The 230,686-nt window shown below is 62.6% G+C and carries 194 protein-coding genes, 2 tRNA genes and 2 pseudogenes (2 of these 198 cut by a window edge); 112 read left to right on the forward strand and 86 right to left on the reverse strand.

The annotated features are described in order from the left end of the window. On the forward strand, nt 1–217 hold the end of the coding sequence (locus QN085_RS16605) for a tyrosine-type recombinase/integrase (protein ID WP_285687406.1). It extends 851 nt beyond the left edge of the window; only the last 217 of its 1,068 coding nucleotides appear in the window; its start codon lies off the left edge, out of view; its stop codon occupies nt 215–217. A gap of 583 nt (nt 218–800) precedes the next feature. Here the strand turns inward: QN085_RS16605 and QN085_RS16610 are convergent. Beyond that, nucleotides 801–1,829, reverse strand: a complete 1,029-nt coding sequence (locus QN085_RS16610) for a hypothetical protein (RefSeq protein WP_285687408.1) — start codon at nt 1,827–1,829, stop codon at nt 801–803. A gap of 251 nt (nt 1,830–2,080) precedes the next feature. After that, a tRNA-Ser gene (locus tag QN085_RS16615) sits at nt 2,081–2,168 on the reverse strand. A 134-nt stretch (nt 2,169–2,302) separates the two neighbouring features. On the opposite strand from QN085_RS16615, the gene QN085_RS16620 reads away from it, so the two are divergent. The 8 genes from QN085_RS16620 (at nt 2,303) to QN085_RS16655 (ending at nt 8,255) form a co-directional block, all read left to right on the forward strand. After that, nucleotides 2,303–2,974, forward strand: a complete 672-nt coding sequence (locus tag QN085_RS16620) for a Bax inhibitor-1/YccA family protein (protein ID WP_003251184.1) — start codon at nt 2,303–2,305, stop codon at nt 2,972–2,974. 287 nt (nt 2,975–3,261) lie between these two features. Beyond that, nucleotides 3,262–4,641 (forward strand): nucleobase:cation symporter-2 family protein, encoded by a 1,380-nt coding sequence (locus tag QN085_RS16625; RefSeq protein ID WP_023661639.1) that lies wholly within the window; start codon nt 3,262–3,264, stop codon nt 4,639–4,641. A 179-nt stretch (nt 4,642–4,820) separates the two neighbouring features. Then, nucleotides 4,821–5,213 (forward strand): sulfurtransferase complex subunit TusD, encoded by a 393-nt coding sequence (gene tusD / locus QN085_RS16630; RefSeq protein WP_013973276.1) that lies wholly within the window; start codon nt 4,821–4,823, stop codon nt 5,211–5,213. A 1-nt stretch (nt 5,214) separates the two neighbouring features. Beyond that, the gene (gene tusC, locus QN085_RS16635) at nt 5,215–5,574 is read left to right on the forward strand and encodes a sulfurtransferase complex subunit TusC (protein ID WP_024087386.1); all 360 of its coding nucleotides are present in this window, start codon (nt 5,215–5,217) and stop codon (nt 5,572–5,574) included. Then, nucleotides 5,574–5,870 (forward strand): sulfurtransferase complex subunit TusB, encoded by a 297-nt coding sequence (gene tusB / locus QN085_RS16640; protein ID WP_013973278.1) that lies wholly within the window; start codon nt 5,574–5,576, stop codon nt 5,868–5,870. The genes tusC and tusB overlap by 1 nt, the downstream gene beginning before the upstream one ends. Next, a complete protein-coding gene (locus tag QN085_RS16645) occupies nt 5,867–6,202 on the forward strand; it encodes a TusE/DsrC/DsvC family sulfur relay protein (RefSeq protein WP_013973279.1) in 336 nt (111 codons plus the stop codon). Before tusB ends, QN085_RS16645 begins: the two co-directional genes overlap by 4 nt. Then, nucleotides 6,199–7,203: a glycosyl transferase family protein gene (locus tag QN085_RS16650; RefSeq protein WP_023661640.1), complete on the forward strand. Its 1,005-nt coding sequence runs from the start codon at nt 6,199–6,201 to the stop codon at nt 7,201–7,203. Before QN085_RS16645 ends, QN085_RS16650 begins: the two co-directional genes overlap by 4 nt. Nucleotides 7,204–7,295: 92 nt before the next feature. Continuing rightward, the gene (locus QN085_RS16655) at nt 7,296–8,255 is read left to right on the forward strand and encodes a glutathione S-transferase family protein (RefSeq protein ID WP_013973281.1); all 960 of its coding nucleotides are present in this window, start codon (nt 7,296–7,298) and stop codon (nt 8,253–8,255) included. A 116-nt stretch (nt 8,256–8,371) separates the two neighbouring features. Here QN085_RS16655 and cysG read toward each other — a convergent pair whose 3' ends face one another. The 7 genes from cysG to QN085_RS16690 all read right to left on the reverse strand — a co-directional run bounded on the left by cysG (nt 8,372) and on the right by QN085_RS16690 (nt 16,382). Next, nucleotides 8,372–9,763 (reverse strand): siroheme synthase CysG, encoded by a 1,392-nt coding sequence (gene cysG / locus QN085_RS16660; protein WP_041505785.1) that lies wholly within the window; start codon nt 9,761–9,763, stop codon nt 8,372–8,374. Next, nucleotides 9,764–11,044 (reverse strand): serine--tRNA ligase, encoded by a 1,281-nt coding sequence (gene serS, locus QN085_RS16665; protein ID WP_003258877.1) that lies wholly within the window; start codon nt 11,042–11,044, stop codon nt 9,764–9,766. Nucleotides 11,045–11,074: 30 nt separating this feature from the next. Next, nucleotides 11,075–11,449: a fluoride efflux transporter CrcB gene (crcB, locus tag QN085_RS16670; protein WP_013973283.1), complete on the reverse strand. Its 375-nt coding sequence runs from the start codon at nt 11,447–11,449 to the stop codon at nt 11,075–11,077. After that, entirely contained in the window at nt 11,446–12,771 is a 1,326-nt protein-coding gene (locus QN085_RS16675; RefSeq protein ID WP_013973284.1) for a replication-associated recombination protein A, read from the reverse strand. Before QN085_RS16675 ends, crcB begins: the two co-directional genes overlap by 4 nt. A 12-nt stretch (nt 12,772–12,783) precedes the next feature. Continuing rightward, on the reverse strand, nt 12,784–13,419 hold the full coding sequence (gene lolA, locus QN085_RS16680) for an outer membrane lipoprotein periplasmic chaperone LolA (protein WP_003258873.1): 636 nt from the start codon (nt 13,417–13,419) through the stop codon (nt 12,784–12,786). Between the two features lie 62 nt (nt 13,420–13,481). Next, complete coding sequence (locus tag QN085_RS16685) at nt 13,482–16,031, reverse strand: DNA translocase FtsK (protein WP_371034493.1); 2,550 nt, start codon at nt 16,029–16,031, stop codon at nt 13,482–13,484. A 78-nt stretch (nt 16,032–16,109) separates the two neighbouring features. Then, nucleotides 16,110–16,382, reverse strand: a complete 273-nt coding sequence (locus QN085_RS16690) for a hypothetical protein (protein WP_128637283.1) — start codon at nt 16,380–16,382, stop codon at nt 16,110–16,112. A 35-nt stretch (nt 16,383–16,417) separates the two neighbouring features. Here QN085_RS16690 and aat point away from each other — a divergent pair, with 35 nt between their 5' ends. From aat to infA, 3 genes are all read left to right on the forward strand, one after another. Beyond that, a complete protein-coding gene (gene aat / locus QN085_RS16695) occupies nt 16,418–17,098 on the forward strand; it encodes a leucyl/phenylalanyl-tRNA--protein transferase (protein WP_023662387.1) in 681 nt (226 codons plus the stop codon). A 56-nt stretch (nt 17,099–17,154) separates the two neighbouring features. Then, nucleotides 17,155–17,862, forward strand: a complete 708-nt coding sequence (locus QN085_RS16700) for an arginyltransferase (protein WP_013973288.1) — start codon at nt 17,155–17,157, stop codon at nt 17,860–17,862. A 102-nt stretch (nt 17,863–17,964) separates the two neighbouring features. After that, entirely contained in the window at nt 17,965–18,183 is a 219-nt protein-coding gene (gene infA / locus QN085_RS16705) for a translation initiation factor IF-1 (protein WP_002553999.1), read from the forward strand. Nucleotides 18,184–18,267: 84 nt separating this feature from the next. Here the strand turns inward: infA and clpA are convergent, their stop codons facing one another. Together clpA and clpS are read right to left on the reverse strand one after the other, a co-directional pair. After that, on the reverse strand, nt 18,268–20,538 hold the full coding sequence (gene clpA / locus QN085_RS16710; protein ID WP_013973289.1) for an ATP-dependent Clp protease ATP-binding subunit ClpA: 2,271 nt from the start codon (nt 20,536–20,538) through the stop codon (nt 18,268–18,270). A 30-nt stretch (nt 20,539–20,568) separates the two neighbouring features. Further along, a complete protein-coding gene (gene clpS, locus QN085_RS16715; protein ID WP_013973290.1) occupies nt 20,569–20,931 on the reverse strand; it encodes an ATP-dependent Clp protease adapter ClpS in 363 nt (120 codons plus the stop codon). 229 nt (nt 20,932–21,160) lie between these two features. Here clpS and cspD point away from each other — a divergent pair, with 229 nt between their 5' ends. Further along, nucleotides 21,161–21,421 carry a cold shock domain-containing protein CspD gene (gene cspD / locus QN085_RS16720; protein ID WP_013973291.1) on the forward strand — a complete coding sequence of 87 codons (261 nt, stop codon included), beginning with the start codon at nt 21,161–21,163 and terminating at the stop codon, nt 21,419–21,421. Nucleotides 21,422–21,494: 73 nt separating this feature from the next. Here cspD and icd read toward each other — a convergent pair whose 3' ends face one another. Next, nucleotides 21,495–22,751: an NADP-dependent isocitrate dehydrogenase gene (gene icd, locus QN085_RS16725; protein WP_013973292.1), complete on the reverse strand. Its 1,257-nt coding sequence runs from the start codon at nt 22,749–22,751 to the stop codon at nt 21,495–21,497. A gap of 427 nt (nt 22,752–23,178) precedes the next feature. Here icd and QN085_RS16730 point away from each other — a divergent pair, with 427 nt between their 5' ends. From QN085_RS16730 to QN085_RS16780, 11 genes are all read left to right on the forward strand, one after another. Next, on the forward strand, nt 23,179–25,404 hold the full coding sequence (locus tag QN085_RS16730; RefSeq protein WP_013973293.1) for an NADP-dependent isocitrate dehydrogenase: 2,226 nt from the start codon (nt 23,179–23,181) through the stop codon (nt 25,402–25,404). 191 nt (nt 25,405–25,595) lie between these two features. Further along, entirely contained in the window at nt 25,596–26,036 is a 441-nt protein-coding gene (locus QN085_RS16735) for an NUDIX hydrolase (RefSeq protein ID WP_023662388.1), read from the forward strand. 60 nt (nt 26,037–26,096) lie between these two features. Continuing rightward, nucleotides 26,097–27,221: a tRNA 2-thiouridine(34) synthase MnmA gene (gene mnmA, locus QN085_RS16740; RefSeq protein ID WP_023662389.1), complete on the forward strand. Its 1,125-nt coding sequence runs from the start codon at nt 26,097–26,099 to the stop codon at nt 27,219–27,221. Continuing rightward, nucleotides 27,218–27,844, forward strand: coding sequence for a high frequency lysogenization protein HflD (gene hflD, locus QN085_RS16745; protein ID WP_015270973.1), 627 nt, complete (start codon nt 27,218–27,220; stop codon nt 27,842–27,844). Before mnmA ends, hflD begins: the two co-directional genes overlap by 4 nt. A 237-nt stretch (nt 27,845–28,081) precedes the next feature. Further along, a complete protein-coding gene (purB, locus tag QN085_RS16750; protein ID WP_013973297.1) occupies nt 28,082–29,452 on the forward strand; it encodes an adenylosuccinate lyase in 1,371 nt (456 codons plus the stop codon). An 81-nt stretch (nt 29,453–29,533) separates the two neighbouring features. Further along, entirely contained in the window at nt 29,534–30,700 is a 1,167-nt protein-coding gene (locus QN085_RS16755) for a ribosomal protein uL16 3-hydroxylase (RefSeq protein ID WP_285687434.1), read from the forward strand. Beyond that, on the forward strand, nt 30,693–31,121 hold the full coding sequence (locus tag QN085_RS16760; RefSeq protein ID WP_003258855.1) for a GNAT family N-acetyltransferase: 429 nt from the start codon (nt 30,693–30,695) through the stop codon (nt 31,119–31,121). Before QN085_RS16755 ends, QN085_RS16760 begins: the two co-directional genes overlap by 8 nt. A gap of 200 nt (nt 31,122–31,321) precedes the next feature. After that, nucleotides 31,322–33,265, forward strand: coding sequence for a DNA topoisomerase III (locus QN085_RS16765; protein WP_038409959.1), 1,944 nt, complete (start codon nt 31,322–31,324; stop codon nt 33,263–33,265). A 233-nt stretch (nt 33,266–33,498) separates the two neighbouring features. After that, on the forward strand, nt 33,499–34,788 hold the full coding sequence (locus QN085_RS16770; RefSeq protein ID WP_013973301.1) for an NAD(P)/FAD-dependent oxidoreductase: 1,290 nt from the start codon (nt 33,499–33,501) through the stop codon (nt 34,786–34,788). Nucleotides 34,789–34,991: 203 nt separating this feature from the next. After that, nucleotides 34,992–35,822, forward strand: coding sequence for an alpha/beta fold hydrolase (locus tag QN085_RS16775; protein WP_023661251.1), 831 nt, complete (start codon nt 34,992–34,994; stop codon nt 35,820–35,822). 201 nt (nt 35,823–36,023) lie between these two features. Further along, nucleotides 36,024–36,803: a TSUP family transporter gene (locus tag QN085_RS16780; RefSeq protein ID WP_013973303.1), complete on the forward strand. Its 780-nt coding sequence runs from the start codon at nt 36,024–36,026 to the stop codon at nt 36,801–36,803. Between the two features lie 130 nt (nt 36,804–36,933). Here the strand turns inward: QN085_RS16780 and nudC are convergent, their stop codons facing one another. Both nudC and QN085_RS16790 read right to left on the reverse strand, forming a co-directional pair. Next, a complete protein-coding gene (gene nudC / locus QN085_RS16785) occupies nt 36,934–37,764 on the reverse strand; it encodes an NAD(+) diphosphatase (RefSeq protein WP_285687439.1) in 831 nt (276 codons plus the stop codon). A gap of 36 nt (nt 37,765–37,800) precedes the next feature. After that, nucleotides 37,801–38,613: a crotonase/enoyl-CoA hydratase family protein gene (locus QN085_RS16790; protein WP_013973305.1), complete on the reverse strand. Its 813-nt coding sequence runs from the start codon at nt 38,611–38,613 to the stop codon at nt 37,801–37,803. A 150-nt stretch (nt 38,614–38,763) separates the two neighbouring features. On the opposite strand from QN085_RS16790, the gene nhaB reads away from it, so the two are divergent. The 4 genes from nhaB (at nt 38,764) to QN085_RS16810 (ending at nt 42,845) form a co-directional block, all read left to right on the forward strand. Then, nucleotides 38,764–40,266 (forward strand): sodium/proton antiporter NhaB, encoded by a 1,503-nt coding sequence (gene nhaB / locus QN085_RS16795; RefSeq protein ID WP_013973306.1) that lies wholly within the window; start codon nt 38,764–38,766, stop codon nt 40,264–40,266. 201 nt (nt 40,267–40,467) lie between these two features. Then, nucleotides 40,468–41,082 carry a dihydrofolate reductase family protein gene (locus QN085_RS16800; protein ID WP_024087388.1) on the forward strand — a complete coding sequence of 205 codons (615 nt, stop codon included), beginning with the start codon at nt 40,468–40,470 and terminating at the stop codon, nt 41,080–41,082. 80 nt (nt 41,083–41,162) lie between these two features. Continuing rightward, nucleotides 41,163–41,708: a lipocalin family protein gene (locus tag QN085_RS16805; RefSeq protein ID WP_013973308.1), complete on the forward strand. Its 546-nt coding sequence runs from the start codon at nt 41,163–41,165 to the stop codon at nt 41,706–41,708. Nucleotides 41,709–41,885: 177 nt separating this feature from the next. After that, nucleotides 41,886–42,845: a ribonuclease Z gene (locus QN085_RS16810; RefSeq protein ID WP_013973309.1), complete on the forward strand. Its 960-nt coding sequence runs from the start codon at nt 41,886–41,888 to the stop codon at nt 42,843–42,845. Nucleotides 42,846–42,887: 42 nt separating this feature from the next. On the opposite strand, the gene QN085_RS16815 is transcribed toward QN085_RS16810, so the two are convergent. After that, on the reverse strand, nt 42,888–44,171 hold the full coding sequence (locus QN085_RS16815; RefSeq protein ID WP_024087389.1) for a Zn-dependent hydrolase: 1,284 nt from the start codon (nt 44,169–44,171) through the stop codon (nt 42,888–42,890). Between the two features lie 137 nt (nt 44,172–44,308). Beyond that, nucleotides 44,309–45,799: an NCS1 family nucleobase:cation symporter-1 gene (locus QN085_RS16820; RefSeq protein ID WP_013973311.1), complete on the reverse strand. Its 1,491-nt coding sequence runs from the start codon at nt 45,797–45,799 to the stop codon at nt 44,309–44,311. Nucleotides 45,800–46,140: 341 nt separating this feature from the next. On the opposite strand from QN085_RS16820, the gene hydA reads away from it, so the two are divergent. The 3 genes from hydA to preA all read left to right on the forward strand — a co-directional run bounded on the left by hydA (nt 46,141) and on the right by preA (nt 50,437). After that, on the forward strand, nt 46,141–47,580 hold the full coding sequence (hydA, locus tag QN085_RS16825) for a dihydropyrimidinase (RefSeq protein ID WP_023662371.1): 1,440 nt from the start codon (nt 46,141–46,143) through the stop codon (nt 47,578–47,580). A gap of 214 nt (nt 47,581–47,794) precedes the next feature. Further along, nucleotides 47,795–49,162: an NAD(P)-dependent oxidoreductase gene (locus QN085_RS16830; RefSeq protein ID WP_041505784.1), complete on the forward strand. Its 1,368-nt coding sequence runs from the start codon at nt 47,795–47,797 to the stop codon at nt 49,160–49,162. Further along, nucleotides 49,163–50,437: an NAD-dependent dihydropyrimidine dehydrogenase subunit PreA gene (gene preA / locus QN085_RS16835; protein ID WP_013973314.1), complete on the forward strand. Its 1,275-nt coding sequence runs from the start codon at nt 49,163–49,165 to the stop codon at nt 50,435–50,437. A 183-nt stretch (nt 50,438–50,620) separates the two neighbouring features. Here preA and QN085_RS16840 read toward each other — a convergent pair whose 3' ends face one another. The 5 genes from QN085_RS16840 to gnd form a co-directional block, all read right to left on the reverse strand. Next, entirely contained in the window at nt 50,621–51,241 is a 621-nt protein-coding gene (locus tag QN085_RS16840) for a TetR/AcrR family transcriptional regulator (RefSeq protein ID WP_015270992.1), read from the reverse strand. Next, nucleotides 51,241–51,597 (reverse strand): VOC family protein, encoded by a 357-nt coding sequence (locus QN085_RS16845; RefSeq protein ID WP_013973316.1) that lies wholly within the window; start codon nt 51,595–51,597, stop codon nt 51,241–51,243. The genes QN085_RS16840 and QN085_RS16845 overlap by 1 nt, the downstream gene beginning before the upstream one ends. A gap of 201 nt (nt 51,598–51,798) precedes the next feature. Continuing rightward, nucleotides 51,799–53,595, reverse strand: a complete 1,797-nt coding sequence (locus QN085_RS16850; protein WP_041505783.1) for a glycoside hydrolase family 15 protein — start codon at nt 53,593–53,595, stop codon at nt 51,799–51,801. 144 nt (nt 53,596–53,739) lie between these two features. Continuing rightward, entirely contained in the window at nt 53,740–55,245 is a 1,506-nt protein-coding gene (zwf, locus tag QN085_RS16855; protein WP_285687451.1) for a glucose-6-phosphate dehydrogenase, read from the reverse strand. Further along, nucleotides 55,242–56,225, reverse strand: a complete 984-nt coding sequence (gene gnd, locus QN085_RS16860) for a phosphogluconate dehydrogenase (NAD(+)-dependent, decarboxylating) (protein WP_013973319.1) — start codon at nt 56,223–56,225, stop codon at nt 55,242–55,244. The genes zwf and gnd overlap by 4 nt, the downstream gene beginning before the upstream one ends. A 203-nt stretch (nt 56,226–56,428) precedes the next feature. Here gnd and QN085_RS16865 point away from each other — a divergent pair, with 203 nt between their 5' ends. The 9 genes from QN085_RS16865 to QN085_RS16905 all read left to right on the forward strand — a co-directional run bounded on the left by QN085_RS16865 (nt 56,429) and on the right by QN085_RS16905 (nt 70,253). Further along, nucleotides 56,429–56,596 (forward strand): DUF6026 family protein, encoded by a 168-nt coding sequence (locus QN085_RS16865; protein WP_015270996.1) that lies wholly within the window; start codon nt 56,429–56,431, stop codon nt 56,594–56,596. A gap of 593 nt (nt 56,597–57,189) precedes the next feature. Beyond that, nucleotides 57,190–58,749, forward strand: a complete 1,560-nt coding sequence (glgA, locus tag QN085_RS16870) for a glycogen synthase GlgA (protein ID WP_013973326.1) — start codon at nt 57,190–57,192, stop codon at nt 58,747–58,749. A 14-nt stretch (nt 58,750–58,763) separates the two neighbouring features. Continuing rightward, nucleotides 58,764–60,506: a malto-oligosyltrehalose trehalohydrolase gene (treZ, locus tag QN085_RS16875; protein ID WP_041505781.1), complete on the forward strand. Its 1,743-nt coding sequence runs from the start codon at nt 58,764–58,766 to the stop codon at nt 60,504–60,506. After that, on the forward strand, nt 60,503–62,572 hold the full coding sequence (gene malQ, locus QN085_RS16880; RefSeq protein ID WP_041505780.1) for a 4-alpha-glucanotransferase: 2,070 nt from the start codon (nt 60,503–60,505) through the stop codon (nt 62,570–62,572). The genes treZ and malQ overlap by 4 nt, the downstream gene beginning before the upstream one ends. Next, a complete protein-coding gene (locus tag QN085_RS16885) occupies nt 62,569–65,343 on the forward strand; it encodes a malto-oligosyltrehalose synthase (protein WP_013973329.1) in 2,775 nt (924 codons plus the stop codon). Before malQ ends, QN085_RS16885 begins: the two co-directional genes overlap by 4 nt. A 14-nt stretch (nt 65,344–65,357) precedes the next feature. Further along, nucleotides 65,358–65,606, forward strand: coding sequence for a DUF2934 domain-containing protein (locus QN085_RS16890; RefSeq protein ID WP_013973330.1), 249 nt, complete (start codon nt 65,358–65,360; stop codon nt 65,604–65,606). A 153-nt stretch (nt 65,607–65,759) separates the two neighbouring features. Continuing rightward, nucleotides 65,760–67,913 carry a glycogen debranching protein GlgX gene (glgX, locus tag QN085_RS16895; RefSeq protein WP_013973331.1) on the forward strand — a complete coding sequence of 718 codons (2,154 nt, stop codon included), beginning with the start codon at nt 65,760–65,762 and terminating at the stop codon, nt 67,911–67,913. Between the two features lie 153 nt (nt 67,914–68,066). After that, nucleotides 68,067–68,876: an endonuclease/exonuclease/phosphatase family protein gene (locus QN085_RS16900; protein WP_015271002.1), complete on the forward strand. Its 810-nt coding sequence runs from the start codon at nt 68,067–68,069 to the stop codon at nt 68,874–68,876. Nucleotides 68,877–69,176: 300 nt separating this feature from the next. After that, entirely contained in the window at nt 69,177–70,253 is a 1,077-nt protein-coding gene (locus tag QN085_RS16905; protein ID WP_013973333.1) for an autotransporter domain-containing protein, read from the forward strand. 117 nt (nt 70,254–70,370) lie between these two features. On the opposite strand, the gene glgB is transcribed toward QN085_RS16905, so the two are convergent. The 3 genes from glgB to QN085_RS16920 form a co-directional block, all read right to left on the reverse strand. Next, nucleotides 70,371–72,581 (reverse strand): 1,4-alpha-glucan branching protein GlgB, encoded by a 2,211-nt coding sequence (glgB, locus tag QN085_RS16910; protein WP_038409972.1) that lies wholly within the window; start codon nt 72,579–72,581, stop codon nt 70,371–70,373. Further along, a complete protein-coding gene (treS, locus tag QN085_RS16915) occupies nt 72,582–75,899 on the reverse strand; it encodes a maltose alpha-D-glucosyltransferase (protein ID WP_038409973.1) in 3,318 nt (1,105 codons plus the stop codon). A gap of 139 nt (nt 75,900–76,038) precedes the next feature. Next, nucleotides 76,039–78,057, reverse strand: coding sequence for an alpha-1,4-glucan--maltose-1-phosphate maltosyltransferase (locus QN085_RS16920; RefSeq protein ID WP_023661333.1), 2,019 nt, complete (start codon nt 78,055–78,057; stop codon nt 76,039–76,041). 140 nt (nt 78,058–78,197) lie between these two features. Here QN085_RS16920 and QN085_RS16925 point away from each other — a divergent pair, with 140 nt between their 5' ends. Next, nucleotides 78,198–78,359, forward strand: a complete 162-nt coding sequence (locus tag QN085_RS16925) for a hypothetical protein (protein WP_003251307.1) — start codon at nt 78,198–78,200, stop codon at nt 78,357–78,359. 139 nt (nt 78,360–78,498) lie between these two features. On the opposite strand, the gene QN085_RS16930 is transcribed toward QN085_RS16925, so the two are convergent. Beyond that, entirely contained in the window at nt 78,499–80,181 is a 1,683-nt protein-coding gene (locus QN085_RS16930; RefSeq protein WP_038409974.1) for an AMP-binding protein, read from the reverse strand. Nucleotides 80,182–80,502: 321 nt separating this feature from the next. On the opposite strand from QN085_RS16930, the gene QN085_RS16935 reads away from it, so the two are divergent. From QN085_RS16935 to QN085_RS16950, 4 genes are read left to right on the forward strand one after another with little or no spacing between them, the layout of a single operon-like run. Continuing rightward, nucleotides 80,503–81,666 (forward strand): isovaleryl-CoA dehydrogenase, encoded by a 1,164-nt coding sequence (locus QN085_RS16935; protein WP_013973339.1) that lies wholly within the window; start codon nt 80,503–80,505, stop codon nt 81,664–81,666. 19 nt (nt 81,667–81,685) lie between these two features. After that, nucleotides 81,686–83,293, forward strand: a complete 1,608-nt coding sequence (locus QN085_RS16940; protein WP_013973340.1) for a carboxyl transferase domain-containing protein — start codon at nt 81,686–81,688, stop codon at nt 83,291–83,293. Between the two features lie 3 nt (nt 83,294–83,296). Next, complete coding sequence (locus QN085_RS16945; RefSeq protein ID WP_038409975.1) at nt 83,297–84,112, forward strand: gamma-carboxygeranoyl-CoA hydratase; 816 nt, start codon at nt 83,297–83,299, stop codon at nt 84,110–84,112. Then, the gene (locus tag QN085_RS16950; RefSeq protein WP_038409976.1) at nt 84,109–86,061 is read left to right on the forward strand and encodes an acetyl/propionyl/methylcrotonyl-CoA carboxylase subunit alpha; all 1,953 of its coding nucleotides are present in this window, start codon (nt 84,109–84,111) and stop codon (nt 86,059–86,061) included. Before QN085_RS16945 ends, QN085_RS16950 begins: the two co-directional genes overlap by 4 nt. Before the next feature lie 136 nt (nt 86,062–86,197). Here the strand turns inward: QN085_RS16950 and QN085_RS16955 are convergent, their stop codons facing one another. Both QN085_RS16955 and QN085_RS16960 read right to left on the reverse strand, forming a co-directional pair. Beyond that, nucleotides 86,198–86,812 carry a LexA family protein gene (locus QN085_RS16955; protein WP_031325183.1) on the reverse strand — a complete coding sequence of 205 codons (615 nt, stop codon included), beginning with the start codon at nt 86,810–86,812 and terminating at the stop codon, nt 86,198–86,200. 86 nt (nt 86,813–86,898) lie between these two features. Further along, nucleotides 86,899–87,564: a LexA family transcriptional regulator gene (locus QN085_RS16960; RefSeq protein WP_013973344.1), complete on the reverse strand. Its 666-nt coding sequence runs from the start codon at nt 87,562–87,564 to the stop codon at nt 86,899–86,901. A gap of 130 nt (nt 87,565–87,694) precedes the next feature. Between QN085_RS16960 and QN085_RS16965 the strand changes: the two genes are divergently transcribed. Beyond that, nucleotides 87,695–88,006, forward strand: coding sequence for a DUF6124 family protein (locus QN085_RS16965; RefSeq protein WP_025339827.1), 312 nt, complete (start codon nt 87,695–87,697; stop codon nt 88,004–88,006). Nucleotides 88,007–88,441: 435 nt separating this feature from the next. Continuing rightward, entirely contained in the window at nt 88,442–88,957 is a 516-nt protein-coding gene (locus tag QN085_RS16970; RefSeq protein ID WP_013973346.1) for a DUF4880 domain-containing protein, read from the forward strand. Between the two features lie 53 nt (nt 88,958–89,010). On the opposite strand, the gene QN085_RS16975 is transcribed toward QN085_RS16970, so the two are convergent. Both QN085_RS16975 and QN085_RS16980 read right to left on the reverse strand, forming a co-directional pair. Continuing rightward, nucleotides 89,011–90,201: a Bcr/CflA family efflux MFS transporter gene (locus QN085_RS16975; RefSeq protein WP_023662411.1), complete on the reverse strand. Its 1,191-nt coding sequence runs from the start codon at nt 90,199–90,201 to the stop codon at nt 89,011–89,013. A 239-nt stretch (nt 90,202–90,440) separates the two neighbouring features. Beyond that, nucleotides 90,441–91,361, reverse strand: coding sequence for a LysR substrate-binding domain-containing protein (locus tag QN085_RS16980; RefSeq protein ID WP_024087397.1), 921 nt, complete (start codon nt 91,359–91,361; stop codon nt 90,441–90,443). Between the two features lie 197 nt (nt 91,362–91,558). Here QN085_RS16980 and QN085_RS16985 point away from each other — a divergent pair, with 197 nt between their 5' ends. From QN085_RS16985 to QN085_RS17000, 4 genes are all read left to right on the forward strand, one after another. Continuing rightward, nucleotides 91,559–92,308 carry an SDR family NAD(P)-dependent oxidoreductase gene (locus tag QN085_RS16985; RefSeq protein ID WP_013973349.1) on the forward strand — a complete coding sequence of 250 codons (750 nt, stop codon included), beginning with the start codon at nt 91,559–91,561 and terminating at the stop codon, nt 92,306–92,308. Between the two features lie 75 nt (nt 92,309–92,383). Beyond that, the gene (locus QN085_RS16990; protein WP_013973350.1) at nt 92,384–93,682 is read left to right on the forward strand and encodes an MFS transporter; all 1,299 of its coding nucleotides are present in this window, start codon (nt 92,384–92,386) and stop codon (nt 93,680–93,682) included. A gap of 23 nt (nt 93,683–93,705) precedes the next feature. Further along, a complete protein-coding gene (locus QN085_RS16995) occupies nt 93,706–94,554 on the forward strand; it encodes a transketolase (protein ID WP_023662410.1) in 849 nt (282 codons plus the stop codon). Continuing rightward, nucleotides 94,551–95,549, forward strand: coding sequence for a transketolase family protein (locus tag QN085_RS17000; RefSeq protein ID WP_023662409.1), 999 nt, complete (start codon nt 94,551–94,553; stop codon nt 95,547–95,549). The genes QN085_RS16995 and QN085_RS17000 overlap by 4 nt, the downstream gene beginning before the upstream one ends. A gap of 165 nt (nt 95,550–95,714) precedes the next feature. Here QN085_RS17000 and QN085_RS17005 read toward each other — a convergent pair whose 3' ends face one another. From QN085_RS17005 to QN085_RS17020, 4 genes are read right to left on the reverse strand one after another with little or no spacing between them, the layout of a single operon-like run. Next, nucleotides 95,715–96,449 carry an amino acid ABC transporter ATP-binding protein gene (locus QN085_RS17005; protein WP_024087399.1) on the reverse strand — a complete coding sequence of 245 codons (735 nt, stop codon included), beginning with the start codon at nt 96,447–96,449 and terminating at the stop codon, nt 95,715–95,717. Continuing rightward, nucleotides 96,436–97,083 (reverse strand): amino acid ABC transporter permease, encoded by a 648-nt coding sequence (locus QN085_RS17010; protein WP_013973354.1) that lies wholly within the window; start codon nt 97,081–97,083, stop codon nt 96,436–96,438. The genes QN085_RS17005 and QN085_RS17010 overlap by 14 nt, the downstream gene beginning before the upstream one ends. After that, the gene (locus tag QN085_RS17015; protein ID WP_023662408.1) at nt 97,084–97,749 is read right to left on the reverse strand and encodes an amino acid ABC transporter permease; all 666 of its coding nucleotides are present in this window, start codon (nt 97,747–97,749) and stop codon (nt 97,084–97,086) included. A gap of 22 nt (nt 97,750–97,771) precedes the next feature. After that, on the reverse strand, nt 97,772–98,557 hold the full coding sequence (locus QN085_RS17020; RefSeq protein WP_023662407.1) for a transporter substrate-binding domain-containing protein: 786 nt from the start codon (nt 98,555–98,557) through the stop codon (nt 97,772–97,774). A gap of 262 nt (nt 98,558–98,819) precedes the next feature. Between QN085_RS17020 and QN085_RS17025 the strand changes: the two genes are divergently transcribed. From QN085_RS17025 to QN085_RS17040, 4 genes are all read left to right on the forward strand, one after another. Then, nucleotides 98,820–99,506, forward strand: coding sequence for a FadR/GntR family transcriptional regulator (locus QN085_RS17025; RefSeq protein ID WP_013973356.1), 687 nt, complete (start codon nt 98,820–98,822; stop codon nt 99,504–99,506). Between the two features lie 167 nt (nt 99,507–99,673). After that, nucleotides 99,674–99,985, forward strand: a complete 312-nt coding sequence (locus QN085_RS17030) for a hypothetical protein (RefSeq protein ID WP_013973357.1) — start codon at nt 99,674–99,676, stop codon at nt 99,983–99,985. Nucleotides 99,986–100,155: 170 nt separating this feature from the next. Further along, the gene (locus QN085_RS17035; RefSeq protein ID WP_013973358.1) at nt 100,156–102,402 is read left to right on the forward strand and encodes a putative bifunctional diguanylate cyclase/phosphodiesterase; all 2,247 of its coding nucleotides are present in this window, start codon (nt 100,156–100,158) and stop codon (nt 102,400–102,402) included. Continuing rightward, entirely contained in the window at nt 102,399–103,988 is a 1,590-nt protein-coding gene (locus tag QN085_RS17040) for a methyl-accepting chemotaxis protein (RefSeq protein ID WP_023662404.1), read from the forward strand. The genes QN085_RS17035 and QN085_RS17040 overlap by 4 nt, the downstream gene beginning before the upstream one ends. A 30-nt stretch (nt 103,989–104,018) precedes the next feature. Here QN085_RS17040 and tssM read toward each other — a convergent pair whose 3' ends face one another. From tssM to vasI, 3 genes are read right to left on the reverse strand one after another with little or no spacing between them, the layout of a single operon-like run. Further along, nucleotides 104,019–107,627 carry a type VI secretion system membrane subunit TssM gene (tssM, locus tag QN085_RS17045; RefSeq protein ID WP_023662403.1) on the reverse strand — a complete coding sequence of 1,203 codons (3,609 nt, stop codon included), beginning with the start codon at nt 107,625–107,627 and terminating at the stop codon, nt 104,019–104,021. Further along, nucleotides 107,602–109,092 (reverse strand): type VI secretion system protein TssA, encoded by a 1,491-nt coding sequence (tssA, locus tag QN085_RS17050; RefSeq protein WP_023662402.1) that lies wholly within the window; start codon nt 109,090–109,092, stop codon nt 107,602–107,604. Before tssA ends, tssM begins: the two co-directional genes overlap by 26 nt. Next, nucleotides 109,080–109,652, reverse strand: coding sequence for a type VI secretion system-associated protein VasI (gene vasI / locus QN085_RS17055; protein ID WP_230397097.1), 573 nt, complete (start codon nt 109,650–109,652; stop codon nt 109,080–109,082). The genes tssA and vasI overlap by 13 nt, the downstream gene beginning before the upstream one ends. A gap of 360 nt (nt 109,653–110,012) precedes the next feature. Here vasI and tssB point away from each other — a divergent pair, with 360 nt between their 5' ends. The 12 genes and pseudogenes from tssB (at nt 110,013) to QN085_RS17105 (ending at nt 122,946) form a co-directional block, all read left to right on the forward strand. Beyond that, a complete protein-coding gene (gene tssB, locus QN085_RS17060; protein WP_003258364.1) occupies nt 110,013–110,516 on the forward strand; it encodes a type VI secretion system contractile sheath small subunit in 504 nt (167 codons plus the stop codon). Between the two features lie 17 nt (nt 110,517–110,533). Next, nucleotides 110,534–111,055 (forward strand): annotated as a pseudogene (locus QN085_RS17065) (type VI secretion system contractile sheath domain-containing protein); the annotation flags it as partial. 119 nt (nt 111,056–111,174) lie between these two features. Then, nucleotides 111,175–112,962, forward strand: a complete 1,788-nt coding sequence (locus tag QN085_RS17070) for an RHS repeat domain-containing protein (protein ID WP_285687502.1) — start codon at nt 111,175–111,177, stop codon at nt 112,960–112,962. Continuing rightward, entirely contained in the window at nt 112,934–113,452 is a 519-nt protein-coding gene (locus QN085_RS17075) for an SMI1/KNR4 family protein (RefSeq protein ID WP_285687504.1), read from the forward strand. The genes QN085_RS17070 and QN085_RS17075 overlap by 29 nt, the downstream gene beginning before the upstream one ends. Nucleotides 113,453–113,499: 47 nt before the next feature. Beyond that, nucleotides 113,500–114,000, forward strand: coding sequence for a DcrB-related protein (locus tag QN085_RS17080; protein WP_285687506.1), 501 nt, complete (start codon nt 113,500–113,502; stop codon nt 113,998–114,000). A gap of 52 nt (nt 114,001–114,052) precedes the next feature. Further along, on the forward strand, nt 114,053–118,681 hold the full coding sequence (locus tag QN085_RS17085; protein WP_285687508.1) for an RHS repeat-associated core domain-containing protein: 4,629 nt from the start codon (nt 114,053–114,055) through the stop codon (nt 118,679–118,681). Between the two features lie 6 nt (nt 118,682–118,687). After that, nucleotides 118,688–119,293, forward strand: coding sequence for a DUF8467 domain-containing protein (locus QN085_RS17090; RefSeq protein ID WP_024087402.1), 606 nt, complete (start codon nt 118,688–118,690; stop codon nt 119,291–119,293). Nucleotides 119,294–120,235: 942 nt separating this feature from the next. Next, a complete protein-coding gene (locus QN085_RS26025; protein ID WP_268747305.1) occupies nt 120,236–120,622 on the forward strand; it encodes a hypothetical protein in 387 nt (128 codons plus the stop codon). 85 nt (nt 120,623–120,707) lie between these two features. Beyond that, nucleotides 120,708–121,145: an SMI1/KNR4 family protein gene (locus QN085_RS25870; protein WP_144084437.1), complete on the forward strand. Its 438-nt coding sequence runs from the start codon at nt 120,708–120,710 to the stop codon at nt 121,143–121,145. 197 nt (nt 121,146–121,342) lie between these two features. Then, complete coding sequence (locus QN085_RS17100) at nt 121,343–121,762, forward strand: Imm26 family immunity protein (protein ID WP_049866927.1); 420 nt, start codon at nt 121,343–121,345, stop codon at nt 121,760–121,762. A 177-nt stretch (nt 121,763–121,939) separates the two neighbouring features. Further along, nucleotides 121,940–122,128, forward strand: a pseudogene (locus tag QN085_RS26030) (hypothetical protein); the annotation flags it as partial. Nucleotides 122,129–122,436: 308 nt separating this feature from the next. Beyond that, on the forward strand, nt 122,437–122,946 hold the full coding sequence (locus QN085_RS17105; protein ID WP_013973363.1) for an autoinducer binding domain-containing protein: 510 nt from the start codon (nt 122,437–122,439) through the stop codon (nt 122,944–122,946). Nucleotides 122,947–123,249: 303 nt separating this feature from the next. Here the strand turns inward: QN085_RS17105 and QN085_RS17110 are convergent. The 7 genes from QN085_RS17110 to QN085_RS17140 all read right to left on the reverse strand — a co-directional run bounded on the left by QN085_RS17110 (nt 123,250) and on the right by QN085_RS17140 (nt 127,900). After that, nucleotides 123,250–123,325, reverse strand: a tRNA-Gly gene (locus QN085_RS17110). 64 nt (nt 123,326–123,389) lie between these two features. Then, nucleotides 123,390–123,950: a CDP-diacylglycerol--glycerol-3-phosphate 3-phosphatidyltransferase gene (pgsA, locus tag QN085_RS17115; RefSeq protein ID WP_013973364.1), complete on the reverse strand. Its 561-nt coding sequence runs from the start codon at nt 123,948–123,950 to the stop codon at nt 123,390–123,392. Nucleotides 123,951–123,982: 32 nt separating this feature from the next. Further along, on the reverse strand, nt 123,983–125,806 hold the full coding sequence (gene uvrC / locus QN085_RS17120) for an excinuclease ABC subunit UvrC (RefSeq protein ID WP_013973365.1): 1,824 nt from the start codon (nt 125,804–125,806) through the stop codon (nt 123,983–123,985). A gap of 6 nt (nt 125,807–125,812) precedes the next feature. Beyond that, nucleotides 125,813–126,451, reverse strand: a complete 639-nt coding sequence (gene gacA, locus QN085_RS17125) for a response regulator transcription factor GacA (RefSeq protein ID WP_015271036.1) — start codon at nt 126,449–126,451, stop codon at nt 125,813–125,815. Nucleotides 126,452–126,514: 63 nt separating this feature from the next. Next, entirely contained in the window at nt 126,515–126,904 is a 390-nt protein-coding gene (locus QN085_RS17130; RefSeq protein ID WP_023661749.1) for a helix-turn-helix domain-containing protein, read from the reverse strand. A gap of 114 nt (nt 126,905–127,018) precedes the next feature. Further along, nucleotides 127,019–127,453: a GNAT family N-acetyltransferase gene (locus tag QN085_RS17135; RefSeq protein ID WP_024087404.1), complete on the reverse strand. Its 435-nt coding sequence runs from the start codon at nt 127,451–127,453 to the stop codon at nt 127,019–127,021. A gap of 60 nt (nt 127,454–127,513) precedes the next feature. After that, the gene (locus QN085_RS17140) at nt 127,514–127,900 is read right to left on the reverse strand and encodes a DUF488 domain-containing protein (protein ID WP_013973369.1); all 387 of its coding nucleotides are present in this window, start codon (nt 127,898–127,900) and stop codon (nt 127,514–127,516) included. Nucleotides 127,901–128,028: 128 nt separating this feature from the next. Between QN085_RS17140 and QN085_RS17145 the strand changes: the two genes are divergently transcribed. Further along, on the forward strand, nt 128,029–129,645 hold the full coding sequence (locus tag QN085_RS17145) for an inorganic phosphate transporter (protein ID WP_013973370.1): 1,617 nt from the start codon (nt 128,029–128,031) through the stop codon (nt 129,643–129,645). Nucleotides 129,646–129,777: 132 nt separating this feature from the next. On the opposite strand, the gene QN085_RS17150 is transcribed toward QN085_RS17145, so the two are convergent. From QN085_RS17150 to QN085_RS17160, 3 genes are all read right to left on the reverse strand, one after another. Further along, nucleotides 129,778–130,473, reverse strand: a complete 696-nt coding sequence (locus QN085_RS17150; RefSeq protein WP_023661750.1) for a glutathione S-transferase N-terminal domain-containing protein — start codon at nt 130,471–130,473, stop codon at nt 129,778–129,780. Between the two features lie 87 nt (nt 130,474–130,560). Next, entirely contained in the window at nt 130,561–131,058 is a 498-nt protein-coding gene (locus QN085_RS17155) for a PaaI family thioesterase (RefSeq protein WP_023661751.1), read from the reverse strand. 60 nt (nt 131,059–131,118) lie between these two features. Then, nucleotides 131,119–132,498, reverse strand: coding sequence for an amino acid permease (locus tag QN085_RS17160; protein WP_013973373.1), 1,380 nt, complete (start codon nt 132,496–132,498; stop codon nt 131,119–131,121). A gap of 255 nt (nt 132,499–132,753) precedes the next feature. Here QN085_RS17160 and gcvA point away from each other — a divergent pair, with 255 nt between their 5' ends. After that, nucleotides 132,754–133,650, forward strand: coding sequence for a transcriptional regulator GcvA (gene gcvA / locus QN085_RS17165; RefSeq protein ID WP_013973374.1), 897 nt, complete (start codon nt 132,754–132,756; stop codon nt 133,648–133,650). Nucleotides 133,651–133,885: 235 nt separating this feature from the next. Then, entirely contained in the window at nt 133,886–135,139 is a 1,254-nt protein-coding gene (locus tag QN085_RS17170; RefSeq protein ID WP_013973375.1) for a 2-aminoadipate transaminase, read from the forward strand. 13 nt (nt 135,140–135,152) lie between these two features. Here QN085_RS17170 and QN085_RS17175 read toward each other — a convergent pair whose 3' ends face one another. Beyond that, nucleotides 135,153–135,455, reverse strand: a complete 303-nt coding sequence (locus tag QN085_RS17175; protein ID WP_013973376.1) for a hypothetical protein — start codon at nt 135,453–135,455, stop codon at nt 135,153–135,155. Between the two features lie 227 nt (nt 135,456–135,682). On the opposite strand from QN085_RS17175, the gene QN085_RS17180 reads away from it, so the two are divergent. Beyond that, complete coding sequence (locus QN085_RS17180; RefSeq protein WP_003260997.1) at nt 135,683–136,108, forward strand: hypothetical protein; 426 nt, start codon at nt 135,683–135,685, stop codon at nt 136,106–136,108. A gap of 73 nt (nt 136,109–136,181) precedes the next feature. Further along, entirely contained in the window at nt 136,182–138,293 is a 2,112-nt protein-coding gene (gene fusA / locus QN085_RS17185) for an elongation factor G (protein ID WP_013973378.1), read from the forward strand. Nucleotides 138,294–138,405: 112 nt separating this feature from the next. Here fusA and QN085_RS17190 read toward each other — a convergent pair whose 3' ends face one another. Continuing rightward, nucleotides 138,406–139,848 (reverse strand): SulP family inorganic anion transporter, encoded by a 1,443-nt coding sequence (locus tag QN085_RS17190; RefSeq protein WP_023660663.1) that lies wholly within the window; start codon nt 139,846–139,848, stop codon nt 138,406–138,408. 164 nt (nt 139,849–140,012) lie between these two features. On the opposite strand from QN085_RS17190, the gene QN085_RS17195 reads away from it, so the two are divergent. Further along, nucleotides 140,013–140,747, forward strand: coding sequence for a secretin N-terminal domain-containing protein (locus QN085_RS17195; RefSeq protein ID WP_024087406.1), 735 nt, complete (start codon nt 140,013–140,015; stop codon nt 140,745–140,747). Nucleotides 140,748–141,236: 489 nt separating this feature from the next. Continuing rightward, nucleotides 141,237–142,562: an isocitrate lyase gene (gene aceA, locus QN085_RS17200; protein WP_013973380.1), complete on the forward strand. Its 1,326-nt coding sequence runs from the start codon at nt 141,237–141,239 to the stop codon at nt 142,560–142,562. Nucleotides 142,563–142,808: 246 nt separating this feature from the next. Here the strand turns inward: aceA and QN085_RS17205 are convergent, their stop codons facing one another. Together QN085_RS17205 and QN085_RS17210 are read right to left on the reverse strand one after the other, a co-directional pair. Beyond that, nucleotides 142,809–143,072, reverse strand: a complete 264-nt coding sequence (locus QN085_RS17205) for a DUF3077 domain-containing protein (RefSeq protein WP_023660664.1) — start codon at nt 143,070–143,072, stop codon at nt 142,809–142,811. 155 nt (nt 143,073–143,227) lie between these two features. Beyond that, nucleotides 143,228–143,470 carry a hypothetical protein gene (locus QN085_RS17210; protein WP_023660665.1) on the reverse strand — a complete coding sequence of 81 codons (243 nt, stop codon included), beginning with the start codon at nt 143,468–143,470 and terminating at the stop codon, nt 143,228–143,230. Nucleotides 143,471–143,945: 475 nt separating this feature from the next. On the opposite strand from QN085_RS17210, the gene QN085_RS17215 reads away from it, so the two are divergent. The 14 genes from QN085_RS17215 to nuoN all read left to right on the forward strand — a co-directional run bounded on the left by QN085_RS17215 (nt 143,946) and on the right by nuoN (nt 159,957). Next, complete coding sequence (locus QN085_RS17215) at nt 143,946–144,608, forward strand: lysoplasmalogenase (protein ID WP_031324253.1); 663 nt, start codon at nt 143,946–143,948, stop codon at nt 144,606–144,608. A gap of 383 nt (nt 144,609–144,991) precedes the next feature. After that, nucleotides 144,992–145,405, forward strand: a complete 414-nt coding sequence (locus QN085_RS17220; RefSeq protein ID WP_003251427.1) for an NADH-quinone oxidoreductase subunit A — start codon at nt 144,992–144,994, stop codon at nt 145,403–145,405. Between the two features lie 9 nt (nt 145,406–145,414). After that, entirely contained in the window at nt 145,415–146,092 is a 678-nt protein-coding gene (locus tag QN085_RS17225; protein ID WP_003251429.1) for a NuoB/complex I 20 kDa subunit family protein, read from the forward strand. A gap of 78 nt (nt 146,093–146,170) precedes the next feature. Next, nucleotides 146,171–147,952, forward strand: coding sequence for an NADH-quinone oxidoreductase subunit C/D (gene nuoC / locus QN085_RS17230; protein WP_013973384.1), 1,782 nt, complete (start codon nt 146,171–146,173; stop codon nt 147,950–147,952). A gap of 2 nt (nt 147,953–147,954) precedes the next feature. Beyond that, complete coding sequence (gene nuoE, locus QN085_RS17235; protein WP_013973385.1) at nt 147,955–148,452, forward strand: NADH-quinone oxidoreductase subunit NuoE; 498 nt, start codon at nt 147,955–147,957, stop codon at nt 148,450–148,452. Continuing rightward, complete coding sequence (gene nuoF, locus QN085_RS17240; protein WP_013973386.1) at nt 148,449–149,813, forward strand: NADH-quinone oxidoreductase subunit NuoF; 1,365 nt, start codon at nt 148,449–148,451, stop codon at nt 149,811–149,813. Before nuoE ends, nuoF begins: the two co-directional genes overlap by 4 nt. A 133-nt stretch (nt 149,814–149,946) precedes the next feature. Then, on the forward strand, nt 149,947–152,661 hold the full coding sequence (gene nuoG / locus QN085_RS17245; RefSeq protein WP_013973387.1) for an NADH-quinone oxidoreductase subunit NuoG: 2,715 nt from the start codon (nt 149,947–149,949) through the stop codon (nt 152,659–152,661). Beyond that, on the forward strand, nt 152,658–153,665 hold the full coding sequence (gene nuoH, locus QN085_RS17250) for an NADH-quinone oxidoreductase subunit NuoH (RefSeq protein WP_003251440.1): 1,008 nt from the start codon (nt 152,658–152,660) through the stop codon (nt 153,663–153,665). The genes nuoG and nuoH overlap by 4 nt, the downstream gene beginning before the upstream one ends. Nucleotides 153,666–153,676: 11 nt before the next feature. Beyond that, the gene (nuoI, locus tag QN085_RS17255) at nt 153,677–154,225 is read left to right on the forward strand and encodes an NADH-quinone oxidoreductase subunit NuoI (protein WP_003251442.1); all 549 of its coding nucleotides are present in this window, start codon (nt 153,677–153,679) and stop codon (nt 154,223–154,225) included. Nucleotides 154,226–154,235: 10 nt separating this feature from the next. Next, a complete protein-coding gene (gene nuoJ, locus QN085_RS17260; RefSeq protein ID WP_003261007.1) occupies nt 154,236–154,736 on the forward strand; it encodes an NADH-quinone oxidoreductase subunit J in 501 nt (166 codons plus the stop codon). A gap of 3 nt (nt 154,737–154,739) precedes the next feature. Beyond that, a complete protein-coding gene (gene nuoK / locus QN085_RS17265) occupies nt 154,740–155,048 on the forward strand; it encodes an NADH-quinone oxidoreductase subunit NuoK (protein WP_003251446.1) in 309 nt (102 codons plus the stop codon). Continuing rightward, nucleotides 155,045–156,898 carry an NADH-quinone oxidoreductase subunit L gene (gene nuoL, locus QN085_RS17270; protein WP_013973388.1) on the forward strand — a complete coding sequence of 618 codons (1,854 nt, stop codon included), beginning with the start codon at nt 155,045–155,047 and terminating at the stop codon, nt 156,896–156,898. Before nuoK ends, nuoL begins: the two co-directional genes overlap by 4 nt. A 49-nt stretch (nt 156,899–156,947) precedes the next feature. After that, nucleotides 156,948–158,480: an NADH-quinone oxidoreductase subunit M gene (nuoM, locus tag QN085_RS17275; RefSeq protein WP_015271056.1), complete on the forward strand. Its 1,533-nt coding sequence runs from the start codon at nt 156,948–156,950 to the stop codon at nt 158,478–158,480. 7 nt (nt 158,481–158,487) lie between these two features. Continuing rightward, nucleotides 158,488–159,957 carry an NADH-quinone oxidoreductase subunit NuoN gene (gene nuoN / locus QN085_RS17280; RefSeq protein WP_013973390.1) on the forward strand — a complete coding sequence of 490 codons (1,470 nt, stop codon included), beginning with the start codon at nt 158,488–158,490 and terminating at the stop codon, nt 159,955–159,957. Nucleotides 159,958–160,035: 78 nt separating this feature from the next. Here the strand turns inward: nuoN and QN085_RS17285 are convergent, their stop codons facing one another. Next, nucleotides 160,036–160,299 (reverse strand): Ogr/Delta-like zinc finger protein, encoded by a 264-nt coding sequence (locus QN085_RS17285; RefSeq protein WP_023662582.1) that lies wholly within the window; start codon nt 160,297–160,299, stop codon nt 160,036–160,038. 200 nt (nt 160,300–160,499) lie between these two features. On the opposite strand from QN085_RS17285, the gene QN085_RS17290 reads away from it, so the two are divergent. Continuing rightward, on the forward strand, nt 160,500–160,892 hold the full coding sequence (locus QN085_RS17290) for a helix-turn-helix domain-containing protein (RefSeq protein WP_003261013.1): 393 nt from the start codon (nt 160,500–160,502) through the stop codon (nt 160,890–160,892). On the opposite strand, the gene QN085_RS17295 is transcribed toward QN085_RS17290, so the two are convergent. The 3 genes from QN085_RS17295 to QN085_RS17305 are packed head-to-tail and all read right to left on the reverse strand — an operon-like array spanning nt 160,889 to nt 161,851. Beyond that, nucleotides 160,889–161,251 carry a hypothetical protein gene (locus tag QN085_RS17295; RefSeq protein WP_023662583.1) on the reverse strand — a complete coding sequence of 121 codons (363 nt, stop codon included), beginning with the start codon at nt 161,249–161,251 and terminating at the stop codon, nt 160,889–160,891. The genes QN085_RS17290 and QN085_RS17295 overlap by 4 nt on opposite strands. Beyond that, nucleotides 161,244–161,591, reverse strand: a complete 348-nt coding sequence (locus QN085_RS17300; protein ID WP_023662584.1) for a head completion/stabilization protein — start codon at nt 161,589–161,591, stop codon at nt 161,244–161,246. The genes QN085_RS17295 and QN085_RS17300 overlap by 8 nt, the downstream gene beginning before the upstream one ends. A gap of 11 nt (nt 161,592–161,602) precedes the next feature. Then, nucleotides 161,603–161,851 carry a helix-turn-helix domain-containing protein gene (locus tag QN085_RS17305; protein WP_003261017.1) on the reverse strand — a complete coding sequence of 83 codons (249 nt, stop codon included), beginning with the start codon at nt 161,849–161,851 and terminating at the stop codon, nt 161,603–161,605. Between the two features lie 220 nt (nt 161,852–162,071). Here QN085_RS17305 and QN085_RS17310 point away from each other — a divergent pair, with 220 nt between their 5' ends. After that, nucleotides 162,072–164,144, forward strand: a complete 2,073-nt coding sequence (locus QN085_RS17310) for a TonB-dependent receptor family protein (protein ID WP_023662585.1) — start codon at nt 162,072–162,074, stop codon at nt 164,142–164,144. 171 nt (nt 164,145–164,315) lie between these two features. Here QN085_RS17310 and chrR read toward each other — a convergent pair whose 3' ends face one another. Beyond that, nucleotides 164,316–164,876, reverse strand: coding sequence for a class I chromate reductase ChrR (gene chrR / locus QN085_RS17315; protein ID WP_003261018.1), 561 nt, complete (start codon nt 164,874–164,876; stop codon nt 164,316–164,318). A gap of 156 nt (nt 164,877–165,032) precedes the next feature. Between chrR and QN085_RS17320 the strand changes: the two genes are divergently transcribed. Next, entirely contained in the window at nt 165,033–165,251 is a 219-nt protein-coding gene (locus tag QN085_RS17320) for a hypothetical protein (RefSeq protein ID WP_003261019.1), read from the forward strand. On the opposite strand, the gene QN085_RS17325 is transcribed toward QN085_RS17320, so the two are convergent. The 4 genes from QN085_RS17325 to QN085_RS17340 form a co-directional block, all read right to left on the reverse strand. Beyond that, nucleotides 165,235–167,484 carry an Orn/Lys/Arg family decarboxylase gene (locus tag QN085_RS17325; protein WP_024087408.1) on the reverse strand — a complete coding sequence of 750 codons (2,250 nt, stop codon included), beginning with the start codon at nt 167,482–167,484 and terminating at the stop codon, nt 165,235–165,237. The two genes, QN085_RS17320 and QN085_RS17325, sit on opposite strands and share 17 nt — an antisense overlap. A gap of 139 nt (nt 167,485–167,623) precedes the next feature. Continuing rightward, the gene (dnaQ, locus tag QN085_RS17330; protein WP_013973398.1) at nt 167,624–168,382 is read right to left on the reverse strand and encodes a DNA polymerase III subunit epsilon; all 759 of its coding nucleotides are present in this window, start codon (nt 168,380–168,382) and stop codon (nt 167,624–167,626) included. A 51-nt stretch (nt 168,383–168,433) separates the two neighbouring features. Then, nucleotides 168,434–168,880, reverse strand: a complete 447-nt coding sequence (gene rnhA, locus QN085_RS17335; RefSeq protein ID WP_003261021.1) for a ribonuclease HI — start codon at nt 168,878–168,880, stop codon at nt 168,434–168,436. Nucleotides 168,881–168,893: 13 nt separating this feature from the next. Then, nucleotides 168,894–169,667: a class I SAM-dependent methyltransferase gene (locus QN085_RS17340; RefSeq protein ID WP_013973399.1), complete on the reverse strand. Its 774-nt coding sequence runs from the start codon at nt 169,665–169,667 to the stop codon at nt 168,894–168,896. Between the two features lie 85 nt (nt 169,668–169,752). Here QN085_RS17340 and gloB point away from each other — a divergent pair, with 85 nt between their 5' ends. The 9 genes from gloB (at nt 169,753) to QN085_RS17385 (ending at nt 180,775) form a co-directional block, all read left to right on the forward strand. Further along, on the forward strand, nt 169,753–170,532 hold the full coding sequence (gene gloB / locus QN085_RS17345; protein ID WP_023662560.1) for a hydroxyacylglutathione hydrolase: 780 nt from the start codon (nt 169,753–169,755) through the stop codon (nt 170,530–170,532). Between the two features lie 100 nt (nt 170,533–170,632). After that, nucleotides 170,633–172,063 (forward strand): lytic transglycosylase domain-containing protein, encoded by a 1,431-nt coding sequence (locus QN085_RS17350; protein WP_013973401.1) that lies wholly within the window; start codon nt 170,633–170,635, stop codon nt 172,061–172,063. Between the two features lie 279 nt (nt 172,064–172,342). Next, nucleotides 172,343–174,172 (forward strand): extracellular solute-binding protein, encoded by a 1,830-nt coding sequence (locus QN085_RS17355; RefSeq protein WP_024087409.1) that lies wholly within the window; start codon nt 172,343–172,345, stop codon nt 174,170–174,172. Further along, nucleotides 174,169–176,004 (forward strand): extracellular solute-binding protein, encoded by a 1,836-nt coding sequence (locus QN085_RS17360; protein WP_024087410.1) that lies wholly within the window; start codon nt 174,169–174,171, stop codon nt 176,002–176,004. The genes QN085_RS17355 and QN085_RS17360 overlap by 4 nt, the downstream gene beginning before the upstream one ends. Nucleotide 176,005: 1 nt before the next feature. Continuing rightward, nucleotides 176,006–177,079: a microcin C ABC transporter permease YejB gene (locus QN085_RS17365; protein ID WP_009686399.1), complete on the forward strand. Its 1,074-nt coding sequence runs from the start codon at nt 176,006–176,008 to the stop codon at nt 177,077–177,079. Between the two features lies 1 nt (nt 177,080). After that, nucleotides 177,081–178,100, forward strand: coding sequence for an ABC transporter permease (locus tag QN085_RS17370; protein WP_041505764.1), 1,020 nt, complete (start codon nt 177,081–177,083; stop codon nt 178,098–178,100). A gap of 1 nt (nt 178,101) precedes the next feature. Continuing rightward, complete coding sequence (locus QN085_RS17375) at nt 178,102–179,712, forward strand: ABC transporter ATP-binding protein (RefSeq protein ID WP_023661221.1); 1,611 nt, start codon at nt 178,102–178,104, stop codon at nt 179,710–179,712. A gap of 400 nt (nt 179,713–180,112) precedes the next feature. Next, the gene (locus QN085_RS17380; RefSeq protein WP_023661222.1) at nt 180,113–180,355 is read left to right on the forward strand and encodes a hypothetical protein; all 243 of its coding nucleotides are present in this window, start codon (nt 180,113–180,115) and stop codon (nt 180,353–180,355) included. 156 nt (nt 180,356–180,511) lie between these two features. Beyond that, nucleotides 180,512–180,775, forward strand: a complete 264-nt coding sequence (locus QN085_RS17385; RefSeq protein ID WP_013973407.1) for a DUF3077 domain-containing protein — start codon at nt 180,512–180,514, stop codon at nt 180,773–180,775. A 194-nt stretch (nt 180,776–180,969) separates the two neighbouring features. Here QN085_RS17385 and QN085_RS17390 read toward each other — a convergent pair whose 3' ends face one another. Beyond that, nucleotides 180,970–182,133 (reverse strand): P-loop NTPase fold protein, encoded by a 1,164-nt coding sequence (locus QN085_RS17390; RefSeq protein WP_023661223.1) that lies wholly within the window; start codon nt 182,131–182,133, stop codon nt 180,970–180,972. Between the two features lie 181 nt (nt 182,134–182,314). Between QN085_RS17390 and QN085_RS17395 the strand changes: the two genes are divergently transcribed. The 5 genes from QN085_RS17395 to QN085_RS17415 all read left to right on the forward strand — a co-directional run bounded on the left by QN085_RS17395 (nt 182,315) and on the right by QN085_RS17415 (nt 191,207). Continuing rightward, nucleotides 182,315–185,245 carry an aminotransferase gene (locus tag QN085_RS17395; protein WP_041505763.1) on the forward strand — a complete coding sequence of 977 codons (2,931 nt, stop codon included), beginning with the start codon at nt 182,315–182,317 and terminating at the stop codon, nt 185,243–185,245. A 73-nt stretch (nt 185,246–185,318) separates the two neighbouring features. Next, complete coding sequence (locus QN085_RS17400) at nt 185,319–186,224, forward strand: LysR family transcriptional regulator (protein ID WP_023662341.1); 906 nt, start codon at nt 185,319–185,321, stop codon at nt 186,222–186,224. A gap of 122 nt (nt 186,225–186,346) precedes the next feature. After that, nucleotides 186,347–187,306: a hypothetical protein gene (locus QN085_RS17405; protein ID WP_013973411.1), complete on the forward strand. Its 960-nt coding sequence runs from the start codon at nt 186,347–186,349 to the stop codon at nt 187,304–187,306. Continuing rightward, nucleotides 187,303–190,455 carry a T6SS effector BTH_I2691 family protein gene (locus QN085_RS17410; protein WP_023662340.1) on the forward strand — a complete coding sequence of 1,051 codons (3,153 nt, stop codon included), beginning with the start codon at nt 187,303–187,305 and terminating at the stop codon, nt 190,453–190,455. The genes QN085_RS17405 and QN085_RS17410 overlap by 4 nt, the downstream gene beginning before the upstream one ends. 197 nt (nt 190,456–190,652) lie before the next feature. Further along, nucleotides 190,653–191,207, forward strand: coding sequence for a DUF6708 domain-containing protein (locus QN085_RS17415; protein ID WP_023662339.1), 555 nt, complete (start codon nt 190,653–190,655; stop codon nt 191,205–191,207). A gap of 366 nt (nt 191,208–191,573) precedes the next feature. On the opposite strand, the gene QN085_RS17420 is transcribed toward QN085_RS17415, so the two are convergent. The 13 genes from QN085_RS17420 to QN085_RS17480 form a co-directional block, all read right to left on the reverse strand. Continuing rightward, a complete protein-coding gene (locus QN085_RS17420) occupies nt 191,574–192,269 on the reverse strand; it encodes a response regulator (protein ID WP_013973414.1) in 696 nt (231 codons plus the stop codon). Continuing rightward, on the reverse strand, nt 192,266–194,920 hold the full coding sequence (locus tag QN085_RS17425; protein ID WP_041505762.1) for a DUF4118 domain-containing protein: 2,655 nt from the start codon (nt 194,918–194,920) through the stop codon (nt 192,266–192,268). Before QN085_RS17425 ends, QN085_RS17420 begins: the two co-directional genes overlap by 4 nt. Before the next feature lie 156 nt (nt 194,921–195,076). Beyond that, nucleotides 195,077–195,628, reverse strand: a complete 552-nt coding sequence (gene kdpC / locus QN085_RS17430) for a potassium-transporting ATPase subunit KdpC (RefSeq protein WP_013973416.1) — start codon at nt 195,626–195,628, stop codon at nt 195,077–195,079. Nucleotides 195,629–195,638: 10 nt separating this feature from the next. Next, entirely contained in the window at nt 195,639–197,693 is a 2,055-nt protein-coding gene (gene kdpB, locus QN085_RS17435; RefSeq protein ID WP_023661206.1) for a potassium-transporting ATPase subunit KdpB, read from the reverse strand. A gap of 9 nt (nt 197,694–197,702) precedes the next feature. Next, on the reverse strand, nt 197,703–199,397 hold the full coding sequence (gene kdpA, locus QN085_RS17440; protein ID WP_031324506.1) for a potassium-transporting ATPase subunit KdpA: 1,695 nt from the start codon (nt 199,395–199,397) through the stop codon (nt 197,703–197,705). 9 nt (nt 199,398–199,406) lie between these two features. Further along, nucleotides 199,407–199,496, reverse strand: coding sequence for a K(+)-transporting ATPase subunit F (kdpF, locus tag QN085_RS17445; protein ID WP_003251485.1), 90 nt, complete (start codon nt 199,494–199,496; stop codon nt 199,407–199,409). Between the two features lie 239 nt (nt 199,497–199,735). Further along, nucleotides 199,736–200,788 (reverse strand): AI-2E family transporter, encoded by a 1,053-nt coding sequence (locus QN085_RS17450; RefSeq protein WP_023661208.1) that lies wholly within the window; start codon nt 200,786–200,788, stop codon nt 199,736–199,738. 12 nt (nt 200,789–200,800) lie between these two features. Further along, complete coding sequence (locus tag QN085_RS17455) at nt 200,801–201,595, reverse strand: DUF4892 domain-containing protein (RefSeq protein ID WP_023661209.1); 795 nt, start codon at nt 201,593–201,595, stop codon at nt 200,801–200,803. 109 nt (nt 201,596–201,704) lie between these two features. Then, complete coding sequence (locus QN085_RS17460; RefSeq protein WP_041505760.1) at nt 201,705–202,559, reverse strand: alpha/beta hydrolase; 855 nt, start codon at nt 202,557–202,559, stop codon at nt 201,705–201,707. Then, nucleotides 202,556–203,344, reverse strand: coding sequence for an alpha/beta fold hydrolase (locus QN085_RS17465; RefSeq protein WP_038409998.1), 789 nt, complete (start codon nt 203,342–203,344; stop codon nt 202,556–202,558). The genes QN085_RS17460 and QN085_RS17465 overlap by 4 nt, the downstream gene beginning before the upstream one ends. A 303-nt stretch (nt 203,345–203,647) precedes the next feature. Continuing rightward, a complete protein-coding gene (gene sixA, locus QN085_RS17470) occupies nt 203,648–204,106 on the reverse strand; it encodes a phosphohistidine phosphatase SixA (RefSeq protein ID WP_041505759.1) in 459 nt (152 codons plus the stop codon). After that, nucleotides 204,103–204,450, reverse strand: coding sequence for a DUF4389 domain-containing protein (locus QN085_RS17475; RefSeq protein WP_285687546.1), 348 nt, complete (start codon nt 204,448–204,450; stop codon nt 204,103–204,105). Before QN085_RS17475 ends, sixA begins: the two co-directional genes overlap by 4 nt. 36 nt (nt 204,451–204,486) lie before the next feature. Continuing rightward, on the reverse strand, nt 204,487–205,512 hold the full coding sequence (locus tag QN085_RS17480) for an NAD(P)H-dependent glycerol-3-phosphate dehydrogenase (protein WP_013973425.1): 1,026 nt from the start codon (nt 205,510–205,512) through the stop codon (nt 204,487–204,489). A gap of 221 nt (nt 205,513–205,733) precedes the next feature. On the opposite strand from QN085_RS17480, the gene QN085_RS17485 reads away from it, so the two are divergent. The 5 genes from QN085_RS17485 (at nt 205,734) to fabB (ending at nt 212,654) form a co-directional block, all read left to right on the forward strand. Beyond that, nucleotides 205,734–207,881 (forward strand): TonB-dependent receptor plug domain-containing protein, encoded by a 2,148-nt coding sequence (locus QN085_RS17485; protein ID WP_176483523.1) that lies wholly within the window; start codon nt 205,734–205,736, stop codon nt 207,879–207,881. Beyond that, nucleotides 207,881–208,771, forward strand: coding sequence for an ABC transporter substrate-binding protein (locus tag QN085_RS17490; protein WP_013973427.1), 891 nt, complete (start codon nt 207,881–207,883; stop codon nt 208,769–208,771). The genes QN085_RS17485 and QN085_RS17490 overlap by 1 nt, the downstream gene beginning before the upstream one ends. Beyond that, nucleotides 208,768–210,699, forward strand: a complete 1,932-nt coding sequence (locus tag QN085_RS17495; protein WP_041505758.1) for an ATP-binding protein — start codon at nt 208,768–208,770, stop codon at nt 210,697–210,699. The genes QN085_RS17490 and QN085_RS17495 overlap by 4 nt, the downstream gene beginning before the upstream one ends. A 207-nt stretch (nt 210,700–210,906) precedes the next feature. Then, complete coding sequence (gene fabA / locus QN085_RS17500; protein WP_003251509.1) at nt 210,907–211,422, forward strand: 3-hydroxyacyl-[acyl-carrier-protein] dehydratase FabA; 516 nt, start codon at nt 210,907–210,909, stop codon at nt 211,420–211,422. Nucleotides 211,423–211,433: 11 nt separating this feature from the next. After that, nucleotides 211,434–212,654 carry a beta-ketoacyl-ACP synthase I gene (gene fabB / locus QN085_RS17505; protein WP_013973429.1) on the forward strand — a complete coding sequence of 407 codons (1,221 nt, stop codon included), beginning with the start codon at nt 211,434–211,436 and terminating at the stop codon, nt 212,652–212,654. A gap of 170 nt (nt 212,655–212,824) precedes the next feature. On the opposite strand, the gene QN085_RS17510 is transcribed toward fabB, so the two are convergent. Continuing rightward, nucleotides 212,825–213,826 (reverse strand): amidohydrolase family protein, encoded by a 1,002-nt coding sequence (locus QN085_RS17510; protein WP_024087416.1) that lies wholly within the window; start codon nt 213,824–213,826, stop codon nt 212,825–212,827. Between the two features lie 117 nt (nt 213,827–213,943). Between QN085_RS17510 and QN085_RS17515 the strand changes: the two genes are divergently transcribed. Next, the gene (locus tag QN085_RS17515; RefSeq protein WP_013973431.1) at nt 213,944–214,807 is read left to right on the forward strand and encodes a pirin family protein; all 864 of its coding nucleotides are present in this window, start codon (nt 213,944–213,946) and stop codon (nt 214,805–214,807) included. 111 nt (nt 214,808–214,918) lie between these two features. Here the strand turns inward: QN085_RS17515 and QN085_RS17520 are convergent, their stop codons facing one another. The 4 genes from QN085_RS17520 to QN085_RS17535 form a co-directional block, all read right to left on the reverse strand. Next, the gene (locus QN085_RS17520) at nt 214,919–215,644 is read right to left on the reverse strand and encodes a dienelactone hydrolase family protein (protein ID WP_013973432.1); all 726 of its coding nucleotides are present in this window, start codon (nt 215,642–215,644) and stop codon (nt 214,919–214,921) included. Between the two features lie 79 nt (nt 215,645–215,723). Beyond that, complete coding sequence (htpG, locus tag QN085_RS17525) at nt 215,724–217,628, reverse strand: molecular chaperone HtpG (RefSeq protein WP_023661535.1); 1,905 nt, start codon at nt 217,626–217,628, stop codon at nt 215,724–215,726. Between the two features lie 71 nt (nt 217,629–217,699). Further along, nucleotides 217,700–218,182: a PaaI family thioesterase gene (locus tag QN085_RS17530; RefSeq protein ID WP_013973434.1), complete on the reverse strand. Its 483-nt coding sequence runs from the start codon at nt 218,180–218,182 to the stop codon at nt 217,700–217,702. Then, nucleotides 218,179–218,655: a PaaI family thioesterase gene (locus QN085_RS17535; protein WP_013973435.1), complete on the reverse strand. Its 477-nt coding sequence runs from the start codon at nt 218,653–218,655 to the stop codon at nt 218,179–218,181. Before QN085_RS17535 ends, QN085_RS17530 begins: the two co-directional genes overlap by 4 nt. 154 nt (nt 218,656–218,809) lie before the next feature. Here QN085_RS17535 and QN085_RS17540 point away from each other — a divergent pair, with 154 nt between their 5' ends. Further along, the gene (locus QN085_RS17540) at nt 218,810–219,094 is read left to right on the forward strand and encodes a hypothetical protein (RefSeq protein ID WP_023661534.1); all 285 of its coding nucleotides are present in this window, start codon (nt 218,810–218,812) and stop codon (nt 219,092–219,094) included. A 68-nt stretch (nt 219,095–219,162) separates the two neighbouring features. On the opposite strand, the gene QN085_RS17545 is transcribed toward QN085_RS17540, so the two are convergent. The 8 genes from QN085_RS17545 to QN085_RS17580 form a co-directional block, all read right to left on the reverse strand. After that, nucleotides 219,163–219,912: a DUF599 domain-containing protein gene (locus QN085_RS17545; protein WP_013973437.1), complete on the reverse strand. Its 750-nt coding sequence runs from the start codon at nt 219,910–219,912 to the stop codon at nt 219,163–219,165. Nucleotides 219,913–220,223: 311 nt separating this feature from the next. Beyond that, nucleotides 220,224–221,537, reverse strand: coding sequence for a branched-chain amino acid transport system II carrier protein (gene brnQ / locus QN085_RS17550; protein WP_004375997.1), 1,314 nt, complete (start codon nt 221,535–221,537; stop codon nt 220,224–220,226). A gap of 480 nt (nt 221,538–222,017) precedes the next feature. Then, nucleotides 222,018–222,902 (reverse strand): succinate--CoA ligase subunit alpha, encoded by an 885-nt coding sequence (gene sucD / locus QN085_RS17555; RefSeq protein ID WP_004376004.1) that lies wholly within the window; start codon nt 222,900–222,902, stop codon nt 222,018–222,020. After that, nucleotides 222,902–224,068: an ADP-forming succinate--CoA ligase subunit beta gene (sucC, locus tag QN085_RS17560; protein WP_003254205.1), complete on the reverse strand. Its 1,167-nt coding sequence runs from the start codon at nt 224,066–224,068 to the stop codon at nt 222,902–222,904. The genes sucD and sucC overlap by 1 nt, the downstream gene beginning before the upstream one ends. Before the next feature lie 172 nt (nt 224,069–224,240). Beyond that, nucleotides 224,241–225,677: a dihydrolipoyl dehydrogenase gene (gene lpdA / locus QN085_RS17565; RefSeq protein ID WP_013973439.1), complete on the reverse strand. Its 1,437-nt coding sequence runs from the start codon at nt 225,675–225,677 to the stop codon at nt 224,241–224,243. Between the two features lie 93 nt (nt 225,678–225,770). Continuing rightward, complete coding sequence (odhB, locus tag QN085_RS17570) at nt 225,771–226,991, reverse strand: 2-oxoglutarate dehydrogenase complex dihydrolipoyllysine-residue succinyltransferase (protein ID WP_013973440.1); 1,221 nt, start codon at nt 226,989–226,991, stop codon at nt 225,771–225,773. Nucleotides 226,992–227,033: 42 nt separating this feature from the next. Then, a complete protein-coding gene (locus tag QN085_RS17575) occupies nt 227,034–229,865 on the reverse strand; it encodes a 2-oxoglutarate dehydrogenase E1 component (protein WP_013973441.1) in 2,832 nt (943 codons plus the stop codon). Between the two features lie 245 nt (nt 229,866–230,110). After that, on the reverse strand, nt 230,111–230,686 hold the 3' portion of the coding sequence (locus tag QN085_RS17580) for a succinate dehydrogenase iron-sulfur subunit (RefSeq protein WP_011534752.1). It continues 129 nt past the right edge of the window; the window shows 576 of its 705 coding nt (coding positions 130–705); its start codon lies off the right edge, out of view; it ends in the stop codon at nt 230,111–230,113.

Consider the following 230,686-nt stretch of genomic DNA (forward strand, 5'->3'; position numbering starts at 1 on the left):
CGATGCTCGAAAGAGCGCTATACAGCATGCGCAGGAACTTCAAGATCCGGAGCTAGCGAAGCTAGTTACTCAGTTCCAGTTCAGAGATATTCGTCCGAAAGCCGCAAGCGAAATAGGCGATCTAGGCCATGCAAGCCGGCTTCTAGGCCACACAGACAAACGCATCACCGCTACCGTATACCGTAGAATTGGCGAAACTGTATTACCCACGCGATAAACTTCTGAAAGTTTAAGAATCGAGAACTGTATTAACCCTGATCTCCACCCTCAGTTTTCCTAGGAGAAAAACTTGCATTACTAGTAAGATCTCGCAACGTATCAGCGTGGCGCTGTTCGTGCTCTGATCTCGATATCACAACATCTGCAGGGACGAGCGACAAAACTACGGTCCACAACTGCCACAGCGTCAAAATGGCTAGTGAGCCATATGATAAAGAACGCATAATTTCCACATGCGAAACCAGGAAATCAAACCGCTTAAGCAACGGAGCAATGATCCCAATCAACAAAACCAAACAAAGTATTGCAGTTGAATGAACAATCGGAGTGAGGAGTCGAGACATCCCCCCTCCATTACTAGGCTTTGGCGCGGCAGCTTTACGGAAGGAGAGTTTCAATCGATCCGGATAGATGATAGCCAACCAGGCCCCGACTACAGCAAAGATAATGGAGGCTGTAGCTCTCAGAGCCTCAAACAAAGGCCACTGGTCTTTGAAAGGCACTCCACCACCTTGCCAGAATGCAAGTGCAACTATGGCAAGGGAGAGGACAAGAGCGACAGCCTTAATTATCACCTTCAGTTACCTCATAAGGTTAAGTATATCTACCCGCTGGGCACCAAGCGCTCGAAGCAGCGATACTGGGTTGACAACTTCTAGATTATTACGTTCAATATCAAAACTGAAGCTACTCCGAGCGATTGCGTGGCTCAACCAATGTGGGGAGCTTTGCCCATTAAGGACAAACCCGTAATCATCCCATTCAGTCTCATGATTTTCGGTCCACGTCTCGATGATATTTTGAACCTCATCACGATCCATACGCGCCTTCACTTCATATTTGAAGTTTACTTCATCAGGAAGGTTCTGCGCATGGCGAAGTGTCGCCATCCTGTACGCTTTTTGCCAAAAAGCTAATTCTTCGGGACGGTTTAACTGCAGGCTTGTTTTCCTAACAACCTTACGAATCAAGTGAGCACTATCAAGAAGCAGATTATGCTCGCCAGCCTTTTTCAATATCTGCGTCCGAAACCTCGGACTTACATCGTTTCGTACAGGATCATTAGCTCCGCGTCGGTATCCAAGTATTTGCAAGTCCGCATCAGCATCCGGATCAGTAAACACCACCGATGTGGAGTAGTGCCCAAGGTACGCCTCCATGTACTCCTGCATAGGTTTTTGCCCTGTGATTAGGTGCTGAAACCTAATACTGGCGAATACGCCTTCTTCTGGAACAAACCAAAAATACGTGGCGAACCCGGGGATTCCTCCCTCAGGAATAGCATTCATGACAACTTGCGCGTTACCAACTGCAGAGTCACCCATTGCAGCAGCGACTTTCCCTTGGGTCGCCGGTGTTTGATTCCACATGGTGACTAGCCAATCCTGTCGATCTGCAGTGATGTCCATCAGATACACCGGCAGGAAATCCGCCCCTTCAACAGGTTCGAAGGTCTTAGTCACAGCAAGGCTCTTGCCTTGACTCCACCCTGACAACTCCTGGAGCAATGAGGCCGAGCTGCCGAACTCCGACTGTCCAGTTTCACCCCGCTTATAGAAGCCGGCTTGATTAATTTTGTAGAAGGTGATCTGTGCCTGCTCTAACGCCACTGCGCCGCTCCTGTGCTCAGCAAAATTGATAACTACATCAGCTATCCCAAGGAGGATACACCTCAGGCATGATGACATCAAAATGCCTTCAAAGGCTGGTCTGGTCCGCCCACAGCCGGAGAGGCCAGACGGCACATAACGGAGACGAAGCGGAAATGACTCAAAAAATGCGGAAACGAGCAACCGCCAGGCAAGAGAAAACTGGCACCTCTAAAAACGCAAAAAGCCCTGAATAATCAGGGCTTTGAATGTGGCGGAAGCGTAGAGATTCGAACTCTAGGATAGTTGCCCATCGACGGTTTTCAAGACCGTTGCCTTAAACCACTCGGCCACGCTTCCAGCTCGTTTTGCGGCCGCCATAATACCGTAATGAAACAAGCTGTCAAACTCTCTGTGTCGCGGGTTGCGGGAGCTCTGATAGACTCCTAGCATCTGAACGTTTGAAAACCACAGGTTTACCAAGGAGTGTCGCCATGCGCGAACAGGATTACGCCGTACACCACGGCCAGCAGGTCGAGCAGCAGGAGATCAGCAAGGTCCTGCGCAACACGTACAGCCTGCTGGCGCTCACGCTCGCCTTCAGCGGTGTCATGGCCTTCGTGGCCCAGCAGATGCGCGTCGGCTACCCGAACGTGTTCGTGGTACTGATCGGCTTCTACGGGCTGTTCTTCCTTACCAACAAACTGCGTGATTCGGCCTGGGGCCTGGTATCCACCTTCGCGCTCACCGGCTTCATGGGTTTTATCCTCGGCCCTATCCTCAACCGCTACCTGGGCATGGCCGGTGGCGCCGAGGTGGTCAGCTCGGCATTTGCCATGACTGCCCTGGTGTTCGGCGGCCTGTCGGCTTATGTGCTGATTACCCGCAAGGACATGAGCTTCCTCAGCGGCTTCATCACTGCGGGCTTCTTTGTCCTGCTGGGTGCTGTCGTGGCCAGCTTCTTCTTCCAGATCAGCGGCCTGCAACTGGCGATCAGCGCTGGCTTCGTGCTGTTCTCGTCGGTCTGCATCCTGTTCCAGACCAGCGCGATCATTCACGGTGGCGAGCGTAACTACATCATGGCGACCATCAGCCTGTATGTGTCGATCTACAACCTGTTTGTCAGCCTGCTGCAGCTGTTTGGCATCATGGGTCGTGATGACTGATTGATTGCTGCAAGAGAAAGCCCGCTTCGGCGGGCTTTTTTGTGGGAGCGGGTTCACCCGCGAACACCGGCGCAGCCGGTGCCAGGCACCGCGTTGGTTTCTTCGCGGGTGAACCCGCTCCCACTGGGTCCGCGCAGGATTCAGGCCAAAAGCACCAATAATTGACCATAAAGTCAGATAACCGGGCGAATGGTCGTCGATCATGCCGCCATCGTGCTTTTCTCTACCCCAATTCGCCATCACCCCGTAGAATGCGCTCCTTTTTTCTTCCGGGGCAGCTTCTCGCAATGAGCTCACACGAACACAGCCCAGGCGCGGCGGCGCCTGCCAATGAACTGGTGCTTGGTCTGGAGGACAAGCCACGGCTGTTGATCGGCCTGCTGGCAGCACTGCAGCACCTATTGGCGATCATCGTGCCGATCGTCACCCCTGGCCTGCTGATTTGCCAGGCACTGGGTGTTTCGGCACGTGATACCAACCTGATCGTCTCCATGTCGCTGGTCATCTCGGGTATCGCCACCTTCGTCCAATGCAAACGCTTCGGGCCGTTCGGTGCCGGGCTGCTGATCGTCCAGGGCACCAGCTTCAACTTCGTCGGCCCGCTGATTGCCGGCGGGGCGCTGATGGTCAAGCAAGGTACGCCGGTAGAAGGCGTGATGGCGGCCATCTTTGGCGTGGTAATCGCCGGCTCGTTCGTCGAGATGGGCGTGTCGCGCATCCTGCCCTTCGTCAAACGCCTGATTACCCCGCTGGTAACCGGCATCGTGGTGCTGATGATCGGCCTGACCCTGATCAAGGTCGGCCTGATCAGCATGGGTGGTGGCTTCGGCGCCATGGCCAATGGCACCTTCGCCAATGGCGAGAACCTGCTGCTGTCGGGCGTGGTGCTGGCAATCATCGTCATCCTCAACCGCATCCCGATGGTGTGGATGCGCAGCTGCGCCATCGTTATCGCCCTGGCGGTCGGCTATGCGCTGGCCGGCTACCTGGGCCGCCTGGATTTCACCGGCATGCACGAAGCCGCGCTGTTCCAGGTGCCGACGCCGCTGCACTTCGGCCTGGGTTTCTCCTGGGCACTGTTCATCCCGATGCTGGTGATCTACCTGGTAACTTCGCTGGAAGCCATCGGTGACGTCACCGCCACCAGCAAGGTGTCGCGCCAGCCGGTCGAAGGGCCGGTGTGGATGCAGCGGATCAAGGGCGGTGTGCTGGTGAACGGGGCCAACTCGCTGCTGGCCGGTTTGTTCAACACCTTCCCGAGCTCGATCTTTGCCCAGAACAATGGCGTGATTCAGCTGACCGGGATCGCCAGCCGCCATATCGGTATGTGGATTGCCGTGATGCTGGTGCTGCTGGGGCTGTTCCCGAGCGTTGCCGGGGTAATCCAGGCGGTGCCGGAGCCGGTGCTGGGCGGTGCGGCCATGGTCATGTTCGGGGCGGTTGCGGCTTCGGGGATCAATATCCTGGCCAGCACTCGCCTGGACCGTCGTGCCCTGCTGATCATTGCTGTATCGCTGGCCCTGGGCCTGGGTGTGGCGCAGGTGCCGGAGTTCCTGGCGCACATGCCGGCGGCGATTCGCAATGTGCTGGAGTCGGGCGTGGCTACCGGGGGTATCTGTGCCCTGGTGTTGAACTGGTTCTTGCCGGAGAGCAAGGAACAGGCTTGAGCCTGGAGTTCTTCTGTCAGGGCCATGGGGCTGCTATGCAGCCCATCGCGACGCAAGGCCGCTCCTACACGAGGCCGCGTGACCTGAAGATTGAAGACAGAAAGCCCGCCCCGCCATGTACAAGCGGGCGCGGGCTTTTTTGCTTTATCATGGCACCATTCCTTTTGCATGAGTTATCCATGAAATTCGCTATCGCGGTGTTCTCCCCGGCCCATGCGCCCTCCTCGCGGCGTGCCCTGCGCTACGCCGAAGCGGTGCTGGCCGGCGGGCATGAGATTGCCCGGCTGTTCTTCTACCAGGACGGGGTACACAGTGCCTCGGCCAACGTGGTCGCCCCCCAGGACGAGCTGGATGTTGCCGGCCAATGGCGCGCCTTCATTGCAGCCAACCAGCTGGACGCAGTGGTGTGCATCGCCGCTGCCTTGCGCCGTGGCGTGCTCGACGAGGCCGAGGCCAACCGCTACCAGCGCCCGGCCGTGAACCTGCCCAAGCCTTGGGAGCTGTCGGGGCTTGGCCAGCTTCATGAGGCGGCGCAAGTTGCCGATCGCCTTGTCTGCTTCGGAGGCGACTGAAATGGCCAAATCCTTGTTGATCATCAGCCGCCAGGCGCCCTGGAACGGCCCATCGGCCCGTGAAGCACTGGACATCGCCCTGGCTGGCGGCGCGTTCGATCTGCCGCTGGGCATGCTGTTCCTCGATGACGGCGTGTTCCAGCTCGCCGCAGACCAGCAGCCCACCGTCGTGCAACAGAAGAACCTGGCCGCCAACTTGCAGGCGCTGCCAATGTTCGGCGTCGAGGACCTGTTCGCCTGCAGCCACAGCCTCACTCGCCGCGGCCTGGAAGCCGACAATCTGGCGCTGCCAGTGCAAGTGCTGGACGACGCGGCCCTGACCGCACTGATCGCCCGTTTCGACCAGGTGGTAACGCTCTGATGACGACCCTGCATGTAATTGCCCACTCCCCGTTTGGCGACGAGCGCCTGGCCACCTGCCTGCGCCTGCTCGGCACCGACGACGCCCTGCTGCTGTGCGGCGATGCTGTATATGCCCTGCGCACCGGCAGCGAACCGCACCGCCAGCTGCAAGCCGCCGGCCTGACCCAGCGCCTGTTCGCCCTGGAAGAAGACGTGCAGGCCCGCGCGGTCGGCAACGAGCTGGCCAAGGCCCTGGACTACCCCGGGTTCGTCGAACTGTCGCTGCATTACGACAAGGTCAACAGCTGGCTATGAATACCCTCAACGTTGGCGATCAGGCGATCGCCCTGGACAAGGACGGCTTCCTGGTCGACCTGCAAGACTGGTCGCATGCCGCCGCCGAGGCTTTGGCCGCGCGCGAGGGCATCCCTTTGACGGCGGACCACTGGGAAATCCTCGAACTGCTGCGCCAGTTCTACCAGGAATTCCAGCTGTCCCCGGCCACGCGCCCGCTGATCAAGTACACGGCCCTCAAACTGGGCCCGGACAAGGGCAACAGCTCGCACCTCAACCGCCTGTTCAACGGCACTCCCGCCAAACTGGCCGCCAAGCTGGCGGGCCTGCCCAAGCCGACCAACTGCATATGACAGAACCTCGCCCGCTTACCCTGGAAACCCCTGCCGAACACCCGTTCGCCGAGTTCGTGCGCATTCTTGGCAAAGGCAAGCGCGGCGCGCGTGGCCTGACCCGTGAAGAAGCCCGCACGGCCATGACCCTGCTGCTGGAAGGCAAGGTCGAAGATGCCCAGCTCGGTGCCTTCCTCATGCTGCTGCGGCACAAGGAAGAAAGCGCCGAAGAACTGGCCGGCTTCACCGAGGCCCTGCGCGCCCACTTGCAGTCGCCGCGCATCGCCGTGGACCTGGACTGGCCCACCTACGCCGGCAAGAAGCGCCACCTACCCTGGTACCTGCTGGCTGCCAAATGCCTGGCCAACAATGGCGTGCGCATCGTCATGCACGGTGGCGGTGCACATACCGCCGGGCGCATGTACACCGAGCAGTTGCTGTCCTTGCTGGAAATTCCGTTGTGCCGTGACTGGGCTGCGGTCAGCCGGGCCCTGGACCAGCAACGCCTGGCCTTCTTCCCGCTGCAGGACTGGGCGCCGCAGTTGCAGCGCATGATCGACCTGCGCAACACCCTAGGCCTGCGTTCGCCCATCCATTCGCTGGCCCGGGTGCTCAACCCGCTGGCTGCGCGTTGTGGCCTGCAGAGCATCTTCCACCCCGGCTACCAGGCAGTACACCGCGAGGCCAGCCGCCTGCTGGGCGACCATGTCGTGGTAATCAAGGGTGATGGCGGCGAGATCGAGGTCAACCCCGATGTCATCAGCCATCTATACGGCACCACCGCCGGCGAAGCCTGGGACGAGGAATGGCCAGCGCTGAGCGAACGCCGCCACGTGAAGCCGGCAAGCCTGCAGCCGGAGCAATTGCTGGCGGTCTGGCGCGGCGAGGCCGAGGACAGCTACGGTGAAATGGCAGTGGTCGCGACCATCGCCCTTGCCCTGCGCGGCCTGGGCCAAGACCGTGAGCAGGCTTTCGCCACGGCACGCGGTTACTGGGGCGCACGCAACCAATCTAATAACTAGATAGTAAGAGTGCAGTCTTTGCGCTAGTTATTCGAACGTTTTTCCCTAGACTGGGCTCCAACGACAAACAACTTTGTTCCGAGGAGCTCACCATGGGCCTTTTGATCGACGGCCGCTGGCATGACCAGTGGTATGAAAACGGCAAGGACGGCACGTTCAAACGCGAAAACGCCCAACGCCGCAATCAGCTGCCCGCTCCCGAAGCTGGCCGTTATCACCTGTACGTCTCGCTGGCCTGCCCATGGGCGCACCGCACCCTGATCTTCCGTGCCCTCAAGGGCCTGGAGCCACTGATCGACGTGTCGGTGGTCAGCTGGCTGATGCAGGACCATGGCTGGACTTTCGACCAGCAGCAAGGTTCCAGCGGCGACCACCTCGACGCGCTGCAGTACCTCCACCAGCGCTACACCCAGGATGACCCGCACTACACTGGCCGCGTGACTGTACCGGTGCTGTGGGACAAGAAAGAGAAACGCATCGTCAACAACGAGTCGTCGGAGATCATCCGCATCTTCAACAGCGCGTTCAATGAACTGACCGGCAATACACTGGACCTGTACCCAGAGCCACTGCGCCCGACCATCGAGGCGCTGAACGAGCGCATCTACCCGGCGGTGAACAACGGCGTTTATCGCGCAGGCTTTGCCACTACGCAGGAAGCCTACGAGGCTGCGTTTGACGAAGTGTTCAACGAACTGGACTACCTGGAAGACTTGCTGAGCCGCAACCGCTACCTGGCCGGGGAATACCTGACCGAGGCCGATGTGCGCCTGTTCACCACCCTGGTGCGCTTCGATGCGGTGTACCACGGGCACTTCAAGTGCAACCTGCGCCGCCTGAGCGACTATCACAACCTGTCGAACTGGCTGCGTGAGCTGTACCAGTGGCCGGGGGTGGCGGGCACAGTGGACATGGAGCATATCCAGAAGCACTACTACATGAGCCACAAGACCATCAACCCGAACGGGATCGTGCCCAAGGGGCCACTGCAGGACTTCAATCTGCCGCATGATCGGGAGCGGTTGGCAGGCAAGGGGATTTGGCAGGCTTGAGATTGCAGGGGCTGCTTTGCAGCCCATCGCGACACAAGGCCGCTCCTACAGGGGATCGCTGTCTCCTGTAAGAGCGGCCTTGTGTCGCGATGGGCCGTAAAGCGGCCCCAACGATTTCAGCTGTTCTGCGAGCCTTCGAACCAGGCCAGCTTGTCACGCAACTGCACCACTTCCCCGACAATCACCAGGGTCGGCGCATGCACTTCATGCTGCGCCACCAGGTCCGGCAAGTCCGCCAGGGTGCCGGTGAACACCCGCTGATTACGCGTAGTCCCCTGCTGCACCAGCGCCGCAGGGGTACTGGCCGCGCGGCCATGGCGAATCAGCTCGGCACAGATGGTCGGCAACCCCACCAAGCCCATGTAGAACACCAGGGTCTGCGCCGGCGCTACCAGGTCATGCCACGGCAGATTGCTGGAGCCATCCTTCAGGTGCCCGGTCACGAAACGCACCGATTGGGCATAGTCGCGGTGAGTCAGCGGAATCCCGCCATAGGCGGAACAACCGCTGGCTGCGGTAATGCCCGGCACCACCTGGAACGGGATGCCGTGCTCGGCCAGCTCTTCGATCTCTTCGCCGCCCCGGCCGAAGATGAACGGGTCGCCGCCCTTCAGGCGCAGCACACGCTTGCCCTGCCGGGCCAGGTCGACCAGCAGGCGGTTGATCTGGTCCTGAGGCACGGCATGGTCGGCGCGACGCTTGCCCACGTAGATACGCTCGGCATCACGTCGGCACATCTCGATGATCGCCGGTGCCACCAGGCGGTCGTACAGCACCACGTCGGCCTGCTGCATCAGGCGCAAGGCGCGGAAGGTCAGCAAGTCCGGATCGCCCGGGCCAGCCCCCACCAGGTACACCTCACCGCCCTGCTGCACCGGTGCACCGTCGACCATCGCCTGCAGCAGGCGCTCGGCCTCGGCGCCCTGCCCGGCCAGCTGACGCTCGGCAATAGGCCCTTGGAACACGGTTTCCCAGAAGCCTCGGCGCTGGTTAACGTCCGGGTACAAGGCCTTGACCTTGTCGCGGAAGCGTGCGGCCAGGCCGGCCAGTTCGCCGTAGGCGGACGGGATCCAGGCCTCCAGCTTGGCGCGAATCAAACGCGCCAGCACCGGAGCATCACCGCCACTGGACACCGCAACCACCAACGGCGAACGGTCGACGATCGCCGGGAAGATCACCGTGCACAGGGCCGGCGCATCCACCACGTTGACCGGCAGGCTGAGGGCCTGCGCATCCGCCGACACCTGGGCATTGAGCCCAGGGTCGTCGGTGGCCGCAATCACCAGCCGGCAACCGACCAGGTCGGCTGCCTGATAGCCGCGCACCAGCACCTCGCCGCCACCTTCCCGGGCCAGCGCGGCCAACTGGCCGTCGACATCCGGTGCAACCACGCGCAGCGCGGCGCCGGCGTCGGCCAGCAGGCGCGCTTTGCGCAAGGCGATCTCACCGCCGCCAACGACCAGCACGCGGCCGCCCTGCAGCTTGTGGAACAGCGGCAGGTAATCCATTTAGCGGATGACCTCCACGCCGCCCATGTAAGGCTTCAGCACTTCCGGCACACGGATGGAACCGTCGGCCTGCTGGTAGTTTTCCAGTACGGCAACCAAGGTACGGCCTACGGCCAGGCCGGAGCCGTTGAGGGTATGCACCAGCTCTGGCTTGCCGGTTTCCGGGTTGCGCCAGCGGGCCTGCATGCGGCGCGCCTGGAAATCGCCGCAGTTGGAGCACGAGCTGATTTCGCGGTACTTGTCCTGGCTTGGTACCCACACTTCCAGGTCGTAGGTCTTCACCGCGCCAAAGCCCATGTCGCCGGTGCACAGGGCCAGCACGCGGTACGGCAGCTCCAGCAGCTGCAGCACGCGCTCGGCGTTGGCAGTCAGGCCTTCCAGGGCTTCCATCGACTTGGACGGCTCGACCACCTGTACCATCTCGACCTTGTCGAACTGGTGCTGGCGGATCATGCCGCGGGTGTCACGGCCGGAAGCACCGGCTTCGCTGCGGAAGCACGGGGTGTGGGCAACCAGCTTCAGTGGCAGCTGCTTGGCATCGAGGATTTCACCGGCCACCAGGTTGGTCAGCGACACTTCGGCAGTCGGGATCAGGTAGAAGTCGGCCTCGCCTTCGCGGCTGATCTTGAACAGGTCTTCCTCGAACTTCGGCAGCTGGCCGGTACCCTGCAGGGCCGGGGCCTGGACCAGGTATGGGGTGTAGTGCTCCTCGTAACCGTGCTCGCCGGTGTGCAGGTTGATCATGAACTGCGCCAGGGCGCGGTGCAGGCGGGCAACTGGACCACGCAGCACGGCAAAACGCGCGCCAGACAGCTTGGCGGCAGCTTCGAAGTCCAGGCCACCGCTGACTTCGCCGAGGGCGACATGGTCCTTGATTTCGAAGTCGAAAGCCTTCGGCGTACCCCAACGGCGCACTTCGACGTTGTCGTCTTCGCTGGCACCAACCGGTACGCTGGCGTCCGGCAGGTTGGGGATGGTCAGCAGGATGCCATCCAGTTCGGCCTGGATGCCGTCCAGTTCGGTCTTGCCGGCAGCCAGTTCGTTGGCCATGCGCTCGACGTCAGCCATCAGCGGCGCAATATCTTCGCCCTTGGCCTTGGCCTGGCCGATGGACTTGGAACGGGCGTTACGCTCGGCCTGCAGCTGCTCGGTGCGGGTCTGCACCGCCTTGCGGCGCTCTTCCAGTGATTCGATGCGCGCGACATCCAGGCTGAAGCCACGGGAGGCCAGGCGATCTGCCACTTCCTGAAGTTGGCCGCGTAACAGTTTGGAATCGAGCATATCGTTCTCTCGTTATGTGTAGGTGTTGGTTCAGAATCGGGTCAGGGACAGGCCGGCCCAGGTCGCGAGCAGCCCGCCCACCACGCTGATACCGGTATAGCCCAAAGCCAGGGGCACTTGCCCGCTTTCCAGCAGGCGTACGGTATCCAGCGAAAAGGAGGAAAAAGTCGTCAGGCCGCCGAGGAAGCCGACGATCAGCCCGGCGCGCAGCTCGACCGGCACGATCGGCTTGTGCAAGAACAGACCATAAAGCAGGCCGATCAGCAGGCAGCCAACCAGGTTGACCGCCAGCGTACCGAGATAGAAGTGCCGTGGCCAGTAGGCAGACACCCAGTTGGTGGTGGCAAAGCGCAACAAGGTACCGGCAATACCGCCAGCGCTGACGGCGGCAATCAGTGCAATCACGGCTTTCTCCGTTGGCGGGGGCTGTTGCGGTCAAGGTCGGCAAGGTGGCGCAGCTTCTCGCCAATCTTCAGTTCCAGGCCACGGGGCACCGGCTGGTAGTACTGGCGCGGCTCGAGTTCCTCGGGGAAGTAGTCTTCGCCGGCGGCATAGGCGTCGGGTTCATCGTGGGCATAGCGGTACTCGTCGCCGTAGCCCAGTTGCTTCATCAGCTTGGTCGGGGCGTTGCGCAGGTGCAACGGCACTTCCAGCGAGCCATGCTCGGCAGCCTCGCGCAGGGCGGTCTTGAAGCCCATGTACACCGCGTTGCTCTTCGGCGCACAGGCAAGGTAGGTGATGGCCTGGGCCACCGCCAGTTCGCCCTCGGGGCTGCCCAGGCGCTCTTGCACATCCCAGGCCGCCAGGCACAGGCTGAGCGCGCGCGGGTCGGCGTTGCCGATGTCTTCGCTGGCCATGCGCACCACGCGGCGGGCAATGTACAGCGGATCGCAGCCGCCATCGAGCATGCGCGCGAACCAGTACAGGGCGCCATCGGGGTTGGAGCCACGCACTGACTTGTGCAGCGCGGAAATCTGGTCGTAGAACGCCTCGCCACCCTTGTCGAAGCGGCGGCGGCTGTCGCCGAGCAGGCTCTGCAACATCTCGACATCGATCTCGCTGCCGTCTTCAGCCAGGTCCGAGGCGTTTTCCAGGAAGTTGAGCATGCGCCGGCCATCGCCGTCGGCGGCGGCCATCAGCATCTTGAAGGCGTCATCGCCAACCCGCAGGTTGCGCTTGCCCAGGCCGCGCTCTTCCGTCAACGCGCGGTTGACCAGCTTGCGCAGCGCCGCCTCGTCCAGGCTCTTGAGCACATACACCCGCGCCCGCGACAGCAGTGCGTTGTTCAGCTCGAACGACGGGTTTTCGGTGGTGGCGCCAATGAACAGCAGGGTGCCGTCTTCCACATAGGGCAGGAAGGCATCCTGCTGCGACTTGTTGAAGCGGTGCACTTCGTCGACGAACAGGATGGTTCGGCGGCCGTACTGGCCAGCCTGCTGCTTGGCCACCTCGACCGCCTGGCGAATCTCCTTCACCCCGGCCAATACCGCCGACACCGTTTCGAAGTGCGCATCGCAGAACTGCGCCAGCAGCCGCGCGAGGGTGGTCTTGCCCACCCCCGGCGGCCCCCAGAAGATCATCGAGTGCAGCGCACCCTGCTCCAGCGCTTCGCGCAGCGGTTTGCCGCGCGCCAGCAGGTGCTCCTGGCCGACGTACTCGTCCAGGTTGGACGGGCGCAGGCGAGCGGCCAGGGGCTGGGCGACGGGTTCGCTTCGAAACAGGTCCATGGCGAGCTCTGGTTACTCCTTGATGACGTCCGCGCCTTTGGGGATGTCGAACTTGAACTTGCTGTCCGGCACCGCCTGGTTGGCTTTCACGCCATTGAACAGGATGTTGGTGCGCTGGCCGACGCTGTCGATCAGCTGCATGTCGTTGATCAGGCCCTTGCGGAACGACACGCGCAGCGAGTCGAACAGGGTGTCCTTGGTCTTCGGCTTGAGGGTGAAGTCCATCACTTCGCCCTGCTCCTTCGAGCTGATGTCGAAGCTCTGGCTGATCTTCGACACGTCACCGGACAGCAGCAGCGCCGGGGTCTGGTTCAGGCGCTGGTCAAGCTTCTTGATGGTCGCCTGCTCCAGGTCCGGGTCCCACAGGGTGACGTTCTTGCCGTCGGATACCACCACCTGCTCCTGCGGCGCATCGGTGTGCCAGTAGAACAGGCCCGGGCGCTTGACGGTCATCTTGCCGGAGGTTTCCTGCAGGCTGGTGCCGCCGGCGTCCAGGGTCAGTTGGGAAAAGTTGGCCTCGATGGTCTGCGACTTTTCCAGCAATTGGGTCAGGCGTTGTACGTCTTGCTCACCGGCAAAAGCCGATACGGTGGCCGACACAGAAGCCGCGGCCAGGGCAGAAACCAACAGCATGCGAATCGCGCGCATGGGAGTCCTCATCGAGCATTGAAAAGGCCGGGCGCCACCGTTGGCGCCCGGCAAGGTGTTCGTCAGTCGCGCGGGCCGCCCGGGGCTATCACTTCCCGCGAGCCGTTGCTGTTCATGGGGGTGACCACGCCGGCCATTTCCATGGCTTCGATCATGCGGGCGGCGCGGTTGTAGCCGATCTTCAGTTTGCGCTGCACGGCCGAGATGGACGCGCGGCGGCTTTCCAGCACGAACTGCACGGCCTCATCATACAGGGCGTCGCTTTCCGAATCTTCGCCATCGCCACCACCGCCGCCGCCTTCGAAGCCACTGCCGGCCTCCTCGACGCCGTTGAGGATGTCGTCGTTGTAGTCCGGGGCGCCGCGCAGCTTCCACGCTTCCACCACGCGGTGCACCTCGTCGTCGGAAACGAACGCGCCGTGCACACGAATCGGCAGGCTGGTGCCCGGCGGCATGTACAGCATGTCACCGTGGCCCAGCAGCTGTTCGGCACCACCCTGGTCGATGATGGTCCGCGAGTCGATCTTGCTCGACACCTGGAACGCCATGCGGGTCGGGATGTTGGCCTTGATCAGGCCGGTAATCACGTCCACCGACGGGCGCTGGGTAGCGAGGATCAGGTGGATACCGGCCGCACGTGCCTTCTGGGCGATACGGGCGATCAGCTCTTCGACCTTCTTGCCGACGATCATCATCATGTCGGCGAATTCGTCGACCACCACCACGATGGTCGGCAGGGTTTTCAGCGCAGGCGGCTCGTCGTCCATGCTCTCGCGGCGGTACAGCGGGTCATGGATGATCTCGCCGGCTTCCTGGGCGTCCTTGATCTTGCGGTTGAAGCCGGCCAGGTTACGCACGCCCATGGCCGCCATCAGCTTGTAGCGCCGCTCCATCTCGGCCACGCTCCAGCGCAGGGCGTTGGCGGCGTCCTTCATGTCGGTGACCACCGGGCACAGCAGGTGCGGGATGCCCTCGTAGATCGACAGTTCGAGCATTTTCGGGTCGATCATGATCAGCCGCGCGTCTTCCGGGCTGGACTTGAACAGGATCGACAGGATCATCGCGTTCACACCCACCGACTTACCGGAACCGGTAGTACCGGCCACCAGCAGGTGCGGCATCTTGGCCAGGTCGGTGATCACCGGCTTGCCGCCGATGTCGTGGCCCAGGGCCAGGGTGACCGGCGATTTCTGCTCGTCGTACTGCGGCGTGGCCAGCACTTCGGAGAAACGCACCATCTGCCGGTTCTCGTTGGGGATCTCGATACCCACGGTGGTCTTGCCGGGGATGACCTCGACCACACGCACACTGGTCACTGCCAGCGAACGCGCCAGGTCCTTGGCCAGGTTGGCGATACGGCTGACCTTCACGCCGGCGGCCGGCTGGATTTCGTAACGGGTAATCACCGGGCCAGGGTGGATCGAGTCCACCGCCACTTCCACGCCGAATTCCTTGAGTTTGATTTCCAGCAGCTGGCCGACACCGGCCAGGGATTCCGGCGAGTACTCGATCTTCTTCTGTTCGGCCGGGTCGAGGATTGAGATCGACGGCAAGGTACCTTCCACCGCGCTGTCGACGAACAGCGGCGCCTGCTTCTCCTTCATCACCCGCTTGCTCGGCTCCGGCGCCCTGGCGGGTGTCGGCGGCACGATCATCGGGGCCGCGGCAGGTGGTTCGCGGGAGATTACCGGCTCACGAGGTGCCGGCGACTCGCGTGGCACCACAGGCTCGCGCGACAGGGTTGGCTCACGTGGCTCGACCGGTTGGGCAGGTGCTTCTTCACGCTTGAAGATGCGCTCGCGCAGCGCCGGCTTGGCCGGTTCGCGCTTGTCGGCGGCCATCGGCGCGGCCTTGACCACCGGTTCATCCTCGCGCAGCTGCGCCTCCAGGCGCTTGCGTTCGTTGCGTGCTTCCCACCAACGGTTGGCGGCGCCCTGCACCAGCTCGAACAGGTCGAGGGTGATCTTGCCGGTCAGGTCCATCACCTTGAACCACGACAGGTCGGTGAACACGGTCAAGCCGAACAGGAACAGGGCAATGAACATCAGCGTGCTGCCCTGCACGTTCAGCAGGTTGCGCGCCAGGTCGCCCAGGCTCTCGCCCAGCGCACCACCGGCGGAGAACGGCATGCTCGCAGGCGGGTGGAAATGGATATGCGCCAGCGCCGCACCAGACAGCACCAGGAACACCAGGCCGATCAGCCGCCAGGAGAACAGCCAGCCGCTCCAGTCCCAGGGCTGGTGGCGTTCGCGGAAGATCTGCCAGGTCTTTATCGCCAGCAGCAGCGGGAAGATGTAGGCGAAGTACCCCAGCACCATGAACAGGATGTCGGCGAAGTAGGCACCGGCACGCCCGGCGGCGTTCTGCACCTGGTCGACGTTGCTGGTGTGGCTGAAGCCCGGGTCCGACGTATCGTAGGTCAGCAGCGCCATCCACAGGTACAGGCACAGGGCGCCGACAGCGATCAACGCACCTTCCTTGAGGCGATAATGCAGCTGCTGCCGCCACAGGGGGACGGGCAAGGGAGCTGGAGTTGCGGTGGATTTCTTCAAAACGCGTCTATTCCTGCGCGTGCTGCGCGTCCAATAGTGATCGGCCGACGGTGCGGCCAATGAACCACTACTTTTAACATTACTGCCCGCCAGCCGCCATGGCGGCACGCCAGATGGGGGTATGGCCGGGGGCGACTTTCATATAGCTGCAATTTGAGCATGCATTTTCTTTTGTGACAAAGGCTTATGCTGTGTTTTTGCACAGGTGTGACAGCAAATGTAGCGGATGGTGCCTGCTGTCTCATGAATGTGTAGGAAATTGCCTATTTTCATCGCCTGTGCCGGCCTCTTCGCGGGCTTGCCCGCTCCCCCAGGTACCCCCGCAGGCTTCAGAGCCTGCACATGGCCTGCGGGAGCGGGCGCGCCCGCGAAGAAGCCAAAGAGATTGACCCTGCTTTTCACCCGCGCCATGCTGCCCTCTCCCCTCCCCCACCGCACGATAGACCATGCTCACCTGGCTGACCCGCGACTCGCTGACCTTCCCGCCCCTGGAAAAGGCCCTGCACGACCCCAACGGCCTGCTCGCTGCCGGCGGCGACCTGAGCCCCGAGTGCCTGGTGCAGGCCTATCGCCATGGCTGCTTCCCGTGGTACCAGGACGGCCAGCCGATCCTCTGGTGGTCGCCCGACCCGCGCACGGTGCTGCTCCCGCACCAGCTGCACGTGTCGCGCTCGCTGGCCAAGCTGATGCGCCAGGGTCGTTACCAGGTCAGCTTCGACACCGACTTCCCAGCGGTAATCGCCGCCTGCGCCGCGCCACGCGACTACGCCGACGGTACCTGGATCACCGACACCATGCGCGCCGCCTACTGCGAGCTGCACCGGCGCGGCATCGCCCATTCGGTGGAGGTGCGCCAGGATGGCGAGCTGGTCGGCGGCCTGTACGGCCTGGCCATGGGCCAGCTGTTCTTCGGCGAATCGATGTTCAGCCGCGCCGACAATGCCTCCAAGGTCGGCTTCGTGACCCTGGTCAACCACCTGCGCCAGGCCGGTTTCGTCCTCATCGACTGCCAGATGCCGACCAACCACCTGCACAGCCTGGGCGCCCACGCCATCAGCCGCGCCGAGTTCGCCGGCTACCTGGCACGCCACCTCGACCAGCCCAACAGCGCCACATGGCTTCCCTAGGCGAGTTCTCATAGCTGGCTTACACTTAAAGCAAAGTCTCACCGAGGGGGTTGATCATGACAGAGTTGGCGCGGTTGAAGTTCTATGCCACTCAGCCCCACTCCTGCAGCTACCTGCCCGACGAACAGGCAACCACACTGTTCCTCGACCCCAGCCAGCCGATGGACGTGCATGTGTACGCCGATTTGTCGGAAATGGGCTTCCGCCGCAGTGGCGACCACCTGTACCGCCCGCATTGCCAGAACTGCAATGCCTGCGTGCCGGCACGCATCCCGGCGGCGCGCTTCATCCCCAACCGCCAGCAACGGCGCATCCTCAAGCGCAACGCCGACCTGACCGTGACCGCCGCACGCCCGGCGTTCAAGGAAGAGTACTTCGAGCTGTACCGGCGCTATATCGAAACGCGCCACGCCGACGGTGACATGTACCCGCCCAGCCGCGACCAGTTCTCCACCTTCCTGGTGCGCGACCTGCCGTTCTGCTGGTTCTACGAGTTCCGCCTGGAAGGCCGCTTGATGGCGGTAGCGGTGTGCGACCTGCTGCCCAACGGCCTGTCAGCGGTGTACACCTTCTACGAGCCGGACGAAGAACGCCGCAGCCTGGGCCGCTTCGCCATCCTCTGGCAGATCACCGAAGCCCTGCGCCAGGACCTGGAGGCGGTTTACCTGGGTTACTGGATCAAGAACTGCAAGAAAATGAACTACAAGACGCAGTATCGGCCTATCGAACTGTTGATAAATCAGCGCTGGGTCACCCTCAACTGAAAGGCATTGGCTTGACACACAGTTTTCGGGCATAATCCACGCCACTTTTTTGCCCGGTGCGGTTATGCGTCGGGCCAACACTGGATCCGAGGGCTCTACTGCATGTCGAAAGAAGACAGCTTCGAAATGGAAGGTACTGTCGTCGACACCCTGCCCAACACCATGTTCCGCGTGGAGTTGGAAAACGGGCACGTCGTAACCGCGCACATCTCCGGAAAGATGCGCAAGAACTACATCCGTATTCTCACTGGCGACAAGGTCCGCGTCGAACTGACGCCCTACGACCTGAGCAAGGGCCGCATCACCTACCGTGCGCGCTAAGCTCAAGCCATGAAAAAGCCCGGCCATGTGCCGGGCTTTTTTGTGCCTTCAGGATTGTAGGGGGCTGCTTTGCAGCCCCATCTATCACGCAACCTCAGCCGTGGTCTCGAAGTCGAACACCAGCTCGCCATCGCGCAGGTCGACGTGCACCACGCCACCATGCTCGGCCAGTTCGCCAAACAGGATCTCCTCGGCCAGCGGCCGCTTGATCTTGTCCTGGATCAGCCGCGCCATCGGCCGCGCACCCATCTGCACGTCGTAGCCCGAGGCCGCCAGCCAACCGCGCGCATCATCGCTGACCTCCAGCAGCACACGCTTGTCTTCCAGCTGCGCCTGCAGTTCGATAAGGAACTTGTCGACGATGCTCTTGATCGTCTCGTGGCTCAGGCGGCCGAACTGGATGATGGTGTCCAGGCGGTTGCGGAACTCCGGCGTGAAGCTCTTGCGGATGACTTCCATGGCATCGGACGCATGGTCCTGATGGGTAAAGCCGATCGAGGCCCGCGCGGCGGTTTCAGCGCCAGCGTTGGTGGTCATGATCAGGATCACGTTGCGGAAGTCGGCCTTGCGCCCGTTGTTGTCGGTCAGGGTGCCGTGGTCCATCACCTGCAGCAGCAGGTTGAAGACTTCCGGGTGGGCCTTCTCGATTTCGTCGAGCAGCAATACGCAGTGCGGTTGCTTGGTGATCGCCTCGGTCAGCAAACCACCCTGATCGAAGCCAACATAGCCAGGAGGCGCACCGATCAGGCGCGACACGGTGTGGCGCTCCATGTACTCGGACATGTCGAAGCGCACCAGCTCAACCCCCAGCGCCTTGGCCAGCTGCCGTGCAGCTTCGGTCTTGCCGACGCCGGTCGGGCCGGCGAACAGGAACGAACCGACAGGCTTGTCCGGCGACTTGAGGCCGGCGCGGGACAGCTTGATAGCGGTGGCCAGCGAATCGATCGCCTGGTCCTGACCAAATACGGTCAATTTCAAGTCACGCTCGAGGTTGCGCAGCAGTTCCTTGTCGGAACTGGTGACGTGCTTCGGCGGAATGCGCGCAATCTTGGCGACGATGTCTTCGACCTGCGGCACGTCGATGCGCTTGACGCGGTTGGCCTCCGGCTGCAGGCGCTGGTAGGCACCGGCTTCATCGATCACGTCGATGGCCTTGTCCGGCATGTGCCGGTCATTGATGTAGCGCGAGGCCAGTTCAGCGGCGGCGCGCAAGGCTTCGTCGCTGTACTCGATGTTGTGGTGGCTTTCGAAGCGCCCTTTCAGGCCACGCAGGATGCCCACGGTGTCTTCGACCGACGGCTCGCTGACATCAACCTTCTGGAAGCGCCGTGCCAGGGCACGGTCCTTCTCGAAAATGCCGCGGAATTCCTGGAAGGTGGTCGAACCGATGCAACGGATCTCACCGGACGACAGCAGCGGCTTGAGCAGGTTGGACGCATCCATCACCCCGCCCGACGCCGCACCGGCACCAATGATGGTGTGGATTTCATCGATGAACAGGATCGCCTGCGGGCGCTTGCGCAGCTCGCCGAGCAGCGCCTTGAAGCGCTTCTCGAAATCGCCACGGTATTTGGTACCCGCCAGCAGTGCGCCGAGGTCGAGGGAATACACCACGCTCTGCGCCAGCAGGTCGGGCACCTGGCCATCGACGATGCGCTTGGCCAGGCCTTCGGCAATGGCGGTCTTGCCCACGCCTGCCTCACCCACCAGCAGCGGGTTGTTCTTGCGCCGACGGGCAAGGATTTGCGCCACGCGCTCCACTTCCTGCTCGCGGCCAACCAGCGGGTCGATACGGCCGGCACGGGCCAGCTCGTTCAGGTTGCTGGCATAGGCATCCAGCGGGTTGCTCGAAGAGGCGGTATCGCCGCCCTCTTCGTCCTGCATTTCCTGGTCGCTTTCGGAATGCGAACCATGGCCCGGCACCTTGGAGATGCCATGGGCGATGTAGTTGACCACGTCGATACGGGCCACGCTCTGCTGCTTGAGCAGGAACACGGCCTGGCTTTCCTGTTCGCTGAAGATCGCAACCAGCACGTTGGCGCCAGTGACTTCACGCTTGCCGGAGCTTTGCACGTGGAACACGGCACGCTGCAGTACACGCTGGAAGCCCAGGGTCGGCTGGGTTTCACGATCTTCGTCGTTGACCGGAATCAGGGGTGTGGTGGAATCGATGAACTCTTGCAGGTCGTGCTTGAGTTTGTCGAGATTGGCGCCACAGGCGCGCAGAACGGTCGCGGCAGCCTCATTGTCAAGGAGTGCCAGCAGCAGATGTTCGACGGTCATGAACTCATGACGCTTCGAACGAGCCTCCTTGAAGGCAAGATTGAGGGTGACTTCGAGCTCGCGGTTTAACATAGCTTCACCTCATACCCAAGTGGTCGGCGATTAACCGTCCTTCTCGATTTCACAGAGTAGCGGATGCTGGCTTTCCCTGGCGTATTGGTTGACCTGCATAGCCTTTGTTTCGGCGATGTCACGGGTAAACAATCCGCACACTGCCCGCCCTTCGGTATGGACGGTCAGCATGATCTTGGTCGCCAGCTCGCGGTTCAGATTGAAGAACGTCTCGAGCACTTCGACGACGAAATCCATCGGCGTGTAGTCATCGTTGAACAAAACCACCTTGTACATAGGTGGCGCCTGCAGGATCGGCTTGGCTTCCTGAACTGCAAGACCTGAGCCGTCGTCCTCATTCGATTGCGGGCGATCCTGATTGAATGTTAGTCGAATCTCACTAGGTGCATGCATGGAAAGAATTTCATCATGAGCGACAGGTTAAGGTTGTGGGTTGACTGCGAAGGGCACGGCCAGCGCAGGCGCCGGGCGACCTTGACTATCGGCAAAACGGTGTTACAACCAATAAGAACCCACCGTGGTCGATAAAGATCCGCGCAGTCAACCAGATTTTTCGCATGGTTCGTATGCGGATGAGTGGATGATACTCCAGTGATGGAGTCCTTTGCAGAGGGACATAGGGATGGCAAGCGGTAAAGTCAAGTGGTTCAACAATGCCAAGGGCTACGGATTCATCAATGAAGAGGGCAAGGATGAAGACTTGTTCGCTCATTACTCAGCCATCCAGATGGACGGATACAAGACGCTCAAGGCCGGCCAGGCCGTGAGTTTCGAGATTATCCAAGGCCCCAAAGGCCTGCACGCAGTCAAGATCTGCAGCGCTTCCACTGCCGCGCCTGCGCCGACCAGCGCACGGCCAGCCGGCAGCACTGCCGACGCCTGATCTGCTGAGCCGCCTGCCGGTATACGAACAAGCCGGCCGCTTCTTTAATGGAAGCGGCCGGTTTTCCATTGCCCTACATATGCTTGATCATTTCATCGCCAAAGCCTGAACTGCTCACCAGTGTGGCGCCGTCCATCAGGCGCTCGAAGTCATACGTCACGGTCTTGGCGGCAATCGCGCCGTTGGTACCCTTGATGATCAGGTCTGCCGCCTCGGTCCAGCCCATGTGCCGCAGCATCATCTCCGCCGACAGGATCACCGAACCCGGGTTGACCTTGTCCTGCCCGGCATACTTGGGCGCGGTGCCGTGGGTGGCCTCGAACATGGCCACGGTGTCGGACAGGTTGGCACCCGGCGCAATGCCGATACCACCCACTTCCGCCGCCAGGGCGTCGGACAGGTAGTCACCGTTGAGGTTGAGGGTGGCGATCACGTCGTACTCGGCCGGGCGCAGCAGGATCTGCTGCAGCATGGCGTCGGCGATGGCGTCCTTGACGATGACCTCGCGCCCACTCTTGGGGTTCTTGAACTTCATCCACGGGCCACCATCGAGCAACTCGGCCCCGAACTCGTCGCGCGCCACTTCATAACCCCAGTCCTTGAAGGCACCCTCGGTGAACTTCATGATGTTGCCCTTGTGCACCAGGGTCAGCGACTCGCGGTCGTTATCCACCACGTACTGCAGGGCCTTGCGCACCAAGCGCTTGGTGCCCTCGCGAGACACCGGCTTGACGCCAATGCCGCAGTCCTGGTCGAAGCGGATCTTGGTAACGCCCATTTCCTCCTTGAGGAACTTGATCACCTTGTTCGCCTCGGGCGAACCGGCCTTCCACTCGATGCCGGCATAGATGTCCTCGGAGTTCTCGCGGAAGATCACCATGTCCACATCGCCTGGCTTCTTCACCGGGCTGGGCACCCCCTGGAACCACAGCACCGGGCGCAGGCACACGTACAGGTCCAGTTGCTGGCGCAAGGCCACGTTGAGCGACCGGATACCGCCGCCCACCGGGGTGGTCAGCGGCCCCTTGATCGACACCACGTAATCACGCACGGCATCGAGGGTTTCCTGCGGCAACCAGGTGTCCTGGTCGTACACCTGGGTGGCTTTTTCGCCAGCGTACACCTCCATCCAGGCGATCTTGCGTTTGCCGCCGTAGGCCTTCTGCACGGCGGCGTCGACCACCTTGATCATTACCGGCGAGACATCGACGCCAATCCCGTCGCCCTCGATATAGGGAATGATCGGGTTGTCAGGAACGTTGAGCGAATGGTCGGCATTGACGGTGATCTTGGTGCCGTCGGTCGGAACCTTGATTTTCTGGTATCCCATGCTTGCACTACTCCGCTGTCGGGTGTGATTGGACATCATGCGATCCACTGAGCCTAAACCACATCTGCCGACCTGCAAGGCATGCGACAACCCGCCACATTGCCGCTTAGTCTTTGGTCTTATAAATGGGCCGATATCACTTGGCCTTGCTGATTAGCCCGAATGGTTTGGTATACTCCGCCGCGACCGAAGGGTCATCGGGGCGATCCCTTGGAAAAATGCGGACCGCCCTTGGCCATGAATGGACACAAAGCCTGGCCATAAAGCCTGGGTTGTTACCGCAGCTCAGCACTTGACGCTCGACTGATGCATCCACCATCACCGCTCGCAGCCTCTCGACTTTCCGCTCATGGCGCTGCCAGGGCGATGCGCCTACCCTGCGCACCACGAGACTCGAGCACGCTCAGCACACAGAGAGTTAACCCGCATGCCCACCCGTTCCAAGATCATCTATACCTTCACCGACGAAGCCCCCGCCCTCGCCACTTACTCGCTGCTGCCAATCATCGAAGCTTTCACCGCTTCGGCTGACATCGCCGTCGAAACCCGCGACATCTCCCTGGCTGGCCGCATCCTCGCCGCCTTCCCGGAGCAACTGGGCGCAGAGAAGCAAGTAGGCGATCACCTGGCGGAACTGGGCCAGCTGGCTACCACCCCGGAAGCCAACATCATCAAGCTGCCGAACATCAGCGCCTCGGTACCGCAGCTGAAAGCCGCGATCAAGGAACTGCAAGGCAAGGGCTTCAACATCCCTGACTACGCCGACGAGCCGGCCACCGCGGAAGAGAAAGAATCCCGCGCCCGCTACGACCGCATCAAAGGTTCCGCCGTGAACCCGGTCCTGCGCGAAGGCAACTCCGACCGCCGCGCGCCGCTGTCGGTCAAGAACTACGCCCGCAAGCACCCGCACAAGATGGGCGCCTGGGCTGCCGACTCCAAGTCGCACGTTGCCCACATGACCCAGGGCGACTTCTACGGCAGCGAGAAAGCCGCACTGATCGAAGCTGACGACAGCCTGCGCATCGAGCTGGTCGGCAAAGACGGCAACACCACCGTACTGAAAGAAAAGACTGCGGTAAAAGCTGCCGAAGTCATCGACTGCGCCACCATGAGCCGCAAGGCCCTGAAAGCCTTCATTGCCGAGCAGATCGCCGATGCCAAGGCCTCCGGCGTGCTGCTGTCGGTACACCTGAAAGCCACCATGATGAAGGTCTCCGACCCGATCATGTTCGGCGTCATCGTCGAAGAGTTCTACAACGACGTGCTGGCCAAGCATGCCGCCGCCCTGGCTGAAGTTGGCTTCAACGCCAACAACGGCATCGGCGACCTGTATGCCCGCATCAAGGACCTGCCAGCCGAGAAGCAGGCCGAGATCGAAGCCGACATCCAGGCCCTGTACGCCCAGCGTCCGGCCCTGGCCATGGTCAACTCCGACAAAGGCATCACCAACCTGCACGTGCCGAGCGACGTCATCGTCGACGCCTCGATGCCGGCCATGATCCGTGACTCGGGCAAGATGTGGAACGCCGCTGGCGAACTGCAGGATGCCAAGGCGATCATCCCGGACCGCTGCTACGCCGGCATCTACCAGGCCACCATCGAAGACTGCAAAGCCAACGGCGCCTTCGACCCGACCACCATGGGCAGCGTACCGAACGTCGGCCTGATGGCACAGAAGGCCGAAGAATACGGCTCCCACGACAAGACCTTCCAGATCAAGGCCGACGGTGTCGTGCGCGTGGTCGACAGCAAAGGCCAGGTCGTTCTCGAGCAGAACGTCGAAGCCGGCGACATCTTCCGCATGTGCCAGGTCAAGGACGCGCCGATCCAGGACTGGGTCAAGCTGGCCGTCAACCGTGCCCGCCTGAGCAACACCCCTGCAGTGTTCTGGCTGGACCCGGCCCGCGCCCACGACGGCGTGATGATCGAGAAGGTGCAGAAGTACCTGAAGGATCACGACACCACCGGCCTGGACATCCGCATCCTGGCACCGGTCGACGCCATCAAGTTCTCCCTGGCCCGCATCCGCGAAGGCAAGGACACCATCTCGGTGACCGGCAACGTGCTGCGCGACTACCTGACCGACCTGTTCCCGATCATGGAACTGGGCACCAGCGCCAAGATGCTGTCGATCGTGCCGCTGATGAACGGCGGTGGCCTGTTCGAAACCGGCGCCGGCGGTTCGGCACCGAAGCACGTGCAGCAGCTGGTGGAAGAGAACTTCCTGCGTTGGGACTCGCTGGGTGAATTCCTGGCCCTGGCCGCTTCCCTGGAGCACCTGGGCAACACCTACGACAACCCGCGCGCCAAAGTGCTGGCCAATACCCTGGACCAGGCCACCGGCAAGTTCCTCGACACCAACAAGTCGCCTTCGCGCAAAGTTGGCGGTATCGACAACCGCGGCAGCCACTTCTACCTGACCCTGTACTGGGCCCAGGCCCTGGCTGCGCAGAACGACGACGCTGCCCTGCAGGCACGCTTCGCACCACTGGCCAAGACCCTGACCGAGAACGAGGAGACCATCGTCGCCGAGCTCAACGCCGTCCAGGGCAAGCCGGCCGACATCGGTGGCTACTACGCTCCGGATGCCGAGCTGACCGCCAAGGTGATGCGCCCAAGCCAGACCCTGAACAGCGCCATTGCCGCCCTGTAAGGTTCGCTTGAAGTAACAGCACAAACCCCGGCCACGCACCGGGGTTTGTGCTTTCTGGATAAACGATTTCTGGCCGCCAGCGCGGACTCTTTAGGAGCGGGTTTACCCGCGAATGCGATGGCGAATCCACTGACGCATTCGCGGGTAAACCCGCTCCCACAAGGGCTGTGCAGGCCTCTAAGGAGCTGTTCATGACCTGGCAACCCCACATCACCGTCGCCACCATCGTCGAACACGAAGGCAAGTTCCTTTTCGTCGAAGAGTTCAAAGCCAACCAGCACGTCTTCAACCAGCCCGCCGGCCACCTCGAACCCAACGAGACCCTGCCCCAGGCCGCCCTGCGCGAAACCCTCGAAGAAACCGCCTGGGAAGTCGAGCTCACCGGCGTGGTCGGCATCTACCTGTACACCGCCCCAAGCAACGGCGTGACCTACCAGCGCGTCTGCTTCGCCGCCCGCCCCGTGCGCCATCACGCCGACCTGGCACTGGACAGCGACATCGTCCGCGCCGTGTGGCTGACCCGCGACGAACTGCTGGCCGACCCTGCCCGCTGGCGCAGCGAACTGGTGCCACGCTGTCTCGACGATTACCTCAAAGGCCCCTTGCACAGCCTCGACCTGCTGCGCGACTGACGCGCCGCCGCAGGTTTGATAGAATTGGCGTTTTTCCCCCTTTGATACACACCGGTACCCATGACCAGCCCAGCACTCAAAGACCCCGCCAAGACCCGCGTCATCGTCGGCATGTCCGGCGGCGTGGACTCTTCCGTCTCCGCCCTTCTGCTCATGGAGCAGGGCTACCAGGTGGAAGGGCTGTTCATGAAGAACTGGGAAGAAGACGACGGCACCGAATACTGCACCGCCCGTGAAGACCTGGCCGACGCCCAGGCCGTGTGCGACCGCATCGGCATCAAGCTGCACACCGCCAACTTCGCCGCCGAATACTGGGACAACGTGTTCGAGCACTTCCTCGAAGAGTACAAGGCCGGCCGCACGCCCAACCCGGACATCCTCTGCAACCGCGAAATCAAGTTCAAGGCGTTCCTCGACTACGCCCTGTCGCTGGGTGCCGACCTGATCGCCACCGGCCACTACGTGCGCCGCCGCGACACCGGCGGGCTCACCGAACTGCTCAAGGGCCTGGACCCGAACAAGGACCAGAGCTACTTCCTGCACGCCGTCGGCGGCAAGGAAATCGCACGTACCCTGTTCCCGGTTGGCGAGCTGGAAAAGCCCGAAGTACGCGCCATTGCCGAAAAGCACGGCCTGGCCACCGCCAAGAAAAAGGATTCCACCGGCATCTGCTTCATCGGCGAGCGTCGCTTCAGCGACTTCCTCAAGCAATACCTGCCGGCCCAGCCGGGCAACATCGAGACCACCGACGGTGAAGTGATCGGCCGCCACCACGGCCTGATGTACCACACCATCGGCCAGCGCCAGGGCCTGGGCATTGGCGGCCTGAAGGACGCCGGTGACGAGCCGTGGTACGTGCTGCACAAGGACCTGACCCGCAACGTGCTGGTGGTCGGCCAGGGTAATGAACACCCGTGGCTGTTCTCCCGCGCCCTGCTCGCTTCGGAAATTTTCTGGGTCAACCCGGTCGACCTCAGCAACCCACGCCAGCTCACCGCCAAGGTGCGTTACCGCCAAAGCGACCAGCAGTGCACCCTGGAGCTGACCGAAAGCGGCTACCGCGCAGTGTTCGACGAACCGCAACGCGCCGTCACCCCGGGCCAGTCGGTGGTGTTCTACGACGGCGAAGTGTGCCTGGGCGGCGGCGTGATCGAAGCTGCCGAGCCGTGGAGCCCGCGTGCATGAGCAACCTGCAGGAGCAGCTGATTGCGTTGGGCGGTGTGTTCCAGGCCGCCGTACTGGTCGACCGCATCGCCCGCACCGGCCAGGCCAGCGAGGCCAACATCGGCTGCATGCTGGGCAGCCTGCTGGTCCGTGACCCCAAGGACACCCTGGAAGTTTTCGGCGGTGACGACCTGAACCTGCGCGACGGCTATCGCGCGCTGGTCGGTGCGCTGGAGCGCGACCCCAGCAGCCTGCAGCGCGAGCCACTGCGCTACGCCCTGTCGATGCTGGGCCTTGAACGCCAGTTGAACAAGCGCGGCGACCTGCTCGACACCATCGGCAACCGCCTGCCGCAAATCCAGTCCCAGGCCGAGCATTTTGGCCTGGTTCATGAAAACGTCATCGCTTCCAGCGGAGCCTTGTACCAGGACACCCTGAGCACCTTGCGCCAGCGCATCCAGGTGCATGGCGACATGCGCTTCCTGCAGCAGGCCAGCAACGCCTCGAAGATCCGCGCCCTGCTGCTGGCCGGCATCCGCGCCGCACGCCTGTGGCGCCAGCTGGGCGGGCACCGCTGGCAGCTGGTATTCAGCCGGCGCAAGCTGTTGAACGAACTGTACGACATGATGCGCAGCCCCTCCTGACAGGGGTTTGACAGTTCCGGCCTCATCGCCGGCAAGCCAGCTCCCGCAGGATATGCACTGTGCTCAAGACCGGTGCATTACCAGCGGGAGCTGGCTTGCTGGTGATAGGGCCAGAACAGGCAATGCACAATGCCACAGCTGATTTATGGCCCGACCTTTGGTCAGCCACCCGACTCGGGCGCGAAATTCATGTATGATATGCGCCCTTCCAAAAGCCTGACTGTCCGAGAACACCCCATGCAGCTCTCTTCGCTCACTGCGGTTTCCCCTGTAGACGGCCGTTATGCCGGCAAAACCCAGGCCTTGCGCCCCATTTTCAGCGAATTCGGCCTGATCCGTTTCCGCGCCCTGGTCGAAGTGCGCTGGCTGCAGCGCCTGGCCGCCCACCCGCAGATCGGCGAAGTGCCGGCGTTCTCCGCCGAAGCCAACGCCCTGCTGGACAGCCTGGCCACCGACTTCAAGCTCGAGCACGCCGAACGCGTCAAGGAAATCGAGCGCACCACCAACCACGACGTCAAGGCGATCGAATACCTCCTCAAGGAGCAGGCCGCCAAGCTGCCTGAGCTGGCCAAGGTCAGCGAGTTCATCCACTTCGCCTGCACCAGCGAGGACATCAACAACCTGTCCCACGCCCTGATGCTGCGCGCCGGCCGTGACGAAGTGCTGCTGCCGCTGATGCGCCAGATCGCCGACGCCATCCGCGCCCTGGCTCACGCCCACGCCGACGTGCCCATGCTGTCGCGCACCCACGGCCAGCCGGCTTCGCCGACCACCCTGGGTAAAGAACTGGCCAACGTTGTGTACCGCCTGGAGCGCCAGATCGCCCAGGTTGCCGCCGTGCCGTTGCTGGGCAAGATCAACGGCGCCGTGGGCAACTACAACGCCCACCTGTCGGCCTACTCGCAGATCGACTGGGAGCAGAACGCCCGCGCCTTCATCGAAGACGAGCTGGGCCTGCAGTTCAACCCGTACACCACCCAGATCGAGCCGCACGACTACATCGCCGAGTTGTTCGACGCCATCGCCCGCTTCAACACCATCCTGATCGACTTCGACCGCGATGTGTGGGGCTACATCTCGCTGGGCTACTTCAAGCAGAAGACCGTTGCCGGTGAAATCGGCTCGTCGACCATGCCGCACAAGGTCAACCCGATCGACTTCGAAAACTCCGAAGGCAACCTGGGTATCGCCAACGCGCTGTTCCAGCACCTGGCCAGCAAGCTGCCGATCTCGCGCTGGCAGCGTGACCTGACCGACTCCACCGTGCTGCGCAACCTGGGCGTGGGCTTTGCCCACAGCGTCATCGCCTACGAAGCCAGCCTGAAAGGCATCGGCAAGCTGGAAGTCAACGAAGCCCGCATCGCCGCCGACCTGGACGCCTGCTGGGAAGTGCTGGCCGAGCCGATCCAGACCGTGATGCGCCGCTTCAACATCGAAAACCCCTACGAGAAGCTCAAGGAGCTGACCCGTGGCAAGGGCATCACCCCGGAAGCGCTGCTGACCTTCATCGACGGCCTGGACATGCCAGCCGAAGCCAAGGCCGAGCTCAAGCAGCTGACCCCTGCTACCTACATCGGCAACGCGGCAGCACAGGCCAAACGCATCTAAGCTGACCGTCGCGTTCAACGCCCGGCCTGGCCGGGCGTTTTTATTCCCGGACGAAAATTACATTTTTTCAATAGGTTGAACATGAATCCTGATACTCCACTGCAGCTGCTCGGCGGCATCTCGGCCCGCGAATTCATGCGCGACTACTGGCAGAAGAAGCCGCTGCTGGTGCGCCAGGCATTCCCGGACTTCATCAGCCCGATCGACCCCGACGAGCTGGCCGGCCTGGCCCTGGAAGAGGAAGTAGAGTCGCGTATCGTGCTCGAGCACGGCGCGCACCCGTGGGAGCTGCGCCGCGGCCCGTTCACCGAAGACACCTTCGCCGAGCTGCCGGAAAAGGACTGGACCCTGCTGGTGCAGGCCGTGGACCAGTTCGTCCCGGAAGTAGCCGAACTGCTGGAAAACTTCCGCTTCCTGCCCAGCTGGCGCATCGATGACGTGATGATCAGCTTCGCCGCCCCTGGTGGCAACGTCGGCCCGCACTTCGACAACTACGACGTGTTCCTGCTGCAGGGCCACGGCCAGCGCAACTGGAAAATCGGCCAGATGTGCAGCAGCGACAGCTCGCTGCTGGAGCACGCCGACCTGCGCATCCTCGCCGACTTCGAGCAGAGCGATGAGTGGACCCTGGAGCCGGGCGACATGCTTTACCTGCCACCACGCCTGGCCCACTACGGCGTGGCCGTGGACGACTGCCTGACCTACTCGGTAGGCTTCCGCGCGCCAAGCGCCGCCGAAGTGCTGACCCACTTCACCGATTTCCTCGGCCAGTTCCTGCCCGACGAAGAACGCTACAGCGACGCCGATGCCCAGCCGGTCAGCGACCCGCACCAGATCCAGCACGACGCCCTCGACCGCCTCAAGGCGCTGCTCGACAAGCACATGGGCGACAAGGACCTGCTGCTGACCTGGTTCGGCCAGTTCATGACCGAGCCGCGCTACCCCGAGCAGATCGTCGGTGAAGAGCTGTCCGAGGAAGAACTGATCGATGCCCTGGAACAAGGCGCCATCCTGATCCGCAACCCGAGCGCGCGTCTGGCCTGGTCGGAATTCGAAGAAGACCTGCTTCTGTTCGCCAGCGGCCGCAGCTGCCCGCTACCGGGCAAACTGCGCGAGCTGCTGAAGCTGGTTTGCGCGGCTGACGCCCTGCACATCGACAACCTGGGCGAATGGCTGCAGGATGAAGATGGCCTTATGCTGGTACAGCAGCTGGTCAAACAAGGAAGCCTGGGATTCGCCAATGAATAAGATTCGTGTGCGCCTCGCCGACTGGCACAAGGACAACGCCGACATCCGCCGCATCCGCGAAGCGGTGTTCATTGCCGAACAGCACGTGCCGCCGGAGCTGGAGTGGGACTCGGACGACCCGACCGCCGCGCACTTCCTGGCCCTGGAAGGCGACTACCCGATCGGCACCGCGCGCCTGCTGCCTGACGGCACCATTGGCCGGGTCTCGGTGCTGAAGGACTGGCGCGGGCTGAAGGTGGGTGACGCGCTGATGAACGCGGTGATTGTCGAAGCACAGAACCGCGACCTTAAACAGCAGATGCTCAGCGCCCAGGTGCACGCCACGCCGTTCTACGAGCGGCTGGGCTTTCGCGTAGTCAGCGAAGAGTTCCTCGAAGCCGGCATCCCGCACGTGGACATGGTGCGCGACTCGCGCGCCTGATCCACGACCTTCGCACAGGCCCCCCACAAATTCTGAAGATTGTGGGGAGCCTGTGGGAGCGGGTTCACCCGCGAAGAGGCCGGCACAGCCAAGACATCCCCTCTGACAAAAAACCTGTACATCCATCCAGATAAAACTTGCCTCCGCGCCCTCGCTTGCGCATCCTATCGCCCATCACCCCCGATGAAGCGTCCCCGGCCATGCGCCTGTTCCTCTGCGAAAAACCCTCCCAGGCAAAAGACATCGCCAAAGTGCTCGGCGCCAACCGCAAGGGCGATGGCTGCTGGCAAGGCACCGACGTCTGCGTGACCTGGTGCATCGGCCACCTGCTGGAAACCGCCCCGCCCGACAGCTACGACGAACGCTACAAGCGCTGGAACCTGGCCGACCTGCCGATCATCCCGGAAAAGTGGAAAATGCTGGTCAAGCCCAAGACCGCCAGCCAGTTCAAGGCAGTCAAGCGCCTGCTCGGCGAAGCACGCGAACTGGTGATCGCCACCGACGCCGACCGCGAAGGCGAAATGATCGCCCGCGAACTGGTCGAGCATTGCCGCTACCGCGGCCCGGTGCAGCGCCTGTGGCTGTCGGCACTGGACGACGCCTCCATTCGCAAGGCCCTGGCGCGGCTGCTGCCGGGCCACGAAACCTTCAACCTGTACCACTCGGCGCTGGGCCGTTCGCGCGCAGACTGGCTGATCGGCATGAACATGAGCCGGCTGTTCACCCTGCTGGGCCGCCAGTCGGGGTATCAGGGCGTGCTGCCGGTGGGCCGGGTGCAAACGCCCACCTTGCGCCTGGTGGTCGACCGAGACCGCGGCATCGCCGACTTTGTGCCGGTACCGTTCTGGGCCATCGACGTGCAGCTCGAACACGCAGGCTTTGGCTTCAACGCCCAGTGGCGCGCCCCCGATGACGCCTGCGACGACCAGGGCCGCTGCCTGAACCAGGCCCTGGCGCAGCAGGCTGCCGCCGACATCGGCAATGCGGGTACTGCCCGGGCCGTGAAGGTGACCACCGAACGCGTGCGTGAAGCGGCACCCCTGCCCTTCGACCTTGGCACCCTGCAGGAGCTGTGCTCGAAAAAGTTCGGCCTCGGCGCCCAGGAAACCCTCGACATCGCCCAGGCCCTGTACGAAACCCACAAGCTGATCACCTACCCGCGCAGCGACTGCGGCTACCTGCCGCAAAGCCAGCACGCCGAAGCGCCAGCCATCCTCGCCGCCCTGCAACGTTCCGATGCCAGCCTGGCGCCGCTGCAGCCCTATCTGGAGCCGCAACGCCGATCACGGGCGTGGAACGACGCCAAGGTCAGCGCCCACCACGGCATCATCCCCACCGCCGCTGCCAGCGACCCGTCGCGCCTGCCAGCCAAGCACAAGGCGGTGTACACCCTGATCCGCGCCCGCTACCTGGCGCAGTTCCTGCCCAACCATGAGTACGACCGCACCCAGGCCGACTTCGACTGCGCCGGCCATGCCCTGCGTGCCGTAGGCAAGCAGATCGTCGAACCAGGCTGGCGCCGTGCTCTGCCCGAGGCGCTGACCCCGGCCAAGGGCCGCGAGGCACCACCGGCCCAGGTGCTGCCGGCGCTGCGCGAAGGCCAGGACTGCACGGTGCAGGGCCTGCAATTGAAAGACCTGTGGACCCAGCCGCCCAAGCCGTTTACCGAAGGCGACCTGATCAAGGCAATGAAGAACGTGGCCAAGCTGGTGGACGACCCGCGGCTGAAGCAGAAGCTCAAGGAAACCACCGGTATCGGCACCGAAGCCACCCGCGCCAGCATCATCCAGGGCCTGCTTGACCGCGGCTACCTGGTGAAGAACGGCAAGGCGCTATCCGCCACCCCTGCGGCCTTCAGCCTGATCGACGCCGTACCTCGCGCCATTGCCGACCCTGGTACCACAGCTATCTGGGAGCAGGCGCTGGACATGGTGCAGAGTGGCGAGATGACGCTGGAAGAGTTCGTCGCCCGGCAGTCGGCATGGATGGGCAAGCTGGTCGAACGGTGCAGCGGCATGCGCATGACCATCAGCGGGCCGGCAGCCGGGGCTGCGCCGCCGTGGAAGAAAAAGCGGAGGGGTGGCGGGAAAGGCAAAGCGGCCGCAGGCAAGCCAAGACAGCCTCGAAAAAAGGCGACAACCTGAAAATTTTGCACTCTCAGGTCAGGCCCCTTCGCGGGTAGACCCGCTCCCACAGTTACAGCGCCGACCTCGAGACCGTTGATGACTCTGTGGGAGCGGGTTTACCCGCGAAAGGGCCTGGACAGGAAAACAACAACCCGAGGTAAGCCACAAACCCGGCCAATGCATTGGCGCCATGAAATTTACCTGCTAAGTTTTCATGAAAATAAACACAAGAATTTTCATGAGACCCCTGCATGTTCAAACAATCCGCCCAGCACGTCGCCAGCTACTACGCCCAGACCTACCCCGCCAGCATTCCCCTGCACCCTACCCTGCAAGGCAGCCACGACACCGAGGTCCTGATCATCGGCGCCGGCTTCAGCGGTCTGCACACCGCCTTGCGCCTGACCCAGGCCGGCAAGCGTGTAACGCTGCTGGAAGCCAGCCGCGTGGCCTGGGCCGCGTCCGGCCGCAACGGCGGCCAGGCACTGCTCGGCTGGTCGTGCGACATGCCGCCGCTGGAAAAGGCTTTGGGCACCGAACGCACCCAACGCCTGTGGGCCAGCATGTGCTGGGCCGCCGATGAAATGCGCGAACTGCCCGAGCGCCACGGCTTCGACATCGACTACCGGCTGGGCAGCCTGTGGACCGCCGTACTGCCGCGCCGGGTAAAGATGCTGGAAGAAGCCCTGCATGAGGCCGAACACAAATGGGGCTACGACGCCCTGCGCCTGATCGGCCGCGACGAGCTGCCGCAGTGGATCGACAGCCCGCGCTACCAGGCCGCGCTATACGACGCCAAAGGCGCCCACCTCAACCCGCTGAAGCTGGCCCAGGGCCTGGCCAGCACCATCGAGGCGGCTGGCGGGCGGATCTACGAACAGAGCCAGGTGCTCAACTACCAGAAAGCCGGCGATGGCTATGTGGCCCGTACCGACCGCGGCGAAGTACGCTGCCAAGTGCTGGTGCTGGCCTGCAACGCCTACATCGACCGCCTCGACCGCAATCTGTCGCGCCGCCTATTGCCGGTTGGCTCCTATCAGGTAGCCACCGCACCGCTGGATGCCGACTTCGCCCAGTCGCTACTGCCGCACAACAGTTGCGTGATCGACAACCAGTTCGTGCCCGACTATTTCCGCCTCACCCCGGACCATCGCCTGCTGTTCGGCGGCGGCTGCACCTATCTGGGCGGTATTCCCGAAGATGTCGCCAGCGCTACCCGCCCCTACCTGGAGCGGGTATTTCCGCAGCTGGCCGGGGTAGCCATCGACTATGCCTGGGGCGGCCATATCGACTGCAGCATCCAGCGCACCCCGGATGTCGGTCGCGAGGGCCAGCGCTACTGGCTGCAGGGGTTCTCGGGCCATGGCGTGCTACCTACACTGGCGGCGGCGCGGGCGGTAAGCGATGCCATTCTTGGCGACGACGACCTGCTGGCGCTGTACCAAGGCATCGACAACGGCCGCTTCCCCGGCGGCGACCTGCTGGCGGCGCCGCTGGAGGCTGCGGCCAAGGCCTGGTACCGGATGCGCGACCGCGTCTGATTAGTTGACACAACTCCCCTGTGGGAGCGGGCATGCCCGCGAAACAGGCGTCGCGATGGATGGCACCGGCTTCGCCGGTGTTCGCGGGCTCGCCCGCTCCCACAGGGGACCGTGCAAATCCGCACCCATAATCTCCAGTGCCAAGCCAAATCCCTCCTATTCTCAATAGCTCCCTTCGCTTCCTGTACACAGGAGACCCGACCATGAGCTATGTAACTACAAAGGACGGCGTACAGATCTTCTACAAGGACTGGGGCCCGCGCGATGCACCGGTTATCCACTTCCATCACGGCTGGCCTCTCAGCGCCGACGACTGGGATGCCCAGTTGCTGTTCTTCCTCGCCCATGGTTACCGCGTGGTTGCCCACGACCGCCGCGGCCATGGCCGCTCCAGCCAGGTATGGGACGGCCACGACATGGACCATTACGCCGACGATGTGGCGGCGGTCGTCGCTCACCTGGGCATCCAGGGCGCCGTGCATGTCGGCCACTCGACCGGTGGCGGTGAAGTGGTGCGCTACATGGCCCGGCACCCTGAAGACAAGGTGGTCAAGGCCGTGCTGATCGCCGCCGTACCGCCATTGATGGTGCAGACGCCCGGCAATCCTGGTGGCCTGCCCAAATCGGTGTTCGACGGTTTTCAGGCCCAGGTCGCCAGCAACCGTGCGCAGTTCTACCGCGATGTGCCGGCCGGACCGTTCTACGGCTACAACCGCCCCGGTGCAGAAGGCAGCGAAGGCGTCATCGGCAACTGGTGGCGCCAAGGCATGATTGGCAGCGCCAAGGCCCATTACGATGGCATCGTGGCGTTTTCCCAGACTGACTTCACCGAAGACCTGAAGGGCATCACCCAGCCGGTGCTGGTGATGCACGGCGACGATGACCAGATCGTACCGTATGAAAATTCCGGGGTACTGTCGGCGAAGTTGCTGCCCAACGGCACACTGAAGACCTACAAGGGCTACCCGCACGGCATGCCGACTACCCATGCCGATGTGATCAATGCGGATTTGCTGGCGTTTATCCGTAGCTGATGTGATGGCCTGTACCGGCCCTTTCGCGGGCGCGCCCGCTCCCGCAGGTACTGCACAAGTCTTGAAATGTGCAGGTAACCTTGGGAGCAGGCATGACCGCGAAAGGGCCGGCACTGGCAACACACCTCCCCCCAGGATTACCATGTCACCCTTCTAGTGCGGCCCTTTGCCGCCCCCTGCCTCCCTGCCTGCCAAAACCCCATGCCCTTCGAACTCACCGTAGAACCCCTCACCCTGCTGATCCTGGCCCTGGTCGCCTTCGTCGCCGGTTTCATCGATGCCATCGCCGGCGGTGGCGGCCTGCTCACCACCCCGGCGCTACTCACCGCGGGCATGCCGCCGCACCTGGTACTGGGCACCAACAAGCTCAGCTCTACCTTCGGCTCGGCCACCGCCGGCTTCACCTACTACAGGCGCAAGCTGTTCCACCCGGCGCAATGGCGCCCGGCATTGTTCGCCACTTTGGTCGGTGCTTTGCTGGGTGCAGTGATCGCCCACTACATGCCGGCCGAATGGCTGAACAAGATGTTGCCGGTGATCGTCTTCGCCTGTGGCGTCTACCTGCTGTTCGGCGGCACGCCCAAGGCGCCGCTGGATGCCGATGCGCCGATCAGGAAAAAGTGGCAAGTACCGCAAGGCTTTACCCTGGGCTTCTATGACGGCGTGGCCGGCCCGGGTACCGGGGCGTTCTGGACGGTTAGCACCCTGCTGCTCTACCCCATCGACCTGGTCCGTGCCAGCGGCGTGGCGCGCAGCATGAACTTCGTCAGCAACATCGCAGCGCTGACGGTGTTCATCATTTCCGGGCAGGTGGACTACATCGTCGGCCTGTGCATGGGCCTGTCGGTGATGGTTGGCGCCTTCTTCGGCGCACGCACGGCGATCAGTGGCGGCAGCAAGTTCATCCGCCCAGTGTTCATCACCGTGGTGCTGGCATTGACCGTGCGCCTAGCGTGGCAGCACTGGTTCGGCCAAGCCTGATGGGCTGTGATACCCCTGCTTTCCCGCCCTATCTGCGCGAGAAATGTCCTCCGCCGTCGTTGCAGGACTTGGCAATGGAATGACCATTGCCTGCGCCCTGCGCCTAGTCGGAGAACATTTCTCACTGCAGCTAGGACGGGAAAGCAGGGATATCACAGCCCAGCCGCCGTGCAACATACAGGTCGATCAGATACCGGGCGATGGACCGCCCGGCCGGCAGCGGCGGCAGGTCGTGAACGCTGAACCACTTGGCGTCCTCGATCTCGTCCGGCTGCATGACGATCTCGCCGCCAGCGTATTCGGCGTGAAAGCCCAGCATCATCGAGTGGGGGAACGGCCAGCACTGGCTGCCGACGTACTGGATGTTCCTTACCTCCACCGCTACCTCCTCACGCACTTCGCGCACCAGGCAGTCCTCGGCCGACTCGCCCGGTTCGGCGAAGCCCGCCAACGTGCTGTACACCCCGGTTACAAAACGTGGCGAACGCGCCAGCAGGATTTCGTCGCCACGGGTCACCAGCACGATCATGCTCGGCGAAATGCGCGGGTAGCTGCGCAGATCGCACGGCTGGCAGTACATTGCCCGTTCCCAGCGAATTTGCGTCATCGCCTGGCCACAGCTGCCGCAGAATCGGTGCTCGCGGGCCCAGGTGCCGATCTGCGCGGCATAGCCCAGCACCTTGTATGTGTCGGAGTCACCTTCGAGCATGAACGCGCGAAGGCCGCGCCAGGAGCAGCCGGGCACATCGGTGGCGCTGCGCAGCTCCAGCAGGAACACCGGCTGGCCGTCGAAGTGGCCGATGCCGTGCTCGCACAGTACGTCGAGGTCCTGGCGCTTGAGCCAGTCGCGAGGGAACAGCGCGCCGTTGTCGTCCACCAGGAACCCTTCCGGGCTGCGGGCCACGGCCAGCCCCCCGGTGATCTGCGGGTCGAGTACTGCGGTAGTCCAGCGTGCTGACATGTCGGGGGTTCCCTTACTTCGCGTCCCCCGGCCTGATCAGTCGGCGAACGTCGGTTTCTGTTTGCTCATGTGCGCCGCCACCGCCACGCGCAGGTCTTCGGACTGCAGCATCGCGGCGTTCCAGGTGGCGATGTACTCCAGGCCATCATCGATGCGATGGTCACGCATGTAGCTGAGCATTTCCTTGGTGCCGGCCACGGCGATCGGCGATTTTGCGGCAATCTCGCCAGCGATGGCAAAGACCCCGTCCATCAGCGCGGCCTGATCATCATAAACCCGGTTGACCAGGCCGATGCGCAGCGCCTCTTCTGCCTCGACATTGCGCCCGGTGAAAGCCAGCTCACGCATCATGCCGTCACCGATGATACGAGGCAAACGTTGCAGTGTGCCGACATCGGCGGCCATGCCCATGTCGATTTCCTTGATCGAGAACTGCGCGTCGCTGCTGCAGTAGCGCATGTCGCAAGCCGAGATGAGGTCGATGGCGCCGCCAATGCAGTAACCCTGCACCGCGGCCAGTACCGGCTTGCGGCATTTGTCCACGGCATTGAACGACGCCTGCAGGCGCAAGATGGTGCTGCGCAGGAAGCGCGCGTTACGCCCCACGTCCTTGCCCATCTGCCCGGCCAGCGAAGCCAGCATCATCAGGTCGATACCGGCGGAAAAATGCTTGCCGGCACCGCTGATCACAACCGCCCGCACCGCGTCGGTGTCGTCGACCCACTGGAAGATGTCGATGATCTCCTCCCAGAAGGCCGCGTTCATCGCATTGCGCTTGTCCGGGCGGTTGATCTGAACGTGGGCGATGCTGTTGGTCAGTTCGACCTTGAATGCGCTGTACTCGGTCACGGGCGGCACTCCTGCGGATAAAGGGTTCATGGCCCGGATGTTAACCCAGCCCGATGACCGCACTTGTGCCAAAAACGGGACTTTACGCCTTGCCTAAGACGCGCTGATCCGGCACCGTGCGCCATCGCCGAATCATAAGGATACAAATTCATGTCGCGCTCCCTGACCGGCGCCCTCGCCCACAGCTTTCTGGGCCAGTCGCCGCTTTGGTACAAGGCAGTCATCTGCCTGTTCCTGGTGCTCAACCCGCTGCTGCTGGTGACCGTCGGCCCGGTCGCTGCCGGCTGGGCACTGGTGCTCGAATTCATCTTCACCCTGGGCATGGCCCTGAAGTGCTACCCGCTGATGCCTGGCGGCCTGCTGCTGGTCGAAGCCCTGCTGTTGCAGATGACTACCCCGCAAGCCCTGTACGAAGAGTTGCAGCACAACTTCCCGGTGATCCTGCTGCTGATGTTCATGGTCGCGGGCATCCACTTCATGAAGGAACTGCTGCTGTTCCTGTTCTCGCGCATCCTGCTGGGGGTGCGTTCGAAGGCGACCCTGGCGTTGCTGTTCTGCGTGCTGTCGGCATTCCTCTCGGCGTTTCTCGATGCACTGACCGTGACCGCCGTGATCATCAGCGCCGCGGTCGGTTTCTATGCGGTGTACCACCGCGTCGCCTCCGGGGCCAATCCGCGCGAAGACAGTGCGCTGGACAGCGACCAGCAGGTCGCACAGTTGCACCGTGAAGACCTCGACCAGTTCCGCGCATTCCTGCGCAGCCTGCTGATGCATGGTGCGGTGGGCACCGCCCTGGGCGGCGTGTGCACGCTGGTGGGCGAACCGCAGAACCTGCTGATCGGCCACGAAATGGGCTGGCACTTTGCCGATTTCTTCCTGAAGGTGGCACCGGTGTCGCTCCCGGTGCTGGGCGCCGGCCTGCTGACCTGCGTGCTGCTGGAGAAGCTGCGCCTGTTCGGCTATGGCACGCTGATGCCCGAGCCAGTGCGCCAGGTGTTGGCCGCCTATGCCGCCGAGGACGATGCTGCACGCACGACTGCCCAGCGCATCGCGCTGTGGGTGCAAGGGTTCGCTGCATTGATCCTGATCTTCTGCCTGGGGCTGCACGTTGCCGAGGTCGGCCTGATCGGCCTGATGGTGATCGTGCTGATCACGGCATTCACAGGCATTACCGACGAACATCGCCTGGGCCGTGCCTTCCAGGACGCCATGCCGTTCACCGCTTTGCTGGTGGTGTTCTTCGCCGTGGTGGCAGTGATTCATCAGCAGCAACTGTTCAGCCCGTTGATTGCCTGGGTGCTGGCGCTTCCGGCCGAGCAGCAACCGGGCATGCTGTACCTGGCCAACGGCCTGCTGTCGGCGATCAGCGACAACGTGTTCGTTGCCACCATCTACATCACCGAGGTGAAGCAGGCGTTCCTCAATGGCAGCATGAGCCGCGAGCATTTCGAGACGCTGGCGGTGGCGATCAACACCGGCACCAACCTGCCGAGCGTGGCAACGCCGAATGGGCAGGCGGCGTTCCTGTTCCTGCTGACTTCGGCGATTGCGCCGCTGATCCGGCTGTCGTATGGGCGAATGGTGTGGATGGCCTTGCCCTATACCGTAGTGATGGGTGGGCTGGGGTGGTGGGCGGTGACCTACTGGCTTTGAGGTAGCCTGCGCCGGCCTCTTCGCGGGTGAACCCGCTCCCACAGGTACTGCACAGCCTTCGAAACTGTGGTGATCATGTGGGAGCGGGTTTACCCGCGAAAGGACCAGTGCAGACCACTCAAACAGCCCTGTCGATTCTGCTGCCTGCCATTCGACTATCCCATGCCCCCAGCCACCCCGGCTGCACACAGGAGAGTCCCCATGCGCAAACTCATCGTAGCCGCCTTCATCAGCCTCGACGGTGTCATGCAGGCCCCCGGTGGTCCGCAGGAAGACACCAGCGGCGGCTTCACCTACGGCGGCTGGATCGTACCCTACGCCGAGGAAATCTTCGGCCAAGCCATGCAAGCCCTGTTCAGCCAGCCCTTCGAACTGCTGTTGGGCCGGCGCACCTACGACATCTTCGCCGGCTACTGGCCAAAGGTAAAAGGCAGCTCGGAAGACTTCTCCATCGCCAACCTGTTCAACAGCGTGCCCAAGCACGTGGCCACCCACACCCCCGCAACCCTCGACTGGCACAACAGCCATGCACTGGGCGCAGACATCACCGCAGCGGTCCACGCGCTGAAACAGAAGGACGGCGCCAACCTGCTGACCCAGGGCAGCAGCGATCTGGTGCAGCAACTGCTGGCGGCGGGCCTGGTCGATGAACTGCAACTGCTGATCCACCCGTTGCTGCTCGGCCACGGCAAGCGCCTTTTCGGCGACGATGCGGCAGCGGCGGCCTTCACACTGCAGCATTCGCAGGTTTCGCCCACGGGCGTGCTCATCGCCCGTTACGTGCGTGCAGGCGAAGTGCAGACCGGTTCGTTCTGAAAGGCATAATCCTGTACAACTTTTGCCTCTCGCTCGCATCGAAACCCAAGTAAGCCCCGTCCGTATCAAGGAGGTTCACCATGGCGCTACGCACCACGTTGCTGCTTTCCTGCATGACCTTGGCCCTGCTCGGCTGCGCCGGCAACGATCACCCGGCACCGCCGCGTACCCAGCAGGTCGACCTGCAACGTTACCAGGGCACCTGGTACGAACTCGCCCGGCTGCCGATGTTCTTCCAGCGCAACTGCGTGCAGTCCGAGGCGCAGTATGGCCTGCGAGAGGATGGTCGCCTCGACGTGACCAACCGCTGCCAGGAAAAGGACGGCCAGTGGAACCAGGCCAAGGGCATCGCCGAAGCCCAGCAACCGGGCAGCACCGACAAGCTCTGGGTGCGCTTCGACAACTGGTTCAGCCGCCTCGCGCCCGGCCTTACCAAGGGCGAGTACTGGGTGCTGTACCACGACCAGGACTACCGCGTAGCCTTGGTCGGCCACCCGAACCGCGAATACCTGTGGCTGCTTTCACGCACGCCTGCAGTCACGGACCAGATGCGCGAGCAACTGCTGACGATCGCCCGGGAGCAAGGCTATGACACCAGCAAGCTCATCTGGCGGCAGGCCGAGTAGGCAAGGCCTGGCAGGCCATCGACGACATGCGGCAATCCGGCTAAGGTGTGCGCCCTTACTACCTCGAAGGAACGAGCCCGTTGAGTACCACGCCGCCACCAGCACCTTGCATCCGCCCGACACCCATCGGCCCGCTGGTGGAGACGTTACTGCTGGGCTGAAACAAGGAGCCAGACCATGGATTTGCTGTTCCTGGGCACCTCCGCCGGCGTGCCGACCAAGGCACGCAATGTGAGCGGTACCGCAGTGATCGAGGCCAGTGGCAGCCACTGGTACCTGGTCGACTGTGGCGAAGGCACCCAGCACCGGTTGCTGCACACGCCGCTGTCGATCCGCGACTTGCGCGCCATCTTCATCACCCACGTGCACGGCGACCATTGCTTCGGCCTACCGGGCCTGCTGGCCAGCGCCGGCATGAGCGGGCGCACCCAGCCGCTGGACCTTGTCCTGCCCGCCGCCCTGCACGACTGGGTGCGCCAGGGGCTGGTGGCCAGCGATACCTTCCTGCCGTTCGAACTGCGCCTGCTGGCCGTGGAAGAGCTGGTGGAATGGCGCAGTGATGCCCTGGAAGTGACCAGCGTGCAGTTGTCGCACCGGGTGCCGAGCGTCGGCTTCGTGTTCACCGAGCTCAACCCCGAACCGCGACTGAACATCCCGCGCCTGGAAGCCGAAGGTATCCCCCGCGGCCCGCTGTGGGGCGAGCTGGCCAAGGGTTTGACGGTGCAGCATGGCGGGCGGCGGCTGCACGGCAAGGATTACCTGCGCCCTTCGCGCCCGCCGCGGCGGGTGATCGTGTGCGGCGACAACGACAACCCCGAGCTGTTGGCCGACGTCGCCAGGGGCGCGGACGTGCTGGTGCACGAAGCCACGTTCACCCAGGCGGTGGTCGAGCGCACGGGGGTCACCTTCGGCCACAGCACCGCAGCTGCGGTGGCGCGCTTTGCCGAAACTGCGGGCGTGCGCAATTTGGTGCTGACGCATTTCAGCGCCCGCTACCAGCACGACCCACGGCGCAGCCCGAGCATCGACAACGTGCGCGACGAAGCCCTCGCCCACTACAGCGGGCAGCTGACCCTGGCGCAGGACCTGCAGCGCTATCACATCGGGCGCGATGGCTGTCTTGAGCCCGCGGGATGAATTGTGGAGATTCGCAGGTGCTCGCCACAACCCGCCGCTCCACTATGCCGCCAACCGCCCACGGGCAATCGCCTCCGACGCCGCCAGCATCGCGCGCAGCAACACCGCGCAGCCCGCAGCCAGGTCCTCGGGCGTGGCGTTCTCGATCTCGTTATGGCTGATACCGTTCTCGCACGGAACGAAAATCATCCCCGCCGGCCCCAGTTCGGCCAGGAAGATCGCGTCGTGCCCCGCGCCGCTGACGATGTCCATGTGCGGCAGGCCCAGCGCCTGCGCCGATTCGCGCACGGCATCGACACACCCTTGGTCGAAGTACAACGCCGGGAAATCGGCTGTGGGTACCAGTTCGTGGCTGAGGCCATGCCTGGCACAGGTCGCCTCGATCACCGCACGCACATCGGCAATCATCGCATTCAGCTGCTCACCCTCCAGGTGGCGGAAATCCAGGGTCATGCGCACTTCGCCGGGGATCACGTTGCGCGAGCCCGGGTAGGCCTGCAGGCACCCCACCGTCCCACAGGCATGGGGCTGGTGGCCGAGGGCGGTGCGGTTGACTGCCTCCACCACTGCCGCCGCGCCGACCAGGGCGTCCTTGCGCAGGTGCATGGGCGTAGGGCCGGCGTGGGCCTCGACACCGCGCAGGGTCAGGTCGAACCACTTCTGGCCCAGCGCGCCCAGCACCACGCCGATGGTCTTGCCCTGATCTTCGAGGATCGGGCCTTGCTCGATATGCGCTTCGAAATAGGCCCCCACCGGGTGGCCTGATACAGCGCGCGGGCCGGCGTAGCCGATGGCGTTCAACGCCTCACCAACGCTGACACCCTGGGCGTCGCGCTTGGCCAGGGTTTCCTCCAGGGTGAACTTGCCGGCGAACACCCCGGAGCCCATCATGCACGGCGCAAAGCGCGAGCCTTCCTCGTTGGTCCACACCACCACTTCCAGCGGTGCTTCGGTTTCCACGCCGAGATCGTTGAGGGTACGAATTACCTCCAGCCCGGCCATCACCCCGAAGCAACCGTCGAACTTGCCACCGGTGGGCTGGGTGTCGATATGGCTGCCGGTCATCACCGGGGGCAGCTTGGGGTTACGCCCAGGGCGACGGGCGAAGATGTTGCCGACGGCGTCGATGGTGACCGTGCAACCGGCGGCCTCGCACCACTGCACGAACAGGTCGCGGGCCTGACGGTCGAGGTCGGTCAGGGCCAGGCGGCACACGCCACCCTTGGCGGTAGCACCGAGGCGGGCCAGGTCCATCAGGGACTGCCACAGGCGGGTGCTGTCGATGTGGTGCTGGGTGGATTGCAGTACTTGTTGGGCTGGGGTCATGGGATTTTCCTCAGGCATTTTTGTTGTCTGTGCCGGCCTCTTCGCGGGTAAACCCGCTCCCACAGGTACAGCGTTGGCCTCAGGACCTGCGCTGTACCTGTGGGAGCGGGTTTACCCGCGAAGAAGCCGGCGCGGTCTCACGGCAAAGGCTTGACCACCCGAGCCGGGCTGCGCGCGACCACGCGGGCCAAGAGGTAATACAGCGCCCCACCCAGCAGCGAACCGGTGAACCAACCGTAGTCGTAGAACCAGCTGAAACTGCTGTTGCCAATCGCCATGACGGTCAGCGCCACCGGCAACGCAAAGGCGGCAAAACCGGCCCAGTTCCATGCCGGGTACACGTCGTCACGGTACAGCCCGGCCAGGTCCAGCTCCTGCCGGCGGATCAGGAAGTAGTCCACCACCATGATCCCGGCGATCGGCCCCAGCAGGCTCGAATAGCCCAGCAGCCAGTTGGAGTACACGCTCTCCAGGCTCAGGTCGGAAACGATCCAGCCCAGCTTCTTCAGCAACTCATGGCCCATCAGCGCCAGGCCGATGAAACCGGTCAACCACACCGCGCGGCTGCGCCCGATCAGGCGTGGGGCAATGTTCTGGAAGTCGTTGGTCGGCGACACGATATTCGCTGCAGTATTGGTCGACAGCGTGGCGATCACGATCAGCGCCATGGCCAGGGCCACCCAGAACGGGCTGTGGATCTTGCCGATCAGGCTGACCGGGTCGGACACGGTCTCGCCAACCAGCGATGCCGAGGCAGCAGTCAGCACCACGCCCAGCGAGGCGAACAGGAACATGGTCAGCGGCAAGCCGAAGATCTGCCCGAGAATCTGGTCCTTCTGGCTGCGGGCGTAGCGGCTGAAGTCGGGGATGTTCAGCGATAGCGTGGCCCAGAAGCCGACCATGGCGGTAAGCCCGGCGCAGAAGTAGCCGAGCATGTTCGCCCCTTCCGGGCGCTTGGGCGGCTGGGCCAGCAGTTCGGTCATCGACATGTGCGGCAAGGCCCAGAACAGCAGGCCGACGCCGACCGCCACCAGCAGCGGTGCCGACAGCGTTTCGAGCCACTTGATCGACTCGGCGCCACGCAGCACCACCCACAGGTTCAGGCACCAGAAGATCATGAAGCCGATCACCTCGCCGGTGCCGCCCAGGGCCTTCCAGCCGTCGAACACCGAGCCAAGGAACAGGTGGATGGCCAGGCCACCGAACATGGTCTGGATGCCGAACCAGCCACAGGCGACCACCGCCCGGATCAGGCATGGCACGTTTGAGCCGAGTATGCCGAACGACGAACGCAGCAGCACCGGGAACGGAATGCCATACTTGGTGCCAGGGAAGGCGTTGAGGGTGAGCGGGATCAGCACGATCAGGTTGGCCAGCAGAATAGCCAGCAAGGCCTCGCCCACGCTGAGGCCGAAGTAGGCGGTCAGCACGCCACCGAGGGTGTAGGTGGGCACGCAGATGGACATGCCCACCCACAGGGCGGTGATGTGCCATTTGTTCCAGGTGCGCTGGTGCACCTTGGTCGGGGCGATGTCGTGGTTGTAGCGCGGGCTGTCGAGGACATCGCTACCTTCGGACAGCTCGAACAGGCCATCGCGCTCGACCACTTCCGATCTGCTCTGCTGCATGGGGGCTCTCTCCAGATTTTCTTCTAGTTGTTGCCCATCGGGCTGATGCGATGGCCGGAGTACTCACGGTTCATGTGCTTGAAAATCTCGACCAGATTTTCATCTTGTCAAGTAAGTCAAAGCATCAGAAAGCTACGCAGCCAGCGCCAATAATTAAATTAACCCTTTAATTTCAATTACTTAAAAACCACAAAATTAATGGGAAAATTTTCTTGCCGAATCGCGGATCAGCATCTAGCCTCGAATCTTGTCAGGCCTGACAGGATTAACCGCCCTGCCCGCCCTGCATGAAGAAAACTCCAAGAACCGGCCCAGACCGGTCAGCCTGCGAGGAAAACGGCATGTCCCTGTTGATCCGTGGCGCCACCGTGGTCACCCACGAAGAGAGTTACCCCGCTGATGTCCTGTGTGCCGATGGCCTGATCCGTGCCATTGGGCAAAACCTCGAACCGCCCACCGACTGCCAGATCCTCGACGGCAGTGGCCAGTACCTGATGCCCGGCGGCATCGACCCGCACACCCACATGCAGCTGCCGTTCATGGGCACGGTGGCCAGCGAGGATTTCTTCAGCGGCACCGCCGCGGGCCTGGCCGGTGGCACCACCTCGATCATCGACTTCGTCATCCCCAACCCGCAGCAGTCGTTGCTTGAGGCCTTCCACACCTGGCGCGGCTGGGCGCAGAAAAGCGCCAGCGACTATGGCTTCCATGTCGCCATCACCTGGTGGAGCGAGCAGGTAGCCGAAGAGATGGGCGAACTGGTGGCCAACCATGGGGTGAACAGCTTCAAGCACTTCATGGCCTACAAGAATGCGATCATGGCCGCCGACGACACCCTGGTGGCCAGCTTCGAGCGCTGCCTGCAACTGGGTGCAGTACCCACCGTGCATGCCGAGAACGGCGAGTTGGTGTACCACCTGCAAAAAAAACTGCTGGCCCAGGGCCTGACCGGGCCGGAAGCCCACCCGCTGTCACGCCCATCCCAGGTCGAGGGTGAAGCGGCCAGCCGAGCCATCCGCATTGCCGAGACGCTGGGCACACCACTGTATCTGGTGCACGTTTCCAGCCGCGAAGCGCTGGATGAAATCGCCTATGCCAGAGGCAAGGGCCAGCCGGTCTACGGCGAAGTCCTGCCCGGCCATCTGCTGCTGGATGACAGCGTCTACCGTGACCCTGACTGGGCCACCGCCGCAGGCTACGTGATGAGTCCCCCGTTCCGTCCGCGTGAACACCAGGAGGCGCTGTGGCGTGGGCTGCAATCGGGCAACCTGCACACCACCGCCACCGACCACTGCTGCTTCTGCGCCGAGCAGAAAGCCATGGGGCGCGACGATTTCAGCCGTATCCCCAACGGCACTGCCGGCATCGAGGACCGCATGGCAGTGCTGTGGGATGCAGGGGTCAACAGCGGGCGCCTCTCGATGCATGAGTTCGTTGCGCTGACCTCCACCAACACCGCGAAAATCTTCAACCTGTTCCCGCGCAAGGGTGCCATTCGTGTTGGTGCCGACGCCGACCTGGTGCTGTGGGACCCGCAAGGCACGCGCACCATCTCGGCCAAGACCCACCACCAGCAGGTGGACTTCAACATCTTCGAAGGCCGTACCGTGCGCGGCATCCCCAGCCATACCATCAGCCAGGGCAAAGTGCTCTGGGCCGATGGCGACCTGCGCGCGGAAAAAGGCGCGGGGCGGTATGTGGAACGGCCGGCGTATCCGTCGGTGTATGAAGTGCTGGGGCGCAGGGCCGAAGTGCAGCGGCCGACGCCCGTCCAGCGCTGAAGCCATTGGGGCTGCTGCGCAGCCCATCGCAGGCAAGCCAGCTCCCACAGGAATAGTGCTGCTCTCAAGGACGTGGCTCTCCTGAAGGAACCAGCTCTTACAGGGATGGCACTGCTCTCAAGGACAACACTGTACCTGTGGGAGCTGGCTTGCCGGCGATTGGGGCGCACCGCGCCCCCATTCCAAGCCCCATATAAAAAGAGAGGCTACAACCGTGATCGACGCCCTGAACCACTTGCCGCGCCCACGGGCCGGCGCCGACCAGCTGGCCGAGCGCTTCAGCGACCTGGCCCCACCCCTCACCGCCCGCCAGGCCGCCGTCGAAAGCGCACGCTGCCTGTATTGCTATGACGCCCCCTGCGTCAACGCTTGCCCCAGTGACATCGACATCCCGTCGTTCATCCACCGCATCAGCGACGAAAACCTGCAAGGCGCCGCCGAGCGCATCCTCTCGGCCAACATCCTCGGCGGCAGTTGCGCCCGCGTCTGCCCCACCGAAATCCTTTGCCAGCAAGCCTGCGTGCGCAACAACGCGCAGGAATGCGCACCGGTGCTGATCGGCCAGCTGCAGCGCTATGCTCTGGACAACGCCCACTTCACCGAGCACCCGTTCCAGCGCTCGCCGGCCACCGGCAAACGCATCGCCGTGGTCGGTGCCGGCCCTGCCGGGCTGTCGTGTGCCCACCGCCTGGCCATGCACGGGCATGATGTGGTGGTGTTCGAGGCCAGCGACAAGGCCGGTGGCCTCAACGAGTACGGCATCGCCCGCTACAAGCTGGTGGACGACTATGCCCAGCGTGAAGTGGAATTCCTGCTCGGCATCGGCGGCATCGAGATCCGCCATGGCCAGCGCCTGGGCAGCAACCTCGGCCTGGGCGAACTGCGCGATCAGTACGACGCAGTGTTCCTCGGCCTGGGCCTGAATGCCGTGCGCCAGCTCGGCCTGCCTGATGAAGAAGCACCCGGCCTGCTCGCCGCCACCGCCTACATCCGCGAACTGCGCCAGGCCGACGACCTGAGCCAGTTGCCCCTGGCCGACCGCTGCCTGGTGATCGGCGCCGGCAACACCGCGATCGACATAGCCGTGCAGATGAGCCGCCTGGGTGCCCGCGACGTCAACCTGGTGTACCGCCGTGGCCATGCAGACATGGGCGCCACCAGCCACGAGCAGGACATCGCCAAGGCCAACCAGGTGCGCCTGCATACCTGGGCCCGCCCCGATGCCGTGTTGCTGGACGACAGCGGCAAGGTGCGCGGTATGCGCTTTGCCCGCACCGAGCTGGCAGACGGCCGCCTGCGCGACACCGGCGAAACCTTCGAACTGGCTGCCGATGCCATCTTCAAGGCCATCGGCCAACGCTTCGACGACACCAGCCTCGGCGACCCGGTAGCCGCACAACTGGCGCGCGACGGCGAGCGCATCCGCGTCGACGAAACGATGCAGACCAGCCTGCCGGGCGTCTATGCCGGCGGTGACTGCACCGCCCTGGGCCAGGACCTTACCGTCCAGGCCGTGCAACACGGCAAGCTGGCCGCCGAAGCCATCCATGCCCAACTCATGCTCAACGTGGAGGCTGCGTAAATGGCCGACCTGTCCATCGAATTTGCCGGCATCAAGGCACCCAACCCCTTCTGGCTGGCTTCCGCACCGCCAACCGACAAGGCCTACAACGTGGTCCGCGCCTTCGAGGCCGGCTGGGGTGGCGTAGTGTGGAAAACCCTGGGCGAAGACCCGGCGGCAGTCAACGTGTCGTCGCGCTACTCGGCGCATTACGGCCCCAACCGCCAGGTGCAAGGCATCAACAACATCGAGCTGATCACCGACCGCTCGCTGGACATCAACCTGCGCGAAATCACCCAGGTGAAGAAGGACTGGCCCGACCGCGCGCTGATCGTGTCGCTGATGGTGCCGTGCGTGGAAGACTCGTGGAAGTTCATCCTGCCGCTGGTGGAGGCCACCGGGGCCGATGGCATCGAACTGAACTTCGGCTGCCCGCACGGCATGCCGGAGCGCGGCATGGGTGCTGCGGTCGGCCAGGTGCCGGAGTACGTGGAGATGGTCACCCGCTGGTGCAAGACGTACTGCTCGCTGCCGGTGATCGTCAAACTCACGCCGAACATCACCGACATCCGCCAGTCGGCGCGCGCCGCGCACCGTGGTGGGGCCGATGCAGTGTCGCTGATCAATACCATCAACTCGATCACCAGCGTCGACCTCGATCGCATGGTCGCCCACCCCATCGTTGGCGACCAGAGCACCCATGGCGGCTACTGCGGTTCGGCGGTGAAACCGATTGCCCTGAACATGGTGGCGGAAATCGCCCGCGACCCGCAAACGCGCGGCTTGCCCATCTGTGGCATTGGCGGCATCGGCAGTTGGCGTGACGCAGCCGAGTTCATGGCCCTGGGCAGTGGCGCTGTACAGGTGTGCACGGCAGCGATGCTGCACGGTTTCCGCATCGTCGAGGACATGAAGGACGGCCTGGCGCGCTGGATGGACCAGCACGGGCACCGCAATATCGAGGCGTTCCGCGGCCAGGCGGTGGGGCATACCACCGACTGGAAGTACCTGGACATGAACTACAAGTCGGTGGCGCACATCGACCAGCAAGCATGCATTGGCTGCGGGCGCTGCCACATTGCCTGCGAGGATACTTCGCACCAGGCGATTGCCAGTACGCTGAATGCAGATGGCACGCATGCCTACAGCGTGATCGAGGAGGAATGCGTGGGCTGCAACCTGTGCCAGATCACCTGCCCGGTGGAGAACTGCATCGAGATGGTGGCTCAGGATACCGGCAAGCCGTACCTGAACTGGACGCAGGACCCGCGTAACCCCTACCGCGAGGCCAGTTGAGGCAGTCTTCTACCCCACCGACTGACGCGGTCCTTTTTGTGGGAGCGGCCTTGTGTCGCGAAAGGGGCGCGAAGCGGCCCCGGGATTTCAGCTTCGCAGCGTGAATTGCCGGGGCTGCTGCGCAGCCCTTTCGCGACGCAAGGCCGCTCCCACAATAGGACCGCGGCAGCATGCAACTTCGGTTCAAGGCTCCAGCCCGATCCCCCGCAAGATCACGCTGGTCACCGTCTGCACGGCATTTTCAAAGGCCATGTCCGACAACGCCTCCCCGCCATTGAGCAACGTCACCTGGTAACCAAAGTCGGCATAGTGCTGGGTCGAGGCCCAGATCATGTACAAAAGCGCCGAGGGCTCCACGGGCAGGATGCGCCCCTCCTCCACCCAGCGACGGATCTTGGCTTCCTTCAGCTTGGCCCAGGGCACCAGGCTTTCATCCAGGTTCACCCCCAGCACCGGCGCCCCATGCAGCATCTCTTCGGCCCAGATCTTCGAGCCCAGCGGCCGCGAGCGCGAGTGGCCCATCTTCGCCCGGATGTAACTGGTCAGCACCACGCGCGGGTCGTCGAAGTTCTCGAAGCACAGCGCGTCCTGCTTCCACACATCCAGCAGGTCCTGCAGCACCGCGCGGAACAGGTCGTCCTTGGTGCTGAAGTAATAATGCAGGTTGGAACGCGGCAACTCGGCCTGCTCGGCGATATCACCCATCGAGGTGGCGCCGTAGCCCTTCTCGGCGAACACCTTCTCCGCCGCCTGCAGGATCTTCTCGATATTGCGCCGGCGGATTTCGATCTTGTGGTTGGCCATCAGGCTTGGGCCGTCCACACCGCCAGCTCATAACCGTCCGGGTCAATGAAGTGGAAGCGCCGCCCACCGGGAAAAGCAAAGGTGGCCCGGCTGATTTTCGCCCCGGCGGCTTCGATCCTCTGCTGCGTGGCTTCCAGGTCCTCGGCATACAAGATGACCAGCGGCCCGCCCGGGCGCACCGGCTCACCCGTGGTGAAGCCACCGATCAGCCGGCCATCACTGAACTCGGTGTAGGAGGGCCCGTAGTCGGTGAACGCCCAACCGAACACACCGCCATAGAAGGCCTTGCTCCGTGCGATGTCGCTGACATTGAACTCGATGTTGTCGATCTGCCGGTCAGTACCGCGAATGCCCATGTGTGCTCCGTGCCGAAGGGGTTTGCCCTAGTCTACTCCGCTTACTCCAAGCCAGCGCAATCCCTGTAGGAGCGGCCTTGTGTCGCGAAAGGGGTGCGTAGCGCCCCGGGGATTTCAGCCTCACTGCATGAATTGCCGGGGCTGCTTTGCAGCCCGATCGCGACACAAGGCCGCTCCTACAGGGGGAGACCGCCACCTGACTTAGCTGCAGCTCGCCCGATCACGCACCGGGCACTGTGCGCGGTGCAGGTTCAGTGCGGTGTTGATGATGCCGATATGACTGAACGCCTGGGGGAAGTTGCCAAGCATGCGCTGGCCCGCCGGGTCGTACTGTTCGGCCAGCAGGCCGAGGTCGTTGCACAGGCCGGTCAGGCGTTCGTACAGTGCCTGCGCTTGTGCCTGGCGGCCCAGCAATACATACACATCGGCCAGCCAGAACGAACACACCAGGAAGGTTCCCTCCCCGGGTGTCAGGCCGTCGCTGCAGCGGTCACTGTCATAGCGCAGCAGTAGGCCGTTTTTCAGCAGGCGCTGTTCGACCTGTTCGAGCGTGCGCAAGAAGCGTGGGTCATCCGCCGGCAGGAAGCCGGTAAGGGCGATGTGCAACAAACTGGCGTCCATCTCGGTCGAGCCATAGGCCTGGACGAAAAAGCGGCCGCTGGGGTCCAGGCCCTGCGCGCACACTTCACGACGAATCTCGTCAGCCACCTGGCGGTAATGCCGCCCGCGCTCGCGGCCTTCCTCGGTGGTGTCGGCCAGCCCTGCGGCACGGTCGAAGGCCACCCAGGCCATGACCTTGGAGTGCACGAACTGCTGCCGTCCGCCGCGCACTTCCCAGATGCCTTCGTCCGGCTGGCGCCAGATGCGCTCGACGTAAGGCAGGATCAGTCGTGAGATGGCGGCGCTACGTGGATGGCGAGGCAAGCCACCCTTTATTGCCTGGGTCATGGCATCGGCGAGTTCACCGTAGATGTCCAGTTGCATCTGCGCCGACGCTGCATTGCCCACCCGCACCGGTTGCGAGTGCTCGTAGCCGGCCAGCCACGGCAAGGTGTATTCCTGCAGGTCGCGCTCACCGGCCAGGCCGTACATGATCTGCATCTGCTCGGGGTTGCCGGCCACCGAGCGCAACAGCCATTCCCGCCAGGCCTGGGCTTCGTCGAAGTAGCCGAGGTTCATGAAGGCCAGCAGGGTCATGGTCGCGTCGCGCAGCCAACAGAAGCGGTAGTCCCAGTTGCGCTCGTGGCCGATGCGCTCGGGCAGCGAGGTGGTGACGGCGGCAACGATGCCGCCGGTGGGCGCGTAGGTCATGGCCTTGAGGGTCAGCAGCGAACGGCGCACCAGGGCGGAATATGGGCCCACCTGTGGGCAGCGGGCGGCGAAGGCCTGCCATTGGTCGATGGTCTGCGCCAGCGCTTCGTCGATATCACAGCCGGGCTGCACCGGCAGGTGCGAGGGCTGGTGGCGCAGGCTGAACACCTGGCGTTCGCCCGCGCCAACGCGAAAGCGGGCGACCGTGTGCTGGTCACGGGCATGCGGGGGGACGGTGCTGCACAGGATCAGCCGGTCGGGGCCGGCGACGGCGCTGAGGGTCCGCGGGTCGAGCCGTTCCACCCAGGGCACGCTGCGGCCATAGTCGAAGCGCATCACCAGGTCCATTTCGAAGTTGGTTTCGCCAGCGAGGCCCTCGACGATGCGCACCAGCGCGTTAACCTCGCCCAGCGGCATGAAGTCGAGCACACGGGCGCGGCCGGTGGCGGTCACCCAGGTGGTTTCCAGCACCAGGGTGTCGTCCAGGTATTGGCGGCTACTGTATTCGACCGGGTCGCAGGGGGCCAGGCGCCAGCGGCCGTTTTCTTCGTTGCCCAGCAGGGCGGCGAATACCGCGGGGGCGTCGAAGCGTGGCAGGCACAGCCAGTCGAGCGAGCCATCGCGGCTGACCAGGGCGGCGCTGCGGCAGTTGCCCAGCAGGGCATAGTCTTCGATGTGGGCAGGCATTGGGGCTCCTTTGTGTGGTTGTCTGTGACGGCCTCTTCGCGGGTAAACCCGCTCCCACAGGTACATCACAGGCCTTGAAACCATCGATATCCCTGTGGGAGCCGGTTTACCCGCGAAAGGGCCGGCACAGGCCTTACAGAAACCTCACCCCAACCGATGCCACTCGCGCTTGTCCCGCGCCAGCAATTCATTGCCGGCCTCGGGCCCGTCTTCACCGGCCGGGTACTCGTGCACCTCGCCGCCCTGGGCCCAGGCATCGAGGAACGGCTGCACCGCGCGCCAGCCGTTTTCGATGTTGTCAGCCCGCTGGAACAAGGTCTGGTCACCGGTCAGGCAGTCGTAGATCAGCGTCTCGTAGCCGGTCGCCGGGGTCATCTTGAAGAAGTCCTTGTAGGCAAAGCCCAGCTCGACATTCTCCATTACCAGCTCCGGCCCGGGGCGCTTGGCCTGCAGGTCGAACCACATGCCTTCGTTGGGCTGGATCTGGATCTTCAGGTAATTGGGCTTGGGCCGCTCCAGCTCCGACTCGCGGAACTGCGCATAGGGCGCAGGCTTGAAGCAGATGGCGATTTCGGTATCACGCACGCTCATGCGCTTGCCAGTACGCAGGTAGAACGGCACGCCGGCCCAGCGCCAGTTGTCGATCATCACCTTCAGCGCCACATAGGTCTCGGTCTGGCTATCCGCCGCGACGTTGGGCTCGTGGCGGTAGCCGGGCAACTGCTTGCGCCCCTGCTTGCCGGCACTGTACTGGCCACGCACGGAGTTTTTCAGAGCCATCTTCACCGACCATGGGCGGATGGCGCCGACCACCTTGGCCTTTTCGCTGCGCACGGCATCGGCGGCGAACGCGGCCGGGGGTTCCATGGCCACCATCGCCAGCAACTGGAACAGGTGGTTGGGCACCATGTCGCGCAACGCCCCGGTGCTGTCGTAGAACGCACCATGGGTCTCGACGCCGACGGTTTCCGCGGCGGTGATCTGCACATGGTCGATGTAGTGGTTGTTCCAGAACGATTCGAACAAGCCGTTGGAGAACCGGCTGACCAGGATGTTCTGCACCGTCTCTTTGCCCAGGTAATGGTCGATGCGGTAGATCTGCCGCTCGCCCATCACCTTCAGCAGGCAGGCGTTGAGCGCCTCGGCGCTGGCCAGGTCGGTGCCGAAGGGCTTTTCCACCACGACGCGGCGAAAGCCGCCGGCCGATTCGTCGAGCAGCCCGGCCTGCCCCAGGCGCTGCGCCACTTCGGGGAAGAAGCGCGGCGAGGTCGCCAGATAGAAGATGGCGTTGCCGTGGCGGGTTGTGTCGATGCGCTTGGCGAGGGCCTGGTAGGTGGCCGGATCGAGGAAATCGCCGGTCTGGTAATCCAGGCGCTTGGCCAGGCGTGCCCAGAGCTTCTCATCCAGGCACTTGGCCGTGCCCTCGCCGCCTTTGTCACGCTCGACCATGAACGCGTGCAGGCGTTCGGCGAATTCCTCGGCAGTGGCTGGGTTGTGGTCGACGCCAACAATGCGCAGGTTGCGGTCCAGCAGACCGTCACGGCTGAGGTTGTAAAGCGCCGGCATCAGCAGGCGCTTTACCAGGTCGCCATTGGCGCCGAACAGGAACAGGGTGCATGGCGGAGCAGCCGGAATGCTCTGTTTGGTCATTCGGCTTTTTTCTCGACGTGGCCACCGAAGCCCAGGCGCATGGCCGAGAGAATCTTGTCACCATAGGTGCCTTGCTGCTGGCGCGAGCGGAAGCGGGCGAACAGCGCGCTGGACAGCACCGGCACCGGCACCGCCTGCTCGACGGCGGCGTCGATGGTCCAGCGGCCTTCACCACTGTCGGACACCGAGCCACTGAACTGCGACAGTTGCGGGTCGGCCACCAGCGCATCGGCAGTGAGGTCGAGCAGCCACGAGGTAACCACGCTGCCACGCCGCCACACTTCGGCGATTTCGGCCACGTTCAGGTCGAAACGCTGGTCTTCCGGCAGTTCGTTGCCGCCCTTGCTGCGCAGCAGGTCGAAGCCTTCGGCGTATGCCTGCATCAGGCCGTATTCGATGCCGTTGTGCACCATTTTCACGTAGTGCCCGGCACCGGGTGGGCCGGCATGGATGTAGCCGTGCTCGGCACGCTGGTGCTCGCCGCTGCGGCCATGGGTACGCGGGATGTCACCCACGCCCGGGGCCAGCGCCTTGAACAGCGGCTCCAGGCGCTCGAACACGTCCTTTTCGCCACCGATCATCATGCAGTAGCCACGGTCCAGGCCCCACACACCGCCCGAGGTGCCGACGTCCAGGTAATGCAGCCCGCGCTTGGCCAGCTCGGCGGCGCGGCGCATGTCGTCCTTGTAGAAGGTGTTGCCGCCGTCGATGATCGCATCGCCCGGCTCCAGCAGTTCGGCCAGTTGGGCGATGGTCTGCTCGGTGGGCTCGCCGGCGGGCAACATGACCCACACCGCGCGCGGCGCTTTCAGCTTCTGTACCAGCGCACCGAGATCGTGCGCACCCTGGGCGCCCTCGCCCTCCAGACCGGTGATGGCCTCACGGTTGCGGTCATGCACCACAGTACGGTGGCCGGCGCGCATCAGGCGCCTTGCGATATTGCCGCCCATGCGGCCCAGCCCGATGATTCCCAGTTGCATGAGCCGATGCTCCCCTTTCGAAATAAATGACAACACAATCCAGCTTTTCAGATTAGTCCAGCGTACCGCTCGAGGGTTCAGCGACGAACGGCGGGACCACGATAAACAAAAAAGTTCCCAAGACCTGCGAAAGAATTCAGAATGCGCCCGCGTGAAGCGTCTACGCTTTAACTTGTCACCAGCCAAAACCGCGAGGTGTGTCCATGGGTACTTTGATGCCTGCAACCCCAACCCAGACCCTCTATGTCTCCGTGCGCCGTGATGAGCTGCGTAAACTGAAGGACGAACGTGACCAGCTGCGCCAGCAGGTCGCCCAACTGAACCTGCTGCTGGCGCAACAACGCGCTGAAGACAAAGCTGTCAGCCTCTGATTCTACCTTCTTCTCGTGGGAGCTGAACGGCTCCCACCCTGCTTGTCTCTCTCTGATTCCTCTTTTCCAGGCCCGGCTTCTTCGCGGGCACGCCCGCTCCCACGAGACTGCAAAAGAATCCAACATCTGCCTTGCGCCCCACTCTGGTGCGTCAGCACCTGAAAGCCACAATTTGGCGCACCATCCCCATACCCCCGCCCGCACCTTTTCACATCCGGTCACAACCGCCAACGTTTGCGTCTACTCCGCAGCATGACAATAGTGACCAGCGGGTCACCTTTTCATCTATTTCTCTCCTACACTCGGGTTTCGGCCCGCCATTTGCTCAACGGAAGAGTGACGAAAAAAAGTCGAACTTTCCGGAACGCGGGCAGGTCAGGAACTAAGTAGGCCAAACGCAAAGGGACTTCCCAGCATCGGCCCACATACCCCACCAGCCCAATCGCCTTCGGCCGGAATGCCGATCGCGCCGTGCCTGCGCGCACGACCCTGGGGCATGGAACGCACTACGCAGAATCCAGAATCAGAGAGAACCAACACGAAACATCGCCACGGGTGCCAGCACCCGGCCAAGCATAGGGACGGAGAGAAGTATGATCAGTGCCGCTGTCGAGCCTCACGTAGATTCATTCAACCCGGACAACCGCGAACCGCTCACCCCGGACTTCGCCACGACAGGCAAGGCACCCGGCGCCCAGCGCCAGCACAACCGCAACAAGCGCAAGATTTTGTTCGTGACCTCGGAAATCGCCGACCTGGTGAAAACCGGTGGCCTGGGAGACGTGTCCGCCGCCCTGCCCCGCGCCCTGGCGCACCTGCACGATGTGCGGGTGCTGATCCCCGGCTACCGGCAGGTGATGGAAAGCGACAACCCCATCCACATCGTCGGTGAACTGGGTGGCCACGCCGCACTGCCGCCGTGCAAGATCGGGCGCATGGACATGGCCGACGGCCTGGTCATCTATGTGCTGATCTGCCCCGAGCTGTACCAGCGTGACGGCACTCCCTATGGTGCCAACAACGGCCGCGACTGGCCCGACAACCACATCCGCTTCGCCCGCCTGGGCCTGGCCGCCGCCGAAATCGCTGCCGGCGAAGGCAGGATCCACTGGAAGCCCGAAGTGGTGCACGCCCACGACTGGCCCGCCGGCCTGGCACCGGCCTACATGCACTGGCGCGGGCTGAGCACGCCAACCCTGTTCACCATCCACAACCTGGCCTACCAGGGCGTGTACAGCCGCGGCTGCAGCCCGGAACTGGCAATCCCCGAACACGCCATGCAGCAGGAAGGCATGGAGTTCTACGGCAAGCTGTCGTTCCTCAAGGCCGGCCTGGCCTACGCCAGCCACATCACCACGGTCAGCGCCACCTATGCCCGGGAAATCACTACCCCGGAATTTGGCTGCGGCCTGGACGGTTTCCTCGCCAGCAAGGCCCAGCAAGGCCTGCTCGGCGGCATTCCCAACGGCATCGACGAAAGCTGGGACTCGGCCACCGACAAGCACCTGCAGCACAACTTCAGCATCAACGACTGGGAAGGCAAGGCGCGCAATGCCCAGGAAGTACGCGCGCTGTTCGAACTGCAGCCCTCCGAAGGGCCCTTGTTCGCAGTGGTTTCGCGCCTGGTCTACCAGAAAGGCCTGGACCTGACCCTGGGTGTGGCCGACTACATCGTCGAGCAAGGCGGGCAGATCGCGATCATCGGCCGCGGCGAGCCGGAAGAAGAGCAGGCCATGCGCGAACTGGCGCTACGCCACCCGGGCCGTATCGGCGTGCGCATCGGCTTCAACGAAACCGATGCCCGGCGCATGTTCGCCGGCAGCGACTTCCTGCTGATGCCGTCTCGCTACGAGCCATGCGGCCTCAGCCAGATGTACGCACAGCGCTTCGGCTCGCTGCCGGTAGCGCGCAAGACCGGCGGCCTGGCCGACACCATCGAGTGCGGCGTTACCGGCTTCCTGTTCAACGAGTCCACTGTCGAGAGCTATCGCGAGGCACTCAGCCGCGCCTTCTATGTATATGGCAAGAAGGACCTCCTGAATGCCATGCGCTGCCTGTCGATGACCCAACCGTTCAACTGGTGCCAGGCCGTGGAGCCCTATGCACGTCTGTACGAGGACCTGGTCAAGCAGGCGCAGCACAGCCACTACTGAGCGGGGAGTTGAAGATGCACAGGCATGGCGCACACCTGCTGGACGCCACGTCGGCGCGCTTCGCCCTCTGGGCCCCGGATGCGCGCAGCGTGAGCGTGGAACTGGAGCAGCAGCCGGCCATCGAGCTGTTGCCCGACGATGATGGCTGGTTCACCGGCGTGGCCCCGTGCCAGGCCGGTGACCGTTACCACTACCGTATCGACGGTGCACTGAAGGTGGCCGACCCGGCCTCGCGCTATCAGCCCGATGGCGTGCAGGGGCCGAGCCAGGTGGTGAATGTGGCCAGCTATGCCTGGCGACACCCCTGGCAAGGCCGGCCCTGGCACGAGGCGGTCATACAGGAGCTGCATGTCGGCCTGCTCGATGGCTACGCCGGGGTCGCCCGGCAACTGCCGCGGCTGGCCGAACTGGGCATCAGTGCCGTCGAACTGATGCCGCTGGGGCAGTTCCCCGGCGAGCGCAACTGGGGTTACGACGGCGTGTTGCCCTATGCGCCGCAAAACACCTATGGCAGCCCCGAACAGCTGTGTGCGCTGGTCGACCAGGCACATGGCCAGGGGCTGATGGTGTTGGTCGATGTGGTGTACAACCACTTCGGCCCTGACGGCAATTACCTGCACCAGTACGCCAGCCCGTTCTTCCGCGAAGACCGGCAGACCCCCTGGGGCGCAGCCATCGACTTCCGTCGCCCGCAGGTGCGCGAGTTCTTCATCCAGAACGCCCTGATGTGGCTGTGCGACTACCGCTTTGACGGCCTGCGCCTGGATGCCGTGCACGCCATCGACCAGCCCGACTTTCTGGTCGAGCTGGCGCAAAGGGTACGCGCTGCGGTGGAACCGGGCCGCCACGTATGGCTGGTACTGGAGAACGAACACAACCAGGCCTTCCTGCTGGAGCAAGGCTTCGATGCCCAGTGGAACGACGACGGCCACAATGCCCTGCATGTGCTGCTGACCGGCGAAACCGAAGGCTACTACGCCGACTACCAGCAGCGCCCCATCGACCAGCTGGCCCGCTGCCTTGCCGAAGGTTTCGTGTTCCAGGGCCAGGCCAACCGCCATGGCACGCCCCGCGGCGAACCCAGCGCGCACCTGCCACCCAGCGCGTTCGTGCTGTTCCTGCAGAACCATGACCAGGTCGGCAACCGCGCCCTGGGCGAGCGCCTGACCCGCCTGTGCCCACCGCAGGCGCTGCGGGCGGCCACCGGGCTGTTGCTGCTGGCGCCGATGATTCCGCTGCTGTTCATGGGCGACGACGATGGCAGCTGCCGGCCGTTCCTGTTCTTCACCGACTTCCATGACCAGCTGGCCGACGCCGTGCGCGAAGGCCGGCGCGGCGAGTTCGCCCATTTCGCCGCCTTCGCCGACCCCGAGCAGCGCCAACGCATCCCCGACCCCAACGCCGAACAGACCTTCGAGGCCTCCCGCCCGCAAGGCAAGGAAGTGATCGCCGGCTGGCACGGCCTGTACCAGCACCTGCTCGAACTGCGCCGCCGCCATGTGATCCCGCACCTGCCCGGCAGCCGCGCGCTGGGCGCCGAAGTACACGGCGACAAGGCCCTGACCGCACGCTGGTGCCTGGGCAATGGCACCACCCTGCGCATCGACCTGAACCTGGCCGCCACCCCGCAGGTGGTCGAGTTGCCCGCGCCGGCCAACCGCCTGTTCGACAGCAGCGACACCCGGCACCCCGATACCCATCTGGCCGCATACAGCTGCGTGGTCAGCCTGCTTCCCCCTGCCCAGGAGCGCCCATGAGCGAAACCGCCCTGCACCGTCTGGCGAGCCGCGTCGGGCTGAGCCGCGACTGGATCGACGCCAATGCCCAGCCCCAGCGTGTCAGCGACGAGGTACTGCGCAACATACTTGAAGGCCTTGGCCACCCTGCCAACGATGACGCCGCCATCGCCGCCAGCCTGCGCGCCGTGGACGCTGCCGAAGACAGTGAGCACCTGCCGCCGCTGCTGACCGCCGACCTAGGCCAGCCATTGGCACTGGCGCGCTACTTCAGCGCCGCCAGCGTCGCGCACTGCACCCTGGAGGACCACAGCGCCCTCACCCTCAGCCTCGACGACCAGGCCCGCCTGCCCGGCGCGCTGCCCATCGGCTACCACCAGGTGGAAATCGACAGCCGCCGCTTCACCGTGGCCGTGGCCCCGCTGCGCTGCCACAGCCTTGAAGACCAGGTGCAACAGCCGCCACCGCGCTGCTGGGGCCTGGCGGTGCAGCTGTACAGCTTGCGCCGCCCCGGCGATGGCGGCTATGGCGACTGCCTGGCCCTGGAACAACTGGCCCGCGCGGCTGCCGAACGCGGCGCCGATGCCTTGGCCATTAGCCCGATCCACGCCCTGTCGGCCATCGACCAGACGCACTACAGCCCCTACTCGCCCTCCAGCCGCCTGCTGCTCAATACCCTGTACGCCAGCCCAGCCGCGCTGCTCGGCGAGCGGGAGGTGCGCGTGGCCATCGAAGCCTGCGGCCTGGAGCAACAGCTCGAAGACCTTGAGCAAGGCCCGCTGGTAGACTGGCCGCGTGCCGCCAGCGCCCGACAGCGCCTGCTCGAAGCCCTGTACCAGGGCTTCAGCCAGGGCGACCACCCGCTACGCAAGGACTTCGACAGTTTCCGCAAAGCCGGTGGCCAGGCGCTGGAGCACCATTGCCGCTTCGAGGTGCTGCAGGCCCAGGCCGTGGAGCATGGCCTGGGCGCCGACTGGCGCCACTGGCCCAAGGCCTGGCACGACCCATACCACCCGGAAGTGGAGGCCTTCGCCAACGCCTACCCGGCCAAGATCGAGTTCCATGCCTTCTGCCAATGGCTGACCGAACGGGGCCTGCAACGCGCCCAGGAAGCAGCGCGCGGCAACGGCATGGCGGTCGGCCTGATCGCTGACCTGGCGGTGGGCGCCGACGGTGCCGGCAGCCAGGCCTGGAGCCGCCAGGACGAGCTGCTGGCAGGCCTGAAGGTAGGCGCACCGCCCGACATCCTCAACCGTGCCGGCCAGGACTGGGGCATCTGCGCCTTCTCGCCCGAAGGCCTCAAGCGCAACGGCTACCGCGCCTTCATCGAAATGCTCCGGGCCAACCTCGCCCACGCCGGCGGCCTGCGCATCGACCATGTCATGGGCCTGCGCCGGCTGTGGCTGATCCCGCAGGGGGCCAAGCCCAGCGAAGGCGCCTACCTCAACTACCCGCTGGAAGATCTGTTACGCCTGCTGGCCCTGGAGTCGGTGCGCCACCAGGCAATCATCCTCGGCGAAGACCTGGGCACCGTGCCGGACGGCCTGCGCGAGCAACTGGCAGCCAAGGCCGTGCTGGGCATGCGCGTGCTGCCCTTCGAGCAGACCCAGCCCGGCCATTTCAAGCCGATTCTCGACTGGCCGGACAACGCCCTGGCCACCACCGGCACCCACGACCTGGCGCCGCTGGCCGGCTGGCTGGAAAACCGCGACATCGACTGGAGCCACCGCCTGCAACTGATCGATGCTGCCACCGAACTGCACTGGCGCCACGAGCGGCAGAAGGAGCACGATGGTTTGCGCCGCACCCTGGAGGCCAACTACGGCACGCTGCCGAACAACGACGCGCTGATCGACGCTGCCATCCGTTACGTTGGCCACACCCGCGCACCGCTGGTGCTGGTGCCATTGGAAGACCTGCTGGGTTGTGACGAGCAACCCAACCTGCCGGGCACCACCTCCGGCCACCCCAACTGGCGCCGACGCTTTGCCCGGCCGGTACGTGAACTGCTCGACGACGAAGACGCTGCGCGGCGCCTGGAACTGCTGGCCCAGGCCCGCGAACAGGCTTGGGAGCGTGACCGATGAAAGCGCTGACCGCGACCCTGCGCCTGCAGTTTCACAGTGACTTCACCCTCGATCACGCCGTGCCGCTGGTGCCGTACTTCGCCCAGTTGGGCATCAGCCACCTGTATGCCTCGCCCATCCTCAAGGCCCGCGCCGGCTCCCGCCATGGCTACGACGTGGTCGACCCGACCTGCGTCAACCCCGAGCTGGGCGGCGAAGCGGCGCTGCAACGGCTGGTCGCCGCCCTGCGTCAGCACGGCATGGGGCTGATCCTCGACACGGTGTCCAACCACATGGCCGTGGGCGGTGCCGACAACCCCTGGTGGCAGAGCCTGCTGGCCTGGGGTCGGCGCAGCCCGTATGCAGAGTTCTTCGACATCCAGTGGCACTCCAGCGACCCACTGCTGGCCGGCCAGTTGCTGTTGCCGTTCCTCGCCAGCGACTATGGCGTGGCGCTGAAAAATGGCGAGATACCGCTCGAGTTCGACAAGCACCATGGGCTGCTGCAGGTCGCCCATTACCAACACCGCTTCCCGATCTGCCCGGTCGATTATGGCTGGATTCTCGCCCTCAGCCCGGAGCCGGCGCTCAAGGCCCTGGCCGAACGCTTCACCGCGTTGAGCGCATCGGCCACGCCGCTGGCCGACGCCCTGCCCCTGCAAGCTGAACTGGCGCGCCTGGCGGGCGAAGGCGCTGACCTCGAATCGGCTCTGGTGGCGTTCGACAGCCGCAGCGAGAATGGCTTCAAGCGCCTGCACCTGCTGCTGGAACGCCAGACCTATCGCCTGGCCAGCTGGCGTACCGCCGCCGACGACATCAACTGGCGGCGCTTCTTCGACATCAACGAGCTGGGCGGCCTGCGGGTGGAACGCGCGGTGGTGTTCGAGGCCACCCACGCCAAGCTGTTCGAACTGATCGAGCGTGGCCTGGTGGACGGCCTGCGCATCGACCATATCGACGGCCTGGCCGACCCGCGCGGTTACTGCCGCAAGCTGCGCCGACGGGTCGATGGCCTGCTGGCACGGCGGCCGTTGAATGCCGCCCTGGAGCATTTCCCGATCTACGTGGAGAAGATCCTCGGCGCCAACGAGCACCTGCACCGCGACTGGCTTACCGATGGCACTACCGGCTATGAGTTCATGAACCAGGTCTCGCTGTTGCAGCACGACCCGGCAGGCGAAGCAGCGCTGACCGAGCTGTGGGCCAATGTGAGCGAACGCCCCGACTTCCCCGAAGAAGTACGTCAGGCCCGCCACCTGGTGCTCAATGCCAGCCTGGCCGGCGACTGCGAGTCGGTGGCCCAGGCGCTGTTGCAGGTGGCGCGCAACGACCTGATGACCCGCGACCTGACCCTGGGCGCGATTCGCCGTGCCTTGCAGGCGCTGGTGGCGCATTACCCGGTGTATCGCACCTACTTCAATGCCTGCGGGCGCCCGGCAGAAGACGAAGGGTTTTTCCAGCAGGCCCTGGCCAATGCCCGCCTCGACCTCGGCGAAGCCGACTGGCCACTGCTCGAGCACCTGCAACAATGGCTGGGCGGGCAAGCCTGGCGCCGCCTGCCAGCAGGCCGGGCGCGCAAGCAGCTACGCCACGCCTGCGTGCGCTTCCAGCAGCTGACCGCGCCCAGCGCCGCCAAGGCCGTGGAAGACACCGCCTTCTACCGCAGCGCGCGGCTGCTGTCGCGCAACGATGTGGGCTTCGACGCCGAGCGTTTCAGCGCCCCGCTCGAGCACTTCCACAACGAGGCCCAGCGGCGCCTGCGCGACTTCCCCGACAACCTGCTGGCCAGCGCCACCCATGACCACAAGCGCGGCGAAGACACCCGTGCGCGCCTGGCCGTGCTCAGCGAGCGCGGCCCGTGGCTGGCCAGCCGAATGGAACACTGGCGCGAACTGGCCACGCCGTTGCGCACGCAACTGGATGACGGCCTGGCGCCCAGCCCCGGCGACGAGCTGATGCTGTTGCAGACCTTGCTGGGCAGCTGGCCGCTGGACCTCGACCTGCACGATGTCAACGCCCTTGGCCAGTACGCCGAACGCATTCGCCAGTGGCAGCAGAAAGCCCTGCGCGAGGCCAAGCTGCGCAGCAGCTGGAGCGCGCCGAACGAAGCCTACGAAAGCGCCTGTGCCCGCTACATCGATGGCCTGCTGCTGGACGGCGAGAACCAGCAGCTGCGCAAGTCGCTGGCCGACGCCGCGCACCTGCTGGCCTGCCCCGGTGCCCTCAACGGCCTTGTCCAGGCCCTGCTGCGCATGACCACGCCGGGCGTACCGGACCTGTACCAGGGCAACGAATACTGGGATTTCAGCCTGGTCGACCCGGATAACCGGCGCGCCGTGGACTACGCGTGCCGGCGTCGCACCCTGGACGATGCAACGCCGGTTGCCGAGCTGCTGGAGCACTGGCGCGATGGCCGCCTCAAGCAGGCGCTGATCGCCCGGGTGCTGGACTGCCGCCAGGCCCATGCCGAGCTGTTCCGTCGTGGCGCCTACCTGCCCCTGACCGTGCAGGGTCGGCATGCCGACAAGGTGATCGCGTTCGCTCGCCTTGGCGAGGGCGAACGGGCCGTCATCATCGCGCCACGCCTGGCCAGTACCCTGCTGGCAGGTGCACCGACACCCCTGATCCCGGCACAGAACTGGGACGACACCCGGGTAAACCTGCCGTTTGCCTTGTCGCCTGCCAACTCGACGGGACTTTTCCCCAGTGCTGCGGTCAGCTCTTCCAAGGAGCTGATGTTGAGCGCCGTGCTGGCGGAGTTTCCGGTCAACCTGCTGATACAACAATCTTGAACATCAGGAGCGTCATGATGAGTGTTGATGAAAAACGTATCCGCGAATTTGCCTACCAGATCTGGGAGTCCGAGGGTAAGCCCGTCGGCCAGGAAGACCGCCATTGGGACATGGCTCGCAAGCTGGCCGAAGCCGAGGCACTGGCACCCAAGGCGGCGCCGCGCAAACGGGCCCCGGCCAAGCCCAAGGTAGCGGCTGAACCGGTTGAGAAGGCCGTGGCTGTGAAGAAACCCCGGGCGGTGAAAAAGCCGGCTGCCGGTTGAGCCTGCACCGGCCTCTTCGCGGGTAAACCCGCTCCCACAGGTACACCGTCATCCTCAAGCCTGGCGCTATCCCTGTAGGGGCGGGTTCACCCGCGAAGAGGCCGGTACAGGCCTACGCAGCTCCCTCCACCACCACGGCCACAGAGGACCGCCATGAGCCCCCGCACCCCGAAGAAAACCCGCTCGGTCGCCCCGTCGCGTATCCGCGAAGGCCTGCCCTTCCCCCTCGGCGCCACCTGGGATGGCCTTGGGGTCAACTTTGCCCTGTTCTCGGCCAATGCCACCAAGGTCGAGCTGTGCCTGTTCGACTCCACCGGCGAGCACGAAATCGAACGCATCGAGCTCCCCGAATACACCGACGAGATCTACCACGGCTACCTGCCTGACGCTCACCCAGGGCTGGTCTACGGCTACCGCGTGCACGGCCCGTACGAGCCGGAGAACGGCCACCGCTTCAACCCCAACAAACTGCTGATCGACCCGTATGCCAAGCAACTGGTCGGCAGCCTGCAATGGTCCGAAGCACTGTTCGGCTACACCATCGGCCACCCCGACGGCGATCTGTCGTTCGACGAGCGCGACAGCGCGCCCTTCGTGCCCAAGTGCAAGGTGATCGACCCTGCATTCACCTGGGGCCGCGACCAGCGCGTGCAGATCCCCTGGGAGCGTACGATCATTTATGAGGCCCACACCCGTGGCATCAGCATGCGCCACCCAGCGGTGCCGGAAGAACTGCGCGGCACCTTCGCCGGCCTGGCCAATGACGAGTTGCTCAAGCACATCAAGGAGCTGGGCGTTTCCAGCATCGAGCTGCTGCCGATTCACGCCTTCGTCAACGACCAGCACCTGCTGGACAAGGGCCTGAACAACTACTGGGGCTACAACAGCATCGCCTTCTTTGCGCCCCACCCGCGTTACCTGGCCAGCGGCAAGATCGCCGAGTTCAAGGAAATGGTCGCACACCTGCACGACGCCGGGCTGGAGGTGATCCTGGATGTGGTCTACAACCACACCGCCGAAGGCAACGAGCGCGGCCCCACGCTGTCGATGCGCGGTATCGACAACGCCTCGTACTACCGCCTGATGCCGGACGACAAGCGCTATTACATCAACGATTCCGGCACCGGCAACACCCTGGACCTGAGCCACCCCTGCGTGCTGCAGCTGGTCACCGACTCGCTGCGCTACTGGGCCGGCGAAATGCACGTGGACGGCTTCCGCTTCGACCTGGCGACCATCCTTGGCCGCTACCACGACGGCTACAGCGAACGCCACGGCTTCCTCGTCGCCTGCCGCCAGGACCCGATGCTGAGCCAGGTGAAGCTGATTGCCGAACCATGGGACTGCGGCCCGGGCGGCTACCAGGTGGGCAACTTTGCCCCGGGCTGGGCAGAGTGGAACGACCGCTTCCGCGACACCGTGCGCGCCTTCTGGAAAGGCGACGAAGGCCAACTGGCCGACTTTGCCTCGCGCATGACCGCCTCGGGGGACATGTTCAACAACCGTGGCCGGCGTCCCTATGCCTCGGTCAACTTCGTCACCGCCCACGATGGTTTCACCTTGCGCGACCTGGTGTCGTACAACCACAAGCACAATGAGGACAACGACGAGAACAACCAGGACGGCACCGATAACAACCTGTCATGGAACTGCGGTGTCGAGGGGCCAACCGACGACCCGGCCGTGAATGCCCTGCGCATGCGCCAGATGCGCAACTACTTCGCTACCCTGCTGCTGGCCCAGGGCACGCCGATGATCGTCGCCGGCGATGAGTTCAGCCGTACCCAGCACGGCAACAACAATGCCTATTGCCAGGACAGCGAGATCGGCTGGGTGAACTGGGACCTGGACCAGGAGGGCAAAGAGCTGCTGGCTTTCGTCAAGCGCCTCACCCGCCTGCGCCTGGCCTACCCGGTACTGCGCCGCTCGCGCTTCCTGGTTGGCGACTACAATGAGGCGATCGGTGTCAAGGATGTGACCTGGCTGGCACCGGATGGCAACGAGATGAGCGTGGAACAATGGGAAGACCCGCACGGGCGTTGCCTGGGCATGTTGATCGATGGCCGTGCCCAGGTCAGCGGCATTGCCAGGCCAGGCGCCGAGGCCACAGTGCTGCTGATCGTCAATGCCCACCATGACATCGTGCCGTTCCAGCTGCCAACCGTGCCCGAGGGGGATTACTGGAGTTGCCTGGTCGATACCGACCGGCCAGAGCTGCGCAAGGGGCAGCATCTGCAGTTCGACAGCACCTTCGAGGTGAAGGGGCGGTCGTTGCTGCTGATGGTGTTGCAGCGTGATGAGGAGTGAACCTGACAGTTTGGTACCTGTCCCTTGTAGGAGCAGCCTTGTGCTGCGAAGAGGCCTTTACCGGCACAGCAAGTGGTTTGCCTTATCGGCCCTTTCGCAGCACAAGGCTGCTCCTACAAGGATCCGCGCAAACCCGTTGACCGAGGAGTAACCGTGAACCCCGAAGCCGGCAGTAAAGGTTTCGCCAGTGTCAACCAGGCCCCGGCCGTGAAGCGGCTGCGGGTGCTGACGGTGAATACCCACAAGGGCTTCACCGCCTTCAACCGGCGCTTCATCCTGCCGGAACTGCGCGAGGCGGTGCGCAGCACCCAGGCCGACATCGTCTTTCTCCAGGAGGTGCTCGGCAGCCACGACCGCCACGCCGCGCGCTACCCCGGCTGGCCGCAGACCTCGCAGTACGAGTTCCTCGCCGACAGCATGTGGAGCGACTTCGCCTACGGGCGCAACGCGGTCTATCCTGACGGCCACCACGGCAACGCGCTGCTGTCCAAATACCCGATCATCGAACATCGCAACCTCGACGTGTCGATCACCGGCCCCGAACGACGTGGCCTGCTGCACTGCGTCCTCGACGTGCCTGGCCAGCATCAGGTACATGCCATCTGCGTACATCTGTCGTTACTGGAAAGCCACCGCCAGAAGCAGCTGCAACTGCTGCGCAAGCTGCTCGAATCCTTGCCCGCCGACGCCCCGGTGATCATCGCTGGCGACTTCAACGACTGGAAATCCCACGGCAACCGCACCTTGGGCCTGCAGCGTGACCTGCACGAGGCCTTCGAACGCCACCATGGCCACCTGGCCCGCACCTATCCTGCGCGGCTGCCGCTGTTGCGCCTGGACCGTGTCTACCTGCGCAACGCCGAAAGCCATGGGCCGCGGATTCTGGGGCACAAACCTTGGTCGCACCTGTCGGACCACCTGCCGTTGTCGGTCGAAGTCAGGCTTAGCAATCATTCTTCATAGCCGCAGCACGGCAAATAGCGAACCTGGCTATACCTAGCCGAATTATCTTGTGATTCAACAAGTTGAACAAAGCCACGGAACCTGAACACATCCTTCACGCTTTCTTGACGCAAGCGGCGCCCTCTCCTTAGCTGAACATATCTAGCAGTAATGATCTCGCGCAGGGCCTCTAGCTCGCGCCTTCGTGCGCGCTGCAGAAAGCCAGGCGTGCTGGTTTGGGTCGCCCACTGTTTTTGCCGTACAGCTCGTGACAACAGGCCAGGTCCTAGGGCTGTAACACCAAAACAAAGGAGATCCGCCATGAAAAGCACCTCGAACCCCTTGCGCTTCGAAAGCATTTTCTACGCGGTTTCCACGTCGCTGCTTCTGGCAACCCCGGTGGAAACTATCGCGTATGAACTGCAGGACGACCCGACCTCGCCCGGCTTCCTGCACCAACCGGCAGTACCACAGCTTACGCTCGACCCGGTCAGCGCCAGTGGCTTGAGTATCGGTACCTTGAACGCGTTCTCGCAAAAGATGAGCGAACGCCATGGGCAGCCTGCACCGGACCTGGTCGCCAGCCAGTGGGCGCAGTTCTTCCCCACCACCGCGCGCAGTGGCGCGCAGCCTCCGGACCAGCTGGAGGCCCCCAGCCAGCAACTGATGATCGGCCCGGACCTGTTCGTGCGTGAAACTGCAGCGGGCAATGTGCACCGCGCGGGGATCTTCGTGGGGCAAAACAACCTGCAGACCAACTTCAACGGCATGCGCCAGCTGTTGGGCGACAAGCAACGCAACGCCGTGAACCTCAGCGGCGAAAGCCTGGGGGTGTACTGGAGCATGACCCATGAACAGGGCTGGCACCTGGATGCCGTGGCCATGGGTTCACGCATCGACGTCAACGGTCGAGGCGAAAACGGCCAGCGACTGGACGACAGCGGCCACGCGATGACCTTCTCGCTGGAAGGCGGCATCCCCATCGGCCTGGGTGGCGGCTGGGTGATCGAGCCGCAGGCGCAGTTGATCAACCAGCAGTTCTTCCCCGGCAGCCGGGCACAGGAGGAGACCTTGCAGGCCTTCGACAGCCAGCCGAGCTGGAGCGGCCGGGTCGGTGCCAGGCTGTCCGGGCGTTATGAAGTACGCGGCATGCCGATCGAACCCTATGTGCGGACCAACGTGTGGTATGACTTCAGCAATGCCGATGAGGTGAAGCTGGACCAGGTCGACAAGATCTCCAGCTCGCGCTACTCGACCACGGTGGAACTGGGGTTGGGGCTGGTGGCGCGGGTGACACCCACGGTGGCGCTGTTTGTCAGTGCCGATTACAGCAGTGACGTCGACGACAATGATCTGAACGGGTTGATTGGCAGCCTTGGGGTGCGGATGCGGTGGTAGGCAGGGTCGGCCCTTTCGCGGGTGAACCCGCTCCCACAAGGACCGCACAGGGTCTGAAGCTTGTGCAATACCTGTGGGAGCGGGTTTACCCGCGAATAGGCCAGTACTGGGAACACATCAGGCTGGTTTCATTATCAGAACACCCAGCGGCGGCAGGTTCAGGGCCAGCGACTGCGGCTGCCCATGGCTGGCTATCTCGTCACTTTGCACGACCCCCAGGTTGCCGACATTGGACCCGGCATACAGCTCTGCATCACTGTTCAACAGCTCCTGCCAGCGCTCGCCAAACGGCACGCCAATGCGATACCCCTCGCGCGGCACCGGGGTGAAGTTGGCCACCACCAGCACCGGCTCGCCACTGCTGCTCCAGCGCAGCCAGGCATACACGCTGTTCTGGGCATCGTCACCAATCAGCCACTGGAACCCCTGCGGCTGGCAATCCTGCTCATGCAACGCCGGCACCTCGCGGTACAGGCGGTTGAGGTCGCCTACCAGGCGCTGTACCCCCTGGTGCTCAGGGTACTGCAGCAGGTACCAGTCCAGCTCGCCATCGTGGTCCCACTCACGCCACTGCCCGAACTCGCAACCCATGAATAGCAGCTTCTTGCCCGGATGCGCCCACATGAAGGTGAGGTAGGCACGCAGGTTGGCGAACTTCTGCCAGCGGTCGCCGGGCATCTTGTCGATCAGCGAATGCTTGCCGTGCACCACTTCGTCGTGGGAGATGGGCAGGATGAAGTGCTCGGAATAGGCATAGATCAGCCCGAAGCTCATCTCGTTGTGATGATAAGTGCGGTGCACCGGGTCGTTCTGGATGTAATGCAAGGTGTCGTGCATCCAGCCCATGTTCCACTTGTAGGCAAAGCCCAGGCCACCCTGCTGGGTCGGCTGGCTGACGCCGGGCCAGGCGGTGGACTCCTCGGCGATGATCAGCGCGCCCGGGGCCTCATGGGCCGCCACGCCGTTTAGGTGGCGGATGAAGTCGATGGCTTCCAGGTTCTCGCGCCCGCCGTGGCGGTTGGGCACCCATTCGCCGGCCTTGCGCGAATAGTCGCGGTACAGCATCGAGGCCACTGCATCGACACGCAGGCCATCGATGTGGAAGTGCTTCAGCCAGTGCAGCGCCGAGGCCATCATGAAGCCGCGCACTTCGTTGCGGCCAAGGTTGTAGATCAGCGTGTTCCAGTCCTGGTGGTAGCCCTCCAGCGGGTTGTCGTATTCGTACAGGGCGGTGCCGTCGAAACGCGCCAGGCCGTGTTCGTCGGTGGGGAAATGCGCCGGTACCCAGTCCAGCAGTACACCAATGCCCCCTTGGTGGCAGGCGTCGATGAACGCGGCGAAGTCCTCGGCGCTGCCGTAGCGCGAGGTGGGCGCGAACAGCGACAGCGGCTGGTAGCCCCAGGAGCCGCCGAACGGGTGCTCCATGATCGGCAGCAGTTCGATGTGGGTAAAGCCCAGTTCCTGAACGTACGGCACCAGGCGCTCGGCCAGCTCGCGCCAGTTGTAATAGCGCCCGACCTCGCCCGCCTCATCCAGCTCGCAGCGCCACGACCCCGGATGCAGTTCGTAGATCGACAGCGGCGCACTGTAGGCATGGCGTTGCGCGCGTTGCGCCATCCAGTCGTGGTCTTGCCAGTCGTGGCTGAGCGCCCCTGCCACCTTGGATGCGGTGCTCGGCGGCAGTTCGGTGGCGCGCGCCAGCGGGTCGGCCTTCAGGGGCAGTATGCCGTCCTTGCCCAGCACCTCGAACTTGTAGGTTTCGCCCACGCCCAGGCGCGGCACGAACAGCTCCCACACCCCGGCGCTGTGGCGCAGGCGCATGGGGTGGCGGCGGCCATCCCAGTTGTTGAAGTCACCCACCACCGACACCCGCCGGGCGTTCGGTGCCCACACCGAGAAACACACGCCATCGACGCCATCGACCTGGATGGGTTGGGCGCCGAAGCGCCCGGACAGGTCGCGGTGGTTGCCTTCGGCGAACAGGTACAGGTCCATGTCGCCCAGTTGCGGGCCGAAGCTGTAGGGGTCTTCGGTAATCTGCTCGCCACCGGCCCAACCGATCTGCAGCAGGTACGGGTGTGCCTCATCGAGGTGCGCGGTGAACAACCCTGGCAGGCTGCCCTGCTCCATTTCGGCGAGGATGCGCCCGTCATGCCGGGCCAGGATGCGCACATTCAGGGCGTTGGGCAGGAAGGCGCGGACCACCTGCCCGCCGGCGCCGTCGCCATGGGGGCCGAGTACCGCAAATGGATCGGCGTGCTCGGCGCGGGCCAGGGCGTCGAGGTCCCGTTGCCGAAGGCCGCCGTTTTCACGCGTGGTTGCATTCATCTATGACTCTCCCCAGGTACTGATCAGTCCATGCAGGCCATGCAAAGGCACGGCCAGCCAGCTCGGACGGTTCTCGGCTTCGTATGTGATTTCGTAGGCAGCTTTTTCCAGGCAGAACAGCTCCAGTGCAGCACGCTCGCCCTCGGCCTGTTGCCAGGCGTGCGGCATGGCCGCGGTGGCCAGGCCATAGGCTTCGACAAAGGCATGCCGCGACTGGTGCAGGTACTGCCTGGCAACCCGTTGCCGGGCTTGGCGCGCCGGGTCGGAAAGGTCGACCGCAGACGCGCTGCGCAAGATCATGGCAGCAGCATAGTCGAAGGATCGCAGCACGCCGCTGACATCCTTGTACGGGCTGTGTTTTGCCCGACGCTCTTGCAGCGGCCGGGCCGGTTCACCTTCGAAATCGATGAGGTAGGCGTCGCCCTGCACCACCAGCACCTGGCCCAGGTGCAGGTCGCCGTGCACGCGCATCAGCAAGCCGCCCTGGGCCTGGCGGGTCAGGTTGGCGATGTGCTGGGCCAGGCCGTCGCGCTGTTGCTGCAAGTCGTCGACCAGCGCCTGGCTTTCGCTGTCGAGGCTGTCGCGGTGCTGGGCCAGCAGGTCGAGGGCATGGGTGAGTTCGGCACTGATCTGCGCACTCCAGCGTTCGCTGTCGTCGGCATCGCTCGGGCGCGGCTGGAAGGCCTCGTCGTTGGTCGGTGCGGCCAGCAGCAGGTGCATCTCGCCCAGGCGCTGGCCGAGCAAGGCGGCAAAGCCGGTGAGTTCGGCCAGTGCATCGGTGTGCGCATCGGCGTCGAGGCTGGAGGGCTCCATCTGGTCGCGGATGGCCCGTTCCAGGGTGTTCTGGGTCCAGGCCCAGGCGTCACCCTGGTTGCTCAGGTAGCCCTGGGCGATCATCAGCAGGTGTGGCGCGCCCTGCTCGTCCACCCGGCTGACCCAGGCCAGCAGCGGCGAAATGTTGGCAAAGCCTGCGGCGGTCAGGTAGGCACTCATTTCCAGCTCGGGGTGCACGCCCGGGTTGACCCGGCGAATCAGCTTGAGCACCACTTGGTCGCCAATCACCACCGAGCTGTTGGACTGCTCGGCACTGAGGTAGCGCACGCTGCTTTCGTCGTTCAACGCCAGGCTCGCCAACTGCTGCGTGCTTTCGAAGCGCAGCTCGCCCTCGCCGTTGCCACAAGGCAGATGCATGCCGCCCTCACAGGCACGCAGCACCGCGCGGATGAATGGCTCGAGGACGAAGGCATCGGTGATCAGGCCAACCTGATGGGCACGGCGCACCCGCGCCAGGGCCAGCTGCTGCGGCAACGCGGTACTGATCTGCTCTTCGGGCAGCAGGCCGAACGGCAGCTGATAGCGGGTAGCCACACCCTCGCTGAGCACTTCGATTTCACCGAGCAGCACCGGCGTGGTGGTGGTGCCGAAACGCACGCCGTAGCAAAGGCGCACCTGGTCGATCGGCCCTTCCTTGCCGGCGAACCAGCGCCGCTTGGGCAGGTACTGCGGCAGGATGGCGCTTTGCAGGGTATCGCTGGAGGGGGCCTCCAGCAGTTCTTCCATGCGCTTGCGCAATACCAGTGTGGTCAATTCGGGTAACCCCTCGGTGGCCTGGATGTGCCAGCTGGGCATGCGGTCGTGGCTGGCCAGCAGGAACCAGTAGAAGGCGTAGGGTGGCAATGTCAGCAGGAACGGCAGTTGCCCGATTGGCGGGAAGGCGCTGCCGCCGAGCATCTCCACCGGTACTTTGTCGGCGTATTGTGACAATTCCAGTTCAGCTGCCTGGGCGGCGCGGGAAACGTTGGCCACGCACAGGATGACTTCAGTGTTGCCATCGGCGTCGGTGTACTCGCGCAAGTAGGCGAGGATGCGCCGGTTGTTCGGCGTGAGGGTGCGCAGGCTGCCGCGGCCGAAGGCCTTCTGCTGCTTGCGCACCGCCAGCATGCGCCGGGTCCAGTTCAGCAGCGAATGCGGGTCGTTGGCCTGGGCTTCGACGTTGACGGTCTGGTAACCGTACAGCGGGTCCATGATCGGCGGCAGCACCAGGCGCTGCGGGTCGGCGCGGGAGAAACCGCCGTTGCGGTCCGGCGACCACTGCATGGGCGTGCGCACGCCGTCGCGGTCGCCCAGGTAGATGTTGTCGCCCATGCCCAGTTCGTCGCCGTAATACAGGGTGGGCGTGCCGGGCATCGACAGCAGCAGGCTGGTGAGCAGTTCGATGCGCCGGCGGTCGCGCTGCAGCAGCGGCGCGAGGCGGCGGCGGATGCCCAGGTTGATGCGGGCGCGGCGGTCTTCGGCGTAGTAGTTCCACAAGTAGTCGCGCTCGCGGTCGGTGACCATTTCCAGGGTCAGCTCATCGTGGTTGCGCAGGAAGATCGCCCATTGGCAGTTGGCGGGGATTTCCGGGGTCTGGCGCAGGATGTCGGTGATCGGGAAGCGGTCTTCCATGGCCAGGGCCATGTACATGCGCGGCATCAACGGGAAGTGGAAGGCCATGTGGCATTCGTCGCCCTCGCCCTCGCCGAAGTACGGGCGTGTGTCCTCGGGCCATTGGTTGGCCTCGGCCAGCAGCATGCGGTCGGGGTAGTTGGCGTCGATTTCGGCGCGGATCGCCTTGAGCACATCGTGGGTTTCGGCAAGGTTCTCGTTGTTGGTGCCGTCGCGCTCGATCAGGTAAGGGATGGCGTCCAGGCGCAGGCCATCGACACCCAGGTCCAGCCAGAAGCGCATTACCCCGATCACGGCCTTGAGCACTTGCGGGTTGTCGAAGTTGAGGTCGGGCTGGTGCGAGTAGAAGCGGTGCCAGAAGTACTGGCCGGCGACCGGGTCCCAGGTCCAGTTGGACTTCTCGGTGTCGAGGAAGATGATGCGCGTGCCGTCGTACTTCTGGTCATCATCCGACCACACATAGAAGTCCCGTGCCTTGCTGCCGCGCTTGGCATGGCGGGCGCGCTGGAACCAGGGGTGCTGGTCGCTGGTGTGGTTGATGACTAGCTCGGTGATTACCCGCAGGCCGCGTTTGTGCGCCTCGGCGATAAAGCGGCGGGCATCGGCCAGGTTGCCGTAGTCGGGGTGCACGGCCTTGTATTCGGCGATGTCGTAGCCATCGTCGCGGCGTGGCGAGGGATAGAACGGTAGCAGCCACAGGGTGTTGACGCCCAGCTCGGCGATGTAGTCGAGCTTGCTGATCAGGCCGGCGAAGTCGCCGATGCCGTCGTTGTTCGAATCGAAGAACGACTTGATGTGCAGCTGGTAGATGACGGCGTCCTTGTACCACAGCGGGTCGTCGATGAAGGCTGCAGGGCGGGAACGCTTGGCCATGTGCGACTCCTTTCAATTTCTGGTTGCTCTGGCCCCTGTAGGAGCGGGCTTGCCCGCGAAACAGACACCGCGGTGTATGGCACCTGCTGTGCCGGTGTTCGCGGGCAAGCCCGCTCCTACAGTGGATCGCGAACCACCGTTAGCGGGCCTTTTCGATGCGCCAGATACCGAACGGCAGATGCCAGGGTTCGATGCGCATCCATTGGGTCTTGCCGTACCACGACCAGCGATGTCCGTTCATCAAGTCCTCACCATGGGTTTCGGCGTTGTCATCCAGCCCCAGCTCCCACAGCGGCAGCTCGAAATGCGCCTCCTGGGCGTTGTGCGGGTCGAGGCTGATTGCTACCAGAATGTAGTTGTCGCGCTCGGGCGTGCGCTTGGCGAAGTACAGGATGTTGTCGTTCCAGCAGTTGAAGAACGCCACGCCCAGGTGGGTCTGCAAGGCGCGGTTCTGCCGGCGGATGCGGTTGAGCTGGGCGATCTCGGCAATGATGTTGCCGGGTTGGCTGAAATCGCGTGGGCGGATTTCGTACTTCTCCGAATCCAGGTACTCCTCCTTGCCAGGCAGCGGTTTGCCTTCGCACAGTTCGAAGCCCGAATACATGCCCCACAGCCCCGACCCCATGGTGGCCAGTGCAGCGCGTATGAGGAAGCCGGCACGGCCGGAGGTATGCAGGAAGTACGGGTTGATGTCGGGCGTGTTGACGAAGAAGTTGGGCCGGTAGCACTGGCTCCATGGCGGCTGGTTGAGCTGCTCGAAGTATTCGCGCAGTTCCTGTTTGTGATTGCGCCAGGTGAAGTAGGTATAGCTCTGCGCGTACCCGACCTTGCCAAGGCGGGCCATCATCGCCGGTTTGGTGAAGGCTTCGGCGAGGAAGATGACCTCCGGGTGCCGGCTGCGCACATTGGCGATCAGCCATTGCCAGAATGGCAGTGGTTTAGTGTGCGGGTTGTCGACGCGGAAGGTCTTCACACCCTCCTCGACCCAGCCGACCACTACGTCACGCAAAGCCAGCCACAGCGAGGGCACGGCCTCGGGCGCGTAGAAATCGACGTTGACGATGTCCTGGTATTTCTTCGGCGGGTTCTCGGCATAGCGGATGGTGCCGTCCGGTCGCCAGCTGAACCAGCCGGGGTGCTCCTTGAGCCAGGGGTGATCCTGGGAGCACTGGATCGCGAAGTCGAGGGCGATTTCCAGGCCATGCTCGGCCGCTGCGGCTACCAGGCGACGGAAGTCGTCGCGGCTGCCCAGTTGTGGGTGAATCGCCTCGTGACCACCTTCCGCGCTGCCGATGGCATACGGGCTGCCCGGGTCGCCGGGCTCCGCCGTGAGGGCGTTGTTGCGGCCCTTGCGGTGCTGCATGCCGATGGGATGGATCGGCGGAAAATACAGTACGTCGAAGCCCATGTCGCGGATCATCGGCAGGCGCTCGTGCACATCGTTGAACGTGCCGTGGCGCTCGGGGCTGTCGGTGACGGAACGCGGGAACAGCTCGTACCAGCTGGCGAACTGCGCGGCCGGGCGGTCGACATCGACGGGGAATTCGCGGCTGCGGGCCAGGTAGCTGCGGTGCTCGGCGTCGCTCATCAGGCGGGCGGTAGCGGGGTCGAGAAACAGTGCCACCTGGTCGTCGGCATTAAGCGTGGGCAGGCGCTGCTGCAACGCCTGGAGCTCCTCGCGCAGGGCACCGTTGCACAGCTCGATGCCCTTGCCCAGCATCAATCGGCCTTCCTCCAGCTCCAAGCGGACCTCGACACCGGCGTGGTACTTCTTCTCCAGGTCGTGGCAGTAGGTAGCGAACGGGTCGATCCAGGCCTCGATGCTGAACAGGTGCGGGCCCAGTTCAGTGGGGGTGAATTCGGCCAGCCACAGGTCGTTGCCCGGCGAGTGCATGGGCACGCAATGCCAGCGCCGGCTGTGGGCCTGGCGCCAGTTGAGCATCACGGCCAGGCGGTCGTGGCCGTCGCTGTAGACCTTGCTGCTGACCGCCACCGGCTGGCCACTGATGGCCTTGGCGGCGAAGGTGCCGGCCTCGAGCACGGGTTGGGTGTCTTCGATCACGATGCGCGGCGCCAGCAGCGCCTGGGACAGGCTGATGGCCTGGTCCGGGTGATCGTTGGCCATGGGCACGCTTTCGAAGGGCTCGTTTCGTGACATCGGACCTTGCTCCCTCAGGCTGGTGGCGGTAAGGGTTCAGAGCCGGGCACAGGCGTGGGGTTCAAAAAAATTGAGCGAACGGCAGCTGCGAGGGGTCGAAGCCTGCAGCACCTCTTCAATTACCCAAGCGAGGTCAGGCCATGAACATTCCCATTCCACCGGAGACTCCCGATCCCAACATCGACGACCCGAGCCTGCCGCCGCCCGTGCCGGAGGAAGACCCGGACGAGCTGCCGATCAAGCCGACCGTGCCGCCGACGGTAGGCGACCCGCCGAGCCAGGAACCACCGGTGAAGGCTTAAGGGTAGACCAGGATCGACGCAGGCAGGACCGGCCCTTTCGCGGGTGAACCCGCTCCCACAGGGACCGCGCCGATTTCGAACGCGGCGCTGTACCTGTAGGAGCGGGTTTACCCGCGAAAGGGCCGGCAGCATCAATACATCAACCAGCAGTTAAAGCCGAGATCTCCGCCACACTGATCTCCCGCATGCGGAACTTCTGCACCTTGCCGGTCACCGTCATCGGGTACTCGTCGACAAAGCGGATATGCCGCGGCACCTTGAAGTGTGCAATGCGCGCCTTGCACCAGCCCTGCAGTTCCTCGACCGTGGCACTGTGCCCCGGGTGCAGCTTGATCCAGGCGACGATCTCCTCGCCATACCGGCTGCACGGGATGCCGATCACCTGCGCATCGGCCACCGCCGGGTGGGTGTAGAAAAACTCTTCCAGCTCACGCGGATAAATGTTCTCGCCGCCGCGAATGATCATGTCCTTGTTGCGCCCGACAATGCGCACGTAGCCGTGCTCGTCCATCACCGCCAGGTCGCCAGAATGCATCCAGCCGGCCGGGTCGATGGCATCTGCCGTGGCCTGGGGGTTGTCCCAGTAGCCGAGCATCACGCTGTAGCCGCGGGTGCACAGCTCGCCGATCTCGCCGCGCGGGACGATGCAGCCGTCGGCGTCCACCAGCTTGTTCTCCAGCTGCGGCTGGGTGCGGCCGACGGTGGTCACGCGCAGCTCAAGGTCGTCGTCCGGGCCGGTCTGTAGTGACACCGGGCTGGTTTCGGTCATGCCGTAGGCGATCTGCACTTCGGCCATGTGCATCTGGTCGATGACCCGGCGCATCACCTCGATCGGGCAGGTGGCGCCGGCCATGATGCCGCTGCGCAGGGTCGACAGGTCCATTTGCCCGCGCGCGGGGTGGTCGAGCATGGCGATGAACATGGTCGGCACGCCATAGAGGATGCTGGCGCGCTCTTCGGCCACGGCGCGCAGGGTGAGCTCAGCGTCGAAGGCGTCGTTGGGATAGATCATGGTGCTGCCATGGGTGATGCAGCCGAGGTTGGCCATGACCATGCCGAAGCAGTGGTACAGCGGTACCGGGATCACCATGCGGTCGCATGCGGTCAGGCCCAGGCTTTCGCCGACCATGAAGCCGTTGTTGAGAATGTTGTAGTGGCTGAGCGTGGCGCCCTTGGGAGCGCCTGTGGTGCCGGAGGTGTACTGGATGTTCACCGGCTGGTCGAACTGCAGGCTTTGCTGGCGCGCCGCATAGGCCTCGGTCGAGGTCTGCCCTGCCCGCTCGGCCAGCGCTTGCCAAGGCAGGAAGCCTGCCGGCGGGTTGGCGGCCAGGCTGACCACACCGCGCAGGTCGGGCAGGCGTTCACTGGCCATTTCACCGGGGGCGGCGCTGGCCAGCTCCGGCGCCAGTTCCTGGACCATGGCGTGGTAGTCGGACGTCTTGAAGGCATCGGCACACACCAGCCAGCGGCAACCGGACTGACGCAGCACGTATTCCAGCTCGCCCACGCGGTAGGCCGGGTTGATGTTGACCAGAATCGCACCGACCTTGGCGCTGGCCAGCTGCAGGATGCACCACTGGGCGCAGTTGGGCGACCAGATACCGACCCGATCGCCGGTGTTCACGCCCAGGGCCATCAGGGCACGAGCATGCACCTCGACCTGCTCGGCCAACTGCCGCCAGCTGTAGCGCAGGCCCTGATGGCGCGACACCAGGGCCTCGCCGTCGGCACAACGGGCCACGGTGGCGTCGAAGGCCTGGCCGATGGTCTGGGTCAGCAAGGCTTGGTCCTGGCGACCGCGGGTATAGCTTGGTTGACTCATGGGTGTCCCTTCTTGTGGTTGTTCTGGGCACGACTGAAGCAAGCGGGAATACTCTGGCGCAGATTTACGTTTACGTAAAGGTGATGAGTCGATTGACAGTGAGCGCATGCAGGTTTACGTTAACGTAAAGGTGAAAACGACATCGGGTTTGTCGGCGCACCACCGACCTTGTGGGAGCGGGTTTGCCCGCGAATGCGATCATCCAGGCAATGACGGTGGCCCTGCTGACGCATTCGCGGGTAAACCCGCTCCCACAGGGCCGGTGGATAGCCCTTGAGCCACGGTGTTACCCAATTTCAAGAACAAGAAGGTGCCCCCAGCATGCATTACCCCACCCTGAACTTCGCCCTGGGCGAAACCATCGACATGCTCCGCGACCAGGTGCGCACCTTCGTCGCCGCCGAACTGGCTCCGCGCGCCGCGCAAATCGACCACGACAACCTGTTCCCTGCCGACATGTGGCGCAAGTTCGGAGACATGGGCCTGCTGGGCATCACCGTGCCGGAAGAATACGGCGGTGCCGGCCTGGGCTACCTGGCCCACGTGGTTTCGATGGAAGAAATCAGCCGTGGCTCGGCCTCGGTGGCCCTGTCCTACGGTGCCCACTCCAACCTCTGCGTCAACCAGATCAACCGCAACGGCAGCCACGAGCAGAAGCTCAAGTACCTGCCCAAGCTGATCAGCGGCGAGCACATCGGCGCCCTGGCCATGAGCGAGCCCAACGCCGGTTCCGACGTGGTTTCGATGAAGCTGCGCGCGGAAAAGCGCGGCGACCACTACGTGCTCAACGGCAGCAAGACCTGGATCACCAACGGCCCGGACGCCAACACCTACGTGATCTATGCCAAGACCGACCTGGAAAAGGGCGCGCACGGCATCACCGCGTTCATCGTCGAGCGTGACTGGAAAGGCTTCAGCCGCAGCAACAAGTTCGACAAGCTGGGCATGCGTGGCTCCAACACCTGCGAGCTGTTCTTCGACGGCGTCGAAGTGCCGGAAGAAAACATCCTCGGCCAGCTCAACGGTGGCGTGCGCGTGCTGATGAGCGGCCTGGACTACGAGCGCGTGGTGCTGTCCGGCGGCCCGACCGGCATCATGCAGAGCTGCATGGACCTGGTAGTGCCCTACATTCACGACCGCAAGCAGTTCGGCCAGAGCATCGGCGAGTTTCAGCTGATCCAGGGCAAGATCGCCGACATGTACACCCAGCTCAACGCCAGCCGTGCCTACCTGTATGCCGTGGCCCAGGCCTGCGACCGTGGCGAGACCACCCGCAAGGACGCCGCCGGGGTGATCCTGTACACCGCTGAGCGCGCCACGCAAATGGCCCTGGAGGCGATCCAGATTCTCGGCGGCAACGGCTATATCAACGAATTCCCGGCAGGCCGCCTGCTGCGCGACGCCAAGCTGTACGAGATCGGTGCCGGCACCAGCGAAATCCGCCGGATGCTGATCGGCCGCGAACTGTTCAACGAAACCCGCTGAGCACAAGGGACGGGCGCACATGGCTACCTTGCACACCCAGATCAACCCGCGTTCGGCGGAGTTCGCCGGCAACAGCGCGGCCATGCTCGAACAGGTCCAGGCCCTGCGCGGCCTGCTCGCCCAAGTGGCCCAGGGCGGTGGGCCCAAGGCTCAGGAGCGGCACACTTCGCGTGGCAAGCTGCTGCCGCGCGAGCGTATCGACCGCCTGCTGGACCCGGGCTCGCCGTTCCTCGAAATCGGCCAACTGGCTGCCCATGAGGTGTATGGCGAAGACGTGCCCGCTGCGGGCGTGATCGCCGGCATCGGCCGCGTCGAAGGCGTGGAATGCATGATCGTGGCCAACGACGCCACGGTCAAAGGCGGGTCTTACTACCCGCTGACGGTGAAGAAGCACCTGCGTGCGCAGACCATCGCCCTGCAGAACCGCCTGCCGTGCATCTACCTGGTGGACTCCGGCGGCGCCAACCTGCCACGCCAGGACGAAGTGTTCCCCGACCGCGAGCACTTCGGGCGGATCTTCTTCAACCAGGCCAACATGAGCGCGCTGGGCATTCCGCAGATTGCCGTGGTGATGGGCTCGTGCACTGCCGGCGGTGCCTACGTGCCCGCGATGGCCGACGAAGCGATCATGGTGCGCCAGCAGGCGACCATCTTCCTCGCCGGCCCGCCACTGGTGAAGGCGGCCACCGGCGAGGTGGTTAGCGCCGAAGACCTTGGCGGTGCCGATGTGCACTGCCGCACCAGCGGCGTGGCCGACCACTATGCCGACAACGACGAACACGCCCTGGCCCTGGCCCGACGCAGCGTGGCCAACCTCAACTGGCACAAGCTGGGCAAGCTGCAGCGCCTGGCCCCGGTGGCACCGCTGTACGCCGCCGATGAGCTGTATGGCGTGGTGCCGGCCGATGCCAAGCAACCGTTCGACGTGCGCGAGGTTATCGCGCGTCTGGTCGACGGCTCGGTGTTCGACGAGTTCAAGGCGCTGTTCGGTACCACCCTGGTGTGCGGCTTCGCCCACCTGCACGGCTACCCGGTGGCGATCCTCGCCAACAACGGCATCCTGTTCGCCGAAGCGGCGCAAAAAGGCGCGCACTTCATCGAACTGGCCTGCCAGCGCGGCATCCCGCTGCTGTTCCTGCAGAACATCACCGGCTTCATGGTCGGCAAGAAGTACGAAGAAGGCGGCATCGCCAAGCACGGCGCCAAGCTGGTCACTGCCGTGGCCTGCGCCCAGGTGCCGAAGTTCACGGTGATCATTGGCGGCAGCTTTGGCGCCGGCAACTACGGCATGTGCGGCCGTGCCTACGACCCGCGCTTCCTGTGGATGTGGCCCAATGCGCGGATCGGCGTGATGGGGGCCGAACAGGCCGCCGGCGTGCTGGCTCAGGTCAAGCGCGAACAGAGCGAGCGCAGTGGCCACCCGTTCAGCGCCGAAGACGAAGCCCGGCTCAAACAGCCGATCCTTGACCAGTACGAGCACCAGGGCCACCCCTACTACTCCAGCGCCCGCCTGTGGGACGACGGTGTCATCGACCCGGCACAGACCCGCGACGTGCTCGGCCTGGCGTTGTCCGCTGCGCTGAACGCACCGATCGAACAGAGCCGCTTCGGCATTTTCCGGATGTGACCCATGAGCGATTTCAGCACTCTCGAAGTGATCCGCGACCCGCGCGGCTTCGCCACCCTGTGGCTGAGCCGCGAGGACAAGAACAACGCCTTCAACGCCTTGATGATCCGCGAGCTGATCGTCGCCCTCGACCAGTTGGCCGAGGACGCCAGCCTACGCTTCGTGCTGCTGCGCGGCCGCGGCCGGCACTTCAGCGCCGGCGCCGATCTGGCCTGGATGCAGCAGTCGGCGCAGCTGGACTTCAACACCAACCTGGATGATGCCCGCGAGCTGGGCGAGCTGATGTATGCCCTGCACCGCCTCAAGGTGCCGACCCTGGCCGTGGTGCAAGGCGCGGCCTTTGGCGGCGCGCTGGGCCTGATCAGTTGCTGTGACATGGCCATCGGTGCCGAAGACGCCCAGCTGTGCCTGTCGGAAGTGCGCATCGGCCTGGCCCCGGCAGTGATCAGCCCGTTCGTGGTCAAGGCCATCGGCGAGCGTGCCGCGCGCCGCTATGCCCTCACCGCCGAGCGTTTCAGCGGCGTGCGGGCCCGCGAGCTGGGCCTGCTGGCCGAGGTCTACCCGGCCAGCGAACTGGACGCCCAGGTCGAAGCCTGGGTGAGCAACCTGCTGCAGAACAGCCCGCAAGCGCTACGCGCCACCAAGGACCTGCTGCGTGAAGTGGACGACGGTGAACTCAGCCCGGCCCTGCGCCGCTACTGCGAAAACACCATCGCCCGCATCCGCGTCAGCGCCGAAGGCCAGGAGGGCCTGCGCGCCTTCCTGGAAAAACGCCGCCCCGCCTGGCAAACCGACGACAAGAAGGAGCCGCGCCCATGAGCCGCCCCGCTTTGACCACCCTGCTGGTCGCCAACCGCGGCGAAATCGCCTGCCGGGTGATGCGCACCGCCAAGGCCATGGGCCTGACCACCGTGGCCGTGCACAGTGCCACCGACCGTGATGCCCGGCACAGCCGCGAAGCCGATATCCGCGTCGACCTCGGCGGCACCAAGGCTGCCGAAAGCTACCTGCTGGTCGACAAGCTGCTGGCCGCAGCCAAGGCCAGCGGCGCCCAGGCCATCCACCCGGGCTATGGCTTCCTGTCCGAGAACGCAGGCTTCGCCCGTGCCATCGAAGAGGCCGGGTTGATCTTCCTCGGCCCACCGGCCAGCGCCATCGACGCCATGGGCAGCAAGTCGGCGGCCAAGGCACTGATGGAAGCCGCTGGCGTGCCACTGGTGCCGGGCTACCATGGCGAAGCCCAGGACCTGGACACCTTCCGCGCCGCCGCCGAACGCATCGGCTACCCGGTGCTGCTCAAGGCCAGCGCCGGCGGCGGTGGCAAGGGCATGAAAGTGGTCGAAGAAGAAAGCCAGCTGGCCGACGCCCTGGCCTCGGCCCAGCGTGAGGCGCAGTCGTCGTTCGGCGATGCGCGCATGCTGGTGGAAAAGTACGTGCTCAAGCCGCGCCATGTGGAAATCCAGGTATTCGCCGACCAGCACGGCAACTGCCTGTACCTCAACGAGCGTGACTGCTCGATACAGCGCCGCCACCAGAAAGTGGTGGAAGAAGCCCCTGCGCCAGGTCTGTCAGCCGAATTGCGCCGGGCCATGGGTGAGGCGGCGGTACGCGCGGCCCAGGCCATCGGCTACGTGGGCGCCGGCACCGTGGAGTTCCTGCTCGATGCCCGTGGCGAGTTCTTCTTCATGGAGATGAACACCCGCCTGCAGGTGGAGCACCCGGTCACCGAGGCCATTACCGGGCTTGATCTGGTGGCCTGGCAGATTCGCGTGGCCTGCGGCGAGGCCCTGCCGATCACCCAGGAACAGGTGCCGCTGATAGGCCATGCCATCGAAGTGCGCCTGTATGCCGAGGACCCGGCCAACGAATTCCTGCCCGCGACCGGCAAGCTGGCGCTGTACCGCGAGTCGGCAGCCGGCGAAGGGCGACGGGTGGACAGCGGGGTCAGCGAGGGTGATGTGGTGTCGCCGTTCTACGACCCGATGCTGGGCAAGCTGATCGCCTGGGGCGAAGACCGCGAGCAGGCGCGCCTGCGCTTGCTGGCCATGCTCGACGAATTTGCCATTGGCGGGTTGAAGACCAACATCGCCTTCCTGCGGCGCATTCTCGCCCACCCGGCGTTTGCTGCAGCGGAGTTGGATACTGGCTTCATTCCGCGTCACCAGGAGGTTTTGCTGCCCGCGCCGCAAGCGCTGCCGGCAGGCTTCTGGGAAGCCGCGGCCGAGGCCTGGTTGCAGGGCCAGGCCGCACACCAGCGGGAGGACGACCGCAGTTCGCCGTGGGCCGAGCGCAACGGCCTGCGCCTGGGCCTGCCGGCGCGCAGCAGCCTGCACCTGGTCAGTGGCGGGCAGGACCAGGCAGTCGCCCTGGAGCGCAGCGCTGCGTCTACCTGGCAGTTGCTGGGCGAGCAGTTGGTGCATGACCAGGCTGGTGTGCGTCGCCAGCATCTGGCGATCCGCCGCGGTGGCACGCTGTACTTGCACTGGGACGGCGAGATGCATGCCATCGAAGCTTTCGACCCGATTGCCGAGGCCGAGGCCAGCCACAGCCACCAGGGCGGCCTGGGCGCGCCCATGAACGGCAGCATCGTGCGGGTGCTGGTGGAGCCTGGGCAGGTGGTGGAAGCAGGTACGGCGCTGGTAGTGCTGGAGGCCATGAAGATGGAGCACAGCATTCGCGCGCCGCATGGCGGCACGGTGAAGGCGTTGTTCTGCCAGGAAGGGGATATGGTCAGCGAAGGGACGGTGCTGGTCGAACTGGCGGAGTAAGAGTCCTGGGGGCCGCCTTGCGGCCCTTTCGCGACACAAGGCCGCTCCTACAGGTACGGTGCATACCCTGAGGTTGGTGCGGTACTTGTAGGAGCGGCCTTGTGTCGCGAAAGGGCTGCGCAGCAGCCCCGGCAATCTAGAAGACCCCGTGCCCCCGCACGACCACACCCAGAAATTCGCAGCCGCCTTCACACAGAACTGTCGGATAGCGCGTATTCAGCGGTTTGAGCATCCTGTCTCCGCCCTCCTCGACCAACTGCCGCAACACTGCCGGCCGCCCGGGCTGCTGCGCAATCACCAACCGGCCTGGCTCCGCCGGCAGGCCGGTATCCACCAGCACACGCATACCCTCAGGCACGCTCCTGCCACTGGCGGCATTCATCGAGTCGTTTTCCACCACCAGCCAGAAGGCATTGCCGGCGGGCATATAGTCCGTCTGTTCATGGGATTTGCTCGCCTCAGGCAAAGGCCCCTGCAAATCGGCCCAGCTCAGCACGGGGAAACGATAGCTCGCACTACACCCTGAGGCTTCAGACGCAAGGCCACGCTCGACCACCATGACTTGGGCCTCAAGAGACACCAACCCAAGCTTCTCGAGCTTTTCGTTGATGGTCTGCAGTGTCGGCCGTCGTGAACCGCGCAACCAATGCCCTACGCCGCCCTGTGTCATGCCCAGGCGTTCGGCCAGCTTGAGCTGGCTGAGGTTGTGTTCACGCTTGTAGCGCTTGAGAAACGCGATCCAGTTTTCCATGAGCGGATACTGCAGCTCCAAGACTTGCGCCATCCCTGTAGGAGCGGCCTTGTGTCGCGAAAGGGCTGCGCAGCAGCCCCGGCAATCTAGAAGGAGCCATGCACCCGCACGACCACACCCAGAAACTCGCAGCCTTCCTCACACAACAGCGCCGGGTAGTTGCTGTTGAGTGCCTTCAGGTACCGTTGCCCACCTTCCTCCGCCAACTCACGGAAGATCGCCGGTTTGCCCGGCTGACGAGCGATAACCAGACGCCCTGGCTCGGCATCTACCCCAGGATCCACCAACATCCGCATGCCCTGCGGCACACTGCGGCCACTGGCGGCACTCATCGCATCATTCTCGACAGTCAGCCAGAACGCCTTGCCTTGGGCCAGGTAGTCCGTCTGCTCGAACACACCTGGCTCCGCCCCCTCTGCGATACCTAGCTCATCCCAGCCCAGCACCGGGTAGCGGAAGCACACGATGTATTGCATGAGGTCCAGGTCATCATCGGAGTCATCGACCTCGTAAATGCCACGCTCCTCGCCAACCTGACCAACAATGCGCAACTGCAGGCTGACGTTGTAATGGGGCATGCCAATCTCAACGAATGTGCGATTCATCGACTCGATCTTCGGCTGACGCCGCTTGTTCACCCAATGCCCCACGCTGCCTTGAGACACGCCAACGCGCTCGGCAAGCTGTTCTTGAGTGAGCCCTAGCTCCTCCATCCGGTCACGGACGAGGGCAATCCATTTATCCATATTCATCGCTGGCACGATACGGACTGCCTTCTAGCGCTCAATAAACATTCAGTATTATTTATCGGAAAGCACAAAAATACTTTAGGTATTAGTATCGACCTGAGCCCTTTCCCCACTGGTGTTAGCAGGTATCAGGATGAAACCCCCGAAAAACGACGAAACAGATCTCGACAGCGAAGCCGCCCGCCGCGCCCTCGACTACTACCTCAACCCCAACCCGCCGCGCCCCACCCTGGACAACAGGATCTGGACCCTGCACGAGGGTGTAACCGGCGACCAGGCCCAGGAACACGCCATCGCCCTGCTGCGCTGCGCCGCCGCCACCGCGCAGGAAACTGCTACTCACCAGCACGGCAGCCAGCGCGAACTGACCTTTGCCCTGATGCACATGATGGACATGGCGCGCGCACTGCTCGAGCACAAACGCACCGTGGAATCGGGTTTGTAAGCAAGAAAGAAGGGAGAGAACGTGATGGCCGGGTAACGGCGAAGGCCCCGATTGCCGGGACAAGGAGCGCACCGGTAAAATTTTTTTACCGGATTAGCGAAAATTCATTTGACTTGCAAATGATAACTATTATTATTGCGCTCAGCTGATCGCGAGATCTGCTGGATAACCTGGAGCTTAGGTCGCTCTCAGATTATCTCCTCATCAGGCTAATCACGGTTTTTGACCCAGCTTTTTGCTGGGTCTTTTTTTTGGCTCTTCAGGCTAATGAAGATCGTGATGGCGCGCATGATAGCAAAGGTGTTTCAGGGCGTGAACGTTCATTACAAAACTTTGCGGAATCAGCACTTGAGAATCAATCTCGTTTCAAATACGCTGATCACGCATCACGGAAGATGCCCCCATCCCTCCCCTCCACAGAGCAAGGAGCTGTCCATGACCCGTCTGCTGCTGCCCCTTGAGCACTCAAACCCCGCTGCCGAACATCATGCCGACGACGCCCTGCTGCACGCCCTGAAACACCTGCCACGGCGTGTCCAACAAGTATTCCTGCTCAACCGCCTCGACCAACTGGACTTCTCCAGCATCGCCGCCCGCCTCGACCTGCCATTGGCGAGCATCGAGCGGCACATGGACCAGGCACTGCAGGCTGGTCGTTCGCGCCGGGATGTGCTGGCGAGTGTTGCCGGGCAATGGTATGTGCGCTTGCAGAGCCCACAGGTGACGGCGTGCGAGCGGATCGATTTTCGCCGTTGGCTGGATGCGGACATGGCGAACTTGCAGGCGTTTCATGACACGGAAATGCACTGGCGCAGCCTGTTGGCACCGGCACGGCAACTGGGCCAGGATGGTTGGTACCGGCAAGGTCGGGCGGCACTGTCGTTGGGCGGCTGTTCGGTTGCGGTCGGGCTTGGCGTGGCGGCGTTGGTGCTGTTTGGTTTCTGGGCCTGATCAACACCTTCGCTACACCGTTATCGTTTTCACCGCGGATGGCTCGGTCGTTATCAAGTTCGAGTGCTGGTCAGCGTTTCCGTCAGGCATGCAAGCAGTAGCCATCCGCACAAACTGACACCCAGGAACAGAAGCCCCAGGCTCATCGGCAGCTCGCTTTCGACGCCAGCAACAAGACTGCCGGCTAAACCACCACCTGCGAACAACAATGTCGTATTGAGCGACGCTGCCGCACCGGCTTGCTGCGGGTAACGCGCCAAGGCTTGGGTCGTCGCAGCAGGACGCACCAGCGTTGTCCCCGTCGTGCAGATGATCATCGGCAGCATAAGACTCGCCACCGTCAACCCTGCAAACTGCTCCCAGATCAACAGTGTGATGCCCCCGGCAGCTATGAGCAGGAATCCTGTCTTGATCTGAACCTGCGGGCTTACGCGGTTGTTCAAATAGGTCGCGGCTACTCCGCCAGCGATATACGCAAGCCCATAGGCGATAAATACCACCGAGAATTGATATGGCGTCAGCCCCAGGCTGTCCATCAACGCCAATGGCGCGACAACGATGAAGGAAAAATGGCAGGCAAACGCCAGGCTAGCCAGCAGGGAGTGCGCAAGATAGGTCGTATCACGCAGCATGACCCAATAGCTGCGCATGCCCGAAGTACGGCCTCGCGATGCAGACGTGTCCTGCAGCAATGCATATGACAGGCATGAAACGATCACGGCTATGAAAGCGAATACCGTAAAACTGCCCTTCCAGCCAAAGGATTGTTGGAGAAAAGCGCCTGCGACCGGTGACAACGAAATGAACAGCCCACTTGCGCTGGTCAGCAGGATACGCATGGCATTGCGTTGTCTACCGCTGTACAGATCCTGCACGAGCGCCTGGCCCAGCACGAAACTCCCGCAACCCAGGGCCTGCAGCAAACGGAACGCCATGAACGTCTCATAGCGGGTTGAAAGTACACAACCCACTGCCCCTGCAATGGACACTCCCAACCCAGCGAGCAACAACCGCTTGCGCCCCATGCCATCCGACAATGGCCCGATCACGATTTGCGCCAAGGCGACACCAAACGCAAAGAAACTCACCGAGTAGGCTATCTGCTTTGGCTCGACGTGAAACTCGTCTGCGAGCGCCGGGAATGATGGCAGGATCACATCCAGAGGGAATACGCCCAATAGACACAACAGAATCAGCAAGGCCGAGCGCGGAAAGCTAGTGAACGAACCCAAGGGCTGATTCACGCTACCAACCCCGCCTTCTTGTATTGCCGGAAGTAGTCACTGGAATCTCCATGGAAGCGCCGAGCCCTGATGGTAGCGACACCCTGAAGATGTACAACCCGAACCGGGCAGCGAAACTTCCGATAGAGTTGTAGGGCTTTTCCCTTGTTGCTTATTACCGTTGAGTTCTGGTGCTATCCAGCCTTCTGCTGACTTGATAGCCGACCCCTAGCGCAGTTCATCTGTTGTGCAAACTGCTCTCAGTAATTGAAGTCATGACCGAGCTGGCCCTGCATCCATTCAAGGAACTGTCGAACCCTGGGGGTTTCAGCATGGCCTCGAGGAAATACCAGGTGGTGGGCACTGACGGGCGTCGCCAAGTCTTCCGCAAATACCGGTACCAACTCGCCCCGGGCGATATAGTCCTGCGCCAGCAGGGAACTCTCCAAGGCCACCCCATACCCGTGGCTGGCGGCCTCCAGGCTCATGTAGGAGCGATCGAAGCTCAAGGCGTAGGGGGTTTGAGGCAACGTCACGCCTTGCTGGGCGAACCATTGGGGCCACTGCACCAATGCGGCTTCCGACAGGATCAGGTTCTGCCCCAGCAGATCGCCCGGCTGCTTGATAGGCGTACGCTCGAGAAGCTGTGGCGAGGCCAGCACAGTTGCACGTTCATGCCGGATGGTACGCACTTCCAGGCTGGGCCAGTTGGGGTAGCCATGACGGATATCCAGATCGATCTGATGGCGGCCGAAGTGCAGAGACTCGTAGGAGCACGACAGGTTGATCTGGATCTGCGGATGACTGTTACGAAAATGGTCCAGGCGCGGCAGCAACCAGAGCAGGCCGAAGCTGGGCGCGGAATGAAGCCGCAAGCAATCGAAGCCCACCGAGTTGCCGGCGCGCTCGGTGGCCGTAGCCAGGCTTTGCAATATGCCTGACACCTCGCGCAGGTACTGCTCTCCGGCCGGGGTCAATGCAACACCGCGCGCCTCGCGAATGAACAACGGACGACCGATCAAGGCTTCCAGATTGGCGAGCTGGTGGCTCACCGCAGAGGGTGTGAGGTTCAACTGCTCTGCGGCCCGTGCAACGTTGGCGAAGCGAGCAACTTGCTCGAAGGCCTGAATTGCTTTCAGGGAAGGGATCTGAGGCGATTTTCTGAGGATGTCCAGGCTCATGACCATTTCCTGAAGGATTCGAAGCGATACCAAGGCTTTTACCTTCCTGTAAGCCCAAGGCACAAGTCGAGGGCTGAATTTTTTTCAGCACCGGGTGAAGGAGGCAGCGTTGCTCGGGGTGCTGTCCGGGACGAAGCTGTGCCTATCGGTTCTGCCTGAACCACTGCTCACAACAACAACCATCTGGAGCACCTTCGATGCTGTTAACAGGAAAATTTGCCGTGATCACTGGCGCGGCCTCTGCCCGCGGCATCGGCCGCGCAACAGCCCAGGCGTTTGCCGCTCAGGGCGCCAAAGTCGCGATCCTGGACCTGGACGCCTCCGCCGCGACCGAGGCTGCCGCTTCACTGGGCGAAGGCCACCTCGGCGTGGCTGCCAACGTTGCCGATGAAGCACAAGTGCGTGATGCCATCGCTCAAGTGCTCGCGCAATTCGGTCGGATCGACGTGCTGGTAAACAACGCCGGTATCACTCAACCGGTGAAAACCCTGGAAATCACAGGGGCTGACTATGACCGGATTCTCAACGTGAACCTGCGTGGCACCTTGCTGATGTCCCAGGCGGTGATCCCAACCATGCGGGCGCAACGCGCCGGCAGCATCATCTGCATGTCATCTGTGTCTGCCCAGCGTGGTGGCGGCATCTTCGGTGGCCCTCACTACAGCGCGGCGAAGGCTGGCGTGCTTGGATTGGGCAAGGCGATGGCCCGCGAGCTAGGGCCGGACAATATTCGCGTCAACTCGATCACGCCAGGCCTGATTCACACTGACATCACCGGTGGCCTCATGCAGGATGAGCGCCGTCACGCCATCATCGAAGGCATCCCCTTGGGCCGTCTGGGCGAGGCGCGCGATGTCGCCAATGCAGCTTTGTTCCTGGCCAGTGACCTGTCCAGCTACCTGACGGGCATTACCCTGGATGTCAACGGCGGGATGCTGATCCACTGAGCACCCGGTGCATCGTGACCTGCACCCGAGCCCGGCGCAGGCCACGCGTTCGATAACAACAAGAGATCAGAACGAATGACCACATTAGCGCTCGATGCGGTATCCGCCGCACGCAGCAGTGCCTACCGTAAAACGGCCTGGCGACTGATGCCTTTTCTCATGCTCTGCTACCTGTGCGCCTATCTGGACAGGGTCAATGTCGGCTTTGCGAAGCTGCAGATGATGGACGACCTGGCCCTTTCCGAAGCGGTCTACGGACTGGGCGCTGGCATGTTCTTCATTGGCTACTTTCTCTGCGAGGTGCCCAGCAACATCATTCTGCACAAAGTGGGCGCTCGACGCTGGATCGCTCGCATCATGATCACCTGGGGCATCATCTCGGCGATGTTCGCCCTGGTGGAGACAGCCTGGCAATTCTATACCCTGCGTTTTTTGCTGGGGATCGCCGAAGCAGGCCTGGCACCAGGGCTTCTGCTGTACCTGACCTATTGGTTCCCGTCTTACCGCCGGGCGAAGATGACCGCGCTGTGGTTCATCGCGATTCCGCTGTCGGGCATGATCGGCGGCCCCTTGTCGGGTTGGATCATGGAGCGCTTTGCCGGCGTTCACGGCTGGGCGGGCTGGCAGTGGATGTTCCTGCTCGAAGCCATCCCCACGGTACTGGTGGGCGTCCTGGTGCTGAGCTACCTGAAGGATGGCGTCGATCAGGCTCACTGGTTGAGCGACGAAGAAAAAGCCCTGGTGCGCAAGGAGCTGGCTGAAGACGAACAACACAAGGTAAACCACGGCTCGGTGGCCGACTTCATCCGCGACCGTCGGCTCTGGTTGCTGGCGGGCATCTACTTCTGCGTAGTGATGGGCCAGTACGCAATCACGTTCTGGCTACCCACACTGGTACGCAATGCCGGCGTCAGCGAACCTTTGCACATCGGCCTGCTGACCAGCCTGCCGTACCTGTGTGCCATCGTCGCGATGCTGTGGGCCGGGCGCAGCGGCGACCGTCACCGTGAACGCCGCTGGCATCTGGCGATCCCCATGCTGATCGGCGCTCTGGGCCTGAGCCTCGCCGCAGCACTGGGCAGCAGCCTGACGCTGTCGATCCTCAGCCTGTGCCTCGCTGCGGCTGGAGTGCTATCCGCCTCTTCACTGTTCTGGATGCTGCCCACCACGCTGTTGGGAGGTGTATCGGCGGCGGCAGGCATCGCGGCGGTGAACAGTTTCGCCAACCTCGCCGGCTTCTGCTCGCCCTACCTGATCGGCTGGGTCACTACCACCTTGGGCAGCAATGCCATCGGCATGTATCTCATCACGGCCGTACTCATGTTTGGCGCCTTCCTGGTGTCGCGAGTACCGGCTCATCTGGTCAATCGTTGATTCGATAAAAAGGAGTCACTTCAATGACTGCTGTGCCTACCTACACCGAGGCGCTGCCGCTGGCTGTGCGCGCTCGCAATATCCGCCGCCACGCATTGCGCATGGGGCAAGTCCAGGGCCAGGGCTATGTCGGCCAGGCGCTGGGCGCCGCCGACCTGCTGGCGGTCGCGTATTTCCATGCGCTGCGCCTCGACCCCGGCAACCCCGAATGGGAGCAGCGCGACCGTTTCTACCTGTCCATCGGACACTACGCGATTGCCCTCTATGCCGCACTGATCGAGGCCGGCGTAATCCCAGAGGATGAGCTTGAAACCTACGGTAGCGACGATAGCCGCTTGCCCATGTCTGGTATGGCTGCCTATACCCCCGGCATGGAGATCACCGGTGGCTCGCTCGGCCACGGCTTGGGCATCGCCGTCGGCGCCTGCCTCGGGCTCAAACGCAAGGGGTCGGACAGCTGGGTGTACAACCTGCTGTCCGATGGCGAGCTCAACGAGGGCTCGACCTGGGAGGCCGCCATGTCGGCCAGCCATTGGCGCCTGGACAACCTGATCGCCATCATCGATGTGAACAACCAGCAGGCGGATGGCCATTCCAGCGAGGTACTGGCCTTCGAGCCAATCGTCGACCGCTGGCAAGCCTTTGGCTGGTTCGTTCAACGCGTGGACGGCAATGACCTGGATGCGCTGGTCGGCGCCTTCGACCAGGCCCGTGCCCACGCCGGGGCGCAACCGCGCGTGATCATCTGCGATACCCGCATGGGCAAAGGCGTGCCTTTCCTGGAAAACCGCGACAAGACGCACTTCATTCGCGTCGATGAAAAAGAATGGGACCTCGCCCTGAAAGCGCTGGACGCCGGGAGCCAAGCATGAGCATTGTGAACTCACCCAAGAAACGCCTGACCACCTCGGCCATGATCGCTTCGATTGCCGCCGACGGCCAGCCGACCCGCCCTGCCCCGTTCGGCCATGCCCTGGCAAGCCTTGCCGAGCAACGTCGGGATATAGTTGGCCTAAGTGCCGATCTGTCCAAGTACACCGACCTGCACATCTTCGCCAAAGCCCACCCCGAGCGCTTCTATCAAATGGGCATGGCCGAACAATTGCTGATGAGCGCCGCTGCCGGCATGGCACGGGAAGGCATGACCCCCTTTGCCACCACCTATGCGGTGTTCGCCTCCCGTCGGGCCTACGACTTCATCTGCATGGCGATTGCAGAAGAGAACCTCAACGTCAAGATCGTCTGTGGGCTGCCTGGCCTGACCACCGGTTATGGTCCTAGCCACCAGGCCACGGATGACCTGGCCATCTTCCGGGCGATGCCCAACCTGATGATCGTCGACCCCTGTGATGCGCTGGAGATCGAGCAGGCTGTGCCAGCGATCGCCGCCCATCAGGGGCCGGTCTACATGAGGCTGCTGCGCGGCAACGTACCCTTGGTGCTTGATCGCTACGATTACCAGTTCCAGCTGGGCAAGGCACAGGTGCTGCGCGGTGGCCGGGACGTGCTGTTGATAGCCAGCGGCCTCATGACCATGCGCGCGCTGGAGGCTGCCGAGCAGTTGCAAAAGGACGGAGTGGACGTGTCGGTACTGCACGTGCCTACCATCAAACCGCTCGATGAACAGACCATCCTCGCCGAGGCACGCAAGCCTGGTCGCCTGGTGGTCACTGCGGAAAACCACTCGATCATAGGGGGCCTGGGGGAAGCTGTGGCCGGCGTACTGCTGCGCAACGGGGTCACACCAACCTTCCGCCAGATCGCGCTACCGGATGCGTTTCTCGATGCAGGGGCACTGCCGACTTTGCATGACCGATACGGGATCTCCACTGACGCTGTGTCGAGGCAGATCAAGGCATGGCTTTGACCGTAGCCGTGGGTCAAACCTGAAGCGCGGCGGATGCAAGCGTGATGGATACCTGGCCCATGACAAAGGCACACCGCAGCCCCTGGGATCCAGGCAATGATGAAAAATGCTCCGTAACATTCGATACGGAGCATTTTTTGGGGCGACGAAACCTGCAGACGCCACCTAACCTCCTGCCACGCTACCGATGAAATTCGCCAGCTCAGCTGTTCGGGGCGCCGCAAAAACCTCGCGTGGATTGCCAGTCTCGTGGACCTTGCCTTGATGCATGAAGACCAGCTTGTCACCGACTTCCCGGGCAAAACGCATTTCGTGGGTGACCATGATCAGGGTCATGCCTTCACTGGCCAGTTGGCGCACCACACCGAGCACTTCGTTGACCAACTCGGGGTCGAGCGCCGAGGTGATCTCGTCGCACAGCAACACCTTTGGCGACATGGCAAGCGCCCGGGCAATCGCCACCCGCTGCTGCTGGCCGCCGGAAAGGCGGTCCGGGTAGGCGTCGAACTTGTCGCCCAGTCCAACCCTGGCGAGCATCTGCTCGGCCAACTGGCGGGCCTCGGCCTTGCCGACCTTCTTCACCACCTGGGGCGCAAGCATCACGTTCTGGCCCACTGTCAGATGAGGGAAGAGGTTGAACTGCTGGAACACCATGCCAACCTTCTGCCGCAGCGAGCGCAAGTCGGCGCGGCCGGCATCCAGGTATTCGCCGTCCACCTCGATCACCCCATCGCTGATCGACTCCAGGCCGTTGAGGGTACGCAGGAAGGTACTCTTGCCGGAACCGCTACGGCCGATGATGGCGACCACCTCGCCCTCCTCGATCGCCAGGTCGACACCCTTGAGCACATGATTGTCGCCGTAGTACTTGTGCAATGCGGACGCTCTAAGCAGGGGCATGCAGCCTCCTCTCCAGGTAACGGGCGCTCAGCGAGAGCGGGTAGCAAAGGACGAAGTAACCCACGGCCACCAGACCGTAGATCAGGAACGGTTCGAAAGTGGCGTTGGCCAACATGCCGCCGGTCTTGGTCAGCTCGGTGAAACCGATGATCGAGGTCACCGCCGTGCCCTTGACCACCTGCACCGAGAACCCGACGGTCGGCGCGACGGCAATGCGCAGGGCCTGGGGCAGGATCACGTGGCGCAACTGCTCCAGACGGCTCATGGCCAGGCTGCCGGAGGCCTCCCACTGGCCATGTGGTATGGACTCGACGCAGCCTCGCCAGATCTCGGCGAGAAAGGCACTGGTGAACAACGTCAAGGCGATGGCCGCCGCCATCCAGGCCGAAACATCGATGCCGAACAGGGCGATGCCGAAAAACACCATGAACAGCTGCATCAGCAGCGGCGTCCCCTGGAACAGCTCGATGTAGCTCCTGGCCGCGCCACGCAGCATCCGGCTATCGGAGATTCGCGCCAACAGCAGCAACAGCCCGGCAATACCACCGCAGACGAATGCCACCAGCGACAGCAGCAAGGTCCATTGCAAACCTGCGAGCAGGTTGCGCACGATGTCCCACAAGGTGAAATCCATTCAGCGTCTCCCCGTCAAAGCGCGCCGGCCTATCCATGCCAGCAGTTGGCGCACCAGGATGGCCATGACCAGGTACAGAGCCGTGGTCAGCAGGTAGGTCTCGAAAGCCCGGAAGTTGCGCGACTGGATGAAGTTGGCAGCGAACGACAGTTCTTCTGTGGCGATCTGCGAGCACACCGCCGACCCGAGCATTACGATCACGATCTGGCTCGACAGGGCCGGCCAGACCTTCGCCAGTGCAGGTTGCAGCACCACATGGCGAAAAGCCTCGAAACGACTCATGGCTAATGCCGCCGCAGCCTCCAGTTGCCCTCTGGGAATGGCCTGGATACCCGCCCGAATGATTTCGGTGGAATAGGCCCCAAGGTTGATCACCATGGCCAGTACCGCCGCCTGCCATTCCGTCAACCGAACGCCAAGCGAGGGCAGGCCGAAGAAGATGAAGAACAACTGGACGATGAAGGGCGTGTTGCGGATCAGCTCCACGTAAAGGCCGAACAGCGCATCGAACGGCCGTAGTCGCCAGGCACGCACCACCGCACCCAGCACACCGATGGCCACACCGAACAGGGTGCCGATCAACGTCAGCTCTAGCGTGAACATAGCCCCTTCGAGCAGCAGGCCGCCTTGGGCCAGCACAGGGGAAAAGTCAAATTGATAGGCCATGGGTCGGCGACTCCAGGGCCGTTCAAAGGTCGGCCGGCAATGGCTGCTTCAGCCACTTTTCGGCATTGCGGTCGAGGCTGCCGTCGGCCTTGGCCGCATTCAGAGTGGCGTTGACCTTCTCGAGCAAGGCCGGCTCCTGCTTGGCCAGCCCCACGTACACTGGCGAGTCCTTTAGCTTGACCTTCATGACCGGCACCTTGTTCGGGTTCTTCTCGGCAATGACAGCCATTACCACGCTGCCGCTGGCGATCAGCTCGACCTGGCCCGACAGGTAGGCGGCGATGGTCGAGTTGTTGTCCTCGAAGCGCTTGATGACCGCACCCTGAGGGGCGACCGCGGATAACTCCATGTCCTCGATCGAGCCACGCGTGACACTGATGGTCTTGCCGGCAACGGCACCGATATTGTCGATCGACGTCTCGGCCGGCCCGAATACTGCCAGGTAGAACGGTGCGTAGGGGCGGGAAAAATCGATCACCGCTTCCCGCTCCGGGTTCTTGCCCAGGCTGGAAATCACCAGGTCGACCTTTCCGGTAGTGAGGAACGGAATGCGGTTGGTGCTGTTGACCGGGGTCAGCGCCAGCTTGACGCCGAGCCTGTCAGCCAGTAGCTGCGCGGTGTCGATGTCCAGGCCGCGAGGTTTGAGGTCCGGCCCCACCGAGCCGAAAGGAGGGAAGTCCTGGGGTACGGCTACCTTGAGCACGCCCCGGGCAGTGATGTCGGCCAGCGCATCGGCCTGGGCGTGGGAAACGCTCATGACGCCGCCACAAACCAGGGCGGCCAGAAGCAAGGAACGGATTTTTTTCATGGAAAATGCCTCGGGTGCATGCGAAGAAGTTGCCTAGCCCGAAAAGCACAGGCCGTGCCAGTGTTGCCCGGCAGCCCCGGAATACGCTTTCGCCCCTTGGCATCACGCGGTCTTACTGGTCTGAACAGCTAGCGCCTACCCTCTGCCATCGCCCCCCTTTCGTGCAGCCACCTGCCCCGCTGCGTCAGCATGGGGCGATACTTGCCAGGCAACCGGTAAAGCCTTTAAAAAGCGCAGACCCCTTGCCAGCTGGTCTGAACAGATGCTCGACACACTCCCCCGCGCAGTTCCGGAAATCGCCTTGCAGGCTATCCGCAAACTGATCCAGGAAGGCGACTACCAGCCCGGTGATGCCCTGCCCTCCCAACGTGACCTGGCAGAGCAGTTGGGTGTAAGCCGCGCCTCCCTGCGCGAGGCGCTGTCCTCCTTGAGCGCCTTGGGGCTGGTGAGCGTACAACCGGGCAAAGGGGTATTCGTCCAGGCGCCGCCATCCGCCACCGGCTTCTCCTGGCCCTATGCCGAACAGGTATCCGCCGTCGATACCTTCCAACTGCGCTATGCACTCGAAGGGTTTGCCGCCGGCTTGGCGGCGCTGTACCTGACGGCAGCGGACATCGATGCGCTCGAAGCCAATGTCGAGTCGATGCGCCAGGAGCTGCGCGCCGGCAATTTCGAGGCCGCAGCGCGCCTGGACTTCGCCTTTCACCGCCGCCTGCTGGAAGCGAGTGGCAACCACGCCATGCTGCAGGTGATCACCACCAGCCAGGACATTTTCCTGGAGAGCCAGAAGTTGCCGTTCATTCGCCCTGAACGCGCCATGGAGACCTGGCAGGAACACCGCAAGATCCTGCGCCAGCTTGCCCGTGGCAACCAGGCCGGGGCACAGCGTGCAATGCAGGAGCATATCCGCAACGCGGCATCGCGCACGAACGTGGTGTTCCCATGTTGACTGGTCAGCCAAACACCGGAATACCAGGCCAGCGACCCCGTGCATGACAACACACGGCAACATCACCCTCACAGGGTAAGTGGAAAGGCTTCAGCATTGACCTGAATCAGTCAAACGCCATGGGCGGTGTTGTAAACAGCACACCAAACATATGGGAATGCAGTTTGATGAGCGAGTCCAACCTGGCAACCAGAATTATCTGCAACAATCTTGAACTGGCCGATCAATTGCGCCAGTTGTTGGCGCCTGTAGCACCCGATTGCGAGGTGCTGAGTACGCCTGGCAATTGCAGCGTGGCCCCGCTTTGCCGCTGGCTCGGTGAAACCCAGTTGGGCTCGGCTGGGCAGATACAGGCTGCCTTGCTGGATGCCACCGAGGTTCTCGAACAGACCCGACACGCCTTCAAATCCCGCGAACTGGGGCTGCTGCGGCGACGCCTGGTTGCATTGCTGGATAAATTGTCGGAAGATCCCCAGTGATGTGAATGTGCCATCACCAGGTTCCGCCCTGCGGGAACCGGCTTTGCCGAGCAGGATAATAGGCCTGAAAGACGAAGCGCCGTGACAACAAGTTCTTGAGCAGAACTTGTTGTCACGGCGCTTTTTTTTGTTCAGCAAAAAGGAATCTTCTCCAACACCGGGGGATGTGAATGAAGGTGACAAAAGACCTCGAGGAATTAATCAAGCGTATCCGTCTCGACCATGCGGAGATTGTCGAACGTTTTCGCTTTCTCGACTGGAGCGCCGAAGATGCCAGACGACTAGGCGTAGCAGCTCAGTACATGGCCCCGTCCCAGCAAGCTTTCGTCGACCATCTGTACCGTCACCTGGCGGAATTTTCCACGCCGTCCGCGTTGCTTCGCACGCCGGAAGTCACCGCCCGTTTGAAGCAGAGCCAGGCTGAGTATTACCAGCGCTTGTGGAGCGGCCCCTACGATGAAACCTACGTCAACGGCCGCCTGCGCATCGGTGTGATCCATCAGCAGATCGGCCTGGAGCTGAAGTGGTATCTCGGCAGCTATCGGCTTTACCTCGACGACATGCTTGAAAGCGTGTTCGGCGACAGCCCGGATGCCACGCTGTATTCCAGCCTGTTGAAGGCAGTGTTCTTCGACATGACGCTGGCCATCGATACCTACAGTGCGGCCCAGCACAAGGCGCTGGAAGATAGTGAGGCTCGCTTCGCCCGCGCGCTGCGCGGTGCCAACGACGGGCTGTGGGACTGGCATGTCGATCAGGACCGGCTTTACGTTTCAGAGCGTTGGGCCAGCATGCTTGGCCTCAGCCGCGACAGCATCGGCGAGAGCAGTTCCAGTTGGTTCGGTCGCGTGCACCCGGACGACCTGCCCGATTTTCGCCATGCCATCGATGCCCATCTTCAAGGGCAGACATCATCCGTTCACCACGAGTACCGTATCCGCAAGCACAACGGCGACTACATCTGGGTCCTCGTGCGAGGGGTCGCCGAAATGACCAACCCTGGCGAGCTACGCATGGCTGGCTCGCAGTCTGATATCAGTGCACGCAAGGATGCCGAGCAGCGCCTCCAACATACCGCCCAGCATGACCCGTTGACCGGCCTGGCCAACCGCATCCGGCTTGACGAGCAAATGCAGAAGACCTTCAGGAAGCAGCGCAAGGGCGGTGACTACGAAGCGCTGCTGTTCATCGATCTGGACCGTTTCAAGTTGATCAACGATAGCCTCGGCCACAACGTCGGTGATCGCGTGCTGGTGGAAGTGGCAAGGCGCTTGAAAGAGTCGCTGCGCCCCACTGACCAACTGTTCCGCTTCGGCGGAGACGAATTCATCGTTTTGCTTCACGACCTCACCTGCGACCGCGACGCCGAGCAGATATCCCAACGCATCCTCGACAACCTGCACCAACCGCTGCACATGGACGGTCGAACCCTGGTGGTCAGCGCCAGCATCGGCATCGCTCCGTTGCACGACAATGGCAAAGCCCTGGATGTGCTGCAGGCTGCCGACCTTGCCCTCTACCGAGCCAAGTCTGCCGGCAAGGCGCGGTACGCCCACTACGACGAAACATTGCAAGATACCGCGCAGCAGCATCTGGAACTGGAATCCGCGCTAGGCCAGGCACTGCAACAGAATGAATTCGAACTGTACTACCAACCGATCTATCACCTGGACCAAGGGACACCTCTGGTGACCGGGGTCGAGGCGCTGTTGCGGTGGCGCCATGGCGAACGTCTGATCTCGCCACTGGAGTTCATCCCTGCGCTGGAGGAATCGGGAGAGATCATCCGCGTCGGCGAATGGGTACTGCGCCAGGCCTGTCAGCAGGCCCGGGCCTGGCAACTGGCCGGGCATGAGCGCCTGCGCTGCTCGGTGAACATTTCCAGCACGCAATTGCAACAAGCCGACTTCACCCTCCGGCTGATCGATATCCTGCAAGAAAGCGGCCTGCCTCCCGCCAGCCTGATCCTGGAGATCACCGAAAGCCAACTGATGCATGACGACATGGACACGCTGGCCTGTCTGCATGAGCTGACCAGCCTTGGTGTTCTGCTGGCGCTGGACGATTTTGGCACGGGTTACTCCTCGCTCGGCTACCTCACGCGCTTTCCGCTGCACATCCTCAAGCTCGACAAGAGCTTCATCACCGGCGTGCCTTACGAGAACAAACAGAGCGCGATCAGCCAGGCAATCATCGTTCTCGGCCATAGCCTCGGCCTGGAAGTGGTGGCCGAAGGCATCGAGAGTTCGGCGCAACTCGAATTCGTGGTCGGTGAAGGCTGCCACTACGCCCAAGGCTACTGGTTCAGCCGGCCACAACCCGCCGCTCAGATACAACACCTGCTCAGCACAGAAGACCGTTTCGAAGGAAGCGCAGTTACGCGGCGCGTACCTGTCAGTTCAGGAGAAAAACAATGAAAACCAATCTTCCGGTCAGTGGTCGTGCCGTCGAATTCAGCGCAAACGCGAACATTCTTTCAACAACCAACCCAAAGGGCGCCATCACTTACGTCAATCCCGACTTCATCAACATCAGCGGATTCAGTGAAGCCGAATTGCTCGGCGTCAATCACAACATCGTGCGCCACCCGGACATGCCGCCAGAAGCTTTTGCGCATATGTGGCAGACACTCAAGGATGGGCGCTCGTGGATGGGGCTGGTAAAAAATCGCTGCAAGAATGGTGACCACTACTGGGTCAGCGCCTACGTCACGCCGATGCAGCGCAATGGCGAAACAGTGGAATACCAATCGGTTCGCACGCTACCGGCCAAAGCGCTGGTGGAAGCTGCTGAACATCTCTATGCACAGTTGCGTAGTGGTAAAAAGACCAACTGCCTGCGTATGTCACGGCTGTCCGTCGGCATGCGTCTGGCACTTGCCAGCACTGGCGTGAACCTGCTGTGCTTTGCTGCCTTGGGCTTGTTGGGTGCGTTGTCCTGGAGCCATGCCGCTTTCTCCATGACGCTATCGAGCTTGCTGCTTGGCGGCGTGTTGCGCTTCAGCCTGCGCCCCCTCGACGCCCTTGCCCGAAAAGCCAGGAATATCGCCGACAATCCGCTGAGCCAGATTCTCTACAGCGGCCGCCGCGACCAGTTTGGCCAGATCGATTTCACCCTGCAAATGCTCGAAGCCGAGACCCGGGCAATAGTCGGACGCATTGCCGATTCGTCCCGCCAGTTGAGCAAGGAAGCCGAAGAGCTTCTGTCTGCAGTGGACAACAACAATTGCGCGACCCTCCGCCAGCAGGGGGAAACTGCCCAGGTTGCCAGCGCAATAACCCAGATGGCGACCAGTGTGCAGGAAGTGGCGCGCAACGCTCAGCTCACCGCCAGCGCCGCGAACCTGGCCAACCAGGAATCCGACCGCGGCCACCAACTGGTTGAGCAGACCCGCCAGCACATTGATAGCCTCGCCAGCGAGGTGCAACAGACCAGCTTGGTGATTCATCAACTGGAACAGCATGGCAATGAAATTGACCGCGTACTCGAGGTGATTCAAAGCATCGCCGAACAGACCAACCTGCTTGCCCTCAACGCCGCCATCGAGGCTGCCCGCGCTGGAGAGGCGGGCCGGGGTTTCGCGGTGGTCGCCGACGAGGTGCGCGGGTTGGCTTCGCGGACTCAGCAATCCACTGCTCACATCCAGGGCACCATCGACACCCTGCGTCGTTCCACGGGGGATGCCGTGCTTGCGATGCAGCGCAGTCACAGCAAGGCCGGTGTCAGTGTCGAACAGGCACTGCTGGCTGCCCGGGCGCTGGACGGGATCACCCAGCGCGTAGATGAAATAAGCGGCATGAGCGTGCAGATCGCTGCCGCCGTAGAGGAGCAGAGCGCGGTGGGTGACAGCATCCAGTGCAACCTGGCCGATATCAGTCAAACCACCCAGAAAAGCGTGCTCGCCAGCAACCAGAGTCGAACCACTGCCGCCCATGTCGCCAAGCTGGCCGAGCGCCTTCAACTGCTGTCGGCGCAACTTTGGGGGCGCCAGCGCAATGGGTGACCGGTTCGCACCGTACTCCCAAGCCAACCCTCACAAGCCGGCCTGGGTGGTCGGCCCCAGCTTGGGCGACTTCTGCAACAACCCTCGTGGCAACTTGAAACCTTTGAAAGGCTCTTGCGTAATAGGGTTGAAGGCTTTCTGCGCGTTAAGCCTGTAGCGCATCACGCCATCGCCGGTCCTGAAGCTCAGGTCCACGCTGGTCGCCGTGCGCCCATTGAGCGAACCACGGCTGAGCAAGCGGAACATCGACCAGGGGCCACGGTACTCAAGGCTGCTGCTGTTCCCGTTCTGCCGGAGCAAGGTCAGGTTACTGCGCACCTGCTGCCCCAAGGTATTGGGCCAGACGATACCGGTGATCTGGCTCGGGCCATGGGTGTAGGGAATCAATTGGCCGTCCAGGTCCAGCAAGCTCGTGCGTTGGTTGGCACTCAGGCCCAACGGCTCGATGCTGAACTGCACACTCAGGTTGCCGCGCTGATCAAAGAAGGTCTCACGGATACGATCTGCCCGCTCCAGCTGTTCGAGCACATCACTGCGGATCAGCGACTGCCCCTGCTGGCCGGCCTGCAGGGCTTCGAGGTTATCCTTCAGGAAGACCTTCAGGTATTGATCATGGAACCGCTGCAGCCGCCCCTTCGGCCCGAAGAAGGCCTCAAAGTCGTCCAGCGAGGCGTCGGGAGCCTTCACGACAAAGGGGTAGCGCCCTGCCAGGCGCTGCTGGAAGAAGCTGTATACCTCGGCGTCCCAGCGTCGCTCCAATTCGCGCAAGGCTTCGACATTCAGCACCTGTGCTGTTTGATCGGCCATCTTTCTGACCTGGTGGTTGATCGGTTCCGGTAAGCCGGTGGCCACCCGCTGCAGGGTGCCGATGGGGTCTTGCCCTGTCATCGAGAATCGCTGATGCACGGCCTGCAGCGCGGCCTTGCCTCGGTCGGGGCTGTCCTGCACCGCCTTGGCATAGTCGTGCACGGCCGCGATGGCACCAAGAGTTTCATCGTAGTAGCTGGGTTTCTCACCGGTTGCCGGCAGCATGGCACTCAGCCCGGCAAAGGCCCGCTGAATGGCCCAGGCCTGTTGTTGATCAGGCCTGCCACTTGTCGGTCGCAACGCTTCGACCTCCCCGGGTGCCTGAGCGACAACGGCTGATGAAAGCGAAGTGTTGTCCCTCACTGTGTCCAGCAACCGATGCAGGGGCGCTGCTGGCCCGGTCAATTGCCCCAGGATCGCTACGCCATGATCCAGGTCGTGGAAGTCGGCCACCGAGAAGGCGTTCAAGGCACGGCGCCAACTATCAATGAAATCGGCGCTGTACAGGTTACGCAGCCGTTCGCCCAACGCCTCCCGGTCGGCATCCGAGTAATCGAACTGGCCGCGCTCGCCCAGTGCCCACTGGTCGATCATCGCCATATCTGCAAACCGCTGGCTATGTGGTTCGAAGTACTCTTTTAAGCCCTTGGCGGTGAGCATTGGCGCTATCAGGACACCCTCCCCCTGCCTGAAGCCGGGTGATGACTGATACACCACATCGAACGCTGGCCCCACCTGATGACGCAGGTCCAGGCCGGCATTCAACTGCTCTCCAGCCTGCTGTTTCAGGCTCGCGTACACCCGCTCTGGCAAAGGTACCTTGCGCAGGACCTGCTGCACCTCTGCAATACGCTGGCGATACTGCGGCAGATCGGTATCGGCATAGGCCAAGGCATACTTCAGGTGCCGCATGAGGTCGCCTTGCAATTGCCCCTGCCCGGGGAACTTCTGTTGCCACTGGCGGGCCATCCAGTCCTCGACCCATTCGGGGCGGCGGCTCTGGCGGTCCTCCAGCATTCGATAAACCCGAAGCGCAGCCATCTGCTGTTCGCTGCCCGGCGGCGCAGCGTCCATGGCATCGATCACACCGCTGGCCAAGGCTGGCAGGAAGCGCCTGGAGAGCAAGCTCAGGTAGGCCTCGTCGACGCGAGGGCCAATGGCGCGCCCCTGATACAAGCCTAGGTCGGAAACACCCGGCCACGCGGCACGATAGTCGCCAAACACCGACACGGCATCGCGTATCTGGTCCAGCGGTTCCAGCAGGTTGCGCCCGGTGGGGTCCAGGCGCTGGTCCACTTCGTGATGACTGTACTCTCTGCTCTTGGCGAGCACGTTGGCGGCCTTGGCGCCATTGATGTCAAAGTAGCGTTGCCAACTGGCGATGGCGACACTGAAGGCCAGCACGCCTACTGCAGACCCCACCCAGAGCAACCGACGTTTGCTACGCGCTACCTTGATGTTGTCCCCGGCAAGGCCGGCCTCCTGGTAGATGACTCGCCGGAAGGCGTGCTGAATGAAGTAAACCAGCGCCTGCCCCTGCGCCTTGCCTTCACGCAGCGGAAACTCGGTCTTGTACGGCTGTGCCGCCTCACGCACGAACGCATTGAGCATGTCGCCCTGCTGCAAGACCGAAGACCAGTACACGCCACGTACCAAGGCAGGCGTGGTGAAGCGGTCACTTGCGAGGGTTTCTTTCAGGAATGCCAACAGTATCGGACGCAGCCCGATCAACTGGGCATGCAACGAGAACAAGCGAACTCGCGACGGCGCACCGTCCAATACATCGAGCCGGTCCACTACCTGTTCAAACAATTGCCTTATCAACCGATCGTAATGATCGCCATATTCATCCAGCCAGGCATCGAACGTGCCGACCGCATCCAGTTTGAACGTGAAGCCCAGCATGTTTTCCCGCATGGCGGCGGGAAGCCCCGCGTACAGCTGGTCGAAACCGTCCAGCAGATCGAATTTGGCCAATACCACATACAGCGGCAGGCGCGAGCCCGACTGACTGCTCACTTCATACAGCCGCGTGCGTAGCACATGCGCCAAGGCGACACGTTGCTCAGGCGTGCCATGCAGTAGCGCAGGCAGGTCAACGACCAACAGCAAGCCATTTAGTGCTCTCTGGCTTCGGTTACGTACCAGCCAGCCCAGCATGTGTTCCCACAACCTGGCCGAGGTGGCGGGTGGTGCTTTTGACGTGTCCGACTCCTCGGCTGATGAACCTGCCAACGATTCCTGACGGACGAAAGCGCCCGGCGGGTCGATGATCACAGCATCGTTACTGACCCACCAGCCTATCGGATAAGCCAGCACCTGCGCTTGCCTGCCTTGCGCTTGTGCCTTGTCGATGCGGGTCAGGGAAAAACTCTGTTCGGTACGGTCGATGAAGCTGGTCTTGCCGGCCTGTTGGTCGCCCACCACCAGATACCACGGCAGTCGGTACAAGGCACGCCTGCCACCCGCATTGTCCAGATAGCGTGCCAGCCCTTGGTCCAAGGCTTTCTCCTGTGCCCGGACGAAAGGCAACACGTTGTCCAGTTCAGCGTCCACCGCCTGCTTGCGTTCGGCCTGCAAACGGCGAAAACGCCTGCGCAGCACCACAAGCCAGCAGAGTAGCGGCACCAACACCAGCGCCAGGCTGGCCAAACCGCGATGCGCCACGCTAGCCAGCGGCTGCTGCTCGCGCCAGACCCATTGCGGGCCGAGCCACCAGATTGCAACCAGCATCAATGCGGCACCCAGCCCGAGCAGCAGCGGCATGGCCAGGCCGATACGGGCCACCAGGGGCAAGCCCCAACGTTTAAGATGCTTCCACAGTTGATTCATCCTGACTCCCGTTCCTTGTTCCAATCAGCCCGTGATGGACCGTGCACGCGTACTGCTGAAGACGTTGAAACACTTCAGGCTCCCAGGCGCTGGCGGTGGTTTCCTGCATCGTTCGGGCAACGCCTGCGCACAAGTCCTGGGCCAGCCAGGACACGCCCCGAGCAGCCAGCAGATCAGCCGCGATCACCGTGGTATGGCAGCGCTCACGCAGGCTGCGGAAGTCCGCCTGCATGCCCTGCAGCCTGAGCAACACCGCTTCCACGCCGCTGGTTTCCAGTTGGCAGGCCAGCTCCTCCCGCAACGTGGCGAATTCCTGAGAGGCTGCGTCCGAATCGGATTGCCCTTGTGCCCCCCTGAGCCACGCCAGACATTGGTCGTCGACAAATACCTTGCCGTCGCTGAAGCACAACTGCTGCAGCGCGGGCATGCGCTGCACGAACCGCGCGGTCGCAGCGCGAATGGCCTCAGCCACCTCGCCCATCGCCAGCCGCGTGGCAGCGCTCGCTGCCAGAAAGCTGCCGCGAATCCAGTAGGGGCAAGCCGTCACGCTCTTTTCGATCCGCTGCAGCAGGGCCGCGTCGATTGCAGTAGCGGCAATGGCATCCTCATAGTCCCCGGCAATGTCCTGCGGCACCGCCATCAGCTCCGTGCGGTTGCCCTGCCTGGTTTGAGGCGGCGTCTGGATGTGCGCCCACAAGCCGAACCGACGCAACTGGTAGCCAGCAGGATCGTACGGGTCCTGTTGATTGATCAGCTCGGCCATGGTCAGCATGGCCCTTCGTGATTCCCGCTCGTTGCCCAACGACACACGGGGCATCGGCGTGGCAATGACCTCGGCCAATGGCGCAGACTTGATGGCCTTTGCAGGGGGCTTGTCCGTGGTGGGCTCGGCAAGGCCGTTCGAAAGCTCCGTGTGCTTGCGTAGCAGGCGCTCCAGTTCGCCAAGGGCCGCTTCATCGAGCTGCGCTGCTTCCCGCTGCTGTTGCAGGCGTTGCAGCGCGCCCTGAGCCGCCGCGGCGTGCGCGGGGCTGAACGTGAAGCGGTCCAGGCGCGGCAACGCCACGAGCAAACGGTTGAGCATCAGGCCAACCAGCTTGCGCTTGCCGAGGAACCCTTTGGGGCCCGGTTTCGGGTATGCGCTTTCCCAATAGGCTTCGACCATGCCGGCCAGCAGTGCGACGGTAAAACCCCAGCGCTCCCAGCATTGGCTGCGCAGCCAAGCGACACCCAGGTGCGCGACGATGCGCAGGTGCTTGCACTCCTGGCCCAGGTACTGGCGGGACGCTTCTTCGATATAGGCCCAGTCGATGGAAGGCTCCTGCAGCCCACCCAGCTTGACCATTTCCTGGTCAATGGCCTGGTAGGTTTCGTTCTCCACATCGAACAGGCCGGCAGGGTTCTGCGCGTCGATGGGGGCAAGCAACCGGGCAATTTCCTGTGCGGTGACCTCTGCTACCAGCGACATGCCTTGCGCGCCTCATCGATGAGTGGGTCCAGCCCCTGAGCGTCGAAAACCAGCCCATCAACGGCTGGGTTGTCGCTCTCGACCTGAATGCGATGGGCCCCGATCAGTGGCTTGATCTGCTCGATGCCCGGCAAGCCCCTGCCAGCGTCAAGCACCTGGCCGTTCTCCGTCACCTGCCAGGGTGTAGCGAGGGTGGAGCCACGCTCCCCCTGCAATCGCACCATCACCCGGCCGGCATCGATGGGTTGTGCGGTAACCAGTTGCAACCTGGAAATGTTCTGCACACAACTGATCACCAGGTAGGGGTGCGGTGCGACCGAAGCGATTGCGGGCGCCGAGATCATCAGCCCGTCATCCCCTTTTTCGAGGCGAAACGTCAGCTCCTCCGGCGACCGCCCCGCCTCATGGGTCATCACACGACGCAGCGTGGGCGAATCCTGCTCCGGCGCGGACCATTGCAGTTTCGTCACATGTGCCGGGGTGCCAGCGGCCTGGTCGAAACAAGCCAAGCGCTCGACGTTGGAGACGATCTGCGGGCAGTCCCTGGTCTGGCTTGCCAAACTTGGCGCCAGGGAGAGCAACATCGAAAGGCCAACGCCATATGCATAGCGAAGAATCATATTGGCTTTACTCACTCGTAAAATATCGCAACAGTGCTACCCGACTGGCCAGTCACGATTTAATAGCAGTCATCCACACAACTACCGAATAGTGGAGCACCGAAACGAAACAAAGGCTAGTACAAAAAAAACCATACTCACAACCAAATATTTCCTTACACTTTCACGCTCGACGCACAATATTTTTTCGGTGCATGGTTTTTTACACGCACATAGCGAGACTCCAATTACGTTTAAATTTAAACATAACTTTGTAGGACGCTTCCTACATATATCAAAACTTCACGAAGGCTGACATCCATGAATAAAAGCTCAGGCTCCGTTGCACCCAAAGAACGCATAAACATCAAGTACGTACCGGCCACCGACGGCGAACAAGCCGAGGTAGAGCTGCCGCACAAGATGTTGGTACTAGGCGATTTCGGCCTGGATGATGCCCGCGCGCTGGAAGACCGTTCGATCATGCGAATCGACAAACACAGTTTCAACAATGTGTTGAACGACGCCGATGTCAGCCTCGCCATGTCCGTGCCATCCATGCTCAGCACTGCCCCCGACGCAGAGCTGGCGGTCAACCTGCAGTTCAAGTCCATCAACGATTTCGGGCCAGACAGCATCGCCCGCCAGGTACCGGAGCTGAACAAGCTGCTGGAGCTTCGCGAGGCATTGGTCGCGCTGAAAGGCCCACTGGGCAACGTGCCCACGTTCCGCAAGCAACTGCAGCACCTGCTGAATAACGAACAGGCACGCAAACAACTGGCAGAAGAACTTGACCTGGTGCTCGAGGCGCCAAAAGAAGACTGAGACAACGGAGCGTCCCCATGCCAAAGCAAAACAGCACGACCGTCGCGGTTGAAACAACAACCGAACCACTGAGCAACGCCACCCTGCTCGACCAGATCATGGCAGAAACCAAGTTGGCACCTACTCAAGAGGGCTATCAAGTCGCTCGTCAGGGTGTATCTGCTTTTATCGCCGAAATCCTGAAAAGCCATGACCCTGATCAACTCATCAACAAACATCGCGTCGACCAGATGATCGCTGAACTGGATCGAGTGCTCAGCAAGCAGATGGATGCCATCCTGCATCAACCCGAGTTTCAGCAACTTGAATCCGCGTGGCGCAGCCTCAAACTTTTGGTCGACCGAACCGACTTCCGCGAGAACATCAAGCTTGAAGTCTTGCATGTCAGCAAAGATGACTTGCTCGATGACTTCGAGAATGCCGCCGACATCACTTGCAGCGGCATCTACAAGCATGTTTACACCGCAGGTTATGGCCAATTTGGTGGTGAGCCCATGTCCCCTCTTCATACGAACAGCCACCCCTCTCCGACAACGCCCCGCCGACACGGGCCACTTCGATTCGCCAGGATTTCCAACGTGATGCCGTTGGCCGTCTGCTGTGCAAGCGCACCGAGGATGGCATCACAAACTACAGCTACGACACCGCCGACAATCTGTTGTCCATCACGTTCACCAACAACCAAGGTGAAAAACAGCAGCTTGAATACAACTATGATCCCGCAGGGCAACTGCTGAGCGAAACCAACAGCGCCGGGTTGTTGCAGTATCGCTATGACGATTTGGGCAACTTGCAGACCCTCACCCTCCCCGATCAGCGCACACTCAATTACCTCTACTACGGCAGTGGGCACCTGCATCAGATCAACTTGGACGGCCGGGTTATTAGCGATTTTGAACGCAATGCACTGCATAACGAAGTGTTGCGCACCCAAGGCAGTCTAACCACACGCACACGCTACGACAAAAGTGGCCGCTTGAGTAGCAAGACCATTCACTACCGCGATGCTCCAGCTGAAGTACTGCCATTACTGGACAAAACCTATCGATATGACGCCAGCGACAACCTTGTGGCTGAGGTACTGACCCAAACTCAGCGCAAAGGCATATCTAGCACTCCCAGCGATGAACATGCCCAACGTGAACAGATCATCGGCCGTTTCCACAACCAGCCCCATACGGGTAGGAGTTATACAGGCAGCAATCGATATGGATACGATCCTAACGAACAACTACAGACCGTCCACCAATCTCGTCCCAACTGGCAAACGACACATATCGAGGATTACAAGTACGACAAGGCCGGTAACCTGTTCGATGGGTCCAAGCTCAATGGCTTCATCAAGCACAATCGTGTACTGGTTTATCAGGATAAGCGGTATCGCTATGACCGGTTTGGGCGCCTTTGCGAAAAGCGAATTGGCAGTTCTTGGGTACAGTTTTTCGAGTATGACGCTGAGCAACGTCTTGTCTGCGTTGACCAGTACCGCTTCGGCGAACGCGAACGTGTAGTATTCAGCTACGATCCTTTGGGACGGCGAATCAGCAAGGAGGTATATAAAAATAAGCATTCACAACTGGATCTTCGCATAGAGTTTCACTGGCAAGGGTGGCATTTACTGCAAGAAATGCAAAAAATGAAGCCCTTACTTTACATCTATACCAGCCCTCTCAATCATGAGCCTTTAGCGCGAATAGATGGACCCAGCGGACAAGAAGAAATACGGTATTTTCACCATAACCTTGCAGGACTACCGGAGTTATTGACAGACGAACAGGGTATGACACTCTGGCATAGTGATTACTGCGGCTGGGGGAAATCAAGAGAAGAATGGCAAGACCAAAGCCAAAAAGATGAACAAAATTTACGATACCCAGGACAGTATCATGACCGCGAGACCGGATTCCACTACAACATATTCAGATTTTACGATCCAGAGATTGGGCGATTTGCGCAACTTGACCCTATAGGTTTAAATGGAGGAATCAACCTATACTGCTATGCGCCTAATACTTTCACATTCATTGACCCATTAGGACTAAACCGCACCCCGATTGTTTTCCTCCCAGATGGAGGAGACGTCCTACACCCTGGTACTACTGATCCATTAAAAAATCCTGAAGGTATCTACCGAATACAGGCAACGGGAAGCTATTATGATGATAAACTGGCCCTTTACAAGGCTGCTGGGCTTAAAGAGCCGCCCTCATCCAAATGGATTTCTCACCACGTGGAATACCATCCTTCAACCAACGAAATGTCCATGCAACTAGTGAATCCAAAGTATCATGCTCACCCTCACATCGGTGGAGCGCACGAATTTGAATCCATTACAGGCTACAAATACGGCTCCCCACAGGCAGTGACCGAAGCTTCGCGCAGAAATAAAAATCCACTCTACGCAAAGGTGAAGACAAATGGACAAGAAAAAGCTATTTGCCCATAATGACATCACGCTCAACGACTCACTGCCAGGATTGAGCATTAACTCATTAAAACAGATATTCCCTAACAATTTCCCTGGAAGAGACAGCCTAATATCATTTTACTCCACCTATAATGGAGGATACTTTGATGGCGGCGCCTATATCTACAGAGAAGACATTTACACCTTAAAGCCAGACGACTACAACCTCCTAGAAATCGAAGCGTTCAACTTTATACCCGCACACCCAAACCAGACACACTCAAGATTAATGTCGACAACAGAAAAACTAGACTTAAGAATAATTCATCACAAAGCTAACTCCTGCTTTCTTTCAAAAAACATCCCTTTCGCGGGTGACGCTGGCGACAACGACTTCTGGATTGACACAGCAACCGGAGTTATTAGATACACGAGATCAGAGCACCTATCCGATCCCTCGAGCGCAATACTTGTCGCTCCCAATTTTCGCACTTTCCTCGACGCCATAAGAGGATCGAGAAAACCATAATTATGTAAATATCACCATCTGCGTGGCGTTATAAACATTGACGGCGATTGCAGATAGATCTGCAACCACCGTCAAATCAATACTACTTTATGGTTAACCAAAGCAGGCGAACAACAGACATCTCAGCAGTATCTGTTGCCGCCGCTTCCGACCTAGGCGAGGAAGCACCTGAAGACCTGACGCTCAACATGCTGCGCTTTCGTGCTCGAGACACCACGTTGGTAATGGCGCGCAGCCCCGTCGCCAACGACAAGACTCTGGACCAAGCCATCGATGACCAACTGCGGATGCTGCGGGAAAAGTCCGGGGCAATGACCATCACACCCACGAAGATCGCGCGTTTGGGGGGCGGTGAACACTCCGTCGAAGCCCGCGAAATGGCCATTGAATTCAAGGTGGGAGACAAGCCCAATTTCCAGCTCCAGGCCGCCTGCATGATTCCAGGTCAGCACCGGCTGCTGGTGATCAACTACAGCAAGCCAAGCCCATTGAGCAGCGACGACATCGAGCACTGGCGCGCAATCAAACAAGAGCTCCGATTCACCTGACCCCTTCACCACCCAGGTCAACCTCATTCAGAACTTTTGGAGCTTGCAAGCCATGGCGCAGATCGTTCACGCCGCCCGCATGGGCGATGAAATCCTGCATCCGTCCCTGATCGCCGAAATGGTCAGTGCAGTTGCAGAGGCCGTCATTTATGCCGCAGCCACCGCCGCCGTGGCTGCCGCTATCAGCCTGGCCGTTGTCGGTACTGTCGCGACGGGCGGCGCAGCTGGCATCGCCATCGCCGCCGTTGCGGGAGTGGCGGTCGGTGCGATGAGCACTCTTTCGGTCGGTGAAGACCAGACTGTCGGCGATGCCATCTCCAGCTTTTGCGACAGCCTTGGCAACAGCGTGGATGCACCCGATCCCTACGGAAAGATCGAAAGCGGGTCACACAACGTGTTCGTCAACAGCAAGCCCGCCGCTCGCGCAGCCGGTATTACAGGGCCGCCAGGCGGGGGTGCGGCCGACGCAGAGCAAGCAGAGCCTTCGATTCTGGAGAACGTGGGTTCCATGGCCATGGCGGCGGTGCCCTACCTGTTCCCCGTGGTGGGGCTGGGCATGGCGATACGCGACATCTTCAACCCGCCCGTCACCACGCCAAAGGACCCCGGCGCGCAATCCAAAGAGCAGGACAAGATTTCATGCAGCCGCCACCCGCCTCTGCCCGAAAACCATATTGCGCAAGGGTCGGACAAGGTCTTCATCAACGGCCAGCCTGCAGCGCGATCGGGTGACAAAACCACCTGCGATGCCACGATCGATGTGAATGAGAAAGTATCGCCGAATGTGCGCATTGGCGGCGGGACAGCGACGGTTCGGGATATTCGCAATGGCAAGAGCAAGGTTGCGATGTTTACCGGGATTATTGCGGGGATACTTATTTCACGACGTTTTGGGCGCATCAAAGGTTGTAAATTGGGCAACCCCGTTGCGGTGGCCACGGGTAGCAAGTTCCAGGACGGTCCAGAGGATGTTGATTTCAACTTACCTGGCTTGCTGGGAATCCAATGGGCTCGTAGTTACGACAGTAGAGATTTACGCACCGGCGGCCTGTTCGGAAAGGGCTGGAGTGTTCCTTATGAAGTTGAACTGGTCCGCGTCCCGCCTCCTGAAGGCGGCGAGTTGTGGATTTACGTCGATGAAGAAGGCATTCGCCTGGAACTCGGGCGCCTGCGCGCCGGCGATGCCTTTGTCAGTGTTGTGGACGGCTTGGCTTTCTTCCAGTTGGAGGATGGCCAAACGGTTGTCGAGGACATTCATGAGGGGCGCTACAAGGTTTTTGATGTCGACCCGCACGAGCCCTGTCGTTCAAGACTCATCAGGCTGAGCGACCGCAATCTCAATTACGTAGATGTGCTTTACGACAAACAAGGTCGCCTTCAAGCACTCTATGACAAGTACGGCCAGACGGTTGTCCAGCTTCACTATGATGCTGCGCATACAAGGCGCGTATGCAAGGTGTCGCGGCTCTTCCTATCAAATAACGGTGAGCCCGCTATCGAGCGGAACGAGCTGCTGGTCAGCTACGGCTATACCGACAGTGGACAGCTGCAAGAAGTTCTGGATGCAACGGGCCAGGTGGTGCGTAACTTCGGTTATACCGAAGAGGGCTATCTGAAGCGTCACCAACTGGCCAGCGGTGCCGTCCGCGAGTACGAGTGGGCACGCTACATCATTCCTGAAAAACGTCCTACACCAAGACGGGCGGACGGAACACCCTATCGCCTGCCGCCTTTGCTTGAACCGCAACCTGACCACGAATGGCGGGTGGTTCGTCACTGGGGTAGCGATGGGGAGGAGTACAAGTTCGAGTACAACCTCGAAGAAGGCGAAACCCTCGTAACAGACGGACTGGGACGTATAGACCGCTATTTCTGGGGCCCGCTGTACGACGTTTACAAGCATGTCGATGCACTTGGGTACTGCTGGCAAGCAGAGATCGTCGCCGGCCAGTTGGTCAAACGAACTGATCCACAAGGCGGCGAGTGGCAATACAGCTATGACGATATCGGGCGTCTGATCGAGACACGTGACCCGCTTGGGCGAAGCGAACGCATAAACTATCTGCGCCACTGGGCTTTGCCCGTTCAGGTCACAGACGGAGCAGGACGTACCCGGCGCTACGGCTACGATGCTCATGGCAATTTGCTGTGGGAGCAGGACCCACTGGGCCGGAGCACACAGTATCAATACAACCCGGAAGGACGTGTTACCCGCGTCACCGATGCCCTTGAAAAGACCAAGCACCTGGGTTGGAACACCCGTGGCCAGCTTCTCAACTATCGCGACTGCAGCAACAACCAGACGCTGTACCACTACGACTTGCAGGGTCGCCTGAGCGAAAGCATCAATGCCCGGGGAGAGCAGACCCACTTCCGCTATGACGCTCGCGGCTATCTCATAGAAAGCGAACGACCCGATGGTCGTATCGACCGCTACGAAGTTGATACCGCCGGCCAGCTGACGCGCTACATCGATCCTGCGCAAAAGAAGCTGCAATTTCGCTACGACCGCAGCGGGCGTATGGTCGAACGGCTGGACGCCATGGGTCACAGCGTAAGATTTCGCTATGACGCCTACGGTCGACTGCTACAGCTCACCAACGAGAACAATGAGTCGTATCGCTTTGGTTGGGACAAGCTGGACCGCCTAATCGCGCAGGAAGACCTGGATGGCAGTGGTCGCATTTATGAATATGACGTGTTGGATGGGGTCACCAGCCTCACCCACCTGCCCTCTCCCCATGAACAAGCGCCTTTGTCCGAGAACGTCCCAGCAACTCGAACAACGCCGATTCGCCACGACTTCGAACGTGATGCCGTCGGCCGCCTGCTGAGCAAGCGCACCGAGGATGGCATTACCGACTACAGCTACGACACCGCCGACAACCTGTTGTCCATCATTTTCACGAATAATCAGGGTGAAAAACAGCAGCTTGAATACACCTACGACCCCGTAGGGCAACTGTTGAGCGAAACTAACAGCGCCGGGCTGTTGCAGTACCGCTACGACGAGTTGGGCAACCTGCAGACACTAACCCTCCCCGACCAGCGCAATCTCAATTACCTCTACTACGGCAGTGGGCACCTGCACCAGATCAACCTGGACGGCAGGGTCATTAGTGACTTTGAGCGTGATGCCGTACATGACGAAGTCATGCGCACCCAAGGCAGCCTGATTACGCGCACCCGTTATGACAAAAGCGGGCGCTTGAGTGGCAAGGCAATCCACTACCGCGATGCCCCCGCTGAAGTTCTGCCATTACTGGACAAAACCTATCGTTATGACGCCAGCGACAACCTTGTCGCCGAAGTGCTGACTCAGACCCAGCGCAAAGGCATGTCCTGCGCTGCCAGTGATGAAGACGCCCACCTCGAACAGGTCATCGGTCGCTTTCACAACCAACCACATACGGGTAGGAGCTACACAGGCAGCAATCGGTATGGCTACGATCCCAACCAACAACTTCAAAACGTCCAACAGACACGTCTCAACTGGCAGGCGACACAGGTCGAGGATTTCAAGTACGACAAGGCAGGAAACATGTTCGACGGGCCAAAGCTCAACGGACTATTGGAGCACAACCGTGTCCTCGCCTATCAGGACAAGCGCTACCGCTACGACCGCTTTGGCCGCTTAAGTGAGAAGCGAATCGGTAGCCATCGGTTGCAGCGCTTCGAGTATGACGCCGAACATAGGCTGGTGTGCCTGGAGCAGGAGAGATATGGTGAGGTCGAACGCATTGTGTTCGCCTACGACCCGCTGGGGCGACGGGTCAGCAAGGCGATCTACAAGCCAGGCGAAACCGAGCCATTATGCCGGACGCTGTTTCACTGGCAAGGATTACGCTTGCTACAAGAAGTACAGAGCTCACTGCCCACCCTTTATATCTATGCGAGCTCTAACAGCTATGAGCCACTAGCACGTATAGACGAGAATCTGAATGAAGAAGAAATACGGTATTTCCACTCCAACTTGGCCGGGCTGCCCGAACAGTTAACGGATGAAGATGGTCATACATTGTGGCGCATCGATTATCACGGTTGGGGAGCCACACGAGATGAATGGCGCAGTCCACAGCAAGAGCGCGAGCAGAATTTGCGATACCAAGGTCAGTACCTTGATCGAGAGACGGGGCTACACTACAACACGTTCAGATTTTATGATCCAGATGTGGGAAGGTTCACCACACCGGATCCTGCAGGGTTGGCAGGTGGAATAAACCTCTACCAGTACGGCCCAAACACCGCCGCATGGATCGACCCTCTGGGGCTTTGCCGCCGGGGGAATACACTAACGAAACGTCACATGGATCAAATTAGAGATCAGTTCTTACGTGACAATAAACTCTCGCCTATTTCGCATACTCAAGGCGGACGACAGACAGGGACTGGCATTGAACTTAGAGAGACATACTTAAAGCCTCTACCTGGAGGATTAGGTCGGAAGGGAGGTTCATATACAGACATGACATTCACCGATGCCAAGGGCCGAACCGTATACATTCAAACAGTGGACAAAGGAAAAATCAACGGAATGTCACAACGCGAATGGGATAATGCCATCCGAATCACGAAACAAGACCCTAGCGCTATCGTAATCACCATCGTCAAAGGGAAAATTACTAGCCCAGGATCTTTAGACACTACCAACATGCCAGTCGGGCAAATCATAATAAGGTAATCAATAATGGCCAACAAAACACCAACACTCCTAGTATTTATGACGAAAGCCGATGAACTTAGCTTCTCCAAAGAACTGCTATCCCAACTTCCCGAGATAACATTTATCGAGACGGGAAAATGGGAGGAGCGATCACCCAAAACAATGCCCACGTTAAATGAATGCCACAATGACAGCCCACAGCACTCCATATGGAACAAACTAATACTACCAGAGCACATATACAGCAAAAATTATATATTCCCCAACGAGGATAGAAACTCCTACTTCGGGGCGACGGTCGGCCCTGGTCTCATCCAGTACATCAGACCCAACATAGCAGACTACGATCCCACCTGCCTTCGAAATGGAAGGCTATCTGCTTCATACGACCCCAAGAAAGACCCGGCAACCGATTTGTTTGTAAAAACAGTATTTAAGATAGCTAGGAAGGGAGCGATGCAACTTTTTTCAATTGACCGCAAAAGCGGCAACATTTCCGAAAAACCAGAAAATAATTTCCTTGCATGGCCAGACGCTGCCAGTTATTACAACGGACAAAATGGAAAGTACCTCACGAATAACGCCTTTGCATATTTCGTAGCAAGTAAAAAGCAACCCGATATCAAATGACCCACACGAGTCCAGGAAAAGCATCTCATGACGACAACCGTTGTCACCTCAAAGCTGCGCCAAGGGCATGTACTCATCAGTAAATATGTTCAGAATGCGCCTAGGCCTTGCCCCAAGAATTCGAGTCAGAGAGTTTCATTTCAAAACCCAAGAGGAAAGAACTAGAAACGTCTCGATCGAGCTAAACCACCGCCACTGGCCTCAACGCGACGGCAACACATTCACACCCATACAACCTTGAAAAAGTAACACCTTGGGAGCATGCAGCCAAAGATCCCTACAGACACCCAGGGAGTGAGTTAATTGAGGTACTGCAAGATCTAAGCAATTACAAAGGATTTTAAATGAAACTATCCGAACTTATGCAGTCCGACACCCACATAACCTTCCTTGACGACCTAGACAAGCACATCCCCGAGAAAATAGACAGAAGTTCAAAAGTCCACGAAACCATTATAAATCTAATGGAAAAATGGATGCAACATGCCTCGATTTCTTGCGAAGACTTGCTGCACATCATATCAAACCACCAAAAACATTTAATTGCCTACATCATAAAAAAACAAGCCACCTACAGAGAGCCAAACGGAGGCAGAGATAATATAATCAATCACGCCCCAAGGTAAATTTCCAAATCGGCCACACTATTGAATACTACATGATATCGAAAAGAAAAAGCGAACTATCAGAATACATAACAAAGATCCGAATACCCTACCCCAGGCAATACGCAAGGGAAATCGAAAGAATATTCACTGAAACCAAGCCCTCATGACCAAAGTTGCTGTACCGGGAAAATTCTAACAAATCTCCCCGAGCTGCAATAAGCAACTTCTTGACGCAGCAAAGTCGATTTTTCAGGCATCGATCGCCTCCAAAGCAGGGCATTGCCCTGGTTCGTGGATGCTGCAGGCGCACCCCACCCTCAGCGCTCAGTAGCTGCTGACGCGCCATCCACAGTATCAATACAACCCGGAAGGTCGTGTTACCCGCGTCACCGATGCCCTCGAAAAGACCAAGCACCTAGGTTGGAACACCCGTGGCCAGCTTCTCAACTATCGCGACTGCAGCAACAACCAGACGCTGTACCACTACGACTTGCAGGGTCGCCTGAGCGAAAGCATCAACGCCCGGGGAGAGCAGACCCACTTCCGCTATGACGCTCGCGGCTACCTCATAGAAAGCGAACGGCCCGATGGTCGTATCGACCGCTACGAAGTTGATGCCGCCGGCCAGCTCATGCGCTACATCGATCCTGCGCAAAAGAAACTGCAATTTCGCTACAACCGCAGCGGGCGTGTGGTCGAACGGCTGGACGCCTCGGGATAACTCACAATGGTGGCGTAAATCAGTACGCAGCCGCGACAGGCAAAATGTAGACACATCCTGCCAGATTTTCTAAAGGAGCAAAACCGTGCCCGTAAAATTAATAGAAAGTGAACAACCCATATCCACAAGTGACTTTCTTGCATTCACAAAATCAATAAATGCACACCCAACAAGTGAATTTATAAACTTTTATCTGACCAATAACGGCGGATTCATTGATGATAAACAACACACCGAGTCCGAGCTTCTAATAAATAGCTTTTTATCAATAAAATATGGTGAAGCCACGATAGAAAACGTCTACAAACAACTAGTCAAAAGCACCCCTTCGCTAGCCGGACTCATACCATTTGCCTATGACGACTGCGGCAACCTATTCCTACTATCAGCGAGTTCACCGCTATCGAGATCCATATGTACGACGTTTACAAGCATGTCGATGCACTTGGGAACTGCTGGCAAGCAGAGGTCGTCGCGGGCCAGTTCGTCAAACGAACTGATCGACAGGGTATCGGGCGCCTGATCGAGACACGTGACCCGCTTGGGCGAAGCGAACGCATAAGCTATCTGCGCCACTGGGCTTTCCTTTGACCTCGCCAGAACCGATGACAGGGCATTGTATTTCGGTAGATATTACAGAGAGGCCAGCACCAGAATGAACTCGACATACCACCCAGCATCAACTAAGCCAACAAGAACAGAAAAAATTGGAGCTTGCCCATGAAGGAGCTAAAAACCTGGAAGTGGGAAGATAAAGAGAGAACAATGCTGAGAAAAATCTCTCCCGGAGATATATTCTGCCTCACCAAAGACAACAGCAACTATCATTTTGGTAAAATCTTGTCAAAAATGATTGTCGGGCACGCAGTCGAAATATTAAATATCACTAAAGACAGCCCATCAATCACCCAGCAAGAACTGGAACAATCAGCCTTAGCATGCCGACCGCTGCTGCTAGATAGTTACGCTTTATTCGACAAGAAAATTGACAAAAGTGGCGATTGGAGAATAATTGGCCATCAAGACATATCATCAATAGAACCCTATCGAAACCACTATTTCCTGTACGGAACACACAACAACTGGAAAAAGTCAACACCCTCAATTAGGAAGTTGAATTATCAAACACAGAAGCCCTAACTCTCCCCTTGCTTAAAGCCCTTAGCAATCATAGATTCTGGGAAACAATAAACGAAGAACTAAAGCTAAACTGGTAAACCATAATTTCACCTGCATAAGTGTACGCAACCGGACTTTTCGACCAATGAGATGTCCATGCAGTTCGTGCACGAAAAATACCATGGACCTCATCGTCACATCGGCGGAGCACACATGGCTACCGTGGTCGGCCCGAAGGGAGAAGAAATCTATTGCGATGAGTCGGGCCGGGTGAAGGTCAGCTTTCCCTGGGACCGTGAAAGCCAGAACAACGAGTTCAGCTCCTGCTGGGTGCGTGTGTCGCAAGGCTGGGCCGGTGGCAGCTGGGGCGACGGATCAGCAAAGCGGTGTACAAGCCAGGCGAAGCCGAGCCGATATACCGGACGCTGTTTCACTGGCAGGGATTGCGCTTGCTGCAGGAAGTGCAGAGCGGGCTGCCCAGCCTGTATGTCTATACGAGCCCGAACAGCTATGAGCCAGGATTTCTGTTGCTGCCTGGCCACGATGAACGATTTTTCATCCACGCGATAAGGCTTTAAACATTTTGTTTATTTCTTCGGCGCAATGCCCGGCTTATAGTTGATGGGTCCGGTTGGTATTTGAAGACGCTGAGTGCCAGTCCTCCGACCGTAAGAGCGATCCTACAGGGAGGTGCGATGCTCAACAGAACAGCACAAGACTGGGAGCGTTTGCGAGCGCTGCCCGCCTTGCTCAAGGAACTCCCTGCAATCACGGATGAACTGGGCTTCCATTTCTACAGCTTCAGCTGCACCTGCCCCACCCACGAGGTTCATGCGGGCAACCTTCCATTGGGTGGAGAACGACTTGTCCAGACCGCATTGGACTTCAGGCCCCATCATCGCCAACAAGCGACTGTTCCCGTCCTTTGGACCAAGGATGTCTTCTTGAATAGGCCCCGGTTGTGGGAGGTCGCGCAGGGGCTTGGACTACGCCACGGCTTGATCCAACCCGTGCACGATGGCGCCAGGCAAAGCAGCCTGGCGCTGTTACGGCCACATGTGAGTCTTTCGGTACAGGAGCTCTATCAGAAAGCTGCGCAGATCATGTGGCTGAGTGAACGCCTGCACTTGGCGGCAACTCAAGGGGAGCAGCACTCAGCTACGCTCACGAGCCTTATGAACCTTCGTGCGCATTGTAACGAGTAACCTGGAGCCAGCCATCGGACGCTATCATCGGCCTGCAGTAGGCCTACCGACGGTCCGCTACCGCCACAGTGTGAGCAAACACCTCAATCAACTTGAGGCTGGGAAGGCCACGCCGCTTCGAGGCCAGCACGAGCGCCATAAAGGCGGAGCCATGAAATTAGCGAGCGGTGCACAGCAGTGATGGCAAACATCTACCGCTCAACACCTGGATGCAATAGTGGCTTTGACTGAAACGAAAAAAGACGCCGAAGCGTCTTTTTTCAATGATTTACAGACTTCCATGGAACCCTGTAAATCTATATTTGGAGCGGGAAACGAGACTCGAACTCGCGACCCCGACCTTGGCAAGGTCGTGCTCTACCAACTGAGCTATTCCCGCGTCGTGATGGGTGCCATTCTAGCGATTTCTAAAACAGCGTCAACCCCTTGATTCAAAAAAACTTTTATTTCTGCTCCGAGCCTTCGCGCAGGTGCGGCCAGGCGGCCAGCAGGTAGTGCACCATCGACCACAGGGTCAGCCCCGCCGCCACCAGCAGCAGCGCGTAACCGAGAATTACCCAGAAGGTCACCGCCGGCGGGTTGGCCAACAGGATCACCAGCGCCAGCATCTGCGCCGCGGTTTTCCACTTGCCGAGGTTGGACACCGCCACATGCGCCCGCGCGCCCAGCTCGGCCATCCACTCGCGCAGCGCCGAAACCACGATCTCGCGGCCGATGATCACCGCGGCCGGCAGGGTCAGCCAGAAGTTGGCGTGGGTCTGCACCAGCAGCACCAGGGCCACCGCCACCATCAGCTTGTCGGCCACAGGGTCGAGGAAGGCACCGAACGGCGTGCTCTGCTGCAGGCGGCGCGCCAGGTAGCCATCCAGCCAGTCGGTGGCGGCGGCAACGGCGAACACGCTGCTGGCGGCCATGTAGCTCCAGTGATAGGGCACATAGAACAGCAGGATGAAGATCGGGATGAGCAGGACGCGTAGAACGGTGAGCAGGTTTGGAATATTCATCGGTACGACTGGCCGCAAGTTGAGCCCGCATTCTACTCGCTATGCAGGCTGGCATAAATCGACTCGGCAAGCTTTTTACTGATGCCGGGTGCTTTGGCAATTTCATCGACACTGGCGCGGTTGAGCTCCTGCAGGCCGCCGAAATGTTTCAGCAGGTCGCGCCGGCGCTTGGGCCCTACCCCGGCCACATCCTCCAGGCTGGACACCCGGCGGGCCTTGCCGCGGCGGGCGCGGTGGCCGGTGATGGCGAAACGGTGGGCCTCGTCGCGGATCTGCTGGATCAGGTGCAAGGCTGGTGAGTCGCCCTTGAGGGTGAACTCATGGTGCACGTCGTTCAGGTACAGGGTTTCGAAACCGGCCTTGCGCGTCACGCCCTTGGCCACGCCAAGCAGGGTCAGGTCGCTGAAGCCCAGCTCCTGCATCACGTCACGGGCCATGTTCAACTGGCCTTTGCCGCCGTCCACCAGTAGCACGTCGGGCAGCTTGCCCTCGCCATCCTTGATGCGCCCGTAGCGGCGGGTCAGGGCCTGGTGCATGGCGGCGTAGTCGTCACCAGCGGTGACGCCTTCGATGTTGAAGCGGCGGTAGTCGGACTTGAGCGGGCCTTCGGGGCCGAACACCACGCAGCTGGCCACGGTGGCTTCGCCGCTGGAATGGCTGATGTCGTAGCACTCCAGGCGCTGCGGCACCTCGTCCAGGCCCAGCACCTCGGCCAGGGCCTCGAAACGTGCGGCCATGTGCTGGCGGTTGGCCAGGCGCGCATTGAGCGCCTGCTCGGCGTTGGTCACCGCCAGCTGCTGCCAGCGGGCGCGGGTACCGCGTACCCGGTGGCTGATGGTCAGCTCGCGGCCACGCAGGGTCTGCAGGGCTTCGCTGATGGCGGCGAAGTCTTCGTGCACCACGTTGACGATCAGTTCACCCGGCAATTCGCGCTCGGCATTGCCCAGGTAGTACTGGGAAAGGAACGCGGCCATCACTTCGGCTACCTCCTCCTCGATGCCTACCTGCGGGAAGAAATTCTTGCTGCCCAGCACCCGGCCGCCGCGCACGCTGATCAGGTGCACGCAGGCGCCACCGGGGTTGACGAAGGCGGCGATAACGTCGACATCGCCGCTGCCGCCTTCGATGTACTGCTGGTCCTGGACGCGGCGCAGCAAGGCGATCTGGTCGCGCAACTCGGCGGCCTTCTCGAAATTGAGGGCCATGGCGGCCTTCTCCATCTCGGCATTGAGCTCGTTGCCCAGTTGCTGGCTACGCCCTTCGAGGAACATCACCGAGTGGCGCACGTCCTCGGCATATTCCTCGGCGGTCACCAGGCCCGTGCAGGGCCCTTTGCAGCGTTTGATCTGGTACTGCAGGCATGGCCGGGTGCGGTTGGCGTAGTAGCTGTCTTCGCACTGGCGCACCGAAAAGGCCTTTTGCAGCAGGCTGAGGCTTTCGCGAATGGCGCCGGCGCTGGGGTACGGGCCAAAGTAGCGGCCCTTGGCCTTCTTCGCCCCACGGTGAATGCCCAGCCGCGGAAACTCGCCGTCGGAAAGGAACACGTAGGGGTAGGATTTGTCATCGCGCAGCAGGATGTTGTAGGGCGGCCGCCACTCCTTGATCAGGTTCTGCTCCAGCAGCAGCGCCTCGGTTTCGTTGGCGGTGATGGTGGTTTCGACCTGGGCGATGCGGGCCACCAGCGCGGCGGTCTTGGGCGCCAGGCCGGTCTTGCGGAAATAGCTGGCCAGGCGCTTTTTGAGGTTCTTGGCCTTGCCCACGTAAAGCAGCCGGGCTTCGCCGTCGAACATCCGGTAGACGCCCGGGCGACCACTGCAGGTAGCCAGGAATGCGCTGGCATCGAAAACTTGGGACATGAGGTTTTACAGGCTTGCGTCGACCATGCCGTGGCGAACGGCCAGCAAGGTCAGTTCGACGTCGCTGGTGACCGAGAGTTTTTCAAAGATCCGATAACGGTAAGTATTGACGGTCTTGGGCGAGAGGCACAACTTGTCGGAGATGATCTGCACTTTCTGGCAGCCGACGATCATCAGGGCAATCTGGATTTCCCGTTCCGACAAGGCATCGAACGGTGAGCCCTGTGGCTGGAATGGCTTCAGCGCCATCTGCTGGGCAATCTGGGGGCTGATGTAGCGCTGGCCGGCGAAGGCCAGGCGGATGGCCTGGACCATTTCGTCGAGGCCGGCGCCCTTGGTCAGGTAGCCAGCAGCGCCGGCCTGCAGCAGGCGCGTGGGGAACGGGTCTTCCTCGCACACGGTCACGGCAACCACCTTGATGTCCGGGTGGCTGCGCAGCAGCTTGCGGGTGGCCTCAAGGCCGCCGATGCCGGGCATTTTCACGTCCATCAGCACCACATCCGGCTTCAGTTCACGGGCCAGCCTGAGCGCCGACTCGCCCGAATCGCCCTCACCCACCACCTGCAGGCCATCGATGTCGGCCAGCATGCGTGTAATACCGGTTCGTACCAGATCGTGATCGTCGACCACTAAGACCCTAATCAAGCACACACCTCGTCAGCAGGGCGATTGGATCCCGCCACCTTAACAAAATTTTTCACGGCGGACCTAACGCATTCCTTCCGTAAGAAACGCCTGACGTTCAACCGTGAGCGGCCTCACTGTCTGCCGGGATTTGTCGTTGTTGGTCAAACGCCGCAACAAGTGCCAGAGTGCGGCCTGATCGTCGCACGACAACTGCCGGAAAGCCCCCAGCAAACCGGACTCATCGGCGCTCAGCCCCTCGAGCGGTGCCGGGGTGCGGATACCGCTGAGCACATATAGTGCATCCACGCCTCGGGTTGCCAATGCCGCCAGGTAATCGAGCCGCGGCGAGCGTTCACCACTCTCGTATTTGCCCTGGGCATTGGGTTCGACGCCGCCGATATCGCCAAACACGCGCTGGGTCATCCCCAGACGCTCACGCTCTTCCCGCAGCCGCGGACCGATTCCATTCATGGGGGTTCTCCTTATCCCTGATCATACTCATGTACGGCCTACCCGCTGCAGGTAGCCGTGAACGCTTGGGTTCACTATGCCGATGCTCTCCAGTGGCGACAAGCCATCATTGAGCTATTGGTCGATCGTGCGTTGCATGCGCACGAAGCATTCGTCCTCACCCATTTCAACGAAGCCGTGGCGCTGGTAGAGCACGCGCGCCGGGTTGCTGCGAAACACCATCAGCCGCAGCAGCGGCAGGTGCCGCTGGCGGGCCCACAGTGCCAACTGCTCCAGCACCCAGCTGCCGACCCCGCACCCACGGTGTTCGGGTAGCAGGTGCAACTCGCGAATGAACAGCGCCTGGCGGTCCTGGCTGAGGCTGCAGAAGCCGAGTACCGCGTCGCCATCGGTCACCAGCCACTGCTCGCGCCAGTCCCAGGCTTCGTCGAAGGCTTCCTCTAGCCACAGCAGGTCGTATTCGCGGTAGTACGGCAGCATCGCGCGGCGCGTGAGGTCTCGGGCGAAGGTGCGGTGGGTGTCGTTGGCGGGGGTCAGTTTCAGGGACATCACATTTCATACTCTTCGGTTTGCCAGGTCCGGCCCTATCGCCAGCACAACGAATATCAATCATGGGGCGTAGCACACGGGCGAACTGCCGGGCCCACGCCGGTCCAGTTCGTCCTCCAGCCATTCAGCCAGCACCCGGGCATTGTTGTGCTCGGTATCCTTGCCCGCATAAAGCAATGTCAGCGTGCCCTTTCCGGCCAGATCCAGCAGCGGGTACCAGTGCTCGGGGTGGGCCGCCAGCTCTTGCTGGTAACGCTGGATGAAGCCGGCGAAATCCACTTCACCCTGGTGAAACGCCTTGCGCAACTCATCCGAGGGTGCAACTTCGCGCAACCACTGCCCGTGCAGGTCTTCCTTGCGCTTGTTGCGCGGCCAAAGGCGATCGACCAGCACGCGCTGACCGTCGTCTTGCTCAACCGCATCGTAGACACGCTTGCAGCGAATCATGGGTTTCTCCTGCCACTACCGTCCGTCTTGAGCCTAGATAAATCATTGATCGAGGTCACGGCCGGGTTACGAATTGTTTCTATGCTCAAGGCCTTCGGCACCCTTGCCCCACCCCGACCGGAGCCACCATGGCAACCCCTTCACTGGCCAGCCTGCCGCAACTGGCCCAACGCGATGCCCGCCCGCAACTTGCCCACAAGCCCGGGCGAGCCACCCTGGTGTTGTTCTTCGGCCTGCTGCTGGCCGGTATCGCCTACACCGCCTGGAGCCTGAAGCAGGATGTGACGGCCAGCGGCACGGTAATCACCACGGTCACGCCATTCCTGCTGCTGGGCCTGGCATTGCTGATTGCACTGGGCTTCGAGTTCGTCAATGGCTTCCATGACACCGCCAACGCAGTGGCCACCGTCATCTACACCCACTCGTTGCCTGCCCCCGTCGCCGTGGTCTGGTCCGGGCTGTGCAACTTCCTCGGCGTGCTGCTTTCCAGTGGCGCGGTGGCGTTCGGCATCATCGCCCTGCTGCCGGTGGAGCTGATTCTGCAGGTCGGCTCCTCGGCCGGTTTCGCCATGGTCTTCGCCCTGCTGCTGGCAGCGATCATCTGGAACCTCGGCACCTGGTGGCTGGGCCTGCCGGCCTCATCCTCGCACACCCTGATCGGTTCGATCATCGGCGTGGGCGTGGCCAATGCCCTGATGCACGGGCGCGACGGCACCAGTGGCGTGGACTGGGCCCAGGCCAGCAAGGTCGGTTATGCCCTGCTGTTCTCGCCACTGATCGGCTTTGCCTGTGCCGCCCTGTTGCTGCTGGCCCTGCGCGCGCTGGTCAAGCGCAAGGCGCTGTACCAGGCGCCGGAAGGCCAGACACCACCACCGTTGTGGATTCGCGGTGTACTGATCCTGACCTGCACCGGGGTGTCCTTTGCCCACGGCTCCAACGACGGCCAGAAAGGCATGGGCCTGATCATGCTGATTCTGGTTGGCACCCTGCCGATGGCTTACGCATTGAACAAGACCATGCCCAATGAACAGGCCCTGCAATTTTCCGCGGTCGCCGAGGTTACCCGCCAGGCACTGGTGCGCGGCGCCCCGCAAGCAGCACCGGCCGACCCACGCCAGGTGCTGACCACGTTCATTGCCGAGCCCAGGGCCAACCCGCAACTGATACCAGCGCTGGCGGCACTGACCGGCATGATCGGCGAAGAGGTCAAAGGTTATGGCTCGCTCAAGCGGGTACCGGCCGAAGCCATGGCCAACGTACGCAACGACATGTACCTGACCAGCGAAGCCATCCGCCTGATCGAGAAGAACCAGCTGGTGGTATTCGATGCAGGTACACGCAGCCAGGTGCTGCTGTTCAAGACCCAGCTGGATGATGCCACCCGCTACATCCCGCTGTGGGTGAAAGTGGCCGTGGCCATCGCACTGGGGCTGGGCACCATGGTCGGCTGGCGGCGCATCGTGGTGACGGTAGGCGAGAAGATCGGCAAGACCCACCTCAGCTATGCCCAAGGGGCTTCGGCCGAAGTGGTGGCAATGTGCACCATTGGTGCGGCGGACATGTTCGGGTTGCCGGTGTCGACCACCCACGTGCTGAGTTCCGGGGTGGCCGGGACCATGGTGGCCAACGGGTCGGGGATACAGAAGCGCACGCTGGTCAACCTGCTGATGGCGTGGGTGCTGACCTTGCCGGCAGCGATGCTGTTGGCCGGCAGCCTGTACTGGCTTCTGCACCACATCTTCTGAGGCTGGAAACAGTTTCGCCTTCACTGGCCCTATCGCCGGCAAGCCAGCTCCCAAAGGAACACCACAGAGCTCAAGCCCTGTGCATTATCTGTAGGAGCCGGCTTGCCGGCGATAGGGCCCTTACAGCCAACCTCACCCTGGAATTTTCAGCCCGCGTTGCACGGCCGGCCGCTCGAGGAACGCCGCCAGCACTCGCTGCACTTCCTTGAACTGATCGAAGCCAACCAGGTCTCGGGCGTTGTAACGCTCAACCAGGTTACGCACCCACGGGAAGATCGCGATATCGGCAATGCTGTACTCGTCGACCATCCATTCCCGGCCCTTCAGATGCCGCTCCAGAACACCAAGCAGGCGCTTGGACTCATTGACATAACGGTCCCGCGGGCGCTTGTCCTCGTATTCCTTGCCAGCAAAGAAATGGAAGAATCCGACCTGGCCGAACATCGGCCCGATGCCACCCATCTGGAACATCAGCCACTGCAAGGTCTGGTAACGCTGGGCCGGGTCCTGGCTGAGCAACTGGCCGCTCTTCTCTGCCAGGTACTGCAGGATCGCCCCCGACTCGAACAGCGGCAGCGGCCGGCCGCCAGGGCCATTGGGGTCGAGGATGGCGGGGATCTTGTTGTTGGCGCTGAGCGAGATGAACTCGGGGCTCAGCTGGTCATCGTTGTCGAAGCTGACCTTGTGCGACTCATAGGCCAGGCCGATCTCTTCGAGCATGATCGACACCTTGACGCCGTTGGGCGTCGGCAGCGAATACAGCTGCAGGCGCTCGGGGTGTCTGGCGGGCCACTTGCGGGTAATGGGGAAAGCACTGAGATCGGTCATGATCAACCTTGCCTGGGGAATGAACCTCTCACTCTAGAGACATCCCCGGCCGCTGACCATCACCGACCACTCATCAGCACCGGCGGCTCAGGCCTGGCCGTGGGCCTTGAGCTTGAGCTTTTCGGTATCGACGCGAACGAACACCGAGTCGGCAGTCACTGTCAGCACATCATCGGCCCAGACTTCGCAGAGCACCCGGGTCTTGCGCCCCACCTCACCTTCCACACGCGCCTTGAGCAACAATTCGACACCCATTGGCGTGGGCTTGAGGTAGTTCAGGCCAAGGCTGCCAGTGACACAGTCGATGCGCGGCAGGCTGCCCGCTTCGCGACCTTCGTTGCGGTAGTGGTAAGCCATTGCCGTCCAGTTGGAGTGGCAGTCGACCAGCATCGCCAGCAGCCCGCCGTAGACCAGGCCGGGCCAGCCGATGAAGGTACTGTCGGGCGCGTGCCGGCACACGAGGTGGATGCCGTCAGCGTCCCAGTGGCTTTGCAGGTGCAGGCCGCTGGGGTGGGAGCAACCGCAGCCGTAGCAAGTGCCGTCGGGTGCGGCAAGGGCCTGGAGGGAAAGGGTGTGGTCGTTCATACGCTTCCTGTGCTTGTTGATATGGGGGGCGCGCAACGCCCCCACATTAAAGCAGAAACATCAGGCCGTCTGGGCAACCACCCTGGCGCGCCGCTGGGTCAGCGAAACCAGCAGGATGAACGCGGTCACCCCGGCGGTCATCAGCGTCTCGTAGCGGTAGGCATCGCTGAACAGCATGTAGCCCAGCACCATGACGATGGTGCCGATCACCAGCCAGGTCAGCCATGGGAACAGCCACATCTTCAGCTCCAGCGGCCGTCCTTCGCGCTCGGCACGGGCCCGCATGCGCAGCTGCGAAACGGCAATCACCAGGTACACCAGCAAGGCGATGGCGCCGGTGGTGGACAGCAGGAAGCCGAATACCTTGCCCGGGAACACATAGTTGACGAAGCACCCGGCAAAGCCGGCCAGGGTCGAGAAGATGACCGCCACAGTCGGTACGCCCGAGCCGGAGATACGCTTGGTAACGCTCAGCGCCTGGCCACGGGCGCCCAGCGAATAGAGCATGCGCGACGCAGTGTACAGGCCCGAGTTCATGCAACTGGTCACGGCAACCAGCACCACGATATCCACCAGCAGCTTGGCGCCCGGCACGTTCAGCACTTCCAGCACGCGCTGGAACGAACCTACCGCTTTGAGGCCCGGGTCGTTCCACGCCACAAGCGACACCACAAGGAAGATCGACGCCAGGTAGAAGATGGCGATGCGGTATACAACAAGGTTGGTAGCGCGGCGGATCTTGTCTTTCGGGTTGGCGGTTTCGTCAGCGGCAATGGTGACGATTTCGGCGCCGAAGAACGAGAAGATGGTGATCAGCACGCCGCCGAGCACGGTGCCGAAACCGTTGGGCATGAAGCCGCCGTTGTCCCACAACCGGCTGACCCCGGACACCTCGGCCAGCGGCCAGACGCCGAACACCGCCAGGCTGCTGACCACGATGAAGGCGATGATCGCCACCACCTTGACCAGCGCGAACCAGTACTCGAAGGCACCGAAGTTCTTCACGCTGATCAGGTTGGTACCCGACAGCACCAGCATGATCAGGAAGGCGAACAGCCACGACGGCACGCCAGGGAAGTAGGCATGCAGGATGTCGGCGCCGGCAATGGCCTCGACCGGAATGATCAGTACCCAGAACCACCAGTACAGCCAGCCGATGGTAAAGCCCGCCCAAGGGCCGATGGCCTCGGAGGCATAGGTGGAAAACGAGCCGCTGTTGGGGTTGGCGATGGCCATTTCACCCAGCATGCGCATCACCAGCAAGACCAGCAGGCCAGTCATGGCGTAGGAGATGAGGATGGCCGGGCCGGCGGTGGCGATGGCGTTGGAAGAACCGATGAACAGGCCGGCGCCGATGATGCCGGCGATGGAGATCATGGATACCTGACGGGACGTCAGGCCGTGCTGCAGGGAGCGCTGTTTGTTGTTTGGCGAAGCCATGAAGAACCCTCGAATGGGTCGGCCGCAGCGGGGCGGCTGAAGACTGGAGCAGAATTCTTATAAATTTCTGATGTTCGTTTTTGTTGTTTTGCAGATGCCGGAAGCGGGTACTGACCTCCTCTTCGCACGACCGGTTGTAATCGTTGATCCAGGTCAGTATTAATCTATAGGCCGAGGTCAACAAACGACCTTTTCGAAACACATGATTCCGTTATGGAATGAACTCCTTCCTTTTTTGCTCGGTATTTGCCCGTCATGTCCAAACGCCTGATGCCTTCGACCACCGCCCTTCAGTGCTTCGAAGCGGCCGCCCGCCACCTCAGCTTCACCCGCGCGGCCCAGGAACTGCACCTCACCCAGAGCGCCGTCAGCAAGCAGGTGGCGCAGCTCGAGGACATGCTGTCGCACTCGCTGTTCCAGCGCATTCGCCGGCGCCTGCACCTGACCCCGGCTGGCGCGCTGTACCTCACCGAAGTGAACAAGATCCTCACCCAGATCGACATTTCCAGCCGCTACATCCTCAGCTACGGCGACGAGACCGAAGTGCTGCGCATCGCCACCCAGCCCACCTTCGGCGCGCGCTGGCTGGTACCTCGGCTGAAGGGTTTTGGCGACCGCTACCCGCGCATTCACCTGGATATCCGCAATGAGCTGGAGCCGTTCGACCTGGTCCAGGCCAAGGCCGACATTGCGTTTTTCTTCGGCCAGGGCACCTGGCCCGGGGCAACCTGCATCGAGCTGTTCAGCGAGGAAGTGGTGCCGGTGTGCAGCCCGCAGCTGCTGGCCAACCACCGGTTCAACAGCGCCCAGGCGCTGACCGAACACCGCCTGTTGCAGTGCGTGTCGCGCCCGGAGGCCTGGCACGAATGGTTCCTGGGGCTGGGGCTGCATAGCCAGAACAGCTACCACGGGCCCCGCTTCGACACGTTCTACCTGTGCATCCGCGCGGCCATTGCCGGCTGCGGCATCGCCCTGATTCCGCGCTACCTGGTGGCCGAAGAGTTGAGCGAGGGCAAGCTGGTGGTGGCCTGGGACCACCCGGTGGCGAGCAATGGCCGGCACTTCATCGCCCATGCCGAGCATGCGGCCGAAGTGCCCAAGGTCAGGGCCTTCGTGCAGTGGATTCGGGAGCGGGTGGCCGAGGGGGACTGATATCACATGGGCGGGCCTCTTCGCGGGTAAACCCGCTCCCACAGGGATCGCACACATTTCAAGCGTGGCGCCGTACCTGTGGGAGCGGGTTTACCCGCGAAGAGGCCAGTGCTAGTAATACAAAATCAGCCAAGATCAAGAATCCAGGGAATGACCGCAATCGAATAATTCGTTTGCGGAATAACCTGCCAACACGCTTGGATAATAAGAAATTCGAACAAAGGTCCGCGTGCCCATGAACCAGGAAAGTATCAGCCAATCCATTGCCATCGTTCACCCGATCACACTTTCCCATGGCCGTAATGCCGAAGTCTGGGACACCGACGGCAAACGCTACATCGACTTCGTCGGCGGTATCGGTGTACTCAACCTGGGCCACTGCAACCCGGCCGTGGTCGAAGCGATCCAGGCCCAGGCCGCTCGCCTGACCCACTACGCCTTCAACGCAGCCCCCCACGGCCCATACCTGGCGCTGATGGAACAACTGAGCCAATTCGTACCGGTCAGCTACCCATTGGCCGGCATGCTCACCAACAGCGGCGCGGAAGCTGCGGAAAACGCCCTGAAAGTGGCCCGTGGTGCCACCGGCAAACGCGCCATCATCGCCTTCGACGGCGGCTTCCACGGTCGCACCCTGGCCACCCTGAACCTCAACGGCAAGGTCGCCCCATACAAGCAGCGGGTCGGTGAACTGCCGGGGCCGGTGTACCACCTGCCCTACCCCAGCGCCGACACCGGGGTTACCTGCGAACAGGCCCTCAAGGCCATGGACCGCCTGTTCAGCGTCGAGCTGGCAGTGGAGGACGTGGCGGCGTTCATCTTCGAGCCGGTGCAGGGCGAAGGCGGCTTCCTCGCCCTTGACCCAGCCTTCGCCCAGGCCCTGCGCCGCTTCTGCGACGAGCACGGCATCCTGATCATCATCGACGAGATCCAGTCGGGCTTCGGCCGCACCGGCCAGCGCTTCGCCTTCCCGCGTCTGGGCATCGAGCCCGACCTGCTGCTGTTGGCCAAGAGCATTGCCGGCGGCATGCCGCTGGGTGCGGTGGTCGGGCGCAAGGAGTTGATGGCAGCGCTGCCCAAGGGCGGCCTGGGTGGCACCTACTCAGGCAACCCGATCGCCTGCGCAGCGGCCCTGGCCAGTCTGGCGCAGATGACCGACGAGAACGTCGCTACCTGGGGTGAGCGCCAGGAGCAGGCAATCGTGCGCCGCTTCGAGCGTTGGAAGGCCTCGGGACTGAGCCCGTTCATCGGCCGCCTCACCGGCGTCGGCGCGATGCGCGGGATCGAGTTCGTCAATGCCGACGGCAGCCCGGCACCGGCGCAACTGGCCAAGGTGATGGAAGCGGCGCGGGCCAAGGGCCTGTTGCTGATGCCCAGCGGCAAGGCGCGGCAGATCATCCGCCTGCTGGCACCGCTGACCATCGAGGCCGAAGTGCTCGAGGAGGGCCTGGATATCCTCGAGCAGTGCCTGGCGGAGCTGGGCTCCTGAGAGGAACGGGGGCTTAAAGACCCAGTTCCTGCGGGGTGAGCATGTCGGACTCGAAGGCAATCCAGCCGCCTTCGAGTTCGGCGTGCCCGTTGACGATCGGGCCGTAGTAGGTCAGGCCGTTCTCCAGGGTCACGCAGATGTGCGTGGCGTTCTTTTCGGGGGCTGCGAGCGTACCGACGAAATGCACCTTCTTCAGCGTTTCGGTCACCGCTTCCAGACCAACGCGCATATTGGGGTTTTCCGAGGCCTCGGCGTCGCCGCCACGGTCTTCGGCGCTGACGGTGATGGTGGCGATGTACGGGTACTTGGTGCTCAAGCGGGTTACCTCTGTGGGTGTATAGGCGTATGGGCGCGTAGAGTACGGCAGGTGATCTCTATTGTCTCTACTGGCCTCTTCGCGGGTAAACCCGCTCCTACAGTGACCGCACATTGCCCAAGGCCTGCGCAGTATCCGCGAAGAGGCCGGGCCTGCGAAAGGTGATCTGAGAGGCCCGATCTGTTAGGGTGCCCGCCGATGCACGCCACACCACACGAGGATCCCTAGTGAGCGCCGAAGAACCCCTGATCGCCGACCTGTTCGAAGTCGACAAACGCCTGTCCCTCAAGCCCGTGGTGGACTTCAACAGCTACCTGCGCAACGCCTTCGGCGAAGGCCCGTGCCGTTGCCATCGCTGCACCGAAGGGGGCGACCAAGGCACCTACAGCCACGCCCACACCTTCACCTTCGACGGCCGCCAATGGCACCGCCGCTTTGCCAGCACCTCCGGCAGCGACGTCGCCCAAGCCCTGAAAAAGGCCTGGCTGTCGTACACCAAGGCCGATCTCAACCTGGTCGGCGCACTGGACCTGGCCACCCTCAAGACCTTCACCGAAGCGGCCCTGCACACGCGCCTGCTGGCCCTGCTGCCTGCCAGCGGCCTGGCCCGCGAAGTGGATGGCCAGTGGCTGCTGCAAGCCCTGGCCGACTGACGGCCCGGCGGTAAAGCAGGATTCTCCCGTTCTGCTACCGTGGGAGAATCCGCTCATCCGCAGGTAGTCCGCCATGGCCCGTACAACGCCCATCGAGCTGTATCGCAATATCGGTATCGTCGCCCACGTGGACGCCGGCAAGACCACGACCACCGAGCGGATCCTGTTCTACACCGGGGTCAACCACAAGATGGGCGAAGTGCACGATGGTGCCGCGACCATGGACTGGATGGCCCAGGAGCAGGAGCGCGGCATCACCATCACCTCGGCGGCGACCACTGCCTTCTGGCAGGGCTCGACCAAGCAGTTCGCCCACAAGTATCGCTTCAACATCATTGACACCCCGGGCCACGTCGACTTCACCATCGAGGTGGAGCGCTCGCTGCGCGTGCTCGATGGCGCGGTAGTGGTGTTCAGCGGCGCGGACGGGGTCGAACCGCAGTCCGAGACCGTATGGCGCCAGGCCAACAAGTACCACGTGCCCCGCCTGGCCTACATCAACAAGATGGACCGCCAGGGCGCCGACTTCCTGCGCGTGGTCAAGCAGATCGACCAGCGCCTGGGCCACCACCCGGTGCCGATCCAGCTGGCCATCGGCAGTGAAGAGAACTTCATCGGCCAGATCGACCTGGTGAAGATGAAGGCCATCTACTGGAACGATGCCGACCAGGGCACCAGCTACCGCGAAGAAGACATCCCTGCCGAGCTGCAGGCACTGGCCGACGAGTGGCGCGCGCACATGGTCGAGGCAGCGGCCGAGGCCAATGACGAGCTCACCATGAAGTTTCTCGAAGGTCAGGAACTGAGCGTCGACGAAATCAAGGCCGCACTGCGCCAACGCACCATCGCCAACGAAATCGTGCCGACCATCCTCGGCTCGTCGTTCAAGAACAAGGGCGTGCCACTGATGCTCGATGCGGTCATCGACTACCTGCCCGCCCCGTCGGAGATTCCGGCCATCAAGGGCACCGACCCGGATGACGAAGAAAAGCACCTGGAGCGACACGCCGACGACAGCGAGCCGTTCTCGGCCCTGGCATTCAAGATCGCCACCGACCCGTTCGTCGGCACCCTGACCTTCGCCCGGGTGTACTCCGGCGTGCTCAGCTCCGGCAACGCGGTGCTCAACTCGGTAAAGGGCAAGAAGGAACGCATCGGCCGCATGGTGCAGATGCATGCCAACCAGCGCGCCGAAATCAAGGATGTGTGCGCCGGCGACATCGCCGCGCTGATCGGCATGAAGGACGTGACCACCGGCGACACCCTGTGCGACATGGACAAGCCGATCATCCTCGAACGCATGGACTTCCCCGACCCGGTAATTTCCGTGGCGGTGGAGCCGAAGACCAAGGCCGACCAGGAAAAAATGGGCATCGCCCTGGGCAAGCTGGCCCAGGAAGACCCGTCATTCCGCGTGCGCACCGACGAGGAGACCGGCCAGACCATTATCTCGGGCATGGGCGAGTTGCACCTGGACATCATCGTCGACCGCATGCGCCGCGAGTTCAACGTCGAGGCCAACATTGGCAAGCCACAGGTGGCCTACCGAGAGAAAATCCGCAACACCTGCGAGATCGAGGGCCGCTTCGTCCGCCAGTCCGGCGGCCGGGGCCAGTACGGCCACTGCTGGATCCGCTTCGCCCCCGGCGACGAGGGCAAGGAAGGCCTGGAGTTCATCAACGAGATCGTTGGCGGCGTGGTCCCACGCGAATACATCCCGGCTATCCAGAAAGGCATCGAGGAGCAGATGAAGAACGGCGTGCTGGCCGGCTACCCGCTGATCAACCTGAAGGCGGCGGTGTTCGACGGCTCGTACCACGATGTCGACTCGAACGAAATGGCCTACAAGATCGCCGCCTCGATGGCCACCAAGCAGCTGTCGCAGAAAGGTGGGGCGGTGTTGCTGGAGCCGGTGATGAAGGTGGAAGTGGTGACCCCGGAGGAGTACCAGGGTGACATCCTCGGCGACCTGAGCCGGCGCCGCGGGATGATCCAGGACGGTGACGAAACGCCGGCCGGCAAGGTGATCCGTGCCGAGGTGCCGCTGGGCGAGATGTTCGGCTACGCCACCTCGATGCGCTCCATGACCCAGGGCCGGGCCAGCTTCTCGATGGAGTTCACCCGTTATGCCGAGGCACCGGCGAGCATTGCCGATGCCATCGTCAAGAAGAACCGCGGGGAGTGATTCGTTCGCCTGTGCTGGCCTCTTCGCGGCTAAAGCCGCTCCTACAGGGGATATGCGTTCCCTGTGGGAGCGGCTTTAGCCGCGAAGAGGCCAGCACAGGCAACAACCCTTCTCAGTGCTGCTCCCCAGCCCGCTTCAGCAGCTTCTTGCAGCGCTCGGACAAATGCACCACCCGCAACTGCTTGCCCGCCCTCGCATACCGCTCCCGCAAGGTCTTCAACGCCGCAATCGCCGAATAATCGACAAAGCTCAAATGCTGGCAATCCAGGGTCACCTTGTCCGGGTCGTTAGCCGGGTCGAACTGGTTCAGGAACACCGTAGTCGAGGCAAAGAACAGCGTGCCATGCACCTGGTAATGCTTGCCCTCCTCTGCATCCTCATGGCTGTCGGCATACAGCTCCCGCGCATGCTGCCAGGCAAAGTTCACCGCCGCGATGACGATGCCGAACAGCACCGCCACGGCCAGATCGGTGAACACGGTGACCACGGTCACCGCGATGATCGCCAGCACATCGCTCAGCGGCACCTTGTGCAGCACCCGCAAAGACGCCCAGGCAAAGGTCTGCTGCGCCACCACGAACATCACCCCGACCAGCGCCGCCAGCGGAATACGCTCGATCAACGGCGACAGGAACAACACGAACAGCAAGACCATAACCCCGGCCACCACCCCCGATAGCCGACCACGGCCATTGGAGCTGAGGTTGATCATGGTCTGGCCGATCATCGCGCAACCACCCATGCCACCGCACAGGCCGGAAACCATGTTGGCCGCGCCCAGCGCCACGCACTCGCGGTCCGGGTAGCCACGGCTCTCGGTGATTTCATCGGTCAGGTTGAGCGTAAGCAGGGTCTCAAGCAGGCCGACCATGGCCATCAGCACCGCATAGGGGGCGATGATCTTGAGGGTCTCGAGGTTCCACGGCACGTCCGGCAGGGCCAGCTGCGGCAGGCCACCGGCGATGCGCGCCATATCGCCCAGGGTGCGTGTGGGCAGGCCAAGCAGGTACACCAGCAAACCAACGCCAAGGATCGCCACCAGCGCTGGCGGCACCGTACGGGTCAACTTCGGCAGCACGTAGACCACCGCCATGGTCAGCGCCACCAGTCCAATCATCAGGTACAGCGGCGTACCGCTGAGCCAGTGCCCGCCCTCCTTGAAGTGTTCCAGTTGGGCCAAGGCGATAACGATGGCCAGGCCGTTGACGAAGCCGAGCATCACCGGGTAAGGCACCAACCGCACCAGCTTGCCCAGGCGCAGCAAGCCGAACAGGATCATCACTACGCCGCCCAGCAAAACCGTGGCCAGCAGGTACTGCGCACCGTGCTGCACCACCAGCGCAACGATCACCACCGCCATCGAGCCGGCGGCACCGGAAATCATCCCCGGTCGACCACCGAAAAGCGCCGTCAGGGTGCAGATGATGAAGGCGCCATACAGGCCCATCAGCGGGTTCAGGTGAGCCACCAGGGCAAAGGCGATGCACTCGGGCACCAAGGCGAACGAGGTGGTCAGGCCGGCGAGCACGTCGGCGCGAAGTCGGGCGGGTTTCATGGGCATCCTGTGAGGCAATCCGGGCGGACGGTACAAAAACAAGGGGCGCGATGTTACGGAATTTGTCTGACAGCGGCCACCGCTCAAGGGGTTCTGTAACGTGAAACCAGCAGAAGCTGGGCAAATTTGCCATCATGAACATTCCCCCTGCGGAGATCATGGACATGCCGCTACGCCCCCTATTCGCCGCCTTGCTGCTGGCCGCCAGCCTCACCGCCCAGGCCGCCACCGAGGTATTGCCGCTACAACACCGCAGCAGCGCCGAACTGCTGCCCGCCGCCCAGGCATTCATCGGCAAGGACGGCACGGTCAGCGCCTTCGAGAACAAGCTGATCGTCAACGCCAGCCCCGAACGCATCGACGACCTGCGCACCCTGCTGCAACAACTGGATACCGCACCCAAGCGCCTGCTGATCAGCGTCGACAACAACGACAGCAACTTCCAGGACAACCGTGGCAACGCGCGCGTCATCCACTATGGCACCAGCAACCGTGACGGCGGCATGCAGCAGATTCAGGCCAGCGAAGGCCAGCCGGCGCTGATCCAGATTGGCCAGAGCATCCCGATCACCAGCACCAGCACCGACGGCTACGGGCGCATCCAGAGCAATACCGAATACCGCAACGTGACCCAGGGTTTCTACGTCACCCCCAGCTTGAGTGGCGATACGGTTCGTCTGCAAATAAGCACGAATAATGACCGTATCAGCCAGGAACGTGCTGATGTAGTGAAAGTGCAAAGCACCGACACGACAATTACCGGAAAGCTCGGAGAATGGATCACCCTGGCCGGCTACAACCAGCAGAGCCAAGCCGACCGTAGCGCCTCAAGCCACAGTTACAGCACCCAACGGGGTGAAAACATGACTTTGCGCGTCAAAGTCGACCTTCTCGACTAATCCCAGGCAATTCAAGGCCTCGACCAAAGGCCTTGAAACTGACTGCCAAGTCGCATTAGACCAAAGATGTAGTAAGTGAAAAAAACCACTACAAAACATTTGACAGGGTCTTTTTCCCAAGGGCATGATGGCCTCGCTCCCGCTAATCAGGGGCCCTGGCAAGGGCCTTCGAGGCGCGTTCCTCCCACCCCTGGAGGCGTCTCGTGTCTATACGGCCCACAAGGCGGTTCGACGGGATTGCGACTGCAACGAAGAAGTTGTCCCGAGGGACGGAAGCGCATCACCGCAGTACTGGCAATCGCGTAGCACCGCAGCAAGGCAACCACGAGCCGACCTGCCGGAGCACCCTTTCGCCTGGCCTGCACACCCTTCCCCTTCGAGCCTTCGCGTTCGCCGCCGCACTCCTGCGAACAGGACAGCCGCCAGCTCCTGATCTGCTCCGAGCATCAGCACAATTACCCCAAGATCGATGCGACGAGGTTTATTTCCATGGCACTGACACGCGAACAGCAAATTGCAGCCCTCGAGAAAGACTGGGCCGAGAACCCGCGCTGGAAAGGCGTGACCCGTACCTACACCGCCGCTGATGTCGTTCGCCTGCGTGGCTCCCTGCAGCCGGAGCACACCCTGGCCCGCCTGGGTGCAGAAAAACTGTGGAAGCTGGTCACCGAAGGTGCCCACCCGTCCTTCCGCCCAGAAAAAGATTTCGTCAACTGCATGGGCGCCCTGACCGGCGGCCAGGCAGTGCAGCAGGTCAAGGCCGGCATCCAGGCCATCTACCTGTCCGGCTGGCAGGTTGCCGCCGACAACAACTCGGCCGAGTCCATGTACCCTGACCAGTCGCTGTACCCGGTCGACTCGGTACCGACCGTGGTCAAGCGCATCAACAACGCCTTCCGCCGCGCCGACCAGATCCAGTGGAAAGCCGGCAAGAACCCGGGCGACGATGGCTACATCGACTACTTCGCACCGATCGTGGCCGACGCCGAAGCCGGTTTCGGTGGCGTACTGAACGCCTACGAGCTGATGAAGAACATGATCGAAGCAGGCGCCGCAGGTGTGCACTTCGAAGACCAGCTGGCCTCGGTGAAAAAATGCGGCCACATGGGTGGCAAGGTACTGGTACCGACCCAGGAAGCCGTGCAAAAGCTGGTGGCCGCGCGCCTGGCAGCTGACGTATCGGGCGTGCCGACCATCATCCTGGCCCGTACCGACGCCAACGCCGCCGACCTGCTGACCAGCGACTGCGACCCGTACGACCAGCCGTTCGTGATTGGCGAGCGCACCCGTGAAGGCTTCTACAAGGTACGCGCCGGCCTCGACCAGGCCATCGCCCGCGGCCTGGCCTACGCGCCGTACGCCGACCTGATCTGGTGCGAAACCGCCAAGCCGGACCTGGACGAAGCCCGCCGCTTCGCCGAAGCGATCAAGAAGGAGTATCCGGACCAGATCCTGTCGTACAACTGCTCGCCTTCCTTCAACTGGAAGAAGAACCTGGACGACGCGACCATCGCCAAGTTCCAGCGCGAGCTGTCGGCAATGGGCTACAAGCACCAGTTCATCACCCTGGCCGGCATCCACAACATGTGGCACGGCATGTTCAACCTGGCGCACGACTACGCCCGCAACGACATGACCGCCTACGTGAAGCTGCAGGAGCAGGAATTCGCTGACGCCAACAAAGGCTACACCTTCGTGGCGCACCAGCAAGAAGTGGGCACTGGCTACTTCGACGACATGACCACCGTAATTCAGGGTGGCGCATCGTCGGTGACTGCACTGACCGGTTCGACCGAGGAAGAGCAGTTCCACTGATAGTGGGTTGCTGTTGAAGAAAGGCCCGAGGCTTGTTAATGCCCCGGGCCTTTCTTTTTGGTCTGTACCACACCCTTCAAGGACAACAGGTTAGCGCCGAACATGTGGGAGCGGCCTTGCGTCGCGAAAGGGCCGCAAAGCGGCCCCGGCAATCTTGCGATGATGCACAAATCCCGGGGGCGCTTCGCACCCCAATCGCGACGCAAGGCCGCTCCCACAGGAGAAATCGCGCCTGTCGGTAGCACCTCAGTGCTTCATGCCCAGCTCGGCATCATCCATCAGTGCCTTGGCCATCGCGCTCAGATAGTGGGCGGCCCAGATCATCATGGGTTTCTCATCCATCAGGCCGGTGATGGTCAGTTCGCGCACATAGCCCATCAGCTCCGAGGACTGCTCGCGGGCATCCCGACAAGGAATGCCGGGCTCGATGCGGAACAGTGGGTGAGTACCGTTTTCACCTTGGTAGAAGGTGGTTTTGCCGACGGTGAACTGGGTGTCTTCTGTTGTCATTGATCATTCCCCTGAAAACTCTCGACTGCCAGGGCCGGCCTCTTCGCGGGCTCGCCCGCTCCCACAGGTACAGTACAAACCTTGAAGGCTGTGGTGATCCTGTGGGAGCGGGCGCGCCCGCGAAAGGACCGGCCCTGGCAACACATTAATCAGCCCTAGTGTGAAGTCCTGGGCTCTGCGGGCATCTGCACCTGAACCAATGCCGACTCAAGCAAAGCCCGCAGCGCCTCCAGCTCATGCATCGAGGTCATCATCAGGATCGAAGCCGGTGATTTGGGCTGCAGCAGCAAGGCCTGATGCACCACGGTCGCCGCGCACAGTGCGTAGTCGGTGGCCTGGATCAGGGTGTCTTCGAGGGAATGGGGGTTGTGGGGTGGATCGGGGACAACTTTCAGCATGACTCGCTCCTTTCTTTCCTGTTTGGCCACCATCCGCCCGCTGTCAAACGGTTGGGTGGCAGCTATGCGCGGGTTGACAGACCGGTGGAAAGAAAGAAAGACCGGCGCACGCAAGCGTGCCCACACGCACAGCCGCCATTGAGGCAAAGCAAGTGCACCTTCTTTCAATTCCGGCCTGTCAAAGCCGTGTCGTTGATGTGCAACGACACGCCGAGACTAGAGCGCTGCCACAGCAGCCGCAACGGAAAAAAGGCGACAGGAGTATGTTTGGGAAATGGCCTACATGGAAGGGGACAAATCTGTTTTATGCCGCACTTCGGCAGCGCCTGCACCGGCCTATTCGCGGGTAAACCCACTCCTACATGGACCACCTATCGTTGTAGGAGCGGGTTTACCCGCGAAAGGGCCGGTACAGAAGGAAGCAAAACCCTGGATCAGGTCTATGCTTGAGGCAGCACAGCCGCAAGGACTGCCCATGCTTCGTCCAAGCCACCTGATGATTCTCGCCCTGACCGCCGCCGCCCTCTATATATATGCACTGGCCAGCGACAGCACCCTGCTCGCCCTCCCGGCCAAACCGATCCCGGTACTGACCCTGATCGCCTGGCTGCGCAGCACCCCTGCCACACCTTATCGCCGCTGGATCACCCTCGGCCTGGCCTTCTCGGTACTCGGCGACATCCTGCTGGCCATCCCCGCCGACCTGTTCGTGTTCGGCCTTGCTGCCTTCCTCTGCGCCCACCTGGCCTACCTGCGCGCCTATTGCAGCCAGACCCTGCGCCCAGCCCTGCCCGCACTGCTGCTGAGCGGCATCACCGGCATCACTCTGCTCGGCGTACTGGCCAGCCACGGCCTCGGCCCACTACTGATCCCGGTTGTGCTCTACGCCTTGGCCATCAGCGCCATGCTCTGGCGCGCCCTGGCCTGTGGCGGGCTCGCCGCGCTCGGCGCCTGCCTGTTCGTGCTCTCCGACAGCCTGATCGGTATCGACCGCTTCGTCAGCCCGTTCGCCGCCGCGCCGTACCTGATCATCCTCACCTACTGGCTCGGCCAGTGGGCGATCGCTTCATCAGCCAGTCATCGCACAATCGGTAAAGTATTGACCCAGGGCGGGGCAAGCGGCGTCAGAAGCTGCTAGAACAGGCGTTTTTCGCATTTGCAAGTAGGGGGAATCGCCAGATGAACTTTACAAGACACAGAACAACGGAAATATCAGACATCAGACCAAATGATATTAATTATCATTTCGAAACTTGCAATTCGTTACCATTCGCAGGAAACATAATTAACAAAACCGCACGCAATGCCCGAATCTCAAGGCTTTCAGCCAGTTACAAGCGGCTTTTGTACTTAATCCTACGAATAAATTTGCTACAGAAATTTTACTTGCACGGGGTTTACCCATAAAATCAGCGCGATTGATTCAGCTGCGACATTTGGTCACTGCATGTGCGACACCAGGTCGCCGCTCTACACTTATTTCAGACTGCAGAGCTGGGTCTCTGTATAAGGATCTCTAGCATGTCCGATTCGGCAGGACTCATCGCCCACAACTGGGGCTTTGCCATCTTCCTCCTGGGTGTCGTCGGCCTGTGCGCCTTCATGCTCGGCCTGTCCAGCCTGCTCGGTAGCAAGGCCTGGGGCCGCGCCAAGAACGAACCCTTCGAATCCGGCATGCTGCCCGTCGGCAGCGCCCGCCTGCGCCTGTCCGCCAAATTCTATCTGGTCGCGATGCTGTTCGTGATCTTCGATATCGAAGCCCTCTTTCTCTTTGCATGGTCTGTGTCCGTCCGCGAAAGCGGCTGGACCGGATTCGTCGAAGCACTCGTTTTCATAGCAATTCTGTTGGCTGGTCTTGTCTACCTATGGCGCGTCGGGGCACTTGATTGGGCTCCCGAAGGTCGCCGCAAGCGGCAAGCGAAGCTGAAACAATGAGGCTTTGGCATGCAATACAATCTCACCAGAATCGATCCGGATGCGCCCAACGAGCAGTACCCGGTCGGTGAACGGGAAACCGTCACCGATCAACTGCTGGAGGACCAGGTCCACAAGAACATCTTCATGGGCAAGCTTGAAGATGTGCTGCGTGGCGCGGTCAACTGGGGTCGCAAGAACTCCCTCTGGCCGTACAACTTCGGCCTGTCCTGCTGCTACGTGGAAATGACCACGGCCTTCACGGCACCCCACGACATCGCCCGCTTCGGCGCCGAAGTCATCCGGGCATCGCCGCGTCAGGCCGACTTCATGGTCATCGCCGGTACCTGCTTCGTCAAAATGGCGCCGATCATCCAGCGCCTGTACGAGCAGATGCTCGAGCCGAAATGGGTAATCTCCATGGGTTCGTGCGCCAACTCCGGCGGCATGTACGACATCTACTCGGTCGTTCAGGGGGTCGACAAGTTCCTCCCCGTGGACGTCTATGTGCCCGGCTGCCCGCCACGCCCTGAGGCTTTCCTGCAAGGCTTGATGCTGCTGCAGGAGTCGATCGGCCAAGAACGACGCCCGCTTTCCTGGGTTGTTGGTGATCAAGGTATTTACCGTGCCGAGATGCCAGCCCAGAAAGACCTGCGTCGTGAGCAGCGCATTGCAGTAACCAACCTGCGCAGCCCCGACGAAGTCTGATCCAGCGACCTGCCGCCCGCTCCCCTGGAGCCGGCGGCCTGGCTTCATTCTTAACGTTGACCCAAAGCGACCGAGACCATGACAGCGGACAACGCTATTTTCATTCCGCCCTACAAGGCTGACGACCAGGATGTGGTCGTCGAACTGCACAACCGTTTTGGCGCCGAAGCATTCGTCGCCCAGGAAACCCGCACCGGCATGCCCGTGCTGTGGGTCAAGCGCGAGCAGCTCAAGGAAGTGCTCAGCTTCCTGCGCGGCGTAGCCAAGCCCTACAGCATGCTGTACGACCTGCACGGCGTCGACGAGCGCCTGCGCACCCAGCGCCGCGGCCTGCCAGCCGCCGACTTCAGCGTGTTCTACCACCTGCTGTCGATCGAGCGTAACAGCGATGTGATGATCAAGGTGTCGCTCAGCGAAGGCGACCTGAACCTGCCGACCGTGACCGGTATCTGGCCGAACGCCAACTGGTACGAGCGCGAAGTCTGGGACATGTTCGGCATCGACTTTGCCGGCCACCCGCACCTCAGCCGCATCATGATGCCGCCCACCTGGGAAGGCCACCCGCTGCGCAAGGACTACCCGGCCCGCGCCACCGAGTTCGATCCCTACAGCCTGACCCTGGCCAAGCAGCAGCTTGAAGAGGAATCGGCACGCTTCAACCCTGAAGCCTGGGGCATGAAGCGCCAGGGCGCCAACGAGGACTACATGTTCCTCAACCTCGGCCCCAACCACCCTTCCGCGCACGGTGCCTTCCGTATCGTCCTGCAGCTGGACGGTGAAGAGATCGTCGACTGCGTACCGGACATTGGCTACCACCACCGTGGCGCCGAAAAAATGGCCGAACGCCAGTCCTGGCACAGCTTCATCCCCTACACCGACCGTATCGACTACCTAGGCGGGGTAATGAACAACCTGCCGTACGTGCTCGCGGTCGAGAAGCTGGCCGGCATCAAGGTGCCACAGAAGGTCGACACCATCCGCGTGATGCTGGCCGAGTTCTTCCGTATCACCAGCCACCTGCTGTTCCTGGGTACCTACATCCAGGACGTCGGCGCCATGACCCCGGTGTTCTTCACCTTCACCGACCGCCAGCGCGCCTACACCGTGATCGAAGCGATCACCGGTTTCCGCCTGCACCCGGCCTGGTACCGCATCGGTGGCGTTGCCCACGACCTGCCGCGCGGCTGGGACAAGCTGGTCAAGGACTTCGTCGAATGGCTGCCCAAGCGCCTCGACGAGTACGAAAAGGCCGCGCTGCAGAACAGCATCCTCAAGGGCCGTACCATCGGCGTTGCCGCGTACAACACCAAGGAAGCCCTGGCCTGGGGTACCACCGGTGCCGGCCTGCGTGCCACCGGTTGCGACTTCGACCTGCGTAAAGCCCGCCCCTACTCCGGCTACGAGAACTTCGAGTTCGAAGTACCGCTGGCCCACAACGGCGATGCCTACGATCGCTGCATGGTCCGTGTCGAGGAGATGCGCCAGAGTATCCGCATCATCGACCAGTGCCTGCGCAACATGCCGGAAGGCCCGTACAAGGCGGATCACCCGCTGACCACGCCGCCGCCGAAAGAGCGCACCCTGCAGCACATCGAAACCCTGATCACGCACTTCCTGCAAGTCTCGTGGGGCCCGGTCATGCCGGCCAACGAGTCGTTCCAGATGATCGAGGCGACCAAGGGCATCAACAGTTACTACCTGACGAGCGATGGCGGCACCATGAGCTACCGCACCCGGATCCGTACCCCGAGCTACCCGCACCTGCAGCAGATCCCTTCGGTGATCAAAGGCAGCATGGTCGCCGACCTCATTGCGTACCTGGGCAGTATCGACTTCGTTATGGCTGACGTGGACCGCTAAGCATGAACAGCACGCTTATCCAGACAGACCGTTTCGCCCTGAGCGAAACCGAGCGCTCGGCCATCGAGCACGAAATGCATCACTACGAGGACCCGCGCGCGGCGTCCATCGAAGCCCTGAAGATCGTCCAGAAGGAACGTGGCTGGGTGCCGGACGGCGCCATCCACGCCATCGGCGACGTACTGGGCATCCCGGCCAGCGACGTCGAAGGTGTCGCCACCTTCTACAGCCAGATCTTCCGTCAGCCGGTCGGCCGCCACATCATCCGCGTGTGCGACAGCATGGTCTGCTACATCGGCGGCCATGAATCCGTGGTCAGCCAGATTCAAAGCGAACTGGGCATCGGCCTCGGCCAGACCACCGCCGACGGCCGCTTCACCCTGCTGCCGGTATGCTGCCTGGGCAACTGCGACAAGGCCCCGGCGCTGATGATCGACGACGACACCTTCGGTGACGTGCAGCCGGCTGGCGTTTCCAAATTGCTGGAGGGTTACGTATGACCATTACTTCCTTCGGCCCGGCCAACCGCATCGCGCGCACGGCCGAAACCCACCCGCTGACCTGGCGCCTGCGTGACGACGGCGAGCCGGTCTGGCTTGCCGAGTACGAATCGAAGAACGGCTACGCTGCCGCCCGCAAGGCGCTGGCGCAGATGTCGGCCGACGACATCGTGCAAAGCGTCAAGGACTCCGGCCTCAAGGGCCGCGGTGGTGCAGGCTTCCCCACTGGCGTGAAGTGGGGCCTGATGCCCAAAGACGAATCCATGAACATCCGCTACCTGCTGTGCAACGCGGACGAAATGGAGCCGAATACCTGGAAAGACCGCATGCTGATGGAGCAACAGCCCCATCTGCTGGTCGAGGGCATGCTGATCAGCGCCCGCGCCCTTAAGGCCTACCGTGGCTACATCTTCCTGCGTGGCGAATACACCACCGCAGCGAAGAACCTGAACCGCGCGATCGAGGAAGCCAAGGCCGCCGGCCTGCTGGGCAAGAACATCCTCGGCAGCGGTTTCGATTTCGAGCTGTTCGTGCACACCGGTGCCGGCCGCTACATCTGCGGTGAAGAAACCGCACTGATCAACTCGCTGGAAGGCCGCCGCGCCAACCCGCGCTCCAAGCCGCCCTTCCCTGCCGCCGTGGGCGTGTGGGGCAAGCCGACTTGCGTGAACAACGTCGAAACCCTGTGCAACGTCCCGGCCATCGTCGCCAACGGCAACGACTGGTACAAGTCGCTGGCCCGTGAAGGCAGCGAAGACCATGGCACCAAGCTGATGGGCTTCTCCGGCAAGGTGAAGAACCCGGGCCTGTGGGAACTGCCTTTCGGCGTCACCGCCCGCGAACTGTTCGAAGACTACGCCGGCGGCATGCGCGACGGCTTCAAGCTCAAGTGCTGGCAGCCAGGTGGCGCCGGTACCGGCTTCCTGCTGCCCGAGCACCTCGACGCGCAGATGTACGCCGGCGGCATCGCCAAGGTCGGCACCCGTATGGGTACCGGTCTGGCCATGGCGGTGGACGACAGCATCAACATGGTTTCGCTGCTGCGCAACATGGAAGAGTTCTTCGCCCGCGAGTCGTGCGGCTGGTGCACCCCATGCCGTGACGGCCTGCCGTGGAGCGTGAAGATGCTGCGCGCACTGGAAAAAGGCCAGGGCCGCGCCGAAGACATCGAGACGCTGCTGGGCTTGGTCAACTTCCTCGGCCCTGGTCGTACCTTCTGTGCTCACGCACCAGGTGCCGTCGAGCCGCTGGGCAGTGCCATCAAATACTTCCGCTCGGAATTCGAGGCAGGTGTCGCTCCAGCTGTTGCTGGCGATGCGCTGCGTCCGAACCTGGCGAAGCCGATCGTGGTCGGCGCATAACAAGATGATTAAGGCGGGTGGTCCGTGCCACTCGCCAGCTTGCCGGCAGGCCCGAGAAATCGTGGCGTGTCGCAAGCTCACCGATTTCCATTAGCCACGCCCGCTCACGCGGGCCAACGAAGAACTTTGAACAATGGCCACTATCCACGTAGACGGCAAAGCGCTCGAAGTCAACGGTGCAGACAACCTGTTACAGGCCTGTCTGTCGCTCGGCCTCGACATCCCTTATTTCTGCTGGCACCCGGCGCTTGGTAGCGTTGGCGCCTGCCGGCAGTGCGCGGTCAAGCAGTACACCGACGAGAACGACACCCGCGGTCGTATCGTCATGTCCTGCATGACCCCTGCCTCCGACGGCACCTGGATCTCCATCGACGATGAAGAGTCCAAGGCGTTCCGCGCCAGCGTCGTCGAATGGCTGATGACCAACCACCCGCACGACTGCCCGGTGTGCGAGGAAGGCGGTCACTGCCACCTGCAGGACATGACGGTAATGACCGGCCACAATGAGCGCCGCTACCGTTTCACCAAGCGTACCCACCAGAACCAGGACCTCGGTCCGTTCATCGCCCATGAGATGAACCGCTGCATCGCCTGCTACCGCTGCGTGCGCTACTACAAGGACTATGCCGGTGGTACCGACCTGGGCGTTTACGGCGCCCACGACAACGTGTACTTCGGCCGCGTCGAAGACGGCGTGCTGGAAAGCGAATTCTCCGGCAACCTGACCGAGGTCTGCCCGACCGGCGTGTTCACCGACAAGACCCACTCCGAGCGCTACAACCGCAAGTGGGACATGCAGTTTGCCCCGAGCATCTGCCACGGCTGCTCCAGCGGCTGCAACATCAGCCCGGGCGAGCGCTACGGCGAACTGCGTCGGGTGGAAAACCGCTTCAACGGCTCGGTAAACCAGTACTTCCTGTGCGACCGTGGCCGCTTCGGCTATGGCTACGTCAACCGCAAGGATCGCCCACGCCAGCCACACCTGGCCGACGGCACCAAGCTGGGCCTGGACGCCGCCCTGGACAAGGCCGCCGACCTGCTGCGCGGCCGTACCATCGTCGGTATCGGCTCGCCACGCGCCAGCCTGGAAAGCAACTACGGCCTGCGTGAGCTGGTCGGTGCCGAGTACTTCTACTCGGGTATGGAAGCCGGCGAACTGGCCCGCGTACGCCTGGCTCTGAACGTGCTGAACAATAGCCCGCTGCCGGTCCCGACCCTGCGCGACATCGAAGACCACGACGCCGTGTTCGTGCTCGGTGAAGACCTGACCCAGACCGCTGCCCGCGTCGCCCTGGCCGTGCGCCAGGCCACCAAGGGCAAGGCCGAGGCCATGGCCGAAGCGATGAAGGTGCAGCCGTGGCTCGACGCCGCCGTGAAGAACATCGGCCAGCACGCGCTGTACCCGCTGTTCATCGCTTCGCTGGCTGAAACCAAGCTGGACGACGTCGCCGAAGAATGCGTGCACGCCGCCCCGGCCGACCTGGCCCGCATCGGTTTTGCCGTGGCCCACGCCATCGACCCGAGCGCCCCTGCCGTCGAAGGCCTGGACGCCGAAGCGAAAGCCCTGGCCCAGCGCATCGCCGACGCCCTGGTCGCGGCCAAGCGCCCACTGGTCGTAGCCGGTACTTCGCTGGCCGACCCGGCGCTGATCGAAGCCGCCGCCAACATCGCCAAGGCGCTGAAACTGCGCGAGAAGAACGGCTCGCTGAGCCTGGTGGTGCCTGAAGCCAACAGCCTCGGCCTGGCCATGCTCGGTGGCGAGTCGGTCGATGCCGCGCTGGACGCGGTCATCAGCGGCAAAGCCGACGCCATCGTCGTGCTGGAAAACGACCTGTACGCCCGCGTACCGGCCGCCAAGGTCGATGCAGCCCTGGCCGCAGCCAAGGTAGTGATCGTTGCCGACCACTCGAAAACCCCGACTGTCGACCGCGCCCACCTGGTGCTGCCGGCCGCCTCGTTCGCCGAAGGCGACGGTACCCTGGTCAGCCAGGAAGGCCGTGCCCAGCGCTTCTTCCAGGTCTTCGACCCGCAATACCTGGACAGCAGCATCCAGATCCACGAAGGCTGGCGCTGGATGCACGCCCTGCGTGCCACCCTGCTGAACAAACCGGTCGACTGGACCCAACTGGACCACGTCACCAGCGCCTGCGCCGAAGCCGCCCCGCAACTGGCCGGCATCGTCAACGCCGCGCCAAGCGCCGCGTTCCGCATCAAGGGCATGAAACTGGCCCGTGAGCCGCTGCGCTACTCCGGCCGTACCGCCATGCGCGCCAACATCAGCGTGCACGAGCCGCGTACCCCGCAAGACAAGGACACCGCGTTCGCCTTCTCCATGGAAGGCTACTCGGGTTCGGCCGAACCACGCCAGCAGGTGCCGTTCGCCTGGTCGCCGGGCTGGAACTCGCCGCAAGCCTGGAACAAGTTCCAGGACGAGGTCGGTGGCCACCTGCGTGCCGGTGACCCGGGCGTTCGCCTGATCGAACCTCAAGGTGACCGCCTGAGCTGGTTCAATACCATTCCGGGCGCCTTCAACCCGGCCCGTGGCACCTGGACTGCCGTGCCGTTCTTCCACCTGTTCGGCAGCGAAGAAAGCTCCTCGCGCGCCGCACCGGTACAAGAGCGCATCCCGGCAGCCTACGTGGCCCTGGCCAAGTCCGAAGCCGACCGCCTGGGCGTCAACGACGGTGCCCTGCTGAGCCTGAACGTGGCTGGTGTGGCCCTGCGCCTGCCGCTGCGTATCAATGAAGAGCTGGGCGCTGGCCTGGTCGCGTTGCCGAAAGGCCTGGCCGGCATTCCGCCTGCCATCTTCGGCGCATCCGTCGAAGGTCTGCAGGAGGCAGCACAATGAGCTGGTTCACCCCCGAAGTGATCGATGTGATCCTGACCGTGCTGCGGGCCATCGTGGTCCTGCTGGCGGTGGTGGTCTGCGGCGCGCTGCTCAGCTTCGTCGAGCGCCGCCTGCTGGGCTGGTGGCAGGACCGTTACGGTCCGAACCGCGTCGGCCCGTTCGGCATGTTCCAGATCGCTGCAGACATGCTGAAGATGTTCTTCAAGGAAGACTGGAACCCGCCCTTCGTCGACCGCGTGATCTTCACCCTGGCACCGGTAGTGGCCATGAGCGCCCTGCTGATCGCCTTCGTGGTCATCCCGATCACCCCGACCTGGGGCGTCGCCGACCTGAACATCGGCCTGCTGTTCTTCTTCGCCATGGCCGGCCTGTCGGTCTACGCGGTGCTGTTCGCCGGCTGGTCGTCGAACAACAAGTACGCCCTGCTGGGCAGCTTGCGTGCCTCGGCACAGACCGTGTCGTACGAAGTGTTCCTGGGCCTGGCGCTGATGGGCGTGGTGGTGCAGGTGGGTTCGTTCAACATGCGCGACATCGTTGAATACCAGGCCCAGAACCTGTGGTTCATCATTCCGCAGTTCTTCGGCTTCTGCACCTTCTTCATCGCTGGCGTCGCCGTGACTCACCGTCACCCGTTCGACCAGCCCGAAGCGGAACAGGAACTGGCCGACGGCTACCACATCGAGTATGCCGGCATGAAATGGGGCATGTTCTTCGTCGGTGAGTACATCGGCATCATCCTTATCTCGGCGCTGCTGGTAACCCTGTTCTTCGGCGGCTGGCACGGCCCGTTCGGCATCCTGCCGCAACTGTCGTTCCTGTGGTTCGCGCTGAAGACCGCGTTCTTCATCATGCTGTTCATCCTGCTGCGCGCCTCGATCCCGCGCCCACGCTATGACCAGGTGATGGACTTCAGCTGGAAGTTCTGCCTGCCGCTGACCCTGATCAATTTGCTGGTGACCGCTGCGATCGTGCTCTACAACACGCCAGCCGTCGCGGCCCAGTGAGGATTTGACCCATGTTCAAGTATATCGGCGACATCGTTAAGGGCACCGGCACCCAGCTGCGCAGCCTGGCAATGGTGTTCTCCCACGGGTTCCGCAAGCGCGACACCCTGCAGTACCCCGAAGAACCCGTGTACCTGCCGCCGCGCTACCGCGGCCGCATCGTCCTCACCCGCGACCCCGATGGCGAGGAGCGCTGCGTAGCGTGCAACCTCTGCGCGGTGGCCTGCCCGGTCGGCTGCATCTCGCTGCAGAAGGCCGAGACCGAGGACGGCCGCTGGTACCCGGAGTTCTTCCGCATCAACTTCTCGCGCTGCATCTTCTGCGGCCTGTGTGAAGAAGCGTGCCCGACCACCGCGATCCAGCTGACTCCGGATTTCGAAATGGCCGAGTTCAAGCGTCAGGACCTGGTGTACGAGAAAGAAGATCTGCTGATCTCCGGCCCCGGCAAGAACCCTGACTACAACTTCTACCGTGTTGCCGGCATGGCAATCGCTGGCAAGCCGAAGGGCTCTGCACAGAACGAAGCCGAGCCGATCAACGTGAAGAGCTTGCTCCCATAAGGACAGAAAGATGGAATTCGCTTTCTACTTCGCATCCGGGATCGCCGTGGTCTCCACCCTTCGGGTGGTGACCGGCACCAACCCCGTGCACGCCTTGCTTTACCTGATCATTTCGCTGATTTCCGTGGCCATGATCTTCTTCGCCCTGGGTGCGCCGTTCGCCGGCGCCCTGGAAGTGATCGCCTACGCCGGCGCCATCATGGTGCTGTTCGTGTTCGTGGTGATGATGCTCAACCTCGGGCCGGCTTCGGTCGCCCAGGAACGGGGCTGGCTCAAGCCCGGTATCTGGGCCGGGCCGGTGATCCTCGCCGCCCTGCTGCTGCTGGAGCTGCTGTACGTGCTGTTCGTCACCCCGAGCGGCGCCGGCATCAGCGGTACCACCGTGGGCCCGAAAGAAGTCGGCATCAGCCTGTTCGGCCCTTACCTGCTGGTGGTCGAACTGGCTTCGATGCTGCTGCTGGCCGCGGCCGTCACCGCCTTCCACCTGGGCCGCAACGAGGCGAAGGAGTAAATCATGGGTGCTATCCCTCTCGAGCATGGTCTGGCAGTCGCCGGCATCCTGTTCTGCTTAGGTCTGGTTGGCCTGATGGTCCGCCGCAACATCCTCTTCGTGCTCATGAGCCTGGAAGTCATGATGAACGCCTCTGCCCTGGCGTTCGTCGTCGCCGGTGCCCGTTGGGTCCAGCCCGACGGCCAGGTGATGTTCATTCTGGTGATCAGCCTGGCAGCCGCCGAGGCCAGTATTGGCCTGGCCATCCTGCTGCAGCTGTATCGCCGCTTCCACACTCTCGACATCGATGCTGCCAGTGAGATGCGCGGATGAACCTTCTCTTCCTGACTTTCGTCTTCCCCCTCGTCGGCTTCCTGCTGCTGTCGTTCTCGCGCGGGCGGTTCTCGGAGAACCTGTCCGCCCTGATCGGCGTCGGCTCGGTAGGCCTTTCGGCCGCCACCGCCGCCTACGTCATCTGGCAATTCAACGTCGCCCCGCCTGAGGGCGGCGCGTACAGCCAGCTGCTGTGGCAGTGGATGTCGGTGGACGGCTTCGCGCCGAACTTCACCCTGTACCTGGACGGCCTGTCGGTCACCATGCTCGGCGTGGTCACCGGTGTCGGCTTCCTGATCCACCTGTTCGCTTCCTGGTACATGCGTGGCGAAGCCGGTTACTCGCGCTTCTTCGCGTACACCAATCTGTTCATCGCCAGCATGCTGTTCCTGGTGCTGGGCGACAACCTGCTGTTCATCTACTTCGGCTGGGAAGGCGTGGGCCTGTGCTCCTACCTGTTGATCGGTTTCTACTACAGCAACCGCAACAACGGTAACGCGGCACTCAAGGCATTCATCGTCACCCGTATCGGCGACGTGTTCATGGCCATCGGCCTGTTCATCCTGTTCGTCCAGCTGGGTACCCTGAACGTGCAGGAACTGCTGGTGCTGGCACCGCAGAAGTTCCAGGCTGGCGACACCTGGATGGTGCTGGCAACCCTGATGCTGCTGGGTGGTGCGGTCGGTAAATCGGCCCAGCTGCCACTGCAGACCTGGCTGGCCGACGCGATGGCCGGCCCTACTCCGGTCTCCGCGCTGATCCACGCGGCAACCATGGTGACCGCGGGCGTGTACCTGATCGCCCGTACCAACGGCCTGTTCCTGCTGGCGCCGGACATCCTGCACCTGGTAGGCGTGGTCGGTGGCGTGACCCTGGTACTGGCCGGCTTCGCCGCGCTGGTGCAGACCGACATCAAGCGTATCCTCGCCTACTCGACCATGAGCCAGATCGGCTACATGTTCCTGGCCCTGGGCGTTGGCGCCTGGGACGCGGCGATCTTCCACCTGATGACCCACGCCTTCTTCAAGGCCCTGCTGTTCCTTGCCTCCGGTGCGGTGATCGTTGCCTGCCACCACGAGCAGGACATCTTCAAGATGGGCGGCCTGTGGAAGAAACTGCCGCTAGCCTACGCCAGCTTCGTGGTCGGTGGCGCTGCCCTGGCTGCCCTGCCGATCGTGACCGTGGGCTTCTACTCCAAGGACGAGATCCTCTGGGAAGCCTTCGCCAGCGGCAACACCGGCCTGCTGTACGCCGGCCTGGTCGGTGCGTTCATGACCTCGCTGTACACCTTCCGCCTGATCTTCATCGCCTTCCACGGCGAAGCCAAGACCGAAGCCCACGCTGGCCACGGCATCAGCCACTGGCTGCCGCTGGGCGTGCTGATCGTGCTGTCGACCTTCGTCGGCGCCTGGATCACCCCGCCGCTGGCAGGTGTGCTGCCTGAAAGCGCCGGCCACGCCGGTGGCGAAGCCAAGCACGCGCTGGAGATCACTTCGGGCGCCATCGCCATCGCCGGTATCCTGCTGTCGGCCCTGCTGTTCCTGGGCAAGCGCCGCTTCGTCAGCGCCGTCGCCAACAGCGGTATCGGTCGTGTCCTGTCGGCCTGGTGGTTCGCCGCCTGGGGCTTCGACTGGATCTACGACAAGCTGTTCGTCAAACCTTACCTGCTGATCAGCCACATCCTGCGCAAGGATCCGGTTGACCGCAGCATCGGCCTGATTCCTCGCCTGGCTCGCGGCGGCCACGTCGCCATGAGCAAGACCGAGACCGGCCAGCTGCGCTGGTACACCGCTTCGATCGCCGTTGGCGCAGTGCTGGTACTCGGCGCTGTGGTAGTGGCCGCGGTATGACCATGAACCTTGCGAACCTTGCGACCCTGCAAAAGGAAACGAACCCGTCATGATTTTGCCTTGGCTGATCCTGATCCCCTTCATCGGCGGCTTCCTGTGCTGGCTGGGTGAGCGCTTCGGCGCCACCCTGCCGCGCTGGATCGCGCTGCTGACCATGTCCCTTCTGCTCGGCATCGGCCTGTGGCTGTGGGGTAACGGCGACTACACCCTGGCACCCGCTCCGGGCGCCGAGCCTGCCTGGGCCCTGGAATACAAAGTCCAGTGGATCCAGCGTTTCGGCATCAGCATCCACCTGGCCCTCGACGGCCTGTCGCTGCTGATGATCCTGCTCACCGGCCTGCTCGGTGTGCTGTCGGTACTGTGTTCCTGGAAAGAGATCCAGCGTCACGTCGGCTTCTTCCACCTCAACCTGATGTGGATCCTTGGCGGCGTGGTCGGTGTGTTCCTGGCCCTGGACCTGTTCCTGTTCTTCTTCTTCTGGGAAATGATGCTGGTGCCGATGTACTTCCTCATCGCGCTCTGGGGTCACAGCTCGTCGGACGGCAAGAAGACCCGGATCTACGCGGCGACCAAGTTCTTCATCTTCACCCAGGCCAGCGGCCTGATCATGCTGGTGGCGATCCTCGGCCTGGTGCTGGTCAACTACACCAACACCGGCGTGATCACCTTCAACTACAGCGACCTGCTCAAGGCCGAACTGCCAGCCGGTACCGAATACCTGCTGATGCTGGGCTTCTTCATCGCCTTCGCGGTGAAGCTGCCGGTGGTGCCGTTCCACTCCTGGCTGCCTGACGCTCACGCCCAGGCACCGACCGCAGGTTCCGTGGACCTGGCCGGTATCTTGCTGAAGACTGCGGCCTACGGCCTGCTGCGCTTCGCCCTGCCGCTGTTCCCGAACGCTTCGGCCGAGTTTGCGCCAATCGCCATGACCCTGGGCCTGATCGGTATCTTCTACGGTGCCTTCCTGGCCTTTGCGCAAACCGACATCAAGCGCCTGGTCGCCTTCTCCAGCGTCTCGCACATGGGCTTCGTGCTGATCGGTATCTATTCCGGCAGCCAGCAAGCCCTGCAAGGCGCGGTGATCCAGATGCTGGCCCACGGCCTGTCCGCTGCCGCGCTGTTCATCCTGGCCGGCCAGCTGTACGAGCGCTTGCACACCCGTGACATGCGCCAGATGGGTGGCCTGTGGCACCGCATCGCCTACCTGCCAGCCATCAGCCTGTTCTTCGCCGCCGCCTCCCTGGGCCTGCCCGGTACAGGCAACTTCGTCGGCGAGTTCCTGATCCTGATCGGCAGCTTCGCCAGCGTGCCTTGGATCACTGTGATCGCCACCACTGGCCTGGTGTTCGGTTCGGTGTACTCGCTGATCATGATCCACCGCGCCTACTTCGGCCCGGCCAAGACCGACACCGTGCTGGCCGGCATGGACGGACGCGAACTGATCATGGTCCTGGGTCTGGCGGTACTGCTGATCCTGCTGGGCGTGTATCCGCAGCCGTTCCTCGACACCTCTGCCGCCACCATGAGTGGTGTGCAGCAGTGGCTCGGTTCCGCTTTCACTCAACTCGCTTCGGCCCGGTAAGAGCGCTATGGAATTCACCACTCAACACTTCATCGCATTGGCGCCGATGCTGATCACCACCATCACCACGGTGGTGGTGATGCTGGCGATCGCCTGGAAGCGCAACCACTCGCAGACCTTCCTGCTGTCCACCGTGGGCCTGAACCTGGCCCTGCTGTCGATCCTGCCGGCGCTGAAGGTTGCGCCGCTGGCGGTCACCCCGCTGATCACCATCGACAAGTTCGCCTGCCTGTACATGGCGATCATCCTGGTGGCGACGCTGGCCTGCGTCACCCTTGCCCACGCCTACCTCGGCGAAGGCTCCAAGGGTTTCCCGGGCAACCGTGAAGAACTGTACCTGCTGCTGCTGATGTCGGCCCTCGGTGGCCTGGTGCTGGTCAGCGCCAACCACCTGGCCGGCCTGTTCATCGGCCTGGAGCTGCTGTCGGTACCGGTCTATGGCCTGGTGGCGTATGCCTTCTTCAACAAGCGCTCGCTGGAAGCCGGCATCAAGTACATGGTGCTGTCGGCCGCAGGCTCGGCCTTCCTGCTGTTCGGCATGGCCTTGCTGTACGCCGACGCCGGCAGCCTGAGCTTCGACCAGATCGGCAAGGCCCTGGCCGCCACCAGCATGCCAAGCCTGGTGGCCCAGCTGGGCCTGGGCATGATGCTGGTCGGCCTGGCCTTCAAACTGTCGCTGGTACCGTTCCACCTGTGGACCCCGGACGTGTACGAAGGCGCCCCGGCACCGGTCGCCGCCTTCCTGGCAACCGCCAGCAAGGTTGCGGTGTTCGCCGTTGTCGTGCGTCTGTTCATGCTCTCCCCTGCTGCCAGCAGCGGCGCGCTGAGCACCGTACTGGCGGTGATTGCCGTGGCCTCGATCCTGATCGGCAACCTGCTGGCACTGACCCAGAGCAACCTCAAGCGCCTGCTCGGTTACTCGTCCATCGCCCACTTCGGTTACCTGGTCATCGCCCTGGTCGCCAGCAAGGGCCTGGCCCTGGAAGCCATGGGCGTGTACCTGGTCACCTACGTGATCACCAGCCTGGGCGCCTTCGGTGTCATCACCCTGATGTCCTCGCCTTACGGCGGCCGTGACGCCGATGCACTGTACGAGTACCGCGGCCTGTTCTGGCGCCGTCCGTACCTGACTGCGGTACTGACCGTGATGATGCTGTCGCTGGCGGGTATCCCGCTGACCGCCGGCTTCATCGGCAAGTTCTACATCATTGCCACTGGCGTCGAGTCGCACCTGTGGTGGCTGGTCGGTGCCCTGGTGATCGGTAGCGCCATCGGCGTCTACTACTACCTGCGCGTCATGGTCACCCTGTACCTGGTCGAGCCGAACCTGCGTCGCCACGACGCCCCGCTGAAATGGGAACAGCGCACCGGCGGCGTCATGCTGCTGGCCATCGCCATTCTCGCCTTCGTGCTGGGTGTGTACCCGCAACCGCTGCTGGAAATGGTCCAGCAAGCCGGCCTGCAACTGATCGGCTGATCGCCCCGGTAAAACAAGACACCCCGCTTATGCGGGGTGTTTTTTTATCTGCACGCTTTTATCCGTGAGCATGAAGGCTTATTCACCAGGATTGTCCTGGACGGCCCCCGGCAGCGCTGCCTTGCGTAAATCACCGTTGGCCGAAGGCAGGTACACTTCCGGGTTGGGCATGCCGCTGGGCGAGAGCTCATGGGTCATCTCGAACTCGGCACGCACCGACCAGCCACAGGCCTCGTTGGTGCATTGCAAATAGGCGATCCGCAGGAAAATATGACGCCCTTCACTGGTGCGTATACGCATCCGGCTGTGGCAATGCGGGCAAACCAGCTTGTATGTACTCACGGCAAGTACCTGCAAGCATTGTTCGGGCTTACCTTCTGTGAGAATAGTCGTCCGGTTTTGTCAGTATTGGCTGCATATATAGGTGTATTCTTCAGTTTGATGCTTCTCATTGCAGGAATGCTCCTTAAAACGCAGGGCTGTATTCATAACGAGTAGTTTAAGCCCATGGAATATCATTAAACCAGTCATGGATATTAGTTATGAGTACCCACGTACTTGCTTCGGTGCTGACCAGGCTGAAGCTTCTGACCGCTACGGAATCTGACGCCGAGCTGTCCAGAGCGCTCTCGATCAGCCCGCAGACATTGAGCAGCTGGAAGGTGCGCGACAGCATTCCTTACTCACTTTGCATAGACATCGCCAGGCAGTATGCATGCTCACTGGACTGGCTTCTGCTGGGTGAGCCCGAACGACATCGCGCAGGCCTGGACGACGAAGGCTGGGAACAGGACATGCTCGCGCGCCTGCGCACCCTGTCGCTTGCCGATCGCCAAGCCGTTCTCCTGCTGGTTCAGGACAAGCAACGCATCCAGCAGCTGGAGCGGCAATTGAGCGCGCTGACCAGTCGCTCGCCCAATGCCGCCAGCGGCTAGCCCCGGCGGCGCCAGCGCTGGATGAGTTCGCGCGGGTCCAGCGTATCCAGCCAGACCATCACCTTGAGGCTGATGGGGATCACCACCACGGCAGCCACGAACCCCGCCATGCCACGGCTCAGCAAGGGCACCAGTGACGAAACCAGCGGCTCGAACAGGTGGCCAACCCCCACGGTCACGAACACCAGCAAGAGTTTCTTGCCCAGCGTCAGGCGCCTGGCCTTGTTGGTGATCAACCGGTCACGCGCCGCGCTCACCAACAAAGCCCCCAGCAGCGCGGCGAACAGGACATTGCCATCCACGCCCAGCAACTCCACCAGCGCCGGGGCCAGGCTGTCGACAACAGATTTTTCAGTCATGGGCAGCCCCTCGGTGTGCGGCGGGCAGGTAGGCGGTCGAGCCCAGGTTACGCATGACCGCGGCTTCGACAAAGCGGATGTAGCACACCTGCAATGCACGCCCGTGGTCATGCCCGGCCACATCCTCGAGGCGCTTGTAGCCCCGCTCTCGCAACACCGCGCGCCAGCGCGCGAATTCGCGTGCCGCGTCGATGGCAGCGCAGCGTGCGGCCACTTCCAGCACAGCCTCACTGACAGGCCGCTTCAGGTTCAGGCGCTCACGCAGCCTGTCCAGGTCTACCCGTGGCCAGAAGGGGTCATGGCAATCGGCATAACGCCGTAACCGAGGATCGTTGCCCATGCTTCATCCCCTCACTGCTCGGCCAGCATGCCGTAACGGATGGCCTTGATCACTGCAGCCACCCGTGTGGGCACATCGAATTTGCGCAGGATGTTCGACACATGGAAGTTCACCGTCGATTCCTTGCATTCTAGGATCTGGCCAATCTCCCACGAGCTCTTTCCGTAGGCACACCACAACAGCACTTGCCGTTCACGTGGCGTCAGGCGAACCGGGGCGTCCGCCAGGGGTTGCTGCGAATGTCGTGCGTTGTCAGTCATGTTTGAACTCCACGGGTGATTGAGCGAGGCATCGCTGCCGGTCTGCAATCACCTTACGAAGCGCGGGTCGCCCAGCTCCATCGCTGCGGCTTGTAAAGAACTTTCGTACAAAACCGTCTGACGAAGGTTGCGCGATATTTGTCGACTTTCCTCGTGCTCCAAGCGGCATTTCGCTCGTCTCAACGCCGTTGTCCATTCGCCTTTCGCCTGGAGTCGTACAATGCGTTGCGTTTTGCCCTCACCATCCTGCCTCGGCCTGCTGGCTGCTTTCGCTGCCTCCCAGCCCGCCCTGGCGGAACCTTCGGTCGAGTTGGGCCAGGTGCTGATCACCGATGAGGAGCAGAACGACCTGACCGCAGCCAGCGAACGCCTGCACGAAGTGCCGGGCGCAAGCAACCTGGTGGACATGCAGCGTGTAGGGCAAGGCCGGGTTGCCAGCAACCAGGATGTACTGGCCTACCAGCCCGGGGTGTTCGCGCAATCGGCGGGCAACGATGGCATCAAACTGTCGATCCGCGGTTCGGGCATCAACCGCGCACCGGGGGCCCACGGCTCCGGGGTCTACACGATGTTCGACGGCCTGCCCCTGACCGGCCCGGGCGGTACGCCCTACGAGCTGTTCGAGCCGCTGTGGCTGAGCCGTGCCGAAGTGCTGCGCGGCGCCAACGGCTTCGACCAGGGTTCCCTCGCCCTGGGCGGTGCGATCAACTACATCACCCACACCGGCTACGACGCCGCGCCGCTGCAGGTGCGCTACGAAGTCGGCAGCCGTGGCTACCAGCATCGGCACATCAGCTCGGGGCAGGTGCTGGGCAACCTCGACTACTACGTGGCCCTGACCGATTCGGAATATGACGGCTACCAGGCGCACAGCAGCGGCAGTGCCAAGGGTGTGGCGGCCAATGTCGGCTACCGCTTCAACCCGAACCTGGAAACCCGCTTCTACCTGCGCTACCGGGAAACCGAGAACGAGTTGGCCGGGCGCCTGACCAAGGAGCAGATCAAGCATCACCCACGCGCGGCCAACCCGGCCTACCTGGCCCGCGACGACAGCCGCCCGCAACCGGGCAGCACCTGGGTGGGCAACAAGACCACCTTCTACCTCGATGACGATGCGCGCCTGGAGGCCGGCCTGGTCTACCACGACTACCCGATGGACCTGCGCGAAGGCCCGATGCGCCTGAAGGTGGCCTATACCGATGTGAGCGGCACCTTGAACTACTTCCGCCGCGACACCCTGTTCGGCCACGAGAGCAAGACTACCGTCGGCTGGCGCACCACCAAGCACCTGCCCAACAGCGGTGCTTCACAGTTCACCCGCAATGGCGACGTGTTCGGTGAGCGCACCCGTGACTTCAGCTACCAGGGTTCGGACACCGTGCTGCATGTGGGCAATGACCTGGAGCTGGTACCGAACCTGTGGCTGACCACTGGCCTGGCGATGATCTATACCCGCCGTGAAAGTGATGTCACTTACCCCGCCGAGGGCGGCAAGGTGAGCATGCATGACTGGGACTACGCGCCACGCCTGGGGCTGCGCTATGACATCAGCCCGGACCTGCAGGTGTACGGCAACCTGAGCCGCTCGGTAGAGCCGCCACACCCGTGGTCGCTGATCTGGAGCTCGCCCAGCGTAGGCGGCAAGCAAATCCAGCCGATCGAGATGCAGAACCAGACCGCCACAACCCTGGAGCTGGGCGCGCGTGGCGACTCGGCGGTTGGCCGCTGGGACCTGGCCTGGTACTACTCGCAGGTGCGCCATGAACTGCTGGCCGTGGAAGTGGTGCCCAACTTCACTTCGGAATTCAACGCCAGCCCCACCGTGCACCAGGGCGTGGAAGCCGGCCTCGACAGCACCCTTTGGGAGCGCGCTGGTACTGGCAAGCTGAGCCTGCGACAGGCCTATACCTTCAGTGATTTCCACTACCTCGATGACGACAAGTTCGGTGACAACCGCCTGCCGGGCATCCCGATGCACTACTACCAGGCCGAGTTGCGCTATGACTGGCCGAGCGGCTTCTATGCCGGGGTGAATACGCAGATGGCGTCGAAGGTGCAGGTTGACTACGCCAACAGCTACCACGCCGATGAATATGCCTTGCTCGGCGCACGCCTGGGCTGGGATTCACCGAAGCAGGACTGGCAGACCTGGCTGGACCTGCGCAACCTGACCAACAAGCGCTATGCGGCGACGGTGACCCCCACCTACGACGATGCAGGCCTGGATAAAGCCCGTTCGACACCGGGCGAAGGCTTTGCCGTGTATGCCGGGGTTTCCTACAGCTTCCGCTAGGCCGCTGTGCACAGCTTTTTGTAGGAGCGGCCTTGTGTCGCGAAAGGGCTGCGCAGCAGCCCCGGCAATTTATGTTGCGAAGCTGAAATCCTGGGGCTGCTGCGCAGCCCTTTCGCGACACAAGGCGCTCCTACAGGGTTCGTGCGCTCAGCGATAATTGCTCAAGGCAGGTCAAACCGCCCTGTTCAACTTCACCCAGGAAGCAAACTTGTCGATAAACGCCTGCAAGAACGGCCGGGTCTTGTCATTGAGCTTGCCCGAATCCTCGAACAGGCTAGCCGCACCACCGATGTAGGCCTCGGGCATCTGCATGCATGGCATGTCCAGAAACACCAGCGACTGGCGCACGGCATGGTTGGCGCCAAAGCCACCAATGGCCCCAGGCGACACACTGACCACCGCCGCCGGCTTGCCACTCCAGGCGCTTTGCCCATAGGGCCGCGAGCCCACGTCGATGGCATTCTTCAGGCCGCCAGGTACCGAGCGGTTGTACTCCGGGGTGACGAACAGCACCGCATCACTGCGGCGGATCTCGTCGCGAAAACGCTTCCACGCTTCCGGCGCTGCTTCGGCCTCGACATCCTCGTTGTACAGCGGCAAATCGCCAATCTCGACGATCTTCAGGGCAAGGCTGGACGGCGCCAGCTCCGAGAGTGCGCGGGCGATCTTGCGGTTGTAGGAGTCCTTGCGCAAGCTACCGACGACAACCGCTACCGAATACACCTGGCTCATGGCAATTCCAACCTTTGCTGAGTAAAGGGACGTTGTAGTTATAGATGACCGTTCCTCGGCGCCTTGGTTTTTTTTCCACGGGGCGAAAACTTCCGACGCTGTTACACGGTCTATGCCTGCAGACATTTCCCACGCAATTCAGAGGTTTCCACCCAAATGGCAGCAGTAATGGTCGGCCAATTCCACGCCCGTGACGCCGAAGGCCGCATCTACCCCGTGCACGAGTTCCAGGAGTCGACCCTGCAAACCGACGGCAGCACGCTGGGCGCGCCCATCACCACCTATCGCCTGGCAATCGGCGACAAGGTCAACCATCTGGGTGAAAACCGCTTCGAACTGGCGCGCAGCGGCGTCGAGATCATTCGCATTCCTTGATGCAGTCCACCGTGTAGCGGCCGCTTTCATTCTGCAGGCCGTGCACGTCGGCGACGAAACCTGGGAAGCCCTGGTTGAACGCCCGGGCGAAGGCCAGGTAATCGACTATCGAGCGGGTCGCCTCGGTAAACCGCTCCCCCGGCATGATCAATGGAATACCAGGCGGGTACGGCACCAGCATCACCGCTGCCACCCGCCCCAGCAGCGCCTCGATCGGCACCGCCTCCACCTCACCGCGCACCATCTGGTCATAGGCCCGGGCCGGGCTCACGGCTACCTCCGGCAAGCGCGTGAACAACCGTTTCAGTTGCTTGGCCGTGGCATTGGCGCGGTAGCAGCCATGCAACTGGTCGCACAGGTCGCGCAGGCCCATGCCCTGATAGCGTGAGGCATCGGCAGCCACCACGCTCGGCAGGCAGTTGCTCAGGGCGGTATTGCCATCATAGTGGCGTTTGAACTCCAGCAACTCGGTGAGCAAGGTGCTCCACTTGCCCTTGGTGATGCCCATGGAGAACAGCACCAGAAAGCTGTACAGGCCGGTTTTCTCCACCACCAGCCCCCGCTCCCAGAGAAACTTGCTGACCACTGCCGCCGGGATGCCATGCTCGCCCAGTGCACCGCCCGCGCTCAGGCCCGGCATCACCAGGGTCACCTTCAGCGGGTCGAGCAGCACATAGTCGTCCGCCACTTCGCCAAAGCCGTGCCACTCCGCCCCCGGCTGCAGCAGCCAGTCCTGCGCCGCCAGGCGGTGGATGCCTTCGGCGCTCGGCGGCTGCCAGATGCTGAACCACCAGTCGTCGGCGGCGATGTGCTCGCGCAGGTTGGCCAGGGCACGGCGAAAGCTCAGCGCCTCGTCGAACATTTCTTGCAGCAGCGAACGCCCGGCCGGGCCTTCCATCATGGTCGAGGCCACGTCCAGCGAAGCGAGGATGCTGTACTGCGGCGAGGTCGAGATGTGCATCATGAACGCTTCGTTGAAGCGGTCACGGTCCAGCTGGCGCCTGGCCCCGTCCTGCACATGAATCATCGAGGCCTGGCTGAACGCGGCCAGCAGCTTGTGGGTGGAATGGGTGCTGATCACCAGCGGGCTGTCTGCCGCGCAGGCCGTGCCCATGGCATAGCGCCCGGTAAAGAACTCGTGGAATGCCGCATAGGCGAACCAGGCTTCGTCGAAGTGCAGCACCTCGACACTGGCGCCCAGGGTCTGCTTGATCAGCCCGGCGTGGTAGCACAGGCCGTCGTAGGTGGAGTTGGTCACCACCGCCAGCTTGATGCGCTGCCCGCGATCGCGGGCAAGAGGGTTGGCCTGGATCTTCGCCTGGATCGCCTCGGGGCTGAACTCGCTGAGCGGGATCGGGCCGATGATCCCGAGTTCGTTGCGCTCGGGGCACAAATAGAGGGGAATGGCACCGGTCATGATGATCGCATGCACCACCGACTTGTGGCAGTTGCGGTCCACCAGCACCAGGTCGTCGCGGCCGACCATGGCGTGCCAGACGATCTTGTTGGCCGTGGAGGTGCCGTTGATGACGAAAAAGGTGTGGTCGGCGCCAAAGTTGCGCGCAGCCCTGGCTTCGGCTTCGGCCAAGGGGCCGGTGTGATCGAGCAGCGAGCCCAGCTCGGGCACGGAAACGGACAGGTCCGAGCGTAGGGTGTTTTCCCCGAAGAACTGGTGAAAGGCCTGGCCCACTGGGCTTTTGCGATAGGCCACGCCGCCGCCGTGCCCCGGGGTGTGCCAGGAATAATTGGACTGCGCGGTGTGCTGCACCAGGGCCTTGAAGAACGGCGGCAGCAGGCCGTCCAGGTAGATATGTGCGGCACGCGCCACCTGGCGCGCAAGAAACGGCACGGTGTCTTCGAACAGGTAGAGGATGCCCCGCAACTGGTTGAGCTCGCTCATGGCTTCGGCGGGGGCGTTTTCCAGGGTCACCTGTTCGCCCAAGGCGAAAATCGGCAGGTTGGGGGCGCGCAGGCGGGCCAGGCGGATCAGCTCGGCCATGTTCTGCAGCAGGTGGGTATTCTCGCCGACGCCCTCGGCGGCAATCAGCATGCAGGCCAGGCCATGGTGGGTGGCAGCGACAAGGCAGGCCTCGGCATGGTCGGCGGCGGCGAGGATGGCAAAGCCGTCCTGGCGCAGTTCCTCGGCGATGCCCCGCACACGCTCGCCAGCGACGCTGTCAACCTTGATGGCGCGGTGCACGATGAGGATGGGGAACTTGAGGTCCTTGTACATCAGGTGGCTACCTCCGAAGGACATGGCGTCCATTTCAGGGTAGTAGAACCTGTGTGGTCAGGGCCGGCATCGCCTTCAAGACATGCGCAGGATCTGTAGGAGCGGGTTCACCCGCGAAAGGGCCGGAGCAGGCGAAAGATCAACCAACAGGTGTCTCGGTCAGAGCCTGCCACATGGATGGCCCACCCGCCGACTTGGCAATGGCCGCCAGGCGCTCGGCATGCGCCTCCAGCTCCTCGGCACTGGCCATGATCACCCGCCCGGGCACACGCCCGGTAATACGGCGAATCTCGCTGCCACCAGCACCCGTCCCTTCATCCCCGGCTTCTGCCCCATGCGCGGCCAGCGACAGGCTGGTCTGGCCACCGGTCATTGCCAGGTAGACGTCAGCCAGCAATTCCGAGTCGAGCAATGCGCCATGCAGCTCACGGCCCGAGTTGTCGATATCGTAGCGTTTGCACAGCGCATCCAGGCTGTTGCGCTGCCCCGGGTGGCGCGCGCGCGCCAGCAGCAGGGTGTCGAGGATGGTGCAGTGCTGCGAAATGTCCGCGCGGTCCTGCTGGCCCAGCAAGGCAAATTCGTTGTTGATGAAGCCAACGTCGAACGCCGCGTTGTGGATGACCAGCGTAGCGCCCTGGATGAACTCGAAGAACTCCTCTGCGACATCGCCAAAGCGTGGCTTGCCGACCAGGAAGGCATCGGTGATGCCGTGGACGTTGATGGCGCCCTCGTCACTCTCGCGGTCTGGCTGCAGGTAGACGTGGAAGTGCCGCCCGGTCAGGCGCCGGCCGATGACCTCGACACAGCCGATCTCGATGATCCGGTGGCCTTCGCTGACCGGCATACCCGTGGTTTCGGTATCGAGAATGACGAACCGTTTATCTTGCTGCTGCTCCACGCGGGGCGCTCCAACTTGCATCAGTTACAAAGGCCGGAATTGTACCCCAGCTCAACGCTTGGCGCGCACTTCATCGACCCCACGGTTGGCCAGCTGGTCGGCGCGTTCGTTGCCGGGGTGGCCGATATGCCCGCGCACCCACTTCCAGGTCACCTTGTGGCGGTTGACCTGCTCATCCAGCTGCTGCCACAGGTCGGCGTTCTTCACCGGCTCCTTGGCCGCGGTTTTCCAGCCGCGCTTCTTCCAGTTGGTCATCCATTCGTTGATGCCCTTCATCACGTACTGCGAGTCGGTGGTCAGCACCACTTCGCATTCGCGCTTCAGCGCCATCAAGCCCTGGATCGCGGCCATCAGTTCCATGCGGTTGTTGGTGGTTTCGCGTTCGCCGCCCCACAGTTCCTTCTCGACGCCCTTGTAGATCATAAGGACGCCCCAGCCGCCAGGGCCAGGGTTGCCCTTGCAGGCACCATCGGTAAACATCTCGACGCTTTCGCTCATGTACCACTCATGTTCAGTGCTTTTCAGTATCCGGGTTGGCCGCCGTGCGGTTGACCTTGGCCAGGGGCAGCGGCAGCAGCTTGCCCATCGGCTCGCGACGCTCCTGGCGCAACGGCCGCAGGCCCACCACCATCTTGCGTGCTACCAGCAGGTACACACCGCCACCGGAACTCTGCCAGCCGCCAGCCACCCGTTCCCAGCCCGCCAGGCGCTGCTGCCAGGCCGGTGAGGCAAGCGGCGGACGATAGCACCCGAAGCGGCGTTTCTCCAGCGCGAAGCCCAGCAGGTTGAGCCAGTCGCCCACCCGTGACGGCGAGATGCAACGGGCCTTGCGCAAGGCCCCATGGCTGAAGAAATGGCGCATGCCCCAGCTGCTCCAGGGGTTGATCCCGACGATCAGCAGGTGCCCGCCAGGGCGCACGGCGCTGGCCGCCTCGCGCAGCAGGCCGTGGGGCGAAAGGCAGAAATCCAGGCCATGCTGCAGCACCACCACGTCGGCGGCGTGCTCGCTCAGCGGCCAGGCCTGCTCCTCGCAGACAATCTCCACCCCCGGCAGCGGCGCACCGAGGCGCACGTTGCGCTGCACCTGGGGCGCGCTGGGCGGTGGCTCGGCGCAGGGCCCGTAGTGCACAAGGTAACCCCCGAAGAAGCGCCCGAGCTCTTCTTCCAGCAGTTTTTCCTCCTCCCTGAGCATCAGTTGGCCGAGTGGGCCGTTGAACCACTCACGGGCCAGGCTGATCAGCTTGACCCAGTCCGGGTCGGCCTGGGCAAAGGCTTGGTCGGTCATTGCGCTCTCCCTCGAAGGTTCTCGCACCGCGCCATCGCGGATAAGATGCCTTCATGTGCCACGCTAGGCGAATCGGATCCGCACCATGATACAGATCGATGCTCTCCCCGCTTTCTCCGACAACTACATCTGGTTGTTACAGGATACTGCCAAACGCCGCTGCGCGGTGGTCGATCCGGGTGACGCCGGCCCAGTGGAACGCTGGCTGTCGGCCAACCCCGGCTGGGAACTGAGCGACATCCTGGTCACCCACCACCACAACGACCACGTCGGCGGCGTGGAACGGCTCAAGCAACTGACCGGCGCGCGGGTCTGCGGCCCGGCCCACGAGCGCATTCCCTGCCGTGACCTGGCGCTGGACGAAGGTGACCAGGTGACCGTGCTGGGCGTGACCTTCCAAGTGCTGGCCGTGCCCGGCCATACCCTGGGGCACATCGCCTTGTTCAGCGACCAGCCGGCAACGCCGGTGCTGTTCAGTGGCGACACGCTGTTCGCCGCCGGTTGCGGGCGCATGTTCGAAGGCACCCCCGAACAGATGCAGCCAGCCCTCGCCCGCCTGGCAGCCCTGCCAGAGCAGACCGAGGTGTACTGCGCCCACGAATACACCCTTAGCAACCTGCGTTTCGCCAAGGCGGTGGAGCCCGAGAACCCGCACGTTCAGCAGCGGTTCGAGGACGTTACCCGTTTGCGTGCCGACAATCGCATCACATTGCCATCAACGATCGGTCTGGAGCGTCTGACCAACCCCTTCCTGCGCACCTCTGAAACATTAGTTAAACAAAAAGCAGACGAATGGAAGGGACATTCAAACCCCTCGCATGTCGCTGTTTTTGCTGCCTTGAGGTCTTGGAAGGACACCTTCTGATAACCTCAAGATATATCGCAAGCGATGGTCAAAGGTTGACCAGGCCCGGAGCGGTTTCTAGAATCGCCGAAATTTTTCGCCCGGAAACCTGTGTCAGCCGATGTCTTCACGTAGCCGCAGAACCTCTCATTCCGTCGCCCTGACGCGCCTGGCCCAAATCAGTGCGCTGGCCCTGGCCGCCACTTTGGTGGGCTGCCAGAGCACCCGTCAGCTCGACGAATCCGATAGCGTTCGCGCGCACAACTACCAGGCGCGGATCAAGCACAAGCCTTCACCGCTGCTGGTAAAGCCGGCCGAACAGGCACCGCAGGACGTGTGGGAACGCATGCGCCAGGGCTTCGCCCTGCAGGACAACATCGACGTCAACCCGCGCATCGAACAGCAGCGCCTGTGGTTCGCCAGCAATCCAAGCTTCATCGAAAGCGCCGGCGAGCGTGGCAGCCTCTACCTGCACTACATCGTCGAGCGCCTCGAAGAACGCGACATGCCGCTGGAGCTGGCCCTGCTGCCAGCCATCGAAAGCGCCTACAACCCGATGGCCTACTCGCGCGCCCATGCCGCGGGCATGTGGCAGTTCATTCCGTCCACCGGTCGTCACTTCAACCTGCGCCAGACCAACTTCTACGATGGCCGTCGCGACGTGACCGCCTCGACCAACGCCGCACTGGACTACCTCAGCCGCCTGCACGACATGTTCAACGGCGACTGGTTGCTGGCCCTGGCTGCCTACAACGCCGGCGAAGGCACGGTCAGCCGAGCCATAGAGCGCAACGAGCGGCTCGGCCTGCCCACCGACTACTGGAACCTGCCGCTGCCGCAGGAAACCCGCGACTACGTGCCCAAGCTGCTGGCCCTGTCGCAGGTGGTACTCACGCCGCAAGCCTATGGCGTGAACCTGAACCCGATCGCCAACGAACCCTACTTCGAGGCGGTGGCCATCAACGACCGCCTGGACCTGTCGCGGGTAGCGGCCTTCGCCAACATCGACGAGGACGAGCTGATCCAGCTCAACCCGGCATTCAAGAAGCGCATGACCGTGGACGGCCCGCAGCAGCTGCTGGTACCCACTGCCAAGGCGCAGCTGCTGAGCGACAGCCTGTCCAACCTCAAACCCGAGCAGCTGGTCAGCCTGCAGCCGAACAAGGCCGTATTCGCCCGCGCCGTGGCCGAAGCCAAGGCCCCTGTGGCGGCGCGCAGCTACCGGGTCAAGCGCGGCGACAACCTGGGCGCCATCGCCAAGGCCAACCGCGTTTCGGTCAAGGACATCAAGCGCTGGAACCGTCTCTCCGGCAACAACGTGCGCGCTGGCCAGGTTCTGGCCCTGCGCGGCGGCAGCGCGCCGAGCGCTGCTGGCAATCGGGTAGCCGCCTCCGGGCAGCGCTCCACGCAGTACAAGGTACGCAAAGGCGATTCGCTGTACCTGGTGGCCAAGCGCTTCAACGTGGAAATGAAACACCTCAAGCGCTGGAACCCGCGCAGCGGCCATGCCCTGAAGCCAGGCCAGACCCTGACCGTCTACCTCTCGCATTGATACGAAGCCCGGGGTCTTTGCGCGGCCCTGTGGGAGCGGCCTTGTGTCGCGAAAGGGGCGCGAAGCGGCCCCAGGATTTCAGCTTCGCCGCGTAAACTGCCGGGGCTGCCATGCAGCCCTTTCGCGACGCAAGGCCGCTCCCACAGGTACCGCGTCACCCGCAGCGACCGGCAACTGGCTGAACCACTTGCCCCACCTTCAAAACCTCTCTTTTTCCAACCCCACCAAGCTGTTACTGTACCCCGATCAAAGCCCAACGCCTCTGGATCGGATGCCGACTTGATACGTCCCCTCCTGCTGTCTCTCAGCCTGGCCTTGAGCTTTCCCGCAGCCGCGATGGTGAGCGAAAGCCACGGATACGCGCAGTTCGGCACGCTCAAGTACCCAGCCACATTCACCCATTTCGACTGGGTCAACCCGCAAGCGCCCAAGGGCGGCACCTTGCGGGCGATGGCTTTCGGAACCTTCGACACCCTCAACCCCTACACCTTCAAGGGGTCGAGCCCGATTACCACGCCCAATTTCCAGCAGTACGGCATCAGCGAGCTGAACGAGCCGCTGATGGTCGGCACCGGCCAGTACGACCCGTCCGGCGACGAACCGACCTCCAGCTACGGCCTGATCGCCCGCTCGGTGGAGTACAGCGAGGACCGCAGCTGGGTGGTGTTCAACCTGCGCCCGGAGGCCCGCTGGCATGACGGCAAGCCGATCACCTCGGCAGACGTGGCCTTCTCCTACCGCACGCTGCTCAAGGATGGCCACCCGATCTACCGCACCAACCTGCAGGAAGTGCAGCGGGTGGACATCCTTGGCCCGCTGCGCATCCGCTTCGTATTCAAGCGCGCCGGCAACCCGCTGCTGATCCTGCGCCTGGGCGAAATGCCGGTGCTGCCCAAGCACTACTGGCAAAAGCGTGACTTCAAGGCCACCACCTTCGAGCCTCCACTGGGCAGCGGCCCTTACCGCATCACCCAGGTCCAGCCTGGGCGCCGGCTGGTGTTCGAACGGGTGAAGAACTACTGGGGCAAGGACCTGGCGGTGAACCGTGGCAAATACAACTTCAACCGCGTGGAATACGAGTTCTACCGCGACGCCACGGTCGCCTTCGAAGCGTTCAAGGCTGGCGAGTTCGACATCTATATCGAGCACCAGGCGAAGAACTGGGCCAACGGCTACAACTTCCCGGCCGTGCGCCGGGGCGAGGTGATCAAGGCGCAGATCCCGCACCGCATCCCCACGCAAACCCAAGGCCTGTTCATGAACAGCCGCCGGGCCACCTTCAGCGACCCACGGGTACGCCAGGCACTGGGGCTGATGCTCGACTTCGAGTGGACCAACCGCGCGCTGTTCAGCGGTGCCTACCGCCGCTCGACCAGCTACTACCCCAACAGCGAATTCGCCGCCACCGGCCTGCCCACCGGCAAGGAATGGCTGTTGCTGGCACCGTTTCGTGACCAGTTGCCGGCCAGCCTGTTCAGCGAACCCTACAAGGTCAGCCATACCGATGGCCGTGGCATCAACCGCCAGACCCTGCGCCAGGCCCTCGGCCTGCTCGCCGAGGCCGGCTGGAAGCTGAACGGCCAACGTCTGGTCGACAGCAAGGGCCAGCAGCTGCGCATGGAACTGCTGCTGGTAAACCCCAACCTTGAACGCATCCTGCAACCTTATGTCGAAAACCTGGCCAGCATCGGCATCGATGCGCGCTTGCGTACCGTGGACCGCGCCCAGTACAAACAACGCCTGGACCAGTTCGATTTCGACATGATTCTGATGACCCTGAACCAGACCCTGAGCCCGGGCCTCGAACAGTGGCTGTACTTCCACTCCAGCCAGGCAACCACCAAGGGCAGCAAGAACTATGCTGGGGTCAAGGACCCGGTGGTCGACCATCTGCTCGACACCCTGCTGGCCGCCCGCACCCGCGATGATCAGGTCGCCGCCGCCCGCGCCCTGGACCGCGTGCTCTCATGGCAGTACTACATGATCCCCAACTGGTACCTCGACAATCATCGCCTGGCCTACCGCAACCGGTTCGCCTTCGTCACCACGCCGCCCTACACCCTTGGGCTGAACAGCTGGTGGATCAAGACTTCGGAGAAAGCCCAATGACGCCAACGCACCGACTGCGCCGGTTGGCCGGCAGCCTGTTGCTTGCCTGCCTGAGCCTTCCCGCCCTGGCCGCACCGCAACACGCGCTCACCCTGTACGACGAGCCCCCAAAATACCCCGCCGACTTCAAGCACTTTGCCTACGTCAACCCTGACGCACCCAAGGGTGGAACCTTCCGCCAGTCCAGCTTCGGCGGCTTCGACAGCCTCAACCCGTTCATCAACAAGGGTGTGCCGGCCGAGAACATCGGCAGCATCTACGACACCCTGATGCGCCAGAGCCAGGACGAGCCGTTCACCGAGTACGGCCTGGTGGCCGGCAAGATCGAAAAAGCCCCGGACAACAGCTGGGTGCGCTTCTACCTGCGCCCCGAGGCACGCTTCCACGACGGCCACCCGATGCGCGCCGACGACGTGGTGTTCACCTTCAATGCCCTGATCAAGGACGGCGCGCCGCTGTACCGCCAGTACTATGCCGACGTCGCTGAAGTGGTCGCCGAAGACCCGCTGACGGTGCTGTTCACCTTCAAGCACAAGAACAACCGCGAGCTGCCGCTGATTCTCGGCCAGCTGCCGGTACTGCCCAAGCACTGGTACGAAAGCCGCGAGTTCAACCGCGGCAACCTGGAAATCCCGCTGGGCAGCGGCCCTTACAAGGTTGCCGAGGTCAAGGCCGGGCGCTCGGTGCGCTACGAGCGAGTCAAGGACTACTGGGCCAAGGACCTGCCGATCAACCGCGGCTTCTACAACTTCGACGTCATGACCTTCGACTCCTACCGCGACACCACCGTCGCCCTGGAAGCACTCAAGGCCGGGGCGTTCGACTATGCGCTGGAAGTCAGCGCGAAGAACTGGGCCACCGCCTACAACGTACCCGCCGTGCGCGATGGCCGCCTGATCAAGGAAGAGTTGCCCAACGGCAACCCCACGGGCATGCAGGGCTTCATCTTCAACATCCGCCGCCCGGTGTTCCAGGACGTGCGCGTGCGCCAGGCGCTGAGCCTGCTGCTGGACTACGAGTGGACCAACAAGCAGCTGTTCAACGGTGCCTACACCCGCACCGGCAGCTACTTCGAAAACTCGGAAATGGCCGCCCGCGGCCTGCCCAGCCCCAGCGAACTGAAAATCCTCGAACCGCTACGTGGCAAGGTCCCCGAGCAGGTATTCAGCGAAGCCTTCCGCAACCCGGTCAGCGACGGCAGCGGCATGATCCGCGAACAGCAGCGCCAGGCCTACAAGCTGCTGCAGGAAGCCGGCTGGAAAATCGTCGATGACAAGATGGTCGACGCCCAGGGCAAGCCGGTGAGCATCGAGTTCCTGCTGGCACAGACCGAGTTCGAACGCATCCTGCTGCCGTTCAAGCGCAACCTCGCCGACCTTGGCATCGACCTGAACATCCGCCGGGTCGACGTGTCCCAGTACATCACCCGCCTGCGCTCGCGCGACTACGACATGATCGTCGGTGGCTACCCGCAGTCCAACTCGCCGGGTAACGAGCAGCGCGAGTTCTGGTCCAGTGCCGCCGCCGACAACCCCGGCAGCCGCAACTTCATCGGCCTGCGAGACCCGGCCATCGACCAACTGGTGGAACAGCTGATCAATGCCGATTCGCGGCAGAGCCTGATCGACCACTGCCGGGCCCTCGACCGCGTGCTGCTGTGGGGCTACTACGTAATCCCCAACTGGCACATCAAGACCTGGCGCGTGGCCTACTGGAACCACATCGGCCACCCGGACGTCTCGCCCAAGTACGACATCGGCATCGACACCTGGTGGATCAAGCCCGGCGTAACCCCGGCCGCCAACGCAGCCGCTGCGGACGAGGCCGAATAACATGCTGGCCTACATCCTGCGTCGCCTGCTGCTGATCATCCCGACCCTGTTCGGCATCCTGATCATCAACTTCATCATCGTCCAGGCCGCCCCCGGCGGCCCGGTCGAGCAGATGATCGCCAAGCTCGAAGGTTTCGAAGGCGCCACCAGCCGCATTGCCGGTGGCGGTGCCGAAGTGTCCGTGGCCGGCTCCAACTACCGTGGCGCCCAGGGCCTGGACCCGGCACTGATCGCCGAGATCGAACGCATGTACGGCTTCGACAAGTCGCCGCCCGAGCGCCTGTGGATCATGATCAAGAACTACGCCCGGCTGGACTTCGGCGACAGCTTCTTCCGCGATGCCAAGGTTATCGACCTGATCATCGAGAAGATGCCTGTGTCAATTTCGCTGGGGCTGTGGAGCACGCTGATCATGTACCTGGTGTCGATCCCGCTGGGCATCGCCAAGGCCGTGCGCCACGGCAGCCATTTCGACGTGTGGACCAGTTCGGCGATCATCGTCGGCTACGCCATCCCGGCGTTCCTGTTCGCCATCCTGCTGATCGTGCTGTTCGCCGGCGGCAGCTACTTCGACTGGTTCCCGCTGCGCGGCCTCACCTCCAACAACTTCGACGAACTGAGCACCACCGGTAAGGTGCTGGACTACTTCTGGCACCTGGTGCTGCCGATCACCGCGCTGGTCATCGGCAACTTCGCCACCATGACCTTGCTGACCAAGAACAGCTTCCTAGACGAGATCAACAAGCAATACGTGGTCACCGCCAAGGCCAAGGGCCTGAGCCGGCCACGGGTGCTGTACGGCCATGTGTTCCGCAACGCCATGCTGCTGGTGATTGCCGGTTTCCCTTCGGCGTTCATCGGCATCTTCTTCACCGGTTCCTTGCTGATCGAAGTGATCTTCAGCCTCGACGGCCTTGGCCTGATGAGTTTCGAGGCGGCCATAAACCGTGACTACCCGGTGGTCTTCGGCACCCTGTTCATCTTCACCCTGCTGGGGCTGGTGGTGAAACTGATCGGCGACCTGACCTACACCCTGGTCGATCCACGCATCGACTTCGCCAGCCGGGAGCACTGACATGGCCTTGTCCCCCCTCAACCGCCGGCGCTTCGAGCGCTTCAAGGCCAACCGCCGTGGCTGGTGGTCGCTGTGGCTGTTCCTGATTCTGTTCGGCCTGAGCCTGGGCGCCGAACTGATCGCCAACGACAAGCCGATTGCCGTGCGCTACGACGGCGAATGGTACTTCCCGGCATTCAAGCGCTACCCGGAAACCACCTTCGGCGGCGAATTCCCGCTGGAAGCCAACTACAAGAGCCCGTACATCCGCGAACTGCTGGAGAAGAAAGACAGCTTCGTGCTGTGGGCACCGATCCCGTTCAGCTACCAGAGCATCAACTATGACCTGCAGGTACCCGCCCCGGCCCCACCGTCGGCGGACAACTGGCTGGGCACCGACGACCAGGGCCGCGACGTGCTGGCACGGGTGATCTACGGTTTCCGTATTTCCGTGCTGTTCGCCCTGACGCTGACCCTGCTCAGTTCCATCGTCGGCGTGATCGCCGGCGCCTTGCAGGGCTTCTATGGCGGCTGGGTCGACCTGGCCGGGCAACGCTTCCTGGAAGTCTGGTCGGGCCTGCCGGTGCTGTACCTGCTGATCATCCTCGCCAGCTTCGTGCAGCCCAACTTCTGGTGGTTGCTGGGCATCATGCTGCTGTTCTCGTGGATGAGCCTGGTGGACGTGGTGCGCGCCGAGTTCCTGCGCGGGCGCAACCTGGAATACGTACGTGCCGCCCGCGCCCTGGGCATGCGCAATGGCGCGATCATGTACCGGCATATCCTGCCCAACGCCATGATCTCGACCATGACCTTCATGCCATTCATTCTCACCGGCGCCATCGGCACCCTCACCGCCCTGGACTTCCTCGGCTTCGGCCTGCCGCCGGGCGCACCGTCGCTGGGCGAGCTGGTGGCCCAGGGCAAGTCCAACCTGCAGGCCCCATGGCTGGGCATCAGCGCCTTCGCCGTGCTGGCGCTGATGCTGAGCCTGCTGGTGTTCATCGGCGAATCCGCCCGCGATGCCTTCGACCCGAGGAAGTGACATGAGTGAACAGAACCTGATCGAAGTGCGCGACCTGGCGGTGGAGTTCGTCACCGGGGACCAGGCCCACCGCGTTGTGAACGGCATCAGCTTCGACATCCGCAAGGGTGAGACGCTGGCACTGGTGGGCGAGAGTGGCTCGGGCAAATCGGTTACCGCGCACTCGCTCCTGCGCCTGCTGCCCTACCCCCTGGCCCGCCACCCCAGCGGCAGCATCCGCTACGAGGGCAAGGACCTGCTGCAGCAGAACGAGAAGACCATGCAGCGCATTCGCGGCAACCGCATTGCAATGATCTTCCAGGAGCCGATGACCTCGCTTAACCCGCTGCACTGCATCGAGAAGCAGATCAACGAAATCCTCCTGCTGCACAAGGGCCTGACCGGCAAGGAGGCCACGGCGCGCACCCTGGAGCTGCTGGAGATGGTCGGCATTCCCGAGCCACGCAAGCGTCTGAAGGCTTTGCCCCATGAGCTATCGGGCGGGCAGCGCCAGCGGGTGATGATCGCCATGGCCCTGGCCAACGAGCCCGAACTGCTGATTGCGGATGAGCCGACCACGGCGCTGGACGTGACTGTGCAGTTGAAGATTCTCGAACTGCTCAAGGAACTGCAGGCGCGTCTGGGCATGGCCCTGCTGCTGATCAGCCATGACCTGAACCTGGTGCGACGCATCGCCCACCGTGTGTGCGTGATGCAGCACGGGCAGATTGTCGAGCAGGCCGAATGCGCCAGGTTGTTCAGCGCACCGCAGCACCACTACACGCAGATGCTGATCAATGCCGAACCCAGCGGGCTGCCGGCGCACAACCCGGTGGGCGCGCCATTGCTGGAGGTGGATGACCTCAAGGTGTGGTTCCCGATCAAGAAGGGCCTGCTACGGCGCACGGTCGACCATGTGAAGGCGGTGGACGGGATCAACTTCAGCTTGCCGCAAGGGCAGACGCTGGGGATTGTCGGCGAGTCCGGGTCGGGCAAGTCGACTTTGGGTTTGGCGATCTTGCGGCTGATCTCCAGCCAGGGCGGCATTCGCTTTCATGGGCAGGATCTGGAAGGGCTGAACCAGAAGGCCGTGCGCCCGTTGCGCCGGGAAATGCAGGTGGTGTTCCAGGACCCGTTCGGCAGCCTGAGCCCGCGCATGTGCGTGGAGGACATTGTCGGCGAAGGGTTGCGCATCCACCGCATCGGCACGGCGCAGGAACAGGAAGCAGCGATTATTGCGGCCTTGGAGGAAGTGGGGCTGGACCCACGCACGCGGCATCGCTATCCGCACGAGTTTTCCGGTGGGCAGCGCCAGCGCATTGCCATTGCCCGGGCGTTGGTATTGAAGCCGGCGCTGATCCTGCTGGATGAACCTACGTCGGCGCTGGACCGCACGGTGCAGCGGCAGGTGGTGGAGTTGCTGCGCAATCTGCAGCAGAAATACAACCTGACCTACCTGTTCATCAGCCATGACCTGGCGGTGGTCAAGGCATTGAGCCACCAGTTGATGGTGATCAAGCATGGGCATGTGGTGGAGCAAGGGGATGCACAGGCGATCTTCCATGCGCCGCAGCATCCGTATACCCGGCAGTTGCTGCAGGCGGCGTTCTTGGAAGTGGATGCGGCTAGTTAGCTTTTGACCGCGCCGGCTTCAAGCCATGCGCTATCCCTGTGGGAGCTGGCTTGCCGGCGATGGGCCGCAAAGCGGCCCGCTTTCGGCGAGGTAAAAAACAGACTTATCCCCTTCCTTGTAGGCCATTTCCCAAACATACTCCTGCCGCGTGTTTTCCGTTGCGGCTGCTCTGGCTGGGCTCTAGTCTCGATTGGTCGCTGAAGATCAGCGATACAGCTTTGACAGGCTGTGACGGTTAATTCACGCAGGCAGTCTCCGCTTCATGGTGGCTGTGCGTGTGGGCACGCTTGCGTGCGCCGGAACTTTTGCGTGATTTACCGCCGGTCTGTCAACCCACGTACAGCTGCCACCCGACTGTTTGACAGCAGACAGGCGGCCGCACAGCCAATGGTTAATCACGATGCTGAAGATTGTCCCCGATCCAACCCACACCCCCCATTCCCTCGAAGACACCCTGATCCAGGCCACCGACTACGCGCTATGCGCGGCCACCGTGGTGCATCAGGCCTTGCTACTACAGCCCAAATCGCCGGCTTCGATCCTGATGATGACCTCGATGCATGAGCTGGAGGCGCTTAGGACTTTGCTTGAGTCGGCACTGGTTCAGGTGCAGATGCCCGCTGAGCCTCGGACTTTGCACTGAGGCTTTAGTGTTGCGTTGTCTGGGCTGGCCTCTTCGCGGGTAAACCCGCTCCCACAGGATCTCCACAGGCCTTGAGGCAGATGCAGCCCCTGTGGGAGCGGGTTCACCCGCGAAAGGGCCCGCCCAGGCAGTCGAGGATTTTCAGGGGATTCAAAAATGACCACAGAAGACACCCAATTCACTGTCGGTAAAACCACGTTCTACCAAGGCGAACACGGCACCCACCCACTGTTCCGCATCGAGCCCGGCATTCCCTGCCGCGATGCCCGCGAGCAATCTTCGGAGCTGATGGGCTATGTACGCGAACTGACCATCACCGGCCTGATGGATGAAAAGCCGATGATGATCTGGGCTGCCCACTACCTGAGTGCGATGGCCAAGGCGCTGATGGATGATGCCGAGCTGGGCATGATGCGCTGATTGGCATCACAGGCCATAACGCACATATGGGAGCGGTCTCGTGTCGCCAAAGGGCTGCAAAGCAGCCCCGGCGATTTATGCTTTCATGCAGAAATCTGGGGGCCGCCCTGCGGCCGTTTCGCGACACAAGGCCGTCCCCGCGAGAGATTGCACACCCCGGGAGGCCGGCGCCAGCTGGCCTACGTAGATGCAGCTCAGAGCCGGCCCAACAACTCCTGCCGCTCGCGCCAGATCTCCTGTACAAAGGGGTCGGTCACCCCATAGAGCCCATGCCCCCGACGCATGATCAGGTTAGCGGCCAGCAGTTCGTTTGCAACCGGCTGTATCTCTTCGACACGCACTTCACGCCCCACAGACTTCGAATACTCCGCCGCCGCTTCGTTGGAGAACACCCCACGCGCATCGCCCTCGACCGATGCGATCCGGGCAAAAATCGCTTCAGCCAGGACGCCCAGCTCCTCTACTTTCATCAGCTCCAGGTCAGCAGCAGCCGACCGCAGCGTTGATGCGATTACCGGCAGCACCTCATCCGGCCCCATCCCGGACGCAGGTGAGTGAACCAACTGCCGAAGTGCACGAATGAACTCCTCGGGCCTGCTGCCCAGCGTTTTGAATGCCTGTGCCGCGACATCCAGCGACGGCAAGTTGCCCAGGCCATCTTTTGCGAGCCGCTTGAGCCAGAATTCGACATAGTCCCTGTCCAGCACCGGATACGGCACGTTTGTGGCACCGGCAAAAGCCTGGTTACGCCGCGCGGTCAACTCGTTGACCATCGCCCGGTGAGAGCCAGTACCGATGAACAGGAAGTGCCCTGGCGTGTTCGGGCGCGGATTGATGGCATCGCGCGCAGCCTTGAGCGCCAGCATCATCTGTTGGCCGTCCTCGGTTGTGATTGCCTGCTGCACCTCATCGACGACCAGCACGACGTCAGTCCTGGCCTGGTCCACAACCTCGGTCAGCGCTTCCGCAAGTGTGACACCGCCCTCTGTGCCCAAGGTTTCCAGGTTGAAGCCAAACTTCAGCCCAGCCACTTCGACCTCCGCGCCACGCAGGGCCTTGAGTTTCTGCAAGAAAGCCGAGGTAGGTTTCTGAAGATCAGCAAGGGCTTTACGCACTGCGGCGAGGACCAGCACGACCGGGCTGGTCTGGGTATCACTCCAGAGGTCGACATAGATCACCAATGCACCCATTTCCTCCAGGGCAGGGATCAAGTCGTTCTTTAAAAAGGTGGTTTTGCCAGTCCTGCGCAGCCCGGAGAAAAATAGCCCTGATCTCAAGCCGATATCCAGGGCAGACGGTTTCAACAGCTGCCTGGCCATGTCGGCAGCCAGTTCACGGCGCGGGAAGATGTCGATCATGGCTTTATCCGAAATTATTGAATAGCAATAATTATTGGCAGAGAATAATTTAATGTAAAGGCGTAGAGGCAGGGCGGTTCGAAAGCCTTCATCAAATTTTCTGACAACAATCGTCTTCCATCATCAGCCAGATCGGGCATAAATTCTCCACCGTCAACCCCAGCAGCAACGGTAGAGCCCCATGTCCAGCCCACACCACCAGCCCGCCTCCCCTGCCCTGACCACGCTGATCCAGCGCTCCGGCCTGCCCAGCCCTGCGCTAGGCGAAGCCCAGGCACATGCCGTGCTGCAAACGCACTACGGCATTGCCGGCAACCTCTCGGCATTGGGCAGCCAACAGGACCTGAACTTCCGAGTAGACGCTCCACAAGGCCGTTTCGTGCTCAAGGCCTGCCACGGCAGCTACGCCCAGGTGGAGCTCGAGGCCCAGCACGCGGCCCTGGCCTACCTGCGCGAACAGGGCTTGCCTGTGCCCGCCGTGCGCCCGGCCAGCGATGGCCAGATGCTGCTGGCGTTGGAAATCGACGGGCAACCGCTGCGCATGCGCCTGCTCGACTACATCGAAGGCCAGCCACTGACCCGCCTCAAGCACATGGAGCCACGCCTGATGGCCGAACTCGGCGGGCTCTGCGCGCGGCTGGACAAGGCCCTGGCCACTTTCGACCACCCGGGCCTGGCGCGCACCCTGCAATGGGACCCGCAACATGCCCAGGCACTGATCCAGCACCTGCTGCCCGTGCTGGGCAACGCCGAGCAACGCGCCCGCATCGAACGGGCCACCCAGCTGGCCGCCGAGCACCTGGCGCCGCTGGTCGACCAGCTGCCAAGCCAGGCCGTGCATCTGGACATCACCGACGACAATGCCGTCTGGGCCCGCGATGTCGAGCGCCAGTGGCAGTTGCAAGGGGTGATCGATTTCGGCGACCTGTTGCGCACCTGGCGCATCGCCGACCTGTCGGTGACCTGCGCCGCATTGTTGCACCACGCCGAGGGCGACCCGCTGCGCATCCTGCCGGCCGTGCGTGCCTACCAGGCGCTCAACCCGCTGAGCGAAGCCGAACTGCGGGCGCTGTGGCCACTGGTGCTCAACCGCGCCGCCGTGCTGGTGCTGAGCAGCGAACAGCAACTCACCGTCGACCCCGGCAACCAGTACACCCGCGACAACATCGCCCATGAATGGGAAATCTTCGACACTGCCACCGCCGTACCTTTCGCGTTGATGGAAGCGGCCATCCTGCAAGCTGCGGGCCTGCAGCCCGCCACGCCGGACCTGAGCGGTTGCGCCCTTCTGCTCCCTGAACTGGATCGGCAGGCAGTGACGCGCGTCGATCTGGGCGTGCTCAGCGTGCATTGCGAGGCGGGCAACTGGGAGCAACCGGGCTTCGACCAGCACCTGCTGACCACGCAACCAGCACCGGCTTTCAGCCTGCACGGGCAGTATCGCCTGTCGCAAACCCATATCGACCGCCCCGAAGAGCCTGCCACCTGTGCCCTGGGCGTCGAGCTGCATGTACCCAACGGCAGCCTGGTGCAAGCGCCAGATGCCGGCACCTGGCAGCGCCATGGCGACGGCCGTGGCTGCCTGCGCAGCGCGCACTGGGCGTTGTGGCTGCAAGGCCTGGAAGACGCGCCTGCAGATGGCCAGGCCGTGGAAAAAGGCCAGTCGCTGGGCAGCAGTTGTGGTTTCCTCAGCGTGCAACTGTGCCTGGATAGCGGCATCCAGCCGCCGTTCTTCGCCACCCCATCCCAGGCAACCGCCTGGCTGGCCCTGTGCCCGTCGCCAGCTGCGTTGCTGGGCTTCGACTGCAATGCCGAGCCGCTGCCCGACCCACAGGCCCTGCTGGCTCGCCGCGACGCCAGCTTCGCCCGCTCGCAGAAGCATTACTACGCGCAACCGCCTCACATCGAACGCGGCTGGCGCAACTACCTGATCGACATGCAGGGCCGCTCGTACCTCGACATGCTCAACAACGTCGCGGTGCTGGGCCACGGCCACCCGCGCATGGTCGCCGAGTCGGCACGGCAGTGGTCGCTGCTGAACACCAACTCGCGCTTCCACTACGCGGCCATCACCGAATTCTCCGAACGCCTGCTGGAGTTGGCACCCGAAGGCTTCGACCGGGTGTTCATGGTCAACAGTGGTACCGAAGCCAACGACCTGGCGATTCGCCTGGCCTGGGCCTACAGCGGCGGGCGCGACCTGCTCAGCGTGCTGGAGGCCTACCACGGCTGGTCGGTGGCCACCGATGCCATTTCCACTTCCATCGCCGACAACCCGCAGGCCCTGGAAACCCGCCCGGACTGGGTGCACCCGGTCGAGGCGCCGAACACCTTCCGCGGCCGCTTCCGTGGCGCCGACAGCGCCACCCACTACCTGCGCGACGTCGACGCCAAGCTGGCCGACCTCGACGCCCGTGGCCGCCAGTTGGCGGGCATCATCTGCGAGCCGGTGTACGGCAATGCCGGTGGTATTTCGTTGCCGGCCGGTTACCTGCGCGAGGCCTATGCCAAAGTTCGTGCCCGGGGCGGCGTGTGCATCGCCGACGAGGTACAGGTCGGCTATGGCCGCCTGGGCGAGTACTTCTGGGGCTTCGAGGAACAGGGCGTGGTGCCCGACATCATCACAATGGCCAAGGGCATGGGCAACGGCCAGCCACTGGGCGTAGTCATCACCCGCCGCGAGATCGCCGAAGCGCTGGAGGCCGAGGGCTACTTCTTCTCCTCGGCCGGCGGCAGCCCGGTCAGTTGCCGCATCGGCATGGCGGTGCTGGATGTGATGCAGGAGGAAGGCCTGTGGGACAACGCCCGCGACACCGGGCGCTATTTCAAGGCGCGCCTGCAGGCACTGGTCGACAAGCACCCGCTGGCCGGCGCGGCGCATGGTTCGGGCTTCTACCTGGGGCTGGAACTGGTGCGCGACCGCGCAACGCTGGAACCGGCCACCGAGGAAACCATGGCCCTGTGCAACCGCCTGCGTGACCTGGGCATCTTCATGCAGCCGACCGGTGATTACCTGAACATCCTCAAGATCAAGCCGCCGATGTGCACCACCCGGGCGAGCGTGGACTACTTTGTCGACAGCATTGATCGGGTGCTCTGCGAAGACCTGTAAAGAATTGCGAAGCTGGCCGAGGAGTGTTCATACTTTCGGCCACAACGCTTCCTCGTCATCAGGTTTACTGACAATGGCCTTTACCAGCGACTCCCTGGCAATCTTCCTCGCGGTGCTGGAGGCAGGCTCGTTCTCTGCCGCCGCGCGCAAGCTGGGGCGTGTGCCTTCGGCCGTGAGCATGGCCATCGCCCAGCTGGAGGCAGAGCTGGACCTGGTGCTGTTCGACCGGGCCACGCGCAAAGCCTTGCCCACCAGTGCCGCACTGGCCCTGGAGCCCCAGGCCAGGCAGGTGATCTGCCAGCTCAACCTGCTCGACGCCCAGGCCCTGCAACTGCACAAGGGGCTGGAAAAGCGCCTGACTATCGCCATGGCCCCCGAGCTGCAGACCGGCCGCTGGAGCCAGCCGCTGGAAACCCTCGCCCAGGAATTTCCCAGCCTGGAAATCGAAGTACGCTCGGCCACCCAGGCCGAAGCCATCCGCCTGCTGCATGACGGCAGCGTGCAACTGGCACTGGTCTTCGAAAGGCCTGGCATCGACGAACGCGAGTCATTCCTGGAGGCCGGCAGCCAGTTGCTGGTGGCCGTCGCCTCCCCCCGCCATCCGGCCGGGCAGAGCAGCGGCACGCCGTTGCCGGAAGAGACTTTCGCCGAACAGCGGCAGATCATCGTGGCGTCGGGCAAGGCCACCGGGTCGGACCCACGCATGGTGCTGTCGCGGCGCATCTGGCTGACCGACAGCTACCTGGCCACGCTGGACCTGGTGCAATCGGGCCTTGGTTGGGCCTACCTGCCGCAGCCTTTGGTCGAGCCGTTGATTGCTTCGGGCGCGCTGGCGGAGGTGCGTTTCGACAACATGGCCAGCCGGTTGCGCTTGTGGGTGGACATCATCTGGGTCAAGTCGCGCCCGTTGGGCCTGGGCGCGCGGCGTTACCTTGACGTGATGCGCCAATGCTTTGAAACAGAATCCCCGAGGTCCTGAGCGATACGACTGCCTCGTCCGACAGCGAAAAATCCTACAGCTGGTTAGGAAGCCGATAACTACCTGCAGCATTGATTCCCCGTTAGGTTTCTGCTCGCCATCAAGAAGAAAAGGAACTTCTCATGTCGAGCCAGTCCACGCAGGGCTACGTGCAGTCGGTCGATCACTTCGCCAACCAGCAGCGCCAACCAGAAGAAGCCCTCTACCTTTTACTGGACCCATTCGCCGGCTGCCCACCTGAGCACCCGCTGGCCATCGCTGCCCTCAGCGAAGCGCTGGGTAGTGATGCCGTAACGCGCGTCGACTGCAGCCGCCTGGTGCAGGATCCTGAGTGCTGGCCAGCTCTGGTCCAGCTCGCCGAACCCGGCGATGCGCCCACAGCCCTTGCCCCATTAAGCGCGACCTGCGCCGCTCGTGAATCGGCAGCTACCTGGCACTACGTGTGTGGCTGGCTGATCAGCGATCAACCCGCCGACCTCATCGCCCAGCACATCAGCCACCAGTGTCAGGTGCTGCACCAACCAGAACCGCACGGTATCACCGCCTGGTTTGAACCCGTGCGGCTGGCGCTGCTACGCGCGACCCTGAAAAACGCAGGCGAAGTCCTCGGGCCTGTTCGCAGCTGGCTACATCCCGATGGTTGTGGCAGTTGCGAGGTATTCGAGCGAGAACCCATGGCTGGCGAACTGGCCGTCCCCGAGGCCGTGAGGGCGACCCAGCACGTCGCACCGCAGATCATTCAACTGCTCGGTGCCTGGCATCGCCTGAGTGCCGTGCAGCATCCCCATGCACCCTGGCACTTCGCAGGTTCATCAGGCCTGCCGGAAAACGCACCCACCCATGCCATGAACCTGATCCTCAAGGCCTTCAGGCAAGGCCTGCGCGACCGTGCCGATATCCAGTGCATGTGCCTGCACATGCTCATGATCCACCCACTGCTCCTTCAGCACCCGACCATCCAGCACGACGTGGAAAAGGCAGCTGCCGGCGAGCAGCGCCTGGCGGACCGCTTCGCCAGCTACGACGAATGCACCTGGTCGCACATCGTCGCCGGCCTGCCGAAGGCAAGGAGTTACCCATGAGCATCAGCAAAACCATCCACATCGCCATGCAGGAAGAGATCCCCAACACCTACGGCACCTGCAATGCCTGCGAACGCTCCGGCCTGCCGATTCTGCTGCTGCGCGAGGCCTACGCCCCACGCCCGGACACAGGGCGCCCCTATCGCCTGGCAGACGATAGCGAAATCGTCTTCCACCCGATGCACACCGACCAGTTGCGCCTCCTGCGCCAGGGTTATGTCTACGTACTGCTCGACCAGGAAATCTGGCAGGCCTACGAGGTGGCGGCGGAAGGTACCTTGCAGCGCTTTCCGGTGTCGCAGATGCCCTTGGGGCCACCCAGGTCGTTACCCAAGGTATGCGCCACCGAAGGCCACGATGTGATCGCCTCGTTCATCAACATCGATACCCTGCTCTACCGCAAGGCCTGGATCGCCTTCGCCAACGACCCTTGGCCCCGAGCGGTACTCGACCGCTATCGGCAAGGCATCGCCAACAGCGACCCGGGCACCCTCGCCCGCTTCGTCGAGGTGGACCTGAACACCGCACGCAACGACCCTGCCAGCCTCGGCATCGCCATGACCGACAGCTTCCGCTTCGGCCTGGAACAGGTCCTGGAGTTTTCCACCTTTTCCTCTGCCAGGTTTACCAGCGCTCATGGCTTTTACAGCCGCCTGGGCCGCTGGCATGAAACCCGCACGCATGTGCGCAATGTCATCGAGCAGGAACAACTGCCCAATGGCCTGCTGGCGCTGACGCTACCCGACCCGGTCGGCATGGTCATGGAGCTCAACGCGCAACGCACTGGCTGGGTGCAAGCCCTGCAGGAATGGCGGGCCCAGCCGCAGCGGCACTTCGAATACTTCACCTCGCAAGCACTGCTGGGCATCCGCGAATTGCACGCGGCCATGGCGGCCGTGCAGGGTGCCGAGGACGCGCAGCGGGAAGCCCGGCAGATCGAGCAGTGGAACGACAGCCCGATCGCGGCCAAGGCGTATCTGCCGCCGGTGGACATCGACGCGCAGGCCGAACGCAACACCGCGCGCAAGCAGCAGGACGCCCGCGAGCGGCTGGAAGAGCGTTACGACGAAAGCGCCCGCGCGGCGTTCCAGGCCGATTACGACCGCGAACTGAAAAACTGGCAGTCGATGATCGACCAGGTTGGCGATCTGTATGCGCGGCACTATGCCAAGCGGGCGTTTCAGCAGATCGGCTACTACGACTATGACGCGACCTCCCCCGTTTCGGTGGAGTACTTCATCCAGATGATGGCCGCCTGCCTGGCCGGCGGGCCCACTGAAACCTTGCCGCAGGAGGGTCAGCCGCTCGGGATCACCCAGCATATCTGGCAGCAGCTGCTGGAAGACGACCGCAGCCTGCTTTACCAGGCACTACTGGCCAAGAACCAGAAGCTGATGCAGCAGGTGGCCAACGCGCTGTCCGGGGACGACTTCGGCAAGGTGTACGACATCATCAAGGGCATCGCCGGCACCGCCGATGGCCAACTGCTGATGATCAAGCCGATACAGGATGCCGTTGGCCAGTTGCTGGCCGCGGCCAACAGCGCAGGGAATACGCTCAGCCAGCACATCAGTGAACGGACCAAGACCCTAATCGGCCATGTGCATCGCTCGGCGTTTGCCCTGTTCGCCGGGCAGCAGGTAACGCCGCTGCGGGTGTCGCTGACAGTGGGCGAATACATGAGCCTGCTCAATGAAGCCCTGGAGGCGCGGACCGATGCGTTTCTGCAGCAGATAGACAAGCAGTTCCGTGATCCCCTGGGCCGCAAGGTGCGGGCCATGGTGCTGAGTGGCGCGATCAATATTGCGGCAGTGGGTAACCGTAGCCAGATGATCGAGGTGATGCTCTGGACGTTGGAAAGTGCTGAGAGTTTGCAGGCGCGGCTAGTTCAACTTCGGGCAAGTGCCGTATCAGGGGCCACTACACTGGCGCGTACTATTACTGTAGGTGCAAACGCCTTTCGGCTAAGTGCAGAGGCTGCTCGTAGCTTGGCAAGCGATACAACTAATAGTTTGCGGAGCGCTGTAACAAACCCGACAAGCGCCAGCCTGATGCTTGGGCTAGGCGGAATATGGTTCCATCAAGATAGCCTGCGCAAAAATTATCAGGCGCTACTTAAAACTGCCAACGTAGACCCGGAAGCGCTCGCCGCAATATGGTCTTCTTCCCTTGGTGTGCTGGGGGCAACCGTAGAGAGTGTGGGGCTTACCGCACAGTTACTTCGCCCGGAAAAGCTGTGGCCAAGCGCTATTAGCACCGTAAATTTAGGTGAGCGCATCGCTAAATTCGGTGGCGTCATAGCAGCACTCGCGGGGGCATCTGACGCAGCACAATATGCCTTCGCTGCGCGAAGGTCAGATGACCAGGGGGACGTTGCGTCCGCCCAAACCTATGGCTATGCAAGCGCCATTGCCTTTGCCACGATCTTCCCGGCGGGCTATGCCGCCCTTGTCCCAGGCACATTACTAGGGCCGCTGGGAATCGCGATGATCTTGGGCTTGGCAGCATACGCATTGGCGACCAGGGCGAAGCAACAAGAATCCTCCGCGACAGAACTATGGGCTCGACGTAGCAGATGGGGATTACCACCCGAACATCGGTATTGGTGTGAGGCAAAAAGTATTGATTTGGCTATTGGCGCTTTGAATGCCGCAGCGCTTGGCATGAGAGCCGAGGCCTCGATAAAAATTGGTTTCAAACACGGGGAAATAGATTCAGTAATCAGTGACGGCAGCACGGTGGCAGCAGGCTTTGTACTGAATGCGTATATGAGCATGCCAGATTTCACGGTGGGTACTTCACATTATCAATGGAAGCTGGACTTGCATCGAACCGGGGGAAGCAAAGAAACCATCACTCTCTCAGGAGACAGCACTAGATTAATACTGCCGTCAAGCTCGGCACTGAGTGTTGCCGGTGTTTTTGCAGACGACATACTAGAAAACCTACACAAAAGCGTCGACACAGAAAGCAGGATCCTGAACATCCAAGGGGCGTTCCCCTTGACAGATCACCACAACATTACCTCTCTGGAGTTGAGCCTGATTTATTGGCCTGATCCTGATGACGATTCAGCTCGAGCACAGATAACAATGATAGAGAACAGCATCAGATCTTTGGAGCACCTCAATTGGCCTCCCCATTACTAGTCCCTCCTTGCGCTGGCTGGAAGGAGGATCTGCCTGGCCCAGCCACTCCTCCAGCCGTTGACAGGAACTTGGGCAGGCAGATACCAAACCATCAAGATACGATTTACCTTGAAGTGCCTCGATCTCCTATTTCACCTAGAGGCATCCTCTCGGCACTCTCCGTGCCTGCGGCCATGTTTACGCTGCAGGTTCCTCATATGATCTTCAAGAGCTGGAGCATTGGCAGCATAGAGCTAGTCATCATTGGAATTCTTGTACTGTTCCTCGGCGTCTGGTGTACGTTTTTTGGATACCAGGTTGATATATGCCCCCCTCGCGACCTACCCATCAGGTTCAACCGGGCGCGCCAGAAAATCTACGCCTACAACTTCAAACGCCAATGGTGGAACCCCTTCGACAAAGGCCAGGTCGTGCCGGTCAGTTACGACTGGTCCCAAGTTCGTGCCGAGCGCTGGTCACAAACCGGCGCCCTGCCAAACGGTGGGGTCATTTTCAAATGGGGTGTCATGCTGTCCATCGTCGCGCCGGGCACGAACAACGTCATCGACCGTTTTCACCTGAGTACGATGGGTGCCGACCAGCATGCCTGGGCCTACATCTGCACCTACATGCAGGAAGGCCCCTCAGCCCTGCCACCACCCGGCCCCCCCAAGGATCACAACGATGTGCTCTGGTGTGAGTTCGCCCTGCGCCTGGCACCCCGAGTAGAGTGGCCAGCGGAAATGGATCTGGAGTCGAGAACCGCCCCCTGAGATTATTCTTGCACTGCTTGCTCTCGCCCTATCGCCGGCATGCCAGCTCTCGCAGAACTGCACATGACTCATCGAATTAGCGGGGACTCTGTGGGAGCGGCTTTAGCCGCGAACACCGGCGCAGCCGGTGCCATGCACCGCGTTGGATTCTTCGCGGCTAAAGCCGCTCCCACAGGGTACGCGGGCCGCTTGCGAATTCAGTTTTCTACGCGACAGCGCAGCCCAAAGGGCTGGGCAATCTCTCTCCTAGGTCGCACATGACTCATTGGATTAGCAGGGACCCTGTGGGAGCGGGCATGCCCGCGAACACAGGCGCAGCCGGTGCCATGCACCGCGCTGGATTCTTCGCGGGCATGCCCACAGGGGCTACATGGTGGGCGCCACCAACCTGTATCCCACACCTGGCTCGGTGATGATGAACCGCGGCGCCGTGGGGTCATCGCCCAGCTTCTGCCGCAGATGCCCGACCACGATCCGCAGGTAATGGGTGTCATCCACATGGGTAGGCCCCCAGATATCCTTGAGCAGTTGCTGCTGGGTAATCACCCGCCCCGGGTGCCCGGCCAGTTGCGCCAGCAGCGCATACTCCTTGCGGGTCAGCGCCACCTCCACGCCATCCAGGGTCACCCGGCGAAAGGCAAAGTCCACCATCAGCGGCCCAAAGCTGGCCGCCACTTCCGAGCCACCGGCCTGCGGCACCTGGCGCAGTAAGGCGCGCACCCGCGCCAGGAACTCCTGTATGCCGAACGGCTTGGTCACATAGTCGTTGGCTCCACCATCCAGCGCATCGACCTTCTGCACTTCACTGGCGCGCACCGACAACACCAGCACCGGCACCGCGCTCCATTCGCGCAGATCACGCAGTACCTGCTGGCCGTCCATGTCCGGCAGGCCCAGGTCGAGTACCACCAGGTCCGGCTTGCCCAGCGCCGCCTGGGCCAACCCTTCCGCGCCGGTGGCGGCCTCGAGCACCTTGTAGCCTTGCGAGGCCAGGCTGATGCGCAGGAACTTGCGGATCTGCGGTTCATCGTCGATGACCAGGAGGGTGGCGGACTGACTCATGGGGTTTCGCTTTCGGTTTCAGGTTGAGGGGGCAGCGGCAAGCATAAAGTGATGCTGGTGCCCTGGCCATCGATGCCTTCACCCACCAGGATCTGCCCGCCATGGGCGCCTATCATGCCTTGGCAGATCGCCAGGCCCAGGCCGGTGCCCTGCCCGCCGCGGTCACCGCGAGCGGCGGTGTAGAACATGTCGAAGATCTTCTCGCGGTCTTCCACGGGAATGCCGGGGCCCTGGTCGCTGACGGCAAAGCACAACCGGGCGTCCTGCACCGACACCTGCAGCTCCAGCCGGCCATTGGCTGGCGAGAAGCGCGCGGCATTTTCCAGCACGTTGACCAACGCCTGTTCGATCAATGCCGCATGCACGAACAGCAACGGCAGCTCGGTCGGCACGTCGGTGTGTAGCCGCAGCGGCGCCAGCACCGCGCGCAGGCGGTTGAGCGCGCTGCCGACGATGTCGGCCGGGGCCACCCAGTCGCGGGCCAGCTTGAGGCCGCCGTGGCCCAGGCGGGTCATGTCGAGCAGGTTCTGGATGTAGCGGTCGAGGCGTTCGGCCTCGTTGCGGGTGCCCTCCAGCAGTTCGCGGCGGTCGGCGGCGGGGATCGCCTCGCCCAGCGCCAGCAGGCTGTCGATGCTACCGCGCATGGCGGTCAGCGGGGTACGCAAGTCATGGGAAACGGACGCGAGCAAGGCGCTGCGCAGCTGCTCGGTTTCGCCATGCAGCCGCGCGGCCTCCAGCTGTTCGGCCAGCCGGGCGCGGGCCAGGGCCTGGGCCAGTGGTTGGCCAAGGGCAGTGAGCAGGCGCCGGCGCGGGTCGCTGAGCGGCTGGCCGGAGCGTGGGCGCACACCAAGCAATGCCAGGGGCTGCTCATCCACCGCCAGCGGCCACCACCACCAGCGGCCATTGGGCAGGGTGTCGCTGCCATGACCGGCGGCCTGGCCGTGCTGCCAGGCCCACTCTGCGGCGGCGCGTTCGTTATCGCTGAAGGCATGGGCTTCGCCGCTGGCCACCTGCAACTGGCCTTCGACATTGCGCTCCAGCAGGCACACCTGCATGTCCTGCCAACCGTCCAGGTGCTGGCCGGCGGCGTTGAACACCGCCTGGCGGTCGGTGGCCACGGTCAGCCGGCGCGACAGGTCGAGCAACTGGCTGGTCTGCGCCTGGGTCTCGCGCAGCGCCTGCAACTGGCGGCGCTGGCGGGCGGCCAGGTTGCCGGTGAGCGCGGCCATCAACAGGAAGAACACCAGGGTCAGCACGTCTTCTTCGCGCTGGATCCTGAACGACAGGTTGGGCGGGATGAACAGGAAGTCGTAGGTCAGGAACGACAGCACTGCGCAGGCCAGCGCAGGCCCCAGGCTGCTGCGCACTGCCACCAGCAACACCGCGGCCAGGAACACCAGCGATATGTTGGGCAGCGCCAGCACACTCGACACCGCCCAGGCCAGGCCTGCGGCCATGACCGTGGCCAGCAGCGCCAGCAGGTAATGGCGCCAGACCCACACCCGCCGTACCGCCGAACGCGGCGCTTGCGGCTGCGCGTCGCGGTCCAGCACGTTGATTTCCAGGCCGTGGCTTTCGCGCAGCAGCCGCGCGGCCACACCGGCACCGAACAAGCGCCGGCGCAGGCGGTCGCGGGACTGCCCGACCAGCACCAGGCTGGCCCGTCGTTCGGCGGCATGCTGGATCAACGTGCGCACCACTTCACCGGCACGCAGCAGTACCACCTCCCCGCCCAGGCGTTCGGCCAGTTGCTGGGCAGCTTGCAGGCGCTGGCGTGCGGTTTCGTCGCGCAGGCGGCCGTTGTCCACGTGCACCAGGCTCCAGGGCAGGTGGCGGCGTTGCGCCACGCGGCTGGCATGGCGCACCAAACGTTCCGCCTGGTCGTCGCCATCCACGCCCACCAGCAAGCGCCCACGCAGGGCCGGGGCTTCCTGGCCGCGTTGGCGATAACCGTGGGCCAGGTCGGCATCCACCTGGGCAGCGGCGGTCTGCATGGCCAGTTCGCGCAGGGCGGTAAGGTTGGTTTGCGAGAAGAACGCATCGATGGCGGCCCGCGCCTGCTCGGGCACGTACACCTTGCCTTCGCGCAGACGTTCGAGCAGCTCGCGGGGTGGCAGGTCGATCAGCACCAGCTCGAAGGCTTCCTGCAGCACCCAGTCCGGAAGGGTTTCGCGCACTTGCACGCCAGTAATGTCGCGGACCTTGTCGTTGAGGCTTTCCAGGTGCTGGACGTTGACCGTGGTGTACACATCGATGCCGGCGGCCAGCAGTTCCTGTACGTCCTGCCAGCGTTTGGCGTGGCGGCTGCCGGGCGCATTGGTGTGGGCCAGTTCGTCGACCAGCACCAGGGCCGGCGCGGCCTTGAGCAGGCCGTCGAGGTCCATTTCCTCGAGCGTGACGCCGCGGTACTGGCTGCGCAGCAGGGGCTGCTGCTGAAGGCCAGCGAGCAATACCTCGGTTTCGGCACGGCCATGGGTTTCGACCACCCCGGCCAGCACCTGCACGCCCTGGCGTTGCTGGGCGTGGGCGGCCTGGAGCATGGCGAAGGTCTTGCCGACGCCGGGGGCGGCGCCAAGGAAAACCTTCAACCGCCCCCGGCCGCTTCGCGGGAGGGTAGCCAACAGCGCGTCTGCGCGGGCGGAGTCACTCATCTTTCATCCTTTGCTATTTCCAGCAAGCAGCAAATCCAGGGACAAACACTGTACCTGTGGGAGCGGGTTCACCCGCGAATGCAGTAATAGCTCCACCGACGCATTCGCGGGTAAACCCGCTCCCACAGGGTCCCTGCTAGCCCCTCAAGTCATCTATCAATGGCTGAGGTTTTCCAAGGCCTGGTTCAAGGCCAGCACATTGACCACCGGCGGGCCGATCAATGGGTGGAGGGTGGCCTCTTCCAGCAAGCCTTGCAAGCGCTCCACCGGCAACTGCCGTGCCGCCGCCACCCGCGGGATCTGGTAGGCCACGGCCTCCGGCGGCAGGTGCGGGTCGAGGCCGCTGCCCGAGGTGGTGAGCAGCGCCTGGGGCACCGGCCCCTGCTGCGCCTGATACAACGCAGCCGCATCGCCCTTGACCCGCTCGGCCAGCGCCGGGTTGCTCGGCGACAGGTTGCTGGCGCTGCTGGCCACGGTGGCGTAGGCGCCTGCCGATGGCCGCGCGTGGAACCAGCCATCGCCCTGGAAATCCTGGGCAATCAGCGCCGAACCGCGCACCTGGCCCTGGTCATCGCGCACCAGGCTGCCATTGGCCTGGGTGGGGAAAGCCACCTGGGCAATACCGGTTACCACCAGCGGATACAGCGCGCCGGTCACCAGGGTCATCAACAGGGCCAGGCTCAATGCCGGGCGTACATAAGCATTCATGGTGGCCTCCTCAGACCAGGTGCAGGGCATTGAGCAGCAGATCGATCAGTTTGATCCCGGCAAACGGCACGACAATGCCGCCCAGCCCGTAGATCAGCAGGTTGCGCCGCAGCAGGTGCGCCGCACTGGCCGCCTGCACCCGCACGCCGCGCAGCGCCAGCGGGATCAGCACGATGATGATCAGCGCGTTGAACACGATGGCCGACAGAATCGCACTCTGCGGGCTGGCCAGGTCCATCAGGTTGAGCACGCCCAACTGCGGGTAGATGGCGGCGAACAGTGCCGGGAGGATGGCGAAATACTTGGCCACATCGTTGGCGATGGAGAAGGTGGTCAGCGCGCCGCGGGTCACCAACAACTCCTTGCCGACCTGCACCACATCCAGCAGCTTGGTCGGATCACTGTCGAGGTCGACCATATTGGCTGCCTCGCGCGCCGCCTGGGTACCGTCGTTCATGGCCATGCCCACATCAGCCTGGGCCAGTGCCGGGGCGTCGTTGGCGCCATCGCCGCACATGGCCACCAGGCGGCCGTCGTTCTGCTCCTGGCGGATGCGCGCCAGCTTCTTCTCCGGCGTGGCCTCGGCCAGCACGTCATCCACGCCGGCCTCGGCAGCGATGGCGGCGGCGGTTAGCGGGTTGTCTCCGGTCACCATCACCGTGCGAATGCCCAGCTTGCGCAGCTCGGCAAAGCGCTCGCGAATGCCGGGTTTGACCACATCCTTGAGGTGGATCACGCCAAGCAGGCGCTTGTCCAGGCACACCAGCAGCGGTGTACCGCCGCTCTGGGCAATACGCTCCACTTCACGGGCCAGTGCCGGTGGCATTTCCAGGCGTTGCATGCCGACGAACGCCAGTACGGCATCGACAGCGCCCTTGCGGTAGCGGTGTTGCTGGAAGTCGATCCCCGACAGGCGCGTCTCGGCGCTGAAAGCCACGGCCTCGAACTGGCCGGCGGACGGTTCGACAAAATCATGCAACTGGCGCAGATACTCGACGATCGACTTGCCCTCGGCGGTGTCGTCCGCCAGCGAGGCCAGCAAGGCGCCCTCCCCCAGCTCGCGGGCGGTGATGCCCGGTGCCGCGTGCAGCGCACTGCAGCGGCGGTTGCCGAAGGTAATGGTGCCAGTCTTGTCGAGCATCAGCGTGTGCACATCACCGGCCGCCTCCACCGCCCGGCCCGAGCGGGCGATGACGTTCAGCCGCACCAGCCGGTCCATGCCGGCAATGCCGATGGCAGACAGCAGGCCGCCAATGGTGGTGGGGATCAGCGTTACCAGCAATGCGGCGAGAAAGATCAGCGGCAGGCTGCCACCGACAAAGTGGGCGAATGGCTGCAGGGTCACCACCACGATCAGGAAGATAAGGGTCAGGCCGATCAGCAGGATGTCGAGGGCGATCTCGTTGGGCGTCTTCTGCCGCTTGGCGCCCTCGACCAGGGCAATCATGCGGTCGAGGGTCGATTCGCCCGGGTTGCTGGTGATGCGGATCAACAACCAGTCTGAGACCAGCCGGGTATTGCCGGTCACCGCTGAGCGATCGCCGCCAGACTCGCGGATCACCGGCGCGGACTCGCCGGTAATGGCGGCCTCGTTGACCGCAGCGATACCTTCAAGCACCTCGCCGTCACCGGGAATCATTTCACCAGCTACCACGCGCACCACATCGTCCTTGCGCAGCGCGCTGGCTGCTACGGTTTCGTAGCTGCCATCACGCTTGCGACGCTGGGCGGTAAGCCCTTGGCTGCCAGCCTTGAGGCTGTCGGCGCGGGCCTTGCCACGGCCTTCGGCCAGGGCCTCGGCAAAGTTGGCAAACAGCACGGTGAACCACAGCCACAGGGCGATCTGCACGGCCACACCGGTGCTCACACCGCTGCCGGGAGCGAAACACAGGACGGTGGTCAGTACCGCAGTCAGGGCGACTACCAGCATCACCGGCGAGCGCTTGAGTTGGCGCGGGTCGAGCTTGACGAACGCCTGCACCAGCGCCGGGCGCCACAATGCGGCGAAACGGGTCTGATCCTTGGCACTTTGCCGGGCTTTTACTTCAGCAATGGGCATGTTCATGGTCGGTCCTCAAAAACCCAGACTCAAATGTTCGGCGATCGGCCCAAGGGCCAGGGTCGGCAGGAAGGTCAGACCACCGACCAGCAGGATGGTGACCAGCAGCAGGCTGGTGAACAGCGGGCCATGGGTGGGGAAGCTGTTAAGCCCCTGGGGCGCGCTTTTCTTCGCCGCCAGGCTGCCGGCCAGCGCCAGTACCGGCAGGATGTAGCCGAAGCGGCCGATGAGCATGGCCAGGCCGATCATCAGGTTGTGGTACACCGTGTTGGCACCAAAGCCGGCAAAGGCCGAGCCGTTGTTGGCCGTGCCCGACGTATAGGCATACAGCAGCTGGCTGAAGCCATGCGCACCCGGGTTGCTGACCGCACCTGCCGGGCCTGGCAGGCTGGCGGCAATGGCGCCGAGCACCAACACGCCGACCGGCATCACCAGCAGGGTCGCCACCAGCAACTGCACCTCGCGGGCCTGCAGTTTCTTGCCCAGGTATTCCGGGGTGCGGCCGATCATCAGCCCGGCCAGGAACACCGCGATCAATACGAACAACAGCATGCCGTACAGCCCTGCACCGACGCCGCCAAAGATCACCTCACCGACCATCATGTTGACCATCGCCACCATGCCGGTCAGCGGGTTGAGGCTGTCGTGCATGGCATTGACCGAACCGTTGGAGGCAGAGGTAGTAGTCACTGTCCACAGCACCGAGCCGGTGGTGCCGAAGCGGGTTTCCTTGCCCTCCATCGGGGCGCTTTGCTGTACCTGCGCGCTCTCGAGGGCCGGGTTGGGCTGGTACTCGGACCACAATGCCGTGCTGCCGCCGATCAGGAACAGGGCCAGCATGCAGGCGAGGATTGCGCGGCTCTGGCGCAGGTCCTTCACGTAGTGGCCAAAGGTGAACACCAGCGCCACCGGAATGAGGATGATCGAGGCCACCTCGAACAGGTTGCTCCAGGCCGTGGGGTTTTCGAACGGGTGCGCCGAGTTGACCCCGAAGAAGCCACCGCCGTTGGTACCCAGTTGCTTGATGGCGATCTGGCTGGCAGCCGGGCCCAGCGGGATGGTCTGCTCGGTGCCTTGCAGGGTGGCCGCGTGGGCGTAGTCGGCCAAGGTTTGCGGTACGCCCTGCCATACCAGCAGCAACGCCAGCAACAGGCACAGCGGTAGCAAGCCGTAGAGGGTGGCGCGGGTCATGTCGACCCAGAAGTTGCCTAGCGTCGTGGCGCTGCGCCGTGCGATGCCGCGGCACAGGGCGACCAGCACGGCCAGGCCGGTGGCGGCGCTGACGAAGTTCTGCACGGTCATGCCGAGCATCTGGCTCAGGTAGCTGACCGACGCCTCACCACTGTAGGCCTGCCAGTTGGTGTTGGTGACGAAGCTGACCGCGGTGTTGAACGCCAGCGACCATTCCTGGCCGGGCAGATGCTGCGGGTTGAATGGCAGGTAGCCCTGCAACAGCAGCACGGCGAACAGCAGCAGGAACCCGGCCAGGTTGAAGGCCAGCAGAGCCAAGGTGTACTGCTGCCAGTTCTGTTCCTGGCTGGCGCGCACGCCCGCCAGCCGGTAGCAGGCTTGCTCGACCGGGCCCAGCACGGGCGACAGCCAGGTGCGCTGGCCTTCCATGACCTTGAAGTAGAACCGCCCGAGCCAGGGTGCCGGTAGCAGCACGATCGCGAAAAATGCCAACAGCAAGGCGAAGTCGTAACTGTGCATGGCCACTCCCTAGCTGCGATCGGCGCGCAGCAGCGCCACCAGCAGATAAAACGCCAATGCCACTGCCAGCAGCAGTGACAGCCCGTCGAGCATGTTCATGTGTGGTTCTCCCCGTGGTGCGGCTTGGGCCGCTTTGGGGAAATTGTCCGAGCGAGGGGCGTAAAGGGGCGAGACTGGGAGGTGGGGATGGCGATAAAGAAGGCGTAAAGATCGGGAATTGAGGTTGCCTGAACCGGCCTCTTCGCGGGTAAACCCGCTCCTACAGGGACCGCACCGCTCTCCCGGGCTGTGGAGATCCTTGTGGGAGCGGGTTCACCCGCGAAGAGGCCAGTACAGGTTTACTGCTGAGGCGGCTGCGGGACGGCGTTGCGGCTCCAGTCCAGCAGCAGGCTGTAGCCGACCGCCAGCAAGGTCGGCCCGATGAACAGGCCAATGAAGCCAAAGGCGATCAGGCCGCCGAACACGCCCAGAAGCACGATCACCAACGGCAGGTTGCCGCCACGGCTGATCAGGTACGGTTTGAGTACGTTGTCCACGCCACTGATGATGAAGGTGCCCCAGGCTCCCAGGAACACCGCCATGCCGTATTCGCCTTTCCATACCAGCCAGCCGGTGGCCGGAATCCATGCCAGTGGCGGGCCCATGGGGATCAGGCTGAGCATGAAGGTCACCAGGCCCAGCACAATGGCCCCGGGCACACCGGCAATCAGGAAGCCGATCAATGCAAGCACGCCCTGCGCGGCGGCTGTACCGATCACCCCGTTGACCACCCGCTGCACCGTACCGGCCACCAGTTCCAGGTAGTACTCGGCACGGTCGCCCATCAGGCGGTGCAGCAAGCGCAGGACGAACGCCGACAAGCGCGGGCCATCGCGGTAGAAGAAGAACACGAATACCAGGCTGAGGGTCAGCTCCAGCACGCCGCTGCCGATCTGCGCGCTGCGCGCCAGCAACCAGTTGCCCACCTGCCCCAGGTGCGGCTTGACCGAGGCCAGCAAGGCCGCGCCCTGCTGGTCCAGCGATTGCCACCAGCTGACTAGGCGCTCGCCAACCAACGGGATGCCACCCAGCCACGCCGGAGCATCGGGCAGGCCGTCCACCTGCACGTCACGCACGAACGCCGTCGCATCGCGAATGTGGTCGGCCAGGTTGAACCCCAGCCACACCAGCGGCAGCGCCACGATCAGGATCCAGGCAGTGGTCAGCAGGCTGGCCGCCAGGGTTTCGCGCCCGCCCAGCGCACGCGTCAGCAGGCGCATCAACGGCCAGCTGGAAAAGGCCAGGATGGCCCCCCACAACAGCGCAGAAATGAAAGGTGCCATTACCCACAGGCCGGCACCCAGCAGCGCCAGCAGCAGAATCTGGACCAGCAAGCGGTCATTGTTAGCCATGGTGGTGCCCGTTCAACGGATCAGTTCAAGGTGCAGGCCGTCGGTAGGCGCGCTACCGACTTCGAGGCGGCCATTGCGCACCCCCGCCTTGACCAGCGCCTCGCGCCAGGCTTCAGCCTGGGCCCCACTGAGGCTGGCACGCAGGGTGCTGTCGAGGTTCAGGCTACGGGCCAGCAGGTTCGCCCAGGCGTCTTGCGGCGCGGCCAGATCAGGGTAGTCGAGCTTGCCGGTGTCGCGCATTTCGCGCAGCACCGTGGCGGCGGTCGGCAGCAGTTCGCCCAGCGGGCTGCCGGCGACGAACTCTTCCACGTGCAGGTAGGCGCGGCGGTTGCCGCGGGTGACACTGTACAGCGCGACCAGGGTGTCGGCCTGCTCCGCCGAGCGGCGCAGCAGGATGAACGCCTGCTGCTCGTCGCCGCCGTTGAGGCGGGCATTGCCGAACACATCATTGGCCCACAGGCTGGCCTCGCCGCAATCGCGCCCCTGGCACCAGAACAGCGGGTAGCCGCCGTCGCGCTGCAGTGCTTCGCGAGCGCTGGTGAAGGCTTCGCGAGCAGTACGCTCGACCGGCAGTTCGTAGGTTACCGAGCTGACCTGGCCACGGCTTTCGACCTTGTCCTCGACCCGCAGGCGGCCGCTGATCTTGCGCAGCGGGCCCATGGGGTAGACGCGCTCCTGCTCCACGGCAGGGCGCTGGTCGACCACCTTGGCGTCCACCGGTACCGGCAGGCTGCCGGCCCACAAAACGGGGCTGGCGAACACCAGGCAGGCAGCGAAGGCATTACGGATGGCAACAGGCGCGCTCATTGGCGAACCAGACGGCGCTCAGCGCCGAGATGAAGCTCCAGGATGTCTGGCAGTTGCATGGTTGTCTCCCTGTTCAACCCGCCAAGCCTCGACACTTGTCCGATGCAAGTCAAGCAAAGCCAAAGAAGCGATTGAAACAGTCTGCGACAAGGGCCGCGCCCTGCTCATCGTTCAGGTGCAGGTGATGGCCACCGGGCAGCGTCACCTGCTCAAAGGGTAGCTGCTCCAGCAACCCGGTGTGGCGCGCCAGCATGCCGTCGGCGGCCACGACCAGGCGCGTCGGGCAACTCACCCGGTGCACATAGGCCATGGCCTGGGCCTCGCTCAGGCGCACTGGCGAAGGCAGAGTCAGGCGGCTGTCGCTGCGCCAGCTGTAACCGCCGGGCACCGGCATCAGGCCGCGCTGGGCCAGCAGCTCGGCCGCCTCACGGCTGACCGCGACCATGCCTTTCATGCGTGCCTGCACGCCCTGCTCCAGTGTGGTGTATACCGACTTGCGCTTGCCATCCAGGCGCAACTGGGCCTGCAGTGCCATGCCCAGCCTCTCCCCGGCGTCCTGCTCGGCGCCGGTCGGCGGAATGACCCCGTCGATCAGGGCCAGATGGCTTACCCGCTCCGGCAACGCGCCAGCCAGCTGCACCGAAATGATTGCCCCCAGCGAATGGCCCAGCAGGGCGAAACGTTGCCAACCCAGCTGCTCGGCCACCCGCAGCACGTCATGGGCGTAGTCGGCCAGGGCATAGCCGGCGCCGAGCGGCCGGTGCTCGGAGTAACCATGCCCGGCCAGGTCCAGGGCGACGATGCGCAGGCCTTTCAGCTGCGGCGCCAGGCGGGCGAAGCTGTTGGCGTTGTCCAGCCAGCCATGCAGGGCGATTACCGGCAGCCCATCCTCGGGGCCGAACAGGTGCGCCGCCAGTTCGATATGACCCAGGCTCAGGCGGATCTCCTCGACCTGCGCGCTCATGCCTGGCTCCAGCGGTCGAACAGGCCCTTGATCAGGCTGGCGGTGTCGGTTGGTCGCTCAAGCGGGAACATGTGCCCACCCGGCACGCTGTGGTATTCGCCTCTGGGCATGCCACGCACGGCCAGCGTGTGGTGGCGGCGAATGACGTTGCTGCGCTCGCCGCGGACCATGGCCAGCGGCACCTGCAACTGCCGCGCGGGCGCAGGGCTGGTATGCGGGATGCTGCGGTAGATGCTGATTTCCGTGGCCGGGTCGAAGCGCAACTGCAGCCCCTGCTCCATCGCCTGCAGGCCGTGCTCTATGTAGGCATCGAGGCAGTCGGGGTCGAAATGGCGGAACAGTGACTTGCCGGCGAAATAGTCCCGGGCACTGTCGCGGTCATTGAAGGTTTCGCGGCGCCCCAGAGTGCGGCCAGCCGGGGTGATACGGTCAATGAAGCCGAAGCGCTTGGCGGTGCGCAGCAGCCACTGGTCGGCGCGGGTGAGCACCGGAGAGTCGAGCATGACCACGCCGCGGTAATACTCGGGGCAGCGCAAGGCTGCGTGCAGGTGCAACACCCCGCCCAGCGAATGGCCGACGCCCCATACCGGCTGGCCCTGCCGGGCCAGGTGGTGCAGCAGTTCATCGACCAGGCTCTGCCAGTTGTCGTCCACCGGAAAGCGCGGATCGTGGCCGTGCTGGGCCAGGTGCTGCACTTGGTAGTCCGGTGCCAGGGCGGCGAACAGCTTGCCGTAGGTGGCCGAGGGGAAACCGTTGGCATGGGCGAAGAAGATCTGCTGCGACATGGCGCCGGGTCCGGATGGGGGATGATGGCCCATTGTCGGTATCGCGGTGCAGTTCGGCAACGTCCGGAAAGGTCATCGGCGAGGGCTATCAGGTCAGGCTTGCGGGAGATCGCCCAGCCCTTTGGGCTGCGCTGTCGCGTAGATAACTGAGTTCGCAAGCAATCCGCAAACACTGTGGGAGCGGCTTTAGCCGCGAAGAATCCAACACGGTGCATGGCACCGGCTGCGCCGGTGTTCGCGGCTGAAGCCGCTCCCACAGCTCAAGGCGGGGGCGGTACCTGTCCGCGCAGCGGCCCCGGGGTTTCAGGCCGGCGAGTTGATCGCCCGAAGGGCCATCAACCCAGCCAGCGGCCAGTCCCCTTCCAGCTCCGCCAGGCTTGCAGTGCTCATGCCGGCCGGTTGCTGCTGGTGGCCATGCTGCAACGCCCCGACCAGGGTACCCACCAGCGGCTGGTGGCTGACCAGCAGCACATGTTCCAGGCCCAGGCGCTCGATTTCGCCGATAACCTGCTGCACATCACTGTCAGGCGTCAGCCAGGGCACGGTGCGCACCGGTTCGGCGAAGCCCAGGGTGTCATGCACCAGGGCAGCCGTTTGCTGGGCGCGTACGTAAGGGCTGGCGATGATCGCCTGCAGCGGCTGGCCCAGCAGGCGGGCGGCGCTATGCAGCACCTGTTCGCGACCATGGGCGGTCAGCCGGCGCTCGGCATCGCTGTTGGCCCGCGGCTCCGCTTCGCCGTGGCGCAGAACCCACAGCTTCACAGCTTGGGCTCCTCGTCACGCACCGGGTGCGGGGCCGGGGCCACCGCATGCGGCGCCTCGCCTTCCGGGGCACGCGGTGCCGGCCAGTCGGCGAACGGCCAGGGCTTCTGGTCGCTGTGGAAGCTGCCGAAGCGGCCGATCTGCGCCAGGTACTGGCTCAGGCTGTCGCCGAAGTTCATCAGGCTGGCGCTGGGGGCGCCGTACACCAGGCGGTAGATCAGTTGTACCAGCACCAGGCCACCGAGCAACAGCTCGGCCAGCTGCCAGACCACCAGGAACACCAGCATCCACAGGGGCCGCAGGATGATCGACTCGCGCTGGGCGCGTTCGGGCGTATCGTTCATGTGTTGCTCCTTGCTGTTGTCAGAGCCGCTCGAGGCTCAGTTGAAACCGCTGATGGAAATGAAATCGACATCGGTCTTCGGCTCGGCACGCATCAGGTGCTCGATCACCTGGTTCAGCGTGCGGCCTTCGAACAGGATGGCATGCAGGCCAGCCACCAGCGGCATGTACACCTGCACTTCCTGCGCCTTGGCCTTGAGCACCTTGAGGGTGTTGACGCCTTCGGCCACTTCGCCCAGGCGGCTGACCGCCTGCTCCAGGCTCAGGCCCTGGCCCAGCGCGTGGCCGACCTGATAGTTGCGGCTCTTTGGCGAGGAGCAGGTGACGATCAGGTCACCGACACCGGCCAGGCCGAGGAAAGTCATGGGGTTGGCACCCTGGCTGACGGCGAACCGGGTCATCTCGGCCAGGGCGCGGGTAATCAGCATGCTCTTGGTGTTCTCGCCCATGCCCAGGGCCACCGCCATGCCAGCGATGATGGCGTAGACGTTCTTCAGCGCCCCGCCCAGCTCGACACCAAAGCGGTCGGCACTGGCGTAGACGCGGAAGGTACGCCCGTGCAGCACGGCCTGCACCTGCTGGCACAGTTTTTCGTCCTCGCTGGCGACCACCGTGGCGGTCAGCGCATGTTCGGCGATTTCACGGGCCAGGTTGGGGCCGGACAGCACGCCGATTCGCGCCTCAGGGGCGATTTCCTCGAGGATCTGGCTCATCAGCTTGAAGCTTTGCGCTTCGATGCCCTTGGTCAGGCTGACCAGGCCCTTGCCGCGCAGCAACTCAGCATGCGGAGCCAGCACGCTACGCAAGGCGCTCGATGGCAGGGCGACGAAAATCAGCTCGCTGGCCTGCAGTGTGGCGAGCAGGTCGCTGACCGGCTCGACGCCGTCGTGCAGGCGGATGCCCTTGAGGTAGCGCGGATTCTCGCGATTGACGCGCATGGCCTCAGCCTGTTCCGGGTCGCGCATCCATTGGCGCACCGGCACACCGTTTTCTGCCAGCAGGTTCGCCACGGCGGTGCCGAAGCTGCCGCCTCCCAGAACTGCAACAGGTTGCTGTTCAGTCATATCCAATCCGTTAAAGCCAAAAGTTAAGTGGCGACCCAGCCATTATACGGCTCGCCTGCTACAGAACCAGTGTCAGTACTGGCCTCTTCGCGGGTAAACCCGCTCCCACAGGTACAACGAAGCCTTCAGCAGCGGTGCGTTCCGTGTGGGAGCGGGTTTACCCGCGAAAGGGCCATCACGGGTAATGCAGATCACTGGCAAATACGCCACGGTCAGTTACCATGCCTGTTTCAATCCTGATACAAGGCCGCTTTGTGTTCCCTGGCACGCCCTCGTACCCGCGCCTGCTCATACTGACTGCCCTGCTCGGCGGCCCGGCCGTGGCCGATGACCTGTTCATCGACAACACGGACCTGCCGCAGGTTCTGACTGCAACGCGCCTGAAACAATCCCCCGCCGCAGTCCCGGGCAGCATGACCGTGCTCGACAGCGAGCTGATTCGCGCCAGCGGTGCCCGCGACATCCCCGAGCTGCTGCGCCTGGTGCCGGGCATGATGGTGGGCTACAACGCCGGCAACCAACCCACGGTCAACTACCATGGCAGCAACGTCAACGATGCCCGGCGCATGCAGGTGCTGATCGATGGCCGTTCGGTGTACCGCGCCGGCCTGGCCACGGTGGACTGGAGCGACATCCCCCTGGCCATGGAGGATATCGAGCGCATCGAGGTGTTCCGAGGCCCCAACACGGTCAGCTACGGCGCCAACGCGCTGATGGCAGTGGTCAACATCCTTACCCGCAACCCTGCCGACAGCCATGGCACGCGGCTGAAGATGACCCGCGGCCAGGACGGCATCAATGATTTCTACGCCAGCCACGGCTTCGGCTGGGATGGCGGCGACATGCGCCTGTCGCTGTCAGGCCAGCAGGACGATGGCTTCGACGAGAACCAGTTCGGCCAGGATTACCGCGACAGCCGCCGATTGACCCGCTTCAATATCAACGCCAGCCACAGCCTGGCACACGACCAGACCCTGGAATGGCAACTTGCTGCGAAGGAAGGCAGCAACCAGCGGCCTTATACCTACCAGCCGGTGTTCGCCAAATACGAAGCCGGTAACAACGCTGACGTCAGTGCCAAGGACTACGCCGGCTCATTGCGCTGGACCAAGGACTTCAGTTCTGAGCACAGCCTGTATATCCAAGGCTCTGCCCAACATTTCGACCGTCAGCAGGTGTGGCGTGCCTGTGACGCTTTGCAGTCGTTCAGCCCGGAATTGACCCAGCTCTGGCAAATGAACCCCGATTTCGCCGAAAAAGTGGCGCGCGGCATTGCTACCGGCGCACCACTTTCGACCAACGATCCCGTCATGAGAGGGCTTCTGGAGAAGGTCCAGCAGCAATGGGCGAACGGTGGCAAGCAGCAGGTTTGCGGCGACGTCGACCAGAGCACCCGCGAAACCCGCTATGACCTGGAAATCCAGGACACCCTGAGCCTGACCGACAGCCTGCGCCTGCTCAGCGGCATGAACTACCGCTATGATCGTGCCGACTCGCAGACCTACTTCAATGGCAGCATCGACGACCAGACCTGGCGCCTGTTCGGCCAACTGGAGTGGCGCGCCGACGAACACTGGATCCTGCAGGGTGGTGCCATGTTCGAGGACTCGCGCCTGTCCGGCAGCTCGCTGACCCCACGCGTGGCGGTCAACTACCTGATCACCCCGCGCCATGGCCTGCGTGCAGTGTATTCCGAGGCAGTGCGCTCGCCAGACATGTTCGAGAACAACGTCAACTGGAGCTACACGGTCAAGAACCTGACCCCCAACGCCTTTGGCCTGCAAAACGGCGAATACTTCGTCAAGACCCGCGGCCCGGGCGACCTCGACCAGGAACGCATGCGCTCGCGCGAACTCGGCTACAACGGCTACTTCAGCGACATCGACCTGAACATGGATGTGAAGCTGTTCTATGACGAGATCACCGGCATGATCAGCGAGCCCCTGAAGAACAACCAATACATCGCCAGCAATGCCAACAAGGCCCGTTTCAGCGGCAGCGAGGCGCAACTGGACTGGCGCCCGACCCTGCGCGACCGCCTGCGGGTGACCTACGCCTACGTGGATGCATGGGCCAGCAACCCCGCCGACCGCCGCCTCAGCGCGCGCAACAGCGGCTCGGCCGGATGGATGCGCGAGTGGGGTGCCGGTTGGTCGAGCGCGCTGTTCTATTACGGCGACGATGCGCTCAACCAGTACCGCTACGAGCGCCTGGACCTGCGCCTGGCCAAGCGTTTCCGGGTGCATGGCAGCAACCTGGAGCTGGCGGCGCTGTGGCAACAGCGCCTGGACGATGAGCCGACCACCGCAATCCAGAACCGCTACGACAGCCGCCACCGCCTGAGCGTCAGCGCGGAGCTGGAGTTCTGATGGCCCTGCTGCTGCGCCTGTTGCTGTTGTGCCTGTGGCCGATGGGGCCGCTGTTCGCCAGCGAAATCCTGTTGGTAGGCGCGGAAGACCAGCCTGGCATTCGCAGTTTCGTCGCCGCGCTGGAAAGCCGCCGGCCGCACGACCATGTACATTTCCAGACCACCGACGACCTGCCACGTCCGGGCAAGCTCAAGGCTGACCAGCGCCTGATCCTGCTGGACAACGCCGCACTGGAATGGCGCCTCGCGGAAACTGCCGGCCCGCCGGCCCTGGCCATGAGGGTCAGCCGGGTACAGGCTGAACAGCGCCTGGGAAAGTCGCGGCCCGCGTTCCTCACGCTGCTGTGGAGCGATCCGCCGCTGGGCCGGCAGTTGCGCCTGGCGCGCTACCTGCTGCCGCAGGCCCAGCGCATTGGTGTGCTGTACGGTGAGCACAGCAGCTTTCTGCTCGAAGAGCTGCGCCACGCCGCCCGCGCGCTGGACCTGGAGATCATTGCCCAGGACTGGCCCGACCCGCGCGACAGCCGCCCTTTGCAACACTTGTTGGCCAACAGTGACGTGCTGCTGGGCCTGGACGATGCCGACCTGTACAACTCCAAGACTGCGAAAAACCTGCTGTTGAGCAGCTATGGCCGGCAGATGGCGCTGATCGGCCCGAACGCCGGGTTCGTCCGCGCCGGCGCCCTGGCCAGCACTTTCAGCGACCAGGACGATTGGCTGGCGGTGCTCGACCAGTTGCTCGACCAGCCACCGGCGCGCTGGCCACGCAGCCTGTACCCGGTACGCTTCGGCGTCAGCGGCAACCAGCAGGTGGCGCGCGCCCTGGGCCTTGAACCGATCGATCCGAACGCCGCCGCCAAGGCCCTGGCCGAAGGAGAACCCACCCCATGAGCAAGCGCCTGAGCTGGGACATCCACACCCGCACCCAGATCATCAGCCTCGGCCCTGCCCTGCTGCTGACCTTGCTGCTGATCAGCTTCTTCACCTTCGTGCGTATCCAGGACCTGCGCCAGGAACTGAACCACACTGGGCAACTGATCGCCAACCAGCTGGCGCCAGCCTCGGAATACGGGGTGATCTCGGGCAACAACGAAGTGCTCGAGGGCCTGATGCGCGCCACGCTCAGCATCCCCCACGTGCGCTTCCTCGAGGTGCAGGACAGCCGCAACCACATACTGGTCTATGTGGAGCAGTCCGACGAAAGCGCCAACCGCGCGCAGCGCGTCGAAGTGTTCCAGGCGCCCATCCGCCTGCAGCAGATCCGTCTGGACAGCGACTTCCTGCAACAGGGCAAAGCCACCACCCCGGCCATCGGCGACGATTACCTGGGCCGGGTCATCGTCGGCATGTCCGATGACGCCTTCAGCCAGCGCCAGCAGGAAATCGTGATCAAGGCCGGCATCCTCGCGCTGTTCGCCCTGCTGTTCACCTTCCTGCTGGCGCGCCGCCTGGCCCTGAGCCTGGCCAAGCCGATCAGCGACATGGGCCATGCGGTCAAGGCCATCCAGCAGGGCGAGTACCACACCCTGTTGCCGGTGGTCGATGACAGCGAACTGGGCCATCTGGCACGCCACATCAATAACCTGGCCCATGCCCTGGCGCAGGCCAGCAATGAACAGAAGCAGGCAATTGCCGAGCTTATCCAGGCCCGCGAGGAGGCCGAACAGGCCAACCGCGCCAAATCGGATTTCCTCGCGATGATGAGCCACGAGCTGCGCACGCCGATGAATGGCGTGCTGGGCATGCTGCAGTTGCTGGAAACCACGCAGTTGAACAGCGAGCAGGCCGAGTACACCGCGGTGGCCAGCGAATCCACCGGGCACCTGCTCAAGGTCATCAACGACATCCTCGACTTCTCGCGCATCGAACGCGCCGCGCTGCAACTGGAACACATCGACTTCAACCTTGGCGAACTGATCACCAGCAGCGTCCAGTCGTTCCAGCACAGCGCCCAACAGCGCGGCCTTGCCCTACACCTGCAAATGCCGGCGGGTATCGAGCAGCTGCAGGTGAACGGCGACCCCACGCGCATCCGCCAGATCCTGCTGAACCTGGTCGGCAACGCGCTGAAATTCACCGAACGCGGCCAGGTTCAGGTCGAGGCGCGCTGGCAGGTGCTGGACCGCCAACTGATCTGGCTGACCTGCAGTGTGCGCGACACCGGTATCGGCATCGACAACGAACGCCTGGAAATGATGTTTGTCGCCTTCCAGCAGGCCGACAGCTCGATTTCCCGCCGCTATGGCGGCACCGGGCTGGGGCTGTCGATCGCCCGCACCCTGGCCGAACGCATGGGCGGCAAGCTGCGTGGCGAAAGCCGTGAAGGCCTGGGCTCGACCTTCACCTTGGAGATGCCTCTGGCCCTGGCCAGCCCTGCTCCGCTCTCGCTGACGCAGCCAAGCGCTGCGCCACCGGCGGTGGCCGACAATGATCAGGTGCTGCTGGTAGAGGACAATCCGGTCAACCAAAGTGTCATCGAAGCCATGCTGCGTAGCCTGGGGCTGGCGGTATGCACGGCCGAGGACGGCCTGGAGGCGGTCGAACGGGTCAGCCGGCAGCGTTTTGCCGCCGTGCTGATGGACTGCCGCCTGCCGCACCTGGACGGCTATGAAGCCACCCGGCGTATCCGCCAGCTGCCCAACGGCGCCAGGCTACCGATCATCGCCCTGACCGCCAACGCCTTGCAGGGCGACCGCGAGCGTTGCATGGCGGCCGGCATGGACGACTACCTGAGCAAACCCTTGCGCCGCACCGAACTGCAGCGTGTGCTGCAGCGCTGGCTACCCGGTCAGACAACCGCGACTGGCGATAAATGCTAAAGTGCGGCAGTCTTAAACACTGGACAGGACCTTCATCGGACCTGAAAATAGACGTTTCAGTGCACACCTGTACTTCTTTCACCGGGTGCACTGTGACTTTCACCACAACGCAATAGTCTACCTGTAGGCTGCCGCCCCGAACGCGATGCGTATCGGGCCGGCCGGGAAGATTCATCCCCTGCCGCAGGGGGTTATTGAGGAGCTCGCATGACCAAACAACACGCCTTTACTCGGGAAGACCTGCTGCGCTGCAGTCGCGGTGAGCTGTTCGGCCCAGGTAATGCGCAACTGCCCGCGCCGAACATGCTGATGGTCGATCGCATCACCCATATCAGCGAAGAAGGCGGCAAGTACGGCAAAGGTGAATTGGTCGCCGAGCTGGATATCAATCCGGACCTGTGGTTCTTCGCCTGCCACTTCGAAGGCGACCCGGTAATGCCGGGCTGCCTGGGCCTCGATGCCATGTGGCAGCTGGTAGGTTTCTTCCTCGGCTGGCAGGGCCTGCCAGGCCGCGGGCGCGCCCTAGGTTCGGGCGAGGTGAAGTTCTTCGGCCAGGTACTGCCGGAAGCCAAGAAAGTCACTTACAACATTCACATCAAGCGCGTCCTGAAGGGCAAGCTGAACATGGCCATCGCCGATGGCTCGGTCAGCGTCGACGGCCGCGAGATCTACACTGCCGAAGGCCTGCGGGTCGGCGTGTTCACCTCCACTGACAATTTCTAAGGGTTATTCGCATGCGCCGCGTCGTTATCACTGGTCTGGGCATCGTATCGTGCCTGGGCAATGACAAAGCTACCGTCACCGAAAACCTGCGCAACAGCCGTCCGGGTATCCGTTACAACCCGGAATACAAGGAAATGGGGCTGCGTAGCCAGGTTTCCGGGTCCATCGACCTCAACCTCGAAGAACTGATCGACCGCAAGGTCTACCGCTTCGTCGGCCACGCTGCTGCCTACGCCTACCTGGCGATGCAGGATGCGATCAAGGACGCCGGCCTGACCGAAGAGCAGGTTTCCAACCCGCGTACCGGCCTGGTGGCGGGCTCCGGCGGCGCCTCGACCCTGAACCAGATGGAAGCGCTGGACACCCTGCGTGAGAAAGGCGTCAAGCGCGTCGGCCCATACCGCGTTACCCGCACCATGGGCAGCACCGTTTCGGCGTGCCTGGCTACCCCGTTCAAGATCAAGGGTATCAACTACTCGATCTCCTCGGCCTGCGCCACTTCGGCACACTGCATCGGCACCGCGCTGGAGCAGATCCAGTGGGGCAAGCAGGACATCGTCTTCGCCGGTGGCGGTGAAGAAGAGCACTGGAGCCAGTCGTTCCTGTTCGATGCCATGGGCGCTCTGTCGACCAAGCGCAACGAAACCCCGGAACAGGCCTCGCGCGCCTACGACGCCGACCGTGATGGCTTCGTCATCGCTGGCGGTGGCGGCATGGTGGTGGTCGAGGAGCTGGAACACGCCCTGGCCCGTGGCGCCAAGATCTACGCGGAAATCGTCGGCTACGGCGCCACTTCCGACGGCTACGACATGGTTGCCCCGAGCGGCGAAGGTGCTATCCGCTGCATGCAGCAGGCGCTGTCGACCGTCGACACTCCGATCGATTACCTGAACACCCACGGCACCTCGACCCCGGTCGGTGACGTTGCCGAGATCAAGGGCGTTCGCGCCGTGTTCGGCGACAAGGCACCGAAAATCAGCTCGACCAAGAGCCTTTCGGGCCACTCGCTGGGCGCTGCCGGCGTACACGAGGCGATCTACTGCCTGCTGATGATGGAAAACAACTTCATCGCCGGCTCCGCCAACATCGACGAGCTTGACCCGGAGGTCGCCGACCTGCCGATCCTGCGCAAGACCGAAGAAAACGCCAAGATCGACACGGTCATGAGCAACAGCTTCGGCTTCGGCGGCACCAACGCCACCCTGGTGCTCAAGCGCTGGGAAGGCAAGTAAGACGCTGCTGCGGTAAACGAAAACGCCCCGACTGGTTCGGGGCGTTTTCATTTGTATTGCCTGTACCGGCCTCTTCGCGGGCGCGCCCGCTCCCACAGGCACAGCACCGGTTTCAAGAGCAGCGCGGCCCCTGTGGGTTTACCCGCGAAAGGGCCGGCACAGGCGAAATACTATTGCTTGGGCAACACATCCAGAAAATTCTCCCTGGCCACCTTGTTGGCAACTTGTTCCGGCAATGCATCCAGAAACGGCCTGAACCCGTGCATCTGCTCCCCAAGGCTACCAAACCGCCCCACCACATCCGAACCCAGCATGAACCGTTCCGGGAACCTCTCGACCAGTGCCAGCCACTCCTTGCGCGGTACACCCTGGCCATCCAGCAGATAGGGTTTCAGCACGCTCCACGACAAATCGACATACAGGTTCGGGTAATCCTCCAGCAACCGCGTCAGCACCGGCAGCAGAAAGTCCATTTGCGTCTGGTGCCGGTGAATCTCCATGCTGCTGCCGGCGTGCGCCCAGATGAACCGCGTGTGCGGGTGATTGCGCAGCGGCTGTTCGATCTCCGCCAGGTACAGCGGGTTACGCTCGCGCTTGGAGGTGATGTTGGAATGCAGCAGCACCGGCAGGTCGCGCTCGGCCGCCAGGTGGTAGATACGCGCCATGGCTTCGTTGTTGGCGCGCGGCGTGTCACCGCTGGTGAGAGCAGTCAGGTCATCGTGGCGGGTGAACACCTCGCCAATGCCCTGCCACAGCCCCGGATGCAGATCGAGCATGCGCTCGATATGGCTGGCGGCGTTCTTGTCCACCGGATTGAAGCCGGCCAGGAACGGATGAAAGCGCTTGCGCTGCTCGTCGGGCAGTTGCTGTAGCGCCGCCGCCACGTAGGTATCGGTAGCGCTGTACCAGTAGGCTTCGGCGTCATCCCCAGCGTAATAGCGTGGGCGCTTGGGCTCGTCTTCATGCCACTTCTTGGCCACCGGCACGCCGGAAATCATCGACTGCTCGATACCGGCGGCATCCATGGCCTTGATCAGCGCAGGCATGCCTTCGCTTTCCTGGAAGAAGTCGACGTAGTGCAGGTGGGCATCACTGTAGCGGTAGTCGCGTGCCTGCGCCGCTTGGCACAGCCAGGTGGATAACAGCACGCAGGCCAACGCTCTCACGATCATGACGAAGCTTCCTTTTCCGGGTATCAGATCTCTAGACCGGCCGGCCTGCGAGACGGTTCAGCCGGGGCGGGCAAACCGCTATGCTTGGGGCATTTCCACCTTGCCTGGAGCCTTCCCATGAGCAGCCCCCTGGTCATCCGCCCACGTGCCGAATCGGTCGAGGGCCAGCCGATCCTGCGCCCGCTGCCATCAGCCCAGTGTCGCAGCGTCGGCCCGTTCGTGTTTTTCGACCACATGCTCGAAACCGACTATGCCCCGGGGCATGGCATGGACATCCGCCAGCACCCGCATATCGGCCTGTCGACCCTTACCTACCTGTTCGAAGGGGCAATCCTGCACAAGGACAGCCTCGGCTCGGCGCAGCGGGTGCTGCCGGGCGACGTCAGCTGGATGACCGCAGGCAGCGGCGTGGCCCATGTCGAGCGCACGCCTGAAGATGCCCTGGCCCATGGCTCACGCCTGCACGGGCTGCAGGTATGGCTGGCGTCGCCACGCGAGCATGAACAAGGCCCGGCAAGCTACAGCCACCACCCGGCGGCGAGCCTGCCGGTCAGCGACAGCCTGGGGGTACGCATCTGCATGATCGCTGGCAGCGGGTTCTGCCTGGAATCGCCGGTGCCAGTGCTCTCCCCTACCCTGTACGCGCATGTACAGATGCAACCGGCAACCACGCTACTGGTGCCGAACGAGCATGCGCAGCGGGCGCTGTACCTGCTTGATGGTGAGCTGGTGATGAACGATGAGGATGTGGAACCCTGCAGCCTGGTGGTCCTGCCCGAGGGTGAAGAGGTGACGCTGTATGCGGAGGGTGAGTGCCAGCTGGTGCTGATTGGTGGCGCACCACTGGATGGGCCGCGGCGGATGAACTGGAACTTTGTCGCCAGTGATGTGGAGCTGATCGAACAGGCCCGGGCCAAGTGGGCTGCGGGGGATTGGCCGGTGGTGCCAGGGGAAACCTCGCGAATCGAGTTGCCTAGGTGAAAGGGGGGCGTTTTTGCGACCCATTCGCGGGTAAACCCGCTCCCACAGACAGCGCAGTACCTGTGGGAGCGGTTTACCCGCGAATGGGCTGCAAAGCAGCCCCGTGCAATCTCAGCGCTGGAAAACTTCGGTCAGCAGGTTATGCATCGCCCGGAACGCCCGCTCCGAGGTACGCCGGTCATACTGCATCTTGCCCGGCACGTTGGCGCTCGGGTCGGTAAACGAGTGCACCGCGCCGCCATAGCTCAGCAATTGCCAGTCAACCTTGGCCGCGTTCATCTCCTCCTCGAACGCCGGCAACTGCTCCTTCGGCACCAGTGGATCGGAAGCGCCGTGCAGCACCAGCACCGAGCCCTTGATGCGCTTGGCATCTTCCGGATTCGGCGTGTCCAGCGTGCCATGGAACGACACCGCCGCACGCAAATCGGCGCCAGTACGAGCCAGCTCCAGTGCACAGCAGCCACCAAAGCAGAAACCAAACGTGCCGACCTTGCCCGGTTCCAGCAGCGCCTTCGACTGCCCCAACAGTTGCGCCAGGGCTTCCTGCATGCGCTTGCGCAGCTCGCCACGATCGTTCTTCAACGGCATCATCGCCGCGCCGGCCTCGTCCGCGTTGGACGGACGCACCGATTGCCCGTACAGGTCGGCAATCAGCACCACATAACCTTTCTCGGCCACTTCCTTGGCGATGCGCTCGGCACCTTCGCCGATACCCATCCAGTTCGGCGCCATCACCAGACCTGGCCGCCCCAGCGCGCCCGGCTCGTATACCAGGCGGCTTTCATACGCCTTGCCGGACAGGTGATAGACCAGCGATTCGACGATTACTTTGCTCATCAAGCACTCCTTTGGCACTCGTCATCAATATGCTCGCCATGAAAAAAGCCCGCCGAAGCGGGCTTTCCTATGCATCAACTCAAGCAGACAGTTCGACCAGCAGCTTGTTCAGGCGACGAACGTAAGCCGCCGGGTCCTTCAAGCTGTCACCGGCCGCCAGGGCCGCCTGATCGAACAGGATGTGCGACAGCTCGGCGAAGCGGTCTTCGCTCTGCTCGTTGTCCAGCTTCTCGATCAGCGGGTGGGTCGGGTTGAACTCGAAGATCGGCTTGGACTCCGGCACCTTCTGCCCGCTGGCTTCGAGGATCTGGCGCATCTGCAGACCCAGGTCCTGTTCACCGATGGCAAGGATCGCCGGCGAGTCGGTCAGGCGGTGCGACACGCGCACTTCGGCCACGCTGTCACCCAGCGCGCCCTTCAGGCGCTCGACCAGGCCTTCCTTGTCCTTGGCGACTTCTTCCTGGGCCTTCTTGTCTTCTTCCGAGTCCAGCTTGCCCAGGTCCAGGTCGCCACGGGCGACGTCGACAAAGGCCTTGCCGTCGAACTCGTTCAGGTAGCTCATCAGCCACTCGTCGATACGGTCGGTCAGCAGCAGCACTTCGATGCCTTTCTTGCGGAAGACTTCCAGGTGCGGGCTGTTCTTGACCTGCGCGTACGACTCGCCGGTGAGGTAGTAGATCTTGTCCTGGCCTTCCTTGACGCGAGCCAGGTAGTCCGCCAGGGCGACGCTCTGCTCGCCGCTGTCGTCCTGGGTGGAAGCGAAGCGCAGCAGGCCGGCGATCTTTTCCTTGTTGGCGAAGTCTTCGGCCGGGCCTTCCTTCAGCACCTGACCGAAGTTCTTCCAGAAGCCCTTGTACTGCTCGGGCTCGTTCTTCGCCAGCTTCTCCAGCATGTCCAGCACGCGCTTGGTCAGCGCGGTCTTCATCGAGTCGATGATCGGGTCTTTCTGCAGGATTTCACGCGACACGTTCAGCGACAGGTCGTTGGAGTCGACCACACCCTTGATGAAGCGCAGGTACAGCGGCAGGAACGATTCGGCCTGGTCCATGATGAACACGCGCTGCACGTACAGCTTCAGGCCGCGTGGCGCTTCGCGCTGGTACAGGTCGAACGGCGCGCGGGCCGGCACGTACAGCAGCGAGTTGTATTCGAGCTTGCCTTCTACCTTGTTGTGGCTCCAGGCCAGCGGGTTTTCGAAGTCATGGCCGATGTGCTTGTAGAACTCCTGGTATTCCTCGTCCTTGATTTCGGTACGCGGACGGGTCCACAGGGCGCTGGCACGGTTGACGGTTTCCCACTCTTCGGCCGGCTGCTCTTCGCCTTCGGCGGTAGCTTGCTCTTTCAGCAGCTGGATCGGCATGGCGATGTGGTCGGAGTACTTCTTGACCACGTTGCGCAGGCGCCAGCCATCGGCGAACTCCTGCTCGCCCTTCTTCAGGTGCAGGACGATGCGGGTGCCGCGCTGTGGCTTGTCGATGGTGGCGACTTCGAACTCACCTTCGCCCTTCGACGACCAGTGCACGCCTTCAGCGGCCGGCTGGCCGGCACGGCGGCTGTACACGTCGACCTTGTCGGCAACGATGAACGCGGAGTAGAAGCCCACACCGAACTGACCGATCAGGTGCGAGTCCTTCTTCTGGTCACCGGTGAGGTTCTTCATGAAGTCGGCAGTGCCGGACTTGGCGATGGTACCCAGGTGGGCGATGACGTCTTCGCGGCTCATGCCGATGCCGTTGTCCTCGAGGGTCACGGTACCGGCGTCCTTGTCGAAGCTCAGGCGAATCTTCAGGTCGGCGTCGCCTTCGAACAGCTCTGGCTTGGCCAGGGCCTCGAAACGCAGCTTGTCGGCGGCGTCGGAGGCGTTGGAGATCAATTCACGCAGGAAGATCTCCTTGTTCGAATACAGGGAATGGATCATGAGGTGCAGCAGCTGCTTTACCTCGGTCTGGAAGCCCAGCGTTTCTTTTTGAGTCTCCACACTCATGGTCTTCAAAACTCCGATCTGATGGCAGTTGACGCCTGGCGGCCAGGTTGGCCAGCGTTTAGCGGCGGATGTCATGCAGATGGGGGCTGCCCGGATGATTTCAAGGGCTTTTCCGGTTCGATCTTGAAATGGGCCCGAGCCGTGGCGATCGGCGACTGCCTGTCCCCCTGCCAGGCGGTGATGGCCACATTGGTCACCCGCCGGCCCTGGCGCCAAAGCTGGCATTGGGCGTAGGTATCGCGAAAGTGCCCGGCGCGCAGGTAATCGATGGAAAAGTCGATGATCTTCGGAATGCTTGCGCTCTCGCTGAAGATCAGCAGGTACAGCGCTGCCGACAGTTCCATGAAGCCCGCGATCACCCCACCATGGATGGCCGGCAGCAGCGGGTTGCCGATGTTGTCCTGGTTGGCCGGCAGGCGGAACAGCAGGTCATCGCCCTCACGCTCGCATTCAATGCCGATCAAGCCGGCATAGGGGATCAGCGCCAGCAAGGGCCGATAGTCTCCCACCGCGTGGGCAGCGTTGAGCTGTTGGCGAACCTCGTACGGAATCATGCCCCGCCCTCCTTCAGGCTGTTGCCGAAGCGGAGGCCACCCTTGATTTCCTGGCCCAGGCGCATGAACGTGCCCACCACCTGGCAGATAGGCTGGGCGGGGTCATCCTGATAGGCCGTGCCACGGGTGAAGATCACATCGCGGGTGACTCGGTAGCATTGGGCATGGCCGTAGATGTCCTTGCCGGCCTCGGCCGGGTGCATGTAGTCGATGCGCAGGTCCAGTGTCGGGCACACCTCGAAGCGCGGCAGCACGCACAGCGTGGCCATGCCGCAGGTGGTGTCCATCAACGTGGTCAGCGCGCCGCCATGCACGGCGCCGGTCTGCGGGTTGCCGACGATGGCCGCAGACCATGGCAGCACCAAGGTCATGCCATCGGCATTGGTTTGCGCCACACGCATTTGCAACAACTGACAATGTTTCAGGGCCGAGAGAAAGCGCTCGGCCATGGCCATCAAGGTTGAATCGCTCATTGGCTGTTTCCCTGCGCATTGCCGCATCGGCATAAAATCGTTAAAAAGTCTATATAGAACGGGGCGTTATATATGTGTAATCTTCGCGGAACTTATTCCGCATAGTTGCACTCGAAGGAACAAGTCACTTATTTCACCAAGGAGAAACACCCCCATGCGTAAACCTTTTGCTTTTGCTCTGATGCTGGCTGCTGCCATGGGCCTGGCTGCTTGCGATAAAGCGAGCGAAGACAAAGCCCAGGACGCACAGCAACACGCCGAGCAAGCCCAGGAAAAAGCGGGCGAAGCTCAGGATAAGATGAACGAGGCTGCCAAGGAAAACGCCGAAGCCGCCAAAGATCAGGCCGAAGCCGAGCAGAAGGCCGCCGAAGAAGCCGCTCCGGCTACTCCGGCTCCGGAAGCCGCTCCTGCTGCTCCAGCCGAACCTGCCAAGCAGTAATCGGCTAAAACAAAAAAACCCGACATTGTCGGGTTTTTTTTGTGCCTGAAACTTAAGGGTTAAACGTTTCAGGTTCCTGGTGCGGTGTTTTCCCTGGCAGGTTCGATCGAAATACTTTCGGTAGGTGTGAACACCATCACATCCAATACATCCGAATGGAACTCGCGGCGGTACAGAATCAGCACTACTCCGACACTCATGACCATGAATAACCATGGGCTGATGAACCAGCTCAACATGGCCATGCCGAAGTAATAGGAACGCAGGCCCAGGTTGAACTGGTTGGCGGCAAGCGACAGCACCCGCGCCGCCCGCGAGGCGAATGCCTTGCGTTCAAGCTCATTGACCAGCCGTTCACCGATCATCGGCGCCGAACCCACCAGCACTGCCGCGAAGTTGTATTGGCGCATGCACCAGCTGAAGGTGAAAAAGGCATAGACAAAAACCATGGCCAGGCACAGCAGCTTGATCTCCGACATGCCCTGGGAGGTCTGCTGTACCAGCGGCAGGTCGGCCAGCAGCGACAGCGCCCGGTCGGAAGCCCCGAGCACGGTAAGGATACCGGCGAGGATGATCAGGGTGCTGGAGGCGAAGAACGAGGCGTTGCGCTCGAGGTTGCCGATCACGCTGGCATCGGCAATGCGGTTGTCGCGCAGCAGCATGCGGCGCATCCAGTCTTCGCGATACAGGTGCAGCACGCTGGCCAGGCACGCGGTGTCGCGGCCCTTCCAGATGGCATAGCGGGTGTAACCGCCCCAGCACAGGGCGAACCAGATGATGGCCAAAAGGTTGTTGAAGTTGCTTTGGATGAAGTTCATGCACGGTTCCCGGGAGGGCCAGATACCTGAAGGATAGGGACCGGATTTCGACGCTGGCAAGCGGCAAAAGGCACACATCCATCCTGACATTTGCACTGCTCATCCCGGCCTCTTCGCGGGCACGCCCGCTCCCACAGGTACAGCGCCAATTCTGAGGTTTGCGCTTGACCTGTGGGAGCGGGCGTGCCCGCGAAGAGGCCGGTACAAGCAAACAAAAAGCCCCGCATCCTTTCGGATACGGGGCTCTTGAGTTTCCACCCTTGGCGAGCACCCTTCGGCTTGTGGCCGGTGCCGCCCTCAGGCTTCGACTATCAGGCCAGCGCTTCGCGCGGCTTGCCGAGCATGCGGTCGCAGGCCACGGCACCAACTAGGGTCACCACCGAAGGCACCAGCCAGGCCAGGCCCTGGTCGCTCAGCGGCAGGTGAGCCATGAAGTCCGGCAGCACGTGGGCAATGCTGCTGCCCTTGATCGCGTCGACCATGCCGAACAGCAGCGATACCAGCATCACTGGTGCCAGGATGCGGGTTGGCGAGTTCCACAGGTCCTTCACGAAGCTGAGCCCGACCACCACGATGCACGGCGGGTAGATCGCGGTGAGCACCGGGATCGAGAACATGATCAGCTTGGTCAAGCCGAGGTTGGAGATCAGCAGCGAGAAGCCCGCCAGGATCACCACCAGTGCGCGGTACGACAGCGGCAGCATCTGGCTGAAGTACTCGGCGCAGGCACAGGTCAGGCCAACGGCGGTCACCAGGCAGGCCAGCGCGATCAGCACGGCGAGGAAACCGCTCCCCAGGGAACCGAAGGTGTGCTGCACATAGGCATGCAGTACCGCCGCACCGTTGGTAGCGTCAGCCGCGATCTCGTGGCTGGTTGCACCCAGTCGGAACAGGCTGATGTACACCAGGGCCAGACCGACACCGGCGATCAGGCCGGCGATGATGGCATAGCGGGTGATCAGTTTCGGCGACTCGACACCGCGCGAGCGGATGGCGTTGACGATGACGATACCGAACACCAGGGCACCCAGGGTGTCCATGGTCAGGTAACCATCGGAGAAGCCCTTGGAGAACGCTGCGGCGGCATAGGCCGGCTGCGCTTCACCAATGGTACCGGCAGGCAGCGCGAAGGCGGCGATGCCCAGCACCGCAAGGGCGATGATCTTCAACGGTGCCAGGAAGCGGCCCACGGTGTCGAGCAGCTTGCCCGGGTACATGGACACGGCCAGTACCACGAGAAAATACACCAGGCTGTAGATGAACAACGCCAGGGGGCTTTCACCGGTCAGCGGCGCAACACCCACTTCGAACGATACGGTCGCGGTGCGCGGGGTGGCGAACAGCGGGCCGACCGACAGGTAGCACACGGCCGCCAGCAGGCCACCGAAGAACTTGCCGATCGGGCTGCTCAGGGCATCCATGCCGCCGCCGACCTTGGCCAGGGCGACCACGGTGATGACCGGCAGGCCTACGGCGGTAACCAGGAAGCCAAGGGCCGCCATCCATACGTGCGGGCCAGACTGCAGACCGACGATAGGCGGGAAGATGATGTTGCCAGCGCCCACGAAAAGCGCAAACGTCATAAAGCCAAGCGCCAGGATATCCTGGCCTTTGAGAACTTTCATTTAAGGTAGTACCACACTGCTGAAATCGGGATTCGAGAGGGGATTTCCCTTTGGATGAGGGGAAATGCTGCCCGGCTTGATAGGCCAGACCCGTTTAGCGTGTCGTTCCCTTTTGGGGTACGGGCACAGAGTGAGCGCGTAATGTAACTGTTTTGTCAGTCAAACGCACTGGCACAGTACTGCTTGTCCGATGTGCGTACATGTTTGTCGTCTGTGCGACCGAGGACAGCGAGAATTATCCTCGAATTGAAACATTCGTCTGCGTGAAAATTCCTATCAAAGCCATCGAAAAATCCATGTTGCCTGTACCGGCCTCTTCGCGGGCTTGCCCGCTCCCACAGGGGATCACCACAGCCCCGGAAAGTGGAGATCTCATGTGGGGGCGGGCAAGCCCGCGAAGAGGCCGGCACAGGAATTCCCCCCAGAAACGACAAAGGCCACCCGAAGGTGGCCTCTGTGCGCGTGGGGGGTATAGCAGTATTACTTCTTGACTTCCCAGCCAGTCAGCTCGGCCAGGGCCTTGCCGATGTCAGCCAGGGAACGCACGGTCTTCACACCAGCGTCCTGCAGAGCGGCGAACTTCTCGTCCGCAGTGCCCTTGCCGCCGGAGATGATGGCGCCAGCGTGACCCATGCGCTTGCCCGCAGGTGCGGTAACACCAGCGATGTAGGAAACGACAGGCTTGGTGACGTTGGCCTTGATGTAGGCCGCAGCTTCTTCTTCAGCCGAACCGCCGATCTCGCCGATCATGACGATCGCTTCGGTCTTCGGGTCTTCCTGGAACAGCTTCAGTATGTCGATGAAGTTGGAGCCCGGGATCGGGTCACCGCCGATGCCGACGCAGGTCGACTGGCCGAAGCCGGCGTCGGTGGTCTGCTTCACAGCTTCGTAGGTCAGGGTGCCGGAACGCGAAACGATACCGACCTTGCCTGGCAGGTGGATGTGGCCTGGCATGATGCCGATCTTGCACTCGCCCGGGGTGATGACACCTGGGCAGTTAGGGCCGATCAGGGTCACGCCCAGCTCGTCGCACTTGACCTTGGCATCCAGCATGTCCAGGGTAGGAATGCCTTCGGTGATGCACACGATCAGCTTGATGCCGCCGAAGGCAGCTTCCAGGATCGAGTCCTTGCAGAAAGGAGCCGGAACGTAGATCACCGAAGCATCAGCGCCGGTAGCTTCCACAGCTTCTTTCACAGTGTTGAACACTGGCAGGCCCAGGTGGGTGGTGCCACCCTTGCCTGGGGTTACGCCGCCGACCATCTTGGTGCCGTAGGCGATGGCCTGTTCGGAGTGGAAAGTACCCTGCGAGCCGGTGAAGCCCTGGCAGATGACTTTGGTGTCTTTATTGATCAGGACGCTCATTACTTGCCCTCCGCAGCTTTGACAACTTGTTGAGCAGCGTCGGTCAGGCTGGTTGCCGCAATGATGTTCAAACCGCTTTCTGCCAGTACTTTAGCGCCCAGTTCGGCGTTGTTGCCTTCAAGGCGAACGACAACCGGAACTTTCACGCCGACTTCTTTCACTGCACCGATGATGCCTTCGGCAATCATGTCGCAGCGAACGATGCCGCCGAAGATGTTGACCAGAACGGCCGCGACATTGCTGTCGGACAGAATGATCTTGAACGCTTCGGTAACGCGCTCTTTGGTAGCACCACCACCAACGTCGAGGAAGTTGGCCGGTTTGCCGCCGTGCAGGTTGACGATGTCCATGGTACCCATGGCCAGGCCGGCACCGTTGACCATGCAGCCGATGTTGCCTTCGAGGGCAACGTAGTTCAGTTCGAACTTGGCAGCGTGGGCTTCACGGGCGTCGTCCTGCGACGGGTCGTGGAAGGTTTTCAGCTTAGGCTGACGGTACATGGCGTTGGCGTCGATGTTGATCTTGGCATCGAGGCAGTGCAGGTCGCCGTCGGCCTTGATCACCAGCGGGTTCACTTCCAGCAGGGCCAGGTCGTGATCCTTGAACAGCTTGGCCAGACCAACGAAGATCTTGGCGAACTGTTGAACTTGCTTGCCTTCCAGGCCCAGCTGGAACGCCAGCTCGCGACCCTGGAACGGCTGAGCGCCGACCAGCGGGTCGATGGTGGCCTTGAGGATCTTCTCAGGCGTTTCGTGAGCGACTTTCTCGATGTCCACGCCACCTTCGGTGGAAGCCATGAACACGATACGGCGGCTCGAACGATCGACTACAGCGCCCAGATACAGCTCTTTGGCGATGTCAGTGCAGGATTCGACCAGAATCTTGGAGACGGGTTGACCGTTGGCATCGGTCTGGTAGGTAACCAGATTCTTGCCCAACCACTGTGCAGCGAACGCCTTGGCGTCTTCTTTGCTGCGAACCAGCTTGACGCCGCCCGCCTTACCGCGACCACCCGCGTGAACCTGGGCTTTTACCACCCACTCGTTCCCGCCGATCTTGTCGCAGGCTTCTGCAGCTTGCTCAGGGGTATCGACAGCGAAACCCTTGGAAACTGGCAGGCCGTACTCAGCGAACAGCTGCTTACCCTGATACTCGTGAAGATTCATGCTTTTTACCGTCTTCGTTAGGTACTGCGCTTCGGCGCTGCGCCATCACTGGCGCCGCACCACCTGTGACCGTTGACCCCGGGTTTTCCCGTGTGATCCGGTCCGGCGGACTTTCCGCGGTGAGTCATGCACGCAAGACTCACGACGGGCAGCCCGCCGTGGTTTCTTATAATTAACGCTTCTTACGGTTGGCCACGTGAATGGCGCCGCCATTCACTGCCAGCGCTGCTTCATGCAACGCTTCGGACAGGGTCGGATGGCTGAAGACCATCATGCCCAGATCCTCGGCACTGGTGCCGAATTCCATTGCGATTGCGCCCTGCTGCACCAGTTCGGCAGCCGATGGGCCAATCACGTGCACACCCAGGACGCGGTCGGTCTTGGCATCGGCGATGACCTTGACGAAACCACCGGTGTCGTTGGCAGCCATCGCACGGCCGCTGGCCGCGAACGGGAAGGTGCCCACGTTAACCTCAACGCCCTCGGCCTTCAAGGCCTGTTCGGTCTTGCCGACCCACGCGATTTCCGGGTGGGTGTAGATGACCGACGGAATCAGGTCGTAGTTCATCTGGGCCTTGTGGCCCTTGATGCGCTCGACCACCATGATGCCCTCTTCCGAAGCCTTGTGGGCCAGCATCATGCCGCGCACCACGTCACCGATGGCGTACACGCCAGGCACGCTGGTAGCGCAGTAGTCGTCGACGAAGATGTAGCCACGCTCATCGATGGTCACACCGCTGTCGGCAGCCAGCAGGTCGGTGGTCACCGGGCGACGGCCGACCGCGACGATCAGCTTGTCGAAGGTGATCTTCTGCTCGCCGTTGGCGTCGGTGTAGGTCACTTCGACTTCGTTGCCGTTGACTTTCGAGCCGGTGACGCGCGCACCCAGCTTGATGTCCAGGCCTTGCTTGGTCAGGGTCTTCTGGGCTTCTTTCGACACGGCGGTGTCGGCAGCCATCAGGAAGGTGTCCAGGGCTTCCAGGACGGTGACTTCAGCACCCAGGCGAGCCCATACCGAGCCCAGCTCCAGGCCGATCACGCCAGCACCGATAACGCCCAGGCGCTTCGGCACGGCCTGGAATTCCAGGGCGCCGGTGGAGTCGACGATGACGTTCTGGTCGACCGGAGCCGGTGGAATGTCGATCGGGCGCGAGCCGGAAGCCAGGATCACGTTCTCGGCTTCGATGACTTCGGTGGTGCCGTCAGCCTTGGTGACTTCGACTTTCTTGCCGGCCAGCAGCTTGCCGTGGCCCTGGATCGAAGTAACGCCGTTGGCCTTGAACAGGGTGGCAACGCCACCGGTCAGGTTCTTGACGATGCCAGCCTTGCGGCCAACCATCGCGGCGACGTCCATCTTCACTTCACCAGTGGAGATACCGTGGACGTTGAAGCTCTCTTTGGCTTCCTTGTACTTCCAGGAGCTGTCCAGCAGCGCCTTGGAAGGAATGCAACCTACGTTCAGGCAGGTGCCGCCCAGGGCCAGCTTGCCCTCGGCGTCGGTGTACTTCTCGATACAGGCAGTCTTCAGACCAAGTTGTGCGGCCTTGATGGCAGCAACATAGCCGCCAGGACCTGCACCAATTACCACTACGTCGAATTTCTGGGTCATAAAAGATTCCTTATCAGCTACAAGCTACAAGCCGCGGACCGCGCGGCATGGCTTCCTGCGAAGCCAGGGCCGGCACGGTACGCAGCCAGAGGGTTAGATGTCCAGCAGCAGGCGAGACGGATCTTCCAGCAGGTTCTTGATGGTGACCAGGAAGGTTACCGCTTCCTTGCCGTCGATCAGGCGGTGATCGTACGACAGCGCCAGGTACATCATCGGGCGAATCACAACCTGACCATTGATGGCCATCGGGCGCTGGATGATGTTGTGCATGCCGAGAATGGCAGCCTGCGGCGGGTTGACGATCGGGGTCGACATCATCGAACCGAAGGTACCACCGTTGGTGATGGTGAAGGTGCCGCCAGTCATCTCTTCGATGGCCAGCTTGCCATCACGAGCCTTCTTGCCGAAGGTGGCGATGCCGTTCTCGATTTCCGCCAGGCTCATCGACTCGGCGTTACGCAGTACCGGTACCACCAGGCCACGGTCGCTGGACACGGCTACGCCGACGTCGGCGTAGCCGTGGTAGACGATGTCGTTGCCATCGATCGAGGCGTTGACAGCCGGGAAGCGCTTCAGGGCTTCGGTGGCAGCCTTGACGAAGAACGACATGAAGCCCAGGCGCACGCCGTTGTGGGTCTTCTCGAACAGGTCCTTGTACTTCGAACGCAGGGCCATGACTTCGGTCATGTCGACTTCGTTGAAGGTGGTCAGCATGGCCATGCTCGACTGGGCTTCGACCAGACGCTCGGCGATCTTGGCGCGCAGGCGGGTCATCGGCACGCGCTTCTCGGTGCGGTCGCCAGCGGCAACGACAACCGGGGCAGCAGCGGCAGCGGCGGCAGGCTTGGCAGCTGCAGCAGGCGCCGACTTCTTGTTGGCGACGGCAGCGACGACGTCTTCCTTGGTGATGCGACCACCTTTGCCGGTGCCGGCAACGGCAGCCAGGTCGATGCCGTTCTCTTCAGCCAGCTTGCGCGCGGCCGGGGCGGCAACCGGGTCTTCTTCGCCAGCGTCGGCAGCAGCGGCAGCCGGGGCAGCAGCGGCCGGGGCGGCAGCTGGTGCAGCGGCGGCAGCACCGCCTTCAACGATCGAACCCAGTACTTCGTCGGACAGGACGGTGTCGCCCTCGCCCTTGACGATGGCGCCCAGCACGCCGTCGGCGGTGGCCAGTACTTCCAGGACGACCTTGTCGGTCTCGATGTCGACGATCAGCTCGTCACGCTTGACGGCATCGCCCGGCTGCTTGTGCCAGGTGGCAACGGTGCCATCGGCAACCGATTCCGGGAAGGTTGGGGCTTTGATCTCGATAGCCATTATCTGTGTTTCCTTAAATTCGGTTTCAGGTGCGCGAAGGCATTAAACAGTGAAGGCGTCTTGCAGCAGTTTTTCCTGCTGTTCGGCGTGCTTCGATGCGTAACCACAGGCTGGCGCGGCGGAAGCGTCGCGGCCGGCGTATTCCAGGACCAGTGCCTTGTTGTGGCGGCCCAGGATACGGCGCATGTGGTGCTGGCTGCTGTACCAGGCGCCCTGGTTCATCGGCTCTTCCTGACACCAGACCGCATGCTTGAGGTTGGTGTAAGGCGCCAGGATTTCGACCAGGTCGTCCTCAGGGAACGGATACAGCTGCTCGATACGCACGATGGCGATGTCTTCGCGGCCTTCGGCACGGCGTTTTTCCAGCAGGTCGTAGTAAACCTTGCCGCCGCACAGGACCAGGCGTTCGACCTTGGCCGGATCGAGGCTGTCGATTTCCGGGATCACGGTCTGGAACGAGCCTTCTGCCAGGTCTTCCAGGGTCGAGATGGCCAGCTTGTGGCGCAGCAGAGACTTCGGCGTCAGCACGATCAGCGGCTTGCGCAGCGGACGGATGACCTGGCGACGCAGCAGGTGGTAGATCTGGGCCGGGGTGGTCGGTACGCAGACCTGGATGTTGTGCTCGGCGCACAGCTGCAGGTAACGCTCCAGGCGCGCGGAGGAGTGCTCCGGGCCCTGCCCTTCATAACCGTGTGGCAGCAGCATGGTCAGACCGCACAGACGGCCCCACTTGTGCTCGCCGCTGGTGATGAACTGGTCGATCACCACTTGCGCACCGTTGGCGAAGTCACCGAACTGGGCTTCCCAGATCACCAGCGCGTTCGGCGTGGTGGTCGAGTAGCCGTATTCGAAGGCCAGTACCGCTTCTTCCGACAGGAAGGAGTCGTACAGTTCGAACTGAGGCTGGCCCGGGAACAGGTTCTTCAGCGGTACGTAGGTGCTGGCGTCCTTCTGGTTGTGCAGCACCGCGTGACGGTGCGAGAAGGTGCCACGGCCGATGTCCTGGCCGGTCATGCGGATCGGGTGACCTTCGAACTGCAGGGTGGCGTAGGCCATGGTCTCTGCATAACCCCAGTTGATCGGCAAGCCACCGGCCTGCATCTTCTGGCGGTCTTCGTAGATCTTGGCGACCTGGCGCTGGACGACGAAACCTTCCGGGATCTCCAGCAGCTTGGCCGACAGTTCCTGCAGAGTCTTGAGGTCGAAGCGGGTATCGTGACGCGCGGTCCAGGCATGGCCCAGATACGGACGCCAGTCGACGAACAGCTCGCGGTTCGGCTCCTTGACCAGGCTCTTCACCACGTGCAGGCCGTTGTCCAGCGCGTTGCGGTACTCGTCGATCTTGGCCTGGGCGCGTTCGGCATCGATGCGGCCGGCCTGGATCAGTGCCTCAGCGTACAGTTCACGCGTGGTGCGCTGCTTGCTGATCTGCTGGTACATCAAAGGCTGGGTGCCGTTCGGCTCGTCGGCCTCGTTGTGGCCGCGGCGGCGGTAGCAGACCAGGTCGATGACCACGTCACGCTTGAACTGCATGCGGTAGTCGATGGCCAGCTGGGTCACGAACAGCACGGCTTCCGGGTCGTCGCCGTTCACGTGCAGGATCGGCGCCTGGATCATCTTGGCAACGTCGGTGGCGTACTCGGTGGAGCGCGCGTCCAGCGGGTTGCTGATGGTGAAACCAACCTGGTTGTTGATCACGATGTGCACGGTACCGCCGGTCTTGAAACCGCGGGTCTGCGACATCTGGAAGGTTTCCATGACCACGCCCTGGCCGGCGAATGCTGCGTCGCCGTGGATCGAGATCGGCAGTACCTTGTCGCCAACGGTGTCGTTGCGGCGGTCCTGACGGGCGCGCACCGAACCCTCGACCACTGGCGAGACGATTTCCAGGTGGGACGGGTTGAACGCCATGGCCAGGTGCACTTCGCCGCCCGGGGTCATCACGTTCGAGGAGAAGCCCTGGTGATATTTGACGTCACCGGAGCCCAGCTCGTTCATCTTCTTGCCTTCGAACTCGTCGAACAGCTCGCGCGGGTTCTTGCCGAAGGTGTTGACCAGAACGTTCAGGCGGCCACGGTGGGCCATGCCGATCACGACTTCCTTGGTGCCGTAGGAACCGGAGCGCTGGATCATCTCGTCCAGCATCGGGATCAGGCTTTCGCCGCCCTCGAGGCCGAAACGCTTGGTGCCCGGGTACTTGGTGCCCAGATATTTCTCAAGGCCTTCACCGGCGGTCACGCGCTCGAGCAGGTGGGCCTGCACGTCAGCGGAAAACTCCGGACGGCCGCGCACGCTTTCCAGACGCTGCTGGAACCAGCTGCGCTGCTCGGAATCGACGATATGGGTGAACTCGGCGCCAATGGTGCGACAATATGTCTTCTGGAGCGCCTCGAAGATCTCGCGTAGGCTCGCCTCCTCTTTGCCGATGAACAGGTCGCCGGCACGGAAGGTCGTATCAAGATCGGCATTGGTCAAGCCGTAGTGATTGATCGACAGGTCTACGGGCGCAGGACGCTGCCACAACCCCAACGGGTCGAGCTTGGCAGCCTGATGGCCGCGCATACGATAGGCCTGGATCAGTCGCAGAACTTCAACCTGCTTCTTCTCGTGTTCACTGCTCACGCTCCCGGCGGATACCGGTTGGGCGCGGCGCTGGTTCTTTGCCAGCAGTACGAAATGGTCGCGGATTGTCGAGTGCGATACATCGGTAGCGGTGCTGCCGTCGGCGGGCAACTTCTGGAAGTAGGTGCGCCACTCTTCTGGCACAGCGTTAGGGTCGTGCAGGTAGAGCTCATAAAGCTCTTCCACATATGCAGCGTTACCACCTGAAAGGTGGGCGCTTTCCCACATGCGCTGCATCACGCTTTCTTGCATGCTTGGTCACCCTCGGTTAGGGGACTGATCGGCGAGAGCCACAGCAAACCTGGAAAAGTCCGAATACAGCGACTGAACCACGCCACTTGGATCCTGCTGATTTTCCGGGTACCAGCCCGGAAGCCCCTGCTGGTCTCATATCTTCATAGGTAATGAACGCAGGCTTTGTGGGCCCTTGTTCGGGTTTTACCTCAGTGCGGGCTCACCACCCGCACCTCGGCTTACTGCAGGTACAACTCTTTGTATCAGGTGCCGCTTTGCAGCAGCATGTTACGTACGTGGCCGATTGCCTTGGTCGGGTTCAGACCTTTCGGGCAAACGTTGACGCAGTTCATGATCCCGCGGCAGCGGAATACGCTGAACGGGTCATCCAGGGACGCCAGGCGCTCCTGGGTCTTGGTGTCACGGCTGTCGGCCAGGAAGCGATAGGCCTGCAGCAGTGCGGCGGGGCCCAGGAACTTGTCCGGGTTCCACCAGAACGACGGGCAGGAGGTCGAGCAGCAAGCGCACAGGATGCACTCGTACAGGCCGTCCAGCTTGTCGCGGTCTTCCGGCGACTGCAGGCGCTCGATGGCCGGTGCCGGGGTGTCGTTCTGCAGGAACGGCTTCACCTTCTCGTACTGCTTGTAGAAGATGCTCATATCGACGACCAGGTCACGAATGACCGGCAGGCCCGGCAGCGGACGCAGAATCAGCTTGTTGCCCTTCACCACCGCCGACAACGGGGTGATGCAGGCCAGGCCGTTCTTGCCGTTGATGTTCATGCCATCGGAACCGCAAACGCCTTCACGGCACGAGCGACGATAGGAGAAACCTTCGTC

Origin of the sequence: Pseudomonas sp. M2(2023) (genome assembly GCF_030263955.1) — a bacterium.
Lineage (GTDB): Bacteria > Pseudomonadota > Gammaproteobacteria > Pseudomonadales > Pseudomonadaceae > Aquipseudomonas > Aquipseudomonas asiatica.

What these genes read in the sequence shown, in the direction of transcription:
- QN085_RS16780 (WP_013973303.1), top strand. Translation starts at nt 36,024, where the DNA reads ATGCCCTTCGAACTCACCGTAGAACCCCTCACCCTGCTGATCCTGGCC.
- gcvA (WP_013973374.1), top strand. Translation starts at nt 132,754, where the DNA reads ATGTCCAAACGCCTGATGCCTTCGACCACCGCCCTTCAGTGCTTCGAA.
- QN085_RS17405 (WP_013973411.1), top strand. Translation starts at nt 186,347, where the DNA reads ATGTCGAGCCAGTCCACGCAGGGCTACGTGCAGTCGGTCGATCACTTC.
- QN085_RS17030 (WP_013973357.1), top strand. Translation starts at nt 99,674, where the DNA reads ATGAGCGAGTCCAACCTGGCAACCAGAATTATCTGCAACAATCTTGAA.
- QN085_RS17535 (WP_013973435.1), bottom strand. Translation starts at nt 218,655, where the DNA reads ATGAGCGATTCAACCTTGATGGCCATGGCCGAGCGCTTTCTCTCGGCC.
- QN085_RS17460 (WP_041505760.1), bottom strand. Translation starts at nt 202,559, where the DNA reads ATGAGCGCGCAGGTCGAGGAGATCCGCCTGAGCCTGGGTCATATCGAA.
- QN085_RS16935 (WP_013973339.1), top strand. Translation starts at nt 80,503, where the DNA reads ATGCATTACCCCACCCTGAACTTCGCCCTGGGCGAAACCATCGACATG.
- QN085_RS16625 (WP_023661639.1), top strand. Translation starts at nt 3,262, where the DNA reads ATGAGCTCACACGAACACAGCCCAGGCGCGGCGGCGCCTGCCAATGAA.
- QN085_RS16845 (WP_013973316.1), bottom strand. Translation starts at nt 51,597, where the DNA reads ATGGGCATTCGCGGTACTGACCGGCAGATCGACAACATCGAGTTCAAT.
- zwf (WP_285687451.1), bottom strand. Translation starts at nt 55,245, where the DNA reads ATGACCAAACAGAGCATTCCGGCTGCTCCGCCATGCACCCTGTTCCTG.
- glgX (WP_013973331.1), top strand. Translation starts at nt 65,760, where the DNA reads ATGAGCCCCCGCACCCCGAAGAAAACCCGCTCGGTCGCCCCGTCGCGT.
- cysG (WP_041505785.1), bottom strand. Translation starts at nt 9,763, where the DNA reads ATGGATTACCTGCCGCTGTTCCACAAGCTGCAGGGCGGCCGCGTGCTG.
- fabB (WP_013973429.1), top strand. Translation starts at nt 211,434, where the DNA reads ATGCGCCGCGTCGTTATCACTGGTCTGGGCATCGTATCGTGCCTGGGC.
- QN085_RS16865 (WP_015270996.1), top strand. Translation starts at nt 56,429, where the DNA reads ATGGGTACTTTGATGCCTGCAACCCCAACCCAGACCCTCTATGTCTCC.
- QN085_RS17495 (WP_041505758.1), top strand. Translation starts at nt 208,768, where the DNA reads ATGAGCAAGCGCCTGAGCTGGGACATCCACACCCGCACCCAGATCATC.
- sucC (WP_003254205.1), bottom strand. Translation starts at nt 224,068, where the DNA reads ATGAATCTTCACGAGTATCAGGGTAAGCAGCTGTTCGCTGAGTACGGC.
- QN085_RS16905 (WP_013973333.1), top strand. Translation starts at nt 69,177, where the DNA reads ATGAAAAGCACCTCGAACCCCTTGCGCTTCGAAAGCATTTTCTACGCG.
- QN085_RS17420 (WP_013973414.1), bottom strand. Translation starts at nt 192,269, where the DNA reads ATGAGTCAGTCCGCCACCCTCCTGGTCATCGACGATGAACCGCAGATC.
- tssA (WP_023662402.1), bottom strand. Translation starts at nt 109,092, where the DNA reads ATGTCGCTGGTAGCAGAGGTCACCGCACAGGAAATTGCCCGGTTGCTT.
- clpS (WP_013973290.1), bottom strand. Translation starts at nt 20,931, where the DNA reads ATGCATGCACCTAGTGAGATTCGACTAACATTCAATCAGGATCGCCCG.
- QN085_RS17410 (WP_023662340.1), top strand. Translation starts at nt 187,303, where the DNA reads ATGAGCATCAGCAAAACCATCCACATCGCCATGCAGGAAGAGATCCCC.
- QN085_RS17210 (WP_023660665.1), bottom strand. Translation starts at nt 143,470, where the DNA reads ATGCTGAAAGTTGTCCCCGATCCACCCCACAACCCCCATTCCCTCGAA.
- QN085_RS17205 (WP_023660664.1), bottom strand. Translation starts at nt 143,072, where the DNA reads ATGACAACAGAAGACACCCAGTTCACCGTCGGCAAAACCACCTTCTAC.
- nuoM (WP_015271056.1), top strand. Translation starts at nt 156,948, where the DNA reads ATGATTTTGCCTTGGCTGATCCTGATCCCCTTCATCGGCGGCTTCCTG.
- kdpF (WP_003251485.1), bottom strand. Translation starts at nt 199,496, where the DNA reads ATGAACATGCTCGACGGGCTGTCACTGCTGCTGGCAGTGGCATTGGCG.
- nuoE (WP_013973385.1), top strand. Translation starts at nt 147,955, where the DNA reads ATGAACAGCACGCTTATCCAGACAGACCGTTTCGCCCTGAGCGAAACC.
- nuoC (WP_013973384.1), top strand. Translation starts at nt 146,171, where the DNA reads ATGACAGCGGACAACGCTATTTTCATTCCGCCCTACAAGGCTGACGAC.
- QN085_RS17510 (WP_024087416.1), bottom strand. Translation starts at nt 213,826, where the DNA reads ATGATCGTGAGAGCGTTGGCCTGCGTGCTGTTATCCACCTGGCTGTGC.
- mnmA (WP_023662389.1), top strand. Translation starts at nt 26,097, where the DNA reads ATGACCAGCCCAGCACTCAAAGACCCCGCCAAGACCCGCGTCATCGTC.
- QN085_RS17075 (WP_285687504.1), top strand. Translation starts at nt 112,934, where the DNA reads ATGGACAAGAAAAAGCTATTTGCCCATAATGACATCACGCTCAACGAC.
- QN085_RS17000 (WP_023662409.1), top strand. Translation starts at nt 94,551, where the DNA reads ATGAGCATTGTGAACTCACCCAAGAAACGCCTGACCACCTCGGCCATG.
- kdpA (WP_031324506.1), bottom strand. Translation starts at nt 199,397, where the DNA reads ATGCACAGTTACGACTTCGCCTTGCTGTTGGCATTTTTCGCGATCGTG.
- QN085_RS17340 (WP_013973399.1), bottom strand. Translation starts at nt 169,667, where the DNA reads ATGACCGACCAAGCCTTTGCCCAGGCCGACCCGGACTGGGTCAAGCTG.
- QN085_RS17350 (WP_013973401.1), top strand. Translation starts at nt 170,633, where the DNA reads ATGTCTTCACGTAGCCGCAGAACCTCTCATTCCGTCGCCCTGACGCGC.
- QN085_RS17545 (WP_013973437.1), bottom strand. Translation starts at nt 219,912, where the DNA reads ATGAACTTCATCCAAAGCAACTTCAACAACCTTTTGGCCATCATCTGG.
- aceA (WP_013973380.1), top strand. Translation starts at nt 141,237, where the DNA reads ATGGCACTGACACGCGAACAGCAAATTGCAGCCCTCGAGAAAGACTGG.
- treS (WP_038409973.1), bottom strand. Translation starts at nt 75,899, where the DNA reads ATGGCCAAGCGTTCCCGCCCTGCAGCCTTCATCGACGACCCGCTGTGG.
- QN085_RS17385 (WP_013973407.1), top strand. Translation starts at nt 180,512, where the DNA reads ATGACCACAGAAGACACCCAATTCACTGTCGGTAAAACCACGTTCTAC.
- QN085_RS16965 (WP_025339827.1), top strand. Translation starts at nt 87,695, where the DNA reads ATGAAACCCCCGAAAAACGACGAAACAGATCTCGACAGCGAAGCCGCC.
- glgB (WP_038409972.1), bottom strand. Translation starts at nt 72,581, where the DNA reads ATGAATGCAACCACGCGTGAAAACGGCGGCCTTCGGCAACGGGACCTC.
- tssB (WP_003258364.1), top strand. Translation starts at nt 110,013, where the DNA reads ATGAATAAAAGCTCAGGCTCCGTTGCACCCAAAGAACGCATAAACATC.
- QN085_RS17015 (WP_023662408.1), bottom strand. Translation starts at nt 97,749, where the DNA reads ATGGCCTATCAATTTGACTTTTCCCCTGTGCTGGCCCAAGGCGGCCTG.
- QN085_RS17575 (WP_013973441.1), bottom strand. Translation starts at nt 229,865, where the DNA reads ATGCAAGAAAGCGTGATGCAGCGCATGTGGGAAAGCGCCCACCTTTCA.
- QN085_RS17220 (WP_003251427.1), top strand. Translation starts at nt 144,992, where the DNA reads ATGTCCGATTCGGCAGGACTCATCGCCCACAACTGGGGCTTTGCCATC.
- sucD (WP_004376004.1), bottom strand. Translation starts at nt 222,902, where the DNA reads ATGAGCGTCCTGATCAATAAAGACACCAAAGTCATCTGCCAGGGCTTC.
- tusD (WP_013973276.1), top strand. Translation starts at nt 4,821, where the DNA reads ATGAAATTCGCTATCGCGGTGTTCTCCCCGGCCCATGCGCCCTCCTCG.
- QN085_RS17310 (WP_023662585.1), top strand. Translation starts at nt 162,072, where the DNA reads ATGCGTTGCGTTTTGCCCTCACCATCCTGCCTCGGCCTGCTGGCTGCT.
- QN085_RS17305 (WP_003261017.1), bottom strand. Translation starts at nt 161,851, where the DNA reads ATGACTGACAACGCACGACATTCGCAGCAACCCCTGGCGGACGCCCCG.
- brnQ (WP_004375997.1), bottom strand. Translation starts at nt 221,537, where the DNA reads ATGAAAGTTCTCAAAGGCCAGGATATCCTGGCGCTTGGCTTTATGACG.
- clpA (WP_013973289.1), bottom strand. Translation starts at nt 20,538, where the DNA reads ATGTTAAACCGCGAGCTCGAAGTCACCCTCAATCTTGCCTTCAAGGAG.
- QN085_RS17530 (WP_013973434.1), bottom strand. Translation starts at nt 218,182, where the DNA reads ATGATTCCGTACGAGGTTCGCCAACAGCTCAACGCTGCCCACGCGGTG.
- QN085_RS17290 (WP_003261013.1), top strand. Translation starts at nt 160,500, where the DNA reads ATGAGTACCCACGTACTTGCTTCGGTGCTGACCAGGCTGAAGCTTCTG.
- QN085_RS16675 (WP_013973284.1), bottom strand. Translation starts at nt 12,771, where the DNA reads ATGGACCTGTTTCGAAGCGAACCCGTCGCCCAGCCCCTGGCCGCTCGC.
- QN085_RS16730 (WP_013973293.1), top strand. Translation starts at nt 23,179, where the DNA reads ATGCCCACCCGTTCCAAGATCATCTATACCTTCACCGACGAAGCCCCC.
- QN085_RS16940 (WP_013973340.1), top strand. Translation starts at nt 81,686, where the DNA reads ATGGCTACCTTGCACACCCAGATCAACCCGCGTTCGGCGGAGTTCGCC.
- uvrC (WP_013973365.1), bottom strand. Translation starts at nt 125,806, where the DNA reads ATGTCCCAAGTTTTCGATGCCAGCGCATTCCTGGCTACCTGCAGTGGT.
- QN085_RS17380 (WP_023661222.1), top strand. Translation starts at nt 180,113, where the DNA reads ATGCTGAAGATTGTCCCCGATCCAACCCACACCCCCCATTCCCTCGAA.
- hflD (WP_015270973.1), top strand. Translation starts at nt 27,218, where the DNA reads ATGAGCAACCTGCAGGAGCAGCTGATTGCGTTGGGCGGTGTGTTCCAG.
- kdpC (WP_013973416.1), bottom strand. Translation starts at nt 195,628, where the DNA reads ATGAATGCTTATGTACGCCCGGCATTGAGCCTGGCCCTGTTGATGACC.
- fusA (WP_013973378.1), top strand. Translation starts at nt 136,182, where the DNA reads ATGGCCCGTACAACGCCCATCGAGCTGTATCGCAATATCGGTATCGTC.
- QN085_RS17450 (WP_023661208.1), bottom strand. Translation starts at nt 200,788, where the DNA reads ATGGCTAACAATGACCGCTTGCTGGTCCAGATTCTGCTGCTGGCGCTG.
- QN085_RS17400 (WP_023662341.1), top strand. Translation starts at nt 185,319, where the DNA reads ATGGCCTTTACCAGCGACTCCCTGGCAATCTTCCTCGCGGTGCTGGAG.
- QN085_RS16645 (WP_013973279.1), top strand. Translation starts at nt 5,867, where the DNA reads ATGAATACCCTCAACGTTGGCGATCAGGCGATCGCCCTGGACAAGGAC.
- QN085_RS17515 (WP_013973431.1), top strand. Translation starts at nt 213,944, where the DNA reads ATGAGCAGCCCCCTGGTCATCCGCCCACGTGCCGAATCGGTCGAGGGC.
- QN085_RS17295 (WP_023662583.1), bottom strand. Translation starts at nt 161,251, where the DNA reads ATGACTGAAAAATCTGTTGTCGACAGCCTGGCCCCGGCGCTGGTGGAG.
- pgsA (WP_013973364.1), bottom strand. Translation starts at nt 123,950, where the DNA reads ATGAATATTCCAAACCTGCTCACCGTTCTACGCGTCCTGCTCATCCCG.
- QN085_RS17540 (WP_023661534.1), top strand. Translation starts at nt 218,810, where the DNA reads ATGCGTAAACCTTTTGCTTTTGCTCTGATGCTGGCTGCTGCCATGGGC.
- QN085_RS16945 (WP_038409975.1), top strand. Translation starts at nt 83,297, where the DNA reads ATGAGCGATTTCAGCACTCTCGAAGTGATCCGCGACCCGCGCGGCTTC.
- QN085_RS16655 (WP_013973281.1), top strand. Translation starts at nt 7,296, where the DNA reads ATGGGCCTTTTGATCGACGGCCGCTGGCATGACCAGTGGTATGAAAAC.
- QN085_RS16890 (WP_013973330.1), top strand. Translation starts at nt 65,358, where the DNA reads ATGATGAGTGTTGATGAAAAACGTATCCGCGAATTTGCCTACCAGATC.
- hydA (WP_023662371.1), top strand. Translation starts at nt 46,141, where the DNA reads ATGTCCCTGTTGATCCGTGGCGCCACCGTGGTCACCCACGAAGAGAGT.
- gloB (WP_023662560.1), top strand. Translation starts at nt 169,753, where the DNA reads ATGATACAGATCGATGCTCTCCCCGCTTTCTCCGACAACTACATCTGG.
- nhaB (WP_013973306.1), top strand. Translation starts at nt 38,764, where the DNA reads ATGTCGCGCTCCCTGACCGGCGCCCTCGCCCACAGCTTTCTGGGCCAG.
- nuoI (WP_003251442.1), top strand. Translation starts at nt 153,677, where the DNA reads ATGTTCAAGTATATCGGCGACATCGTTAAGGGCACCGGCACCCAGCTG.
- kdpB (WP_023661206.1), bottom strand. Translation starts at nt 197,693, where the DNA reads ATGAACATGCCCATTGCTGAAGTAAAAGCCCGGCAAAGTGCCAAGGAT.
- lpdA (WP_013973439.1), bottom strand. Translation starts at nt 225,677, where the DNA reads ATGACCCAGAAATTCGACGTAGTGGTAATTGGTGCAGGTCCTGGCGGC.
- nuoJ (WP_003261007.1), top strand. Translation starts at nt 154,236, where the DNA reads ATGGAATTCGCTTTCTACTTCGCATCCGGGATCGCCGTGGTCTCCACC.
- QN085_RS17160 (WP_013973373.1), bottom strand. Translation starts at nt 132,498, where the DNA reads ATGGCTTCGCCAAACAACAAACAGCGCTCCCTGCAGCACGGCCTGACG.
- QN085_RS16805 (WP_013973308.1), top strand. Translation starts at nt 41,163, where the DNA reads ATGGCGCTACGCACCACGTTGCTGCTTTCCTGCATGACCTTGGCCCTG.
- nuoK (WP_003251446.1), top strand. Translation starts at nt 154,740, where the DNA reads ATGGGTGCTATCCCTCTCGAGCATGGTCTGGCAGTCGCCGGCATCCTG.
- QN085_RS17325 (WP_024087408.1), bottom strand. Translation starts at nt 167,484, where the DNA reads ATGTACAAGGACCTCAAGTTCCCCATCCTCATCGTGCACCGCGCCATC.
- QN085_RS16850 (WP_041505783.1), bottom strand. Translation starts at nt 53,595, where the DNA reads ATGCCTGCCCACATCGAAGACTATGCCCTGCTGGGCAACTGCCGCAGC.
- malQ (WP_041505780.1), top strand. Translation starts at nt 60,503, where the DNA reads ATGAGCGAAACCGCCCTGCACCGTCTGGCGAGCCGCGTCGGGCTGAGC.
- fabA (WP_003251509.1), top strand. Translation starts at nt 210,907, where the DNA reads ATGACCAAACAACACGCCTTTACTCGGGAAGACCTGCTGCGCTGCAGT.
- QN085_RS17135 (WP_024087404.1), bottom strand. Translation starts at nt 127,453, where the DNA reads ATGTCCCTGAAACTGACCCCCGCCAACGACACCCACCGCACCTTCGCC.
- QN085_RS16810 (WP_013973309.1), top strand. Translation starts at nt 41,886, where the DNA reads ATGGATTTGCTGTTCCTGGGCACCTCCGCCGGCGTGCCGACCAAGGCA.
- QN085_RS16930 (WP_038409974.1), bottom strand. Translation starts at nt 80,181, where the DNA reads ATGAGTCAACCAAGCTATACCCGCGGTCGCCAGGACCAAGCCTTGCTG.
- QN085_RS17010 (WP_013973354.1), bottom strand. Translation starts at nt 97,083, where the DNA reads ATGGATTTCACCTTGTGGGACATCGTGCGCAACCTGCTCGCAGGTTTG.
- QN085_RS16735 (WP_023662388.1), top strand. Translation starts at nt 25,596, where the DNA reads ATGACCTGGCAACCCCACATCACCGTCGCCACCATCGTCGAACACGAA.
- QN085_RS17365 (WP_009686399.1), top strand. Translation starts at nt 176,006, where the DNA reads ATGCTGGCCTACATCCTGCGTCGCCTGCTGCTGATCATCCCGACCCTG.
- QN085_RS16760 (WP_003258855.1), top strand. Translation starts at nt 30,693, where the DNA reads ATGAATAAGATTCGTGTGCGCCTCGCCGACTGGCACAAGGACAACGCC.
- QN085_RS17520 (WP_013973432.1), bottom strand. Translation starts at nt 215,644, where the DNA reads ATGAGCAAAGTAATCGTCGAATCGCTGGTCTATCACCTGTCCGGCAAG.
- lolA (WP_003258873.1), bottom strand. Translation starts at nt 13,419, where the DNA reads ATGCGCGCGATTCGCATGCTGTTGGTTTCTGCCCTGGCCGCGGCTTCT.
- QN085_RS17035 (WP_013973358.1), top strand. Translation starts at nt 100,156, where the DNA reads ATGAAGGTGACAAAAGACCTCGAGGAATTAATCAAGCGTATCCGTCTC.
- QN085_RS16770 (WP_013973301.1), top strand. Translation starts at nt 33,499, where the DNA reads ATGTTCAAACAATCCGCCCAGCACGTCGCCAGCTACTACGCCCAGACC.
- QN085_RS17490 (WP_013973427.1), top strand. Translation starts at nt 207,881, where the DNA reads ATGGCCCTGCTGCTGCGCCTGTTGCTGTTGTGCCTGTGGCCGATGGGG.
- QN085_RS16920 (WP_023661333.1), bottom strand. Translation starts at nt 78,057, where the DNA reads ATGTCACGAAACGAGCCCTTCGAAAGCGTGCCCATGGCCAACGATCAC.
- QN085_RS17455 (WP_023661209.1), bottom strand. Translation starts at nt 201,595, where the DNA reads ATGAGCGCGCCTGTTGCCATCCGTAATGCCTTCGCTGCCTGCCTGGTG.
- QN085_RS16950 (WP_038409976.1), top strand. Translation starts at nt 84,109, where the DNA reads ATGAGCCGCCCCGCTTTGACCACCCTGCTGGTCGCCAACCGCGGCGAA.
- odhB (WP_013973440.1), bottom strand. Translation starts at nt 226,991, where the DNA reads ATGGCTATCGAGATCAAAGCCCCAACCTTCCCGGAATCGGTTGCCGAT.
- QN085_RS17130 (WP_023661749.1), bottom strand. Translation starts at nt 126,904, where the DNA reads ATGAATGGAATCGGTCCGCGGCTGCGGGAAGAGCGTGAGCGTCTGGGG.
- QN085_RS17300 (WP_023662584.1), bottom strand. Translation starts at nt 161,591, where the DNA reads ATGGGCAACGATCCTCGGTTACGGCGTTATGCCGATTGCCATGACCCC.
- QN085_RS17005 (WP_024087399.1), bottom strand. Translation starts at nt 96,449, where the DNA reads ATGCCCCTGCTTAGAGCGTCCGCATTGCACAAGTACTACGGCGACAAT.
- QN085_RS17140 (WP_013973369.1), bottom strand. Translation starts at nt 127,900, where the DNA reads ATGATTCGCTGCAAGCGTGTCTACGATGCGGTTGAGCAAGACGACGGT.
- QN085_RS17145 (WP_013973370.1), top strand. Translation starts at nt 128,029, where the DNA reads ATGGCAACCCCTTCACTGGCCAGCCTGCCGCAACTGGCCCAACGCGAT.
- QN085_RS17475 (WP_285687546.1), bottom strand. Translation starts at nt 204,450, where the DNA reads ATGAACGATACGCCCGAACGCGCCCAGCGCGAGTCGATCATCCTGCGG.
- QN085_RS16980 (WP_024087397.1), bottom strand. Translation starts at nt 91,361, where the DNA reads ATGAGCCTGGACATCCTCAGAAAATCGCCTCAGATCCCTTCCCTGAAA.
- nudC (WP_285687439.1), bottom strand. Translation starts at nt 37,764, where the DNA reads ATGTCAGCACGCTGGACTACCGCAGTACTCGACCCGCAGATCACCGGG.
- QN085_RS17415 (WP_023662339.1), top strand. Translation starts at nt 190,653, where the DNA reads ATGATCTTCAAGAGCTGGAGCATTGGCAGCATAGAGCTAGTCATCATT.
- QN085_RS16820 (WP_013973311.1), bottom strand. Translation starts at nt 45,799, where the DNA reads ATGCAGCAGAGCAGATCGGAAGTGGTCGAGCGCGATGGCCTGTTCGAG.
- serS (WP_003258877.1), bottom strand. Translation starts at nt 11,044, where the DNA reads ATGCTCGATTCCAAACTGTTACGCGGCCAACTTCAGGAAGTGGCAGAT.
- QN085_RS17040 (WP_023662404.1), top strand. Translation starts at nt 102,399, where the DNA reads ATGAAAACCAATCTTCCGGTCAGTGGTCGTGCCGTCGAATTCAGCGCA.
- QN085_RS17190 (WP_023660663.1), bottom strand. Translation starts at nt 139,848, where the DNA reads ATGAAACCCGCCCGACTTCGCGCCGACGTGCTCGCCGGCCTGACCACC.
- QN085_RS16800 (WP_024087388.1), top strand. Translation starts at nt 40,468, where the DNA reads ATGCGCAAACTCATCGTAGCCGCCTTCATCAGCCTCGACGGTGTCATG.
- QN085_RS16960 (WP_013973344.1), bottom strand. Translation starts at nt 87,564, where the DNA reads ATGAATATGGATAAATGGATTGCCCTCGTCCGTGACCGGATGGAGGAG.
- QN085_RS17150 (WP_023661750.1), bottom strand. Translation starts at nt 130,473, where the DNA reads ATGACCGATCTCAGTGCTTTCCCCATTACCCGCAAGTGGCCCGCCAGA.
- tssM (WP_023662403.1), bottom strand. Translation starts at nt 107,627, where the DNA reads ATGAATCAACTGTGGAAGCATCTTAAACGTTGGGGCTTGCCCCTGGTG.
- QN085_RS16995 (WP_023662410.1), top strand. Translation starts at nt 93,706, where the DNA reads ATGACTGCTGTGCCTACCTACACCGAGGCGCTGCCGCTGGCTGTGCGC.
- QN085_RS16955 (WP_031325183.1), bottom strand. Translation starts at nt 86,812, where the DNA reads ATGGAAAACTGGATCGCGTTTCTCAAGCGCTACAAGCGTGAACACAAC.
- glgA (WP_013973326.1), top strand. Translation starts at nt 57,190, where the DNA reads ATGATCAGTGCCGCTGTCGAGCCTCACGTAGATTCATTCAACCCGGAC.
- QN085_RS17225 (WP_003251429.1), top strand. Translation starts at nt 145,415, where the DNA reads ATGCAATACAATCTCACCAGAATCGATCCGGATGCGCCCAACGAGCAG.
- QN085_RS17480 (WP_013973425.1), bottom strand. Translation starts at nt 205,512, where the DNA reads ATGACTGAACAGCAACCTGTTGCAGTTCTGGGAGGCGGCAGCTTCGGC.
- chrR (WP_003261018.1), bottom strand. Translation starts at nt 164,876, where the DNA reads ATGAGCCAGGTGTATTCGGTAGCGGTTGTCGTCGGTAGCTTGCGCAAG.
- QN085_RS16620 (WP_003251184.1), top strand. Translation starts at nt 2,303, where the DNA reads ATGCGCGAACAGGATTACGCCGTACACCACGGCCAGCAGGTCGAGCAG.
- QN085_RS17170 (WP_013973375.1), top strand. Translation starts at nt 133,886, where the DNA reads ATGAACCAGGAAAGTATCAGCCAATCCATTGCCATCGTTCACCCGATC.
- QN085_RS17100 (WP_049866927.1), top strand. Translation starts at nt 121,343, where the DNA reads ATGAAGGAGCTAAAAACCTGGAAGTGGGAAGATAAAGAGAGAACAATG.
- QN085_RS17425 (WP_041505762.1), bottom strand. Translation starts at nt 194,920, where the DNA reads ATGAGTGACTCCGCCCGCGCAGACGCGCTGTTGGCTACCCTCCCGCGA.
- QN085_RS16985 (WP_013973349.1), top strand. Translation starts at nt 91,559, where the DNA reads ATGCTGTTAACAGGAAAATTTGCCGTGATCACTGGCGCGGCCTCTGCC.
- QN085_RS16925 (WP_003251307.1), top strand. Translation starts at nt 78,198, where the DNA reads ATGAACATTCCCATTCCACCGGAGACTCCCGATCCCAACATCGACGAC.
- QN085_RS16765 (WP_038409959.1), top strand. Translation starts at nt 31,322, where the DNA reads ATGCGCCTGTTCCTCTGCGAAAAACCCTCCCAGGCAAAAGACATCGCC.
- nuoL (WP_013973388.1), top strand. Translation starts at nt 155,045, where the DNA reads ATGAACCTTCTCTTCCTGACTTTCGTCTTCCCCCTCGTCGGCTTCCTG.
- gnd (WP_013973319.1), bottom strand. Translation starts at nt 56,225, where the DNA reads ATGCAACTGGGAATCATCGGGCTGGGCCGCATGGGCGGCAATATCGCA.
- infA (WP_002553999.1), top strand. Translation starts at nt 17,965, where the DNA reads ATGTCGAAAGAAGACAGCTTCGAAATGGAAGGTACTGTCGTCGACACC.
- tusC (WP_024087386.1), top strand. Translation starts at nt 5,215, where the DNA reads ATGGCCAAATCCTTGTTGATCATCAGCCGCCAGGCGCCCTGGAACGGC.
- QN085_RS17395 (WP_041505763.1), top strand. Translation starts at nt 182,315, where the DNA reads ATGTCCAGCCCACACCACCAGCCCGCCTCCCCTGCCCTGACCACGCTG.
- QN085_RS16990 (WP_013973350.1), top strand. Translation starts at nt 92,384, where the DNA reads ATGACCACATTAGCGCTCGATGCGGTATCCGCCGCACGCAGCAGTGCC.
- QN085_RS17370 (WP_041505764.1), top strand. Translation starts at nt 177,081, where the DNA reads ATGGCCTTGTCCCCCCTCAACCGCCGGCGCTTCGAGCGCTTCAAGGCC.
- QN085_RS17320 (WP_003261019.1), top strand. Translation starts at nt 165,033, where the DNA reads ATGGCAGCAGTAATGGTCGGCCAATTCCACGCCCGTGACGCCGAAGGC.
- QN085_RS17085 (WP_285687508.1), top strand. Translation starts at nt 114,053, where the DNA reads ATGGCGCAGATCGTTCACGCCGCCCGCATGGGCGATGAAATCCTGCAT.
- QN085_RS16970 (WP_013973346.1), top strand. Translation starts at nt 88,442, where the DNA reads ATGACCCGTCTGCTGCTGCCCCTTGAGCACTCAAACCCCGCTGCCGAA.
- QN085_RS17485 (WP_176483523.1), top strand. Translation starts at nt 205,734, where the DNA reads ATGCCTGTTTCAATCCTGATACAAGGCCGCTTTGTGTTCCCTGGCACG.
- QN085_RS17375 (WP_023661221.1), top strand. Translation starts at nt 178,102, where the DNA reads ATGAGTGAACAGAACCTGATCGAAGTGCGCGACCTGGCGGTGGAGTTC.
- treZ (WP_041505781.1), top strand. Translation starts at nt 58,764, where the DNA reads ATGCACAGGCATGGCGCACACCTGCTGGACGCCACGTCGGCGCGCTTC.
- QN085_RS17090 (WP_024087402.1), top strand. Translation starts at nt 118,688, where the DNA reads ATGGCCAACAAAACACCAACACTCCTAGTATTTATGACGAAAGCCGAT.
- QN085_RS17390 (WP_023661223.1), bottom strand. Translation starts at nt 182,133, where the DNA reads ATGATCGACATCTTCCCGCGCCGTGAACTGGCTGCCGACATGGCCAGG.
- QN085_RS17195 (WP_024087406.1), top strand. Translation starts at nt 140,013, where the DNA reads ATGCCGCTACGCCCCCTATTCGCCGCCTTGCTGCTGGCCGCCAGCCTC.
- QN085_RS17105 (WP_013973363.1), top strand. Translation starts at nt 122,437, where the DNA reads ATGCTCAACAGAACAGCACAAGACTGGGAGCGTTTGCGAGCGCTGCCC.
- QN085_RS17155 (WP_023661751.1), bottom strand. Translation starts at nt 131,058, where the DNA reads ATGAACGACCACACCCTTTCCCTCCAGGCCCTTGCCGCACCCGACGGC.
- QN085_RS16690 (WP_128637283.1), bottom strand. Translation starts at nt 16,382, where the DNA reads ATGGCGCGGGTGAAAAGCAGGGTCAATCTCTTTGGCTTCTTCGCGGGC.
- QN085_RS17025 (WP_013973356.1), top strand. Translation starts at nt 98,820, where the DNA reads ATGCTCGACACACTCCCCCGCGCAGTTCCGGAAATCGCCTTGCAGGCT.
- nuoF (WP_013973386.1), top strand. Translation starts at nt 148,449, where the DNA reads ATGACCATTACTTCCTTCGGCCCGGCCAACCGCATCGCGCGCACGGCC.
- icd (WP_013973292.1), bottom strand. Translation starts at nt 22,751, where the DNA reads ATGGGATACCAGAAAATCAAGGTTCCGACCGACGGCACCAAGATCACC.
- QN085_RS17215 (WP_031324253.1), top strand. Translation starts at nt 143,946, where the DNA reads ATGCTTCGTCCAAGCCACCTGATGATTCTCGCCCTGACCGCCGCCGCC.
- QN085_RS17465 (WP_038409998.1), bottom strand. Translation starts at nt 203,344, where the DNA reads ATGTCGCAGCAGATCTTCTTCGCCCATGCCAACGGTTTCCCCTCGGCC.
- nuoG (WP_013973387.1), top strand. Translation starts at nt 149,947, where the DNA reads ATGGCCACTATCCACGTAGACGGCAAAGCGCTCGAAGTCAACGGTGCA.
- preA (WP_013973314.1), top strand. Translation starts at nt 49,163, where the DNA reads ATGGCCGACCTGTCCATCGAATTTGCCGGCATCAAGGCACCCAACCCC.
- QN085_RS16650 (WP_023661640.1), top strand. Translation starts at nt 6,199, where the DNA reads ATGACAGAACCTCGCCCGCTTACCCTGGAAACCCCTGCCGAACACCCG.
- QN085_RS16885 (WP_013973329.1), top strand. Translation starts at nt 62,569, where the DNA reads ATGAAAGCGCTGACCGCGACCCTGCGCCTGCAGTTTCACAGTGACTTC.
- QN085_RS17020 (WP_023662407.1), bottom strand. Translation starts at nt 98,557, where the DNA reads ATGAAAAAAATCCGTTCCTTGCTTCTGGCCGCCCTGGTTTGTGGCGGC.
- cspD (WP_013973291.1), top strand. Translation starts at nt 21,161, where the DNA reads ATGGCAAGCGGTAAAGTCAAGTGGTTCAACAATGCCAAGGGCTACGGA.
- QN085_RS17360 (WP_024087410.1), top strand. Translation starts at nt 174,169, where the DNA reads ATGACGCCAACGCACCGACTGCGCCGGTTGGCCGGCAGCCTGTTGCTT.
- nuoN (WP_013973390.1), top strand. Translation starts at nt 158,488, where the DNA reads ATGGAATTCACCACTCAACACTTCATCGCATTGGCGCCGATGCTGATC.
- rnhA (WP_003261021.1), bottom strand. Translation starts at nt 168,880, where the DNA reads ATGAGCGAAAGCGTCGAGATGTTTACCGATGGTGCCTGCAAGGGCAAC.
- QN085_RS16840 (WP_015270992.1), bottom strand. Translation starts at nt 51,241, where the DNA reads ATGGCCAACCACAAGATCGAAATCCGCCGGCGCAATATCGAGAAGATC.
- QN085_RS16755 (WP_285687434.1), top strand. Translation starts at nt 29,534, where the DNA reads ATGAATCCTGATACTCCACTGCAGCTGCTCGGCGGCATCTCGGCCCGC.
- tusB (WP_013973278.1), top strand. Translation starts at nt 5,574, where the DNA reads ATGACGACCCTGCATGTAATTGCCCACTCCCCGTTTGGCGACGAGCGC.
- nuoH (WP_003251440.1), top strand. Translation starts at nt 152,658, where the DNA reads ATGAGCTGGTTCACCCCCGAAGTGATCGATGTGATCCTGACCGTGCTG.
- htpG (WP_023661535.1), bottom strand. Translation starts at nt 217,628, where the DNA reads ATGAGTGTGGAGACTCAAAAAGAAACGCTGGGCTTCCAGACCGAGGTA.
- QN085_RS16775 (WP_023661251.1), top strand. Translation starts at nt 34,992, where the DNA reads ATGAGCTATGTAACTACAAAGGACGGCGTACAGATCTTCTACAAGGAC.
- aat (WP_023662387.1), top strand. Translation starts at nt 16,418, where the DNA reads ATGCTCACCTGGCTGACCCGCGACTCGCTGACCTTCCCGCCCCTGGAA.
- purB (WP_013973297.1), top strand. Translation starts at nt 28,082, where the DNA reads ATGCAGCTCTCTTCGCTCACTGCGGTTTCCCCTGTAGACGGCCGTTAT.
- QN085_RS16815 (WP_024087389.1), bottom strand. Translation starts at nt 44,171, where the DNA reads ATGACCCCAGCCCAACAAGTACTGCAATCCACCCAGCACCACATCGAC.
- QN085_RS16700 (WP_013973288.1), top strand. Translation starts at nt 17,155, where the DNA reads ATGACAGAGTTGGCGCGGTTGAAGTTCTATGCCACTCAGCCCCACTCC.